Source organism: Streptomyces sp. NPDC102270, from assembly GCF_044766405.1.
GTDB lineage: Bacteria > Actinomycetota > Actinomycetes > Streptomycetales > Streptomycetaceae > Streptomyces.
Genome location: NZ_JBIWLX010000001.1, coordinates 326,257 through 532,405, shown reverse-complemented (window position 1 = coordinate 532,405; position 206,149 = coordinate 326,257). Strand labels below are relative to the sequence as shown.

Here is a 206,149-nt window from a genome sequence, read left to right as displayed (position 1 = left end):
CGATGGCGATGGTCAGGGCGACTCCGGCGCAGGAGCCGATGTAGCGGAAGGTCTGCTGGGCGCCCGATCCCATCGCCGCCCGCGCGGCCGGGACGGGCTCCTCCGCGAGCAGTGGCGTGGCCGCGGTGAGGTGGCTCACTGTTCCCGCAGTGCCACCACGCTCGCCGCCGCCACCAGTGCCAGGGCCGCCGAGACCAGCATCGCGAGGTCCGCGCCGTGGGCGAGGTCGCCGGCGGAGGAGGTGGCGATGGCGATGGTCAGGGCGACTCCGGCGCAGGAGCCGATGTAGCGGAAGGTCTGCTGGGCGCCCGATCCCATCGCCGCCCGCGCGGCCGGGACGGATTCCACGGCGAGCAGTGGGAGCGCCGCGTTGAGCAGGCCGCTGCCGACGCCGGCCACCACGAGGCCGGGGAGCAGCCGTACCCAGGAACCCGCGTCCAGTGAGCCCAGCATGGTCAGCACGCCGGCCGAGTGCAGCAGGAAGCCGATCGCGAGCTGCCAGCGCGGCGGCACCCGGCCCGCGAGGCGCCGGACCTGGAGGGCCACCGCGAAGGACAGGCCGGACCAGAGGAGGAAGAGCCAGGCCGTGTCCATGGCGGACAGGCCGACTGTCTGCTGGAGGAGGGCCGGGAGGAAGCTGAACAGGCCGATCACCGCGAGACCCGTGAACAGGCCGCCGGCGGAGGAGGCCAGGAAACGGCGGTGGCGCAGCAGGTCCAGGTCGATCATCGGGGTGTCCGAGCGGCGTTCCACCGCCGCGAACACGGCGAGCAGGGCCACGGACGCCAGCAGCAACAGCCCGACCGGTGCCCGCAGCCAGCCGTCCCGGCCCAGGGTCAGCGCCGCCACCAGGGCGACCAGGGCGAGCCCGAAGGTCACCGCTCCGGCGAGGTCGGGGCGGCCGCCGCGCGGGGCCCGGGACTCCGTCAGGAGCCGTGCGGACAGGGCGGCCACGAGCACGGCGGCGACGCCGAGAACCCCGTACGACACTCTCCAGTTCGGCAGCGCGCCGCTCAGCAGGGGGCCGACCGCGATGCCGCCGCTCACGAACGCGCCCCACACGCCGGTCGCGTGCAGGCGGCCCCTGGGTGAGGGGAAGGCGTGCACGATCAGGCCCAGGCTGCTCGCGAGGAGCGCCGCGCTGGCCGCGCCCTGGGCGATTCGGGCCAGGGTGAACAGCCAGGTGGACGAGGTCAGCGCGCCGAGGGCGGTGGTGAGGCCCAGCGCGAGGGTGCCCGCGACGAAGATCCGGCGGCGGCCGTAGTCGTCGGCGAGGCTGCCGGCGACCAGAAGGAGGGCGGCGAGGCCGAGCGGGGTCCCGTTCAGGAGCCAGGCCTGGGCGGACAGTGGGGTGTGCAGGTCGGCGGCGACCTCGGGCAGCGTGACCATCGGCGCGGTGTACGTCATGAGGGCCACGGCGGTGGCGGCGCTGGTCAGGGCCAGGGTCGCGGAAGGGCGCGGGGGCGCTTCCGAGGGGGCGGGCGAGACCTGCGCCTCAGTCAAAGTTCGTTCACTGAACCTAGTCATGCGGGAAACCGTAGCAGAGTAGGTTCGGTCATTGAACCTACTGCGGGAAAATGGTTACAGTGGGCGTCATGGCACTGGGCAAGGACTACGCGACACAGGAATGCTCGATCGCCCGCGCGCTGGAGATCGTCGGCGAGCGCTGGACCCTGCTCGTCGTCCGCGACGCCCTCTACGGCGTCCGGCGGTACAACGACTTCCTCGTCCACCTCGGCATCCCGCGCGCGGTCCTCGCCGCCCGCCTCCAGATGCTCACCGAGGAGGGGATCCTCGAGAAGCGCCGGTACCAGGAGTCCCCGCCACGCGAGGAGTACGTCGTCACCGACCGTGCCATCGCCCTGTGGCCCACCCTGCGTGCCCTCGGCCGCTGGGGGCGCGAGCACCACGGCGAGACGGTGCTGCGAATCTTCCAGCACGCCGAGTGCGGTACCGAGATCGGCTCCTACGGCGAATGCCCCGCCTGCGCGCGGGTCGTACCGCTCGAGGAGGTGCTGATGCTGCCGGGCCCCGGACTCGACCCGGACCCGGCGGATCCGGTCAGCCGGGCGCTGCTCAGGCCGAAGAGGCTCTTGCAGCCGGTCGCGGTCGATCAGGTATAACCGGGGGAGGACCGACGACAGGGAGAGGGGGAGTGCCGTGATCCGCAGCTGGGCCGGCATGCGTCCCGCCGCCGCCCTCCTGCTCCTCCTCCTCGACGTCGTCCTTCTCGATGCCGGCAGCCTCTCCGCCGCCGTCGCCCTCGCCGCGACCGCCGCGGCCGGCTCCGCGTTCGCCGCCTGCTCGCTGCTCGCCTCGCGCTGCGCACCCGCCGTACCGCCCACCCGGGTTCGCACGGCCATCCGCGACCGCGACCGCCGTACGGCCTTCCTGCCGCAACGCGACCCCGACGCCAAGGGCCGCCCCCGCCCCCGAGCGCCCGGTCACGCCCTCCCGGCGACCACCGCGTAGGGGCTCACTCCCGTAGGGACACCCCACGCGGGTCGTCATGCCGCCTTGCTCACTTCCGGCACGACGAGACCCCCGGAGGGCTCACCCATGTCCGTCTTCGCTGATCTGGTCCAGCATCTCGCCGACCTGCTCCACCCCCTCTTCGGCGCCACCGCGGCCGCCGCCGCGATCGTCCTGTTCACCGCTTTCGTACGACTGCTCGTGCACCCCCTGTCCCGCGCCGCCGCCCGCGGCCAGAAGGCCCGCACCAGGCTCCAGCCGAAGATCGCCGAACTGCGCGCGACGCACAAGGACAGCCCCGACAAGCTCCAGAAGGCGGTGCTGGCCCTGCACGCCGAGGAGAAGATCTCACCGCTGTCCGGCTGCCTGCCCGGACTGTTCCAGCTGCCCGCGTTCTTCCTGCTGTACCACCTCTTCTCCAACACCACGATCGGCGGGAAGGCGAACGAACTGCTCGGCCACGAGCTGTTCGCCGCGCCGCTCGACGGACGCTGGGCGGACGCGCTCGGGCACGGCGGGGCGTTCGGGGGAGCCGGGCTCGTGTACGTCTGCCTGTTCGCGTTCGTGGCCGTGGTGGCGATCTTCAACTACCGCCGCACCAAGCGCATGATGGCCGCGAACCCGGTCGTGCCGGTCACGGACGGGCAGCCGGTCCCCGGCGCGGGCGCTATGAGCAAGGTCATGCCGTACCTGTCCTTCTTCACCCTCTTCACCGTCGCGGTGGTGCCGCTGGCGGCCGCGCTGTACGTGGTGACCAGTTCGACCTGGGCGGCGGTGGAGCGGGCGGTTCTCTACCGCTGACCGGTCCAGTCCGTGAACCGGGTATTGCGGAGCGGACATCGACCTTGGACGATCGACCAGTCATCCGATGGCTGCACCCGTCGGTGGACACCCCGCGATAGAGGGAGACTGTGATCATGAAGCTGCTGCGAGTCGGTACGGCGGGAACGGAGACGCCCGCGCTGCTCGACGCCGACGGGGTCCTGCGGGACCTGTCCGGTGTCGTGGACGACATCGACGGGACGCTGCTCGCCGACGACGCGGCACTGGGCCGGGTCCGCGCGGCCGCGGAGGCCGGGGACCTGCCTGCGCTGGACACCACGGGGCTCCGGGTCGGGCCACCGATCGCCCGGATCGGGAAGATCGTCTGCATCGGCCTGAACTACCACGACCACGCACGCGAGACGGGGGCCGAGCCGCCCGCCGAGCCGGTGATCTTCTTCAAGGCCGCGGACACGGTGGTGGGTCCTTATGACACGGTGCTGGTGCCCCGGCGGTCGGTGAAGACCGACTGGGAGGTCGAGCTGGCGGTCGTCATCGGGCGTACGGCCCGCTACCTGGAGTCCGTGGAGGACGCGCTCGCCCATGTCGCCGGGTACGCGGTGGCGCACGACGTGTCCGAGCGGGAGTTCCAGATCGAGCGCGGGGGGACCTGGGACAAGGGGAAGAACTGCGAGACGTTCAACCCCCTGGGGCCCTGGCTGGTGACGGCGGACGAGGTGCCGGATCCGCAGAACCTGTCCCTGAAGCTGTGGGTCAACGGGGATCTGAAGCAGAACGGCACGACCGCTGAGCAGATCTTCCCGGTGGGTGAAGTGGTGCGCTACGTCAGCCAGTTCATGACCCTGTACCCCGGGGATGTGATCAACACGGGCACGCCGGCCGGGGTCGCCATGGGAGAGCCCGAGCCCAAGCCCTATCTCCGGTCCGGGGACGTGGTGGAGCTGGAGATCTCGGGGCTCGGGCGTCAGCGCCAGGAGTTCAAGGACGCGTAGACGCTCCGCTGGGAGAACCGGGGACTGCGCGTTGTCCGGCGACTGCGGGCCGCCGGTGGCTTGTCGCCCACGCGGCGGAGCCGCAGATCGACACAGTCCCGCGCCCTTTGAAAGCCGCACCTCACCCAAGTAGCGATGCGAGCTCGCGCCATGCCTCCCTCGGGAGGCTGTAGCGCGGTCCTCCGTCCACGATCTGCAGGGCCACGTGATCCGCGCCCGCGTCGATGAACTCGTCCACGCGGGCGCGGATCTGCTCGTCCGTGCCCCAGGCGAAGACCGCGTCGACCAGGCGGTCGCTGCCGCCGTCCCTCAGGTCGTCCTCCGTGAAGCCGTTGCGGAGGAAGTTGTTGGTGTAGTTGGGCAGGCCCAGGTAGATGGCCAGGTAGTCGCGGGCCACGGTGCGGGCCCGCGCGGGGTCGGTTTCGAGGACGACCTTCAGCTCCGGGGCCAACAGGGGCTTCTCGCCCAGGAGTTCGCGGGATCGTGCCGTCTGGTCCGCGGTGATCAGGTACGGGATCGAGCCGGCCGAGCGGTCCCGGGCCAGCTCGATGGTTTTGGGGCCCAGTGCGGCCAGCACCCGGCCCTCGGCAGGGACTCCCGCCTCGTCCAGGGCGTCCAGGTAGGCCACCAGGGCCGAGTACGGGCGCCGGTACCGGTCGGCGATCTTGGCGTGGCTGACGCCCAGGCCAAGGACGAAACGGCCGGAGTGGGTGGCGTTCAGTTCGGTGAAGCTCGCGGCGGCGGCCTCCGGTTCGTGGTCCCAGATGCTCTGGATGCTGGTGCCGACGGCGATCCGCGAGGTCGCATCGAGGAGCGGGGCGGCGTTGGCGGCGGAGCTGCTGCCGCCCAGCCAGATCGCGCCGAACCCGAGTTCCTCCAGCTCGGCGGCGGCCTCGGCCCGTTCGCCTTGCTGGGCCGGGTCCTCCCCGCGCAGGCCGCCGCCGTTCCAGATGCCGTACTTGCCGATGATCTGCTTCATGGCAGGTGCCAACGCGCAAGGACCCGGCGGTCATTCCTGTCCCGGACTACCGGTCCTTGCTCAAGAACTCCTCCAGCGCCTCGACCACGAACCGGTGGTCCTGCAACTGGGGCAGACCCGAGACCGTCACCGTGCCGACGACGCCCACGCCCTCCACCGTGATCGGGAAGGAGCCGCCGTGGGCCGCGTACTCGTCCGGATCCAGGCGCGAGGACTCCTCGAAGGTGCTGCCCTTGGCGCGGAAGCGGGCGCCGACCAGGTAGGAGGCGGAGCCGTAGCGCTCCACGACCCGGCGCTTGCGGTCGATCCAGGCGTCGTTGTCCGGGGCGGAGCCCGGCAGGGCCGCGTGGAAGAGCTGCTGGCCGCCGGGGTGGATGTCGATCGCCACCGGCGCCTGCCGCTCCCGGGCCATCTCCACCAGCAGGGAGCCCAGCGCCCACGCGTCGTCGTACGTGAACTGCCGGAAGACCAGGCGGCGTTCCTGCGCCTCCAGCTCCTCCAGCGGCGGGGTGAGTTCCGGCTGGAACTTCGGGGTCAGCTCGGTGTTGTGCGTCACAGCTTCACCGCCACTCCGTCGAGGGCCGAACGGCGCGCCGCCTCCAGTACGTCGAGGGCGGCGGCCGCCTCCAGCGCGGTCACCGGGTTGGTGCCGCCGTCGGTCAGGGCCCTGGCCACGGCCGCATAGTAAGCCGGGTAGTCGCCGGGGAGGGTGGGGACGGGGCTGCCGCCGCCCGTCACGGGGGACTCACCCGAGCCCAGCCGGCCCCACAGCGACTCGGGCTCCCGGCCCCAGCCGGCCGCGGCGCCGGGCCGCTCACCCTCGCGCAGGGCCGCCTCCTGCGGGTCCAGGCCGTACTTCACATAGCCCGCCTTGGAGCCCAGCACTCGGAAACGGGGGCCGAGTTGAGCGGTGGTGGCGGAGACGTAGAGGTGGGAGCGGACGCCGCTCGCGTGGGTGATCGCGAGGAACGTGTCGTCGTCGATCTCGGCGCCCGGGCGGCGGACGTCCGCCTCGGCGTACACGGAGGCGGCGGGTCCGAAGAGGGTCAGGGCCTGGTCGACGACATGGCTGCCGAGGTCGTAGAGCAGACCTCCGATCTCTGCGGGGTCGCCGGACTCGCGCCAGCCGCCCTTGGGCTGCGGCCGCCACCGCTCGAAACGGGACTCGAAGCGCCATACGTCGCCCAGCTCGCCCTCGTCGAGGAGCTTGCGGAGCGTCAGGAAGTCGTTGTCCCAGCGCCGGTTCTGGAAGACGGAGAGCAGCAGGCCGCGCTCCTCGGCCAGCGCCGCCAGCTGTCGCGCCTCGGCCGCGGTCCCCGCGATCGGCTTGTCGACCACGACCGGCAGGCCGGCCTTCAGGGCGGTGGTGGCGAGCGGGACGTGCGTCCTGTTCGGAGACGCGATGACGATCAGGTCCAGCTCGCCGGCGCGGGCGAACAGCTCGTCGGCGCCCTGGACCGTACGGACGTCCGGGTACTCGGCGCGGGCCTGTGCCTGCCGCTCGGGGTTCGAGGTGACCACCGTGTCGAGGGTGAGGCCCTCGGTGGCGGCGATCAGCGGGGCGTGGAAGACGGAGCCCGCGAGGCCGTAGCCGACGAGGCCCACGCGGAGGTCAGCAGCAGCAGTCATGCCCTCCACTTTCGCAACGCTGTTGCCAAAGTGCAAGTGTGGCGGACAATGGCAGGCGTGAACAGGACGAACGGCGGCGTCAACCTCCCGGCCCTGCGCAGCCACAACACCGCGCTCCTGCTCGACCTGCTGCGGGGCGCGGGCGCCGGGGGAATCAGCCGACTCGAACTCGCCGACCGCACGGGCCTCACCCCGCAGGCCGTCAGCAAGATCACCGCCCGGCTGCGGGAGGAGGGCCTCGCGGCGGAGGCGGGCCACCGCGCCTCGACGGGCGGCAAGCGGCGGACGGTACTGCGTCTCGTACCCGGGGCGGGCCACGCGGCGGGCGTCCACCTGGACCGCGACGCGCTGCGGACGGTGCTGGTGGATCTCGCGGGCACGGTGGTGCGGGAACGACGCGCCGAGCTGGACCTGGGTGCGGGGGCGGAGGCTGTCGTGGCGGCGGTCGGGGGGGAGGTGGAGGCGCTGGTGGCGGGGGTGGCCGGTGCGGACACAGGGGCCACCGGTCCGCCGGAGCTCCCCGCCGACCGTCTCTCTGCCCTCCTCGGCGTCGGCGTCGCCCTCCCCGGCCCCCTCGACCACACCCGAGGTGTGCTGCACCGCGTCACCGGCTTCCCCGAGTGGGACGGCTTCCCTCTGCGGGACGCCCTCGCGCGGCGGCTCGGGGTGCCCGTCGTGGTCGACAAGGACACCAACGCGGCCGCGCTGGGGCTCGCGGTCGCGGGGGAGCGCGGGTCGTTCGCGTATCTGCATCTCGGTACGGGTCTCGGTGCCGGGCTCGTCATCGGCGGCACCGTGCACCGCGGTGCACGGACCGGGGCCGGGGAGTTCGGACACCAGGTCGTCCAGCTCGACGGACCGCTCTGCGGCTGCGGCGACAGGGGCTGCGTAGAGGCGCTGTGCCTGGCGGCGGTGGCCCGGGGCGACCTCACCGAAGCGGCCCGGGTCCTCGGCATCGCGGCCGGCAACCTCGTCGCCCTCCTCGACATCGACCTGGTCCTGCTGGGCGGCCGTACCGTCACCTCCGCCCCGGACGCGTTCCTACGAGGCGTCGAAGCCGTCCTCGACGAACGCGCCCGGCGCACCGGCGAGGAACCGGTCCTCGTCCGAGCCGCGGCCGACGAGGTCGCCGAAGGCGCGGCCCAGCTCGTACTGGCCCCACTCTTCGGCCGCGCCGACGCCTGACGGCCGGGCCTAGCAGGCACCCCGACCCGACCCGACCCGACCCGACCGGTCCGCCTCCGTTCCGCGCGCCCGAGCCGGCACGGAGTGCACCGATCCACGCTCGCCCTGCGATGGGGCGCGCCCGCGTCGAGCACCGCGCGGGCCGTGCGACCGGCACGCGGGCTGACGTCGTGCGCCGGGCGGGCCGTGAGTCCGGGATGCCGGGGACGCCTTCGCCGGGCGCACGGCCGATCCGTGCGGGTGAGCGCTCGGGCGGCGTGCCGTCCCGTATCGGGTCGGGTCCGGGCCGTCGAGCCCGGCGGCGTCCGCGTCCCGCGCTTGATGCCGGCCCCGTCGCGCCGCCGGTCGCCGAACCCGCGCAGCGCGACGCCCTCGCCCTGGACCCCGCCCCGCGTCCGCTGATCGAGGGGACTTCACGGGGTGTACGGAGCGGCATCCCCCGTTGGGCGTCGCCGCCCGGCATGGTCATGTGTTCATGCGACGGTATGTACGTGGTGACACGCCCGCCCTCCTCGGCCTCGCGGCGGCAGCTGCCCTGACCCCTGCGGCCTCTGCTCACGCTGCCCTCACTCCGGCGGCCCCTGCTGCACCCGCCCGGATTCCCGCGACCCCTGCTGCAGTCAACCCCGCCCCCGTAGGTGGCTCCTGCGCGCCCGCCGGACGCGACTTCCCCCTCACCACCCGTATTCACGGCGGTCCCGCCGTGTACGAGGCCGGTGGGGACTTCGGGACCTGGTATCTGGATCTCGTCAACACGACCCGGCACACCTGTGGCGGGATCCACCCGGTCGTCGTCCTCGTCGACGAGCGGCACGTCCTGAAGCCGTCCCAGCCCCGTCTGGAGTTCTACGACGGCCCCCGCCCCCGCGCCGTCCGGTTCGAGACCACCGACGAGGACGAACTCGTCGGGGCCTTCGGAGGTGCCGGGCTCACCGTCGGCCCCGGAAAGACCCTCACCGTGAAGGTACGGCTCGCGGTCGCCGCGGACGCCGTACCCAACGAGGTCACCGTCAACGCGGCCGTCGTCCAGCGGCACGGCGACGACGGCGACTGGGTGGGGCAGTCCAACGACTACCGCTTCAACATCGGCTCCGCCGCGGACACACCGTCCGACACCCCCACCACCCCCACCCCTGACGGCCTCCCCTTCGCGGACGCGGCCGAAGAACTCGCCAGCACCGGCCCCGTCGTGGCCGCCGCCGTCCTCGGCGGGGCCGCCCTCCTCCTGGTCACCGCGGGCGCGATCCTCCGAGCCCGGGGCCGCCGCTGACCCCGGACCGTCCGGGACCTGCCCCCAACCGGCCATTCCCCCAAGATCCGGCCAGTGTCTAGGCTGGGGCCGACGCAGCACGGCGTACACGCGTACGGCAGGAGATCCCGCACATGGCAGACCGCAAGCCCATCGATTCGTGGCTCACCGACATGGACGGTGTGCTCATCCACGAGGGCGTACCGATCCCCGGTGCCGACGCCTTCCTCAAGAAGCTCCGGGAGTCCGGCAAGCCGTTCCTGGTGCTGACCAACAACTCCATCTACACCCCGCGCGACCTGCACGCCCGCCTGCGCCGCATGGGCCTGGACGTGCCGATCGAGAACATCTGGACCTCCGCCCTGGCCACCGCACAGTTCCTGGACGACCAGCGGCCCGAGGGGACGGCGTACGTCATCGGCGAGGCGGGTCTGACCACCGCCCTGCACGACATCGGCTACATCCTCACCGACCACGAGCCCGACTACGTCGTCCTCGGAGAGACCCGCACCTACTCCTTCGAGGCCATGACCAAGGCGGTCCGGCTCATCAACGACGGCGCCCGTTTCATCTGCACCAACCCCGACGAGACCGGCCCCTCCGCCGAGGGCGCGCTGCCGGCCACCGGTGCCGTCGCCGCCCTGATCACCAAGGCGACCGGCAAGCAGCCGTACTTCGCGGGCAAGCCCAACCCGCTGATGATGCGCACCGGGCTCAACACCATCGGCGCGCACTCCGAGACCAGCGCGATGATCGGCGACCGCATGGACACCGACGTCCTGGCCGGCATGGAGGCCGGCATGCAGACCTTCCTGGTGCTCACCGGCCTGACCCGGCCCGAGCAGGTCGAGGCCTTCCCGTACCGGCCCTCCAAGGTCGTGGACTCGATCGCGGACCTCGTCGACCGGATCTGAGGACCTGCAGACCTGCAGACCTGCAGACCTGAGAAGTCAATTCCAACCGAGCAACAGGAGGCCCCCGAACGCCTGGTACGTCGCGGTCAACCGCAACAGCGGCAAGGCACTGGACGTGGCGGGCGGGAGCTCCGCGGACGGCGCCGCGGTCACGCAGTGAGCCCGGCACGACGGGACCAACCAGCCGGTTGAAGGCGAGGCACTCCGGCAAGCTGCTGGACGTCTCCAGCCGGTCGACGGCCGACAACGCCGCCATCCACACGTGGAGCGACCACGGTGGCGCGAATCAGCAGTTCCGGTTGGCGGACTCACCGGACGGATACGTCCGGTTGATCAACCGCAACAGCGGGAAGGCCGTCGAGGTACCGGGCTTCTCCTCCGCCGACGGGACCGGCATCGTCCAGTACTCGGACTGGGGCGGCGTGCACCAGCAGTGGAAGCTCGTCCGCGCCGGCTTCGCGGGCTTGCCGACCTGCTGACAAGTCACTGCGTTCGGTGGACGGACTCGAACTCGTCCGGTCCGTGGCCGAGCGGATGCTCCAGGAGCTGATCTGCCGCTTGTTCGTTTTCTGACCGCCGACGCCGGCGCGGAGGCCGACGGCCCGGCGCGTACGCCACGGGTGGGTGGCGTCGCTGCCGGGCCGTCAGTCACTCACGCGGTCTCACTTCCCGTGCAAACCCCTGCGGCGATGTCCGCGAAGCACCAGCACGCCGCCGCCGGCGATGACCAGAAGGCCACCGAGGGCGCTGTACGTGACAGCGTTGCTCACCCCGGTGGAAGCCAGGTCGCCGGACGTGCCGCTCGGGCTCGGCTGGCCGACGGGTGCGCCGATCTCCCCCTGCGCACGGGTGCCGGTAGTGCCGGGGGCGGAGACAACCGGCGTGACGGCGGTCGGCGTGGCGGCGGGCGTCGGCTTGTCAGCGCCGGCTGTCCCCGACGCGGGCTTCAGCTGAAGAGTCGTGATCGAGTACGGCGGCAGCGTCTGCGCGACCGCTGTGCCCCGCTTCGCCGTCGTCAGGGCCGTGCCTCCCTTGGCATACGAAACGGTCGTGACCGCCCCTGCGGCCGGGGTGAATCCGGCGTACGAGAGCGACACCTGCGCCGCGTTCTGCGGGCTCTTGTTGGTCAGCATGACGTTCAGACCGCCGTTGCTGCTCCGCACCGCGTGCACAGTGACCGACGAGTTGCGCGAGGACGACTTGACCATGGTGTCGCCAGGCTTCGCCAGTGCGGTCAGTGAGCGGATGCCCCAGTAGGTGGGGAAGGGCGTGTCGCGCGGCGGTTGGCACTTCCCCCCGGCGCAGGATCCGGCGGAGAGGATGCCCCCGTCCTGGTAGTCGGTCTGGCCGTTGACGGTGGAGGGTGCCTGGTCCGTGCCGTTGTGCAGGTTCCACCAGTCCACGTGGGTGGCGCCTTGCTCGAACCAGGTCATGTAGGTGTCCGGCGCGAACAGGGCTGCGGCCTGGCTGGTCAGGGCGGGTGAGAACGCGGCGTCCGTCTCGGTGACCGCGATCTCCACCGAAGCAGCGCGCGAGCCCGCGTACTTGGCGATCAGCGAGCGCAGCGAGGACCTGACACCGGAGATCCGGGAGGGGGTCTTCAGCAGGTCGGCCGTGGTTTTGCCGCCCGGATACCAGTGGACGATGACGAAGTCGATCGAGGTTCCCGCGATGGAGAGCACCGTGTTGTTCCAGTCGGCGCTGTCACCGGGAGCCTTCTCCGCATCCGGCCAGAAGCCGGGGGTGGTGAGCACCGCTCCGATCTTCACCTTCGGGTCCACGGCCTTCATCGCCTTCGCGTAGGCGACCAGGTTCTTCCCGTACTCCTTCGGGCTCTTGTCGGCGTGCGTGTCGGTTTCCCAGCCCTTGCCGTTGCCGTAGTGCCCGTTGCCGTAGACCTCGTTGCCGATCTCCCAGTACTTCACGCCGTAACCTTTGTCGACGTTGGCGTACTTGACCCAGTCGGCGGCCTCCTGGGGGGTGCCGGAACCGTAGTTCGCGGTCAGGATCGGCTGGGCGCCGACCTTCTTCGCGGTGGCCATGAAGCTGTCGAAGTCGGTGTTGGGCACGATCCAGCCGCCGTTGCCCATGGTGTGGGTCTTCCAGTGGAAGTCGTCCGCGCCGGAGCCGCCGGGATAGCGAAGCTGCCGAACTCCCGCGGCCTTCATCAGCGATGTCACCTTGGCGTCCCCCATGCGGTCGTCGCCGACGCCCGTGTTGAGGCCGACACCACTGCTGGGCACCGTGCCCAAGGAGGTACCGGCATCCACACTGATGCCGACGGTCGTCGCGGCGCCCGCGCTGGGCGCCAGGGCGCCGACACCGGCCGAGGCGGCGAGCACCGCCACCGCTCCCACGACCAGATGCCGGCGCATCCGGCTACGGCGGGGCGTGCGCCCCCGAGGCATCGGCTGCTCGGCGGGTCTCGGGTCGTCTGATGACACGTAATGCTCCGATCAGGGTCTTGACACACAGAGGGCGTAGCGCCGCTGACCACGGCTCGCCCTCGTCGGTACACCCCTAAGTGGCCACTCAGAGCGGAAAGGTTGCCGTCTCAATCATTTTTCGCCGAGACGCGGTCACACCGTCTCGCTGGACCCGGTGCCCCGATGACACGCCCGGGCCGCTCGCTGCTCATGATCGTTCTCAGCGCCATCGGCCTGGATGCCCTCGGTCATCACGACCGCCTGCCGAACTGCCGGTTGTGCACCCGGAGGCGGCGTACCGGTCCGGGGTCGGGATGGCGCGTGCCGTGTCCTGGGTCCGGCCTCCGGACCAACGCCGCCGTCCCCAGCCGGGTGGCGCCGTGGTCGGACAGCCGCGGCCCGTAGGCGATCAGCTGGTCAAGGTCGAGCGGCACCGCCAGGTCGGCGGCCTGTCCCGTGCCCAGGTCGAGCACCAGGTCAGGTCTGATCCGCGGCGCGCAGGGCCCGCGCCAGCCATTCCAGCTCCTCGGTCGCGTCGGGCGAGGAATTCTGCCCGCGCACACGGGCGACGAGCCTGCGGTAGTGCTCCGCTCCCGCCTCGATCCCGGCCTCCAGGCTGCGCAGCACGGCGGCCCGATCGGCGTCACCGAACAGCTCGGACAGCACCTCGGCCGCTGCCGGCCCCTCGGGAGCAACCCCGCCTTCTCTGACCTCCGTGACGGTCTGCACGATCTGCCTGGCCCACCAGATGGACGCCCCGGGGGGACGGCCCTGCCCCGGTATGGGGGTGTTGAGCTCCATCCATGTGCGCAACCGGGCACGGAACCCAGGGTCCCGAACCAATTCGGCCAATTCGATCCAGGCGTCGACCTGCTCAGGTGTGGGGTCGTCGGGCAATTCGATGCTGAAGGCGCGCATGCGGTCGAGCAGGCGCGGGTCGTCGAGGCCGCCGAACACCTCCTCCTTGAACTCGTCGATGATCTGCTTGCGCTCGGCGGCGGAAAGCCGCGCCAACCGGTTCATCAGTGCTGTCTCCTCAACGGTCGAACCCCGTTTCGCCACGGTGGACAGGACGGCCCGGCTCACCTTGAGGGAGCGGATCTGCGCGTCGAGCGCGGCCACATGCGCGTCGGCGACCGCGGCGACCGTGGTGCGGCCGCTCAGGACACGGCACACGTCGTCGAGCCCGAGGCCCAGCTCCCGCAGGGTGCGGACCAGCTCGACGCGGGCCACGGACTCGGCGTCGTACAACCGGTAGCCGCCCGCGGAACGGCCCACAGGCGGCACCGCGCCCTCGTCCGACCAGAAGCGCAGGGTACGTACCGGAAGTCCGGTGCGGTGCGCGAGCCGGCCAATGGTGAGCACGTCGGGGCGTTCGTCGTCCATGAGTAAGATCCTGAACCCTCCGGCGGCTGGAGACTCAAGCGCCTGACCGGCCGATCAGGTGAACGAGAGAGACACGCGTTGCTCGCCCCGGACAGGCCGGTCCACTTCTGGTTGGCACCGCCGTGGCACGACCAGAGCCGCACCTCCGTGCCGTTGGCCTTGCCCCAGCCCGAGACCTCCAGGCACAGGATCTGCGGCCTGACCCGAACGGAGCAACGCAGCGCTTCCCGGGGTGCGGGCCCTGGGCCCCCGGGAGACCCTCCAGACATCTGGAGGTTCACGATGCGTTCCCTACGCCTCACTCTCTGTACCGCGACCCTGGCTCTCGCCGCCTTCGTCCCGCCCGCGCAGGCGGCGGACGGCGGCAGCGTCTCGGTGACCCCGTCGACCCCCGCCGCCGGTGCCGACCTCACGCTGCGGGTGACCGGCTGCGCGGGGAGGACGGCCACCGCCGCCTCGGCCGCGTTCGTCGCCGACGCCCGGCTGACGGGGGCCGGCGGCAGCCTCGCCGGTGAGACCCGTGTCCGCTCCTCGGCCGAGCCCGGCCCCTACGACGTGCGGATCACCTGCGCCGACCTAGAGGTGAAGGGCAGGATCACCGTCGCAGCGGCGAAGGGCGGCACCGCCCCGGCGTCCCCCGCCGCCCCCGTCGACGCCGGCGGCGGCTGGACCGCCACCCACCTGTCCTCCATGGCGCCCCAGGCCACCGGGCCCGGCACCGGGCAGGCGGTGACGGGCCTGGTGCTCACCGGAGCCGCGGCGCTGGCCGTCGTGCTGCGCCGCAGCCGCCGGAGCCGTGGGACGGGCTGACCGGTGACGTACCCACGGCTGCTGACCGGCGTGACCTGGGCGGTGCTGCTCCTCGGGCTGTGGCTGTGGGGCAGCGAGCTCACCGACGTACGGCACGGCAGGTCCGCGTCGGCCATCGGTGACGTGGCCGCGCTCGGGCGCCCGCTCGAGGCCGTCGAACTGCCGCCCGCCGCACGGCCGTTGACGAAAGCACGGCCCCTGCGCCTCGACATCCCGGACCTCGGGGTGCAGGCGCCCGTGGTGGCCCGTGGCCTGGACGTCCGGGGTGCCCCCGACCCGCCGCCCTTCGACCAGCCCGGCGTCGTCGGCTGGTACGCGGCCGGCGCGCAACCCGGGGCCGCCGGGACCGCGCTCATGGTGGGACACGTCGACACCGAGACCCGGCCCGCCGTCTTCCACCGGATCAGCGCCCTCGAACCGGGCGAGAGGGTCCGGGTGATCCGCGACGACGGCAGGGTCGCCGAGTTCACCGTGGACGACGTGCGGGTCCTCGGCCGCGAGCACTTCGACGCCCACCAGGCCTACGGTCCCCGTGTGCCGGGCCGCGCGGAACTGCGCCTGATCACCTGCGGCGGCACCTTCGACCGGGCGAGCCGCAGCTACACGGCGAACGTGATCGTCTCGGCGTATCTGACGGGCACCGGCCTGTAGGACTCCCGCAGGCTGACCCGGCCCGGTCGGCGACCCGCTCCCCCTGAAGTCGCCGACCGGGCTGGTCCTCGACCACGCGCGCACGGGTTGCGGGAGTAACCCGGCGGGCGCGGGAGGTCTGGAAGCTCGGTGGTGATGACTGCGGCCAGGGGCTGGGGCCGTCACTCATGAGAAGACTCTAGAACGGATGAGCGCCCGGGCCTAGAGGCTGACTGACGCCAAGTCCCGTACTCGTGGCTCTCCGTCATCCGCCCTGGTGGTCAGCGCTCTACGCGGGGTCCGCCGGCGCCTGCGTCGATCTCCCGGAGCAGTTCGGCGTCGTCCGCGGCGCCCTCGATGACCGCGCTCGCCACCTGGTCCAGGGGCAGCCGGTGCCGTCGCGCGTACTGCCGTAGCGCCATGAACGCCTGGTCGGCGGCGACGCCCCAGCGCTCGGCGAGCATCCCCTTGGCCTGCTCGACGCGGACCCTGCTGGACAGGGCTTGCTGCAACTGACCGGACAGAGTGCGGTACCGGGCGTAGGTGTGACGGTTCTGCAGACCGAGGGCGGCGGCGTCGGCGAGAGCCTGGGCGACATGGAGCTCGGAGGTGACGTCGTCGTCCGGACCGGTGCCGGGCAGTGTCGGCGCGAACACGTTGAGGGCGCCCAGCAGGTTCTCGCGGCAGCGCAGCGGAACCGCGAACGTGGTCACGATGTCGTGCCCGAGGGCCCGTTCGGTGAAGTCGGGCCAGCGGGCGGCCGCGTGGGCGACCCGTATGGAGACCGGGGGTACGGGTTTTCCCGAGCCGTAGCTGTCCAGACAGGGCCCGCCGCCGCGCTGCGCCTCCAGCAGGTCAAGCGCCACCTGCTCGTGCCGGCTGCCGGCGGCCAGCGACACCGGCCGGCCGCCGTCGATGAGCATCACCCCGGCCGCCCGCGCGTCCAGCAGCTCCACGCAGCGGTCGGAGACCTGTTGTAAGTACCGGGTGGCCTCGAAGTCCTCGGCCAGAGTGTCCGCCGCCTCCACCAGCGCCGAAGCCAGCCGGATCTCCCAGTTGGCGTACCGCATCGCTGAGCACTCCCCTCATCGACGAGCGCCCCCGTACGGCGCGCCCCTACCCCGACCTTCGGGGCTGTAACAGCTCATGGACAAGGCTTCGGCGAGCTCGTGGGCGGCGCGACCGGTGTGTCACGATTGAGACTTGCCACGGTGCACCCAGGGGGGAATTGGATGTACGTCAGCAGGGGGGCCAGGAGGGCGGCCCGCGCACGGGCGTCCGCGGCGGTGCTGGGGGCGGCACTGCTGCTCGCCGCGTGTTCGTCGTCGGGGGAACCGGAGAAGGAGGGCGGGGGCGACAAGCCCGGTGCCGGGATCACCCAGCAGCCCAAGGAGGCCGACCCGTTCTGGGTCAACCCGGACGGCAACGCGGCCAAGCAGGTCGCGGCGTACGTGAAGAGCGGCAAGGACGACGAGGCCGAACAGATCCGCAAGATCGCCCAGCAGCCGACCGGCGAGTGGATCGGCACGGAGAACCCGGAGCAGGAGGCGCGCGGCTTCACCGAGGCCGCGGACCGGGCCGGCCGTACGGCCCTGCTCGTCCTCTACAACATCCCGCACCGCGACTGCGGCCAGTACTCCCAGGGCGGCGCCGCCGACGGCAACGCCTACCGGACCTGGCTCGACGGCGTGGCCGCGGGCATCGGCGACCGGTCGGCGACCGTGATCCTCGAACCGGACGCCGTCCTGCACCTGGTCGACGGCTGCACCAAGGACGAGTTCCACGAGGAGCGCTACGACCTGCTCACCGGCGCCATCGAGAAGCTCGGCGCCCTGAAGAACACGAAGGTCTACCTCGACGCGGGCAACGCGGGCTGGGGCCACCCCGACCAGATCTTCGAACCCCTGAAGTGGGCCGGTATCGCCAAGGCCGACGGCTTCTCGGTGAACGTCTCCAACTTCTACTCCACCGAGGACTCCATCGCCTACGGCAAGCAGCTCTCCGCCAAGGTCGGCAACAAACACTTCGTCATCGACACCAGCCGCAACGGCAACGGCCCCTACAAGGCCGGCGACGAGAACGAACGCTGGTGCAACCCACCGGGCAGGACCCTGGGGGAGACCCCGACCATCAAGACAGCGGACCCGCTGGTGGACGCCTACCTGTGGGTCAAGCGCCCGGGCGAGTCGGACGGCGAGTGCAAGGGCGGCCCGAAGGCGGGCAAGTGGTGGCCGGCCTACGCGTTGAAACTGGCGCAGGCTTCAGGTAGTTAGCCAGACAGAACGCTCCCGCACCCGAAAGCAAAGGTGCGGGAGCGTTCTTGGTACTACGGCACCCGAACCCACTGAGCCTTCGACGGCGTCCCCTGGTCATCGTCGACGAACAGCATGTACCACCCCGACTGAACCAAGTTCTTGTTCCCCGGCACCGTCACCTTCACCTTGTCCCCGGACACCGTGAACTTCAGCTCGATCGACCGCTGATCCACATCCGTCACATGAGTGGACGCGCTGGGCCGAATCAACCGCACCTTCTTGATCACAGAAGCCTGCGGAGACGTGAAGATCCCCGAAGCCCCCCGAGCGATCGTCTGCGGCCCCCCGGACAGCGACGGCCGAGAATCCCGGTACAGATACGGCGGCGTATAGATCTCGATCCGCTGCTCGAAGACACCCGGCTTCGTGTTCGCCTTGTCCCCGTACAGCGAGTCCGACCCGAAGAACATCACCCGCCCGTCCGGCAACAGCAGCGACCCGGAGTGGTAGTTGCGCCCCACCAACGGATCGGCCACCGACGTGAACGTGTTCGTGTCCGGGTGGTACAGCCGGGCCTGGAGGATGTTGGAGTCACCGCGCCCGCGGTAGTCCTCCGACCCCCCGGACACCAGCACGCTGTCGTCGGGCAGGATCGACGTCTGCGGATACCGCGTCCCCTTCTCCAGTGTCGGCCCGTCCACGAACTTCGGGCTGTCCGCCTTCATGTCCACGATCCGCGTCCTGTTGCTGGACAGCTTGGACTCTCCGACGCCGCCGCCCCCGATCACCATGAACTTCTCGTCCTGCGCCGGCGGCAGCAGCACGGTCCCGGAGGTCTCCATCCTGTTGGCGTCGGTGAGCCCCGGGATCTTCGTGAACTTGTTGGTGTCCACGTCCCAGATGCCCGGCACCCGGCCCACGTTGTCCGGCCCGTACCCCGCGTTCGACCCCGAGTAGAAGACCTTGCCGTTCTGCAGGAGGAACAGCGCCGGATACGTCGGGAACTGGCGGACCTTCGGCAGGTACGTCCACTTCTTGGTCTTCGGGTCGAACACCTCGTTCTTGCCCGGCACCAGCTGCCCGATGTCGTCGAGCCCGGAGACGCTGAGGACCTTCCCGTCGCTCAGGGTGGTGAGCGTCGGATACCAGCGGGCCTCCTTCATCGGGTCGACCTTGATGTACTTCTCGGCGACCGGATCGAACTCGAAGGCGTCCCGGATCCCCTGGAAGTCCTTCTTGTCGAGCGCGAGCTTCTGCGCGATGCCGTAGGTGTTACGGGCATCGGTCCCGGTCAGCCCCTGGATCCGGTAGTTGTCCTGGGTACCCGTCTCGTACTTGGCGCCGCTCTTCTGCGCCTCGACATAGATACGCCCGAGCCCGGGGTCGTTGCGCAGGAACTGCCCGGTCTGCTTGTCGAAGACCTTCGTGGCCCGCTCGACGACGACAGGGTCCCTCGACACGAACGTCTTGCCGTTCTCCTTGCCGGTGAACTTGGTCCCGGCCGGCAGGGTGATCGGCTGGTCCGGGTTCTCGTTGTGGACGATCATCAGGCCGCCGGCCTTGGTGACGTCACCCTTGAGCTTCTCGTACCGCTTGGTGCCACCGGCGATCAGCAGATTGCCGTTCGCCAGCTGGGTGTGCCCAGTGCAGAACAGGTCCTTGGGCGTCGGCACCTTCTTGATCGTGCCATTGACCGGGTCCCAGATCCGGGTGTCGAACTTCTTCGCGTCGAAGTTGTCCTGGTTGTTGCCCGAGCCCGCCACCAGCAGCACCTTCCCGGTGCGCAGCAGCGCCGCGTGGATGGTGTTCTGCCGGTACTCCTCGGGGAAATCGACGATCTCCCACTTGCCGTTCTCGGCTTTGTACTCGGGCTTGTTGATCTGGTACTGGTGGTATTTCGCCGTCCCGAAGCGGTACAGCCACGGGCCGTTCATCCCGGCCAGCGCGAGCACCACCGCCGTACCAATCGCGAGTCGACGGGCGCGGCGGCGGCCTGCACGGTCGTTCATTCCTTACGTCCCCCAAGTCCACCGAGGGCGATCTGCATGGTCTGGTCGTTGCCCTCGTCGTGCGTGTTCGAGTCGGCCCAGCTCGGCTTGCTCGCCGGTGCGTGCTGGGCGGGAGCGTGCTGAGCGGCCGGCAGCGGCTGCGGCTGGTACTGCTGGTGTGCCGGAACCTGGGCCGGAACCACCGTCTCCTGCGGTGCGGTGGCGGGCTTCTTCTTCGCCTGTCGCAGCATGTGCCGCCAGGTGAAGATCGGTGTCGCGGTGATCAGCATGGCGAACGTCGCCCAGGTGATCATCGCGGGGTGGGAGTGCCCGAGGGCGACACCCGCACCGATCGAGCCACCGAAGATCGCGATGAAGTACCAGTGGTAGCGGAAGGTCGCGAACCACCGGTCGGGGCTGGCCGAGTCGCCCTTGGGCGTCACCACGAACTTGCTCTTGCGCCGCAACAGCGAGTCGACCAGTGCCTTCGCGTACAGCGGGGCGGACAGCGCCGACATCACCATGCCGGCCACACCACCGGAGCCCTCCGGCTCGTGCGGGGAGACGTTGTGGCGGCGGTTCCAGATGTACAGGCCGATCTGGAGCGCGGAGGCGTTGCCGTAGAGCATCAGCCACACGGTCGGGTCGATGTTCACACCCGAGGCGCCCAGGCCCAGGAACAGCGCGCAACTCAGGGCCGCGAGGATCCAGTTGAGGGCGGACATCGGGTAGAAGATGATCATCATCGTGTAGTTGAAGAGCTTGCTCGGCGGCAGCGAGTACCAACCCTTCCAGTACTGCTTGAGGATCGTCTCGTACGTCCCGCGCGACCAGCGCATCTGCTGGGTGAAGAAGTCCGTCCAGGCACTCGGACCCTCGCCGACCGCGAGCACGTCCGGGGTGTAGACCGAGCGCCACTTCCTGCCGGTCGCCGGGTTCTTGGCGCGGTGGATCTCGAAGCCGGTGGCCATGTCCTCGGTGATCGAGTCGTACAGCCCGCCGATCTGCTTCAGCGTCTTGATCCGTACGGCGTTGGAGGTCCCCACGAACATCGGGGAGCCGTACTTGTTGCCGGCGCGCTGGATCAGCGCGTGGAAGAGGAACTGCTGGGACTCGGCGGCCTTGGTGACGAAGTTGTCGTAGTTGCCGTAGACCTGTGGGCCGATCACGAAGCCGACGTCCGGGTCGCGGAAGAAGCCGAGCATCCGCTCCAGGTAGTTGGGCAGCGGCACGTGGTCGGTGTCCACGGAGGCGAAGAAGTCGTACTGGTCGCCGTGCGCGTCCAGCCAGGCGTTGTAGTTGCCGTGCTTGGTCTTGGCGCGGTGCGGGCCCTTGGGCTGGTTCCACTTCTCGACGCCCTTGCGGGAGAAGTGGTGCACGCCGAGCCGGGCGCACACCTCCTTGACCTCCGGGTCGTCGCCCTCGTCCAGGAGCCAGACATGCATGAGGCCGCGGTGGCGGATCTTCACCGCGGCTTCGAGTGTCCGGGTCACCATCTCCAGCGGCTCCTTGCCGGGCACGAAGGAGGTGAGGAAGGCCACTCTGGTGCCGGTCTCGGGCACCACCGGGATCGGGTCACGGGCGACCAGGGTGGCGTGCGCGTTGGACAGGACGTTCATGCAGCGGAAGAACTCGATCAGGCCGATCGAGACGAGCATGACGATGTCCAGGGCCGGCAGCCACGAGAAGGCCGGGTAGTCGCGCTCGGTCCAGTGCTCGGGCTGCAGCAGCCAGGCCAGCAGGACCAGTGAGAGCAGCGGGGCCGCGGCGAGCATCAGGGCGACCCGGATGCGGTGCGGTTCCTGCGAGATCAGTGAGCGGTACTGCACCTTGTAGGGCTGGCCCGGGTCGGGCTGCGTCAGGGGACCGGCCAGTCTGCTGTAGTGCTCGTAGTCGTACTTCGGAAGCGTCTTCTTTATCCGGCGCAGTGTGCCGGTCCGGTGCGAAGGCAGCCTGAGCTGAGTGGTGTCGGACGGGTCGAAATTCTGCCGGGCGCCCGTCGGCGTCGACGTCATGAGTCATCCCCCCACACGCGGACAGGCCGCGTGTCGTCGGTTCCTTACGGCTGAGCTGGTCCCCCTCGACCTTTTCAGACGTATCAGTGGTGGGCCGCAGTCACCGCAGTCTTCACAGCATGAGACAGGTAACAGCGACCTTCCGGTTGCAGACGCCCCCTCCGGCATCATCGTCAGCGGCGGGGCCCCTTTCCCCGCAACACCGGCAACCGTCTCCTTGCCCCCCAACTGCCGCGTATACGCAGCATCTTGAAAACCAGGGTTCTACGGTGCTCATCATGATCGCAAGATGCGAAACACGGTGTTTACCGGTCATACGCGTTCATTGTGGCTCCTGTGGGTGCCATGCGGAGGTCGTTGCGGACATCCATACGGCCCCCGGACCGGTCCGGTTCACCCCCCTTTCACGCAGGAAGGCCCCCCGCCGGAGCGAGGGGCCTTCCATGTCGGTGCGCCGCCAGGGACTCGAACCCCGGACCCGCTGATGCTGCATCTTCCGGGGGCAACCCCCGGACCCCCGGCCGTCCTGCCGTCAAGCATTGAAGGCCCCCCGCTTTCACGGGAAGCCTTCAATCGTCTGTGCGCCGCCAGGGACTCGAACCCCGGACCCGCTGATTAAGAGTCAGCTGCTCTAACCAACTGAGCTAGCGGCGCCTGCTGACCTGCACAACTCTACCCGACGGGTGAGGGTGCTCCGGACTCGCCGTACATCATTCGGACCGTCAGCGTGCGCGTGCGGGCGACAGTTGAGAAACTGACGAATGTGCACAGTTGCGGACATTTCTATCTGGAGTGTGAGGGGCGTCGCATGGAGACTCCGGTATTCGAGGAAATCGATCCCGCGAGCGACTGCGACTGCCCCGGATGCGTCCACTGGCGGCGCGTGCTCCCCCGCTCGACGGGTGGCGGCGGCCACCCCGCCGCCACCCGGGCCCTGATCCTCGCCGCCGCGGCCTCCACCGCCCTCGGCGTGGTCCACGCGGCCCCGGCCTTCGCGGCCTCCCACGTCCCGGCTCGTCCGGGGATCCCGGGGGTCGACGGGCCCGACACCCCCCAGGGCCACAGGGCCCCGCTGCATGGCTCCGGCGGTCGGCCCGCGGCCGTCAAGGCGCCGACCACCACCCGCGCCGACATCATCCGACGGGCCAAGAGCTGGGTCGCCGCGAGGGTGCCGTACAGCATGTCCGCCTACTGGAGCGACGGCTACCGGCAGGACTGCTCGGGCTTCGTGTCCATGGCCTGGAACCTGCCGGGCAACGAGTGGACCGGCAGCCTCGGCCAGTACGGGATCAGGATCGCCAAGGACGACCTCCAGCCCGGCGACATCCTGCTCTTCCACAGCCCGGACAACCCCGAGCAGGGCTCGCACGTCGTCATCTTCGGCGGCTGGACGGACTACACGCGCACCTACTACCTCGCCTACGAGGAGACCCGCCCGTACGCCCGCAAGCAGGCCACCCCGTACGCCTACTGGAGCAACTCGGACCGTTACGTCGCCTACCGCTACAAGGGGCTCGCGGGTGCCGCCGCGGGCGCCGAGCCGGACAGCGCCAAGCCGCAGGCGCCGGACGTGACGCCCTACCCGGGGCCCGCCTACTTCGGTCCCGGGGCCAACAACAAGTACGTCACCCAGCTCGGCCGGATGCTCGTGGAGCGCGGCGCCGGGCGCTACTACACCTCCGGCCCCGGCCCTCGCTGGACGGACACGGACCGCAGGGCCACCCAGGCGTTCCAGCTGGCGCAGGGCCGGCGGGGCGGCGACGCGGACGGGCTGCCCGGGGAGCAGACCTGGAAGCTGCTGGTCACCGGCGGCGGCAAGGACATCGGGGCGGGCGGTGGGACGGGGACGGGGACGGCGGGCCCGCCCGTATCCTCCTCGCCCTCCTCGCCCTCCTCGCCCTCCTCGCACGGGGTCCCCGGCTACCCGGGACGCGCGATGTTCCGGCCCGGCGCGACCAACACCTACGTCACCCAGCTCGGCAGGCAGCTGGTGAGGAAAGGGTTCGGCAAGTACTACACGACCGGTCCGGGGCCGCGCTGGGGCGAGCCGGACCGGCGGGGCGTCGAGGCCTTCCAGCGCGCCCAGGGCTGGCGGGGCGGCGCGGCGGACGGCTACCCGGGGCCGGAGACCTGGCGGCGGCTCTTCTCGTAATCACCCGGCGCGACATCACCGAGGCGCGTCTCACCCGGTTCGTCATCGCCCGGCGCGCCCTCTCGTCATCACCTGGTCCGTCATCACCTGTCCCGTCATCACCTGTCCCGTCATCACCCGTTGTGACGCATCTGGCGCGGAGGCTGGAGGCACTCATGAGCACGACCACTTCACACACGCCCGAGTCCGAGGGACCGTTCCGGCCCTCCCGGCTCATCCAGAACGAGGCGACCACCGAGATCCCGGTCCATCTGCTCTTCCGTGACGACCCCGACCCCGTGTCGGTACCCCTGAGACCCGCGGTGGTGGCGCGCCGGCAGGGCACCGGAGAACAGCCCCGCCTGCGCAGGCCCCACCAGGTCACCCCGCGACCCGCCCCCGACGTCGACCCCGAGCTGGCCGAACGTCCCGCCCGGGTGCTGCCGGGCTCGGTGGGCGTCCTCGCCGGCGTCTGCGGGCTGGCCGGGTGCGCGGTCACCTCCTGGTGGGCCGGGATGCTGCCACCGCTCGCCCTGAAGGCTCTCCGGCTCCCGGAGTTCGCGGGCGCGGGTCTCGGTCCGGCGCAGTGGGCGGCGTACGCCGGAGCCGGTGCCCTCGCCCTGTTCGGCTTCGGCGGTCTGGCCCGGGGCCGCACCGGACGCGCCTGGGTGCTCGGTCTGTTCGGCCGCTACCGGGGAACCGTCCGGCGCACCGGCCTGATGTGGGTCAACCCGCTGCTGCTGCGCCGCCGGGTCGACGTGCGGCTGCGGCACTGGCGCGGCGAGCCGATGCCGGCAGCCGACGCGAGCGGGGTCGGGCTGCGGGTCGTCGTCCTCGTGGTGTGGCGGGTGCGGGACACCGCGCGGGCCACGCTCGGCGTCGACGACCACGAGACGTACCTGCGCGAGTGCGTCGAGGCCGCGCTCGCCCGGATCCCGGTGGAGGCGCCGGGCTCCGGACGCGGCTCGGTCGACGCGGCGGGGGAGGCGCTGACCCGGCTGGTGGCCGCGGAGACCGCGCCCGTCGGCGTCGAGGTCTTCTCGGTCCAGCCGCTGCGCATCGAGTACGCCCCCGAGGTCGCCGCCGCGATGCACCGCCGCCGGATCGCCGCGCTGGACGCCCAGCACCGGTCGAGCGTGCTGACCTCGGTCGTGGACTCGGTGGAGGACACGGTGACCCGGCTGACCATGCGGGGCCTGGTGGAACTGGACGACTACGAACGCAAGGCGCTGGTGAAGGACTTGACGGTGGCGTTCTGCGCGGGGCGAACGGAACAGGGCGCGTAGTTGGTATGGACATGGTCAACGTGCGGTAATAATCTGGGACTTGGTCTAGACCTGCAAGCTCACTGAACCTCCCCACGTTCTCCAGGAGCGGCAGCATGCGCAAAAAGACCAAGTGGTACGCCGCCGTGGTGGGCCTCGCCACCACCGGGGCCCTCGTGCTCTCCTCCGGCGGCGCCAGCGGCCACGGCTACACCGACCTCCCCATCAGCAGGCAGAAGCTCTGCCAGAACGGCACGGTGACGAACTGCGGCGACATCCAGTGGGAGCCGCAGAGCGTCGAGGGCCCCAAGGGCTTCCCGGCCGGCGGGCCCGCCGACGGCCAGATATGCAACGGCGGCGTGAGCCGCTTCAGCCAGCTCAGCGCGCCGAGGACACCCTCGGGGAGTGCCTGGCCGGCGACCAAGGTGACGGGCGGCCAGAGCTACACCTTCCGCTGGCAGTTCACCGCCATGCACGCCACGACCGACTTCAAGTACTACGTCACGAAGGCGGGCTGGAACCAGAACCACAACCTGACCCGCTCCGACCTCAACCTCACCCCGTTCCTGACCGTCCCCTACAACGGCCAGCGACCCCCCTCGACCCTCTCGCACAGCGGCACCCTGCCGTCCGGGCTCAGCGGACGGCATGTGATCGTCGCGGTGTGGACGATCGCCGACACGACGAACGCGTTCTACGCCTGCTCGGACATCACGTTCTGAGCATCGCTTGAGGCAGTCCAGGCTTCCCCCGGGGTAGGTTCCCCCACACGAGCAGTACCTGACCTCGGGGGATGCGCCATGGATGCCTTCTTCTACATCATTCCCGGCCTGATCATGGCCGGAGCCCTCTTCGCCGCCTACAGCGTGGTGCGGCGCTGGCTCCAGATGCGCAGTGCCTGGAACAGCGGACTGACGGCCGAGGCACGCTGTCTGCGGATGTACACGACGACCCACGGCGGCAGCGGGGACACCCGGGTGCGCACGACCCTGCACCACGTGTACGAGTTCACCACCCGCGACGGCCAGGTCGTCCGCTTCGAGGAGGAGGACGGCCCGGGGACCACGGTCGAGGGTGACATCGTCACCGTCCACCACACCGCCGGACCCGAGGTCGTCGCCACGGCCCACGCGCCGGCCCCCGCCAAGCACGCCGCGGGCGCGTTCGCCATGGTCGCGTTCCTCGGCGTCGTCGTGGCGTTCTGCGTCGGCTTCATGGTCACCTTCACCGAGATGAACTCGACTCTCCACATCTGACGGTCCGTCAACTACCGTGCGCCTCCATGGACTCCAGGAGGCGTACGGTCGCGGAGCTCGTCGCCGGGCGGTGGGGTGACCACCGGCCCGGGCTGTGGTTCGAGGAGCGGGTGCTCACCCACCACGAGGTCGCCGCGGGCGCCGCCGCCCGGGCGGCACTGCTCACCGATCTACTGCCGGGCGCCGGAGCCCACATCGGTGTGCTGCTCGACAACACCCCCGAGTACCCGCTGTGGCTGGGCGCCGCCGCGCTCGCCCGAGTCGCCGTCGCCGGGGTCAACCCCACCCGGCGGGGCGCCGAACTGGCCCGTGACATCGTGCACACCGAGTGCCGCCTGCTGATCACCGAACCGTCCCAACTCCCGTTGCTGCGGGGCCTCGACCTCCCCGGCGTCCGACTGCTGGTGACCGGCACCGAGGAGTACGACACCCTGCTCGCGCCCTACGCCGGCGCCGAACCGGACGCCTCGCGTGCCGCCCCCGACGACCGGCTGCTCCTCTACTTCACCTCGGGTTCGACCGGCGCCCCCAAGGCGGCCCTGTGCTCCCAGGGCCGCCTGGCCGCGGCCGGGAGGTCTCTGGCCGACCAGTTCCGACTCGGGCCCGACGGGGTGCACTACATCTGCATGCCGATGTTCCACGGCAACGCGGTGATCGCCGACTGGGCGCCCGCGCTGGCGACCGGGGCGGGGGTGGCGCTGAGGCGGCGGTTCTCGGCGTCGGGGTTCCTGGCGGACGTGCGTGCGTACGGGGCGACGTACTTCACCTATGTCGGCCGGGCGATCCAGTACGTCCTGGCCACCGAGGAGCGCGCGGACGACCGGGACAACCCGCTGCGGCTCGGCTTCGGCACCGAGGCGGGGGCGGTGGACGCGGCGGCCTTCGAGCGGCGGTTCGGGGTGCGGCTGGTCGAGGGGTACGGCTCCTCCGAGGGCGGCGCGGCGATCCAGTGGGCGCCGGGGACTCCCGAGGGCGCGGTCGGGCGGGCGGGGCCCGGGCTCGTCGTACTCGACCAGGAGACGGGGCGGGAGTGCCCGACCGCGCGGTTCGACGCGGCCGGGCGGCTGCTGAACGGGGACGAGGCGATAGGGGAACTGGTGAACCGGGCCCCGAACCCCTTCGAGGGGTACTGGCGTAATCCGGAGGCGGAGGCCGAGCGCCGCCGGGGAGGCTGGTACTGGACCGGCGACCTCTTCTACCGGGACACCGACGGCTACCTCTACTTCGCGGGCCGCACCGACGACCGGCTCCGCGTGGACGGCGAGAACCTGGCCGCCGCCATGATCGAGAACATCCTCGCGCGCTACGAGGGGGCGGTGGCCGTCGCCGTGTACGCGGTGCCGGATCCGGTCACCGGGGACCAGGTGATGGCGACGATCGCGGGGACCTTCGATCCGCTGTCCTTCGCGGAGTTCCTGGAAACCCAGCCCGATCTCGGCACGAAGATGGCACCCCGGTTCGTGCGGGTGGTGGAGCGGATGCCGGTCACGGCCACGAACAAGATCCACCGAGCGCTGCTCAGGAAAGAGGGCGTGCGGTGCGCGGACCCGGTGTGGTGGCGGCCGCCGGGGACGCGGACGTACCGGCGCCTGGAAGACGCGGACGTACGAGGGGGCGCATCGTCACGTCCTACTCATCCGGGTCCCAGGCGCTGAGCTGGTCGAAGAGACGTCGGTCGCCGTCGAGCTTCAGGGCTTCGAACGGGATACGGCCGTGCAGGATGAGGACCAGTTCGTTGGCCGTGCCCCAGGCGGAGGCGTTGGCCGTGTCCTGGCCGGCAGCGGTGGCCGATATGGTGCCGGGCCCGGGGAGACGGGCGGTCCGTGCGCCGTCGGCGGAGAGTGAGAGGCGCCAGGGGCGGCCCTCGGAGGCATGGAAGTCGATGGCAGCGCCGACGCTATCGCCGTGCCCCGGCGGAAGACGGGAATTCTGAGAGGCTTGCCTGGGCGGTCGAGCCCAGCCGTTCGTGGCGAGAGCCGCTGCAGGCCATGGCTCGGCCGATCCCTTCCAGTTCCCCCTTCTGGAAACGACCAAAGGCACCCTTCCGGTGAGAAGGGTGCCCTTGGTCGCACTGTGCGCCGCCAGGGACTCGAACCCCGGACCCGCTGATTAAGAGTCAGCTGCTCTAACCAACTGAGCTAGCGGCGCATGACCCTCGCCGTCCGCCTCTCGGCGGCTGGCGACGAGAAAATACTACCCGGTCCCCAGGGGTGCTCATGACCACCGACCGACCACCTTCTGCCCCGCTCCTAGATCGCCAGGGACAGGAGGACCGGTGCCGCCCCCCTGTTCAGTCGGTCCGTCGCCTGGCGCAGGCGATGTGCCTGGTCGAGCGGCAGGGACAGCGCGAGGCATCCCACCGACGAGCCCGCCGTGATCGGTACCGCCGCGCACACCGTGCCCACCGCGTACTCCTGGAGGTCGAGGTGGGGGACCGTCGGCGGCTGGGCCTCCAGGCGGGAGAGGAGCAGCTTGTCGCTGGTGATGGTCCGCGAGGTGAGCCGGGTCATGCGGTGCCGGGAGAGATGGTCGCGGCGGCCGTTGTGGTCGAGCTGGCTGAGCAGGCTCTTGCCGAGGGCGGTGGCGTGGGCCGAGGAGCGGAAGTCCACCCACTCGTTGACCGCCGGGGTCGAGGGACCGTCGGCGTACTGGGAGATGGTGACCTCGCCGTCGACGTACCGGCTGATGTAGACGGCCGCGCCGATGGAGTCGCGCAGTTCGTCGAGGGTGCGCTGGAGCTTGTCGCGCACGGCCTGCTCGCGTTCGTGGGTGGAGCTGAGCCTGGTCAGGGCCTCGCCCGTCACATACGCGCCGTCGGTGACCTGCTCGACGTATCCCTCGCGGCGCAGCATCCTCAGGAGCGCGGTCAGTCGCTCCGGGGCGAGGCCGGTGGTTCGGGCGAGTTCGGTGTCGGTGACTCCGGTGGTGTGCCGTGCCACGGTCTCCAGGACGCGCAGTGCGTCCTGGGCGGAGTGGTACGGCGCGGTCGGTTCGTGCTTCAGCGCCACGGTGTTCCCCCTGCGCTCGCTCGGTCGCACTACTACTGGGCCGTAATCCAGACAGCGATCCCTTCCACGATAACCGGCAAAAGGCTTGTAGTGAGCGGCGGTTGACGAGATTCCGTCCCCGGACGGGGCCCTCTCAGCAGGGGCGCTGGCACACTGGCATATGCCAGTGACATGACCCGGGTCCGGGACCTCGAAGGTTGAACTCTGTTCACCTCTTGGAGTCAGAGAACCGCGCTCAGAAATTCCCGGGTGCGGTCCCGCTCGGGGTCGCTGAAGATCTTCTCCGGCGCGCCCGACTCGATGATGCGGCCCGAGTCGAACATCAGGACCTGGTCGGAGATGTCCCGGGCGAAGTTCATCTCGTGGGTCACACAGAGCATCGTGATGTCGGTGGTGCGGGCGATGTCCCGCAGCACGTCGAGAACGCCCGCGACCAGCTCCGGGTCGAGCGCCGAGGTCACCTCGTCGAGCAGCAGCACCCGCGGCCGCATGGCCAGCGCCCGCGCGATCGCCACCCGCTGCTGCTGTCCGCCGGACAACTGCGTCGGCCGGGCGCCGGCCTTGTCGGCGAGCCCCACCAGGTCGAGCAGCTCACGCGCGCGTGCCTCCGCCTCGTCCTTGGACAGGCCGAGCACGGTGACGGGCGCCTCGGTGATGTTCCTGAGGACCGACATGTTCGGGAACAGGTTGAACTGCTGGAAGACCATCCCGATCTTCTTGCGCACCTCGCGCAGCTGCTTCTCCGGCGCCGGGAACAACTTCTCCCCGCCCACGCTGACCGTGCCCTCGTCGGGCTTGGTCAGCGTCATCAGCATCCGCAGGATCGTGGTCTTGCCGGACCCGGACGGCCCGATCAGCGTCACGTGCTTCCCGGAGTCCACGGAGAAGTTCAGCCGGTCCAGGACCGTGTTCGACCCGAAGCGCTTGGTCACGTCCTCGAAGCGGATCAGCTCACTGCCGTCGACCGGCGGGTTGGTGTTCGCGTCGGGTTCTGCCGTCAAAGGGGTGTCAGCGGACAAGACGTCGCTCCAGGGATCGCAGAAGAAGGGAGGCCAGATAGGAGATGACGATGAAGGCCACGCCGATCACGGTCAGCGGCTCGGTGAACTGGAAGTGCTCCTGCGCGAACAGCCGCGCCTCACCGAGCATCTCCAGCACCGTGATGACCATCAGCATGGGTGTGTCCTTGAGCATCGAGATCACGTAGTTGCCGAGGGCCGGCACGACCCGGCGGATCGCCTGCGGCAGGATCACCACCTGCCAGGTCCTGATCCGCGGCAGGTTCAGCGCCGTCGCCGCCTCCCACTGGCCGGCCGGCACCGCCTCGATACCGGCCCGGTAGACCTGCATGGTGTACGTCGAGTAGTGCAGCCCGATCCCGATGACACCGGTGGCCAGGGCCGAGAGGGTCACGCCCCACTCGGGCAGCACGTAGAAGAGGAAGAACAGCTGGACCAGCAGCGGGGTGTTGCGCACGAACTCCGTGACCACCCCGACCGGCCAGCGCACGAACCGTGAGGGCGCGCGCATCAGCAGCGCCCACACCAGGCCGAGCGCGAAGGAGATCAGCGAGCCGAGCGCGAGGGCCTGCAGGGTGACCAGCAGACCGTCCCAGAACTGCGGCATGAAGTCGCTCACGGCACTCCAGTCCCACGTCATCCGACACCACCTCCGACGGGCTGGGGCACCTGCACCTCACGCGCGGGCTCCTTGCCGACCCCCGCCTTGAGCTTCTTCTCCAGGCCCCGCATCAGCCGGGTGAGCAGGAAGGCGATCACGAAGTAGATGAGCAGCAGGTACGTGTAGATCCCGGCGCTCTCCTGGAGCGCGAGCCGCACCAGGTTGCCGCTGAACGCCAGGTCGCCCATGCCCATCACGGACACCAGCGCGGTGCCCTTGAGCAGCTCGATCAGCAGGTTGGAGAACGGCGGGATCATCTCCGGCACCGCCTGCGGCAGCAGGATCAGCCGCAGCCGCTGCCAGGGCGTGAAGCTCAGCGCGATCCCGCCCTCCTGCTGGGCCGGGTCGACCGCCTTGAGCGCCCCGCGCACGATCTCGGAGCCGTACGCCCCGTAGGTCAGTCCGAGCGCGAGCGTGCCCGCCCACATCGGCACCAGCTGCCAGCCGAAGGCCGGGGGCAGCACGAAGAAGACCCAGAAGATCATCACCAGCGCGGAGGTCCCGCGGAACACCTCGGTGTAGAAGCCCGCGAGGAAGCGGACGATCCACACCCGGTGGGTGCGCGCGACGCCGACCACGAAGGACACGGCGGCGGCGAGCAGTGAGCTGAACACCAGCAGCTGGACGGTCGTCCAGATGCCCCTGAGGACGAGTTCCCACAGCCCCGAGGTCATACGGCGCCACCTCCCGCGCACAGCTCCTTCGCGGTGAGGTTCGTCATCTCCGTCTCGGTGAACCCGAAGCGCTTCAGGATCCGGAGCACCTCCCCGCTCTTCTTCAGCGCGCGCAGTTCGACGTTGAAGGCGTCCCGCAGATTCGTCTCGGCCGGCCGGAAGGCGAACGCGCCGCCGTCAATGTGCGGTTTGCCGTCGACGATCGCGGAGAACGGCTTCGTCGCCTCGGCTTTTCGGGACTTCTTCACCACGGCACGGGTGGTGACCGCGGTGCCGGCGAACACGTCGGCCCGCCCCGCCTCCACGGCGTTCAGGCCTGCTACCTGGTCGGGGACCAGCAGGATGTCGCTCCTCCGGTACCCCGCGTCGACGACGTACCCGATCTGCGCGTTCCCGGTCGAGGTGCAGAACCTCGCCTTCTTCCGTACGACGTCCTCGTAGTTGTGCAGGCCCAGCGGATTCCCCTTCTTCACGACGAAGGAGTCCTGGATCTGATAGTCGGGGTCGGCGAAGATGACCTGTTGGCAGCGCTCGGGTGTCACATACATTCCGGCGGCCACGACATCGAACTGCTGCGATTTCAGCCCCGGGATGAGTGAGCCGAAGTCCGTCGGCACGGGCTGCACCCTGTCCACCCCGAGCCGCTTGAAGATGGCCGAGGCCAATTCGGGTGCCTCGCCCGTCAGTTCACCGTTCCTGTCGATATATCCGAAGGGAATCTCACCGGCGATTCCCAGCCGAACGACACCGGCCGCCCTCAGCCGGTCGAGGAGGTCGCCGCCTCTCTCGGTCGAAGCCGTGGCCACGCGTGAGCAGCCTGCGGCGCCCAGCGCACCGAGCGCCGCCACCCCCGCGAGCAGCGACCGGCGGGAGGTCCCGGATATGTGTTCGCCATGTTCCCGTGGTGGAGCCATGGCGGCGCGGCTACCCGACCGGATGCGACTTATGCGGACCGATTCGAGCCCCTTTTTCGCACCGAGGCCCTCTTGACCGCCGGGGGACCATGGAATGCATGGCTGACCGCTATATCGAAGTCACGCTGGTCGAGCGGGAGATCACCGCGACGGCAAAGCTCCTTGACGACCGGGCGCCGATCACCTGCGCGGCCGTATGGGACGCTCTCCCGCTCGCTGGTGACGTCTATCACGCCAAGTATGCGCGCAACGAGATCTACGCCCTTTTCCCACCCTTCGCGGAATCGGAACCACCCCTGGAAAATCCGACAGTTACCCCGATTCCCGGAGATCTCTGCTATTTCTCCTTCGCGGGTACGCACCTGGGCACCGCTTCTTACGGTTACGACCGCGAGGTCCGCGCGGACACGACACTGGTGGACCTGGCCCTGTTCTACGAACGCAACAACCTGCTCCTGAACGGTGACGTGGGCTGGGTGCCGGGCATCGTCTGGGGGCAGGTGGTGGAGGGGCTGGACGCCCTCGCCGAGGGCTGCAACGATCTCTGGCGATCAGGCGCACTCGGCGAGAGCCTCCGCTTCCGCCGGGCGTAGCGACGGCTCGGGCGCCGGACGGGAGCGGTTCCTGCCCTGCAGTCCTTCGCCACTGCCTCTACATCAGCGACACCAAGGTCGACATGCTGCCGCGGCTCGACCCGTCGTTCGAGGCGAGCAGGACCGACGAGATCGGGGGATCCTGCGTGTGGAGCTGGTCGCCCGCCGCCTCGCGGAGGGCGGTCACGTGGGCACGGTCGACGCACCGGGGAGGTACTTCCGCGGCCGACTCCCCGTCCAGTGGGGGCCGTTGGCCGAAGGCGGCCGCGACGACAGTTCGACGGTGTTCTTCGGCGGCCGGGACGGACGCACCGTGGTCGGCCTGGGCGGCTCCGCGACCCATCTCCTCGGCTCACCCGCCGACTCGGGGAACGCGCCGCTCCACTCGCCCTCCCTCCCGCCGGCGCTCGTCGACGCACTGCGGCGCAACCCCGACATCGGCGACCCGTCATGCCGTCGGCCTCCTGCGGGGGCCCGCGCAGACGGTCGAGTTCGTCGCCCAGAAACTCCTGCAGGGCCCCTCCCCGCTGGGCTCACCCCTGTACGTGGCCCTCGTGGGCTGAGACTGGCGGCGCGATCCCGGCGACCCCCGCCTCGTACAGCGCGTGCGCCGCCCGCAGCACCAGGTCGTCCCGGTGCCGGGCCGCCACGATCTGCAGTCCCACCGGCAGTCCGTCGCCGTCCGTGCCGACGGGCACGCTCGCCGCCGGCTGCTGCGTCATGTTGAAGGGGTACGTGAACGGCGTCCACCCCGTCCAGCGGCGATGCCCCGAGCCCTTGGGGACCTCCGTCCCCGCCTCGAACGCCGTGATCGGCAGGGCCGGGGTCACCAGCAGGTCGTACGAGTCGTGGAAGCGGCCCATCCGCCGCCCGAGTTCCATCCGCGCGTCCACCGCGGCGAGATAGTCGAGCGCGCTCATGCGTGCCCCGAGGTCACGGATCTCGCGGAGCCCCGGGTCCAGCAACTCCCGCTGACGCGGCCCGAGATGCTGGGTCACGCGGGCCGCCCCGCTGAACCACAGGGTGTGGAAGGCGTCCACCGGGTCGGCGAAGTCGGGGTCGGTCTCGGTGACGTACGCGCCGAGTCCGGCGAGGCGTTCCACGGCACGGCGCACCGCGGCCGCGACGCCGGGCTGTACGGCCACCTGGCCGCCGAGGGAGGGGGAGTACGCGACCCGCAGCCCGCGCACCCCGCCCGACAGGGCCGCCGTGTACGGGCCGGCCGCCGGGCCCAGCGCCGACCAGTCACGGGAGTCCGGCACCCCGATGACGTCGAGGAGCAGTGCCGCGTCAGCCGCGTCACGGGTCATCGGGCCGACGTGCGCGAGGGTGCCGAAGGCGCTCGCCGGGTACAGCGGCACCCGGCCGTACGTCGGCTTGAGGCCGAAGATCCCGCAGAACGCGGCCGGGATACGGACACTGCCCCCGCCGTCCGTGCCCAGCGCGAGCGGCCCCGCACCGAGCGCCACGGCCGCCGCGGCACCCCCGCTGGAGCCGCCCGCGGTGCGCGACGGGTCGTGGGGATTGCGGGTCACGCCCGTCAGCGGCGAGTCCGTGACGCCCTTCCAGCCGAACTCCGGGGTGGTCGTCCTGCCGAGGAACACGGCACCCTGTTCGCGCAGTCGGGCCACGGACGGCGCGTCCTCGTCCCAACTGCCGCTCTCCGAGATGGTCCTGGAGCCCTTCAGCGTCGGGACGCCGCGCATCAGCAGGATGTCCTTCACCGTGACCGGGACGCCGTCCACCGCGCCGGACGGCTCCCCGCGCCGCCAGCGGTCCGCCGACGCGCGGGCCTGCGCCAGGGCCTCCTCGCCGGTCACGCGCACGAACGCGTTCACCTCCGGCTGGATCCGCTCGGCCCGGTCGAGCGCCGCCCGGGTCGCCTCCACGGGGCTGAACTCGCCCTTGCGGTAGCCCTCGACGAGTTGTACGGCGGTCAGTTCGGTGAGGTCTCGCATGTGCCCCTCCGCTCGACGTTCAGTGCCCCGGCACGTACCCGCGTTGCTTGTCGACCACGTTGGTGAGTGATCTGCCCGCCTCCCAGCGGTCGTACATCTCCACGAACTGCGCGCCGAGTTCATCGCGCCAGCCGACGGTGTCACCGCTCATGTGCGGGGACACGATCAGGCCCGGCACCCGCCACAACGGGCTCTCCGGCGGCAGGGGTTCGGTGGCGAAGACGTCGAGGGCGGCCCCGGCGATCCACCGCTTGGCGAGCGCCTCCACCAGCGCTTCCTCCACGACGAGTCGGCCCCGTCCGATGTTGATGAACCGGGCCGAGGGCTGCATCATCCCGAAGCGGCGGGCGTCGAACATGCCGTGCGTCTCCGCGGTGAGCGGGGCGGCCGCGATCACCCAGTCGGCGCGGGCCATCAGCCGGTCGAGGTCGTCGGGACCGTGGATCCCGGTACGGGAACGGCGGCCGACCAGGGCGGTGGTGACGCCGAGCGCCTTCAGGGTGGCGACGATCGCCCGCCCGATGGGCCCGGAACCCACCACGCACGCGCGTGTGCCGGCCACCCGCTGGGACTCCCGGTGCCGCCACACGCCCTCCCGCTGGAGCTCCAGGGTCCGGGGCAGGTCCTTGGCCATCGTCAGGACCAGCGCGGCGACGTACTCGGCGATCGGCCGGTCGAAGACACCGCGCGCGTTGGTCACCCTCGTGTCGGAGGCGACGAGTTCGGGGCACATCAGGTGGTCCACACCCGCGCTCGCCGTGTGCACCCAGCGCGGCCGGGGCCCCTCGCCCGGCCAGGCGTCGCGCACCGCGGTCGAGGTGAAGTCCCAGACCAGCAGCACGTCGGCGAACGGCAGCCGCTCGGCGAGCGTGGACGCGTCCGCGTGCACGATCCGGGCCCGGCCGGTGAGGCTGCCGAGCCTGGGCGGGGGATCGGCGTCCAGGACCAGAAGGGTGGGGACGGACATCCAGGCACCGTTTCTCCGGGGACGGCCCAGTGTCTGACGTGGGCGGATTGACCACGCTCGCACCCGAACCTACCTTCGTCAACACAGGCGTTGTGCACGTTCCGCTGTCCTTCCGTCTCTCACCGTGAGGCCGGTTCTGCCATGGACGTTTCCTTTCTGGGTGGTCCGCGCCCGCAACGCGGTGTCGGTGTCGTCGCCCCCTTCGACTTCGCGCTCGATCGCGAGCTGTGGCGCTGGGTCCCCGACGGCATCTCGCTCCATCTGACCCGCACCCCGTACGTCCCCGTCGAGGTCGGCCTCGACCTGGCCCGCCTGGTCAGCGAGCACGAGACCCTGCACGAGGCCGTGCGCACGCTCAACGCCATCGCCCCCGAGGTCGTCGCCTACGCCTGCACCTCGGGCAGCTTCGTCGGCGGGATCGCCGGGGAGCGGGCCATGTGCGCGGCCATGACCAGGGCGGGCGCGGTCCCGTCCCTGACCACGTCCGGCGCCCTCCTGGACGCCCTCGCCGAACTCGGGATGAGCCGGGTGGCGCTGGTGACGCCGTACACGGTGTCGGTGACCAGGTCGCTGGAGGAGTACGTCGCCGAGGCGGGTGTCCAGGTCACCGGGTGCGCCTACATGGGCCTGACCCGGCACATCTGGAAGGTGCCCTACCGCCAGGTCTCCGAGATGGCCCACCGGGCCGTACGGGCCGACGCCCAGGCGCTGTTCATCAGCTGCACCAACCTGCCGACGTACGACGTCATCCCGCAACTGGAGGCGGAACTGCGCATACCGGTGATCTCGGCCAACCAGGTGACCATGTGGGCGGCGTTGCGCCGACTGGGTACCCGAGCCGTGGGACCGTACCAGGCGCTGATCGACCCGGCGGCGAGGACGGGGCCCGTGCGCCCGGAGATTCCGGGTCTGCCGGAAGTCCGGGGCCTGCCGGACGAAGAACAGCAGCAGGAAGGCTGGACATGACCGCACTCGGATTCCTCTACCCGGGCCATGCCGCAGAGGACGACTATCCGCGCATCGAACAGCTCCTGGGCAGTGACATCCGCCTGGACGTGGTCCACACCGACATCGGCACGGACGCCCACCGCGTGGACGCCCTCCTGGAGATGGGCACCGCCGAGCGGCTCGCCGCGGGTGTGGAGGAACTGCGCCTGTCGGGTTCCGAGTCCGTCGTCTGGGCCTGCACCAGCGGCAGTTTCGTGCACGGCTGGGAGGGCGCCCAGGAGCAGGTCCGCACCCTGGCCCGCACGGCCGGCCTGCCCGCCTCCTCCACCTCGTTCGCCTTCGTGCACGCGGCCCAGGAGATCGAGGCCGGGCGGGTGGCGGTCGCGGCGACCTACCCGGACGACGTGGCGGGTCTGTTCGCCGAGTTCCTGCGGGCGGGCGGCGTCGAGGTCCTCCAGGTCCACGGCGCCGGGATCGTCACCGCCGCGGAGGTCGGCACCTGGGGTGAGGAGGAGATCTTCGCGCTGGCCCGGGAGGCCGACTCCCCGGACGCCGAGGCGGTGCTCCTCCCGGACACCGCCCTCCACACGGCCACCCACATCCCGGCCCTGGAGAAGGAGCTGGGCAAGCCGGTCCTCACCGCGAACCAGGTCACCGTCTGGGAGGCCCTGAGGCTGACGAACCGCCGGGTGAACGCGCCGGCGATGGGGACGCTGTTCACGCGGGAGCCGATCGTCCAGGTGTGACGCGGCCGGCTTCAGGTGCTCACCGGCGACGCTCCTGCGGGGTGTCGCCGGTGAGCTCCGCGCGCATGGTGCGCAGCCGGCGGTGCTGGAGGTTGCCGTGGAGGACGAGCCAGCCGAGGAAGACCAGGGCGAACAGCGCCATACCGAGGGTCTGCGGCAGGCTCGCGGTCAGGGCCGTCGCCACCACGACCGCGCAGCACATACGTGACGGCGAGGCCGACCTGGGCCGCGACCCGGTGACGGCCGCGGCGCAGGCGGTCCTCGACCAGGTCGCGCATGGCCTGCCGCTCCTGCGGGACCGCGGGGACCTCGCCCCGGCGCAGCTTCCGGTCCAACGACACGAGATCGTCGACCGAGCCTCCGGCGGCCCGCTTCTCCCCGCGCCGTACGGCGAGCACGACGCCGAATCCGCCGATCGAGCCGAACACCACGTACAGCAGGGCCGAGGCGACCGAGCGCCCCGGGGACAGCAGCTGGACCACGGCGAACGCGACCAGGAGGGACAGGCCGACCTGGACCCAGAGATGCCTGCCGAGAAACGAGTTGACCCGTTCCACAGCCGACCCCCCTGTCACATCCGGTCCCGGCGGCGGACGGCCCGCAACCGCATCGTCAGGCCGATGGCCAGCAGGACCAGGGCCACCGTGGAGTAGGCCCACGAGCCCGAGCCGCGCACGGCGTCGACGGTGGCCAGGATCACCCACAGGGCGGCGACGACACTCAGGGCGGTCCACGCGATGTCGGCGATCCGGACGGACAGCTGGGCGCGCTGCGCGGTACCGGGTTCGAGCGGTCCGAGCTCCGACGACGGCGGCCGCGGGTTGTTCTCCTGCGTCATGGGCGATCCCTCCGGTCCGTGAGGCGGTGCGCTCTGGGTACCCGGGGGCCCGTGCGGCAAGCGGTCAACTGCCGTACGGGATACGGAAGACGGGGCTCCGGGGACATGCGTGACCGCACTCGGGAACAACCGGGGACACTCTCCTGTTGTTGTCAGGACGACAGCGCACGGCTCATGAGCAGGAGGCACCCCACCGTGGCGGAAGACGAGATCCGAGGTACCGCACAGGGCACCGCCCCCGTACCTCTCTCGGTGCTCGACCTGGTCACCGTCGGCGCCGGACGCACGGCCACCGACGCCCTGCGCACCAGCGTCGCCATCGCCAGGCTCGCCGAGTCCCGCGGCTTCCACCGCTACTGGGTCGCCGAGCACCACTCCATGCCGGGCGTGGCGTCCTCCTCGCCCGCGGTGATCCTCGCCCACCTCGCCGCCCACACCACCCGCATCCGGCTCGGCTCGGGCGGCGTCATGCTCCCCAACCACGCCCCGCTGGTGATCGCCGAGCAGTTCGGCACGCTGGAGGCGATGGCCCCCGGCCGCGTCGACCTGGGCCTCGGCCGGGCCCCGGGCACGGACGGCGCCACCGCGGCCGCCCTGCGCCGCACGGACCGGCTCAACGAGGGCGCCGACGACTTCCCCCAGCAGCTCGCCGAGCTCACCCGCTTCCTGGACGACGACTTCCCGGACGGCCACCCCTACCGCCGTATCCACGCGGTACCCGGTCCCGTCCAGGCCACCTCGCCCGGCGGCGTCCAGTCCCCGCACCGCCCGCCGCTCTGGCTGCTCGGCTCCTCCGGCTTCAGCGCCCAGCTGGCCGGCTCCCTCGGTCTGCCCTTCGCCTTCGCGCACCACTTCTCGGCGCAGAACACCATCCCGGCCCTGGACCTGTACCGCGAGTCCTTCCGGCCCTCCGCGGTCCTCGCCGAGCCCTACGCCCTCATCGGCGTCTCCGCCCTCGCCACGGACGACGAGAAGGAGGCCCGCCGCCAGGTCCGCGCCGCCGCGCTCAACATGATCCGGCTGCGCACCGGCCGCCCCGGTCTGGTCCCCACCCCCGAGGAGGCGGAGGCCTACGAGTTCAGCCCGATGGAGGAGGAGTTCGCGAACTCCTGGAACGCGAACGTCATCCACGGCACCGCCGACGAGGTCCGCTCCGGTCTCGACGACCTCCACAAGCGCACCGGCGCCGACGAACTGATGATCACGGGCAACGCCCACAGCGGCGACGTACGCCTGCGCTCGTACGAGCTCGTCGCGGACGCCTACGGGCTGCCCGCGGCCCCTGCGGTCTCCTAGGCCTGTCGGCTAGGCCTTCACACGCATCAGCCCGGAGATACGATCCGGCGACACCGGCCGTGAGTACAGCCAGCCCTGGCCGGTGTCGCAGCCGATGCGGCGCAGCCGGCTGGCCTGGGCCGAGGTCTCGACGCACTCCGCCGTCACGGTGAGGCCCAGGCGGTGGGCGAGCTGGATCATCGCCTCGACGACGATCTCGTCGGCCGGGTTCGGGGGGACGCCCTCACCCTCGTACTGGAAGCCTCGGACGAAGGAGCCGTCCAGTTTCAGGACGGAGACCGGGAGCCGGCTGAGGTAGGCGAGGTTCGAGTAGCCGGTGCCGAAGTCGTCGATCGCGATGCCGACGCCCATGTCGTTCAGCGCCTGCAGGGCCTGGAGCGGGCGGCCCGCCGAGCCCATCACCGCCGACTCGGTGAGTTCGAGCTGGAGCAGGTGCGGGGCCAGGCCGGTCTCCGCGAGGGTCTGCGCCACGTCCGCGACCAGGTCGGAGTCCCAGACCTGACGGACCGCCACATTGACGCTGACGAAGATCGGCGGCTCGTCGGGGCGGTCCAGCTGCCACTGCCGGGCCTGACGGCAGGCGGTGGCCAGGATCCAGCGGCCCAGCGGGACGATCGAGCCGTCCTCCTCGGCCAGTGCGATGAACCGATTCGGCGTCAGCATCCCGAACTGCGGATGGTTCCAGCGCACCAGCGCCTCGACCCCGCGCAGCCGGCCGTCCTCCATGCCCACCAGCGGCTGGTACTCCAGCTGGAACTCGCCGCGCTCGATGGCCGGGCGCAGGGTGGAGGCGAGGGCTTGGCGGGTCATGCGGTGGGCGTTGCGCTCCGGATCGAACAGCGTCCAGCGGTCCCGGCCGTCGGCCTTGGCCCAGTACAGCGTGGTGTCGGCGGCCTGCATCAGCCCCGTCGCGGAGGTGCCCTCGGCCCGCCGCTCGACGACTCCGATCGACGCCGACACCGACATCCGGTGGCCGGAGAGGTCGAAGGGTGCCTGGATCGCCTTCAGCAGGGACTCGGCGAGGTCGGCGAGCTGCTCCGTACCGGTGGAGTCCTCGACGAGCAGCGCGAACTCGTCGCCGCCCAGCCGCGCCACCAGGGGAGCGGTCGCCCGGCCGTGACCGGCCTCGTCCGAGCAGCGCGTCAGGCGCTCGGCGACGGCGGCCAGCAGCCGGTCGCCGACCCGGTGGCCCAGGGTGTCGTTGACGGCCTGGAACCCGTCGAGGTCCAGGTAGCACAGTCCGATCCGGCCCGTGCCGCCCTGCTCGTACGACTCCGGCTCCAGCGCGGCCGTCAGCCGCTCGAAGAACAGCGTGCGGTTGGGCAGCCGGGTCACCGGGTCGTGCATCTGCAAGTGCCGCAGCCGGGCCTGGAGTTCACGGCGGGCGGTGATGTCGGCGACGGAGAGCAGGACACCGGGTGAGCCGTGGGAGTCCGCGGCCAACGGGGTGACCGTGATCTGCGCCCACATGGAGTGCCCGTCGGGATGCTTGAGCCGGCGCTTGCAGCGCAGTTTCGCCTGACGGCCGCGCAGCACCTCGCGGTAGGAGTGCCAGGTGCGCGCGTCCGAGGCCAGGTCCACCAGGTCCGCGGCCTGGGTCCCGGCCAGCTCCTCCGGTACGGCGCCGAGCAGCTCGCCGAAGGCGGGGTTGGCGTCGACGACCGTGCCCTCGCGGTCCACCACGGCCATGGCCAGCGGCGCCGCCGCGAACGCCGCGCGGTGCGACGGCGGCTCGGTACGAAAAGGTGTCGCGATATCACTCTCTGTAACGGCTGACCCGTCGAGGTCTGCCGCGGGCGCCGGCCCTTCGGACGTTCCGTTCACCGCTAGCTCCCGCAGTGCACTCGATCGCTGTCCGCGCAGGAAAGTGTGCCGATCATAGAGGCTGCCCCCGGGCCCTTCCAGCCATTGCCCGGTCCGAGGCACCGGCAACCCCTTCTGGCAGATCGTTTCTGCCCGCAGCTGGACGGGTTCTTGAGGCTCGAGACCGGTTGTGACGTTCCGTGAGTGATTCGGGGGTGTCGGCCGCTTCGGCAGGTCACGCCGCCTCACTCGTCCGGTGCAGATAAACAGGGCGTACTACCCCAAACTCACACAGGCTGGGTGCGGTGTCCCGTGAACCGCTCCCGGAGGTCCCGTTGCCGCGCCCGTTTCCGCGCACTGTGCCGCGCCCGCGACTGCGCAGCACCGCCGCCGTGTTCACCACCATGGCTGCCCTCGCCGCCACCTCCCTCATCACCGGCCCCTCGGTCGCCGGACCCTTCTCCTCGGCGCCCTGCACCCTGGAACGCACCGGGGCCCACCACTCGGAGGGCCTGGACACCTGGAACACCGCCTATCCGCGTCCCGCCCGTGCCCTCGACGCGGTGATGGTCTTCCTGTCCTTCCCGGACGCCCCGCCGCTGACGACCCCCGCCCAGCTGACCGCCGATCACTTCCCGGCCACCACCCGCTTCTTCGAACGCGCTTCCTACGGCCGCTTCACGCTGCGCCCGCACCCGCTGCGGCACTGGATCCGGATGCCGCGTCCGTCGACGGCGTACGTCATGCAGCGCGACTGGAGTGCCGAGCACCGGGGCGCCTATCTGCGGGACGCGCTCGCCGCGGCGGACGGCCAGGTCGACTTCTCGCGCTACGACGTCGTCTACTTCGTCGCCGACCCGGACGCGCCCGGCGTCGACTCGGACGCCACGAAGGTCGTCAACCTGGATGTGCCGCTGCGGGCCGACCGCACGGACATCCGCCGGGTCGTCACGGTCTTCGAGAAGCACCCGCCGGACCGTCTGGTGCTGGCCCACGAGACCGGCCACGTCTTCGACCTGCCGGACCTCTACCACCGGCCGATGGACGGCAAGGGCGACTGGGACACCTACGTCGGCGACTGGGACCTGATGGGCAGCCAGTTCGGACTGGCCCCCGATCTGTTCGCCTGGCACAAGTGGAAGCTGGGCTGGCTGGAGCGGCGGCAGGTGGTGTGCGTACGGGGGCCGAAGCCGGTGCGGCTGACGCTGGAGCCGGTGGCGGTCGGGCCCGACCGCGCCGGGATCTTCGGGCTCGGGCGCGGCACGAAGCTCGCGGTCGTGCGCACCGGGGCCGACAGCGCGCTCGCCTTCGAGGCGCGCGCGGCGGTGGGCAACGACGCGGCGGTCTGCCGGCAGGGCGTGCTCATCTACCGCGTCCACAGCGGCGCGGCGTCCGGCGGCGGCCCGATCGAGGTGATCGACGCCCACCCCCGCACGGAGGCCTGCTGGGAGAACTCGGTCTACCCACCCCTCGCAGACGCCCCCGTCGACGTCGGCGAGAGTTTCAGGGTGCCGGGGGAGAACGTCCGGCTGACGGTGACGGGACGGACGACGACGGGGGCGTGGGGCGTGGAGATCGGGGTCGGATAACCGGCGGACACGCGAAAGGCTCCTCGCTGCTGCGAGGGGCCTTACCGTGTCGTGCGCCGCCAGGGACTCGAACCCCGGACCCGCTGATGCTGTGTCTCCCGGGGGCAACCCCCGGACCCCCGGCCGCGCTGCCGTGCCGTCGTCAAAAGAGAAGGCCCCCCGCACTCGCGAGAGGCCTTCACTGTCTGTGCGCCGCCAGGGACTCGAACCCCGGACCCGCTGATTAAGAGTCAGCTGCTCTAACCAACTGAGCTAGCGGCGCCTGCTGACGTCGTAGACCTTAGCATCCTGATCGGCTGGGGGAAAAATCGATATCCGTACGGCGGTGCGGGCCGCGCGGACGGCTGCCCAGAGCAGGATTTCCGGGCCCGGCAGCCAGGGGTGACGGGTGTCCGGGGCGACCAGCCAGCGGGAGGTCAGTGCCGATTTCGCGGCGCTCAGCGGGGGCGGCACGGTCACCGCATCGCCGGCGCCGTGGCACAGCAGCGGCGGAATCGCCGCCGTACGGCCGCACTCCTCCCACCGCAGCAGGGACGGCAGCCGCTGTGCCGTGCCCGGGGCCGCGAAGAGCAGCATCCGGCCCCGGAGCGTCGCCACCGGGCCCGAGCCCGGTCCCTCGTCCCACAGCCGGTCGAGCATCCGGCGTCCGAACATCGTGGGGGCGCTGACCACGTCGAAGGCGGTGCCGCAGGGCAGGACGACCGGGGCGGCGGGCCGCTCGTCCCACAACGACAGGGTGCTGCGCGGGTACGCCCCCGCCGAGGCGAGCCAGGCCGCGCCGTCCGCGGTGACGCCGGAGACGTCGAAGCGGTCCGAGAAGGGTTCGTCGCGAGTGCTCATGCCGCCTACATCTACCGGCTGTGAGCGGGCCGTTCCGCAGGGTTGCGGGAAATCGGGACAGGAGTGGGCGGGGAGGGGTATCTTGCCCGCCTGGCATATGCCAGGGATCGTTTACGGGCTCACACGGGGTCGGCGTGCCCCGCTCCGCCCTCCGCGCCGCGCAGCAGATCCCGGCCGAACTCGACCATCTTCTTCGCGTAGTCCTCGGTCCACTCGGCACGCTCGGCGATGTCCGCCGTCGTGAGCCGGTCGAAGCGCCGGGGGTCGGCCAGCTGGGCCGCCGCCATCGCCTGGAACTCCACGGCGCGGTCCGCCGCCGCGCGGAAGGCGTGCGCCAGCTCGGTGGACCGGGTCAGCAGCGCCCGCGGGTCGTCGATCGACTCCAGATCGAAGAAGTGCTCCGGGTCCTCGGCCACCTGTGTGGGCTCGAACAGCAGGGGCGCGGGGCGCAGCCGCGGCTCGTTCCGACGCGGCGTGGGCTCCGCCATGTCTTCATCCTCCTCGTACCTCGTCCGTACCGACGGCCCGCCGATGCATGGGCCACCGTCCATTGTCCCGCGCCCGTGCAAGAGGGCGGGACGCCTGCGGCCGTACCAAGGTCTACGGCCCGCGCGATGTTCCCGCTCACGGTCTCCCGCGACCGCGCAGGACACCGGTCAGGGTCGCCACGGCACGCGATGCTCCGCCAGCCGCGCCAGTACCGGGTGGTTGGCCTCCCAGCCGTCCGGGGCTGTAGCCATCGGCCGCCTCCGCGGCGTGGCGGACTCCGTCCGGCGGTGGGGCGGTGCTGAGCGGGCGCCTGTTGGTCAGGGGGCCGGGCGCGTCGATCACGGTCGCCACGCGACGCGATGCTCCGCCAGTCGCGCCAGTACCGCGTGGTTGGCCTCCCAGCCGTCCGGGAACTTCACCAGGGTGCCCAGCTGGACCGGTTCCGTGGACGGGTAGTCGTCCAGCAGGTCGCTCACGCCCGCCCGGCACACCACGACGCACGCGTGGCGGTGGCGGGAGGTCAGGACGCACAGGCGGCCCGTCTCCAGGTGGAAGGCGGTGGCGTCGGGGCGGCCGGAGAGCGGGTGGAGGATCACCGTGACGTCGTACTCGCGGCCCTGGAGACGGTTCGCCGTGTCGACGGTGACCTGGGTGACGCCGAGGTCGGTCAGCGCCGCGCGGACCGCAGCCGCCTGGTCCCGGTGCGCCGTGCCCACCGCGATACGGTCGGCGGTCAGCGGCGCGGGATCCGGTGAGCGCTCCGACGTGGCCGCCCCACCCCGGTCCAGCAGCCGCCGTACGACGGCCGCGACGGCCCGCACCGCCTCGGGGTCCGTGCGGGGAGTGTGCCGTGCGGGCAGCTCCAGCAGGCCCCAGCCGGACTCCGCCGCGGCGTCGATCACCCGGTCGGGGCCCGAGCCGTCCGAGGGGACGCCGAAGGTGAGCCTGCGGTCGTCGTGGCCGGTGCCGCTGCGGAAGGGTGTGTACGGGTAGAAGGCGTCCGAGACCAGGGGCGCGGCCGAGGCGGGGAGCCGCCAGGACACCGGCAGGCGGTGCTGCGGCAGCTCGGGGTTGTGGGCCAGCAGGGTCGTCACCGCCGAGGCCGAGGGGTCGTACGACAGCCCCGCCCACTGCTCGCTGCCCACGATCGCGAACGGATCCAGCTGCCCCGGGTCGCCCACGAACAGCGCCCGCTCGAACAGGCCCGCCACCGCCAGCAGCGCGTCGGAGCGCATCTGGTACGCCTCGTCCACGATCGCGTGCGCCCACGGCTCGTCGGCCTTCACATGCCCCCATTTGGCGGCCGTGGAGATCACGACGGGCAGCCCGGTCAGATCCCCCGCCTTCGCCGACTTGCGTACGTTCGCCAACGCGTCCAGCGCCTTGTCGTACGGGTCGGCGTCGCTGCTGTGCAGCCGCCCCACCGGCAGCTCGGGGTTCTTCTCGGCGAGCCGCAGGACCAGGTCGTCGACCTGGGCGTTGGTCTGCGCGACCACCATCAACGGGCGTCCCGCATCGGCCAGTTCGAGTGCCGCGCGGACCACCAGGGTGGACTTGCCCGCGCCGGGCGGGGAGTCGACGACGACACCGCGGTGAATGCCCTGCAGGGTGTCGTCGAGGATCGCGTCGGTGGCCCGCGCGGCCTCGGCACCGGGGTCGAAGGCCCGGTGGTCCCGGGGGGCCTGGGTGGTCACAGCACGTCCTCCGGGGTCATGGGATCGGCGGTCTCCGGCACGGCCTCACCGGGCGGCCCGCCGTGCGTCCAGGGAGTGTCCTCAGGGTCGGGCAGCTTCGCGCCGCCGCGCTGCTCGTGCTCGAAGAGCGTGAAGCACAGCCGGTCGCCCTTCTCGGGGACGGACCCGGTCTCCGGCTCCTTGCCGCGGCCCATCTTGTCGAGGATCTTGAGGACGACCAGCGCGCCCTCCTCCTCGGACCCCACGAACTCGGCCGACTGCGGCTTGCCGCCCAGCGAGCGGTACACCTTGGCCCGCTCGCCCAGATGCGGCCGGTCGTCGGTCCGCACGGTCACCAGCGGGCGCGGGCTCGGCCGCTTGCCCTCGCTGTACGTCATCACGACGTCCGTGACCTCCCCGGCGAACGCCTCACCGGCCAGCCGCCGCCCCGCCATCACCAGCGGGTCGTCGAGTGCCTCCTGCGCCTCGAGGCGGGCCTGTTCGCGCTCGCGCGCGGCGAGCTTGTTGGCGGCGGTGACCGCGTCGTCGCGGCGCGGCTGCGGGGGCTCGCCCGCTACGACCCGGTCGCGGTGGCTCGTGAACGACCAGCGGTCGCGCGTCCACCGCTCCTCGACATGGGCCCCCTCGGGCAGCGCCCGCAGCAGGTCCACGCCTCGCCACACCGCGTCCCAGGTGGGGCGGGTGTGACTCGCGACGAGTGCGCGGATCTCCCGCTCGGCGGCGGTGAGCGCGCCGAGCCGGTCGTCGGCCTCCAGTCCGTCCTCGGCGGCGGCGAGGGCGGTCCGTGCGCGGTCGTAGCGCTCCAGGGCCGGGGCGAGCACCTTGTTGTCGAACGCAGGGTCGGTGGCGGGGCCGGCGGGCGGATGCAGCAGCTGGCCGCGCTCGTCCCGGGCGAGCTCGGCCTCCAGGGCGGCCTCGGCGCCCGAGCGGCCCTCGGGCGGGTCGATCCAGGCCAGCAGCGCGCCCAGGTGCTGGTCCTCCAGCGTGGACTGGCCGGTGGACCAGTGCCGGGCCAGCACGTCCGTCATCGCCAGCAGCAGTGAGGAGCCCGGCACCCGGGCCCGCTCCCCGAAGTGGGTCAGCCACCGGCCCAGCAACGGCACCCGGGGCGGGGCCGGGTACGGGGTCTCCGGGTCCTGCTCCGCCGTGCGCCGAAAGCGCATGGAGCGCCCGAGCAGCCGTACCAGATCGATGCCCGCGCGGCTCGGCAGGATCAGCTGCGGGGCGTCCGCGCACAGTTCGACCTCGACCTTGACCCGCTTGCCGGTCTCCGGATCGGTCTCGTTGCGCTCGGCGGCCTCCACCGACTCGGCGTACCCGTCGACGTACGGAAGCACGATGTCCGCCAGCTCGGCCAGGAACGCGAACCGGAGGTCACGGTCCCTGGGCTGCGGTACGACCAGGAGGTGCGGGGCGTCCCGGTCGGTTCCGACGAGCGCGCCGAGCGGGGCACCGGCCTCGCCCGCGGTGGTGAGCGGGACCAGGACGAGGGGGTGGTCGGAGAGATGCCGGTGACGGACGGTGGCGGCGGGCTGGGCGCGGCCGGTGCTGACGGCTTCCAGCCGGGCGAGCGTCGTGATCAGTGACACGGGGGCTCCTCGTGACGCGGGGCCGTGGCGAGGCCGCGAGCGGGCGTGACGTGGGGCGGGGCCGCGGGGGCCCGGCGCCGAGGCGCACTCACCGCGCGGCACCCCCCGGCACCGCGTCCAGCGCTTCGGCACGCAGCTCGGCGGCTCTGCGCAGAGCCGCCACGGCCGGGTCGTCCGGGTCCCCGGCCTCGCCGCGGGCCGCCGCCAGCACGTCCTCCACCGTCGTCAGACCGCCCAGCTCCGCGCGCACCGAGCGGCCCAGGGAGGTCACCGCGCCGGCCGCGCGGGAGCGGTCGCGGCAGTGGAAGGCCAGTTCGCACGCGGACAGGCACTCGGGGGCGTAGGTCGCCGGGACCGACTCGACCGCGGCGGTCAGCTCGGCGGCGGGCAGGTCGGGTGCGAAGCAGGTGCCGTCGGGCAGGGCGTCGGCGATGTCCTGGATGCGGGTGAGACGGGCCAGCTGACGGGCGGTGACCGCGCGCTGCTTGCGGATGTCGACGGCCGAGGCGGTGGGCAGGTTGGAGAAGTCCTTGGGGCACACCAGGAGGACCCGGTGGCGGACCCTCGGAGCCGGTTCCAGGCGGGCGGCGACCTCCTCCAGCGCGAGGACGTACACCGCGGCCTGGCGGGCGGCGGCGCCCACCTTCGAGGGGTCCGCCGAACCGTCCAGCATCGGGAAGGACTTGATCTCCACGACCGTCCAACTGCCGTCCGGGTGCACCACCACGGCGTCCGGCTCCAGGAAGGCGGCGGAGCCGGCCACGTCGAGCGCGAGCATGGGGTGGTCGAGCAGCGTCCACCCCTGGGTCCCGGCGGCCTCACGCAGGGCCAGTGCCGTGCGCGCGGTACGGCCCTCGGGGCCGATCGCGGTGAGGTCGGGCACGTGGGCCCCGGTGGGCGGTTCGGCGCTGCGGTCCAGCCGCTCATGCACCAGCCGCAACAGCTCCGCGCCGCCGTCCGCCTTGACCTTCGCCTCGAAGGCGTTGCCCCGGGTCAGAGCGAACTGCGACTGCCCGAAGGCGGACGGCGCACCCAGCGCGTCGGCCAGTGCCGTCTTGTTCACCCCGGCGCCGTCGAGGATCGCGCGCCGCTTGCACCCGGGGTTCGCGGCGAGGGCGGCCAGGGCACGCGCGTCCAGTGCCTTGGCCGGTACCTCGGGGCCGCGCAGCTCAGCGAGCCGCTGCCGCAGCGCCGTCCCCCGCGTCCGTGGGAGCGGCACCGGGCTCGGCTCCGCCCGGGAAGCGTGACTCGCGCTGCCGTGGAATGTGCTCACCCGCGGAAGTCTGGCATCCGCCACTGACAATTGAGGGCTCTGTGCGCCGGGAGGCGCCGGATACGGTGGCCATCCGGGCCCGGACACCCTCCGTGGCCCGTTCCGCGGCCCGGCTGACGTACGGCGCGAGCAGGAACCCGAGGCCCATCACCACCGCGCCCGCGACCGCGTCGAGGAAGTAGTGGTTCGCGGTGCCCATGACCACGATCGTGGTGATCAGCGGGTAGGCGACGGCCGCGGCCCTCGTCGTACGCGTCGTGCCGTAGCGCCACAGCATCACACCGCACCACAGCGCCCAGCCGACGTGCAGGCTGGGCATGGCCGCGTACTGGTTCGTCATGCCGCCCATGCCGCGAGGGGCGCTCGCCTCGCCGCCCCACCAGCCGTAAGAGCTGTACTGGGCCATGGTGTCGACGAAGCCGTGGCTCGCCGAGAGGAGGCGGGGCGGGCAGGTCGGCAGCAGGGTGAAGCCGATCAGGCCCATGAACGTGGACGTCATCAGCCAGGTGCGGGCCGCGCGGTAGTGCACGGCATGCGAGCGGAAGAGCCAGATCAGGACGGCCGGTGTGACCAGGTAGTGCAGCGAGGCGTACCAGAAGTCGGCCGGTACGCCGAGCCAGGTCTGGCTGGTGAAGAGCCGGTTGAGCGGGTGCTCGGCGTTGAGGTACAGGACCTTCTCGACCTTGAGGATCGCCAGTCCGTGGTCGACGGCGCCCGTGACGTCGCCCCTGGCGAGGAGCCGTCCGGCGCTGTAGCAGGCGTACACCAACAGGATCAGGGGCAGCTCGGTCCACCAGCGCAGCCGCGTCTCCGGGACTGCCTCGGTGCCTGGTGTCTCGGTCAGCGGCATCCGATCCTGTCCCCCTTCGTTTCGCGCGGCGTCCGGCCGTCCTTGTCCGGGGGTGCCACTTTACGGCGTATGTGCGGGCCCCTGTGGAGTGCCCCCACGCAGCGCCTTCGGTCCACGAAGACGCTGAGAACGCCCGTCGGGTTGCCCTCCCACAGGGTGCGCGATGATGGAGGCGTTCCGCCTCCGCTTTCCCCCGGAAAGGTTTCTCCATGGCACCGCGCATCCTGCTGGCCCGGCACGGACAGACCGAGTGGTCGCTGTCCGGCAAGCACACCGGCAGGACCGACGTGCCGCTCCTGGAGGAGGGCCGGCGGGGCGCCAAGCTGCTCGGCGAGCGGCTGCACCGGCCCCCGTACGACGGCCTTCCCGGGGCGGAGATACGCACCAGCCCGCTGGTACGCGCGCGTGAGACCTGCGAACTCGCCGGGTTCGGGGAGCGGGCGGCCACCTGGGACGCGCTCATGGAGTGGGACTACGGCGCGTACGAGGGCATGACCCCGGAGGAGATCCAGGCGGTGCGTCCGGGCTGGCTGATCTGGCGCGACGGGGTGCCGGACGGTGAGTCCCTCGACGAGGTCACCGCGCGCGCGGACGAGGTCGTCGCGTGGGCGCGCGCCGCCGACCGCGATGTGCTGGTGTTCGCGCACGGGCACATCCTGCGGTCCATCGGGGCGCGGTGGCTGGGGCTGCCGATCGATTTCGCGGCGCGGGTGCGACTGAATCCGACGTCCCTTTCGGTTCTGGGCTGGGCTTATGGAGAGCCGGCGATCGAGAGCTGGAACGACGTGGGCCATCTGGGGTCGTAGTACAGCTGGGCAGGCCGTCACCGCACCCACTCAGGGGCGCGGGGCTGTGTCGATGTGCGGCTACCGCCGCGCGGACGCGACCAGCCCCCACCGGCTCCCGGCCGAACGAAAACCCGCTCACGCGGTCCTCGGCGTCGACGCATGGCGTTCCAGGAACGCCGACACCCCCGAAGCCCGCCGGTGAGGCGACAGCACCCTCGCCGTCGCCGCCAGCATCGTGCGGATGCGGGACGACTGGACCTCGCCCAGCAGCTCCAGCACCCGCAGCCCCGCCGCCGCGCCCTCGTCGGGGTGGCCGCCGCGGGCCAGGTCGTCGGCGAGTTCGGCCGTGTACAGCGCGATGTTGCGGGTGAAGTGCGGGTCCTGGAGATGCGCCGCGCGGCGCGCGTACCGGGCGGCCCGGCGCCAGTCGCCCAGCGTGGACCAGCACTGCGCCTCCAGGCCCGCGAGCTCCGCCTCGCCGTAGAAGCTCATCCACTCGGGGTCGGCGTCCGAGAGGCCTCGCTCGAAGTAGGCCTGCGCGCGGGCGAGGGCCTGCTCGCACCCGGTCCGGTCGGCGAGCCCCGCCCAGCCGCCCGCCTCGCGCAGCGCGAGCAGCGACATGAGCCGGGCCGAACCCAGCGGCCGGGCGACCCGTTGCGCGGCCTGCGCGGCCCGCACCGCCTCCCGTGGCCGTCCCGCGTCGCGCGCGAGGAAGGCGGTGTTGCAGAAGGCGTGTGCCTCCAGGGCGTCGTCACCGGTCACCCGGGCGGTCGCGAGCGCCTCCGCGTAGTGCGAGCGGGCGTCGTCGAACCGTCCGGAGTCGTGCGCGAGCCAGCCCACCGAGATGGCGAGTTCGCCCGCGCCCGAGTGCAGCCGCTCGGCGGTCGTCTGCCGGGTCGCGCCGGCGTCCAGGAGCGCGTAGGCGGCGCGCAGTGGAGCCGCCGCGCGCTGGTACAGGCCGTCCGCGCCGTGCCGGTCGTCGAGCAACCGGATTCTGCGCACGGCTTCTTCCAGGGCACCCGCCTCGCCCGCCCCGACGCGGCGGACCGGCCGTCCGGCGGCCGCGGCGTCGAGAGCGAGCCCGATGGGGCCCAGTGAGGCGGCGGCGACCGTGGCGCCCCCGCCGGTCATGAATGCGCGACGCAGCACGTCGCTCTCCTCGTAGTTGTCGTACGTCTCGTCGGGATCCTGCGCGTCTTGCGTGTCCTGCGTGTCATACGGCTCGTACGTCCCCTCTGTCTCACTCGTGGTGCGCGCCCGGCGTCCGCGTACGGTGGCGCGGGAGGCGAAGCCCAGGTCGGTGAGCGTGCGGCCGGGAAACATGTGCAGGAACACCCGTTCGTACGCGTAGTTGGGGCAGCGGATCTCGCCCGCCTCGACGCGGCCCACATAGCGCGCGTCGCAGCTGACGCTCTCGCCGATCTCGCGCGCGGCCCGTCGCACCATCGCGGCGAACTCGGCCGGCGAGCGCTGTCCGCGCAGGCGCCGGAACGCGAGGTTCGGCTGCGGTGGTGTGGGGGACTGGGACGAGGTCACCGATGACGACGCCATGGCCGGGTCCTCTCGTGCGAACCGTCGAACCATGCCGGAGGTGGGGCGAGTTGACTGGTTTGTCAGTGTGACGTCCTGTTTCCGGCGGGCAAGAACGTACCTGTTGTGTCCGGGTCGCCATGCGAGGTTTGGCTACAAACCGGATATCTCCTCCGGGATCCGCCATGAACTGCCATCCTTTGCGGCGGACTTCTGCCGTTGCCGTTGACACGGGTGCGCGTTGAATCTCTCGGAGTCGGACGAGGGTTCCTTGGTGGAGGCCGCGATGGAGATCAGCCAGAGCGTCAATCCCTGTACGCCGGTGTCGTGCGACGTGGTCACGGTGCCGACGCGACACGGCCTGGAGGCCGTCGACATCCTGCGACGGGGGGTGGGTGAAGGGGTCGGACCCGTGCTGCACGACGACGGAGGCCAGACCTTGGGGTTCCTGGTGCCGCCGGGGACGGCGGCGGGCTGGGACGTACCGGGAAGCACGTGCACGGAGACCGACGGCCGGGGTCTGCGACTGGCACCGGAGCCTCCGGTGGCGGGGTCGGACTGGCTGCTGCCACCGGGAGACGCCGACCTGGCGACGGACCCGGCAGTGCTGCGGGCGGCACTGGACGAGGCGGCGAGACTGATCGAGGCCGCGGACAACTGCCGTTGACCGGCGCCTGCCGACCCGCACCGGCCCGCGGGCGCGAGACGGCCCCGCGCCGCCGATAATGGCGTAGTGGGTAAGTCGAAGAACGCTCGCCGTGGGAACGCGGCCCCCGAATCCGTCGTGGAACCCGTCGACGGCGGTCTCGCGGAGCTCATCCCCGACCGCGAGCGCACACACGCGTGGACGCTGCTCGTCGACGGCGCACCGCAGTCCCACGTCGACCTGGACGACCCGACCCACCTCTCCTTCGAGTACCAGCGCAGACTCGGCCACGTCATCGACCTCGCCGCGCTCCCCGGCAAGCCCGTGCACGCCGTACACCTCGGCGGCGGCGCGTTCACCCTCGCCCGGTATCTCGCCGCCACCCGCCCCCGCTCCACCCAGCAGATCGTCGAGCGGGACGCGGCCCTGGTCCAACTCGTCAGGCGGAAGCTCCCCCTGGAGCCGGCCGCGCGGATACGGGTGCGGTCCGTCGACGCCCGCGAAGGACTCGCCAAGGTCGCCGACGGATGGGCCGACCTCGTCATAGCCGATGTGTTCAGCGGAGCGAGGACCCCGGCACATCTCACCTCCACCGAGTTCCTCGACGAGGTCCGAAGGGCGCTCAGGCCGGGCGGCTGCTACGCCGCCAACCTCGCCGACGGACCGCCGCTCGCCCATCTCCGCGGCCAGATCGCCACCGTCGCCGCCCGCTTCCCCGATCTCGCCCTGGTGGCCGACCCGACGGTCCTGCGCGGCAAACGCTTCGGCAACGCCGTCCTGGTCGCCTCCGACAGCCCCCTGCCGGTCGCGGAACTGACCCGCCGCGCCGCCTCCGACCCGCACCCCGGCCGCGTCGAACACGGCAAGGCGCTCCTCGACTTCACCGGCGGCGCCGTACCCGTGACGGACGCCGAGGCGGTGGCCTCCCCGGCGCCGCCCGCGTCCGTGTTCAGATGACCGGGTGAGTCAGTAGGTGCCGATCTCCACCCGCGGCGGGCCGTCGTGCCAGGTGCAGAACACCGATACCCGGTCCGCGCCGGAGGCGAACTCCACCCGGATCCACGACTCCGTCTTCCACACCTGCATCGACCACCCCGTGCCCGGCGTCGCGGACACCAGGGTCGCCGACTTCTCGCCCAGGTCGAAGACCGCGCGGCCGCCGTCGGTGTCGTAGCTCCTGACGTGACCGGAGGCGGTGGGGGAAGGGCTCTTCGAGGGGGCCGGACTCGCGGTCGTGGCGCTCGGCGTCGGTGAGGGGCGCCTCGACGGGGTCGCCCGTCCGGTCCGCGTCGGCGTCGGTGACACCAGCGGCTTCGACTCCTGCGTGGTCGCGTCGGCCGCCGTGATCGGCAGCGCGCGCGGCGGATCGTAGGCCGTGCCCGCCATGACCGTGTGGACACCCCACCACGACAGCGTGACCGCCGCGCCCGTGGCGAGCGTCCAAGCCAGTACGTGTACGAGTCCTCTGCGCATCGCCCGCCATACTGCCTCACGCATCCCACCGGCCGCACACGGACTGAGTTGTCCACAGGCCCCGACCACGCTCGCCCGAATCGCGTACGGTGCGGCGCATGGCAAGTGTGCTCGTGGTCGAGGACGACCAGTTCGTTCGCTCGGCGCTCATCCGGCACCTGACCGACGCGGCCCACACCGTGCGCAGCGTCGGGACGGCGCTGGAGGCGCTGCGCGAGGTCGCCCATTTCCGTTTCGACGTGGTCGTCCTGGACCTCGGACTGCCCGATCTGGACGGGTCCGAGGCCCTGAAGATGCTGCGCGGGATCACCGACGTCCCGGTCATCATCGCCACCGCCCGGGACGACGAGACGGAGATCGTCCGCCTGTTGAACGCGGGGGCGGACGACTACCTCACCAAGCCCTTCTCGGTCGAGCACCTCTCCGCCCGGATGGCCGCCGTCCTACGACGGTCCCGGGCCGCCGGAGGTGACGCGCCGTCCGAGACCGTGCTGCGCGTCGGCGGCCTGAGCGTCGACCCGCTGCGCCGCCAGGCCGAGCTGGACGGCGTCCGACTCGACCTCACCCGCCGCGAGTTCGACCTGCTCGCCTTCCTGGCCGCCCGCCCCGGAGTGGTCGTGCCCCGCAAGGAACTCCTCGCCGAGGTCTGGCAGCAGTCCTACGGCGACGACCAGACGATCGACGTCCATCTGTCCTGGCTCAGGCGCAAGTTGGGCGAGACGGCCGCGCGGCCCCGCTATCTGCACACCCTGCGGGGCGTCGGCGTGAAGCTGGAACCACCGGGCGGGGGGCTGCCGCTGTGAGATGGGCTCTGGTCAAGGTCTGTCTGGCGGTCACCACCATGGTCGTGGTCGCCTTCGCCGTTCCGCTCGGTCTCGTCATCAAGGAGATGGCCCGGGACCGCGCGTTCTCCAACGCCGAGCGGCAGGCGGCCGCCGTCGCCCCGGCCCTGTCCATCACCACCGACCGCGACCAGCTGGAGCGGGTCGTCGCCTCCGCGGGCTCGGACTCCGGGATGGCCGTCCACATACCGGCGAGCGCGGGCCAGCGGGGCGTGGACATCGGACGGCAGCGGGCCGCCGCCGACGACATCGCCACCGTGCGCAGGCTGGGCCGCGCCTCCACCAGCGAGGTGCCCGGCGGCTCCACCCTGCTGCAGCCGGTCGCGCTCAGCTCCGGCGAGATAGCCGTCGTCGAGGTGTACGTCCCCGAGTCCGAGGTGAGCAACGGCGTCGCGACCGCCTGGGCGGTCCTCGCGGGCGTCGGCATCGCCCTGGTGGTCGGCTCGGTCGCGGTCGCCGACCGGCTCGGCGTACGGATGGTGCAGCCCGCGCAGAAACTCGTCGAGGGCGCCCATGAGCTGGGGGAGGGGAAGCTGGGCGCCAGGGTGCCGGAGGAGGGGCCGACCGAACTCAGGCTGGCGGCGGTCGCGTTCAACTCCATGGCCGACCAGGTCGTCCAACTGCTGGCGAACGAAAGGGAACTGGCCGCCGATCTGTCCCACCGGCTGCGCACCCCGCTGACCGTGTTGCGGCTCAACGCGGCCTCGCTCGGGGACGGTCCGGCCGCCGAGCAGACCCGGGCGGCGGTCGCGCAACTGGAGCGCGAGGTCGACACCATCATCCGCACCGCCCGGGAGGCCAAGCCGCAGACCGCGGCCGCCGGGCCCGGCGCGGGGTGCGACGCGGCCGAGGTGGTCCGGGAGCGGATGGGGTTCTGGTCCGCGCTCGCCGAGGACGAGGGCCGCAAGTGGCGGGTGGCCGGCACCGAGCGGCCGGTGCGCATACCCGTGGCCCGTGCCGACCTCGTGGCCGCCCTCGACGCCCTGCTCGGCAACGTCTTCCGGCACACCCCGGAGGGCACGGCCTTCGCGGTCGACGTGCACAACGGCGAGGACGCGGTGATCGTGCTCGTCTCCGACGCGGGCCCCGGCATCCGCGACCCCGAGGCCGCCATGGCACGCGGGCGGGGGTCCGGCAGCACCGGGTCGACCGGGCTCGGGCTCGACATCGTGCGGCGGCTCGCCGAGGCGACCGGCGGGGACGTACGCATCGGGTCGTCGGTGCTCGGCGGCACCGAGGTGCGGATCTGGATCCAGCTGAACGAGCGGGAACCGGTACGCCGCGGACACCGGGTGCGCAGACGCCGCACCGGCAGATTGGTCTCGACCTTTAACCGGCCCCGATCCCATCCTTAAGCGCGCCCTAAGATCCTCAACGCCCGTCCTGATCAGGTCATTTGCCCGATTCCGGATCGCTAGCGTGCCACGCCATGAGCATGCACAAGCGCAGAGTGAACGGCAGGAACAAGGCGATCGGCGGGGTGGTCGCCGCCGCTGTGGTGGGGACCGGAGCGGTCCTGTTGAGCGGTACCGCCCAAGCGGCCGGGATCGGCGCCGCGTACACGAGGACGAGCGACTGGTCGACGGGATACACCGCGCAGTACGTCGTCACCAACAACAGCGGTGCGGCCCAGAAGGACTGGAAGCTGGAGTTCGACCTGCCGGGCGGCTCAACGCTCGGTTCCCTGTGGAACGGGGAGGCCGACGTGAGCGGGCGGCATGTGCTGGTGAAGCCGCCCCGGTGGGACACCGACGGGCTGGCCGCCGGGGAGTCGGTCACGGTCGGGTTCGTGGTGGGCGGCACGGGCGATCCCACGGGCTGTCTCATCGACAACGGCGACTGCTCCACCGGCCACAGCGGCACACCCACACCCACGCCCAGCTCCACACCCACGCCCAGTTCCACACCCACACCTACGCCGACACCTACGCCCACCCCCACCAAGGGCACCGGCACCGGCACCGGCGCCGGCTTCGCCCCCTACGTCGACACCTCCCTCTACCCCGCCTTCGACCTCCTCGCCACCGCCGACACCACCGGCGTCAAGGACTACACCCTCGCCTTCGTCACCGACGGCGGCGGCTGCACCCCCAAGTGGGGCGGGGTCACCGATCTGGCGAGCGACGCCGTGGCCCGGCAGATCGGCGCGCTGCGGGCGAAGGGCGGTGACGTCCGGGCCTCCTTCGGCGGTGCCTCCGGCTCCGAGCTGGCCACGACCTGCTCCTCGGCGGACGCGCTGGCGGCGGCGTACGGCAAGGTCGTGGATGCGTACGGCCTCACCAAGGTCGACTTCGACGTGGAGGGCGGGGCGCTGCCGAACACGGCCGCGAACACCCGGCGGGCGCAGGCGATCGCGAAGCTCCAGTCGCAGCACGCGGGACTGGATGTCTCCTACACGCTCCCGGTGATGCCCGAGGGCCTCACCCAGGACGGCGTCGACCTGCTCGCGAACGCCAAGTCGCACGGCGTGAAGATCGACACCGTCAACATCATGGCGATGGACTACGGGCCCTCGTACAGCGGAGACATGGGCACCTACGCCGAGCAGGCCGCCACCGCCACCCAGGCGCAGGTCAAGGGTGTCCTCGGGCTGTCCGACAGCGCGGCCTGGAACGCGGTCGCCGTGACGCCCATGATCGGGGTCAACGACGTGGCCTCGGAGATCTTCAAGGTCGAGGACGCCACCCAGCTCGTGACGTTCGCCAGGGCGAAGGGGCTGGGCGGGCTGTCGATGTGGTCCGCGACCCGGGACAAGCAGTGCCCCGGGGGCGCGAAGCCCTCCGCCGACGCGAGCTGCAGCTCGATCGTCCAGGACGCGTCAGCCTTCACGAAGGCCTTCGCCGCCTACAAGTGAGTCCGACGGCTGAACCCGTCGGCGACGAGGCTCCTGGGTCACCGGTAGGCAGGGATGTCGGTCACGTTTCGACAAATCGGGTCGATAGCTATTGACGCATGACCTGACATAACGCTGTCATTGCGCCACCGTGTTCGGTCAAGTTGGTTTCTGGTCGATTACGACTGGTCTCCGAATCCCTCCATGACCGGACCCCTGCCTTCAGGAGCCGTACATGCGTGATCTCTCGTCTTCCCTCCCTTCGCCCAGCCGTCGTGGTGTGCTCAAGGGGGTGGGTGGTGCCGCCCTCCTCGGCGCGGGTATACCGTTGCTGTCCGCCTGTGGCAGCAGCGGCAGCTCCAGCGACCCGAAGACCGTGAGTCTGGGGTCGAACGCGTCGGACGCGGTGCCGAAGAAGGCGTTCGCCGAGATCTACGCGTCCTTCAAGAAGCAGTCCGGGATCACGGTCGACGTGAACACCAAGGACCACAACACGTTCCAGGAGCAGATCAACTCCTACCTCCAGGGCACGCCGGACGACGTGTTCAACTGGTTCGCCGGCTACCGGATGCAGTTCTTCGCCGCGAAGAACCTCGCCTCCCCGATCGACGACGTGTGGGACAAGATCGGCGGCAACTTCCCGGACGCCATGAAGAAGCTGTCCAAGGGCGCGGACGGCAAGTACTACTTCGTGCCGCTGTACACGTACCCGTGGGCGCTCTTCTACCGCAAGAGCGTCTTCAAGCAGCACGGCTACGAGGTTCCGACCACGTGGGACCAGCTGGTCGCCCTGTCCAAGCAGATGAAGAAGGACGGTCTGGTCCCGATCGCGTTCGGTGACAAGGACGCCTGGCCGGCGATGGGCACCTTCGACCAGATCAACTTCCGCCTCAACGGCTACGACTTCCACGTCGAGCTGATGGCGGGCAAGGCCGCGTGGACCGACGCCAAGGTCAAGGCCGTCTTCGACCACTGGGCCGAGCTGCTGCCCTACCACCAGGACGGTTTCATGGGCCGTACCTGGCAGGACGCCGCCCAGACGCTGGTGTCCAAGAAGGCCGGCATGTACCTGCTGGGCTCGTTCGTGGCACAGCAGTTCACCAACAAGGCGGACCTGGACGACCTGGACTTCTTCGCCTTCCCGGAGATCAACTCCGCGTACGGGCAGGACACCGTGGAGGCGCCCACCGACGGCTTCATGGTCTCCAAGGCGCCGAAGAACAAGGCCGGCGTCACCAAGCTGCTCGAGTACCTGGGCACCCCGGCGGCGGAGCAGATCTACCTCAAGGCCGACTCCAGCGTGGTGGCCGCCTCCAGCAAGGCCGACACCTCCTCCTACACGCCGCTGCAGAAGAAGGCGTACGAGATGATCTCGGGTGCCAAGAGCCTGACCCAGTTCATGGACCGCGACTCGCGCCCCGACTTCACCTCGACGGTGATGCAGCCCGCGCTGCAGAAGTTCCTGCAGAACCCCAAGGGCGTGGACAGTCTGCTGTCCTCGATCGAACGCCAGAAGAAGACGATCTTCGCGTCCGGCTGAGCTGAGCGACTACATGACTACCGACACGAACATGAAGAGCCCGGAGGCGGCCGCCGTGCCGCCTTCGGGCCCCGCGCCGGTCAGCAAGCGGGTCCCGCGGGGGCACCGGCGGCTGCTGACCCGCCGTGACCGCATCACGCTCGGCTTCATGGCCGGCGTGCCCACGATCCTGCACGTGGCCCTGGTCTGGGTCACCGCGCTGGCCTCGATCGCCCTGGCCTTCACCAGCTGGGACGGCATCGGCTTCGGCTCCATCAAGTGGGTCGGCCTGGACAACTTCAAGCAACTGTTCAGCGACAACCCGCAGTTCTGGCCCGCCGTCGAGCACAACGTCATCTGGTTCGTCGTGCTCATCCTGATCCCCACGCCGTTCGGCCTGTTCCTGGCCGTGCAGCTGGACAAGAACATCCGCTTCTCCCGGGTCTACCAGACGGCGTTCTTCCTGCCCGTCGTGGTCTCCCTCGCGGTGACCGGGTTCGTGTGGCAGCTGGTCTACAACCCCGACACCGGGCTGATCAACAGCCTGATCGGGGCCAACAAGCCCGGCCACTACATCGACTGGATCGGCGATCCGCACCTGAACCTGTGGGCGGTGCTGATCGCCGCGTCCTGGCGACACACCGGCTACATGATGATCCTGTACCTGGCCGGGCTGAAGGGCGTGGACCCCTCGCTGCGGGAGGCGTCCTCGCTGGACGGCGCGAACGAGTGGCAGACGTTCAAGAACGTCATCTTCCCGACCCTGCGCCCCACCAACACCGTCGTCCTGGTCGTCACCATCATCGAGGCGCTGCGCGCCTTCGACCTGGTGTTCGTCTTCAACAAGGGTGCCCAGGGCACCGAGCTGCTGTCGATCCTGATCACCAACAACATCATCGGTGAGTCCAGCCGGATCGGTTACGGCTCGGCGATCGCCGTGGTCCTGCTGGTCATCTCCCTCGCGGTCATCATTCCCTACCTGATCGCCACCTTCCGGAAGGAGCGGCAGGCATGAGCACCCTGAGCGCCGCCGCGCCCGCCACCACCGCCACGTCGGCCAAGCAGCGCACTCCGCTGCGCCCGGCCCGGGTCCTGCTGCACGTGTTCCTGGCCGGCACCGCGCTGGCCTGGCTCGCCCCGCTGCTGTGGGCGGTCTTCGCGGCCCTGCGCCCCTACAGCGAGACCAGCAACAAGGGCTATGTCTCCTGGCCCGACACCCTCAACTTCGACAACTTCAAGAACGCCTTCACCCAGTCCGACATGCTCCACTACTTCGGCAACACGCTGCTCATCGCGGTCCCGGCCGTGCTGATCACCCTGCTGCTGTCGTCGATGGTCGCGTTCTACGTCTCCCGGTTCGACTTCCGCCTCAACATCGCGCTGCTGCTCGTCTTCACCGCGGGCAACCTGCTGCCGCAGCAGGTCATCATCACCCCGCTGTACCGCATGTACCTGCTCATCGACCTGCCCGGCATCACCATGAGCGGCAAGCTCTACGACTCCGCCCTGGGCCTGGTCCTCATCCACGTCGCCTTCCAGTCCGGGTTCTGCGCCTTCGTCCTGTCCAACTACATGCGCATGCTCCCGCACGAGCTGACCGAGGCCGCCCTGGTCGACGGCGCCTCGGTGTGGCGGATGTACTGGCAGATCGTGCTGCCGCTGTGCAAGCCCGCGATGGCGGCCCTGGGGACGTTGCTGTCCATCTGGATCTACAACGACTTCTTCTGGGCCATCGTGCTGATCTCCACCGGCGAGAACATGCCGATCACCTCGGCTCTGAACAACCTCTCCGGCCAGTACTTCACCGACCCCAACCTGGTAGCCGCCGGCGCCCTGCTCACCGCGATCCCCACCCTGATCGTGTACTTCGTGCTCCAGCGCCAGTTCGTCAGCGGACTGACCCTCGGCGCCAACAAGGGCTGACCGCCCTCACCTGAGAGAGAACCTCCGTGCCCCACCCCTTCACCCCGCTCGCCTCCGTGCCCGTGGACCCCGGCAGGGCCCGCGTCCACGAGGAGGGCTGGCAGTCCTGGAGCCCCAGCGGCGCGTACGCCCTCGGCGACAAGCCGTACCGCCCGACGAACGGCAACTGGGCGACGGTCTGCTACCGGCCGGGCGTCACCGTCCCCGAAGGCGCCTTCCAGGGCGAGGGCCTGCTGGCGCTCGACCCGGGCGACGGATCGCCGGTACGGCTGTGGGCGGCGGCGGACCCGCCGCACGAGGTGCCGTCGATCCGGCTGGTCGCCGAGGGCTCCGTGGCGGAGGTCTCCGCCGACGGCGCGGTGAAGGAGTTCACGGGGACGGACATCCAGTCGGTGCTGGCCGAGTGGGCCGCCGGACTCGGGGTCGAGGCCCCCCGCCCGGCGCCCACCGTCTGGTGCTCCTGGTACGAGTACTTCACGAGCGTCACCGAGGACGACATCCACGAGAACCTCCGTGCGATGGACACCCTCGACCTGCCCGTCGACGTCGTCCAGATCGACGACGGCTACCAGAAGGCCCTAGGCGACTGGCTCACCCTCTCGGGCCGCTTCCGCTCCCGCGCGGGCATCGCCGACGCGATCCGCGCGCGGGGCCGCCGCGCCGGCATCTGGACGGCCCCCTTCCTGGTCGACCCGGCCAGTGACCTGGCCGCCGAGCACCCCGACTGGCTGGTCGAGGACCTCGACGGAGGCTTCCTGCACGCCGGCCGCAACTGGGGCCACGACCTGTGCGTCCTGGACACCACCCACCCCGAGGCGGCGGAGTACCTCGCGTCGGTCTTCCGGACCCTGGTGTCCGAGGGCTACGACTACTTCAAGGTCGACTTCCTGTACGCGGGGGCGCTGGAAGGCGCACGGCATTCCTCCGCGGACGCGCTCACGGCGTACCGCTCCGCGATCGAGCTGATCCGCGAGGCCATCGGCGCGGACGCCTGTCTGCTCGGCTGCGGAGCGCCCGTCCTGCCCTCCATCGGCCTGTTCGACGCGATGCGGGTCAGCCCCGACACGGCCCCGCACCGGCGCCCCGAGGCCGACGACTACAGCCAGCCCGGCCAGGACCCGGCCGAGTTCACCGGCGTCGGCCGCCAGTGGCAGCACGGCCGGCTCTGGGTCAACGACCCCGACTGCCTGATGGCCCGCCCGGCCGTGGAGACCCGCGAGCGCTGGGCGGCCCACGTGGAGGCGACGGGCGGTCTCATGGCCTCCAGCGACCGCCTGCTCTCCCTCGACCAGTGGGGCGTGGAGACAACGCGCCGCCTTCTCACAGGAGTTGACCGATGATCCCGCAGGGCATCGCCTACGGCGGCGACTACAACCCGGAGCAGTGGCCCGAGGAGGTGTGGGCCGAGGACGTACGCCTCATGCGCGAGGCGGGCGTCACCATGGTCAGCGTCAACATCTTCGCGTGGGCGCTCCTCGAACCCCGCGAGGGCGAGTACGACTTCACGCGCCTCGACAAGATCCTCGCCCTGCTCCACGACAACGGCATCGCCGCCGACCTGGCCACTCCGACGGCGGCCCCGCCGGCCTGGTTCTTCCGGGCCCACCCGGAGGCGCTGCCGGTCGACAAGGACGGCAGGAGACTGTCGTACGGCAGCCGCCAGACGTTCTGCCCCTCCAGCCCCGCCTACCGGGAGGCCGCCCTGCGGATCGCCCGGGTGCTGGGGGAGCGGTACGCCGACCACCCCGCCGTGGTGATGTGGCACATCCACAACGAGTACGGCTGCCACAACGCGGAGTGCTACTGCGAGGTGAGCGCGGCATCCTTCCGGCGCTGGCTGCGTGAGCGCTACGGCGACCTGGACGCCCTCAACCACGCTTGGGGCACCACCTTCTGGAGCCAGTGGTACTACGACTGGGACGAGATCATCCCGCCCCGCGCCACCGGTGCCGTGCCCAACCCGACCCACCAGCTGGACTGGCGGCGCTTCTGCAGCGACGAGCTGCTGGCGCTGTACAAGGCGGAGCGGGAGGTGCTGCGGGAGGCCGCGCCCTCGGTGCCGGCCACCACCAACTTCATGGTGATGTTCGCCTTCGACGCGCTCGACTACTGGCGCTGGGCACCGGAGCTGGACATCGTCTCCAACGACCACTACCTGCGCTCCACCGACCCCGAGTCGCAGATCGACATCGCGCTCAGCGGCGATCTGGTGCGTTCGCTGGCGGGCGGCCCGTGGCTGCTCATGGAGCACTCGACGGGCGCGGTGAACTGGCAGCCGGTCAACAGGGCGAAGACTGCTGGTGAGTTGCGCCGGAACGCCTTGGGGCACGTCGCCCGGGGTGCCGACGGCATCGCCTACTTCCAGTGGCGGGCCGCGAAGGCGGGCGCCGAACAGTGGCACTCGGCGATGCTGCCGCACGCGGGCACGGACAGCCAGATCTGGCGTGACGTGGTGGCGCTGGGCGCGGATCTGAAGGCGCTGGCGCAGGTGCGGGGCAGCACCAGCCCCGCCTCGGTCGCCGTCGTCTGGGACTGGAACGCCCGCTGGGCCCTGGAACTCCCCTCCCAGCCCAGCGAGTCGGTCCACTACCTCGACCTGGTCCGGGCCTGGTACGAGCCGCTGTGGCGCTCCGGCGTGGCCGTGGACTTCGTGCACCCCGCGGCGGACCTGTCGCGCTACCGGCTCGTCCTCGCCCCCGCCCTGTACCTGGTCGACGACGAGAGCGCCGAGAACCTGACCGGCTTCGCCTCGCGCGGCGGAACGCTCGTCGTCGGCTTCCACAGCGGGGCCGTCGACGCCAACTGCCATGTCCGCCTGGGCGGTTACCCGGGCGCCTTCCGCGAGGCACTCGGCGTCAGCACGGACGAACTCTTCCCGCTGCTGCCCGGCGAGACGGTCACCCTCGACGACGGCGGTACGGCGTCACTGTGGTCGGAGCGAGTGCGCCTGGCCGGCGCGGACGCCGTGACCTCTTACGCCGACGGCCCCCTGTCCGGCGTCCCCGCGGTGACCCGGCACACCTACGGCGAGGGCGTGGCCTGGTACCTGGCCACCCACCCGGACCCCGGCACCCTCGCCGCCCTGCTGGACCGCGTCCGCGCGGAAGCGGGCGTGGAGCCGGTGCGTCGGACACCGGAGGGAGTGGAGGCGGTGCTGCGCCGGGGCGAGGACGCGGACTACCTCTTCCTGATCAACCACGGTGAACGGCACGCCGAGGTGCAAGTGGCCCCGTCGTCAACCGAGTTGCTGAGCGGGAAGAGCGTCGACGGCGGCCGGGTGACGGTGACGCCGGGCGACGTGGTGGTCGTACGGGAAGCACGCTGACCCGATCAGCCCCGCGGTGAGACCGCAGGGGCGCGGCACCCCCCTCGGATGCCGCGCCCCTTCCCCGTCCCCCGTCTCCATGGTGGCTACCGGATGCTGTGGACCTCCGGGAGCGTGCCCGTGCGGGCCGCCCTGCCGTACCAGAGGGCGCTGGACTTGGGTGTCCGTTCCAGCGTGGTGTAGTCGACGTAGACCGCGCCGAAGCGCTTCTCGTAGCCGTACGCCCACTCGAAGTTGTCCAGCAGGGACCACAGGTAGTAGCCGCGGACGTCCGCGCCGTCGGCGATCGCGCGGCGGACCGCGGCGAGGTGGCCGTGCAGGTAGGCGATCCGCTCGGGGTCGTGGACACGGCCGTCGGGGTCGGGCTTGTCGTCGTAGGCCGCGCCGTTCTCCGTGATGTACAGCGGCAGACCCGGCGCCTCGCGGGTGTAGCGCATGATCAGGTCGTGCAGGCCCGTCGGGTCGATCGTCCAGCCCATCTCCGTGCGCTCGCCGGGGGTCTGGTGGAACGTGACGTCGTCCGCGCCGGGCCACGGGGAGTGCGCGCTGCTGCCGTGCCCGTCGGCGCGCGGCCCGCTGGTGTCCGCATCGGCGGACGACACCAGGGCCGGCGTGTAGTAGTTGAGGCCCAGCGCGTCCAAGGGCTGGTTGATCAGGGCGAGGTCGCCGTCCTCGACGAACGACCAGTCCGTGATCAGCTCCGTCGCCGTGAACAGCGTCTGCGGATACGCGCCGTGCAGGATCGGCCCGTGGAAGACCCCGTTGGCCAGGTCGTCGATCTTCTGCGCCGCCGCCAGGTCCGCCGCGTCCTGCGAGAAGGGCCGGACGACCGAGGAGTTGAGGCTGAGCGCCACCGAATTGCGGGCCGGCATCGAGGCGCGCAGGGCCGACGTGCCCAGGCCGTGCGCCAGGTTCAGCGTGTGCGCCGCCCGCAGTGAGGCCGCGGGGTCGGTACGGCCCGGCGCGTGCACCCCGGAGGCGTAGCCCAGGAAGGCCGCGCACCAGGGCTCGTTGAGGGTGATCCACTGCTCGACCCGGTCGCCGAGTGCCTCCCCCACGATCTGCGCGTACTCGGCGAAGCGGTACGCGGTGTCGCGCTCCGGCCAGCCGCCCGCGTCCTCCAGCTCCTGGGGCAGGTCCCAGTGGTAGAGCGTCACGGCCGGCTTGATGCCGTGCGCGAGGAGCTCGTCCACCAGCCGGCGGTAGAAGTCCAGACCCCGCTGGACCGCGGGGCCGCGGCCGGTCGGCTGCACCCGGGACCAGGAGACCGAGAAGCGGTACGCCGTCAGGCCCAGGTCGGCCATGAGCGCCACGTCGTCGCGGTAGCGGTGGTAGTGGTCGACAGCGATGTCACCGTGGTCGCCGCCGGCCGTCTTGCCCGGGGTATGGCTGAAGGTGTCCCAGATGGAGGGCGTACGGCCGTCCTCCCGCACCGCCCCCTCGATCTGGTAGGCGGAGGTCGCGGCGCCCCACAAAAAGGCGGGGGGAAAGGTCACCGGGGTCACCGGCGTAGCGGACTCAAGCATGGAAGCGCTCCCATTGGAGGTCGTGAGACCTACTGGTAGAGGGGGAGGGGAGGGGATGGGAAGGGCCGAGGCGACGGTGCCCCGGCCCCCTGCAGCGAGATCCCCAAGACGTACGAGGTCAGCCCTTCACGGCACCCTGCATGATGCCGCCGACGATCTGCTTGCCGAAGATCGCGAAGACCAGCAGCAGCGGCAGCGTGCCGAGCAGCGCACCCGCCATGATCAGGGACTGGTCCGGCGTGTAGCCGCGGCCGAGCTGTGCGACCGCGACCTGCACGGTCGGGTTGCCGTTCTGGGTCAGCACCAGGAACGGCCACAGGAAGTCGTTCCACGTCTGCACGAACATCAGCATGCCGAGGACGGCCATCGCCGGCCGGGCGGCGGGGAACACGACGTGCCACACCACCCGCCAGCTGCTCGCACCGTCCACCCGGGCCGCCTCGATGATCTCGTCCGGCAGCGCCTGGATCAGGTACTGCCGCATGAAGAACACCCCGAACGCGCTCACCAGCGACGGGAGGATCACCGCCTGGAGCTGGTCCGTCCAGTCGAGCTTGGCGACCATCATGTACAGCGGGATGACGCTGAGCTGCGGCGGCACCATCATCGTGCCGATGACGATCAGCATCATCGCGCCGCGGCCCTTGAAGCGCAGCTTGGCGAAGGCGAACCCGGCGATCGTGGACAGGAAGACGATGGTCAGCGCCGACACACCCGCCACGAACGTGGTGTTGATGAACGCCTCGCCCAGGTTGGCGTCGTTCCAGGCGATGTCGAGATTGTGGAAGAGGTTGCCGCCGAACCAGAACGGCGGCGGGGTCTGCGCCAGCCGCTGGTTGTCGCGCGAGGCGGCGATCGCCGTCCACACCAGCGGCAGCAGCGAGCCGATGGTGAACAGGGCGAGGATGACGTACGCGATGGGCCCCGCGTGCATCTGCCCGCCCGCACGGGCCGACTTGGGCCGGCGTACGCGCTTCGGGGGCTGGGGATCCGCGTCCGCCGCGGGTTTCGTCAGGGTCGTCGTCACGGCCGGTCTCCTTAACTACTGGCGCGCAGCCGGCGCGAGATGACGTAGTTGACGATCCCGATCAGGATGAGGATCAGGAACATCGTCCAGGCGATCGCGGAGGCGCGGCCCAGGTGCATGTTCACCCAGCCCTGCTCGTACAGGTACAGCCCGAGCGTCTGGAACTGGTGCTCGGCGCCGCCGGACGCGCCCTTGTTGGCGTCGAACAGGAGCGGCTCGCCGAACACCTGGCTCGCCCCGATCGTCGAAACGACGACGGTGAACAGGATCGTCGGCCGCAGCGAGGGCAGGGTGACGTGGAGGAACTGCTTCCAGCGGCTGGCCCCGTCCAGGGCCGCCGATTCGTACAGGTCCTGCGGGATCGCCTGCATCGCCGCCAGGTAGATCAGCGCGTTGTAGCCGGTCCAGCGCCAGATGACGATCGACGAGACGGCTATCTGCGAGGGCCACTTGTCGTTCTGCCAGTCGATGGCGTCGATCCCGACGAAGTGCAGGCCCCAGTTGATCATGCCGTAGTCGCGGCCGAAGAGCAGCACGAACACCAGCGAGGCGGCGGCGATCGAGGTCGCGTACGGCGCGAGCATCACGACCCGGTAGAAGGTCGACGCGCGCAGCTTGTAGTTGAGGATGTGCGCCAGGCCCATCGCCATCGCCAGCTGCGGGACGGTGGAGATGATGCCGATGGTCAGGGTGTTCTTCGCCGCGTTCCAGAAGAAGTCGTCGTCGAAGATCCGGGTGTAGTTGCGCAGGCCCGCCCACTGCATGTCGGTGGGATCGGTCAGTTCCACCGTGTGCAGCGAGGCCCAGCCCGTGTAGATCAGCGGGAACAGGCCGAAGGCGAGGAACAGCAGGAAGAACGGCGAGACGAAGGCGTACGGGCTCCAGCGCATGTCCCGCTGCCAGCGGCGGGACAGCCGCGCCCGGCGCCGCTGGTCCTTGTCATCGGGTACGGCGTCCGCGGGCGGGCGGCCCGGGGCCGCGCCCCCCTCCTTGAGGGGGAGCGCGGCGGTGTCGTGCCGGGTGGCCATACCGGTCACTTCTCCAGGTTGTTGTCGATGGTCTTGGTGGCCGTCTCCCAGGCTTCCTTGGCCGACTTGCCCTTCGTGACGAGGATGACGCCGTTGTCGGTCAGACCCTGCTGGATGATCTGGTCCTTCGGGCCGATCACCTGCGTCGGGATGGCCTTGGCGGCCTCGGCGAAGATCTTGCCGATGGGCGCGTCACCGGTCATCGTGTTCTTCGCGTCGGTGACCAGGGGCAGGTCGTAGGCGGCGGACGAGCTCGGGAAGCTGCCCTGCACGCTGAAGAGCTTCGCCTGCTGCTCCGGAGCGGTCAGCCAGGTGATCAGCTTCTCCGCCTCCTTCACGTGCTTGCCGCTCTTGGGCACGGACAGGAAGGTGCCGCCCCAGTTGCCGGACTTGGGCGCGGCGGCCACGTCCCACTTGCCGGCGGACTCGGGGGCCGACTTGCCCTTGAGGTAGCCGAGCATCCACGGCGGGCAGGCGATCGCGGCGAACTTGCTCTTGGCGATCGTCGTGTCCCAGGCCGGCTGGAACTGCGTCTGCGCTCCGACCAGCCCGTCCTTGGCGGCCTTCGCGGTCAGGTCGAAGGCGTTCTTGATGGCCGGGTTCGACTTGTAGATGACCTCGCCGGAGGCGTCGTAGTACTTGTCCTTCTCACTGCTGACGATCGCGTTGAGCAGACCGCCGGGCGAGTCCATGAAGGTGGTGCCCGCGGGGGCCTTCTTCTTGTAGTCCGCGCCCGCGTTGACGAGCTTGTTCCAGTCGCCCGCCCACAGCTTGCCGACCTCTTCGCGGTCGGTGGGCAGACCGGCCTGCTGGAAGAGGTCCTTGCGGTAGCAGATCGCCATCGGGCCGATGTCGGTGCCGAGGCCGACGGTCTGGCCGTCCTTGGTGGTGGCCTGCTGCCACTTCCAGTCCACCCACTTGCTCTTGTCGACCCCGGTGACCTTGGACATGTCCACCAGCTTGTCCGCGTTGGTGGACACGACCTCGGCGATGTTGCCGACCTCGATGGCCTGCACGTCCAGGAGGCCGCTGTTGGTGGTGAGGTGGTTGACGAGAGCCGGGTAGTAGTTCTCGTTCCGCTCGACCACGTTCTCCTGGATCTTGATGTCCGGGTTGAGCTTCTCGTACTCCTTGTAGAGCCCGGCCTCCTTGAAGCCCTGGGTGCCGAAGAGACCGAGAGTGATCGTGGTCTTGCCGCCGCCGCCCGACGACGAACCGCCGCCGTCGTTGCCGTCGTCGGCACAGCCGGCCAGCAGCCCGGCGCCCAGCGACGCGACGGCCGCGAGGACAACCACCCTGTTGCGGGCGGTTCGGGTACGTGCTCGCATTGCGTCCTCCTGTTGCCCTGACGTGCCGACCCCCCGGCCAACTGCGTTGTTGGGCCCGTTAGTTCTAAGCTGCGGCTCGGGCGGGGAACGTGCGGGATGTTTATGTGTCAGGTACCGTGGGAGCGCTCCCACCGGTGATGTGTTGAAGGTTCGCGGGTCGGAGCGAGGGTGTCAAGGGCGTCGACGCGGAGAGGTGCGTTCAGTTATAAGCCCGTTAACTGGACCGCCTCGGCCCGTCCGGTGAGTGCGGGCAGGGTCCTTTCCCGGCCGCGGCGGGGCTCTGGAGCTCACAGCCACCGGTGACGTCCACCTCATCAGGCAGGACTGTTAGATTCCAGGCCAGCTAAGAAAGACGGCGGGAAGGCGGGGCCCATGGCAAGCCACGGAGCGCGGAGTCGAAGCGGTGGCCGGCCCACCCTCGAAGAGGTCGCCGCGCGCGCCGGCGTGGGCCGGGGCACCGTTTCCCGGGTGATCAACGGTTCGCCCCGGGTCAGTGACGCCACCCGGGCGGCGGTCGAGGCGGCGGTGGCGGAGCTCGGGTACGTCCCGAACACGGCCGCGCGCGCCCTGGCGGCCAACCGTACGGACGCGATCGCGCTGGTCGTGCCCGAACCGGAGACCCGGTTCTTCGCCGAGCCGTACTTCTCCGACATGCTCAAGGGCGTCGGCGCGGAGATCTCGGAGACCGAGATGCAGCTCCTGCTGATCTTCGCGGGCAGCGACCGCGAACGCCGCCGGCTGGCCCAGTACCTGGCCGCGCACCGGGTCGACGGCGTCCTGCTGGTGTCGGTCCACGCCGACGACCCGCTCCCCGACCTGCTGGCCCAGCTGGAGATCCCGGCCGTGATCAGCGGTCCGCGCTCGGCCGCCGAGACGCTCCCGTCGGTGGACTCCGACAACTACGGCGGCGGCCGCTCGGCGGTGGAGCACCTGCTGGCCGGCGGCCGCCGCGCGATCGCACACATCACGGGCCGCCTCGACGTGTACGGCGCCCAGCGGCGCGTCGACGGCTACCGGGACGCGCTGCGCGACGCGGGCCACGAAGTGGACGAGCGGCTGATCGAGCCCGGTGACTTCACCGAGGAGGGCGGCCGCCGGGCGATGACGAAGCTGCTGGCCCGCCGCCCCGACCTGGACGCGGTCTTCGCCGGCTCGGACGTCATGGCGGCCGGCGCCCGCCAGGTCCTGCGCGAGGAGGGTCGCGGCATCCCCTCGGACGTGGCCCTGATCGGCTACGACGACTCGGCCATAGCGCGCCACATGGACCCGCCCCTCACCAGCGTCCGCCAGCCCATCGAGGAGATGGGCCGCCACATGATCGACCTCCTCCTCACGGAGATCGCCGACCGCCGCCCCGCCGTCTCCCGGGGGCTGGAGCGCAGGCAGGTCGTCCTGGCCACGGAACTGGTGACGCGGGCGTCGTCCTGATCCCGTCCCCTGCTGGAGGCGGAGGGGGCTGACCCCTTCCCCTGCTGGGCGAGGGGGGCCTCAGGCCGTCCTGAAATAGTGGCCGGACTTCAGGTCCGGTATCAGGGCGGGGTGTTCCGGCCGCCAGCCGAGCAGCTTTCGTGTGAGCGCGCCCGAGGCCCGCATGTCGACGGCGGCGAAGTGGCCGAGCCAGCCGAAGTGGTCCGCCGCCTCCTCGGGGGCCACGCTCGTGACCGGCACATCGAGTCCCCGCCCGATGGTCTCGGCGATCTCGCGGAACGGCACCGCCTCGTCGCCGATCGCGTGCAGCCGTACGCCCGCCGGTGCCGCTTCCAGGGCGAGCCGGAACAGCCGGGCTGCGTCGAGCCGGTGGACGGCGGCCCAGTGGTTGGAGCCGTCGCCCACCATGGCCGAGACGCCCTTGCCGCGCGCGAAGTCGATGAACATGGGCACGAAGCCGGTGTCGCCCTCGCCGTGCACGCTCGGGGGAAGCCTCAGCACCGACGAACTCACCCCGCGCTCGGCGAGCGCGAGCGTCGCCGGCTCCGAGGCGTACCGGTGCTTGCCGGGGGAGTTCGGGTCGGCCGGGTCCTCCTCGGTGCCGATGCGCCCCGGCGTGGTCAGCAGTCCCGAGGTGACAACGAAGGGCTTGCCGGTGCCTTCGAGCACCTCGCCGATGGCCTCGATGGCCTTCAGATCGGCCTCCCCCGAGGCGGTCAGGTTGGTGAAGTCGTGGATGAACGCCAGGTGGGCGACCCCGTCGGCCGCCTCGGCACCCCGGCGCAGACTGTCGAGGTCGGTCAGGTCCCCGCGGTGCACCTCCGCTCCCGCGGCCTTCAGCGCCTGGACGGACCGCTCCGACCGGGCCAGGCCCACGACCTCGTGCCCGGCGCCGAGCAGCTCACGGGTGACGGCGGAACCGACGAAGCCGGTCGCACCGGTGACAAATACACGCATTGGTGATCCTTCGCTGTGGCGAGTGGGGGATTCAGCGTGTGAAGAAAAGGCCGTCCGAGTCCAAAGCTTGTTTCGCATCGCGCAATACACATCAGGCATGACAGCAGGCAGGAGCCGGTTTCACCGAAGAACTGCCGCGAACCCGTGCGTACGCTTCAGGCATGAGCGACCTCGACCTCCGGCTGGTCCGGTACTTCACGGCCGTCGCCGAGCACCGGCACTTCGGGCGGGCCGCCGACGCGCTGCACATCACGCAGCCGTCGCTGAGCCGGCAGATCCGCCGTCTCGAGCAGCAGCTGGGCGCGCGGCTGCTGGAGCGCACCCCGCAGGGGAGCAGGCTCACCGAGGCGGGGGAGGTCTTCCTGCCGCGGGCGAAGGCACTGCTGCGCTCGGCGGCCCAGGCGGCGAGCCTTGCCCGGGCGGCCGCGGAGCCGAGCCGGATCACCGTGGGGTACACGTCGGGGATCATCGTCACCCCGGCGGTGCGCGCACTGCGCGAGCGCTTCCCGGACGCCGACGTCAGGACCGCGCACGTCGACTGGGCCGAGCGGACGACGGTCCTGCCCGAACTCGGGGTCGACGTCCTGGTGACCCGGCTGCCCTTCCCGACCGAGGGGGCGCAGGTGACGGTCCTCTACGACGAGCCCCGGGTCCTGGTGCTCCCGGTCGGTCACCGTCTCGCGGGCAAGGAGTCCGTCACCCTCGACGACATCGCCGACGAGCCGCTGGTCCGGGTGGCCGACCCGGTGTGGAACGCGTACTGGCGCATTGACCCCCGACCGGACGGCCGCCCGGCACCCGACGGCCCCCTGGCCGCCGCCCTGGAGGACAAGTTCGAACTCGTCGCCTCCGGACAGGCCCTGGCCATCACGGCGTTGCCCCGCGCCGGCACGCTCCGCCCCGACGTCACCGCGGTCCCGCTGCACGGTGTCGACCCGGCCCATGTGGTCCTCGCGACCCGTGCCGAGGAGCGGAGCCGGCTGGTCGCGGCCTTCCGCAAGGCCGCCCGGGCCTTGCTAAGGGCGTCCGACTGCTGAAACGACCTCAGCCGGTGACCCTGTCTCCAGGATCACCGGCTGAGGTGAGTGGGGTGAGTGACGGGACTTGAACCCGCGGCCACCTGGACCACAACCAGGTGCTCTACCAACTGAGCTACACCCACCATGTTCGGCTGTCTTGGGTTTCCCCGACCGGCCGAGAAAAAGTGTACAGGGTCTGAAGGGGTGCTCGCGCCCGGCTTTACCGTCCAGGCAGAACGTGCTTCGCGGCGATCGTCTTCGCGGTGTCGGAGTCGGGTCCGGGCTGCGGGACGAAGATCGCCTCGCGGTAGTAGCGCAGCTCCGCGATGGACTCGCGGATGTCGGCGAGGGCGCGGTGGTTGCCGTTCTTGTCCGGGCTGTTGAAGTAGGCACGGGGGTACCAGCGCCGGGCGAGCTCCTTGACGGAGCTGACGTCCACGATCCGGTAGTGGAGGTAGTCCTCCAGGGTGGGCATGTCCCGGAGCAGGAAACCGCGGTCGGTGCCCACGGAGTTGCCGCACAGCGGGGCCTTGCCGGGTTCCTTGACGTGCTCGCGGACGTAGGAGAGGACCTGCTCCTCGGCGTCGGCGAGGGTCGTGCCGCCGGACAGCTCCTCGAGCAGCCCGGACGCGGTGTGCATCTGACGCACCACCTCCGGCATCGTCTCCAGCGCCTGGTCCGGCGGGCGGATGACGATGTCCACACCGTCGCCGAGCACATTGAGCTCGGAGTCGGTGACGAGGGCGGCAACCTCGATGAGCGCGTCGTCGGACAGCGAGAGGCCGGTCATCTCGCAGTCGATCCACACCATGCGATCGTTCATGCGAACACCCTACGGCTGACGTCTGTGTTTGTGGTCCCCGCGTCGGCGCCGGGCGTCGGTGCCGGGTGACCGGGAACGCCGGGCGGGCCTTCGCAGGCCGCGCCCGGCGTCAGTACGTCACGTTCCGCTGCGCTGGCCCGGCAGGCTCGCCCGGCCTCCGCCGACGTACAGCTCGCGGCCGTTCTCGGAGTGCGGGCCCACGGGGGCCGGGGTGCGGCGGCTCTGGAGCGGCACCGGACCGCTCTCCGGGTGCAGCTGTACCGGCGCGCCGGGCGCGGGGCCCGTCGGGCCCCCCACCGGACCGTCGCTGTCCACCGGCTTGTCGCCCTGCGGACGCCGGGCCCGGTACGCGGCCCGGTAGGCGGCCGGGGACGAGCCCAGCTGCCGCCGGAAGTGCCCGCGCAGCGCCACCGGCGAGCGGAAGCCGCAGCGCCCCGCGACCTCGTCCACCGAGTAGTCCGACGTCTCAAGCAGCCGCTGCGCCTGCAGCACCCGCTGGGTGATCAGCCACTGCAGCGGCGCCGAACCCGTCAGCGAGCGGAACCGGCGGTCGAACGTACGACGGCTCATGTACGCCCGCGCCGCCAGCGTCTCCACGTCGAACTGCTCGTGGAGGTGCTCCAGCGCCCAGGCGACGACCTCGGCGAGCGGGTCGGCGCCGATCTCCTCTGGTAAAGACCTGTCGAGGTAGCGCTCCTGACCGCCCGAGCGGCGCGGCGGAACCACCAGTCGGCGGGCCAGCGCGCCGGCCGCCTCGTTGCCGTGGTCCGTCCGCACGATGTGGAGACAGAGGTCGATCCCGGCCGCGGTACCGGCCGAGGTCAGTACGTCGCCGTCGTCCACGAAGAGTTCTCGTGGATCCACGTGCACCGACGGGTAGCGCTTGGCCAGCGTCGGCGCGTACATCCAGTGTGTCGTCGCGGGGCGGCCGTCCAGCAGGCCCGCGGCCGCCAGCACGAAGGCGCCGGTGCACAGACCGACTATGCGGGCGCCTTCCTCGTGCGCCCGGCGCAGCGCGTCGAGCGCATCCTCCGGTGGCGGTGAAGTGATCGAGCGCCAGGCCGGTACGACGACCGTGCCCGCTCGTGAGATCGCCTCCAGGCCATGCGGTGCGGTGAGTTCCAGGCCCCCTGTGGTCCGCAGTGGGCCTTCCTCGCCGCCGCACACCAACAGGCGGTAGCGCGGTACGCCGGCGTCCTGGCGGTCAATCCCGAACACCGACAAAGGTATGGAACTCTCGAAGATGGGGCCGCCGCTGAACAGCAGCACCGCGACGATCTCCTTGCGGCGTCGCCCGGAGAGTTTCCGGGCCGCGGCTTCCGGCGCGGCGGTGGAGTCGTGGCTCATACTGCTAAGCCCCCCTCGGTGGTCGCGGCTCCTCGGTTGTGTCGCTCCTGCACGTTTCCCCTCGGTCCTGCACGAGTCCCCCGCCGTAAGACGTCAAGATCGAATCTACTGTGTTGCGTGGTGCCGGCGTGACCAGTTCGTCATCCGGCACATTGTCGACATGGCAACTTGGCGTAAAGCATTCGATCACGAAGCGTTGCACTCGTGGGCCGTGCAGGGAAGTGCGCCTTGTGGCGGTGGCTAATCCACGTAGGGTGCGCGGGGCTCCGGAGACCCTATCCGTGCAGGTGGAACGGGGGTTGGGGGGTGGTTGGACCAAGGGACACGCCCAACGCGGAAGTTGGCTGAAAAGAATCGTCGCGGTGCATGGAAACCGGTCAGCCGCCCGGTGTACTTCCCCCGGTGTGACGGCCGCCTCGATGGGCCCCGGCACCGCTCCTGTGGTGACGGCCACGACGGGGCTCGGGCTCCTCGGCGTGCAGGCGGGCCGCGCCGCGCTCCGACTGGCGCAGGAGGATACGGCAGACGGCCGTGACGGCGGCGAGGCCGAGGGCGGTGCCCGTCGCACCGGCCAGTGAGGTGCCGTACCAGACGAGCACCACGGGGACGAGGACGCAGCTGAAGGCTGCCCAGCGGACCACATCCGTGGCGGAGTCGTCGGAGGGCGGTCGGTGTCCGGTCATCGCGTGCTCCCTGTGGCGTCTCCCCCGAGGCGTGGCTCACGGGTTCAACGCCTGTTCGACCCTTCGGTCACTGTGTCGAGGGGCCGTCCGGGGGTCCGGGCCGGGGGCCGTTGCGTGAAGCCCGTGCAAACCGCCTGTACGGGACAGCAACCATTGCGTTACGGGCGCCCCCTCGTGCATGCTCCCTGGAACCCCCACGGACGGTGTGCGGGCTCTGGGCGAAGGAGGCTTCGCGCCGTACCCTTGGGGGTATGGGGTTGGGAAGATGATTCCCGGACACAGCTCCGCCGCACACTGTCGTCCCTCCCACACAAGGATCACAACGCCGAGACAGCCATGGCCGGTCACGAATTCTTCGAACACGCGGACCGCAAGCGGCCCGTCGCCGACCCCACGGCGGCCGAGCCCCTGGCGGCGGAAGAGCGACGCCACTCCTGCGACCCCGCCTTCAAGCACGGCGTCGTGGTCGGCTTCGACGGCTCCACATCCAGCGAGCGCGCCCTCGCGTACGCGATCGGCATGGCCCATCGCTCCGGCTCGGGCCTGATCATCGTGCATGTCGCCAACCGGCTGCCCACCACCGTGTGGGCCGGCTGCGAGCCACCGGTCTTCGTCGACGTGCCGGACCACCGTACCGAGGTGCTCGGCCTGGAACTCGCCTGTGCGGACTATCTGTCCGAGGTCCCCTGGATCCTCGTCGAGCGCGGCGGAGACATCTGCCACGAACTCGAGGAGGTGGGGCGGGAGTACGAGGCGGACGCGATCGTCGTCGGCTCCACCCACGGCATCGTCGGGCGCATCTTCGGCTCTGTCGCGGGGCGGCTCGCCAAGCGGGCGAAGCGGCCCGTCATCGTGATCCCGTAACTCTTCACTCTTCGAGCAGAGACGGACCCCCCGTGCGTCACGGGGGGTCCGTCCTCGTTGTGCGGCCCGAGCGGCTGCTACTCGACGGTGACCGACTTCGCGAGGTTCCTGGGCTTGTCGATGTCCCGCCCGAGGGCAAGTGCCGTGTGGTAGGCGAGGAGTTGGAGGGGGATGCCCATCAGGATGGGGTCCAGTTCGTCCTCGTTCTTCGGGACCACGATCGTCTCGTCGGCCTTCTCCTGGTGCTGGTGGGCGACCGCCAGGATCCTGCCGCTGCGGGCCTTGATCTCCTCCAGGGCGGCGCGGTTCTTCTCCAGGAGGTCGTCATCGGGGACGATCGCCACCGTGGGAAGGGCCGGCTCGATCAGGGCCAGCGGGCCATGCTTGAGCTCGGAGGCGGGGTAGGCCTCCGCGTGGATGTAGGAGACCTCCTTGAGCTTCAGGGAGGCCTCGCGGGCCACCGGGTAGCCCCGCACCCGGCCGATGAAGAGCATCGAGCGGGCCTCGGCGTACTGCTCGGCCAGCTTCTTGATGTGCTCCTCCTGCTCCAGCATCTCGGTGATCTGCGCGGGCAGCCTGCGCAGGCCCTCGATGATCCGCTTGCCGTCGCGGACGGACAGGTCGCGGGTGCGGCCGAGGTGCAGGGCGAGCAGGGCGAAGGCCACCGTCGTGTTGGTGAAGCACTTCGTGGAGACCACGCAGACCTCCGGGCCCGCGTGCACGTAGATGCCGCCGTCCGCCTCCCGGGCGATCGCCGAGCCCACCACGTTCACGACGCCCAGGACCCGGGCGCCCTTGCGCTTCAGCTCCTGGACGGCCGCGAGGACGTCGTACGTCTCACCGGACTGGGAGACCGCGATGTAGAGCGTGTCGGGGTCGACGACCGCGTTGCGGTAGCGGAACTCCGAGGCCGGCTCGGCGTCCGCGGGGATACGGGCCAGCTCCTCGATCATCTGGGCGCCGATCATGCCCGCGTGGTACGAGGTGCCGCAGCCGAGGATCTTCACCCGGCGGATCTGACGGGCCTCGCGGGCGTCCAGGTTGAGGCCGCCCAGGTGCACGGTGGAGAAGCGGTCGTCGATGCGGCCGCGCAGCACGCGGTCCACGGCGTCGGCCTGCTCGTGGATCTCCTTGTGCATGTAGGTGTCGTGGCCGCCCATGTCGTAGGAGGCGGCCTCCCACTCGACGGTGGTGGGCTCCGCCGTCGTGCGGGTGCCCTCCGTGGTGTAGGTGCGGAAGTCGTCGGCCTTGAGGGTGGCCATCTCGCCGTCGTCCAGCGTCACGATCTGCCGGGTGTGGGCGACCAGTGCGGCGATGTCCGAGGCGACGAACATCTCCTTCTCGCCGATGCCGAGGACGACCGGGGAGCCGTTGCGGGCCACCACGATGCGGTCGCCGAAGTCGGCGTGCATCACGGCGATGCCGTAGGTGCCCTCGATCACCCGCAGGGTGTCGCGGACCTTGTCCTCCAGCTTCTCCGCCTGGGAGCGTGCGATGAGGTGGACGAGGACCTCGGTGTCGGTCTCGGAGAGGAACTCGACGCCGTCCGCCTCCAGCTTGCGGCGCAGGTCGGAGGCGTTGTCGATGATGCCGTTGTGGACGACGGCGACCTTGCTGTCGGCCGACATGTGCGGGTGGGCGTTCACGTCGGAGGGGGCGCCGTGGGTGGCCCAGCGGGTGTGGGCGATGCCGGTCGTGCCCTTGAAGCGGGCCGGGACCTTGGCCTCCAGGTCGCGCACCCGGCCCTTGGCCTTGACCATCTTCAGCCCGGCCGTCTTCGGCGAGGTGACGACGATGCCCGCGGAGTCGTAGCCGCGGTATTCGAGGCGCTGCAGGCCCTCCAGGAGCAGCGGGGCGACATCACGCTTCCCGATGTATCCGACAATTCCGCACATATAGCTGTGTCCCCTAGCCGTAGACCATGCGGCGCAGCTGCCTCAGCGTCAGCTCCGGCGGCGCCACCGCTCGGTATTTCAGATCCGCCTCGATCCGTTCGAAGATCTCCGCGTTCACCAGGCCCTGGGCCTGGAGTTCGCGGTGGCGGCGACGGACGTAGTCCTCGGTCGTCTCGTCGAAGAAGGCGAGCACGTCCTGGATCACGCGCAGTGCCTCGCCCCGGCTGAGGGGCGTGGACCGCGTCAGATGATCAACAAGTTCGTCGTGCACCCGGTAGATCCTGGGGGACCGGAAGCCGTTTCGCAAGAATTCTGCCCGATATCGGGCAAGTGGCTGTTGATGTTCTTATGAACGTCTGTTCGCGAGCTGTCCATCCTGTGTCCTACACCCCGTTGCCCCGACAGACGAGTTTCAGACGCCATGGACATTCCTCGCATGGGAGTACCCGACGAGCTCGCCGAGCGCATGAGCATGGCCGAGCAGCACGAGTACCTGCACACCAAGTTCTCCCGGCGCAACATGATCAGGGGCGGCGCCGTCACGCTGGGCGCCGTCGTGGGTGGCGCGTTCGTGCCGGGTGCCGTCGCCCAGGCCGCCACGCCGACCCGGACTTTTCCCGCCACCGAGAGCGTCGACGGCGCCCTCGTCGCCCCCTTCGGCCGTCACCTCGCCTACGGCAACGACGCGCGCACCGAGATGACCGTCTCCTGGCAGGTGCCGGTCGCGGTCAAGAAGCCGTTCATCCGGATCGGCGCCCGCCCCTGGGACCTCTCCCGCAAGATCGAGGCCGAGGTGCGCACCCTGTACACCCCGGCCGGCGTCGGTGCGAGCGCCGACCACACGCAGTACTACCTGCACGCCAGGCTGAGCCGGCTGCGCCCCGGCCAGACCTACTACTACGGCGTCGGCCACCAGGGCTTCGACCCCGCCGAGCCGCATCTGACCGGCACCCTGGGCACCTTCACCACCGCGCCCGCCCACAAGAAGCCGTTCACCTTCACGGCCTTCGGCGACCAGGGCGTCGGCTACCACGGCCTGGCCAACGACAGCCTGCTGCTCGGCCAGAACCCGGCCTTCCACCTGCACGCCGGCGACATCGCCTACGCCGACCCGGCCGGCCAGGGCAAGTCCGCCGACACCGGCTTCGACTCGCGGGTGTGGGACCAGTTCCTCGCCCAGACCGAGTCGGTCGCCAAGTCCGTTCCGTGGATGGTCAGTTACGGCAACCACGACATGGAGGCCTGGTACTCGCCCAACGGCTACGGCGGCGAGGAGGCCCGCTTCACGCTCCCCGGCAACGGGCCGGACAAGAAGCACCTGCCGGGCGTCTACTCCTTCGTCCACGGCAACACGGCGATCATCTCGCTGGACCCGAACGACGTCTCCTTCGAGATCCCGGCCAACCTCGGCATCTCCGGCGGCACCCAGACCACCTGGTTCGAGGGGCAGCTGAAGAAGTACCGGGCCGCGAAGGACATCGACTTCATCATCGTGTTCTTCCACCACTGCGCCTACTGCACCTCCACCGCGCACGCCTCGGAGGGGGGCGTGCGCCAGGAGTGGGTGCCGCTGTTCGAGAAGTACACGGTGGACCTGATCATCAACGGCCACAACCACCAGTACGAGCGCACCGACGTCATCAAGGGCGACAAGGTCGCCAAGAAGCTCCCGATCGGCGGGACCGCGTACCCCGAGACCGAGGGGGTCGTCTACGTCACCGCGGGCGCCGCGGGCCGCAGCCTGTACGCGTTCTCCGCGCCGGACTCCTACGAGGGGCACCTCGCCGAGCAGGAGTCGGTCGCCTCCTTCGTCAACACCAAGGACGGCAAGGTCAACGAGACGGTCGCCTGGTCCCGGGTGCGCTATCTCAACTACTCGTTCCTGCGCGTGGACGTCGAGCCCGCGGCGAAGGGCCACTACGCCAAGCTGAAGGTGTCGGGCATCGCCGAGACCGGTGACCGCATCGACCACTTCACGGTGGCACGCCGGGCCAAGTAGTCGGGGACGGGGCCCGGGAGGACCGTACTCCCGGGCCCCGCCTGTCAGTTGGGGCCTCCTACAGGCCCGCGATGGGGTTGTGCAGCGTGCCGACCAGCTGGAGCGCGCCGGACGGGTCCGCGAGGTCGACCATCTGCCGGTTGTTCCGCAGCTGGAGGCGGTTGAGGCAGGACAGGGCGAACTCGGGCGCGAACATGTCGTACTGCGCGAACTTGTCCGCCAGTTCCGGCACCGCCCGCTGGTAGTCGCGGGTGACCTCGGCGACCGTGCGCCAGAAGTCCTCCTCCTCCAGGATTCCCTCGGTGGCGAGGTTCGCGGCGAGGAAGCGGAAGAAGCAGTCGAAGACGTCCGTGAAGATCGACAGCAGCTTCTTGTCGTCGGGGACCTCCACGCGCAGCCGCTCGACCGCCGGCGGCAGTACCGCCTCCGCGTCCATGACGGCGATCTCCTCGGCGATGTCCTTGTAGATCGCCCGCTCGACCACGCCGTCCTTCAGGGCCAGGATGACGTTCTCGCCGTGCGGCATGAACACCAGGTCGTAGGCGTAGAAGCTGTGCAGCAGCGGGGTGTAGTAGGCGCGGAGGTAGCCGCGCAGCCAGTCGGCCGGGGTGAGTCCCGACTGCTCGATGAGGGCGCCCGCGAAGGACCGGCCCTCGTGGTCGATGTGGACCAGGGAGGCCATGGTGGCGAGCGACTCGCCGTCCTGGAGGGACGGGACCGGGCTCTCGCGCCACAGCGCGGCCAGCATCTTGCGGTACGGCGAGTAGCGGTCGGTCGCCTGCTCGTACTCCAGGTGCCGGTAGCCCACGGCCGCCCGTTCACGGATGATCGTCAGGCCCGTCGACTTCAGTACCGGGTCGCCCTCGATGAGGCCGGCGAGCCAGTCGTTGATGGCCGGGGTCGCCTCCATGTACGCGGCCGACAGTCCGCGCATGAAGCCCATGTTGAGGACGGACAGGGCCGTCTTCACGTAGTGCTTCTCGGGGTGGGACCGGTTGAAGAAGGTCCGGATGGACTGCTGGGCCAGGTACTCGTCGTCGCCCTCGCCCAGGCAGACCAGCAGTCCGCGGGCGACCTCGGCGGCGAAGGTGACGGTGAGCTTGTTCCACCACTGCCAGGGGTGGACCGGTATGAGGAGGTAGTCGGCCGGGTCCAGGCCCTTGTCGCGCAGGACGCCGTGGAAGCGCTCGACGGTCTCCTCGCCCAGCTCCTGGCGTACGAAGGACTCGTACTCGATGCCGACCCCGGCCGTGAACGCGGCGCGCGAGCGGTGCGCGGCGAGCCAGACCAGGCGGACCGGGCTCGCGGTCTCGGGGGCGTACGAGAGGTACTCGTGGATGCCGAAGCCGAGCCGTCCGTTGTTCGCGACGAAGCAGGGGTGACCCTCGGTCATGCCGGTCTCGATGTCCTGGAAGCCGCTCTTCGCGAGCTCGGCGACCGGGACCCGGGGCTTGGTGAGCTTGTAGCAGGTGCCCGAGAGGGTGGAGGAGATCTCCTCCAGGTAGACCGGCAGGATCTCGTCGCTCAGGCCCAGGGTCTGCTTCAGCTCGATGAAGAAGTCCAGGGCGGCGAGCGGGAGTTCGGTGCCGTCGCGGTGCCGGGTGATGGAGTCGGCGTCGACCTGCCAGTGGTCCAGGGCGCGGCGGACGGCCGTGAAGTCGTAGCGGGTCTTGCCGTCGTCGCTGCGGACGACGTACTGGTCCTTGTCGGTCTCCTCGGGCTCGATGAGCCGCTCGTGCGCGAACTCGGCGAGGGCCTTGCGGACCAGCAGGCGGTTGGCCACGTCCCAGTGCGCGGGGGAGAGATGGGCCACGGCGTCGGCGAGGCTCATGCGGTCACCCCCGTGGCGACCGAGAACTGCTCCCGTGTGCAGAAGCTCAACAGGGCCTTCTTCTCCGGCTTCTGGATCTCGCGCTCGGGCACGAACCCGACCGCCTCGTTCAGGGCGTGGACGGCCTTGTTGGAGACGTCCGGCTCCACGACGACCCGCAGGGCGGCCGGGTCCTCGAAGAGGTGGGCCATCACGGCGGTGATGACGGACCGGGTGAAGCCGTGGACGGGCCGGTCGGTCGCCGGGGTGAGGAAGTGCATGCCGACGTCCCCCGGGCGCGGGTCGTACAGCCCCACCAGCTCGCGGTGGGCGGGGTCGTACTTCTCCATCAGGAAGGCGGGCTCGCCGTCCTCGTCGAGGCCCAGCAGCGCGTGGTGGTGCTCGTCGGCCGCGATGTCCAGGTACGCGCGCTCGACGTCCTCCAGTTTCGCGTCCTGCATCATCCAGAACGCGGCCTTGGGGTGGGTGACCCAGCCGTGCAGCAGCTCGGCGTCCTTCAGGGGGTCGAGGGGGCGGAAGGTGAAGGTCGTCCTGCTCATACGGAAAACTCCTGGAACGCGATCGTCTTCTCGACCGGGTAGTACTCGGTGCCGAGCAGCTCTCGGATGATGCAGCTGTTGCGGTAGGCGCCCATGCCCAGGTCGGGGCTGGTGATGCTGTGGGTGTGGACACCGGCGTTCTGGAGGAAGACGCCTCGGCCCGTGACGTCGATCGCGTAGGTGCGGGACACGTCGAAGTTGCCGTGGGAGTCGTACACCAGGCGGTCCTTGACCGGGGTCAGGAAGTCCGGCTCGGCGTACTTGTAGCCGGTCGCGAGGACGAGGCCCTGCGACTCGATCTCGAAGTCCTTCTCCTGCTCCTCCTGGCGGAAGGCGAGCGTGTACGTGCCGTTCTCGTGACGCGCGCTGTGCAGCGAGGAGTTGGTGAGCAGCCGGGTGGGGACCGGGCCGCCGAGGTTCTTCTGGTAGAGCAGGTCGAAGATCTCGTTGATGAGGTCTCCGTCGATGCCCTTGAACAGGCCCTTCTGCTCGGCGGTGAGCCGGTAGCGGGTGGCCTCGGGCAGCTCGCGGTAGTAGTCGATGTACTCCGGGGAGGTCATCTCCAGCGTGAGCTTGGTGTATTCGAGCGGGAAGAAGCGCGGGGAGCGGGTCACCCAGTTCAGCCGGTAGCCGTGGACGTCGATCTCGCCGAGGAGGTCGTAGTAGATCTCGGCGGCGGACTGACCCGAGCCGACAAGGGTGATCGACTCCTTCTTCACCAGCTCGCTTCTGTGCTGCACATAGCGGGAGTTGTGGATGAAGTCGCCGCCCAGTCCCTGGCAGGCCTCCGGGATGTACGGCGGGGTACCGGTGCCGAGGACCAGGTGGCGGGCGCGGAACTCCTCACCGGCCGCGGTCTTCACCACGTACAGCTCGTTCTCGTACGTCACCTCGGTGACCGTCGTGTCGAAGCGGACGTTGCTCAGCTTGTTCGCGGCCCAGCGGCAGTAGTCGTCGTACTCCACCCGCAGCGGGTAGAAGTTCTCGCGGATGTAGAACGAGTACAGCCGGCCCTTCTCCTTCAGGTAGTTGAGGAAGGAGTACGGCGAGGTCGGGTCGGCGAGGGTGACCAGATCCGACATGAACGGCGTCTGGAGGTGGGCGCCGTCCAGGAACATGCCGGCGTGCCACTCGAAGTCGGGCTTCGAGTCGAGGAAGATGCCGTCGAGTTCGGGGATGGGCTCGGTGAGGCAGGCCAGACCGAGGTTGAAGGGCCCGAGCCCGATGCCCACGAAGTCGTAGGTTGTGGACGGGGTTTCAGGACGCGCGGTCAAGGGACTCTCCCAGGTACTGCTCGGCGTGGCCGGCGATCAGGTCGAGGACGGCCGAGATGTCCTCGGCCGTCGTCTCGGGGTTGAGCAGGGTGAACTTCAGGTAGTGGCGGCCCTGGACCTTCGTGCCCGCGACCACCGCGTCGCCGGAGGCGAACAGGGCCTTGCGGGCGTACAGGTTGGCGTGGTCGATCTCGGCCGGGTCGGTGACGGCGGCGGGGATGCAGCGGAAGACGAGCGTGGACAGACTCGGTGCGACGACCACGTCGAAGCGCGGGTCGGCGGCGAGCAGTTTCCAGCCCTCGACGGCCAGGTCGCAGACCTCGTCGAAGAGCTGCCCGATGCCGTCGGCGCCCATCACGCGCAGGGTCATCCACAGCTTGAGCGCGTCGAAACGGCGGGTGGTCTGGAGGGACTTGTCCACCTGATTGGGGATACGTTCCTGCACCATGCGGCGCGGATTGAGGTACTCCGCGTGGTAGGTGGCGTGGCGCAGGGTCGAGGAGTCGCGGACCAGCACGGCGGACGAACTCACCGGCTGGAAGAAGGACTTGTGGTAGTCGACGGTGACCGAGTCGGCGCACTCGATGCCGTCGATGCGGTCCCGGTACTTGACCGAGGCGAGCAGCCCGCAGCCGTAGGCGGCGTCCACGTGCATCCAGGCGCCGTACTGCTCGCACAGCTCGGCGATCTCCGGCAGCGGGTCGATGGAGCCGAAGTCGGTGGTGCCGGCGGTGGCGACGACGGCCATCGGGACCAGGCCGTCGCGACGGCAGCGCTCCAGCTCACGGGCGAGGGCGACGGTCTGCATCCGCTTGTCGTGGTCGACGGGGATCGAGACCACGGCGTCCTGGCCGAGGCCGAGCAGTTTCGCCGACTTCTTGACGCTGAAGTGGCTGACCTCGGAGGCGAAGACGCGCAGTCTCGCCAGGGAGTCGGTCTTCGCCTCCTCGCGGGCCAGCAGCAGCGCCTGGAGGTTGGACTGTGTCCCGCCCGAGGTGAACACGCCGTCGGCGACCGGGCCCAGTCCGATGCGCGCGGTCGTCCAGTCGATCAGTTTGCGCTCGATGAGGGTGCCGCCGGCCGACTGGTCCCAGGTGTCCAGGGAGGAGTTGACGGCGGAGAGGATGGCCTCGCCGAGCACGGCCGGGATGACGACCGGGCAGTTGAGGTGGGCGAGGTAGCGGGGATGGTGAAAGTAGACCGCGTCCCGGAGGTAGACGTCCTCCAGCTCGTCGAGCACCGCCGTCGTGTCCAGCAGGGGCTTGTCGAGGTCGATCTCGTCGATGCGGGGGGAGAGGGCGTCGACGGTGATGCCGGTGAACGGCCTTGTGGTGGTGGCGAGTTTGGCCGCCACCCGCTCGATTCCTTCGGTCACGGAGCGGCGGTAGCTCTCCGCGGTCGTGTCATTGAGCAGGTGCGAGCGCATGTGGGGGCCCTCCGGTGGGGAAATCCATGCGGGACGGGGCAGGAGCGGGGCGGTGCCCGGCTCAACTTAGGTAAGCCTAACCTAATTAACAAGGGTCGAAACCTGCCCCACCCGTGACCGGCGTCACTTGGCGGCAGTTACTCGGCCGCCCGCAGCTGCTCCTCGGTCATCCCCTGCCGCCAGTACCCGACGAAGGTGACCCGGCGCCGGTCGATCCCGCGCTCCCGCACGAAGTACCGACGCAGCTCCTTCACGCACCCGGACTCGCCCGCGATCCAGACGTACGGCCGCTCGGCGTGCGGGAGTCGGGCGGCCCGCAGGGCGTCGAGCGCCAGGGGGGAGCACGGGGCGCCGGCCGGGTCGGTCACCAGCCAGGTGATCTCGGCGTCCGCCTCGGTCGCGAGGTCCTGGATGTCCCCGGCGTCGTGCACCTCCAGCCAGACGCGGGCGCGCTGTCCGGCGGGGAGGGCTTCGAGGATCGCGGAGACGGCGGGCAGCGCGGTCTCGTCCCCCCACAGCAGGACGAGATCGGTGTCCTCGGGCGGCCGGAACCGGATCGCCCGGTTGTCGGCGACGGCGGGCCCGAGCAACTGGACCCGGTCGCCCGCGGCGGCCCGCGCGGCCCACCGGGAGGCGGGTCCGGCGGGCTCGTGCAGCACGAAGTCGATGTCGATCTCGTCGGGGTCCCGGCGGAGCCCTCGCAGGGTGTACGACCGCATCACGGCCCGTACGTCGTCGGGGAGTTCACGCCAGGCCTGCCACCAGCCGTCCCCGAGCTCGACGGGAACCCCGGGCTCGGTCCGGCCCTCGGCGGGGAGGAACAGGGACAGCGACTGGTCGCGTCCGTCGGAGTAGAAGTGCTGGAGATCCTCCCCGGTGAAGCTGACCCGGACCAGAGACGGCCCGAGCCGCCTCGTCCGTACGACCTGGAGGGAGAAGAAACGGAACGGGGCGGCTACGGCCGTCGTCATGTCGGGCTCCTGGGGTTCAGGAAGTGCTACGGAGTCAGCTGACCTTCTTCGCGGTCTCGATCGCCTTGGCGAGGTTCTCCACCATCGCCACGCACTTGTCGTACGACAGGATCGGCTCCGGCGACCGCGCGATGACCTGCCCCGCCTTGACCGCGGGCAGCTTCTTCCAGGTCGCCTCGGTGATGTCGGCCGGCTGGATCGTCGCCGTACGGTCGTCCATCATGATGATGTCGGCCGCGTACTTGTCGACGTTCTCCCAGCTCAGCGACTCGTACCAGCCGCCGGAGGCCTTGAGCACGGACGCCGGGGGCTCCACGAAGTTCACGCCGAGCGCCTTGAAGTACTCGAGGTCGATGGACAGGTTGGAGCCGGAGACGTAGAAGACGTCCTGGGCCGCCGACCCGGCGAGCACCTTGATGTCGGGGTGGGCCTTGGCAGCGGCGCGCAAGCGCTCCGAGGCCGACTCGAACCGCTTCTTCGCGTCGGTGACCTTCGCCGCCGTCATGTCGGCGCCGAGGGACTCGGCCAGCTCCCACACCCGCTGCAGGGGCGTGGTGATCTGACGGTCGTACGCGGAGACCGCGATGCTCGGCGCCAGCTTGGCGATCTTGGACGCGGAGGCCGCGGGGACGTACCAGAGGGTGCCGGCGCTGTCGAAGGTCGTGGTGATGAGGACCTCGGGCGCGAAGGCCGCGTACTGCTCGACGTTGAACTGGTCCCAGACGTTGCCGAAGACGGTCAGCTTGCTGACGTCCATGTCGCCGGCCTGGACGTCGGCCTTGCCGTCCTTGGTCTTGGTGGGGCCGAAGACGCCCTTGACCTCGATGCCGTAGTCGTGGAGCGCGGCGGCGACGCCGACGAAGGCGACGATCTTCGTGGGGACCTTGTCGAGCTTCACGGTCGTACCGCGGTCGTCCTTGAAGGTCCACGCCCCGGACTTCGCGGCCGTGGTCCCCTTGCCAGAGCCCTCGCTGCCGGAGTCGTCGTCACCACAGGCCGCGAGCACGGCGCCGAGGCCGAGTGCGCCGCCCGCGGCGAGGATGCCACGGCGGGTGAGGTGGGCGGCTCTTGCGTTGGACATGTATGGCTGCTTTCGAACGGGGCGAGGCGCCCGCCGGACAAGTTCGAAGGTAGGTTAGCCTAACCTCATCAATTGTCCAGAGGGCGGGGCGCCGCCCCGTCGAAGCGGTGAGTGCCCGGTGGGCTCCGGTCTAGCCGATAAGCCCCAACTCGCGTGCGATCAGCATCCGCTGGACCTCGCTCGTGCCCTCGCCGATCTCCAGGATCTTGGAGTCGCGCCACATACGGGCGACCGGGTACTCGTTCATGAAGCCGTAGCCGCCGTGGATCTGTGTGGCGTCGCGGGCGTTGTCCACGGCGATCGTGGAGGAATACAGCTTGGCGAGGGCCGCCTCCTTCTTGAAGGGCTCACCGGCGACCAGGCGCGAGGCCGCGTCCCGCCAGGAGAGGCGGGCCGTGTGGGCCCTCATCTCCATGTCGGCGATCTTGAACTGGATCGCCTGGTTGGCGCCGATGGGCCGCCCGAAGGCCTCCCGCTCCTTCGCGTACTTCACCGACTCGTCCACACAGCCCTGCGCGAGCCCGGTCGCGAGGGCCGCGATGGCGATCCGGCCCTCGTCGAGGATGCGCAGGAACTGGGCGTAACCGCGGCCCTGTTCGCCCAGCAGGTTCGCCGCCGGGACCCGGACGTCGGAGAAGGACAGCTCACGGGTGTCGGAGGCGTTCCAGCCGACCTTCGAGTACGGCGCCGCGACCGAGAAGCCCGGTGTGCCGGACGGCACGATGATCGAGGAGATCAGGGGTTTGCCGTCCGGCTTGCGGCCGGTGACGGCGGTGACGGTGACCAGGCCCGTGATGTCGGTGCCGGAGTTGGTGATGAAGCACTTGGTGCCGTTGATGAGCCACTCGTCGGTGTCCGGGTCCAGGCGGGCCGTCGTCCGGGTCGCCCCGGCGTCGCTGCCGCCGTCCGGTTCCGTGAGGCCGAACGCGCCCAGGATCTCGCCCGAGCACAGCCGGGGCAGCCACTCGCGCTTCTGCTCCTCGGTGCCGAACAGGTGGATCGGCATGGCGCCCAGGGAGACGCCGGCCTCCAGGGTGATCGCCACCGAGGAGTCCACGCGCGCGAGTTCCTCCAGTACGAGGCCGAGCGCCAGGTAGTCGCCGCCCATACCGCCGTACTCCTCGGGGAACGGCAGCCCGAACAGGCCCATGCGGCCCATCTCGCGGACGATCTCGTACGGGAACTCGTGGTGTTCGTAGTACTCGCCGATCTTCGGCGCCACTACGTCATGGGCGAACTCCTCGACGGTACGGCGGAGTTCTTCCAGCTCGGGGGAGAGGCGGTGGTCCATCGGGGGTTCACTCCTGGTGGGAGAGGGCGTGGACGGTGCGGGACGGGCTGGGTCGGCCCAGGTGTTCGGCCATCCACACGCTGGTGGCGACGAGACGGCCGAGGTCGACACCGGTGTCGATGCCGAGGCCCTGGAGCATCCACACGAGGTCCTCGGTGGCGAGGTTGCCGGTGGCGGACTTGGCGTACGGGCAGCCGCCGAGGCCGCCCGCGGAGGCGTCGACCGTCGTGACCCCGTGTTGCAGGGCCGCGTAGGTGTTGGCGAGGGCCTGGCCGTAGGTGTCGTGGAAGTGCACACCCACCTTCTCGACGGGGACGTCGAGTTCGGTCAGCAGCGCGCGTACGTGCCCCGGCGTCGCCACTCCGATGGTGTCGCCGAGGCTCAGCTCGTCACAGCCCATGTCGAGCAGGGCGCGGCAGACCTTGGTGACCTGAGGAATCGGGACGGCGCCCTCCCACGGGTCGCCGAAGCACATCGACAGGTAGCCGCGCACGTGCACACCCTCGGCCCTCGCCCGCGCGACGACCGGCTCGAACCCCGCCAGGGCCTCGTCGACCGTGCGGTTGAGGTTGGCCTTGGCGAAGGACTCGGTGGCGCTGGCGAACACGGCGACCCGGCGGGCTCCGAGGGCCAGCGCGCGGTCCAGGCCCCGTTCGTTCGGGACGAGGACGGGCAGGTCCACGGGCAGGTCGGAGAGCTGCGGGAACAGCTGCTCCGCGTCGGCGAGTTGGGGCACCCACTTGGGGTGGACGAAGCTCGTCGCCTCGATCGTGGTGAGTCCCGCGTCGGCCAGGCGGCGCACGAACTCCGCCTTGACCTCGGTGGGCACGGTCGACTTCTCGTTCTGCAGGCCGTCGCGGGCGCCGACCTCGTGGATGCGGACGCGGGCCGGGAGCCCGCTCTCCGGTACGACCATGGGGAGTGTCATCGCTCGTCCTCCACGGGGGTGATGACCGCCAGCACCTGGTCCATGGCGACCGTGGTGCCCGGCGTGACGTCCAGCTCGGCGACCGTGCCGGCGTGCGGGGCGGAGATGACGTGCTCCATCTTCATCGCCTCGACGACGAGCAGACTCTGCCCCGCGGCCACCTCCTCGCCGACGGCCACCTTCACCACGGTCACCGTGCCGGGCATGGGGGCGGTCAGGGATTCGGCACCGGCGTGCCCGCCGCGGGTGAGGGACGCGGCCACCGGGTCGTGGTCGCGGACGTGCCAGGCGTCGCCGTCCCGGCCCACCCAGTCGCCGGCCCGGTGGAAGGTGTGCCGGACGCCGTCGAGGGTGACGGTGACCTGGTCGTCGGTGACGGTGTGGGTGCCGCGCGGGACGTACTCCACGGGCTCCTGCACGCTCAGCGGGAAGCCGACGGCCTTCGTGAACCCGGAGCCCCCGAGCCGCCAGCCGCTCGGCACCGAGAACGGATCGGTCCAGCCCTCTCCGCGAGGACGCAACGCCTCGAGCCGTACGGCCGCCGCCGCCTCGTACACCTCGTCCGGTACGTCCGTGGAGACCAGGTCGTCCACCACGCGCTCGACCAGACCGGTGTCCAACTCGCCCGCGACCACCGCCGGATGGGCCAGCAGCCGACGCAGGAACCCCGCGTTGGTCTGCACCCCGAGCGTCACCGTCCGCGCGAGGGCCGCCCGGAGCTTCCTGAGCGCGGTCGCGCGGTCCGGGCCGTAGGCGATGACCTTGGACAGCATCGGGTCGTACAGGCTGCCGACCTCGGTGCCCTCGCTGAGCCCGGAGTCGGTGCGGACTCCGTCGCCCTGGGGTTCGTGGAGGCGGAGCACGGTGCCGCCGGAGGGGAGGAAGCCCTTCGACGGGACCTCGGCGCAGATCCGGGCCTCGATCGCGTGCCCGGTCAGCCGGACCTCCTCCTGCCCGAACGGCAGCCGCTCGCCCGCCGCCACCCGCAGCTGCCACTCCACCAGGTCCAGGCCGGTGATCAGCTCGGTGACCGGGTGCTCCACCTGGAGGCGGGTGTTCATCTCCATGAAGTAGTACGACGACGGGTCGTCGCCCGGCACGATGAACTCCACGGTGCCCGCGCCCCGGTAGCCGCAGGAGCGGGCCGCCTCGACCGCCGCCTCGCCCATCGCCGCGCGCGTGTCCTTGTCGAGGAGGACGCTGGGCGCCTCCTCGATGATCTTCTGGTGCCGGCGCTGGAGGGAGCACTCGCGCTCGCCGAGGTGGATCACGTTCCCGTGGCCGTCGGCCAGCACCTGGATCTCGATGTGCCGGGGCCGGTCGACCCACCGCTCCACGAGCAGGGTGTCGTCCCCGAAGGAGGTGCGGGCCTCGCGGCGGGCGGCGGCGATCTCCTCCTCCAGGACGGTGAGGTCCCGGACCAGCCGCATGCCCTTGCCGCCACCGCCCGCGCTGGGCTTCAGCAGTACCGGGGCGCCCAACGCGCGCGCGGCCTCGGCGAGTTCGGGGTCACGGCCGCCGGGCACGACCGGCACTCCGGCCGCCTCGACCGTCTCCTTGGCGCGGATCTTGTCACCCATCAGGGCGATGGAGTCCGCCGTCGGCCCGATGAAGACCAGCCCGGCTGCTTCGCACGCGCGCGCGAAGGCCGCGTTCTCGGCGAGGAAGCCGTAGCCGGGGTGGACGGCCTGGGCGCCGGTGCGGGCGGCCGCCTCCAGGAGGCGCTCGGCGGACAGATAGCTCTCGGCGGCCGGCGCCGGTCCCAGCCGTACGGCGGTGTCGGCCTCCCGGACGTGCCGCGCGTCGGCGTCCGCGTCGGAGAAGACGGCCACCGACCGCACGCCCAGGGCGCGCAGGGTGCGGATGACGCGGACCGCGATCTCGCCCCGGTTGGCGACAAGCACTGTGTCAAACATGGGTCCTCACATCCGGAAGACGCCGAACTGGGGGTCGCCCAGCGGCGCGTTGGCGCATGCGGTCAGGGCCAGGCCGAGCACCTGACGGGTGTCGAGCGGGTCGATGACCCCGTCGTCCCAGAGGCGGGCGGTGGCGTAGTAGGCGTTGCCCTGACGCTCGTACTGGGCGCGGATCGGGTCCTTGAAGGCGTCCTCGTCCTCGGCGGACCAGCTCTCGCCCCGCTGCTCCAACTGGTCCCGCTTGACGGTCGCGAGGACCGACGCGGCCTGCTCGCCGCCCATCACGGAGATCTTGGCGTTGGGCCACATCCACAGGAAGCGCGGGGAGTAGGCCCGGCCGCACATGGAGTAGTTCCCGGCGCCGTACGACCCGCCGACGACCACGGTCAGCTTGGGCACGCGCGTGCAGGCGACCGCGGTCACCATCTTGGCGCCGTGCTTGGCGATGCCGCCGGCCTCGTAGTCCTTGCCGACCATGAAGCCCGAGATGTTCTGGAGGAACAGCAGCGGGATGCCGCGCTGGTCGCACAGCTCGATGAAGTGGGCGCCCTTCTGGGCCGACTCGGAGAACAGGATGCCGTTGTTGGCGACGATCCCCACCGGGTGGCCGTGGATCCGGGCGAAGCCGGTGACCAGGGTCTGCCCGAACTCGGCCTTGAACTCGGCGAAGCGGGAACCGTCCGTGATGCGCGCGATGATCTCGCGGACGTCGTAGGGGGTGCGCGAGTCGGTCGGCACGGCGCCGTAGAGGCCGTGGGGGTCGACCTTGGGCTCCACCGCGGGCTCGACGGACCACGGCAGCGGCCCGCGCGCGGGAAGGGTCGCGGCGATGTTCCGCACGATCCTCAGCGCGTGGGCGTCGTCCTCGGCGAGGTGGTCGGTGACGCCGGAGATCCGGGAGTGCACCTCGCCGCCGCCGAGCTCCTCCGCGGTGACGACCTCGCCGGTGGCGGCCTTCACCAACGGGGGACCGCCGAGGAAGATCGTGCCCTGGTTGCGGACGATGACGGCCTCGTCGCTCATGGCGGGGACGTAGGCGCCGCCTGCCGTGCACGAGCCGAGCACGGCGGCGATCTGCGGAATGCCCGCACCCGACATCCGGGCCTGGTTGTAGAAGATCCGCCCGAAGTGCTCGCGGTCCGGGAAGACCTCGTCCTGCATGGGCAGGAAGGCGCCGCCGGAGTCCACGAGGTAGATGCAGGGCAGGCGGTTGTCGAGGGCGACCTCCTGCGCGCGCAGGTGCTTCTTCACCGTCATCGGGTAGTAGGTGCCGCCCTTGACGGTGGCGTCGTTGGCGACGATCACGCACTCGCGTCCGCTCACCCGCCCGATCCCGGCGATGACCCCGGCGGCCGGGGCCTGTCCGTCGTACATCCCCTCGGCCGCGAGGGGGGCCAGCTCCAGGAAGGGCGAGCCGGGGTCGAGGAGGCTGTCGACCCGGTCCCGGGGCAACAGCTTCCCGCGCGCGGTGTGCCGCTCACGCGCCCTGTCCCCGCCGCCCAGCCCGGCCGCCGCGAGCTTGTCCCGCAGCTCGTCCACGAGGGCCCGGTGGGCCTCCTCATTGGCCTTCCAGGCCGGAGACGCGGGGTCCGCCGCGCTCGTCAGCTCGGGTGCCTGATCCATGTCCTCGCGGTCCCCTCACCCAGTGATCGCCTGTTAATGAGCGTTAACCATTTCCTTCAGGTTAACGACCGCTAACCTCCCTGTCTAGAATTGCTTGCATGGCCACGAGAACCGACGCCCCCACCCGCCGCGAGCAGATCCTCAAGGAGGCCGCGCGGCTGTTCGCCGAGCGCGGGTTCCACGGCGTGGGCGTGGACGAGATAGGCGCGGCGGTCGGGATCAGCGGACCCGGGCTCTACCGGCACTTCGCGGGCAAGGACGCGATGCTGGCGGAGCTGCTGGTCGGCATCAGCGGCCGGCTGCTGACGGGCGGCAAGCGGCGGGTCGCCGAGTCGGGCGGCCAGGACCCCGGGGCGCTGCTGGACTCGCTGATCGAGGGCCACATCGACTTCGCACTCGACGACCGCCCCCTGATCACCCTGCACGACCGCGAGCTGGACCGCCTCCGGGACAGCGACCGCAAGCTGGTGCGGCAGCTGCAGCGGCAGTACGTCGAGCTGTGGGTGGAGATCCTGCGCGAGGTCTACCCCGGCCTCGCGGAACCCGCCGCCCGCTCGGCCGTGCACTCCGTCTTCGGCCTCCTGAACTCCACCCCGCACCTGGGCCGCCCCGGCTCGCTCCCGGGGCGCGGCGCCACCGCGGAGCTGCTGCACCGCATGGCCCGGGGGGCGTTCGCGGCCGCGGCGGCGTGACGAGCGTTACGGGATCACCTCTGGACTCGCCTCCTTACCGGCCGGTACCTTTGTGTTCTGAGCAAGCGCTTAGACACGTACCTGGAGGTGGCGGCGGTGCGCCGTACTGTGTTCAACGAGGACCATGAGGCGTTCCGGGAGACCCTGCGCGCCTTCATCGAGGCCGAGGTCGTCCCCGTCTACGACGAGTGGTTCGCAGCCGGCCAGGCGCCGCGCGACTTCTACTACAAGCTCGCCGAGCTCGGCATCTTCGGCATCCGCGTGGACGAGGAGTTCGGCGGCGCCGGCATCGACTCGTACAAGTTCGAGGCCGTGATGTACGAGGAGACCGCCCGCGCGGGCGTGCAGTTCGGCGGCTCCGGTGTGCACGTCCTGCTGGGCCTGCCGTACATCAAGATGCTCGCCACCGACGAGCAGAAGAAGCGGTTCCTGCCGAAGTTCGTCACCGGCGAGGAGATGTGGGCCCTCGCGATGACCGAGCCGGGCACCGGCTCCGACCTCGCGGGCATGAAGACCACCGCCAAGCTCTCCGAGGACGGCACGCACTACGTCCTCAACGGCGCCAAGACCTTCATCACCGGTGGTGTGCACGCCGACCGGGTGATCGTCTGCGCCCGAACCTCCGCGCCCACCGCCGAGGACCGCCGCTTCGGCATCTCCCTGTTCGCCGTGGACACCAAGTCCGAGGGCTACTCCGTCGGCCGCAAGCTCGACAAGCTCGGCCTGAAGACCTCCGACACCGCCGAGCTCGCGTTCGTCGACGTCAAGGTGCCCGTCGAGGACCTCCTCGGCGAGGAGAACAAGGGCTTCTACTACCTCGGCCACAACCTCGCCTCCGAGCGCTGGGGCATCGCCTTCGGCGCCTACGCGCAGGCCAAGGCCGCCGTCCGGTTCGCCAAGCAGTACGTCCAGGACCGCACCGTCTTCGGCAAGACGGTCGCCTCCTTCCAGAACACCAAGTTCGAGCTGGCCGCCTGCCAGGCCGAGGTCGACGCGGCCGAGGCCGTCGCCGACCGCGCGCTCGAAGCCCTCGACGCCGGTGAACTCACCCCCGCCGAGGCCGCCTCCGCCAAGCTGTTCTGCACCGAGGTCGCCCACCGCGTGATCGACCGCTGCCTCCAGTTGCACGGTGGCTACGGCTTCATGAACGAGTACCCGATCGCCCGCCTGTACGCGGACAACCGCGTCAACCGCATCTACGGCGGCACCAGCGAGATCATGAAGACGATCATCGCGAAGGACATGGGTCTGTAAGCCGCCCGCAATCACCGGCCGGTACAAAAGAACCCCATGAGCCAGGCACTTCAGGACCTCCTCGATCTGCTCGACATCGAGCAGATCGAGGAGGACATCTTCCGCGGCGACTCCCGCCCCGCCGTCGTCCCCCGCGTCTTCGGCGGGCAGGTCGCGGCGCAGGCGCTGGTCGCCGCCGGGCGCACGGTCCCCGAGGACCGGCTCGCCCACTCCCTGCACGCGTACTTCCTGCGCCCCGGCGACCCGGGCGCGCCGATCGTCTACACCGTCGACCGCATGAACGACGGCCGGTCCTTCACCGCCCGCCGCGTCCTCGCGGTCCAGCACGGCCAGCCGATCTTCGCCCTCTCCGCCTCCTTCCAGCGGTACGAGGACGGCTTCGACCACCAGGCCGCCATGCCGGCCGCCCCCGACCCGGCGACGCTGCCCACCTCCGCGGACCGGCTGCGCGGCTACGACCACCTGGACCCGGCGGTCGTCGAGCGGTTCCTCGAGGCCCGTGAGGCGATCGACCTGCGGTACGTCGACGAACCGCCGTTCGGAAAGTTCGGCGAGCCGCGCGAACCGCACTCCCAGGTCTGGTTCCGCACCAACGGCAAGCTCGCGGACGACCCGCTGCTGCACGTCGTCCTCGCCACCTACGTCTCCGACATGACGCTCCTCGACTCGATCCTGCTCGCGCACGGCCGCGGCGGCTGGGCGGTCGGAGACGTCGTCGGGGCCTCGCTGGACCACGCGATGTGGTTCCACCGCCCCTTCCGCGCCGACGAATGGCTCCTGTACGACCAGGAGTCCCCGTCGGCCTCCGGCGGCCGGGGCCTGGGCCAGGCCCGCATCTACACCCAGGACGGCCGCCTCGCCGTCTCGGTGATCCAGGAGGGCGTGGTCCGCGCGCCCAGGTGACCCGCGCCTACGACAGTCCGGCCTCGCTCAGCAGATACGCCGTCATCGGGTCGTAGTAACGCGGGCTCACCACGTGGTCGTCGAGGGGGACGGTCACCTGCACCGTGCCCTCGGCCTCGCCCACGAAGAGCGCCGGGTCGTTGGAGTCGGCGTAGCCCACCGCGTCCACGCCGTGCTGAGCGGCGTATCCCGCCCAGCCGTGGTCGGCGACGACCAGGTCGGGCAGCGGGCGGCCCTCGCGCTCCAGGGCCGTGAGGATGGCCTTCATCGGGTCGCCGGAGTGGGTGTGCCACAGCGTCGCGCCGTGCTCCAGGACCGCCACGTCCGCGAACTGCATCACGTACCCCTCGTCCGTCTGCAGCCCGTCCGGGATGACGACGATCTCGCAGCCGGCGGCACGCAGCGCGGCGCCGGTGGCGTGGTGGACGTCGAGCAGGCCGCCGGGGTGGCCGGTCGCGAGGAGCACCCGCTGCTGCCCGTCCGCCGCCTTGCGCAGCCGGGCCGCCATCCGCTCCAGACCTCCGACGGTCAGCTCCGGGTCGATGGTGTCCTGCCCGTACCGGTACTCCGGGTCGTCGTTGACGCCCACCCGCTCCGCCATCACCGCGAGCACGTCCTGCTCGTCGCTCCAGCGGTCCCCGAGCTCCAGACCGAACCAGTAGTGACGGTTGCCGTTCGCCAGCTGGCGGTAGTGGGAGAGGTTGTTCTCCCGCGGGGTGGCCACCTCGCCCGCGATACGGGTCTTCACAAGGTGGTCGACGAGCTCGGCGCGGCTGGGTGTCCCGGGTATCGGCATGCCTCCCATTCTGAGGCACGCCTTCAGGCCACCGCCTCGCATCCCGCCCGCTGGGACGCGGGTCACGCGCTCACGACCGGCGCAGCGCGAACCACAGCTCCATCCGTACGTCCGGGTCGTCCAGGTCCAGCTCCAGCAGCGCCGCGCACTTCGCGATCCGCTGCCGCACGGTGTTGCGGTGCACGTCGAGCGCGACCGCCGTACGGTCCCAACTGCCGTGCAGGGACAGCCAGGTGCGGAGGGTCTCCGGGAGGGCGGGGCTGCCTTCGAGGCAGGCCAGCAGTGCCCGGGCGTGTGCCTCGGCGTCCGTCTCCGGCACCAGGTCGGCGAGCGCCGGCCGGGCCCGGTACCGGACCAGTCCGGCGCGGGTCGCGCGGGCGCGGGCCAGCGCACGGGCTGCCTGGGTGTCGGCGACGGCCCACTCCCGCGGTCCGGCGACAGCACTGACCCCCAGCGTCCACCCCGGCTGCGGAGCCGGTTCCCGGTCGGCGGGCAGCAGCACCCGTACGACCTCCCGCGCCACGTCGACGAGCGGCGACCCGAGTGCGGCGCCGAGCGCGGAGGCCCCGACCGCGTCGGGAGCGGCGAGCGTGTCGGGCCGGGCGTGCACGACGACCCACCGCTCGCCCCCGAGGAGCGGGGCCACGTCCTGGGCGGGGGCGCCCAGCAGCAGCCGTACCAGTGCGGACGACCGCGCCGCCCCCGACCCGCTCTGATGCTCACCGGTGAGCAAGGACAGCAGCACGGCGGCGACGGAGGCGATGGTGTGGTCACCGGGATCGCGCTGCGGCGCGGCGACGCCGAGGACGAAGCCGTGTCCGGCACCGAGGGAGTAGGCGGCGAGGTGCACGTCAGCGACGGTGTCGGTGGCTGAGGTGGGAGCGGTGGGGGAGGCGGGGGCAGGTGTGGCGGCCAGGGGCGTGCGGGTGTTGCCGGGGGCGGTGGCGCCGACCGGCCCGGTCGGCGCCGGTCCGGCGGACGGGGCCGTGGCCGCCGGTCGGACGATCCGCGTCAGCGCCGCCAACGCCTCCCGTACTTCCCGGGCTTCAAGGCCCCCTGAGGCCCGCCCGGCCACCGCGACCTCCGTGCCGTCCGGTCCGAAGAGCACCGCCCGTCCCCCCACCCGCTGGGCGAGTTGCCGCAGCACGGACGGCACCGGGTCCGGGCGGGACGCGGCCGCCGCCAGGCTCTGCTGGGCCTCGGTCACCCGGCGCAGTTCCGTGTGGCGGGCCTGGGCCATCAGCTGCCAGACCGCGCGGGCCACGGCGGAGAACGTGGTCCGGGGAGGGACCTCCAGCAGCGGGAGTCCGTACGCCTCGCAGGCCGCCACCAGCGCGCGCGGGACCGTGTCGTGCACCGGCGCCACGCCGAAGCCGAGGGCCGCGCCGCCCGCCGCGACGATCCTCGACACATAGTCGTCGAAGTACGTCCCCGAATCCGCCGCCTCCGGAATGTGCACCCCGGCCGTCAGCAGCAGCTCACCGCCCAGCAGATACGGGTACGGGTCCGCCATCTCCGAGGTGTGCGCCCAGTGGATCACCGCGGCGGGCTCCGAGGGCCCCGCGATCTGCCGCAGCGCCAGGTCCTCGCGGGCCAGCAGCGCCGCCAGCGGGACCGGTGGGGTGGGTGGGACCGACGGGTCCGGCATGATGGACGTTCCCTCCATCCAGTACCGCGTGAATGGATGAAACGTACACTTCGCAGCAGGTTTCCGCCCACCTAGTGTCGACGGCAGACGACAGAAGGAAGGCATACGACCATGAGCGCCCCCGAGACCCCCCGCGGCCCCGTCGACTCCTCCCGCATCCCGCGCTACGCCGGACCCGCGACCTTCGCCCGGCTGCCGCGCCTCGACGAGGTCGGGCGGGCCGACGTCGCCGTCGTGGGCGTGCCCTTCGACTCGGGTGTCTCCTACCGGCCCGGCGCCCGCTTCGGCGGCAACGCGATCCGTGAGGCGTCCCGGCTGCTCAGGCCCTACAACCCGGCGCAGGACGCGTCCCCCTTCGCGCTGGCACAGGTCGCGGACGGCGGGGACATCGCCGTGAACCCGTTCAACATCAACGAGGCCGTCGAGACGATCGAGGCGGCGGCGGACGACCTCCTCGGCACCGGCGCCCGCCTGATGACCCTGGGCGGCGACCACACCATCGCCCTCCCGCTGCTCAGGTCCGTCGCGAAGAAGCACGGCCCGGTCGCCCTGCTGCACTTCGACGCCCACCTCGACACCTGGGACACCTACTTCGGCGCCGAGTACACGCACGGGACCCCGTTCCGGCGGGCGGTGGAGGAGGGCATCCTCGACACCTCAGCCCTCTCCCACGTGGGCACCCGCGGGCCGCTGTACGGCAAGCAGGACCTGGACGACGACGCCAAGCTGGGCTTCGGCATCGTCACGTCCGCCGATGTCATGCGGCGTGGCGTGGACGAGGTCGCCGACCAGCTCCGGCAGCGCATCGGGGACCGCCCCCTCTACATCTCCATCGACATCGACTGCCTGGACCCGGCCCACGCGCCCGGCACGGGCACCCCCGAGGCGGGCGGCATGACCTCCCGCGAGCTGCTGGAGATCCTGCGGGGTCTGGCATCGTGCAACCTGGTGTCGGCGGACGTCGTCGAGGTGGCCCCCGCGTACGACCACGCGGAGATCACGTCGGTGGCGGCCTCCCACACCGCCTACGAACTGACCACGATCATGTCCCGCCAGATTGCAGAGGCCCGCGCGCAGTGACTCACGACCACGACCTGGTGCTCCGTCCGACGGAGGCGCAGATCTCCGCTGCGCTCAACCCTCCTGCCGGCCGCAACGGCGGAGACCTGGTCGTGGAGACGCTGGCCGCGCTCGGCGCGACGACCGTCTTCGGTCTGCCCGGCCAGCACGCGCTCGGCGTCTTCGACGCGCTGCGGCGCTCAGACCTGCGGTACATCGGCCTGCGGGTGGAGAACAACGCGGGCTTCGCGGCCGACGCGTACGGCCGGATCACGGGGGAGGCGGCGCCACTGCTGCTGTCGACGGGACCCGGGGCGCTGACCTCCCTTGCGGCCCTCCAGGAGGCGGCCGCCGCGTCGGCCCCGGTGCTGGCGATCAGCAGCCAGATCCCCACGGCCGGCCTCGGCGGCGGCCGCCACGGCTATCTGCACGAACTCCCGGACCAGGCCGCCTCGTTCAGGGGCGTGGTCAAGTCGGTCCACACCGTCCGCGCCCAGTCCCAGATCCCCTCCGCGATCGAGGCGGCCTGGAAGTCGGCGCTGACCGCCCCGCACGGCCCGGTGTGGGTGGAGATCCCGCAGGACGTGCTGCTGTCCCCGACCCTGATCCCCGTGGTGACGGGCGGCGACGCCTTCCCCGAGGAGCTGCCGCCGCGCCCCGAACTCACCGCGGTGGCGGCCGACCTGCTGTCGAACGCCGCCCGCCCGGCGATCATCGCGGGCGGGGGGGTCGTACGGGCGGACGCGTCCCGCAAGCTGCGACAGCTGGCGGAGACGCTTCAGGCGCCGGTGGTCACCACGCCCGGCGGCAAGGGCGCCTTCCCCTGGACGCACCCCCTGTCCCTCCAGTCCTGGATCGAGGACCGCCACACCACGGACTTCCTGGAGGACGCGGACGTACTCCTGGTGGTGGGTTCGGGGCTGGGCGAACTCTCGTCGAACTACCACACGTTCAAGCCGCGGGGCCGGGTCGTCCAGATCGAGGCGGACCTCGGGAAGCTGGAGTCCAACCACCCCGCGCTCGGCATCCACGCGGACGCGCGACTGGCGTTGCAGGCAGTGCTGGAGACGGTGTCCCCGCGGGAGGACGCGCAGGCCGCGGAGCGTGTACGTGACGTGCTGGCCCGCGTTTCCGCCCGTATCGCCGCCCAGGAACTCACCCTGGAGCAGGACGTGCTGGCGTCGGTCCGCCGGGCGCTGCCCGCCGACTCCCCGTCCTTCTGGGACATGACGATCCTCGCGTACTGGGCCTGGTCGGCCTTCGACGCCAAGGGCCCCAACCTGCTCCACTCCGCCCAGGGCGCCGGAGGTCTGGGCTACGGCTTCCCGGCGGCGCTGGGCGCGGCGGTGGCCGACCCGACCCGCCCGGTCCTGGCGGTGTCGGGTGACGGAGGGGCGCTGTACTCGATCGCCGAGCTGGCCACGGCCCGCCAGTACGCCCTGAACGTCACCTGGCTGATCGTCGACGACGGCGGCTACGGCATCCTGCGCGAGTACATGACGGACGCCTTCGGCCAGGCCACGGCGACGGAACTGACCCGTCCCGACTACGTGGCACTGGCCGAGTCCTTCGGCGTCCCCGGGGTCCGTACGACTCCCGGGAACCTCGCGGACGACCTGGCGAAGGCGCTCGGCTCACCGGGGCCGTCGGTGGTCGTGCTTCCGGCGGTGCTGCGGATGTTCGCGCCTACGCACCTGTAGCCGGGCCAGACGGGCGCCTACCAGATCGCCTCGACCCACTCCGGGTGGTCGATGAACGGGTTGCGGTTGTGCTGGTAGGTGTCGTAGATGACCTGGTTGCGCTTCTCCTCGAAGGCGCTCGGCGGGTCCGCCTCGTTCCACGCCTTGAGGACGGAGAGCTTGCCGATGTACGGGTTGGAGCCGTTGCCGACCTTCTCGTTGGGCTCCAGGTCGGCGAAGCCGTCGCCGCCGTCGTAGCGCACGGCCATGTAGAGGATCATGCGGGCCACGTCGCCCCGGTCCGCGGCGCGCGGCGCGAAGGAGTCGGAGTCCACGGTGCTGCCGCCGCCGTTGGTGACGGCGCTGCCGCCGTTGTCGAAGTCGAGGTTGCCGCGGATGCTGTTGACCTGGACGTCCGCGGGGCGCAGGTGGTGCAGGTCGGTGCCGGGCCCGGTCACCTCGCCGAAGTCGCCGTGGGACTTGGCCCATACGTGCTCACGGTTCCAGTCGCCCGTGTCGCCGCCGTTGAGGGACTTGCTGCGGGAGACGCCGCTGTACAGCAGGATCACGTTGCTGCTGTTGTTCGGGTCCTGGTCGGTGACCTTGAGCGCGTCCCACACCGCGGAGTACGAGATCTTCGAGACGTTGGCGCTGATGATCGTGTGCAGGGAGGACTTCAGGCTCGTGCCCGTCTTGCCGACCGCGCTCTTGTAGTACGTCGCGTCGTACGCGGTCGTCGTGGCGGCGGCCGGGGTCGTGGTCACGACCGGGGCGGCGAGCCCGACCAGCACGGCGGCGGTGGTGAGCGCCACCGACTTCCAGCTGCGGATGCGTGTCGCCAGCATAAAGGGGGTCCCATCTACGCGGGTTGAATGGAGGCGGCAGATGGGAGCGTGACATGGACATGCGGCCGTGTAAATGGATGGCACGTGTCCATTGGGTGACCCGAAACGGCAAATCGGGCCGTGTCTCCGCGAGTTGACACGCCGAACGGCCCCCGGCGACGTGATCGGGGGCCGTTCGCGAGAGGTTCAGGGGAACAGGACGGCGCCGCGCAGGTGCCGTACGGCGCCGTCCGCGCCAACGTGAGGCAGTGCCTAGTCGGCGAAGAGCGCGCCGAACTGGGCGGAGCCCGAGGTGGAGACGCCCACCGCGGTCACCGACAGGGCGCGGGCGCCGGTCGTGCCGATCTTCGTGCCGGTGGAGGGCAGGTACGTCACCGCTCCGTCGCCGCCGTCCTCGTACGATCCGATGACCAGGTCGGCCCTGCCGTCGCCGTTGACGTCGTCGAGCTTGACGTCGGCGCCGAACAGGTCGCTCTTCTCGTCGGTGCCGGGGACGCCCGCCGTGCTCTGCGCGAAGGACTGCAGGCCGGTGGAGGTGTTGATGCCGCTCGCGGAGCCGTACATGACGGTGACCATGCCGGCGTTGGTGACGCTGCCGAGGTCCTCGTTCGGGGTGGAGACGACCAGGTCCTGGTAGCCGTCGCCGTTGACGTCGCCCAGGTCCAGGTCCCAGCCGAAGGCGTCACCCTTCTCCGAACTGCCGGGGACGTTCCCGGTGTTCTGGGTGATGCCGGTGGTCGAGGCAGGGCCGGACGCGGAACCGTAGGTGATGCTGACCTTGCCGCCGTTCGCGGAGTCCGGGATGGTCCGGCCGTCGCCGGAGGTGGCGTCCCAGCCGGCGCCGGTGACGATGTCGCCGTAGCCGTCGCCGTTGATGTCGCCGATGCCGGTGACGATGCCCGGCTTGAGGGTCTTGACGCCGGCGACGCTCAGACCGCTCGCGGTGCCCGGCACCCAGTAGTTGGTGTTCCAGCCGTTGTCCGTCTGCGTCTCGTAACCGTCGACCACCAGGTCGGTGCGGCCGTCGCCGTTCACGTCGCCGGCGGTGAGCTGCTCGGGGCCGTAGGGGAAGCCGGACGAGCCGGGCATGATCGGCGGCTTGATGGTGTAGCGGCCGCCGGGCAGGCCGGTGGAGCTGCTGAAGCCGCCCTTGTAGACGTAGAGGGTGGCGGAGGAGTTGCCGACGGCCAGGTCGGCCTTGCCGTCGCCGTCGAAGTCACCGGCGGCCAGGGACAGGCCCCAGTTGTCGTGCGAGGAGACGGCCGGGTCGGGTACGTCGCCGGCCTTGCCGGTGAGGCCGCTCGCCGAGCCCCACAGGATCGCGAGGGCGCCGCCGTCGGTGTCGGTGCCGACCTTCTCGTACGGCGAGGCCACGGCGACGTCGTCGTAACCGTCGCCGTTGAAGTCGGCGTAGGCCGTCGCGCCGCCGAACAGGTCTCCGGTCTCGGCGTTGCCGGGCACGGTGCCGGAGTTCTGGCTGAGGACCGTGCGCTTGGCCGAGGTCACGCCGGAGCCGGTGCTGCCGTAGAGGGCGACGACCTGGCCGGCGTTGGCGTGCCCGCTGACGGAGGCGGTGGCGGCCGTGGCCAGGACGTCGCCGACGCCGTCGCCGTTGAAGTCGGCCTTGGCGACCTTGAACGAGTCGGCGGCGGTGGCCGTCGTCGCCGAGACCATGAGCAGACCGCCCGTCAGCGCGGCCGCGGCGGCCGTCGCGAGGGCGAGTCTGAGGTGCGGGAGGTGCTTCTGGTGCATGCGGGATTCTCCTGCTGCATGCGGGGGATACCTGCGGGCATCCGCGTCGATGGGGTGCGGACCGTCCGTGTTTGCCTGGTGTTGTCCTGCGGGACACGGGCGGTTGGCGATCAGGAGACTTCTGGTGGGGCCCAAGGGTTGTACGGGACACCGATGGCTCTGCACCGCCGCCGGTCGGGCGTACGACGATGTCCCACGCCCTTTCCGGAAGAGCGCGGGACATCGTCGTAGGGCGGACAGCCGGTGTGGTGGTCAGCCGACGTCCGAGGGGTCGGGAACTGTTGCTGCTGCACTTAGCAGAAGTGACTTCTGGTGATCGTGGGTGAGTGCCTGTACTGGATGCGGTGGTTCATCTGCGCGACAAGAGGGTCTGCCGACGGGGTGTGCTGCCTGCGGTTTCGGGAGGGAACGGGGGTTCGCAGGTCGAATGGGTGACCTTTGTGGCGGCTGCTCGTTGACTGCCGTGGACGAGGATCTTCGGCAGAGGGCGGGGTGTACGAGTGGGCGCACTGCGGGAGGTCGCGGCGTCGTTCGTGGTGCCCGGCCCGGCCGGAGTGGCGATCCGGGACCGGCTGCGGGTGTCGGATGCGGACGCGGCGGTGCTCACCGAGGTCGGTGTCTACTTGGGGTCGCTGGCGGCCGGGGATCTCGCGGAGCGGTCCCGGCAGGGGCGGGCTCATGATGCCGCGGGGTGGGCGGTGCGCAAGCGGGAGCTGACGGGGAGGTCGTCGGCGCGCTGGGCGGGCAGTATCACCAAGGCCACGCATGATCAGTGGGCGCTGGCCCGGCGTGGGCAGGCCGCCCACATGGCGTGGCTGCGCGGGCAGGTCACCTCGATCGGGGCGCGGCTGGCTCGGCCCTTGGGGGCCAGGGCCGACAAGCGCGCGGGGCTGGTGCGCGGGTATGCCTCGCGGGGCGAGTGGCACGCCAAGTCCCGCCGTCTGCAGACGCTGAAGGCCCGGCTGGCGGTGGTGGAGGCGGACTGGGCGGCGGGCCGGGTGCGTGTGGTGCGTGGTGGCAAACGCCTCGCGAACACCCGCCACCACCTGCAAGCGGCTGGCCTGGACGAGCACGCGTGGCGGCAGCGGTGGCGGGCGGAGCGGATGTTCCTGGCCGCAGACGGGGAGTCCGGCAAACGCTTCGGCAACGAGACGATCCGCGTCACCGACACCGGCCAAGTCTCCCTCAAGCTCCCCGCTCCGCTGGTCCACCTGGCCAACGCCCCGCACGGCCGCTACGTCCTTGACGCGCCGGTGGAGTTCCGGCACCGGGGCCAGGAGTGGCTGGACCGGATCACAGAGAACCGGGCGGTGGCCTACCGCATCCACCACGACCCGGCACGCGGCCGCTGGTATGTGACCGCCTCCTGGCAGCGCGCCGCCGCCCCGGTCCTGCCGCTTCAGGCGGCGCTGGCGCGGGGAGTGGTGGGGGTGGACATGAACGACGACCACCTCGCCGCCTGGCAGTTGGATGTGCACGGCAACCCGGTCGGCGAACCACAACGGTTCTTCTACGACCTCACCGCCAGCACCCAGCACCGCGACGCGCAGATCCGGCACGCCCTGACCAGGCTCCTGCACCACGCCCGGCGTTGCGGGGCCGCCGCGATCGCCATCGAGGACCTCGACTTCACCGAGGGCATCAGCCGCGAGAAGCATGGCCGCAATAAGCGTTTCCGCCGCCTCCTCTCCCGCTTCCCCACCGCGAAGTTGAAAGCCCGCCTCGTCTCGATGGCCGCCGAACAGAACATCGCGATCGTGGCAGTCGACCCCGCCTACACCAGCCGCTGGGGCGCCCAGCACTGGCAGCAGCCTCTCACCACGACAACCCGCAAGATTTCCCGGCACGATGCGGCGAGCATCGCGGTCGGGCGACGCGCCCTCGGGCATCCGATCCGGCGACGGACGGCACCGCCCCCGCCCCACCAGAGTGATGGTGCGGGGCATCGGACCGTCCAGGCCCGACCGGAGATTCGTCGGCGTGAGGAAACCCGCCCCCGTATCCCCGGACCACGGACACGATTCGTGTCACCGGACACGGAGCGAAAGCGGGCGACCAGGACATCCAACACCGTTCGGGATATCCGCAGTGACCAGATATGGGTCCAAGACTCACTCCTGCTCACTGATTAGGAACGGTCCAGCCGGTAGATCGTCGAGGTGCTGTTCGACTGGCTGCTCTGCGAAGAAGAGCTGCCCGTGCTGTAGTCGCTCTCCTTCACCGCCGTGCCGTTCTTCTGCACCCAGCTGGTGATCTCCTGGCTGAGGGTGCTGTTGCCGCCCATGCCCCCGCCGCCGAGCTGGATGTAGTGCAACTCGCCCTTCTTCACCAGCTCCTCGAGCCTGGCGAGGGTCATCGCCTGGTCGGTGCCGGTGAAGCCCCACATGGAGATGACGGGCTTGTGCGTGCTGAGGATCAGCTGGCCGGCACCCTGCGAATTGGACACCGCCAGCAGCCACTTGGCGCCGTCCTGGTGCTTCTCCAGGTACGAGATCAGCGCGCTGTCGACGCTGCCTCCCATGCCGCCACCGCCCAAGCCTGCGCCGGGCCGACCGGTCGTGCCGCCGGTCGCGCCGGGAGCCGTGTCGCCGCCCGGGAGTTCCCCGTTCGTGCCGCCCGGCGCCCCGCCCTGCGGGAGCTCACCGGTGCCGCCGCCGGGCTGCATCTGGCCGCCGCCATCGCCGCCATCGCCGGCATTGCCGTTGCCGCCGTTGCCGCCGGGGAGCTCCCCGCCCGCCTGGCCGCTGCCCTGCTGGGTGCCGCCCGGCATCCCGCCGCCGGGACCGCCGTTGCCGCCGCCGAAGCCGCCCCGGCCGCCACCGCCCCCCGGACCGCCCATGCCGCCCCCGGTCGACGGACCCGCCGTCGGGTTGGTGCCGCCCATGCCGCCGGAGGCGGAGGAGAGGGCCGGTGAGGCGGCGTACGCCGTCGGGCCCGCGAGGGCCGCCACGACCGCCGCCGCGACGGACACCCCGAGCAGCCGCAGCCGCGTCCCCGAGCCCGCCGTACGGAAGACGAACAGGCCCACGATCGCCAGGACCATGAGGACGCCGACGACCGGCCACAGCCACGTGTTCCAGCCGGTGGCCCGGCGCAGCAGCACGATCGCCCAGATTCCGGTGACCGCGAGCCCGGCCGGCAGCACCCAGGACCAGCGGGCGTCACCGCCGCGGAAGGCACGCCACAGCATGACGCCGCCCGCGCCGGTCAGCGCCGCGATGCCGGGGGCGAGCGCGGTCGTGTAGTACGGGTGCATGGTGCCCTCGGCCATCGCGAAGGTCAGGTAGTGCAGCACCAGCCAGCCGCCCCACAGGACGAGCGCGGCCCGTGTCATGTCGGTGCGCGGGGCCCGGCCGCACAGCACCAGGCCGGCGACGAGCGCGAGGAACGCGAAGGGGATCAGCCAGGAGATCTGGCCGCCGAGGATGTCGTTGAACATCCGGCCGATGCCCGCGGTACCGGCGAAGGTACCGCCACCGCCGCCCCCACCGCCACCGCCGTTGCCCTCGCCGCCGAGGACCCGGCCCAGGCCGTTGTAGCCCATGATCAGGTCCCAGGCGGAGCCGTCGGTCGAACCGCCGATGTAGGGCCGGTCGTCGGCCGGGACGAGGGACACCGCCGTCGCCCACCAGAAGCTGGAGACGGCCAACGCCACCGACGCGAGGGCCAGGTTGACGGCCTTCTTCCGCCAGCCGAGCCGCGACGCGTACACGTACACCGCGAAGACGGCCGGCAGGGCGATGTAGCCCTGGAGCATTTTGGTGTTGAAGGCGAGCCCGAACAGGACCGCCGAGCCGATCAGCGGCAGCAGCCTGTCGGTGCGCACCGCGCGCAGGGCGAGGGCCGCGCCGCCGACCATGAGCAGGACGAGGACGGTGTCGGGGTTGTTGTCCCGGTCGATCGCGACGGTGATGGGGGTCAGCGCGAGGACGAGCGCGGCGATCGCGGCCGCCATGTGCCCGAACACCCGCTTCACGGAGGCGTGCAGGATCCAGATGGTGCCGAGGGCGGCCGCGATCTCGGGCGCCATCATCTGCCAGGTGCCGAAGCCGAAGACCCGGCACGACAGACCCATGATCATCAGTGCGAAGGGCGGCTTGTCGACGGTGAGGAAGTTCCCCGCGTCGAGCGAGCCGAAGAACCAGGCCTTCCAGCTCTGCGTACCGCTGTAGATCGCGGCGCTGTAGAAGCTGTTGAGGCTGTTTCCGCTCAGGTTCCAGCCGTACAGGACGCCGGCCAGGACCAGGATCGCGAGCAGGACGGGCAGCGACCAGCGTGGGGCCTTGTCCGGGGGAGCCGCGGGCGGGGCCGGGGGAGGCCAGTCGGCGGACACGGTCTCGGCGTGGGCGTGGGGATCGGTGGCAGATGTCACCCGGGCATCGTGCGAAGGGCGGTTGGGTGAGGGCTGTGACGTAGCTGGCGCCATCCTGTGAAAAAGCCACGGGTTGGGTAACGACTCGCACAACCATTCCCCATGCGTACAACCATTCGCCCCCGGCCGAGAGTCAACAGGGCATGACACGGGGGATATTCAGACACAGGAAATGGATCGCGGCGGGCGCGCTGGCCGCGTGCGTCGCCGTCGCCACGCCGGCCGCCGCCGCGACCGCACCGGCCGTCAGCTGCACGTCCGCCAAGGCGGGCCTCGCCGACAAACTCAAGCGGGACATCACGTCCGCCCTCTCCAACCGCTCCGGCACCGTCGCCGTGGGCCTCTACGACCGTACGACCAAGACCACCTGCACCCTGCGCTCCTCCACCGCTTACGACTCGGCGAGCGTGGTCAAGGTGACCGTCCTCGCCACGCTGCTGTGGGACGCGAAGAAGCACAACCGGTATCTGACCGACCGTGAGAACACCCTCGCCAAGGCCATGATCACCAAGTCGGACAACGACGCGACCAGCAAGCTGTGGCGTCAGCTCGGCCTGACCAAGATCAAGGGCTTCCTCACCGCGGCCGGCATGACCCAGACCAAGCCGGGGGCGAACGGTTACTGGGGCCTGACCCAGATCACCGTCACCGACGAGCAGAAGCTGCTCAAGCTGGTCACCGCGAGCAACACGGTCCTGAGCGACAACGCGCGTGCCTACATCCTGAAGCTGATGGGCCAGGTCATCTCCTCGCAGCGCTGGGGGACACCGTACGGCGCCGGGTCGGGCATCGCCTGGCACGTCAAGAACGGCTGGCTCCAGCGCTCCACGCACGGCTGGCGGGTGCACAGCGTCGGCACCTTCAAGGGCGGCGGCCACGACTACATGATCACGGTGCTCACGCACGGCAACAGCTCCATGAACTACGGCATCACCACGATCCAGGGTGTCGCCAAGGTCATCCACCGGGATCTCGCGGCGAGCTGACGCCTGCCGGACTCCCGGGCGTCACGGTGCCGTCCTGTCGTGGCGCTTGTGCAGCGGCGAGCGGCGAGCGGCCTCGGGCCGTGGTGCGGGTTTGGGTGCGGCGAGCGGCCTCGGGCGTGGTGCGGGTCCGGACGCGGCGAGCGGCCTCGGGCGTGGTGCGGGTCCGGACGCGGCGAGCGGCCTCGGGCCGTGGTGCGGGTTTGGGTGCGGCGAGCGGCCTCGGGCCGTGGTGCGGGTTTGGGTGCGGCGAGCGGCCTCGGGCCGTGGTGCGGATCCGGACGCGGCGAGCGGTCCTTCATGACACGGACTCCCGCACGTCACCGGCCCGTCCTACGGTGACGCCCATGCAGCTGAGAACCGTACTCGCGACCACCACCGCGGCCCTGGCGGCGGCGGCCTGCCTCACGGCCACAGGCCCGGCGCAGGCCGCCTCGCCGGTGAGCCACGCCTGCTCCCCGTCCGTCTCCCTCGACCGCTTCTCCGACGCGCTCGACAAGACGACGTACGACGGCACCTTCGTCGGCAACCTCTCCGCACTCGCGGTGGACCGGGACGGCTCCCTGGCCGCCCTCTCGGACCGCTCCTCGCTGTTCTCCCTGGACGCGAGGACCCTGGCGCCGAGGTCGGTCGTCCCGCTCGCCGACGAGAACGGCGCCGCGCTGGACTCCGAGGGCCTGGCGATCGAGAAGGACGGCACCCGGCTGATCACCTCGGAGACCGAGCCGTCGATCCGCCGCTACGGCGCGGACGGCACGATCCTCGACCGCCTCCCCGTCCCGGCCTCCCTCCAGGTCGCCCCGGCGGGCCGCGCCACCTCGAACCAGACCTTCGAGGGCCTGACCCTCATGAACGGCGGCCGCACCCTGCTCGCCTCCATGGAGTACGCGCTCTCCGGCGACACGGCCGGCATCGTCCGCTTCCAGACCTGGCAGCGGCAGCGGCCCGGAAAGGGCTGGAGGCCAGGGGCCCAGTACGCCTACCGCACCGACGCCTCATTCCTCGGCGTCCCCGAGGTCCAGGCCCTCCCCGACGGCCGCCTCCTCGTCCTGGAACGCGGCTTCACCTCCGGCGTCGGCAACACGGTCCGCCTCTACCTGGCCGACCCCCGCCACGCGACGGACACGAGCGGCGTCGAGAACCTGACCGGCCGGTCCGGCGTACGCCTGATCAAAAAGACCCTGCTCACGGACATCGCGAGCTGCCCGACCCTGGGTGCGACGGCCAAGCAGCCCCAGCCGAACCCCCTCCTCGACAACATCGAGGGCATGGCGATCACCGGCCACGACAAGGGCCGCCTCAAGGTGCTGCTGGTGAGCGACGACAACCAGAACGCGGTGCAGACGACGCGGTTCTACTACCTCGGCGTGCGGGTCTGACCCTCGGGAATATTGCGGAGGGATGAAATCCGCTTACTTCGGCGTTGGTGCTTCCGGTAGATCAGGACGACCGACAGACACACCGGAGGGCACCGCGTGGAACCGCAACGGGGCTGGGCACGACGACTGGCCGGGTACGCCTGGCGCTACCCGAAGGACGTCGTCCTCGCTCTCGGCTCCTCCCTCGGAGGCATGGCCGTCATGGCGCTCGTCCCCCTGATCACCAAGGTGATCATCGACGACGTCATCGGCGATCACACCAGGGACATGGCCCCCTGGGCCGGCGCCCTGATCGTCGCGGCGCTCGTCGTCTACGCCTTCACCTACGTCCGCCGCTACTACGGCGGCCGTCTCGCTCTCGACGTCCAGCACGACCTGCGCACGGAGATGTTCGGCACGATCACCCGTCTCGACGGCCGCCGCCAGGACGAGCTGTCCACCGGCCAGGTCGTCGGCCGGGCCACCAGCGACCTCCAGCTGATCCAGGGCCTGCTCTTCATGCTGCCCATGACGATCGGCAACTTCGCCCTCTTCGTGATCTCCCTGGTCGTGATGGCCTGGCTGTCGATCCCGCTCACCCTGGTCGCCCTGGCGGTGGCCCCGGCCCTGTGGTGGATCGCGAAGCGCTCCCGCTCCAAGCTGCACCCCGCCACCTGGTACGCCCAGGCCCAGGCCGCCGCCGTCGCGGGCGTGGTCGACGGCGCGGTCAGCGGCGTCCGCGTGGTGAAGGGCTTCGGCCAGGAGGACCAGGAGACCGGCAAGCTCCGGGAGGTCGGCCGCCGCCTGTACGCGGGCCGGCTGCGCACGATCCGCTTCAACTCGAAGTACACCCCCGCCCTCCAGGCCGTGCCCGCCCTCGGCCAGGTCGCGATGCTGGCCGTCGGCGGCTGGCTCGCCGTCCGCGGTCACATCACGCTGGGCACCTTCGTCGCCTTCTCCACCTACCTCGCCCAGCTCGTCGGCCCGGTCCGCATGCTCGCCATGGTCCTCACGGTCGGCCAGCAGGCCCGCGCCGGCACCGAGCGCGTCCTGGAGCTGATCGACACCGAGCCGTACCTGAAGGACGGCACCAAGGAGCTCCCCGCCGACGCGCCGGCCACCGTCGAGTTCGACGAGGTGTCCTTCGGCTACGACGACCAGCGCCCGGTTCTCGACGGGCTCAGCTTCGAGATCCGCGCCGGCGAGACCCTCGCGGTCGTCGGCTCCTCCGGCTCGGGCAAGTCCACGGTCTCGCTCCTGCTCCCGCGCTTCTACGACGTCACCCACGGCGCCGTCCTCATCGGCGGCCACGACGTCCGCGAGCTGACCCTCGACTCCCTGCGGGCCGCGATCGGCCTGGTCCCCGAGGACTCCTTCCTCTTCTCGGACACGGTCCGCAACAACATCGCGTACGGCCGCCCCGACGCCACGCGGGAGGAGGTCGAGAAGGCCGCCCGCGCCGCCCAGGCGGACCGTTTCATCGCCGACCTGCCCGAGGGCTACGACACCAAGGTCGGCGAGCACGGCCTCACCCTCTCCGGCGGCCAGCGCCAGCGCGTCGCGCTCGCCCGGGCGATCCTCACCGACCCGCGCCTGCTCGTCCTCGACGACGCCACCTCCGCCGTGGACGCCCAGGTCGAGCACGAGATCCACGAAGCGCTCAAGCAGGTCATGGAGGGCCGCACCACCCTCCTCATCGCCCACCGCCGCTCCACCCTGAACCTCGCCGACCGCATCGCCGTCCTGGACGACGGCCGCCTCGCCGACGTGGGCACCCACGAGGAACTGGAGCAGCGCTCCGCCCTCTACCGCCGTCTGCTCACCGACCCCGACGGCCTCGGCGGCGTCTCCCCGGGCCACGCCCGGCCGGCCGCCGTACAGGAGGACACCTCCGTACGCGACGAGCTGGACGCCGAGTTCGACGCCGAGCGCGGAGTCACCCCCCGCCTGTGGACCGGCGACCGCGAGCGCAAGGACACCGCCTTGGCCGGCACCCCGGCCACCCCCGAACTCCTCGCCGAGGTCGACGCGTTGCCCCCGGCGACGGACACCCCGGACATCGACGAGGCACGCGCGGTCACGCCCGAGGAGTCGTACGGTCTGCGGCGGCTGCTGCGCGGCTTCGGACGCCCGCTGCTGATCAGCCTGGGCCTGGTCGCCGTGGACGCGGGCATGGGCCTGCTGCTGCCGGTGATGATCCGGCACGGCATCGACGACGGTGTCTCGCGGATGGCCATGGGCGCGGTCTGGACGGCGACCCTGCTCGCCCTGCTCTCGGTCCTCGTCCAGTGGGCGGCCCAGATCGGCGAGACCCGGATGACCGGACGCACCGGCGAACGGGTCCTGTACTCCCTGCGCCTGAAGATCTTCGCCCAGCTCCAGCGGCTCGGACTCGACTACTACGAGCGGGAGCTGACGGGCCGGATCATGACGAGGATGACGACGGACGTCGACGCCCTCTCCAGTTTCCTGCAGACCGGCCTGGTCACGGCGTTCGTCTCGGTCGTCACCTTCTTCGGCATCATGGGCGCCCTGCTGGTGCTCGACGTACAGCTGGCGCTGGTCGTCTTCGCGACGCTGCCGCCGCTGATCATCGCCACGTACTTCTTCCGCAAGGCGAGCGTGAAGGCGTACGAACTCGCCCGGGAACGCGTCTCGCTGGTCAACGCCGACCTCCAGGAGTCGGTGTCGGGGCTGCGGATCGTGCAGGCGTTCCGGCGCGAGCGGGACGGCGGGGCGCTGTTCGCCGAGCGCAGCGACAGTTACCGCCAGGCCCGCATCCGGGGCCAGTGGCTGATCTCGATCTACTTCCCCTTCGTACAGCTGCTGTCGTCGGTCGCCGCGGCCGCCGTGCTGATCGCGGGCGCGGGCCGGGTGGACGCGGCGACCCTGACGACCGGCGCGCTGGTCGCCTACCTCCTCTACATCGACCTGTTCTTCGCCCCGGTTCAGCAGCTCTCCCAGGTCTTCGACGGCTACCAGCAGGCGACCGTCTCCCTGGGCCGCATCCAGGAACTGCTCCAGGAGCCGACGTCCACGAAGGCAGCCGAGGAGCCCCTGGAGGTCCTCTCCCTGCGCGGCGAAGTCGCCTTCGAGAACGTGCACTTCGCGTACGGGGACGACGAGGAGGCCCTCGGCGGCATCGACCTGAAGATCCCCGCCGGCCAGACGGTCGCGTTCGTCGGCGAGACGGGCGCGGGCAAGTCCACCGTGGTCAAGCTGGTGGCCCGGTTCTACGACCCGACGGGCGGCCGGGTCACGGTCGACGGCACCGATCTGCGCGCCCTGGACCTGACCTCCTACCGCCACCGCCTCGGCGTGGTCCCGCAGGAGGCGTACCTCTTCCAGGGCACGATCCGGGACGCCATCGCCTACGGCCGCCCCGACGCCACCGACGCCGAGGTCGAGGCGGCGGCCCGCGCGGTCGGCGCCCACGAGATGATCGCCACACTGGAGGGCGGCTACCTCCACGAGGTCGCCGAGCGGGGCCGCAACCTCTCGGCGGGCCAACGCCAGCTGATCGCGCTGGCCCGCGCCGAGCTGGTCGACCCCGACATCCTGCTCCTGGACGAGGCCACGGCAGCCCTCGACCTCGCCACCGAGGCCCAGGTCAACCAGGCCACCGACCGCCTCGCGGGCCGCCGTACGACGCTCGTCGTGGCCCACCGCCTGACCACGGCGGCCCGCGCCGACCGGGTCGTGGTCATGGCCCACGGCCGCGTCGTCGAGGACGGCACCCACGACGAGCTGCTCGCGCTGGAGGGGCGGTACGCCGAGTTGTGGCGGACGTTCGTAGGGGAGCCGGTCGAGGTGTCTCGCTGACGGTCGTGCAACCGTCCGACATACGTTGTGCGTCCGTACACCTGTACGCCCGAAAGCTGCGGGAGGGACGGCAGTGAAGAGTGGAGCGATACGGCGGCTGGCGGAGGGGCTGGCCGTGATGGCGGTGGCCGGGATGCTCGCGGTCGCCGCGCCGGGGCATGCGCATGCCGCGGCCACGTCGTGCGAGGGGCGCAAGGTCAGGTCGTTGCCGTTCTCCACCGGCACGGTGGAGATCTACAAGCGGCGCGGCTACGTGTGCGCGGTCACGCTTCCCAAGCGCCCCGGGGTCCGGCAGTACATGAAGGTGAGCCTGCGGGCGTACGGGCTGCGGCCGGTCGAGGACGCGGGCCGGTACAAGTACCGGGCCGGCCCCGTCACCGTGCACGCCGGGCAGCGGAAGGTGTGGGTGAAGGGCAAGGTCGGCCGGGGCACGTACGACTCGGACGGCTGGATCCGCCTCTGAGGCACAGGTTTCTCACAGGGTTTTCCCCATCAAGACGCCATCTCCCCTGGTGCCGACCGGACTTGCCCCGCTAGCGTCCGGCGGACAGCTGTACTTACAGGGGAGGGTGCATGCGCAAGGCGCTCAGATGGCTTCTCACGCTGGCCGTGCTCATAGGCACGGTCGGCACGGCAGGCGCGGCCACCGCCGCGGAGCCGGAGGCCCACGGCACCGGTGCCACCACCGACATCAAGGATCAGCTCCTCGCCGTCCCGGGGATGAGCCTGATCGAGGAGAAGCCGTACACCGGTTACCGCTTCTTCGTGCTCAACTACACCCAGCCGGTCGACCACCGGCACCCGTCCAAGGGCACGTTCCAGCAGCGGATCACCGTGCTGCACAAGGACGTCAGCCGGCCGACGGTGTTCTACACCGGCGGCTACAACGTCTCCACCACGCCCCGTCGCAGCGAGCCGACCCAGATCGTGGACGGCAACCAGGTCTCCATGGAGTACCGCTTCTTCACGCCCTCCCGGCCCGCCCCGGCGGACTGGACCAAGCTGGACATCTGGCAGGCAGCCAGCGACCAGCACCGCATCTTCACGGCGCTGAAGAAGATCTACTCGAAGAACTGGATCTCCACGGGCGGCTCCAAGGGCGGCATGACGGCCACCTACTACGAGCGCTTCTATCCGCGCGACATGGACGGCGTCGTCGCCTACGTCGCCCCCAACGACGTGGTGAACAACGAGGACTCGGCCTACGACCGCTTCTTCGCGAAGGTCGGCACCAAGGAGTGCCGCGACCGGCTGAACGCGGTGCAGCGCGAGGCCCTGGTCCGGCGCGAGCCCCTGGAGAAGAAGTACGCCGAGTACGTGACGACCGAGGGCCTCACCTTCACCACCGTCGGCAGCCTCGACAAGGCCTACGAGGCCGTCGTCCTCGACTACGTCTGGGGCTTCTGGCAGTACAACCTGCTCGCCAACTGCGGTGACGACGAACTGATCCCGCCGAACGCCAAGACCGCGACCGACGACCAGATCTGGAACTCCATCGACACCATCTCCGGCTTCTCCGCCTACGCCGACCAGGGCCTGGAGACGTACACGCCGTACTACTACCAGGCGGCCACCCAGCTCGGCGCGCCGACGATCAAGTTCCCGCACATCGAGAGGAAGTACATCCGCTACGGCTACCAGCCGCCGCGCAACTTCGTCCCGCGGGACATCCCGACCAGGTTCCAGCCGTACGCGATGCGGGACGTGGACACCTGGGTGCGGAACAACGCCCGCCACATGCTCTACGTCTACGGCCAGAACGACCCGTGGGGCGCGGAGCGGTTCCGTGTCGACAAGGGGGCGAAGGACGCGTACGTGTTCACCGCACCCGGCATGAACCACGGGGCGAACGTCGCCGGTCTGGTCGCCGACCAGAAGGCGTTCGCCACGGCCAGGATCCTGGCCTGGGCCGGCGTCCCGGCCACGGCCGTGACCGAGGCCAAGCCACTCGCGAAGTTCGACAGGCAGCTGGACGTACGGGACGTGGAGCGCGAGCCCACCCTGCGTCCGTAGTCCGCTCGCCGCGCCCGGCCGGGTTCACAACGGCCGGGCGCAGCCCACCGGCTGAGGACCGCCGAGCTGGACGTACAAGGCCGTCGACAGCGGGCACCGAGCCCGCTCGGCGACCGCCTTCACCACCTTGTACTGCGGTTTCCTCACGCCCCGCCCGTCGCACGCGGTCTCCCTGACCTGACCGCTGCCCGAGCCGTACACACAGTCGCCGACGATGGTCCGCGGTCCGCCCCCGCCGCCGGGGTCGCCGGGATGCGGTGGCTGCAGGTTGCGCATACAGGCGTATCCCTGGGGCACCGCCCCGTCGCCGTCCTCGTCGGAGATCCGGCTCTGCTCACTGATGTGCAGCACGAAGTCGGTGGTCCCCGGGCACGGCGGCCCGTCGGCCGTGGTGCCGTCGTGCCGGGCCACGACCCGCGCCGCCGCCCGCTCGCTGGTGCAGGGCACCTCGGTGAAACTGGTCTTGCCGAAGGAGCTGCACTCGTCCACCGCGAGGAACACCGCGCCGAACCCGGAGGTCCGGGTGGCGGACGGCGAGACCGAGGCCCTGGCGGCGGTCTGCTCGTCGCTCTCCCCGCCGGCCGCCGGCTGGGTGCACCCCGTCAGCAGGGCGGCGAGCAGAGCCGCCAGTACGTACACCACCCCCGTGAAAAACCTGTCGCGCATCGCAATCCCCCCGCACTACCCCCACCGCCCAGCGTGACCGTCGCGGCGGGGCCACGCCAGAGATGTGGGGTCCTTTGCGCCTTTCGGGGGTGATGTACGAGTTGCGAGTCGTACGGGAACTACGCCCCGAGCGCTATCGCCCGTACGACAGCCCGTACCCGACCGGGTACAGCACCTTGGCGGGGTCGTCCGCCCGTTGCACCGGCACCGGCAGCCGCCCGCGCGGTGCCGCCCTCCCGGCGATCACCCGCGCGGCCGCCCGCAGTTCGACGTCGGTCCAGGAGTAGGTCGCCAAGTAGGCGGGCACGGTGGGCAGTTGGGCCACGTCGTAAGGATTGCGGATCGCGATCGCCACGACCGGCCTCCCGGTCGCCACGAGCTGCTCGACGAGCGTCTTCTGGGCGGCCGTGATGTTGTACGTCCCCACGATCACCGCGTCCGCATCCTGTGCGGCGGCGACGGCCCGGGCCACGACGGCCGCCGTGGGTGCCGTACCGGTCGACAGGGCGGTGGCCGTGAAGCCCAGTGCGGTCAGGGCGGCGGCGAGGACGCCGGTGGGCGGGCCCGTCGTACCCGACGGAGAGGCGGGGTCGGCGCCCACGACGAGCAGCCTGCGGTGGGTGCGGCGGGACAGGGGCAGCAGCCGCCGCTCGTTGACCAGCAGGGTCGTCGTGCGCTCGGCGATCCGGTCGGCCGCGGCGAGGTGGGCCGGGGTGCCGACGGTCCGGGTGACACCGCCCTGGCTGACGTACGGCTCCTCGAACAGCCCCCGCCGGGCCTTGAGCCGCAGGATCCGCAGAACCGACTCGTCCAGCCGCGCCTCGGTGAGCTCACCGTCCCGTACGGCCCCCAGGACTGCGTTCCACGCCACGTCCAGGGAGGGCGGGTTGAGGAGCTGGTCGACACCGGCCTTGAGGGCGAGGACGGGGACGCGGTCGTCGCCGTACTTCGTGCGAACGCCCTCCATGCCGAGGGAGTCCGTCACCACGACCCCGTCGTAGCCGAGTTCACCGCGCAGGATGCCGGTCAGGATCGGGTGGGAGAGGGTGGCCGGGTCGCCGGAGGCGTCGAGGGCCGGGAACTGGATGTGCGCGGTCATGATCGAGTCGATGCCGGCGCGGATCGCGGCCCGGAAGGGGACGGCGTCGAGCTTCTCCCACAGCTCCCGGCTGTGGGTGATGACCGGGAAGCCGTAGTGGCTGTCGACCGCGGTGTCCCCGTGCCCCGGGAAGTGCTTGGCGGTCGCGGCGACCCCGGCACCCTGGTAGCCGGCGACCTCGGCGGCCACGAGCCCGGCGACTGCCTGAGGATCGGCACCGAAGGAGCGTACGCCGATGACCGGGTTGGCCGGGTTGACGTTGACGTCGGCGACGGGCGAGTAATTCTGCCGGATGCCGATGGCTCGCAGTTCCTGCCCCGCGATCCGGCCGAGGGTGCGGGCGTCCTTCCGCGGTCCACCCGCACCCATCGCCATCGCGCCCGGGAAGAGGGTCGCGGGCTCACCGACCCGGCAGACGATCCCGTGCTCCTGGTCGGTCGAGATGAGGACCGGCAGTCCGCGCGGCTGCCACAGGGACGCCTTCTGGATGCCGTTGGACAGATCGGCGATCTGGTGCGGATCGCGGGTGTTGTGCGCCCAGGTGAAGTAGATGATTCCGCCCACCCGGTACCTGGCGATCATCTCGGCGGCCGTACGGACGCCGATCTCCTTGAGGTTGGCGTCGATGTCGGCCTGGTCGGGGGCGGTGGCGGAGTGGCCGTAGACCCGCATCACGAAGAGCTGGCCGACCTTCTCCTCGAGCGTCATACGGGAGACGAGGGAGCGGAGCCTGCTGTCGCGCTGCTGGTCGTCCGCGCGGGCGGCCCCGCTGACGGCGAGGGCCGCGGTGACACCTGCCGTCGCGGCGAGGACGGTACGTCTGGAGGGCACGTGCGCTCCTTCCGGAGGTGATCCGCTGAAGGAAACTTCCGAGAAGTCACCAATAACCGGGAAGTTTCTGCCAGTCAAGGGAGTGCACAGTAACCAGGGAGGGGCCGCCATCGGCGCAGTTGGAGGGGGGCGCGCCGATGACGGCGTGCTGCCGGCCGCAGTACGGAGGAGAGGGTTGGTCAGCGTTCGCAGCCAGCAGCGAGGCCGACGCCGTACCGCGGTGACTCTCCGGCAGCTTGCGGGTTGGACGAGCGGGGGCGGGGCGGGGTTCCCGGCTGGGGCCCGATCGCCCCAAGTTGGGGAGGGCGGGGCCAACGGGACGGATGAGTCGGCGACTTGGACCGCTTAGGGTCGCTGTATGGGTCAGTTGATGCCGCTCCTGATCGTCGTCGGTGCTCTCCTTGTAGTGCTCGGCCTCTTCACGGCCCTGGCCGGACATGTCCGCAGACGTGGCACGGGCGGTGGCGGCCTGCGCGGCGCGCTGGCAGCACATGACGAGGCGTTCCACGGGACGGCTGCCGACTCGTACTACGAGCTCCAGGTCCAGACGGACCGCAGGGCGCCGCTGCCGGACGACCGGTGGAGGCGGGGCCGCGCTCCGGGCGGCGCGTCTGAACGGGTCCATCTCGTGGACGTGGCCGCGTCGGAGGCGGTCCTGCGGCGATCATGAGGGGCATGCCCGTCGACACGCCCGCCCCGCAGTCCCTGTCCCTCCCCGGCTCCAAGTCGATCACCGCCCGCGCCCTCTTCCTGGCCGCAGCGGCCGACGGCGTGACCACCCTCGTACGCCCCCTGCGCTCGGACGACACGGAGGGCTTCGCCGAGGGCCTGGTACGGCTCGGCTACCGGGTGGGCCGTACACCGGACGTGTGGCAGGTGGACGGCCGCCCGCAGGGGCCGGCGGCCGCCGAGGCGGACGTGTACTGCCGGGACGGCGCGACGACCGCCCGCTTCCTGCCCACCCTGGCCGCGGCCGGCCACGGCACGTACCGCTTCGACGCCTCGCCCCAGATGCGCAGGCGCCCCCTGCTGCCGCTGTCGCGTGCGCTGCGCGACCTGGGCGTGGACCTGCGGCACGAGGAGGCGGAGGGGCACCATCCGCTGACGGTGCGGGCGGCGGGCGTGGAGGGCGGCGAGGTGACGCTGGACGCGGGCCAGTCCTCCCAGTACCTCACCGCGCTCCTGCTGCTGGGCCCGCTGACCCGCCGGGGCCTGCGCATCCGGGTCACGGACCTGGTGTCGGCGCCGTACGTCGAGATCACCCTCGCCATGATGCGGGCGTTCGGGGCGGAGGTGACGAGGGAGGGCGAGATCTTCGTGGTCCCGCCGGGCGGCTACCGCGCCACGACCTACGCGATCGAGCCCGACGCGTCCACGGCGAGCTACTTCTTCGCGGCGGCGGCGGTGACCCCGGGCGCAGAGGTGACGGTACCGGGCCTGGGCACGGGTGCGCTCCAGGGCGACCTCGGCTTCGTGGACGTACTGCGGCGGATGGGCGCCGAGGTGTCCGTCCGCGCCGACGCCACCACGGTCCGGGGCACCGGCGAACTGCGCGGTCTCACGGTCAACATGCGGGACATCTCGGACACGATGCCGACGCTCGCGGCGATCGCCCCCTTCGCCTCGTCCCCCGTCCGTATCGAGGACGTGGCCAACACGCGGGTGAAGGAGTGCGACCGCCTGGAGGCCTGCGCGGAGAACCTGCGGCGGCTGGGTGTGGGGGTGGCCACGGGCCCGGACTGGATCGAGATCCGGCCGGGAGCAGCCACCGGGGCTCAGGTGACGTCGTACGGCGACCACCGCATCGTCATGTCCTTCGCGGTCACTGGCCTCCGGATCCCCGGAATCTCGTTCGACGACCCTGGATGCGTACGAAAGACTTTCCCCGGTTTCCATGAGGTGTTCGCCGAACTGCGCAGGGGCATCGGGAGTTGAACGGGCGTTGAGTTTCCAGCTGGAAGGACCGGTCCTGGCAGGCGAGTTGGTGCGCCTGGAACCGCTGGACCACGGACACACGGCGGACCTGGCCGTGGCGGCGGAGGAGAACCGCGGCACGTACGCGTTCACCTGGGTGCCGAGGGCCGACGAGGTCGGTGACTACGTCGACGCGCAGCTCGCGCGGGCGGCGACGGGACGGCTGGCGCCGTACGCGCAGGTGTCGGTGGTCTCCGGGCGGGCGGTGGGGGCCACGTCGTTCTGGGAGCCGCGGTGCTGGCTCTCGGACGACCGGCTCGACGCCGTCGAGGTCGGTTTCACCTGGCTGGCGGGCTCGGCCCAAGGCACGGGCATCAACGCCGAGGCCAAGCTGCTGCTCTTCCGGCACGCCTTCGAGACGTGGGGCGTCTCCCGCGTCGACCTGAAGACGGACGCCCGCAACGCACGCTCCCGGGCCGCGATCGAGAGCGTCGGCGCCCGCTTCGAGGGCATCCTGCGCAACTGGTCCCGCTCGTGGGCCCCCGGCGAGGACGGACGGCTGCGGGACTCGGCGATCTTCTCGATCACGGCTCAGGAGTGGCCGGGGTGCCGGGAGCGGTTGGAGGAGCGGGTGGCGGGGTTCGTGGCGCGGAGGGGCTGATCGGTGCTGTGGCGTGATGTCACGGTGGACGACGCTGAGGCCTACGTCCGGATGCGGTGCGACCGTTCCTAATGACTGAGCGGGAGTGAGTCCTGTTGCCAGGACTCATGCTCAGCCGAACGCCCCGGACGGTGTTGGGCGTTCTGGTTGCCCGCGTTCGCTCCGCGTCCGGGCGACACGGATCGTGTCCGTGGTCCGGGGATGCGGGGGCGGGTTTCCTCACGCCCAGGAACACCTGGTCCGGCCTGGACGGTCCGATGCCCCTGCTCATCACTCCGGTGAGCAGGGGGCGGTGTCGTCCGTCGCCGGATCGGGTGCCCCTGGGCGCGCCTTCCGATCGCCACGGCAGCAGCATCGTGGCGGGTGGTTGTGCGGGTTGTGGTGGTGAGGGGTTTCTGCCAGTGCTGGGCACCCCACCGGCTGGTGTAGGCCGGGTCGACGGCGATGACCGCGATGCCCGTCTGGTCGGTCATGGAGGTCAGCCGGGTACGCAGCTTGGCGGTTGGCATGCCGGAGATCAGCTGCCTGAAGCGTTTCCTGCGTCCATGCTTCTCCCGGGTCTTCTGTGCACTGAAGTCCAGGTCCTCCACCGCGATCGCCTTCACGCCGCACATACGGGCCCAGTGCAGGAGACGGGTCAGAGCGTGGCGGACCTGCGAGTCACGGTGGTCGGCGGTGCCGGTCAGGTCGTAGAAGAAGCGGCGCGGAGCGCCGGTGGGGTTGCCGTGGGCGTCCAGGCCCCGGGCGGCCAGGTGGTCGGCGTTCATGTCGACGCCGATCACGCCGTGGGCGAGCGCGGCCCGCTTCGGGACGGTCTCTGCGACCGGGATCTGCCAGGCCGCGGTCACGTACCAGCGGTCCCGGCCAGTATCGAAGTGGATGCGATAGGCGATCGCCCGGTTCGCCGCGATGCGATCCGCCCACTCGCCACCCCGGTGCGCGAACGCGACCCTGCACGCCAGGACGTACCGGCCGTGCGGGGCATTGGCCAGATACGCGAGCGGCGTGGGGAGTTTGAGACTCACCTCACCGTCGGGGCTGATACGGATCGTCTCGTTGCCGTACCGCTTGCCGGACTCCCCGTCCGCCTGGCAGAACCAGCGCTCTGCCTCCCACCGCCCACGCCACGCGGACTCGGTCAGCCCGGCCGCCTCCAGGTGCTGCCGGGTGCGGACCAGTTGTTTCCCGCCCCGCACGATCCCCGCCTCGCGGTCCGCCCGTACGGCGGCCAGCCGGTCTTCCAACACGCGGAGGCGTCGTGACTTCGCACGCCATTCCCGCTGAGACCGGTAACCCCCCAGCGCCTTCTTCGTCCCTTTCTGCCCGATCGGCAGCGACAGCCGGTGCGTGAGGGTGCGGATGCCCGCTTCCAGACTCTGCAGGTGCGCCAACTGGCCGCGGCGGGCCAGCGCCCACTGGTCGTGCGTGGCTTTGGTGATGCTGCCCGCCCACCGCGACGACGAGACGGGTGTCAGCTCCCGCTTACGGCCCGCCCACGTTTGAGCGGAATGCGCCAGACCGTCCCGGCAGCGGGCCTTGAGGTCCTTCGAAGCCAGCGACCCCAGATGCCCGCCCACGAGACGCAGAACCGTCTGATCGCCCTGCGTCAGGTCCTTGAGGCGGGTCCGGATCGCCACGCCGGACGGCCCGGACGCCACGAACGGCGCCGCGATGCTCCTCAGCTCACTCACCCCGTCACCGCCGCCCGAACCCGCATGAAGAACGTCAGTTCTGCAAAGGCCAGCCCTCGACCGAGGCGCACGACACAGGCCAGCAGCACTCAATCCTGCTCAACAGATCACCCTTGAACACACCCCAGCGGCAGCAGCTCCGACCCCGGCGACGGCCCCCTCTCGGAGATCGGCTGGATGGTGCTCCCTGAGTTCCAGGGGTGGGGGCTGGGCAAGCGCGCGGTCCGCGCCCTGCTCGAACAGGCGTGGAGCGAGGACCGATGGGGCGACATCCGCGCCTTTCCGGCAACGAGCAACGGCCCCTCGAATGGCATCTGCCGCTCACTGGGCTTCCGCTTGCTCGGCGAAGTCGACATGCCGTTCGCGGACCGGGTCCCGCAGCAACCACTGGACGATCAGACCGCGGTGAGGTGGCCGAGGAAGAAGGCCCAGGTGGTGGGGGAGACGGTGACGTGCTCGGCGTCGGGGCGCTTGGAGTCGCGGATGTGGACGGTGGAGGGCGTGGCGACTTCGACGCATTCACCGCCGCCGGAATCGCTGTAGCTGCTCTTGAACCACGTCAGCTCACTCATAGCTCACCCGCCAACTGCCCGATCAGTTTTACGGATTCCTCCGGACGGAGGGCCTGACTTCTGATCATCGCATAGCGGCGGGTGAGGACACCCACCTCGACGGTCTTGGACAGCAGCAGGCTCTTGCCCAGTGCTTCCGTGTACACGAGGGAGGTCTGCTCCGGGGTCTCGATCACCGTCATCGGGCCGCGCAACCCCGCGTGCACGCCGACTCGAGAAGGCATTACCTGTAGGACGACGTTGGGGCGCTCGGCACATGCGCGCAAGTGCTCGTACTGGCCCCGCATGACCTCTGCGCCGCCGATGCGCCGGCGAAGTGCTTCCTCTTCGAGGATCACGTTGATCACGCAAACCGGCTTTCGATCGAACAGCGCCCTGCGTTCCAGCCGTGCCAGCGCAAGCTGCTCGATCTCCTCCTCGTCCAGCGGCGGGAAGTCGCAGCGGAACAAGGCACGGGCATACGCCTCCGTCTGCAACAGGCCGTGAATCAGCTGCGTGCCGTACGAAGAGACGCTCAGTGCCTCCTGTTCCAACTGCACGAATCCCTGGAAGTATTCGGGATACCTCTCCAGCCTGAGGAACTTGGCGGCGGACGAGACAAGCCCACCCGCCTCCAACGCCTTCTCCGCCGCCTCGATGAACTCGTCCGTCGCCGGCTTCGCGCACGTCTCCACCGCGCTCACCGCCGCCCCCGAGTACGCCATCAGGTCGCCCAGTTCGTTCTGCGAGAGCCCCTTCGCCGTCCGCAGGAGCCGCAGTACCTCGGCGAAGTACTGTGCCGCCGGTGACGAAGTGTTCTTCTTCGGCCCCATCTGCCGCCCCCTCAACACCACTCAACCCGTGTCGACGCGCCCGCATCCGCACTTGCCGCAGCCGAGTGTCGACGCTCAGTCACTGTCGAAGGTAGCCACCAGGACCGAAAGTCGTACCGTGAACACGGAAAGTAACTCCTGGCGCCGCTCCTTCATGCCGGTCGTCGAGAACATTCCCGAGGTCCGGCTCGGCGCCCAACTGGTCCTCGCCTCCTGGTCGGTGCCGCAGGACGCGTGCGAGACGGTCGTACTGGTCCTGTCCGAGCTTGCGGCGAACGCCGTACGGCATGCGCGGATCCCCGGCCGTACCTTCGACACCTCCCTCGCCTATGACGGTGAGAAGACCGTCGAGATCGAGGTCGGCGACGGCTCACCGCACCTCCCGGTGCTCAAGCCCTATGATCCGGACGCCACTTCAGGGCGCGGCCTGCTCCTCGTGGAGGCCCTGGCCGACGCCTGGGAGGTGCGCCACCGGGACTTCGGCAAGGTCGTGTGGGCCCGTGTCCGGGCCAGTTGAGCCGGTGCGCGAGGATCACGCCTCCTCCCTGGCCGGAACCGCCCGCAACTCCAGTGTGCTCGCCCCGACATAGCCCACCGCCGCCACACACATCAGCCCGCCCGCGACCAGCGCCGTCACGCCCGAGCTCCAGCCCGCGACCAGGCCGCCGCGCAGGTTGCCGAGGTGCGGGCCCGCCTGGCCGACGATCGTCTCGGCGGCCGTGACCCGGCCGAGCAGGGCGTCGGGCGTATGGGTCTGGACGATGGTCGTACGGGACAGGACGGCGAGGGCGTCCGCCGCGCCGGCCAGCGCCAGCATGCCGAGGCCCGCCCACGCGCTGGTGGTCAGGCCGAACAGCGCCAGGGTCGCGCCCCAGGTCGCCGACGCGCACAGCATCACCGGGCCGGGACGGGCCAGGCGGGTGACGGGGCCGGAGAAGACCGTCGCGGCGACCCCGCCCACGGCGAGCGCGGACAGGAACAGGCCGAGCGTGCGCGGATCGCCGCCGAAGCGCTCCTCGTTGACCAGCGGGAACAGGCTCACCGGCATGGACAGGACGGTCGCGGCCAGGTCGGTCAGCAGCGCGCCGCGCACCACCCGGTGGCCGGTCAGGAAACGGAGCCCGTCCAGGACGCCGTGCAGACCGGGGCGGGACTTCTCCCCCTCGGGCGGCAGCGCGGGCAGACCGTAGGCGCCGTAGAAGGACATCGTGAAGCTCAGGGTGTCCAGGAGGTAGCAGACGCCGATGCCCCACCAGCCGAGCACGACCCCGGCGACGGCCGGGCCGACCAGCATCATCGCCTGCCCGGTGACCTGCTGGAGCGCGAGACCGGCGGCCACCTGCTCCCGGGGCAGCAGCCGCGGCACGAACACCCCGGCGGCGGGCGCGCCGAGCGCGGCGAAGGAGGTCTGTGCCGCGACCAGCAGCAGGACGACCGTCACCGGCGCGTGCCCGGCGAAGCCCTGCACGGCCAGCAGCAACGAGCAGACCGCCGAGCCGACGGTGCCGGTGAGGTACACCCGGCGCCGGTCGGCCCGGTCGACCCAGGCACCCGCGAAGAGACTCACCGCGACCATCGGCACCGCCTGCGCGATGCCGACGGCCCCGCTCCAGAGCGTGCTGTGCGTCATGTCCCACACCTGGTACATGACGGTGACCATGGTCATGAAGGTGCCGAGCGTGGACACCGTGCGCCCGAAAAGCAGCCGCCGGAAGACGGGCGAGCCGCGCAGCGGCCGTACATCGAGGAACGTACGGCTCAGGCTCATGACACGGGGAGCGGGGGAGGGGCGGGCTGATGCACCCCGGGGACGCTATCCGGCCCCTCCCGCCGAGGCCACCCGTTTAATCGCCGTCAGGCCGTCAGGCGGAGTCGTTCAGGAGCCGGGCCAGATGCTCGCGGCCGGCCTCCAGCAGCTCCTCCAGCGGTGCGGCCGCCTCGTACCACCGCTTCTCGTACTCCCAGCACAGCCAGCCGTCCCAGCCGTTCCGGGAGAGGACCTCGACGCACTCCGCGAGCGGCAGGACACCGGCGCCGAGCGTGACCGGGGTGGTGTCCTCGGCCGACGCGATGTCCTTGACCTGGACGTACCCCAGGTGCGGGGCGAGGGCCGCGTAGGTCTCGGAGGGCTGTTCGCCGCCGAGCCAGGTGTGCATGACGTCCCAGAGCGAGCCGACCTGACGGTGGCCGACCGGGCCGAGGATCCGGATCGCGTCGGCGCCCGTGCGGTGCGAGTCATGGGTTTCGAGGAGGATGCGTACGTCGAGGTCGCCGGCGTACTCCGCGGCCGTACCGAGCCGCCGGGCGGCCGTGGCGTCGGCCTCCTCGCGGGACTGGTCGGAGGCGGCGCCGGGGAAGACGCGGACGTATCCGGCGCCGAGGTCGCGGGCCAGGTCCAGGAGGCGGTGGATCTCCTCCACGACGGGTTCGTCGTCGCCGGGCGCCGCCACGCGCGCGTACCCGGCGACGCCGAGGACCTCCACGCCGGCCGCCTTGAACTCGGCGACCGCGTCGGCCCGTTCGGCGAGTCCGACACCGGGGTGCAGCGGCTCCTCCGGATGCGCGCGCAGTTCTACTCCGTGATAGCCGTACGTGGTCGCGAGCCGCAGCACGTCGGTCAGGGGGAGGCCGGGGACACCGAGGGTGGAGAACGCCAGTTTCATGCGCCTACTCTCACCCGGTGGAGTCGGTGAGGTCCAGCCGGGAGCCTGGACGAGCCGCCCCCCTCACTCTCCCGTCACTCTCCCGTGCCGGTCAGCTCCAGTCGCCAGTCCTGCCCGTTCAGGTCCCTGCCGAAGGAGCGGTGGGGCTTCTCGGCTGCCAGGACGAAACCGTGGCGCTGGTAGAGGCGGCGGGCGGCGGCGAGGACGTCGTTGGTCCACAGGACCAGGTCGCGGTAACCGGCACCGCGCGCGAAGTCCACGACGGCCGACACCAGCCGGTCCCCGATGCCGAGGCCGCGCGCCTCGGGCTCGACGAGCAGCAGCCGGAGCCTGGCGGTGGCGGGCGCCTCGTCCCGTACGCACATCACGGACCCCACCGGCCGCCCGTCCAGCTCGGCGATCCACACCCGCTCCAGACGCGGATCGTGGTCCTGCGCGAAGTCGGCGACGATCCTGGCGACCAGCGCTTCGTAGTCGGCGTCGAAGCCGTACTCGGCGGCGTACAGGGCCGCGTTGCGCGCCACGATCCAGCCGAGGTCGCCGGGGCCCGGCTCGCGCAGCAGGACGTCCTCGCGGCGCGGGGGGCGGCCTTCGGACAGGAGCGTACGGACGGTCCGCATCGCCTCGGTGAGCCGGGGCCGGTCGGCGGAGGGGACGGTCGCCAGGAGCGCGCCCACGGATTCGTCGGCGCGTTCGGCGAGCAGCGCGGCGGTCTCCCGGCCGCGCGGGGTGAGCGTGACGCGGCGCCGGCGCGGATCCCGGGCCGAGGGCGTGCGTTCGATCAGTCCGTCCTGCTCGAACTTGTTCAGGATCCGGCTCAAGTACCCCGCGTCCAGGGATAGTTCGGTGCGCAGATCGGCCGCGTCGGTGCGCGGCGAGTGCGCGAGCTCGTACAGGACGCGGGACTCGGTGAGGGTGTACGGGGCGTACAGCCGGCGGCTGTAGTCGAGGGCGCCGATGACGTTCGTGTAGAAGCGGTTGAAGGCGCGGATGTCCTGGACGGTCATGTCGCTCGACCCCCGGATGCTTGACTCAGTCAGAGATATCGATGGACTGAGCGTAGGACGCCCGCGCCCGCCGCGGCTACCCCTCGGTGGCCGGCCGGTAGACGCACACCTGCACGCCGGTCTTCCCGGTGACCGTGGACACCAGCTCGAACGGCCGCTTCGCCCCGTCCTCCGGGAAGATCGACTTGCCGCCGCCGAGCAGCACCGGCATCACGATGAGCTGGAGCTCGTCGACGAGCCCCTCGCCGATCAGCGTGCGGACGAGGGTGGGGCTGCCCATCATCGCCAGGTCGCCGCCCTCGGTCTCCCGCAGCGCACGGATTCGCCCGACGGCCTCGGAGCCGGGGATCCGCTCGGTGTTGTTCCAGGTCAGCTCGGAGTCGCCGAGGGTGTCGGTGACGACGTACTTCTTCAGTGAGTTCAGCCGGTCGGCGAACGGGTCCCCGGCCTGCTGCGGCCACGCCGCCGCCATCGTCAGATACGTCCGCCGCCCGTACAGCAGCGCCTCGGCCCGCTCCATCCCCTCGGTGAACGCCGGTCCGAGCACCTCCGCGTCGAAGTAGGGGTGCGACCAGCCGCCGTGCGCGAACCCGCCGTCGGTGTCCTCCTCGGGCCCACCGGGCGCCTGCACGACCCCGTCCAGACTGATGAACTCACTGACGACGATGCGCATGGGACTCACTCCATTTCCTGGCCGGTCGGTTACGGCAGTGCAGACCGGGGTGGGGCGCGGAACTCATCGGTGCGGGGAGCGTACGGCGTTTTCGGGTTCAGTCCCACCGGAACCGTCACCTGCCTGTCGATATCCGATGGACAAGGATCGTGCCGACGACAGACTGATCCGATGACCGCGACAGACACCGGCACCGACCTCCGCCTCTACCTCCAGGACGCCCGAGACTGCCTGCTCCTGAAGCTCGACGGACTCTCCGAGTACGACGTCCGCCGACCCCTGACTCCGACCGGGACCAACCTCCTGGGACTGGTCAAACACCTCACCGGTGCCGAGGCGGTGTACTTCGGCGAGACCTTCGGCCGGCCGCTCGCCGGGGCCCAGCCCCTGTGGATCACCGGCGCCGGCGAACCGAACGCCGACCTGTGGGCGACTCCCGAGGAGACCCGCGAGCAGATCATCGACGGCTACCGGCGGGCCTGCGCCCACGCGGACGAGACCCTCGACGCCCTTCCCCTGGACACCGTCGGCCGCGTCCCCTGGCCCCCGCACTCCGAACTCACCCTCGGCCGCATCCTGATCCACATGATCGCCGAGAGCCACCGCCATGTCGGCCACGCCGACGTCGTACGCGAACTCGTCGACGGGTCGGTGGGGCAGCGGGCGGAGGGGGACAACATGGCGCCGGGGGACGGGGACTGGTGGGAGCAGTACCGGAACCGGGTGGAGGAGGCGGCGAGGAAGGCGGGCGGGCGCTGACGCCTCCCTGAAGGCGCCGTACGGCCACGCCCAGGGGCGTCCGGCCCTCAAGCCCGAGGAGCCCCCGAAGACCCCCGCACCATGAGCTCCCCCCGAACCGTCGCGATCCCCCCGGGCGGCGGCTCCTCCCGTCCCATCGCGATCCGCCCCGCCCGCGCCCCCGCCTCCGCCAACGGCAACCGCACCGTCGTCAGCGCGGGTACCGCGTCGATGCTGAACGGCAGGTCGTCGAACCCGGCGACGGACACGTCGTCCGGAATCCGCAGCCCCGAGTCCCGCAGCGCCGCGCACGCGCCCAGCGCGACGGAGTCGTTCGCGGCCACCACAGCCGTCAGCGACGGATCCCGCCGCAGCAGCTCCAGTGTGGCCTCGTACCCGGACCGGCGGTCGTAGCGGCCGTACACCGTCCAGCGGGGATCCTCCTCGATCCCGTGCGCCGCCAGCGCCGCCCGGTGCCCCTCCAGCCGGTGCCGGGTGGTCGTACGCTCCTCGGGGCCCGCGATGTACCCGAGCCGCCGGTGGCCGAGCCCGATCAGGTGCTCCGTGAGCTCCTTGCCCCCGCCCCGGTTGTCGAAGGTCAGCGCGAACGCCCCGGTCTCCGGCGCCGGCGGCCGCCCGCACAGCACGATCCGCGTGCCCGCGTCCGCCAGCTTCCGCAGCTTGGCCGACATCGCCGCCTGGTGCGGCGCGTCCTCCACCGCCCCGCCCGTCAGGACGACCGCCGCCGCCCGCTGCCGCTGGAGCAGGGTGAGATACGTCAGCTCCCGCTCCGGAGAGCCCCCGGTGTTGCAGACGACCCCGAGCCGCTCACCGCCCGCGCGCCCGCCCGGCCCCCCGATCTCCGACTGGATCGCCCCGGCCATGATCCCGAAGAAGGGGTCCGCGATGTCGTTCACGAGGATCCCGACGAGGTCCGACGTGGCGGCGGCGAGCGAGCTCGCCGGCCCGTTCAGCACGTAGTCCAGCTCGTCCACGGCCCGCAGCACCCGCTCACGGGTCGACGCGGCCACGGGATAGTTCCCGTTCAGTACGCGCGATACCGTCGCGGGGGAGACCTGGGCGCGGGCCGCCACGTCCGCCAGGGTCACCGTCATCTCGTCGTCCTCCGGTCGCGCGCCTCGGCGTGCCTGAGCGGGCCTCGGCGCATCTAAGTCGTACTTCGTCGTACACGCGGGCCCCCACGGCCCGGTTCCGAGCTGACCTTAAGGCCATTACGCCCAGTTGTTCGCCCCCTCGAACAACTCACCCCCGCCGCGGTCTTGTCCAGACCGATGGTCAGAGGCTAGCTTCTCCCTAGATAGAAAGCGCTTGCTGTAACGCTCATCAGTGGAGCGTGCGCGGCGCGCACGACCGCGTACGACTCCGATGAAGGGAATGACGTGACACGCAAGACGGTGCGTATCGCCATGAACGGTGTGACGGGGCGCATGGGCTACCGCCAGCACCTGGTCCGCTCGATCCTCGCGATCCGCGAGCAGGGCGGTCTCGACCTCGGCGACGGCAACGTGCTGTGGCCCGTGCCGATCCTCGTGGGCCGCCGTGAGAACGCGCTGAAGGCCCTCGCCGAGCAGCACGGCCTGGACCCGGCGAACGTCTCCACCGACGTGGACGCGGTCCTCGCCGACCCGACCGTGGAGATCTACTTCGACGCCCAGGTGACCTCCGCGCGCGAGGAGGCCATCAAGAAGGCGATCGCCGCCGGCAAGCACATCTACACCGAGAAGCCCACCGCCACCGGCCTCGACGGCGCCCTGGAGCTGGCCCGCCTCGCCGAGGCGAAGGGCATCAAGCACGGCGTCGTCCAGGACAAGCTGTTCCTGCCCGGCCTGCTCAAGCTGAAGCGCCTCATCGACGGCGGCTTCTTCGGCCGGATCCTCTCGATCCGCGGCGAGTTCGGCTACTGGGTCTTCGAGGGCGACTGGCAGACCGCGCAGCGCCCGAGCTGGAACTACCGGGCCGAGGACGGCGGTGGCATCGTTGTCGACATGTTCCCGCACTGGGAGTACGTGCTCCACGAGCTCTTCGGCCGGGTGAAGTCCGTGCAGGCCCTCACCGCCACCCACATCCCGCAGCGCTGGGACGAGAACGACAAGCCCTACGACGCCACGGCCGACGACGCCGCCTACGGCATCTTCGAGCTCGACAGCGGCGCGATCGCCCAGATCAACTCCTCCTGGGCGGTCCGCGTCAACCGCGACGAGCTCGTCGAGTTCCAGGTCGACGGCACCGAGGGCTCCGCCGTCGCCGGCCTGCGCAACTGCCGCGTCCAGCACCGCTCGGCCACCCCCAAGCCGGTCTGGAACCCGGACATCCCCGCCACCGAGGTCTTCCGCGACCAGTGGCAGGAGGTCCCGGACAACGCCGAGTTCGACAACGGCTTCAAGGCCCAGTGGGAGCTCTTCCTCAAGCACGTCTACGCCGACGCCCCCTACCAGTGGGACCTCCTCGCCGGCGCCCGCGGCGTCCAGCTCGCCGAACTGGGCCTGAAGTCCTCGGCCGAGGGCCGCCGTCTCGACGTACCGGAGATCTCGCTGTGACGATCCGACTCCCCGACGTCCAGGGGGGCTTCAGGGCCTACGAGCCCCGCAAGGAGCCCTTCGCCGCCACCCCAGGCACCCCTTTCACCTCCCGTACGGTCTTCTCGGCGGCGCACGTCGTCGCCGATCCGTTCGCCGACTCCACGCCGGACTCCCCGGCCGCCGTCGACTGGGACGCCACCCTCGCCTTCCGCCGCCACCTGTGGTCGCACGGGCTCGGCGTCGCCGAGGCCATGGACACCGCCCAGCGCGGGATGGGCCTGGACTGGGCGGGCGCGGCCGAACTGATCCGCCGCAGCGCCGCCGAGGCCACGTCGGTCGGCGGTCTCATCGCCTGCGGTGTCGGCACCGACCAGCTCACCGGCCCGGCCACCCTGGACGAGGTCCGCGCGGCCTACGAGGAGCAGCTCGCCCTCGTCGAGGAGTCCGGCGCCCAGGCCATCCTGATGGCCTCCCGGGCCCTCGCGGCCGCGGCGAAGGGCCCCGAGGACTACCTGGAGGTCTACGGCCACCTCCTGCGCCAGTCCGCGGAGCCGGTGATCCTGCACTGGCTGGGCCCGATGTTCGACCCGGCCCTGGAGGGCTACTGGGGCTCGTCCGACCTGGACGCGGCCACGGATGTGTTCTTGCAGGTCATCGCGGCGCACCCGGACAAGGTGGACGGCATCAAGGTCTCCCTCCTGGAGGCCCGGCGGGAGATCGACATCCGGCGCCGGCTCCCGCAGGGCGTCCGCTGCTACACGGGTGACGACTTCAACTACCCCGAGCTGATCGCCGGTGACGACCAGGGCTTCTCCCACGCCCTGCTCGGCATCTTCGACCCGCTGGGCCCGCTCGCCGCCGAGGCGGTCCGCGTGCTGGACACCGGTGACGCCAAGGGCTTCCGCGAACTCCTCGACCCCACGGTCGAGTTGTCCCGCCATCTCTTCCAGGCGCCGACCCGCTTCTACAAGACGGGCGTGGTGTTCCTCGCCTGGCTGGCCGGTCACCAGTCGCACTTCACGATGGTCGGCGGCCTCCAGTCGGCCCGCTCCCTCCCGCACTTCGCGCGCGCCTACGAACTCGCCGACGGTCTGGGCCTGTTCCCCGACCCGAAACTGGCCGAGGAGCGCATGAAGAACCTGCTGTCCCTGTACGGGGTGAACCAGTGACCGACCTGTCCCGCTTCTCCATCAACCAGATGACGGTCAAGCAGCTGTCCCTGCCGGAACTGGTCGAAGCCTGCCGCGAGCTGGGCGTGGGCAACGTCGGCCTGTGGCGCGAGCCCGTCCAGTCGTACGGCGTCGAGGAGACGGCCAAGCTGGTCCGCGACGCGGGCCTCACGGTCACCACCCTGTGCCGCGGCGGCTTCTTCACGGCGATCGACCCGGACGAGCGGGCCGCGGCGCTGGACGACAACCGGCGTGCGGTCGACGAGGCGGCGACCCTGGGCACCGACACGCTGGTCCTGGTCTCCGGCGGCCTCCCGGCCGGCTCCAAGGACCTGCACGGCGCTCGCGAACGCATCGCGGACGCCCTGTCCGTCCTGGGCCCGTACGCCGAGGAGCACGGGGTGAGGCTGGCCATCGAGCCGCTGCACCCCATGTACGCCTCGGACCGCTGTGTGGTCTCCACGCTCACCCAGGCCCTCGACCTGGCGGAGCGCTTCCCCGCCCACCAGATCGGCGTCACGGTGGACACGTACCACATCTGGTGGGACGACAACGCGCCCGCGCAGATCGCCCGCGCAGGCGCCGGCGGCCGTATCCACACCTTCCAGCTCGCGGACTGGACGACCCCGCTGCCGGAGGGCGTGCTGAACGGCCGCGGGCAGATCGGCGACGGCGCGATCGACATGCGGGAGTGGCAGCGGTACGTCGAGGCGGCCGGGTACACGGGCGCCATCGAGGTCGAACTGTTCAACGACGCGCTGTGGGCCCGCGACGGCCGCGAGGTCCTCGCCGAGACCGCCGAACGGTTCGTGGCACACACGCTTTGAATCCTCCCCTCCCTGAAGGGACGGGGATTCCTGGCTCAGGCCGCCTCCTGGAGCAACGCTCCAGGAGGTCTTGCGCGATCAGCGCCAGCCGGGTTGAGACCAGCCCGGACGAGCATCACGCGGGCGGAGTTCTTGTCCCGTGGGGACACGGCTCCGCATGCGGTGCAGGTGTAGGTGCGCTCACCCAGCGGCAGGCGATGCTTGGCTCTCGCATCGCAGTGCGCGCAGTCCATCGTGGTGTGCGCGGGGTGGACGAGGCGGATCTCCCGCCGGTGTTTGCGGCCCATGTCGATCAGAGCGGCCTTGGTGGCGCCGATGGCGGCGTCAGCGGCCTTGCGGGCCATGGTGGTCCTGGCGAGGAACTTCGGGCGGAAGTCCTCGACAGCGATGGCGTCGTGGTCGCGGACCACCTTCTTGGCCCACTTGCGGCCGGTGTCCTCCCGCTGCCTGGCGACCTTCTTGTACGCCTTCGCCCGCAGTTTCTTCGCCTCGCGGTAGCCCTTCGATGCCGGTTGCCCCTTCTTGGGTCTGCGGCGGGCCATCATCCGGTCGTACCGGGTCAGTTTCGTCCGGGCCCTCCTGCCGTGTTCGGCGTGGGGGAGGTCGTGCACGTCGGACGTGGTGGTCGCGGTCTCCCTCACGCCCCAGTCGATGCCGAGTACGCGACCGGTCCTGGGCAGGGGCTCGACGTGGGCTGGCACGACGAACGAGGCGTACCAGTGCCCGAGGCTGTCCTGGTACACGCGCACCGAGGACGGCTGGGCCGGCAGTTCCCGCGACCACACCACCGCCACGACGATTCCGCCCGCCAGATGCAGCCGGCCGTCCTTCAACCGGAACCCGCGTTGGGTGTAGTTGAGCGTCAGCAGTGCCTCGCGTTTGGATTTCCACTTCGGCATCCCGGTCCGGCGCGTCATGGGCAGACGCTCGCGGATGTCCTTGTGCGCCTTGGCGCGGGAGCGGGCTTCGGTCAGCATCCGGTCGAGCTGAGCCGGACCGCACGTGGCCGTCTCGCCGGTGACCTTGTTGCGCAGGTGTACGGCCCTGGACTTGGCCACGCATTCGTTCCACACCCAGCGGCACCGGTCCCACTCCGCACCCAGAGCCGTGCGGGCGGTGGCCGACACGCGCAGCCGGTAGGTGTACCGGGCATGCCCGGCCTCCGCAGCCGCCGTCACCTGCACCACCTCGCCCCCTCACGGTCTCTGGTCGGAACACTGTGCCGTGCCGCCCCTCCGAAGGACCGTACGTACGACAGCCGCACAAACGCACCCCGATCCCACAGTCACCACCCCGACCAGCGATCACCGGCACACCCGTTCGCATCGTCTCGGGCGACACCGGCAGCGACATGGGCGCTCCGCGCCCTGACCCGACGCGGCGACACTCCGCGGTCGCGAGCACCGCATGCGGTTCTCTGCCCGGCATGAACGCCGTTGCCTCCTCGCAAGAAGCAGGTGAAGCGGAAGCCGGACGCGTGTGCCTTGGCCCCCTTCGGCTCCTCCGGCTGTCGGTGAGAAGAAGCCCCTACGGATTCCGGGAAACCGTCGTGAACGTCCGGTCGAAGCGCCGGGCCGCCAGGTCCGCGCGCTGGATGGACCAGTGGACGGTGGCGCCTTCCAAGCCGTCGATCCAGGGGTTCCACTCGGCGAGCAGCACCCAGTCCGCGAGGTCGTCCGACACCGGCTCGCCCCCGCCCCAACGCCCGGCCGCGGCCTCCTGCACCGCGCACCACACGGCCTTCCCGACGGGGTCGGTGTCGACGGCCTCCTGGTCGGCGTAGCCGCTGATCCGGAGCCGCCCCGAGGAGGCGATGTCGTCGTGGGTCTCGGCCCACACCGCGGCCAGCTCCTCGGAGTAGCGGCGGGCACTGACAAAAAAATCCGGGAAGCCGTACAACCCTTCCCGCACCTGGCCGGTCGTACTTGGCATCAGGACTCTTGGAGGGGGATCCGGGGGGATCGCGGGGGTTCTGATGGGGGAGGGGAAAGCCGAGAGGCCCGGTCCATGGGCCGGGCCTCTCGAAACATCTGCGCGGGCGGCGGGTCAGAAGAAGACCCCGCAGCGCAGCAGCACATTCGCGTACGGCCGTGCCTCCCCCGTGCGTACGACCAGCCGCGCGTCCGCCGACAGCTCCTTGAGCCTCTCGTGGGGGACCAGGTGCAGCTCGGGGAAGCGGGCGTCCAGCAGCCGCGCGGCCGCGGGGTTGGCGTCCCGCACCTCCGCCGCCGCCGTGCCCCCCTCCACGACCAGCTCGGTGAGCAGCCCGTCGAGGACCTCCGCGAAGGACGGCACCCCGGCCCGGAAGGCCAGGTCGACCACGCGCGGGCCGTCGGGGATCGGCATGCCGGCGTCGCACACCAGCACCCCGTCCCCGTGCCCCAGCTCGGCGAGCGCGCCGGAGAGCTGACGGTTGAGTATTCCGGCCTTCTTCACCCGGACTCACCTCGCCGCGTCGCTCCGGTCGCCTCGTCAGGCTCTCGGCCGGGGGTCCGGGGGTTGCCCCCCGGGCTGGCACAGCACAGGGCATCGACCTCCTCCGCCGTGGGGAAGGAGTCCTGCGCGCCCTTCCGCGTCACCGCGACCGCCCCGACCCGGGACGCGTACGCGGCGGCCTCCGCCAGCCCGGCACCGGCCCCCAGCCGGGACGCCAGCGCCGCCGTGAAGGCGTCCCCCGCGCCCGTCGTGTCCACGGCGTCCACCTTCACCGACGCCACCCGGCTCACCCCCGCCGAGGACGCCACCAGCGACCCCTCGGCGCCCAGCGTCACCACCACCGACCGCGGTCCTTTCGCGAGCAGCAGCCGCGCCCAGTCCTCCGGCGCGTCGCTCACACACGCGTCCCCGAGGATCACCTTCGCCTCGTGCTCGTTGACGATCAGCGGATCACAGGCCACGAGCACCTCGGTGGGCAGCGGCCGCGGCGGCGAGGGGTTCAGCACGAACCGGCTGTCCGGCGACAGGTTCCGCACCACCTCCACGACCGTCTCCAGCGGGATCTCCAGCTGGGTCGAGACCACCCGGGAGGCGTGGAAGAGGCTGACCGCGGCCCGTACGTCCCCCGGCGTCAGACGCCCGTTGGCGCCCGGCGAGACCACGATGCTGTTGTCGCCCGACGGATCGACGGTGATCAGGGCGACCCCCGTCGGCGCCCCGCCCACCAGCACGCCCACCGTGTCGACCCCGGCCGCCCGCAGCGAGTCGAGCAGCAGCCGGCCGTGCCCGTCGTCGCCGACGCGGGCCAGCAACGCCGTACGCGCGTCCAACCGGGCCGCCGCGACCGCCTGGTTGGCGCCCTTGCCCCCCGGGTGCACGGCCAGGTCCGAGCCGAGCACCGTCTCGCCTGCGCCGGGCCGCCGCTCGACGCCGACCACCAGGTCGGCGTTGGCGGATCCCACGACCAGCAGGTCGTAGTCGTACATGAAGATGACTCCCTGTGGGGTGAGTGGGGCGCTCAGCCCGTGAAACCGGCCACGTTCTGCTTCGTGACCACCTTCACCGGCACCTTGACCGTCTCCTCGACCTTCTTGCCCTCGATGGCCTTCAGCGCGTTGTCCACCGCGATTCTGCCGAGTTGGGAGGGCTGCTGTGCGACGGACGCGTACAGCGTGCCGTCTTTCACCGCCTTCAGGCCGTCCGGCGTGCCGTCGAAGCCGACCACCGAGACCGACGTGCCGGCCTTGGAGCCCAGCGCCTTGATCGCGCCGAGCGCCATCTCGTCGTTGGCGGCGATGACGCCCTGGACGTCCGGGTGGGCCTGGAGCAGGTTCGACATCACGTCGAGGCCCTTGGTGCGGTCGAAGTCGGCGGGCTGCTGCGCGACGACCTGGATGCCCGGGTACGCCTTGAGGCCGTTGGCGAAGCCCTCAGCGCGTTCCCGGGCCGCCGACGTGCCGGCCTGCCCCTGGAGGATCACGATCTTGCCCTTGCCGCCGAGCTTGTCGCCGATGGTCCTGGCGGCGAGCTCACCGCCGGCGACGTTGTCGGAGGCCACGAGGGCGTCCGTCTTCGCGTTGTTGACGCCGCGGTCGACCGCGATGACCGGGATCTTCGCCTTGTCGGCGGCCTTCACCGAGTTGCTCGCCGCGTCCGAGTCCACCGGGTTGACGATGATCGCGCCGAGGCTCGAACTGGTGAAGTTCTGCAGCTGGTTGGCCTGCTGGGAGGCGTCGTTCTGGGCGTCGGTGACGGTCAGGTCCACGCCCAGCTTCTTCGCCTCGGCCTGGGCACCCGAGCGGATCTGCACGAAGAAGGGGTTGTTCAGGGTGGACAGCGACAGACCGACCTTCGGGTTCGCCGTCGAGGACGAGCCGTTGTGGAGGAAGGAGGTCGCGCCGACGATCGCCACGGTGACCACGGCCGCGAGACCGTACGTGGCCGCCTGGCGCCCCTTGCCGCCCTGTGAGGCACCGGTCACCGGGGTCGCCCCGGCCTTGCGGCGCAGGGTGTCCAGGAGCACCGCCAGCGCGATGACAACACCGATGACGACCTGCTGCCAGAACGCGGACACGTTCAGGAGGTTGAGGCCGTTGCGCAGGACCGCGAGGATCAGCGCGCCGATCAGGGTCCCGGACGCCTTGCCGGTGCCGCCCGCGAGCGAGGCACCCCCGATGACGACCGCGGCGATCGCGTCCAGCTCGTAGCCGTCGGCGGCCTGCGGCTGCGCCGAGGACAGCCGGGCGGCGAGCACGACACCGGCGACGGCCGCGAACACACCGGACAGCGCGTAGATGGCGAGCTTCTGCTTCTTCACCCGCAGCCCGGACAGGCGGGCCGCCTCCTCGTTGCCGCCGATCGCGTACATCGAGCGGCCGATGTACGTCCGTCCCAGCACGAAGGCCGCGAGGAGCCCCATGACGACCATGACGAGGACGGGCACCGGCAGCCAGCCGCCGAGTGTGTCGCCGAGGTGCGAGACCGAGTCGGGGAAGGCGATCGGGGAGCCCGCGGAGATCACCAGCGACAGACCGCGCGCCACCGAGAGCATCGCCAGCGTGGCGATGAACGGCGGGAGTTTGCCGTACGCGATCAGGAAACCGTTGACGAGACCGGCCGCGATGCCGGTCACGACGGCGAGGACGACGGCCAGGAGGACCGGCGCCCCGTGCGAGGTCGCGCTCCAGGCGAGGACGGTGGCCGAGAGGGCCGCCACCGAGCCGACCGACAGGTCGATGCCCGCCGAGACGATCACGAAGGTCACACCGAAGGCGAGGATGGCCGTCACGGCCGCCTGGACGCCGACGTTGAGCAGGTTGTCGGTGGTCAGGAAGTCGCCGGACAGCGCCGACATGGCGATGACCAGGACGATCAGCGCGGTCAGCGCGCCGTTGTCGAGCAGGAGACGGCGCAGGCCACCCGCGCTCGCCCCGCTCTTGAGCGTGTCAGTGGCCACGGGGGGCCTCCTTGTCGGTCTTTACGGTGTTCGTGCTGACGGCGAGTGCCATCACGGAGTCCTGCGTGGCCTCGTCGGCGGCGAGTTCGCCGGCGATCCGGCCCTGGGCCATCACCAGCACCCGGTCGCTCATGCCGAGCACCTCGGGCAGATCGCTGGAGATCATGAGGACGGCGGCACCGGCCGCGGTGAGTTCGTTGACGAGCTGGTAGATCTCGACCTTGGCGCCGACGTCGATCCCGCGCGTGGGCTCGTCGAGGATCAGCACCTTGGTGTCGGCGAGCAGCCACTTGCCGATGACGACCTTCTGCTGGTTGCCGCCGGAGAGGGTCCGCACGTGCTGGTGCAGGCCCGCCATCCGTACCCCGAGCTGCTCGGCGATCCGGGCGGCGGCCTCCCGCTGGCCCTTGAGGTCGACGAGCCCCGCCCGCGCGCGGGCCCGCATGGTCACCAGGCCCAGGTTCTCCTCGACCGACTGGTCGAGCACCAGGCCCTGGCCCTTGCGGTCCTCGGGGATCAGACCGATCCCGGCCGCCATGGCGGCGCCCACGTCATGCCCCTTCAGGGCGGTCCCGGCGACGTGCACGGCCCCCTTGTCGTACGGGTCCGCGCCGAACACGGCCCGCACGACCTCGGTACGGCCCGCTCCGACCAGCCCGGCGATGCCGACCACCTCGCCGGCGTGCACCTCGAAGCCGATGTCGTGGAAGACGCCGTCGCGCGTGAGGCCCTCGACCTTCAGAAGGGGGGCTCCCGTCTCGCCGCGCTCGCGCGGGTACTGCTGCTCGATGGACCGCCCCACCATCAGGCGTACGAGCTCGTCCTCGGGCGTGGTGGCGGGCACCTGCCCGACGGACTTCCCGTCCCGGATGACCGTGACCCGGTCGCCGAGGGCGGCGATCTCCTCCAGATGGTGGGTGATGAAGACGATGCCGACCCCGTCCTCGCGCAGCCTGCGCACGATCGCGAAGAGCTTGTCGACCTCCCCGGAGGTGAGCACGGCGGTCGGCTCGTCCATGATCAGCACGCGCGCGTCCAGGCTGAGCGCCTTGGCGATCTCGACCATCTGGAGCCGGGCGATGCCGAGTTCACGCACACGCGCGCGGGGCGAGACGTTGACCCCGACGCGCCGCAGGAGCACCTCGGCGTCGGCCTCCATCCGCTTCCGGTCGATCATCCCGAAGCGGCGCGGCTGCCGGCCCAGGAAGATGTTCTCGGCGACCGTCAGATCGGGGACGAGGTTGAACTCCTGGTAGATGGTGGCGATGCCCAGCCGCTCGGCGTCCTGCGCCCCGCGGATGTGCACCTCCTCGCCGTCCACCAGAACACGGCCCTCGTCGGGGTGGTAGGCGCCCGACAGCATCTTGATCAGCGTGCTCTTGCCGGCGCCGTTCTCGCCGAGCAGTACGTGCACCTCGCCCCGGCGCAGGTCGAAGTCGACGCCGTCGAGCGCGACCACGCCGGGGAAGGACTTCCGTATGCCCTCGATGCGCAGCAACTCGTCCTCGTTGCTCACGGCTCGCTCCTGTTCGTTACGGGGTTCTCGTGCGGGTCCTCGCCGCAGGAACGGCGGACGACGAGACGGGCGGGGAGGGTGACCGACGCGGGCGGCCGCCCCTCGATGCGGTCGACGAGCGCGCGCACGGCGGCCCGCCCCAGCTCGCCCGTGGGCTGGGCGATCGCGGTGATCGGCGGATCGGTGTGCACGAACCACGGGATGTCGTCGAACGCGGCCAGGGCGAGGTCCTGCGGCACCCGCACCCCACGCGCGCGTACGGCGTCCAGCGCGCCCAGAGCCATCAGGTTGTCGGCCGCGAAGACGACCTCGGGCGGCTCGGGCAGATCGAGGAAGCCCTCGGTGACCCGCCGCCCGCTCTCGGCCTGGAAGTCGCCCTGCCCGATGTAGGCGTCGGGCAGCTCCAGGCCGTACTCCTGGAGGGCCTCGCGGAAGGCCGCCACACGCTCCTGGCCGGTCGTGGTGGCGGCGGGCCCGGCGATGATGGCGAGCCTGCGGTGCCCCAGCGAGTACAGATGGGCGACGAGATCGCGTACGGCGGCCCGCCCGTCGGCCCGCACGACCGGCACGGCCACACCCGGGATCCAGCGGTCCACGAAGACCATTGGCGTCCCCGCGCGCACGGCGTCCAGCATCAGCGGGGAGCCGCCGTCGGTGGGGGAGACGAGGAGTCCGTCGATCCGCCGGTCCAGCAGGTTCCGTACGTGGTGGTCCTGCAGATCCGGGCGTTCGTCGGCGTTCCCGATGATCACGCTGTAGCCCAGCGCGCGGGCCTCCTCCTCGACGGAGCGGGCCAGCTCGCCGAAGTAGGGGTTCAGCACGTCGCTGATGACCAGGCCGAGGGTGTGGGTCTGGTCGGTGCGCAGGGAGCGGGCGACGGCGTTCGGGCGGTAGCCCAGGGCCGCGACGGCGGCCAGCACACGCGTGCGTGCGTCCGCGCTGACCGACGGATGGTCGTTCAGGACCCGCGACACCGTGGCGACGGAGACCCCCGCCTCGGCAGCGACATCCTTGATGCTCGCCATCGCCGCTCCACCTCCTCGTGGAACTCGTGGAATCGATTACACGATCCCTTGCAGGAAGGATTGGAATCGATTCCACGACGGTTGGCAAGACCCTGAGACCGGATCGTGATGTCGCGGGCCGGGCGAGGACGGATCAGGCTGAGAGGACCAGGAGTGCTTTCCTCCAGGCCGTGGCCGCCCGAAGCGGAGGAGTCATGACGGCGGCCACTCACGACGAGGTACCCGTGGTCCTCGCGGGCGACGGGTTGGAGGTGCGCACCAAGCCCATCGGCGGCGGCATGTCCGTCGGCTACTTCCGGCTGCCGGAGGGCACGGACATGGGCTCCGCCCTCAAGGGCCTCGACGGCGACGCGTGCCAGTGCCCGCACTGGGGCTACCTGCTCAAGGGCCGACTGAAGATGCTCACGCCCACGGGCGAGGAGGAGTACGAAGCGGGACAGGCGTACCACTGGGGACCCGGCCATGTCCCCGTCGCCCTGGAGGACCGCGAGTACGTGGACTTCTCCCCGACGGAGGACCTCCGGACGGTGATCGACCACGTGACGTCACGGGCGGGGTAGACGGGTCGGGCTGTGGGGGTCTGGTGGTGTGTGGGGTTCGGTGAGGTGTGTCTCCGCCCAGTCCTCGGCGCGCCTGTGACGGCTGCCGCCCTGGTATGGACCGGGTTCACCTGGGCGTGGCGGTGCCCGGCACGCCCTCGCCCGGAGGGAACCCGACCGCGTGTCGTGGTCACTGGCCGCCGCTCCGCCCCGCCCGCCGGGCGGGGCGGTTGACGGTATGGTCTCCTCCGCCGCGCGGCCCGCTCTCCCTGCCCTGGCAGTCCGACGCGAGGGCATTGCGATGCCCCGCTCCACCGGGGGCGAGACGAGGCGCGCCTGTCTCCGCGGCCGACCTGATCCTCGCCGGGCCCGTGTGGAGCAGCCCGCCCGATCCGGGTGACGGCCCGGGCGCTGTCGGTGCCGGGCGGTACCGTCGGATCATGACCGATCAGGCGGGGGCCTCCACGGGTGAACGACGACTGGCCGTGCTCGAAGGCGTACTGGAGCGGATCACGTACGCCAACGAGGACAACGGCTACACGGTCGCCCGCGTCGACACCGGCAGAGGCGCTGGCGACCTCCTCACCGTCGTCGGCGCGCTGCTCGGCGCCCAGGTGGGGGAGTCCCTGCGGATGGAGGGGCGCTGGGGCTCCCACCCGCAGTACGGCAAGCAGTTCACCGTCGAGAACTACACGACCGTCCTGCCCGCCACCGTCCAGGGCATCCGCCGCTATCTCGGCTCGGGGCTCGTCAAGGGCATCGGGCCCGTCTTCGCCGACCGCATCACCCAGCACTTCGGCATCGACACCCTGAAGATCATCGAGGAGGAGCCGAAGCGGCTCGTCGAGGTCCCCGGTCTCGGCCCCAAGCGCACCAAGAAGATCGCCGACGCCTGGGAGGAGCAGAAGGCGATCAAGGAGGTCATGCTCTTCCTCCAGACCGTCGAGGTGTCCACCTCCATCGCCGTGCGCATCTACAAGAAGTACGGCGACGCCTCGATCTCCGTCGTGAAGAACCAGCCCTACCGGCTAGCCTCCGACGTCTGGGGCATCGGCTTTCTCACCGCCGACAAGATCGCCCAGTCCGTCGGCATCCCGCACGACAGCCCGGAGCGCGTCAAGGCGGGCCTGCAGTACGCCCTTTCGCAGTCCAGCGACCAGGGGCACTGCTACCTCCCCGAGGAACAGCTGATCGCCGACGCGGTCAAGCTCCTCCAGGTCGACACCGGCCTGGTCATCGAGTGCCTCGCCGAACTCGCCGAGCCGGACGAGGAGTCGGGCGACCCCGGCGTCGTACGCGAGAAGCTCCCCGGCTCCGACGGCCATGAGGTCACCGCCGTCTACCTCGTCCCCTTCCACCGCGCCGAACTCTCCCTGTCCGCCCAGCTGATGCGGCTCCTGCGCACCGACCAGGACCGGATGCCCGGTTTCCGGGACGTGGCCTGGGACAAGGCGCTCGGCTGGCTGAAGGGCCGTACCGGCACCGAGCTCGCCCCCGAGCAGGAGGCCGCCGTGAAGCTCGCGCTCACCAAGAAGGTCGCCGTGCTCACCGGAGGCCCCGGCTGCGGCAAGTCCTTCACCGTGCGCTCGATCGTGGAGCTGGCCCGCGCCAAGAAGGCCAAGGTCGTCCTCGCGGCCCCGACCGGCCGGGCCGCCAAGCGCCTCGCCGAACTCACCGGCGCCGACGCCTCCACCGTCCACCGCCTGCTGGAGCTGAAGCCCGGCGGCGACGCGGCCTACGACAAGGACCGCCCGCTCGACGCCGACCTGGTGGTGGTCGACGAGGCCTCCATGCTGGACCTGCTCCTCGCCAACAAGCTGGTCAAGGCCGTCCCGCCGGGCGCGCACCTGCTGTTCGTCGGGGACGTGGACCAGTTGCCCAGCGTCGGTGCCGGCGAGGTCCTGCGGGACCTCCTCGCCGACGGCGGCCCGGTCCCGGCGGTGCGCCTGACGCGCGTGTTCCGGCAGGCCCAGCAGTCCGGTGTGGTGATGAACGCGCACCGGATCAACGCCGGGCAGCACCCCGTCACCGACGGCATGAAGGACTTCTTCCTTTTCGTCGAGGACGACACCGAGGAGGTCGGCCGGCTCACCGTGGACGTGGCGGCCCGTCGGATTCCGGCCAAGTTCGGCCTCGACCCACGCCGGGACGTCCAGGTGCTCGCCCCCATGCACCGGGGCCCCGCGGGCGCCGGCACCCTCAACGGTCTGCTCCAGCAGGCCATCACCCCGGGCCGCCCCGACCTCGCCGAGAAGAGGTTCGGCGGCCGGGTCTTCCGGGTCGGCGACAAGGTCACCCAGATTCGCAACAATTACGAGAAGGGCACCAACGGCGTCTTCAACGGCACCGTGGGCGTGGTCACCTCGCTCGACCCGGTCGACCAGCGCCTCACCGTGCTGACGGACGAGGACGAGGAGGTGCCCTACGAGTTCGACGAACTGGACGAACTGGCCCACGCGTACGCGGTGACCATCCACCGTTCCCAGGGCAGCGAGTATCCGGCCGTGGTGATCCCGGTCACCACCAGCGCCTGGATGATGCTCCAGCGGAATTTGCTGTACACGGCGGTCACCCGGGCGAAGAAGCTGGTCGTCCTCGTCGGTTCGCGCAAGGCGATCGGTCAGGCGGTGCGCACGGTCTCGGCGGGACGGCGTTGTACGGCGCTGGACTTCCGGCTCTCGGGCCGGTGAGGGCCGTCAATCGTGAGACAACACAAAAAATGATCGATCAAATGAGTCACGTGGGTCACAGAGCTCTTCCGGAAGCGGTTGCGGAGGGGCAGGATGAGCAAGTTGGCGGCACTCAGTGCCGCTGATACGCCCAACGGCCGACCCCGAGTGCACTCTCCTGCGCCAAATGGGGGATGGTAGAGACAGTCAGGGCAACCTCGAAGAAGAGGCACAACGTCGGTGAGGGATGACGTGAGCGACAACTCTGTAGTAGTGCGGTACGGCGATGGCGAGTACACCTACCCGGTGATCGACAGCACCGTCGGCGACAAGGGCTTCGACATCGGGAAGCTCCGCGCCCAGACCGGTCTGGTCACCCTGGACAGCGGCTACGGCAACACCGCCGCCTATAAATCCGCCATCACCTACCTCGACGGCGAGGCCGGCATCCTCCGGTACCGCGGCTACCCGATCGAGCAGCTGGCCGAGCGCTCCACGTTCCTGGAGGTCGCTTACCTCCTGATCAACGGTGAGCTTCCGACCGTCGACGAGCTCTCGGTGTTCAAGAACGACATCACGCAGCACACCCTGTTGCACGAGGACGTCAAGAACTTCTACCGGGGCTTCCCGCGCGACGCCCACCCGATGGCCATGCTGTCCTCGGTCGTCTCCGCGCTGTCCACGTTCTACCAGGACAGCCACAACCCCTTCGACGAGAAGCAGCGCAACCTCTCGACGATCCGGCTGCTCGCCAAGCTTCCGACGATCGCGGCGTACGCGTACAAGAAGTCGATCGGTCACCCGTTCGTCTACCCGCGCAACGACCTCGGGTACGTCGAGAACTTCCTGCGCATGACCTTCTCGGTGCCGGCGCAGGAGTACGAGCCCGACCCGGTCGTGGTCTCCGCCCTCGACAAGCTGCTCATCCTGCACGCGGACCACGAGCAGAACTGTTCGACCTCCACGGTCCGCCTCGTCGGCTCGTCCCAGGCGAACATGTTCGCGTCGATCTCGGCCGGCATCAACGCCCTGTGGGGCCCGCTGCACGGCGGTGCCAACCAGTCCGTCCTGGAGATGCTGGAGGGTATCCAGACCTCCGGCGGCGACGTCGACTCTTTCATCCGCAAGGTGAAGAACAAGGAGGACGGCGTCCGGCTGATGGGCTTCGGCCACCGGGTCTACAAGAACTTCGACCCGCGCGCGAAGATCATCAAGGCCGCCGCGCACGACGTCCTCTCGGCCCTCGGCAAGTCCGACGAGCTGCTGGACATCGCGCTGAAGCTGGAGGAGCACGCGCTCTCCGACGACTACTTCGTCTCGCGCAGCCTCTACCCGAACGTCGACTTCTACACGGGCCTGATCTACCGCGCCATGGGCTTCCCGACCGAGATGTTCACGGTCCTGTTCGCCCTCGGCCGCCTGCCGGGCTGGATCGCCCAGTGGCACGAGATGATCAAGGAGCCGGGTTCCCGTATCGGCCGCCCGCGTCAGATCTACACGGGCGTGGTCGAGCGCGACTTCGTGCCGGTCGAGCAGCGCTGACGTCTGCCGGTCTGTTGAGGGGCGTCGCTTCGGTGGCGCCCCTTCGGCGTTCCCCGCGGGTGGCACGAGATGATCAAGCAGCCGGGTTCCCGTATCGGCCGCCCGCGCCAGATCTGCGCGGGTGTCGGTGCGCCTAGGAGCTCGCCGCTGAAGGAGCGGGGGCGACTGCGGGCCGGCCGTGGCTGGTGGCGCGGTTCTGCGCGCCCCTGAGGTCGGCGCAGTACACGCTCGTAGAAACGCACAGCGGAAGAAGCGCAAAGCGGAAGGCGCCCTGGCGACGGTCCCCCCACGGGCCGGCGTCCAGGGCGCCTTCCCATGTCCCGGTGCGGATTCCCCCCACGGGATCCGGCCGGGCGTCTGAGAGACCAGCGCCTGAATCGCTGTCTTTCCGGTAGTGCTGTTGAGCAGAACGAGCAAAACTCCTCGTACTACTCCTTGTGTGCGGTCTGCCGGGACAGCGCACGGTCGGGAGGGCCGCTCAAAGCTTCCCTAAGTGCGTGCCCCGGCAACGCAGCTCCGAGGAAGTCCCCCAAGACATCCTCAGATGTCAGTCAACGCCCCCCAAGACGCTGCCTGACATCGCCAACTTAGACCTTCGAACCCCTTCGATGGTTACGTTCGCATCACTGTGATCTGCGTCTCTTGCAAATGTCCGTTAGATACGCAAGAGCCCGGATACGGTGAACGAGACCCCAGCGTAAGGACGATGCGCGAGTCTTGTGAAGAGCTTATGTGAGTGGGGCTCCGGACTCCAGAGGGGGTCCGTCAAAGGATCCTCAACGGAAGGCCCGCAGTCGCAGGCTGTTGGTCACCACGAACACCGAGGAGAACGCCATCGCCGCCCCGGCGATCATCGGGTTCAGCAACCCGGCCGCCGCCAGCGGCAGCGCGGCCACGTTGTAACCGAAGGCCCACACGAGATTGCCCTTGATCGTGGACAGGGTGCGCCGCGAGAGCCGGATCGCGTCCGCGGCCACCCGCAGATCCCCGCGCACCAGCGTCAGGTCCCCGGCCTCGATCGCCGCGTCGGTCCCGGTCCCCATGGCGAGGCCCAGGTCGGCGACGGCGAGCGCGGCCGCGTCGTTGACCCCGTCGCCCACCATCGCGACGACCCGTCCCTCGCCCTGCAGTCGCCGTACGGCATCGACCTTGTCCTCGGGCAGCACCTCGGCGATCACCTCGTCGATCCCGACCGCCTGCGCCACCGCCTCGGCCACCGTCCGGTTGTCCCCGGTCAGCAGCACCGGCCTGAGCCCCAGCGCCTGCAGTGACCGCACCGCCTCCGCACTGGTCTCCTTGACCGCGTCGGCGACCGCCAGAACGCCGCGCGCCTGACCGTCCCACCCGACGACGACAGCCGTACGACCGTCCCGCTCGGCCTCTTCCTTCGCCCGGGCCAGCTCGGCGGGCAGCACGTCGAACAGTCGCCCGACGGCCACCTCGCGGCCCTCCACGCGCCCGCGTACGCCCCTGCCGGGGACGTTCTCGAACCGCTCGGCCGCCGGCAGCGGGCCGACCCGCTCCTCCGCGCCCGCGGCGACGGCCCGGGCGACGGGGTGCTCGGAGGCGTGCTCCAGGGCGCCCGCGAGCCGCAGCACCTGCTTCTCGTCGGTGTCCTGGACGACGTGGACCGCCTGGAGGGTCATCCGGCCGGTGGTCACCGTGCCGGTCTTGTCCAGGACGACGGTGTCGACGCGCCGCGTGGACTCCAGGACCTCGGGCCCCTTGATGAGGATGCCGAGCTGGGCGCCGCGTCCGGTGCCGACCATGAGCGCGGTCGGCGTGGCCAGGCCCAGCGCGCACGGACAGGCGATGATCAGTACGGCGACGGCCGCGGTGAACGCGGCGGCGGTGTCCCCGGTGACGCCGAGCCAGCCGGCGAAGGTGGCCAGCGCGATGAGGATGACGACCGGCACGAAGACCGCGGAGACCCGGTCGGCCAGCCGCTGCACCTCCGCCTTGCCGTTCTGCGCGTCCTCCACCAGCTTCGCCATCCGCGCGAGCCGCGTGTCGGCCCCGACCCGGGTCGCCGCCACGACGATCCGTCCGCCGGCGTTGACGGTCGCGCCGGTGACGGTGTCCCCGACGCCGACGTCCACCGGTACCGACTCGCCGGTCAGCATGGAGGCGTCCACGGCCGAGGCGCCCTCGACGACGGTGCCGTCGGTCGCGATCTTCTCGCCGGGCCGTACGACGAACCGGTCCCCGACGGCCAGCCGGTCCGCCGGAATGCGTATCTCCCGCCCGTCCCGCAGCACGCCGACGTCCTTGGCCCCGAGCTCCATCAGCGCTCTGAGAGCGGCCCCCGCGTGACGCTTGGCACGGGCCTCCAGATACCGCCCGAGCAGGATGAAGGCGGTGACTCCCGCGGCCACTTCGAGATAGATCGTCGAGGCGCCGTCCATGGCGCCGACGGTGAGCTCGAACCGCTCCTGCATGCCCGGCATCCCCGCGTCACCGAAGAACAGGGCCCACAGCGACCAGCCGAACGCGGCGAGGGTCCCGACCGAGACGAGGGTGTCCATGGTGGCCGCGCGGTGCCTGGCGTTCGTCCAGGCGGCCCGGTGGAAGGGCCACGCACCCCAGACGACGACGGGCGAGGCGAGGGTCAGCGCGAGCCACTGCCAGTTGTCGAACTGGAGGGCGGGGACCATGGAGAGCGCGACAACGGGGACGGCGAGCGCGACGGAGACGAGGAGCCGCTGCCGCAGGGCGGTGAGCTCCGGGTCGTCCCGAGACGGCTCTTCCGCGGGTGGCCCGGGCTGCTCGGCCGTGTACCCGGTCTTCACCACGGTCGCGATGAGATCGGCGACCTCGACCCCCGCGGGGTAGCTGACGCGGGCCTTCTCGGTCGCGTAGTTGACCGTGGCGGTGACGCCGTCCATCCGGTTGAGCTTCTTCTCGACACGGGCGGCACAGGAGGCACAGGTCATCCCGCCGATGGCCAGCTCGACCTCGGACACGGGCGCTGTCGTAGTCGTCATGGGCATGCTCGCTGCTCCCCGGTCGGTCAGGCCTTGCCGACGAGCTCGAAACCGGCCTCGTCCACAGCGGCCCGTACGGCCTCCTCGTCCAGCGGCTCCGTCGAAACGACCGTCACCTCGCCGGTGGACGCGACCGCCTTCACGGAGCTGACCCCCGCGATCTCGGAGATCTCGCCGGAAACGGAACCCTCGCAGTGCCCGCAGCTCATCCCGCTCACCTTGTAGACGGCGGTGACGGTACCCGGGGTATCGGTCTGGGCGGTCATGTCGTTCTCCTCGTCGAGGCGTGTGGGGTTTCTGAGTCACATCCTATACCCCTAGGGGGTATTTCTCCAAGAGAGGTCCGGGAGACGCGGATGCGAGCGGTTGTCTTCGAACGGTACGGCGAACCCCCGCGGATACGGGACGTGCCGGACCCCCGTCCGCCGGGCCACGGAGTGGTCGTCCGGGTGGCGGCCACGGGCCTGTGCAGAAGCGACTGGCACGGCTGGCAGGGCCACGACCCGGACATCACCCTCCCGCACGTGCCGGGCCATGAACTGGCGGGCACGGTCGAGGCGGTCGGTCCCCGCGTGAGCAACTGGAAGCCCGGCGACCGGGTGACCGTCCCCTTCGTCTGCGCCTGCGGCACCTGCGCGTCCTGCGCGCGGGGCGACCACCAGGTCTGCGAGCGCCAGACACAGCCCGGCTTCACCCACTGGGGCTCCTTCGCCCAGTACGTGGCGCTGGACCACGCCGACGTGAACCTCGTGGCCGTACCGCCGGACATGTCCTTCGCCACGGCCGCCTCCCTGGGCTGCCGTTTCGCCACGGCGTTCAGGGCGGTCGCGCAGCAGGGGCGGGCCACCGCGGGGGAGTGGGTCGCGGTGCACGGCTGCGGCGGTGTGGGCCTGTCCGCGGTGATGATCGCGGCGGCCTCAGGGGCCCGTGTGGTGGCCGTGGACGTGTCGGCACGGGCCCTGGCCCTGGCGAGGAGGTTCGGCGCGGCCGAGTGCGTGGACGCGACCGGTACGCCGGACACCGCGGCGGCGATCCGCGAGCTGACCGGCGGCGGGGCGCACGTGTCCCTGGACGCCCTCGGCTCCCCGGCCACCTGCGCCGCCTCCGTCAACTCCCTGCGCCGACGCGGCCGGCACGTCCAGGTCGGCCTGCTGCCCTCGCCGGACGGGACGACCCCGGTTCCCATGGCCCGCGTGATCGCCCTGGAGCTCGAACTCCTCGGCAGTCACGGCATGGCCGCCCACACCTACCCGCCGATGCTGGAGCTGGTCGGGGCGGGCGTACTGCGGCCTGACCTCCTGGTCACGTCCACGATCACCCTGGACGCCGTCCCGGACGCCCTGGCGGCGATGGGTGCGGCCCCCGCGGCGGGGGTGACGGTCATCGAGCCGTGGGGGTGAGGGCGGCCCACTCGCGGTCGAGGAGGCCCATGACCACCCAGTCCACCCACTTGCCGTCCCGCAGATCGGCTTCCCGCCGCACGCCCTCGACCGTGAACCCGGCCTTCTCGTACACCCGCAGGGCGCGGGAGTTGTGGCGGTAGACCTCCAACTCGACGCGGTGCAGGCCGAGCCGCTCGAAGCCGTACCCGACGATCAGGCGGGTGGCCTCGGTGCCGAGCCCGCGGCCGCGTCCCCGCGGGCCGATGAGCGTGCGGAAGATGCAGCTGCGGGCGGCCGGATCCCACTCGTACAGGACGACCTCGCCGACCAGTTCCCCGGTGGCGCGGTCGGTGACGGCGAGGTCGAGACGGTCGGGCTGCTCCGACCGGGAGCCGTACCAGGACCGCAGCCGCTCCAGGGTGAGGTCGGCGGCGGGTGCCCCGGTGCAGCGGACGACCTCGGGGTCCTCGATGATCTCCGCCATGACCTCGGCGTCCGCCTCCGTGAAGGGCCGCAGCACGGTCTTGTCGCCGGTCAGCACGGGTTCGACGGAGAAGTCGGTCATGGGCCGACTGTGTCAGACGCCGGCACCTCCCGGCCCGGCGATCTTCGCCGGGCCGGTCGGCCTCAGTCGTCTCTGCGCCCCCGGTTGCCCGGCCGGGACGCGACCCACGCGCGCACGGTGTCCGCGTACCAGTAGGGCTTGCCGCCCTCGACATGGTCGGGCGGCGGCAGCAGCCCGTGTTTGCGGTACGACCGCACGGTGTCCGGCTGCACACGGATGTGCGCCGCGATCTCCTTGTACGACCAGAGCCTTCGGTCGGTCATGTTGTGGTGCACCTCCTCGCGCGCACCGCGGCGGCGGCCGGGAACGGCCGTCGGGGGTACCGGGCGCTGCGCTGGCGATCACAAGTTGCGCCTCGTGAACGACGCCCGGTGACCTTCGGTCAGGGCCTGTGCGCCAGGTGTGACGGAGGGCCCGCATACCTGCGACATGTGTGACACGGAGGAGGCGTTTGTGACAGAGGTGACGCAATGGCGTACGCGGGCGCGAGGGCGCGGCACGTTGACAAGCGGGCAGTAAAAGGGGGCGGTATGGGGCCGTCCCGGGCCCCTGCGGACCTGCTCGCCGGGCCCGGACTAGGCCCCGCACGACCTGAGGAACGCCCGGGTCCGCTGCGCGATGGGCAGCGGCTTGTCCGGCTCGCACGGGTACATGTCCTGCTCGACGATCGCGAACAGGTCCACATCGAGCTTCTGCGCCGCCTCCAGTACGGGACCGAGTTCCGGCACCCCCGAAGGCGGCTCGCACATCACGCCCTGCGCCACCGCAGGCCCGAACGGCGTCCCCTTGGCCCGTACGTCCGCCAGGATCTCCGGGTCCACCTGCTTGAGGTGCAGATACCCGATCCGCGACCCGTACGTCTCGATCAGCTTGACGCTGTCCCCGCCGCAGTACGCGTAGTGCCCGGTGTCCAGGCACAGCGACACCAGGCCGGAGTCGGTGGCGTCCAGGAAGCGGACCACGTTCTCCTCGCTGTCGATGTGGGTGTCGGCATGCGGGTGGACGACGATCTGGAGGCCGTACTCCTCGCGCACCCGCTGTCCGAGCCGCTCGGTCAGCGTGCTGAGGTTGCGCCACTGCTCCGGCGTGAGTGTGTCCGGCTCCAGCACCTCACCCGTCTTGTCGTCCCGCCAGAACGACGGGATCACGACAAGATGCCGGGCGCCCATCGCCTGCGCGAGCACCGCGTTGTCCGCGACATGCGCCCAGGTCTTCTCCCACACGGCCTCGCCGTGGTGCAGGCCGGTGAAGACGGTGCCCGCGGACACCTTCAGGCCGCGCCGGGAGACCTCCTCGGTGAGGACTGCGGGGTCGGTCGGGAGGTACCCGTACGGTCCCAGCTCGATCCATTCGTAACCGGAGTCCGCGACCTCGTCGAGGAAGCGTTGCCAGGGGACCTGCTGGGGGTCGTCGGGGAACCACACGCCCCAGGAGTCCGGAGCCGAGCCGATCCGGATGCGGGACAGTGAGGGCTGAGGTGCGGGCGCTGTCATGCCGGTCAGCTTCGGTTCGGAAAGCAAGCGCTGTCAAGGTCTCGTCCGAATGTCTGGACAAAACATTGACAGGGCTCGCTGTGCGGGGCTACAAACGCCGGGAGAGCCGACGCAGGTACGAAGGGAAGCCGATGGCGTACGACCTGATCACCATGGGGCGGATCGGTGTGGACCTGTATCCACTCCAGACCGGTGTCCCGCTGCCGCAGGTGACGTCCTTCGGCAAGTTCCTCGGGGGCTCGGCGACGAATGTCGCGGTCGCCGCGTCGCGCCTGGGACGGCGGACCGCGGTGATCACCCGCACCGGTGACGACCCCTTCGGCACCTATCTGCACGAGGCCCTCCAGGGCTTCGGCGTGGACGACCGCTGGGTCACCCCGGTCCCGGGACTGCCGACTCCCGTCACCTTCTGCGAGGTCTTCCCGCCGGACGACTTCCCGCTGTACTTCTACCGGCAGCCCAAGGCCCCGGACCTGGAGATCGACGCCCACGAGCTGGACCTCGACGCGATCCACGAGGCGAGCGTCTTCTGGGTCACCGGCACCGGCCTGAGCGAGGAGCCCAGCCGTACGGCGACGCTGGCGGCCCTCGCCCACCGCGCCAAGGCCGGCACCACGGTCTTCGACCTGGACTGGCGCCCGATGTTCTGGAACGACCCGGCCACGGCCCGCCCCTTCTACGAAGAGGCCCTGCGCCACACCACCGTCGCCGTCGGCAACCTCGACGAGGTCGAGGTCGCGACCGGGGTGCGCGAGCCGCACGCCGCCGCCCGCGCCCTCCTGGACGCCGGTGTGGAACTGGCGGTCGTCAAGCAGGGCCCCAAGGGTGTCCTCGCCGTCAACAGCAAGGGCGAGTCCGCCGAGGTCCCGCCCCTGCCCGTGAACGTCCTGAACGGTCTCGGCGCCGGTGACGCCTTCGGCGGCGCCCTGTGCCACGGCCTGCTGAGCGGCTGGGACCTGGAGAAGATCATGCGGTACGCCAACGCGGCCGGCGCCATCGTCGCCTCCCGCCTCGAGTGCAGCTCGGCGATGCCGACGGTCACCGAGATCGAGGACGCGGTCGCGGCGGGAGCGGTCAAGTGAACGTCGACCTCGCGGAACTCGTCCGCCTGCGTGCCGAACGCCCCGAGGCGATCGCCGAAGCCGCCGCCCGGCGCACCCGCAGGCCGCTGCTCAACGGCAGCGGCCGTCTGATGATCGTCGCCGCCGACCACCCCGCCCGGGGTGCGCTCGGGGTGGGTGGCAACCGGTTGGCCATGGCCAACCGCGCCGATCTGCTGGAGCGCCTGTGCCTGGCGCTGTCCCGCCCCGGCGTCGACGGCGTCCTCGCCACCGCCGACATCCTGGACGACCTGCTGCTGCTCGGCGCCCTCGACGGCAAGGTCGTCATGGGCTCCATGAACCGCGGCGGCCTCCAGGGCGCGAGCTTCGAGCTCGACGACCGCTTCACCGGCCACCGCCCCGAGGACATCGAGCGGTTCGGCTTCGACGCCGGCAAGCTCCTCCTGCGCATCGACTACGACGACCCGGGCTCCCTGACCACCCTGGAGTCCACGGCCCGTGCCATCGACGACATGGCGGCACGCAGGCTCCCCGTCTTCGTCGAGCCGTTCATCAGCGGCCGCACCACCGAGGGCAAGGTCAGGAACGACCTGTCCGCCGAGGCCGTCACCAAGTCGATAGCCATCGCCTCGGGTCTGGGCGGCAGTTCGGCCTACACCTGGCTCAAGGTCCCTGTCTGCGACAACCCCGACGACATGGGCGAGGTCATGGCCGCCTCCACCCTGCCCGCCGTGCTGCTCGGCGGCGAGGTCGGGGACGACCAGGACGGCGCGTACGAGAAGTGGCGCGGCGCCCTCCAACTGCCCACCGTGCGCGGTCTGGTGGTCGGCCGTTCGCTGCTGTACCCGGCGGACGGCGACGTGGCCGCCGCCGTGGACACCGCCGTCGGACTGCTGTGAGGGCCGCCGCATGACACAGAACGAGCTGTACGTCCCCAAGGGTGCCTCGACCAACGCCCAGTACGCGGTGGACATCGACCCCAAGCGGGCCGGCTGGACCCACAGCAGTCTGCGCGTCGTCGAGCTGGCACCCGGCGGCACCCACACCTTCACCTCTGGTGACAGCGAGTGGATCGTGCTCCCGCTGGAAGGCGGCTGTACCGTCCACGTAGGTACCGAAGAGTTCCAACTCCTGGGCCGGGAAAGCGTGTTCGCCGGAGTCTCGGACTTCGCGTACGTGCCCCGGGACGCCCAGGCATCGATCGCCTCCGGCGCGGGAGGCCGCTTCGCCCTGGCAGGAGCGAAGTGCGAGCGACGACTCCCCGCCCGCTACGGCCCCGCGCCGGAGGTCCCCGTCGAAGAACGCGGCAGCGGCACGCAGTTGCGGCACGTGCGCAACTTCGCCTCCGCCGACGCCTTCGACTGCGACAAGCTCATCGCCGTCGAGGTCGTCACCCCCGGCGGCAACTGGTCCTCGTACCCCCCGCACAAGCACGACGAGCACCGGCCCGGCGTGGAAGCCGAGTTGGAGGAGATCTACTACTTCGAGATCGACGGCCCGAACGGTTTCGGCTATCAGCGCGTATCTCCCTCCCGTGAGGGCGGATCCGACGTCCTCGCCGAGGTCTGCTCCGGCGACGCCGTCCTCGTTCCCGACGGATGGCACGGCCCGTCCATCGCCCAGCCCGGCCACGACATGTACTACCTCAACGTCATGGCGGGACCGGGTGAGACGCGGGAGTGGCGGATCTGCTTCCACCCGGACCACACGGAGGGTTACCGATGAGCACCCGCCTGACCGTCGCGCAAGCGCTGGTCCGCTTCCTGGCCGCCCAGTACACCGAACGCGACGGCGTACGGCAGCGGTTGATCTCCGCGACCTGGGGCATCTTCGGCCACGGCAATGTCGCGGGCCTCGGCCAGGCGCTCGTCGAGTACGCCGACGACATGCCCTACCACCAGGGCCGCAACGAGCAGTCCATGGTGCACGCGGCCGTGGGCTACGCGCGTCAGTCGAACCGCCTCTCCACCCACGCGGTGACGACCTCCATCGGCCCGGGCGCCACCAACCTGGTGACGGGCGCCGCCCTCGCGACCATCAACCACCTGCCGGTCCTCCTCCTGCCCGGCGACACCTTCGCCACCCGCGTCGCCGACCCGGTCCTCCAGCAGCTCGAAGTCCCGTACGCGGGCGACATCAGCGTCAACGACTGTCTGCGGCCCGTGTCGAAGTACTTCGACCGCGTCACGCGTCCCGAAGCCCTGATCCCGGCCGCCCTCCAGGCCATGCGCGTCCTCACCGACCCCGTCGAGACCGGCGCCGTGACCCTCGCGCTGCCGCAGGACGTCCAGGCCGAGGCCCACGACTGGCCCGACGAGTTCTTCGCCGAGCGCACCTGGACCGTACGGCGTCCGGGCGCCGACCCGGCCGAGCTTGCCGAGGCGGTACGGACGATCCGCACCGCCCGGCGCCCGCTCGTCATCGCCGGCGGCGGAGTCCACCACAGCCGCGCCGAGGAGGCCCTCGCCGAGTTCGCGAGCGCCACCGGCATCCCGGTCGCCTCCACCCAGGCCGGCAAGGGTTCCCTGCGCCACGACCACCCCCAGGACGTCGGCGGCGTCGGCCACACCGGCACCGCCACCGCCAACGAACTGGCCCGCCAGGCCGACCTGGTGATAGGCGTCGGCACCCGATACACCGACTTCACCACGGCCTCCGGCACCTTGTTCGCCGCCGACGGGGTCCGCTTCCTCAATCTCAACATCGCGCCCTACGACGGCCACAAGCTCGCCGGTGCGCCCCTGGTCGCGGACGCCCGCAGCGCCCTCCAGGAACTCGCCGGGGCACTCCAGCTGCACGCCCACCGGGTCACGGGCGCGTACGTCGAGGAGTACACCCTCGACAAGGAGCGCTGGGAGCAGCGCGTCGACGCCTGCTACGAGGCCGACGAGCCCGACATCAGGCCGACCCAGCCGCAGGTCCTCGGTGCTCTGGACACCCTGGTGGACGAGTCCGACGTGATCATCAACGCGGCCGGCTCCCTCCCCGGCGACCTGCACAAGCTGTGGCGCGCCCGGTCGAGGGACCAGTACCACCTGGAGTACGGGTACTCCTGCATGGGGTACGAGATCCCGGCCGCGATCGGTGTGAAGATGGCCGCTCCCGACCGCAACGTCTGGGCGCTGGTCGGCGACGGCACGTACCTGATGATGCCGACGGAGATCGTCACGGCCGTACAGGAGGGCATCGCGATCAAGCTGCTCCTGATCCAGAACCACGGCTACGCCTCCATCGGCGGCCTGTCCGAGGCGGTCGGCGGCGAGCGGTTCGGCACGGCCTACCGCTACCAGTCCGACGACGGCAGCTACACGGGCGCCCCGCTGCCCGTGGACCTGGCGGCCAACGCGGCCAGCCTCGGTATGCGCGTGCTGCGCGCGAAGACCGTACGAGACCTGCGCGCCGCCCTCGAAGAGGCGCGGGCCGCCGACACTCCCACATGTGTCTACGTCGAGACCGAAACGGCCGACACAGTGTCGGGCCCGCCTCCGGCGCAGGCCTGGTGGGATGTACCTGTGGCCGAGACCGCGACCCGACCGTCCGCGGTGAAGGCCCGAGAGCTGTACGAACGGCACGTCTCAACCCGACGCCGCCATCTGTGAAAAGGAGTACTCGGTCATGACGAAGATCGTCAACCACTGGATCGGCGGCAAGACCGTCGAAGGCGCGTCGGGCAACTACGGGCCGGTCACCGACCCGGCGACCGGCGCGGTCACCACCAAGGTCGCGTTCGCCTCGGTCGACGAGGTCGACGCCGCCGTGGCCGCCGCGAAGGACGCGTTCCAGACCTGGGGCACCTCCTCGCTCGCCAAGCGCACCACGATCCTGTTCCGCTTCCGGGCGCTGCTCGAGGCGAACCGCGACGCGATCGCCGAGCTGATCACCGCCGAGCACGGCAAGGTGCACTCCGACGCGCTCGGCGAGGTCGCGCGCGGCCTGGAGATCGTGGACCTGGCGTGCGGGATCACCGTGCAGCTGAAGGGCGAGCTGTCCACTGAGGTCGCCAGCCGCGTGGACGTCGCCTCCATCCGCCAGCCGCTCGGCGTGGTCGCGGGCATCACGCCGTTCAACTTCCCGGCGATGGTCCCGATGTGGATGTTCCCGATCGCCGTCGCGACCGGCAACACCTTCGTCCTCAAGCCCTCCGAGAAGGACCCCTCGGCCTCCCTCAAGATCGCCGAACTGCTCGCCGAGGCCGGTCTGCCCGACGGCGTCTTCAACGTCGTACAGGGCGACAAGGTGGCCGTCGACCGCCTCCTGGAGCACCCGGACGTCAAGGCCGTCTCCTTCGTCGGCTCGACCCCGATCGCCCGCTACATCCACACCACCGCCTCCGCCAACGGCAAGCGCGTCCAGGCGCTGGGCGGCGCCAAGAACCACATGCTGGTCCTGCCGGACGCCGACCTGGACGCGGCCGCCGACGCCGCCGTCTCCGCCGCCTACGGCTCCGCGGGCGAGCGCTGCATGGCCATCTCCGCGGTCGTCGCGGTCGGCGCCATCGGCGACCAGCTGGTGGACAAGATCCGCGAGCGCGCCGAGAAGATCAAGATTGGCCCCGGCAACGACCCGGCCTCCGAGATGGGTCCGCTCATCACGAAGGTGCACCGCGACAAGGTGGCCTCCTACGTCGAGGGTGCGGCCGCCGAGGGCTGCGAGGTCGTCCTGGACGGCACCGGCCACACCGTCGAGGGCTTCGAGGACGGTCACTGGATCGGCATCTCGCTCCTCGACAAGGTCCCCACCACCGCCAAGGCCTACCAGGACGAGATCTTCGGCCCGGTCCTGACCGTGCTGCGCGTCGACACCTACGAGGAGGGCATCGCCCTCATCAACGCCTCGCCCTTCGGCAACGGCACCGCGATCTTCACCCGGGACGGCGGCGCCGCCCGCCGCTTCCAGCTGGAGGTCGAGGCCGGCATGGTCGGCGTGAACGTCCCGATCCCGGTCCCCGTCGGCTACCACAGCTTCGGCGGCTGGAAGGACTCCCTCTTCGGCGACCACCACATCTACGGCAACGACGGCACGCACTTCTACACCCGCGGCAAGGTCGTCACCACCCGCTGGCCCGACCCGGCCGACGCCCCCGCGGGCGTGGACCTGGGCTTCCCGCGCAACCACTGAGCACGCTCCGCCGGTGACAGCGACGGGTCCCCGGGTACGCGCGCGTACCCGGGGACCCGTCGCTGTGCTCACTGCTTTCCGGCGGCGCCCTTGACGGCCTCGGTCAGATCCCCGGTCTCGGCGGCCGGCGGCGCCTTGACCACGGCCGTCTTCCCGAACTTCTCGAAGTCCATGGTCATCGAGGTGGCTCCGCCGGTGATCGAAGCGGCGTAATGGGTCGTGCTCTGCCCGTCGACGGTCTCCTTGCCGAGATCCTCGACGTCATCGGCGTACTTGAGGCTCCTCATGGAGGCCGCCGGGCTCCCGCCGCCGCCCCCGTTGAAGGCCTGCGCGCCCTTCTCTCCGAACACGGCCGACGCGTCGACCCGCATCCACTCCTTGCCCTTGAGCGGGCCCAGGGGCTGCGGGTCGATGTCGTAGTAGTAGGCGCCGTCCACGAAGAGCATGCGCATGGTCGGGGCGTCCTGGAGCGGCTGCATCCGGGCGGCCTTCGTGTCCATCTCGACGTCGAAGGCGTAGCCGCCGCCCCAGGAGTACGTGCCCGCCGTGCCGACCGGGGCCGTGCCCGTGGTCACCGTGGAGATTTTGACCCCGGCCGAGCCCAGGTCCTGCGTCCGGTCGGTCGCCCGGGCGAGCGCCGCCATGATCGCGTCCGACTTGTCGACGACGTCCGGCACGTTTTTTCACGCCGACGCTGCGGTTCCCGTACAGCCGGAAAGGGAGAAACGGCCCCGAGAAACTGCCGTATTCGCCATTCATACCCCTTCTGATCTACGGATTTCGCAGCTCTCCACCTATTGACGCACTGGTTTTCGTCGGGGTTCCATGCAGCACCATGACCGAGACCCTCCGCCCTGCCGACACCGCCGTCCCAGAGGCGCTGGAGCACGGCCACGCCAAGCTCAACCGCTCCATCGGCGTGGTCGGCGGCACCCTGCTGACCCTGTCCTGCGTGACCCCGGCCTCCACGCTCTTCGTGGTCGTCCCCGACCTCTTCGGCTCGCTCGGCACCGCCACCGCCCTGACGATCGCCATCGGTTCCCTCCTCTGTGTCGCCGTGGCGTTCTGCTACGCGGAGCTGGGCACCCTCATCCCCAGCGCGGGCGGCGAGTACGCGATGGTCTCGACGCTGGCGGGACGACTCGCCGGCTGGCTCGTCTTCGTGCTCTCCCTCCTGGTCGTCATGATCGTCCCGCCGGTGATCGCCATGGGCACGGCGGACTACCTGGCCCCGGTGATCCACCTGGACCCCTCCCTGGCGGGCGCCGGAGTCATGCTCCTGGCCACCCTCGCGGGCCTCCTCGACCTGCGCGCCAACGCGTGGATCACGGGCGTCTTCCTGGTCCTGGAGGTGATCGCGGCGGCGGTGGTGGCGCTCCTGGGCTTCACCCACGCGGAGCGCGGCCCGAGCAGCCTGCTGACCATGCAGGTGGCGGACGCCCACGGCGGCACGGACCCGGTCACCGCCATGCTGGTGGTCTCCGGCCTGGCGATCGCCCTCTTCGTCACCCAGGGCTTCTCGACCGCCGTCTACCTCTCCGAGGAACTGGAGAACCCCCGCCGCAACGTGGCCCGCACGGTCCTGGCCACCCTCGCCATCTCCACCGTGATCATCCTGGTCCCGGTGGCCGCGATCACCCTGGGCGCCTCCGACCTGACCGAACTGACCGGAGGTGACATCGGCGCCATGGTCACGGCCTGGTCCGACTCCGCGGTGGGCACCTTCGTCAGCCTGTGCGTCGCCCTGGCGATCATCAACGCCGGCATCGTCATGGTCATCCAGAACTCCCGCGTCCTGTTCGCCTCGGCACGGGACAAGGCCTGGCCGGCCCCGGTCAACCAGGTCTTCGCCAAGCTCGGCCGCTTCGGCTCCCCCTGGGTCGCCACCCTCGCGGTGGGCATCCCGGGAGCGGCCCTGTGCTTCGTCAACCTGGACACGCTGTACGGCGTCACGGGCGTCTCGGTGACGGGCATGTACCTGCTCGTCGCGATCGCCGCGCTGCTGTCCCGCCGGGGCGGCCACCGGCACACCCCGGCCTGGCGCATGCCGTTGTGGCCCGCGATGCCGGTCCTCCTGATAGCGGTCCTGGCCTACATCCTGACCCAGCAGGAGACGGAGTACCTGCTGTGGACGGGCGGCATCACGGCGGCGGCGACGCTGTACTGGGCGTTGTACCTCCGCCCGCGCAAGGACACGAGGTGGCTCGTCTCGATTCCGAGCGAGTAGACCTGCTCAGGGGCGCGACCAGCCACGACGGCGTGTACCGCGTCTGCTGTACGGAACGACACCCCCTCCACCCCCAGGATGGCCCGGAGTTCAGCCCCCAGTAGCCAAGTCCCGGACAGTTTCACCCCGTACCGTTGACACATGGATCTTCGACGCCTCCGGAGGCCGCGGTGGATCGCCGCCGCGGCCTCCGTCGTCGTGCTCGCCGCAGCCGGGACATGGACGGCCGCCGCCTCTGACGACCCACCCCCCGTGCACCGCACCGATCGCATCATGGCGCTCGACGGCGTCCGCATAGACACCTCGTACTTCACGGCGAACGGCACCGGGAGGCGCCCCGCGGTCCTCCTGGGCCACGGCTTCGGCGGCAGCAAGAACGACGTGCGCCAACAGGCGCAGGACCTCGCGAGAGACGGCTACGCGGTCCTCACCTGGTCCGCCCGGGGCTTCGGCAGGTCCACCGGCACAGTGGGCCTCAACGACCCCGACGCCGAGGTCAAGGACGTCAGCAGGCTGATCGACTGGCTGGCGAAGCAGCCCCAGGTCCAGCTCGACAAGCCCGGTGACCCCAGGGTCGGCGTGGCGGGCGCGAGCTACGGCGGCGCGATCTCCCTCCTCGCCGCCGGCCACGACCACCGCGTGGACGCGATCGCCCCGTTGATCACGTACTGGAACCTCTCGGACGCCCTGTTCCCGAACGGCGTCTTCAAGAAGCTGTGGGCCGGCATCTTCGTCAACTCCGCGGGCGGCTGTGCCAAGTTCGAGCCGCAGATCTGCGCGATGTACCAGCGGGTGGCCCAGTCCGGCGTCCCGGACGCCCCGGCCGAGAAGATGCTGGAGGAGCGCTCCCCGTCGGCCGTCGCCAAGGACATCAAGGTGCCCACCCTGCTCGTCCAGGGCCAGACGGACTCCCTCTTCCCCCTGAACCAGGCCGACGCCGCGGCGAAGGCGATCCGCGCCAACGGCGCCCCCGTGGACGTCGACTGGATCGCGGGCGGCCATGACGGCGGCGACCTGGAGACGAGCCGGGTCCAGTCCCGCGTGGCCCACTGGTTCGACCGGTACCTCAAGGGCGACGAGTCCGCCGACACCGGCCCCGCCTTCCGCGTCACCCGCACCCTCGGCACCGACACCGGCGACGGCGAGAGCCGCCTCACCGGCGTCACCGCCGACACCTACCCGGGCCTGCAGAGCGACGAGCACGGGATCACCCTCACCGGCCGGGAACAGGACGTCAGCAACCCGGCCGGCGCCAGCCCGCCCGCCGTCTCGGCCCTCCCCGGCCTCGGCGGCGGCGGCCTCTCCCAGCTCTCCGCCCTCGGCCTCGGCGTCTCCCTCGACTTCCCGGGCCAGTACGCCGCCTTCGAGTCGGCCCCGGTCAGGGACGGCCTGCAGATCACCGGTTCGCCCACGGTCACCGTCCACGTGAAGTCGACGACCGACGACGCCGTCCTCTTCGCCAAGCTGTACGACGTCGGCCCGAACGGGCAGCAGACCCTGCCGTCCCAACTCGTCGAGCCCCTCAGGGTCGAGGGTGCGAAGGCCGGCAAGGACGTCACGATCACCCTCCCGGCGATCGACCACGACATCGACGACGGCCACCGCCTGCGCCTGGTCCTCGCCTCCACGGACCTCGGCTACGCCTCCCCGACGGCCCCGGCGACGTACACCGTCTCCCTCAAGAGCCACCTGAACGTCCCCGCGGCCCTCAGCGCGAAGAACACCCAGGCCCCCCTGCCCGCCTGGGTGTGGTGGCTGCCGCTGGCCGGCGCGGTGCTCGCCCTGATCCTGGTGGTGACGGGCCGCCGCCGTACGACGGCCCCCGCGGCCCCCGAGCCGGAGCTGACCGAAGTCCCCCTGCAGATAACCGATCTGAGCAAGCGGTACGCCAGGTCCGCCGACCGGTACGCGGTCCGCGACCTCTCCTTCCGCGTGGAGAAGGGCCAGGTCCTCGGCCTGCTCGGCCCGAACGGCGCGGGCAAGACGACCACCCTGCGCATGCTGATGGGCCTGATCAGGCCGGACGGCGGCGAGGTCCGCGTCTTCGGCCACGCGATCGCGCCCGGTGCCCCCGTGCTCTCCCGTGTCGGCGCGTTCGTCGAGGGCGCGGGCTTCCTCCCGCACCTGTCGGGCCGGGAGAACCTGGAGCTGTACTGGCGGGCCACCGGCCGCCCGCCCGAGGACGCCCACATGGACGAGGCACTGGAGATCGCCGGTCTCGGCGACGCGCTGTCCCGCGCGGTGCGCACCTACTCCCAGGGCATGCGCCAGCGCCTGGCCATCGCCCAGGCCATGCTCGGCATGCCGGACCTGCTCATCCTCGACGAACCGACCAACGGTCTCGACCCGCCGCAGATCCGCGAGATGCGCGAGGTGATGATCCGCTACGCGGCGGCGGGCCGCACGGTCATCGTCTCCAGCCACCTCCTCTCGGAGGTCGAGCAGTCCTGCACCCACCTCGTGGTCATGGACCACGGCAAGCTGGTGCAGGCGGGCCCGGTCGGCGAGATCGTCGGCTCCGGCGACACCCTCCTGGTCGGCACGGCCGTACCGGTCGAGGAACCGGTGGCCGAGAAGGTGGCGGCCCTGCCGGGCGTCGCGTCGGCGGTCACCACCGACGACGGCCTGCTCGTACGGCTCGACGCGGACGGCAGCGCGGCACGCCTGGTCGCCGAACTCGTCCGGCTGGAGGTCCCGGTGGAGTCGGTGGGCCCCCACCGCCGCCTCGAAGACGCCTTCCTCACCCTGATCGGAGACTCCGCATGAGCAGCACGCTGACCGAGCGCGCGGAAGTCGCCGACGGTTACCGCGCGGGCCGTACGCTGCCGGTCCGGGTCGAGCTGGTACGGCAGTTGAAGCGCCGCCGCACCCTCGTCATGTTCGGCATCCTCATCGCCCTGCCCTTCGTCCTGCTGATCGCCTTCCAGCTGGGCGGCGGCCCGGGCTCGGGCAACAACCGGGTCAACCTGATGGACACGGCGACGGTGTCCGGGGCGAACTTCGCCGCGGTGAACCTCTTCGCCTCCGCGGGCTTCCTCCTGGTCGTCCCGGTCGCGCTGTTCTGCGGGGACACGGTCGCCTCCGAGGCCGGCTGGTCCTCCCTGCGCTATCTGCTCGCGGCGCCCGTACCGAGGGCCCGCCTCCTGTGGTCCAAGCTCGTCGTCGGCCTCGGTCTCAGCCTGGCCGCGATGGTCCTGCTCCCGCTGGTCGCCCTCGCGGTCGGCACGGCCGCCTACGGCTGGGGCCCGCTCCAGCTCCCCACCGGCGGCTCACTGGAACCGGGCGCGGCGGCCCAGCGCCTGCTGGTGACGGTGGTGTACATCTTCGTCTCCCAACTGGTCACCGCCGCCCTGGCGTTCTGGCTCTCCACCCGCACCGACGCCCCCCTCGGCGCGGTCGGCGGCGCGGTCGGCCTGACCATCGTCGGCAATGTGCTGGACCAGGTGACGGCCCTCGGCGACTGGCGCGACTTCCTCCCTTCGCACTGGCAGTACGCCTGGCTGGACGCCGTACAGCCGAAGGTGCAGTGGTCCGACATGATCCAGGGCACCTCCCTTTCGATAACGCTCGCCCTGGTGCTGTTCGCCCTGGCCTTCAGGGGTTTTGCCCGCAAGGACGTGGTCTCCTAGGTCAACGGAAGATCTCCCGCCGGTCTCGAAGGCCCTGCACCGTGCCCCCTTTGAGACCCATCCGCAACGCTCCGTAGCGCACGTTCCGGCCCCCCGGCCCGTCACAGTCGCAGAAGCCGACGTCAACAGGCCCAGGGGGTACGGCGATGGAGCGACAGCGGACACGAGAGGTGATGCTCGCCCTCACACTGGCGGGCGGACTCCTGCTCACCGGTTGCGGTGACGGCGACAGCGGAGGCGGGAACAGCGCCGACGGAGCGAGGGGCGACTCGAACGCCCCGGCCTTCCCGGCCCCGAACCAGCCACAGGGCGAACAGGATTCGCAGGAGTCCCGGGGTGACCAGGTCACCCCGTCCCCCGACTACCTCTCCACCTTCGCCCTCGACGTGGACACCGCCTCCTACGGCTACGCCCGCCGCACCCTCGCCGAGGGCCGCCGCCCCGCCCCCTCGACGATCCGCCCCGAGGAGTTCGTCAACAGCTTCCGCCAGGACTACAAGCGCCCCGACGGCAACGGCTTCACGGTCACCGTCGACGGCGCCCGCACCGACCGCGACGACTGGTCCCTGGTCCGCGTGGGCCTGGCCACGAGGAGCGCACCGGACAACGCGGACGACCGCGCGCCCGCCGCCCTCACCTTCGTCATCGACATCTCCGGCTCCATGTCCGAGCCCGGCCGCCTCGACCTCGCCCAGCGGTCCCTCGACACCATGACGAAACGGCTGCGCGACGACGACTCGGTCGCCCTCGTCACCTTCAGCGACCGGGCCAGGAAGGTCCTGCCGATGACCCGCCTCGGCGGCCACCGCGACCGGATCCGCGAGGCCGTCGACAGCCTGGAGCCGACGTTCTCCACCAACCTCGGCGCGGGCGTCGAGACCGGCTACAAGACGGCCGTCGAGGGCCTGCGCAAGGGCGCCACCAACCGGGTCGTCCTCATCTCCGACGCCCTCGCCAACGACGGCGAGACCGACGCCGACGCCATCCTCGACCGCATCGACACCGCCCGCCGCGAGCACGGCATCACCCTCTTCGGCGTCGGCGTCGGCAGCAACTACGGCGACGCCCTCATGGAACGCCTCGCCGACAAGGGTGACGGCCACACCGTCTACGTCTCCGGCGACGACGCCGAGAAGGTCTTCTGCGAGCAGCTCCCGCAGAACATCGACCTGACCGCCCGTGACGCCAAGGCCCAGGTCGCCTTCGACCCCGAGACCGTGGCCTCCTTCCGCCTCATCGGCTACGACGACCGCCGTGTCGCCGACGACGACTTCCGCGACGACCGCGTGGACGGCGGCGAGGTCGGCCCCGGCCACACGGTCACCGCGCTCTACGCCGTCCACACCCGCCCCGGCGCCGACGGCCACCTCGCCACGGCCACCGTCCGCTGGCAGGACCCCAAGTCCCGCGCCCCGCACGAGAAGTCGGCCGCACTGGAGACCTTCGACGGTTCGCTGCGGGACGCCGACCCCCGCTTCCAGGTCGACGCGGTGGCCGCCTACTTCGCCGACGCCCTGCGGGACGACTACGCCGACAACCACCTGCCGGGCAGGCCCTCCCTGGGTGAACTCGCCGACTGGGCAGAGGAGTTGGCGGACCGGACCGAGGACAGCGCGGTGCGCCAACTCGCGGACACCATCCGTCAGGCACGGCACCTCACGGACTGACGCCGGACCCATTGACCTTTTCTTACTTGTGAGTAAGTTAGCCACCCAGTCGGAGCCGACCGGGGAGCCACCATGGGCGTACGCAAGGACCTGAAGAGGGCGAAGCAGCGCACCGACCTGGCGAGTCGCACCAAGGTCGAGGTCATCAGGGACGAGGACGGTGTCGTACGCGAGGCCCGGACACCGCCCCTCGCCCCGCGCCCGACCACCGGGAGCATCGCGGACCTCCCCTTCACCAACGCGGCCGAGATGCCCGACACAGTGGTGCTGCACCGCAAGGAGAAGGAGGCCTGGAAGCCCGTCACGGCCGCCGCCTTCGCCCACGAAGTGACCGCGGTGGCCAAGGGGTTGATCGCCGCCGGCGTCGAACCCGGCGGCCGAGTCGCCGTGATGTCCCGCACCCGCTACGAGTGGACGGTCCTGGACTTCGCGATCTGGGCGGCCGGCGGCCAGACCGTCCCCGTCTACGCCACCTCCTCCGCCGAGCAGGTGGACTGGATCGTCCGCGACTCCGGCGCCCGCCACATCGTGACCGAGAACGCCGAGAACGCGGCCACGGTCACCACCGGCACAGCGGGACACCCGGTCACGCCGCGCGTATGGCGGTTGGACTCGGAAGCTCTCGACGAACTCACCGCCCTCGGTCGCGACCTCCCCGACGAGGAGGTCACCAAGCGCCGCGCCGCCCTGACCCCCGACACCATCGCCACCGTCTGCTACACCTCCGGCACCACCGGCCGCCCCAAGGGCTGCGTCCTCACCCACGCCAACCTGCACGCCGAGGCCGCCAACACCGTCGAGCTGCTCCACCCCATCTTCAAGGAGGTCACCGACCAGACCGCCTCCACCCTCCTGTTCCTCCCGCTCGCCCACATCATGGGCCGCACCCTCCAGATCGCCTGTCTGATGGGCCGCATCGAGATCGGGCACTGCCCGAGCATCAAGCCCGACGAACTGCGCCCGGCACTCAAGGAGTTCCGGCCCACCTTCCTGGTCGGCGTGCCGTACCTCTTCGAGAAGATCCACGCCACCGGCCGCGCCACCGCCGAGAAGATGGGCCGCGCCGCCTCCTTCGACCGCGCCCACCGCGTCGGCGTCCGCTTCGGCGAGGCGTACCTGAACAGGTTCCTTGGCCGGGGCAAGGGGCCGGGCCCCGGCCTCTACGCCGCCTGGGGCCTGTACGACCTGCTGGTCTACCGCCGTATCCGCAAGGAACTCGGCGGCCGCATGCGCTACGCCATCAGCGGCGGCTCACCCCTGGACCGCGAACTCAACCTCTTCTTCTCCGCGGCCGGGATCATCATCTACGAGGGCTACGGCCTCACCGAGACCAGCGCCGCCGCCACCATCGTCCCGCCCCTGCATCCCCGCCCCGGCACGGTCGGACAGCCGATTCCCGGCACCTCGATCCGCATCGCCGACGACGGCGAGGTCCTCATCAAGGGCGGGGTCGTCTTCGGCGCCTACTGGAACAACCCCGAGGCCACCGACGCCGTCCTCAAGGACGAGTGGTTCGCCACCGGCGACCTCGGCGCCCTCGACGAGGACGGCTATCTCACCATCACCGGCCGCAAGAAGGACCTCCTCGTCACCTCCGGCGGCAAGAACGTCTCCCCGGCCGTCCTGGAGGACCGGCTGCGCAGCCAGGCCCCCGTCGGCCAGTGCCTCGTCGTCGGCGACAACCGCCCCTTCGTCGCCGCCCTGATCACCCTCGACCCCGAGGCGATGGCCCACTGGCTGTCGGTCCGGGGGCTGCCCGCCGACACCCCGCACGCCGAACTCGTCAAGGACGAACGGCTGCGCGCCGACATCCAGAAGGCCGTCGACCACGCCAACGCGGCCGTCTCCCGCGCCGAGTCGATCCGCGCCTTCCGGCTGGTCGAGGGGGAGTTCACCGAGGACAACGGCATGCTCACGCCGTCCCTGAAGGTCAAGCGGCATGTGGTGACGGCGGCCTACGCGCGGGAGATCGAGGCGCTGTACGGGCGCTGACATGCCGAAGGGGCCGCCGAGATGCTCGGCGGCCCCTTCGGCCTCGACCAGTGAGGCCCGGAATCAGTGGTCGGACTTCTTGTCGTCGGACTTCTTGCCGTTGGACTCCTGGGCGGTGGACAGGATCGACACGTCCTCCAGCAGGTGGGCCAGCGCACCGTCCCGCTTGGCCTGGGTCGAGTTCTCGGCACACTGCTGGGTCTGCTGGTCCGACAGGATCGGCACGTCCTGGACATTGACGACCTGGAGCACACCGATGGGCAGGTCGCTGACGGCGAGGCAGGGCTTGTTGAAGGAACCCTGGATCAGCGCCATCTGCGGGCTCATGTTCCCGTAGGTGCTCGAGTTGCCGAAGCTCTGCCACGCACCGTTGCCGTTCGCCACGGTCGGCCCCTGGTCGTTGCCGATCGCGAGTGCCTGCGGAGCCGCGGCGGCGGAGGCACCCATGGCGGACGCGGCCATCGCCGCGGTGGCAACAATCTTCTTGATCACTGGCCAGTCCTTTCTGAGGAAGCCCCGTGGACCGGAGCGTTCTGGCTAACTGTGTGCCCCTGCCGAGGTTTCTCCCCTTCACTCCGACGGCGGATAGCGAGGAGCGGCCCGGAACCCGATGACCGCCGGGAGCCCCTGAAGAGCCATAGGGCCAATGGAGTGAACGCCCGCAACCATTCCTCACGTGCCGGGTTGATTGTGGCAGTAGGGCATTGTGTCGCTACGAGGAAAGGAACGCGAAGTGCTTAAGAAGGCAATGGCCGCCGCGGCGGTCACCGCTTCTGTCGTCGGAATGTCGGTGGCGGCAGCTCCGACGGCGCTTGCCATCGGCAACGACAACGGGCCGACCGTGCAGAACGGTAACGGCGCCACGTCGTCGTTCGGCAATTCGGCGACCAAGGGTGACATGAGCCCCCAGCTCTCGCTGGTCCAGGGCACGCTCAACAAGCCGTGCCTCGGCCTGAGCGACACCAACGTCGGTGTCCTGCAGGTCGTCAACGTCCAGGACGTGCCGATCCTGTCGGACCAGCTGACCCAGCAGTGCTCCGACAACTCCACCCAGTCCAAGCGGGACGGCGCGCTGTCGCACGTTCTCGAGGACCTGTCGGTTCTGTCGGCCGCCACCGAGGGCTGAGCGGAATCCGACCGACCGGGCGGCCCGCAGCACTGTCTGTGGGTCGTCCGTTCTTTTGCGTTGCCTTTTTCACCGTCTCGCCGAAGGTGAAAAGAGTGACCGCGGAGTGCAATCGAGTGAATTCTCCCGCGCCACGCGTTCGGTAGTTTCTCCGTCGGCTATCCCTCGTTCTACAGCCTGCTGGTCATGACGCGAGCCGTTCCGTCTGTGCTCGCTCGGTCACATGCCGACAAAGGGGCATGACCGCAGAGAAGGGAAATCTCATGAAGAAGACCGCCGCTGTCGCCGCGGGCATGATCATGGCCTTCGGCGTGGCCGCCCCGGCCTTCGCGGACGCCGACGCTCAGGGTGCCGCCATCGGTTCCCCGGGTTTCCTCTCCGGCAACGTGGTGCAGGTTCCGATCCACATCCCGGTCAACGTGTGCGGCAACTCCGTCAACGTGGTCGGTCTGCTGAACCCGGCGTTCGGCAACGTGTGCGTGAACCACTGACCACGTAACACCTCAGTCGTACCGGCTGTCCTGGCCGGCCTTGGACCGCTCGATTCCGTCCGGGGCCGGCTTTTCCCACTTCTACAAGCAGGAAGACAACGAGATTGCGACAGGCCCTGAGTAGGGGAATGGTCGCGGCCGCCGCCGCGACAAGCATTCTGTCCCTGTGCAGCAGCCCCGTCCTCGCCGACACGCACGCGAGCGGGGTCGCCACGGATTCGTCCGGTGTCCTGTCCGGCGACAGTGTGGCGGCGCCCGTCGAGGTGCCGGTCAACGCCTGCGGAGACTCCGTCGACGTGGTCGCCGCGCTCGATCCGGCGTTCGGCAACTCCTGTGCCGATGAACCGAGTTCCGGCAGACACGGCTCACGCGGCGTGCCGCACGGCGACGACTCCGGTTACGGCGGCGACTCCGGGGACGAAGGGGGCGGCGGGTACGGGGGCGACTCCGGGCAGGAGGAGGGCGGCGGGTACGGGGACCAGACGCCTCCGCCTGGTGATCACCACACGCCTCCGCCCGGCGGCCACACGTCACCCCCTGGCGGTGACCACACGCCGCCTCCTGGCGATCACACGCCTCCGCCGGGTGACCACACGCCACCCCCGGGCGAGCACACCCCACCTCCGGGTGACCACACGCCGCCTCCTGGCGATCACACGCCTCCGCCGGGTGACCACACCCCACCCGCGGGCGACCACACCCCACCTCCGGGTGACCACACGCCACCCCCTGGCGGTGACCACACGCCACCCCCGGGCGGTGACCACACGCCTCCGCCCGGTGACGAGAACAGCCCGCCTCCCGGTGGTCATCACACGCCTCCGCCCCAGCTGCCGCACACCGGTGCCGAGGCCATGCTGGCCGCTTCCGGTGCCAGCGCCGCGATGATCGTGGGTGGGGTCGTCCTGTACCGCCGCGGCCGAGCCGCCTCCCGACGGTAGCGCGCCGGGTGCCGGACAGTGAACGTCCGGCACCCGCGGCCCGGTACCCGGGACACCGCGCCCGAGGCCCGACGGGCGTCAGCCGCGCGCACCCGCCGGTGCCCCGCTGTGCCCCCGCCTCTCCGGCGCCGGAACCACCGCTCCCACGTCCCCGGCCCGCAGCCGGCGCCGCACTCCCCGTACCAGCGTCCCCGCGGTGTAGGCCGCCCCGTGCACGAACCGCATCGCCGGGCCGAACCCCGGCGCGGTGATCAGACCGGCCAGGAACAGGCCGCGGTGCGAGGACTCGAAGACGGAGGTCACCCGGGGTGAACCGGCCGCGCCGCTCGTGAGGCCGGCGCGCAGGTCGGGGGAGAGAAGGGTCAGGCGGTCACAGGTGGCCGTGAATCCGGTGGCCGAGATGACGTGGTCGGTCTCCAGGGTCGCCAGGACTCCGGGCCCCTCGCCGCCGGTCCGGTGCACCACCTCCAGCCGTACCCCGGCCCCGTCCCGCACCGGCCCCGCCGCCGCGACCTCGTGACCGGGCAGGACCTCGACCGCCTCCTCGACCCGGTCCCTCACCCACCACGCGCCCGCCGGGCCGAGTGCCGACGCGGCGACGCGGATGCGGGTCGATTCCGGGAGGCGGTGGAAGAGGCCGGGGCGTTCGGCGTAGAACCAGTTGCGCCAGCCGCAGCCCAGGCCGCTGTGCGGGGCGCGGGCCGACTGCCACCAGGGGCGTTCCCACGGCGGTGGCACGTCGTTCCAGGACAGGCGGTCGGCGCGCACCAACACCCTTACCCGCGTGCCCTGTTCGGCGAGCAGGGCCGCGGTCTCCAGCGCCGCCTGGCCGCCCCCGACGACCGTCACGTCCCGTCCGCGGAAGCGGGAGAGGTCGTGGTGGTGGCTGCTGTGCGAGACGAGGGACGGGGGCAGGTCGCGCAGGGCCGGCGGGATCTCGACGAAGGGCATCACGCCGACCGCCAGGGCGACCGTACGGGCGTGCACGACCTGTCCGTCCTCCGTGACCGCCTCGAAGCCTCCGGGGCAGGGGGCCACCCGGGTCACCATGCGTTCGTCGACCTCGGGCGCGGTGTTGCGCGCGAACCACAGACCGTACTCGGCGAACGTCTCCACCGGGATCGGCTCCCCGTGCCGGGCCGCCATCCGCTGGTCCGCGCAGTACCGGTCCAGCTGCCAACGGCCGTCCGGATCCGAGAGGTTGGAGGCCCAGGGCTCCGACTTGAGGAACATGCCGCGGGGCATGTGGTCACGCCAGGACGCCATGGGGCGGCCGAAGACACGCAGCCTGAGCCCGGCGGCCGCGGCGTGGGAGGCGACGGAGAGGCCGTAGGGCCCGGCGCCCACCACCAGTAGGTCGTACATCAACAACTGCTCGCTTTCTCGTCACAGACGTCATCGGAGACGTTCTCGGACAGGTCGTGGGGCAGGTCGTGGGGCAGGTCGTGGGGCCGGGCGTGGGGCAGGACGGTCGGCGACTCGCCGGCGGAGGCGGTCGCGCCCACCGCCCCCCGCACGCGATCCAGCAGCCGACCCGACACATGGCGCCCCCACAGACCCCACAGGGCCCGCCCGGGCCCCCGGTCGTCGCGCGTGTTCCAGGCCAGTTCGCGGCCGGCGGGAGGGGCGGGTCGCAGCGCGTGCAGCGGGGCGTAGTTCTCCACCACGAACTCCCGCCCCGGCAGCGGCGCCCCGTCCGGCAGCGGACGGTGGGTCAGGTCCAGGTGCAGGGCGCGTACGACGTCCAGCCCGGCGGTGTCGGTGAAGAGCCGGAACTGGGCCCCGGGGCGCGGGTTGAAGTCGAGCAGGTGATAGCGCCCCGTCGTGCCGCAGCGGCGGAAGTCGAGGTCGAAGATGCCGCGGTAGCCCAGCTCGCCCGCCAGCCGCTCGGCGAGCAGCTGCACTTGCGGATTGGGTGCCCAGCGGCCGACCGCCGTCAGTCCGGCGCCGCGCGGCCAGGCCCGCGACTTGACGCCGGGGCCGCCGCCGCACACTGCCCCGGACCGGTCGGCGTAGCCGTGGAAGAACCAGTCACGGTCGGGGCCCGGAGGCAGAAAGGCCTGTAGCAGCAGTCGGCTGCCGGCCTCCCCGGTCCGCAGATACAGTTCCCGCGCCTCCTGCGCCGAGCGGACCACGACCGTGCTGCGCAGCCCGGCCCCGGCAGGCAGCAGCCAGGGCCGGCTCCACTTGGCGATCAACGGGAGCCCCAGTCCCCGGGCGGCGCTCGCGGCGTGCTCCGCGCTCTCCGGGATGACCGTCTCCGGATGAGGCACCCCCGCCGCCGCGCACACCCCGGCCAGTTCCGCCTTGTCGGCCACGCGTTCGGGCAGCGTGCCCGGCTGCTGCGGCAGGAGGTAGGCGGGGGCCAGTTCCTCACGCAGCCGGCCCACCGCGATGCCGCTCGCGTCGTCCATCGGGATCAGCACGGCCGGACGCGCGACACCGGTCGCGATCCGGCGCAGTGCGGCGGCGATGTCGGCGAGGGAGGCGCCGGGCGGCGGCGGGGGGTGGATCTGGCGTACGAAGCGGGAATTGCGTACGGGACTTCCGGTGGCGTCCGCGACGAGATGGACCTGGACTCCTGCCCTGCCGAGTGAGCGTACGGCCCCCAGCGTTCCGTGGTGAAAGGGATTCCGGTCGATCCGCAGCAGGACGGCGGGGACGCGGGTGTCGAGCAGCGACACGGGCATTTCCTTCGGGTGGTTTCACTCGGGCGGGCGATCGGTGCACTCGAAAGCCGCAACCGCGGTGGCGTTGGTCATATTGATGTGACTGAGTGTCAGTTATCGGAGAGAAAGGAGCAGGCATGTCCTCACAGCAGCGAGGGGCCCGTTCCCGACGACTGGCGGTCACCATGGCGGCGGTCGCCGCGTCGGTCGTCCTGGCGTCGGGTCCGAGCTTCGCCGCGGGGACGGCGCGGGTCGCCGATCCTCCCGCTCCGACACCCACGGTCACCCCGCCGGTCCCGGCGCCGACGGTCACCCCGCCGATCCCACCGAGCCCGCCGGAGCCGCCGGTCTCGCCCGTCCCCGTCACGCCGGTCCCGCCGGCGAAGGTCAGCCCCGCCTTCGGCGCCTACCTCGACTATGGCCCCCGAGGCGTGGCCCGGATCGCCGAGCTCAGCCACTGGCTGGGCGGTGCCGAGCTGCGCGTCGGGCACACCTATCTGCCCGGCGACCGCTGGACCAACATCGAGGGCCGGCACGGCTTCCTCGACGTCTGGGCGGACTGGCGTACCCGGCAGGCCGACCGGATGCTCGTCCTCAACGTGCCCATGATGGAGCGCAACGAGGAGAACGTCTCCGACGCCGAGGTGCGGCAGTTGTTGCGCCGGGCCGCCGACGGGGCCTTCGACCGCCACTTCCGCGCGCTCGCCGAGCGGCTGGTCGAGCTGAAGGTGCCGGACACGATCGTCGTCCTCGGCTGGGAGATGAACGGCACCACGTACACCCACCGCTGCGGGCCCGACCCGGAGGCGTGGAAGACGTACTGGAAGAGGATCGTCACCACGATGCGCGCGGTGCCGGGCCAGAAGTTCCGTTTCGACTTCGCCCCGAGCCGCGGCCGGGACGCCGTTCCCTGGACGCAGTGCTACCCCGGGGACGACACGGTCGACATCATCGGCATGGATTCGTACGACCAGCCGACCGGGCTGTCGTTCGACGAGCAGGTGAAGGAGCCGTACGGCCTGCAGGCCCAGGTGGACTTCGCGAAGGCGCACGGTAAGCCCATCTCCTACCCGGAGTGGGGACTCTTCCGCAACGGTGACAACTCCGCGTACATGCGGAGCATGCTCGCGTGGATGGACGTGCACAAGCCGCTCTACAACACGGTGACGGACTACTGTCCGCACGGTGTCTGGCAGTGCGCCGACAACCCCAGGTCCTCGCAGGTGTACCGGTCCGTGCTCTTCGGCCGCACCGACGACCCCACCCCGCAGCCGAACGAGCCCGGCGGGAGCACCGCACCGACGACTCCGGTCACTCCTTCCGTACCCGTCACTCCGACCGCACCGACCGCACCGGCCGACACGCCCGTGCCACCGGCCAACTGCTCCCCGGTGCAGCTGGGCGACTGGGTCGAGTACTGGCTCGGCGGGAAGCTGTGCCTGCGCCTCGACTGGTGGTCGCGCAGCCGGTGAGACCCCGGTGGCGGCGGGTCGGTCATGGCCCGTCGCCACCGCGCTCCCTCCACCGTCGCACCAGTTCCTTGCCCCGCTGGCGGGCGGCCACGTCGCACAGCGTCGCCGACAGCAGCGGGGCGGTGCGCCGCCGGGCCAGCAACAACCGCTGGTTGACGACCGGTTCGGGGCGCCAGTGATGCTTGTACGGCTCGTTGCCGCGCAGCAGGCTCAGCGTGCCGCGCCCGCCGGAACGGGTGTGCTCGGCGCACGCGTCGAGCAGCATCACCGCCACGTCCGCCTTGCTCTCCCGCAGCCGCGGATGGGCGCCGTAGAGATAGCCGCCCGCCAGCCGTCGCGACAGCAGTGTCAGGTCCACGGCCACCACGTCCTCGCCGAGACGGAACTCGGTGACCACGGCGTCCCCCGAGCGCACCATCGGCTCCACCGACCGCACCAGGTGGTCACAGAACCGCGGCCGCAGATGCTCCGACGTCACCTTCCGCCCCTGCCACTGGAGCCGGTGCAGTTCCAGGAGCCGCCGCAGCGCCGTGTCCACCTCCTCCGGCCGCACCACCTGACGCTCGACGCCGAGCGCGGTCAGCTTGCGCAGCTTGGCCCGCACCCGCTGGGCCTTCGCCGAGGGCAGCCGGGCGACCAGCTCGTCCATCGGTACGGCCGGCAGCTCCAGGCACAGCGAGTCGCTCACCCGTCGACGCGGGCCGCGCCAGCGGTCGTAGATCCGCTCGGCCGCGCCCCCGGGCCGTACCTCGCGGAAGTCGATCAGCGCGGTGCGGGCCGCCGAGGCGAGCCCCTCGGTGAGGGCGGCCACCGCCTCCTCGCCGCGCTCGTCGTCCAGCAGTACGTCCCCGTAGTCGGAGATCGCCCCGCCGAGCGGCACGAGCGTCGGCACCGGACGCCGTACCCGCATCAGCGGGGCGGCGGCGACGAGCTCACGGCCGTCACGGACCAGCAGGAGGCGCAGCCGGCCGCGTCGGCCGTAGGACAGCCACCACGAGTGCAGCCAGGCATGGCTCTGGAACGGGGTCGCCGCCGCGCACCTTCCGTACAACTCACGCCAGTCCGGGGCTAGTTCGGCGAAGACGGTGTCGTCGGTGACGAGTTCCACGGTGTACTTCACAGCTGTCCGTGGACATCGGCGGCGGCGGCCGGGCTGGGTACGGACGGCGGTCGTGCGGGTTCCTCCGTGGCCCGCCGGGGCCGGACCAGCAGCACCAGGCCGCCGAGCAGACCGCCCGCGCTCGCCCCCACCAGACCCGTCACCGCCGGGGACGCCGAGGACGGTGCGCCGGGGCGGGTGGCGCGGGCGAACTGCCGGAGCTCGACATGGGTGTCGGCCCGGGAGTCGTTCGCATGCCGGGTCAGCGCGCGCGAGACGGCGTTGGCCATGTCGGCGGCGAGGTCCGGGCGCGAGGAGGTGGCCGTGATCGCGACCATCGGCGCGTCCGGCGAGGTCGCCGTCTGCACGCTCGACTGCAGCGTCTTCACCGGCACGCCCGCCCACACCTGCGCGTCCCCGAGCACCGCGAGCTGTGGGGCGACCCGGCCGTAGGCCTGCGCGAAGCCCAGCGCGGTCGCTGAGTCGGACTTCTCGGTCGGTACGGCGACGACATAGCTGGTGGCCGTGTACGTCGGCGTCCTGACCAGGCCGTACGTGCCGCCGAGCAGACCGCCGGCGAGGACACCGGCCGCCAGCAGGGACCAGGCCGGCAGCGACCTCGCCCGGGTGAGGACGCGGGACGGGCGGCGGGCGCCGGTGGGATTCTCGGTCATGAGGAACTGACTCCGTGAGGTGACGAGGGCGAGGAGTGGGCCGCCGCGTAGACGTCCATGAGCCGCGCGGCGCTGCGGGCGATGCTGTAGTGGTGGGCGGCGTCCGGCACGGTGCGCGGGAGGGGGCCCTCGGCGCGGGCCGCCGCCAGCGCCCGGGCGAACGCGTCGGGGCCGCCGGTCACACGGCGCGCGGCCGGCGCGGAGTGCGGGGGCAGGTCCTCGACCGCGGGACAGGCGGCGTAGCGCACGGGCAGCCCGGCGGCGAGGCCCTCCACGACGGCCAGACCGAACGCCTCCTCGGGGCACGGCGAGGCGAGCAGATCCATCGCGGAGGTGAGCGAGGGAAGGTCGGGACCGGGAGATCCGTCGGGTACGCAGGGGCGTTCGCCGGTGAACAGGACGCGGTCCGCCACCCCGGCCGCGTGCGCGGAGCGCCGCAGGACGTGCTCCTCGGGCCCACCGCCGACCAGCAACAGCCAAAAGCTCTCGGGAAGTTGGGCGAGTGCGTGGATGAGTACGTCGAACCGCTTGGCCGCCGTGAGCCGGCCGATGCCGCCGACGACGTACGCGGTCTCCGGCAGTCCGAGCCGTTGCCGGGTGCGCAGTCGCCGCTCCGGGTCGAAGCGGAAGCGGTCCAGGTCGATGCCGTTCGGCACGACCTCGATCCGCGGCGCCGGCACCCCCCAGCGCCTGAGCCGGTCGGCGACCGTGGGGGAGACGGCGACGGTGGAACGGCCGAGCCGCTCACTGGCCAGATACAGCGCCCGGACACCCGAGGTGAGCCTGCGCCCCTCCATCTGCGAGTCGCCGAGGGAGTGTTCGGTGGCCACGACCGCCCGGACGCCCGCGAGGCGCGCGGCGAGCCGGCCATAGACGCAGGCACGGTAGAGATGGGTGTGGACGAGGTCGTAGCGGCCCCGGCGGATGAGCCGGACCAGCCGGGGCAGCGCGGCCAGGTCGCGGTTGCCGGCCATGCCGAGGTGCGTGACCCGCACCCCGTCCGCCGTGAGCCCGTCGGCGACCGCGCCCGGGTTGGTGAGCGTCACGACCTCGCAGTCGACGGGCAGGTGCCGCAGCAGCAGCCGCAGTTGCTGCTCGGCGCCGCCGACGCCGAGGCCGGTGATGATGTGCAGGGCCCTCATGTCACAGACCCTCCACGGGGCGGCGCCGCAGCCGGTGCAGCCGGTACTTCAGGAACAGGCGTACGGCGTCGTCGTTCTGTCCGACGTGGACGCGGGGGAAGGCGTGCGGACCGGTGAGCGGGCCGGGGTCGATGCCGCAGGCGTACCGGTATCCGGCGCTCCGTACGGCCTCGACGGTCCGCCGGTCGAGCGTGCCGTAGGGGTAGCAGAAGCCCTCCACCGGTGCCTCGAGCAGGTCCTCCAGCGCGGCCCGGCTCTCGACGACCTCGGCCTTCAGCCGGAGGTCGTCCGCCGCCGTCAGGTCGATGTGCGTCAGTCCGTGCGAGCCGATCTCGATCCCCGCCCGCGCCGCCTGCCGGATGCCGTCGGCCGTCAGGAGCGGCTTGCGCGGGCCCAGCGGATCCCAGGCGTTGTCGCCGCCGAGCCGGCCGGGCAGTACGAAGAGGGTGGCGCCGAAGTCCAGCCGGCGCAGCACGGGCAGGGCGTGGTCGACGAAGTCGGCGTAGCCGTCGTCGAAGGTGAGCCCCGCCAGGCGCCGGCCCTCGCCGCGCGCGCGTGCGGCCAGCAACTCGGCCATGGACACGCCCCGCACCCCCCGCAGGGCGAGCCATCTCAGCTGCTGCTCCAGCCGGTCGGGAGTGACGGTGATGCGGTACGGGTCGTCCGAGCAGTCGGACACCGAGTGGTACATCGCCACCCAGGGAGCGGGACCGCGGCGGGGCGCCGCGCGGGTGCCTGCGGAGGAGTCAACGGCCATGCGTGAGCCTTCGGGTGAGGGCACGGGCCGCGGCCCGTACGGAACGGAGGGCGGGTGCGAAGCCCTGGGCGCCCAGGGCCAGGCCGAGCAGGACGAATACGGTGGCCACGGTCGCCGCTCCCACGAGGAGTCCCGGCAGCGGCTCCCCGGTGCGGCTCGCGACGAGCGCGCCCGCCGGCGTCGCGACGGCGGCCGCACACACCGGCCGGCTCAGCTCCGCGAGCACCTGCCGGGTGCGGACGGGGATACCGCGCGCGACGCCCCGGTACGCCGTCCCCATGCCGGCGAGCAACAGCGCCGCCGTCACGGTGATCCCGGCGGCGTTGGCGGCGGCGATCCCGGACACGCCCCAGGGGCCCACCGCCAAGGCGCCGGACCACGAGGTGACGAGGATGCCCCCGGCCATCGCGCAGACCGGGTACCAGGTGGGGCGGCCCGCCGAGAAGTACGAGCGGACCAGTACGCCGACCAGGGTCTGGCCGAGCAGCCCGAGGGCGTACACGCGCATCACATCCGCCGTGGCCGCCGTGTCCCGGGCGGTGAACGCGCCGCGCTGGAAGAGGACTTCGATGATCTGCGGGGCGCACGCGATCACCGTGGCCGCACCGAGCAGCACCATGCAGGCGGCCAGCGCCAGGTCCCGCTCCACCCGGGCACGGGCCCGCTCGGTGTCCCCGTCGGCCAGCGCCCGCGCGACCACCGGGAAGGTGACCGTGCACAGCATCAGCGACAGGGTCATCGGGATCTGGGCCACCTTCTGCGCGTAGTTCAGGTGCGAGATGGCCCCGGCGGGCAGGGCGGAGGCGAGGAAGCGCTCCACGAGGACCTGGGACTGCCGGCACAGCGCGAAGAGGAGGACGGGGGCGACGAGTGCCAGGGTCACCGCGCGGTCCGGGGTCTCGGCGGGCTCCTCCCGACGCACCGGAGAGCGCCGCAACTGCCGCCACACCGCAGGAAGTTGCACCGCCACCATCAGGGCACCGCCGGCCGCGACACCCACGGCGGCCGAACGCACCCCCCAGTCGCCGCCCAGCACGAACATTGCCGCGATGATGCCGGCGTTGTACGCCACGTAGATCGTGCCCGACATCAGGAACTGCCGGTGTGCCCGCAGCACCGCGCTGCAGTACCCGGCGAGCCCGAAGCTCAGCACACAGGTCGCGGTGAGCCGGGTGCAGTCCACGGCCAGGGCGGGGTCGGGCAGGCCCGGCGCCAGGACCTCGACCAGGTAGGGGGCGGTGGCGACGATCAGCGCGGACGCGGCGACGAAGACCAGGGTCAGACGGGGCAGCGTGGCGGCGACCAGGGCGCGGACCGGGTCGCCGGGGGCACCCTGGGCACGCCGCGCGAGGGCCAGGCTGAACGCCGGGATCAGTACGAAGGCCAGCCCGTCCTCGATCAGCAGCGTGGACGCGAACTCCGGCACGGTCCACGCCACCAGGAAGGCGTCCGTCCCGCTCCCGGCCCCGAACAGCCGGGCCAGCGACTGATCCCGCACCAGCCCGAGCAACGCCCCGGCGACGGACAGGGCGGCGGTCACGGCGGTGGCCTTGGCGAGGAAACGCCGGGAAGCGGGAGGAAGTTCGGGAACCCCGGCGGGCGGGCCGGCGGCACCACGGGCCGTGGGCACGGGAAGCGGGGCGTCGGCGAGGAGGGGGGCGGGGGTAGAGCTGGAGCGGGACGCGGAGGCAAGGCCGGGAGCAGAGCTGGAGCCGCGCGGCCCGGAGGCGGGGCGGGGGGTGGGGCCAGAGCCGGGGGAGCCGGAAGGTGGGCGGGGGGTGGGGCCACAGCCGGAGGGGCCGGAAGGTGGGCGGGGGTTGGGGCCAGAGCTGGTGCACCCGGAAGCGGGGCCCGCGCCGGACGCAGACCCGGCCGACCCGGAAGCCGGCCCAGGGTTGGTGCCCGGTGTGGCTGGTCTGGAAGTGGGTTCGGGGTTGGTGCCCGGCGTGGCTGGCCTGGAAGCGGGGCCCGCGCCGGACGCAGACCCGGCCGACCCGGAAGCCGGCCCAGGGTTGGTGCCCGGTGTGGCTGGCCTGGAAGCGGGGCCCGCGCCGGACGCAGACCCGGCCGACCCGGAAGCCGGCCCAGGGTTGGCGTCCGGTGTGGCTGGTCTGGAAGTGGGTTCGGGGTTGGCGTCCGGTGTGGCTGGCCTGGAAGCGGGGCCCGCGCCGGACGCAGACCCGGCCGACCCGGAAGCCGGCCCAGGGTTGGTGCCCGGCGTGGCTGGTCTGGAAGTGGGTCCGGGGTTGGTGCCCGGCCTGGCTGATCCGGAAGCGGGCCCCGGGTCCGCGCTCGGCCCAGTCGACCCGGAGGCCTGCCCAGGGACGGCGTCAGACCCAGTCGATCCGGAGGCCTGCCCAGGGACGGCGTCAGATCCAGCCGATCCGGAAGCTCGCCCAGGGTCGGCCTCAGCCCCAACCGGCGTCGTGGCACGCGGAGGTGTCAACGTCATCGCGCTCCGGCCTCCTCGGTCTCGCCGGCCACGTCCCGCGCCGGTGTCGAACCGCTCCCGTCCCGCGCCGCCACCGCCCGGCTCCCGACCAGGGCCCACCACGCCACCACCCCGAGGCACACCGCCGTCAGTACCGTCGAGGGGCCGCCGATGTCCGCGTACGCGAAGTCCGTCAGCTGCCACACCAGCAGTCCGCAGCCGACGAGCGCGCAGTCCAGCCCGCGCCCGGACCCGCGCGCCCGCACCAGTCCCCGCAGTCCGCACACCAGCAGGGCCAGCCAGCTGCCCGCGAGGGCGAGCAGACCGACCAGGCCCTGTTCGGCGAGCACCAGGAGGTACATGTTGTGGGGGGACAGCAGCGGTTGCCGGCGGAAGGCCGCGCCCGCGCCCTCCGTGTCACTGCCGGCGGACAGGGCCAGTGAGGCGTGCCCGTCCCGCTGCTCGGGGAAGCCCTTCAACCCCACACCGGTCAGCGGCTGTTCGCGCCACATGCCGACGGCCGCCGCCCACATGGTGTACCGGTCGGTCACGGACTGATCGGGGGCGTCGGTGACCTGCGTGATGCTGTCGACCCGGTCCAGCAGCTGCGCCGAACCCAGCCCGAACCCACCCACCAGGACCACGCCGACGGCAGCCACCACGGCCCCCACCACCAGCGCCCGCCGCACCCCGGCCAGCACCAGCTGCACCGAGCACGTCACGGCCGTGGCGATCCACGCGCCCCGGCTGAAGGACAACGCGAGCGGCAGCAGCAGCGCGAGCGCGCACCCGGCGGCGACCACCCGCTGCCGTACCGACGCCCGTCCGAGCGCCAGCCCGAGCGCGCAGACCAGCCCGAAGGAGACGACGGTCGCCATCCCCATCACGTCGGCCGGCCCGAAGGTGCCGACGGCCCGGATGTCCGCCCCCTGGTAGGAGGCGCCGGTCCCGGTCGCGTACTGGTGCACGCCGATCGCGCCCTGCCACCCGGCCAGGGCCACCAACGACCAGGCCAGCAACCGGAAGTCGCGCCGGTCCCGGACCAGCAGCAGTACCGCCACCGGGACCAGCACGAAGACCTGGAGATAGCGGCCCATACCCGTGAGCCCGGCCACCGGCGAGGACGCGCCCACCGCGGCGACGGCCAGCGCGGCCACCGGCAGACCGAGGACGACGGCGGCCGTTCGCGGCAGGGGGCGCCGCCGCTCCCGCAGCAGCCGGACCACGCAGTACAGCACCAGCAGTCCGGAGACCGCGTCGGCCGGCCCCGCACCGCTCTCGGCGGTCGGCGACACCGGCAGCGCCACCAGCGCGACCACGGCCACCACCGGCAGAACGGGAGAGAGCTCCCGCACCCGCGGCAGGCTCACTGCGAGACTCATGCGCGCTCAGCTCCCTGTCGGACGCACGAGCGCGGCCGCGGTGCGCAGCAGGATGCAGATGTCCTGCCACAGCGACCAGTTGTCGATGTACGCGTTGTCGAACCGGCAGCGGTCCTCGATCGAGGTGTCACCGCGCAGACCGTGGACCTGGGCGAGCCCGGTGATGCCGGTCCGCATCCGGTGGCGGGCCCCGTAACCGGGGTAGGTCTGGCTGAACTTCGTGACGAAGTACGGGCGTTCGGGCCGCGGACCGACCAGGCTCATGTCGCCCCGCAGGACGTTCCACAGCTGGAGCAGCTCGTCCAGCGAGGTACGGCGCAGGAAGCGGCACAGCCACGGCATCTGGTGCTCGTTCGCCACACTCCAGCGCGTCGCCGCCTCGTGCGCGTCGACCGGCCGGTGGGTGCGGAACTTCAGCAGCGTGAACGGCTTGCCGTCCATGCCGATCCGCTCCTGCCGGAACACCACGCCCGGCCCGCCGTTCAGCCGCAGCGCCACCGCGCACACCAGCAGCAGCGGGCTGACCAGCAACAGAAGCGTCCCGGACGCGACCACGTCCAGCGCCCGCTTCCCGGCGCTGCCCCGCCGCCGCGACCCCATCACCAGACGCCGGCAGGAGAACCCGGCGAGCTGCTCCCTCATCTCGTACGACGGCGACTCCGCGTCGATCTCCCACACCGCGCACCCCGACTCGGCGAGCGCCCGCAACAACGGCCCCTGCCGGGACCGTACGGACGGATGCACGGTCAGGACGTCCCGTACGCCGTTCTGGATGAGCGCGCGCTCGACCTCCTCGCCGGTCGTCAGCACGGGCAACCCCTCGCCGCCGTCGATCTGCTCGCTCACGATCCCCACCGGCCGTACCCCACAGCCCGGATGGCGCAGTACGGCGGCGGCCACGCGCTGTGCGGTCGCCGCGGGGCCGATGACGAGGGCGGCACGCGGACGCACCAGCCGGGCCACGCGCTGGCGCCGGCGCACGGTGCCGCGGCCCACGCAGGCGGCCACCGACTGGAGCAGGAAGCCCACGGCCAGAGTGGCCGGGGAGAGCGCGCGGTCCGCGTCGTACGAGGCCACCGCGGCGGCGAGGACCAGCCAGGCGACCGCGATCCTGGCGCACACGGCGGGCAGTTCGTCGAGGACGCCGGCCACCTGACGGGGCGGGTGCGGGCGCAGCAGTATCGAGGCGGCCAACAGAACGGCCACCAGCAGCGGCCGGAATCGGTCACCGCTGAGCGCGAACGCCCCCACCAGGCCGGCGAGAAGGTCCGCGGTGAGCAGCGGGACCGGGGAGGCGGGGCGGGCCGTGGGCCGGCGGGCGGGGAACCGGAATCCGGCTCCCTGGTCGCGCGGCGGCATGATCGAAACGGATGAGAATCCGAGGTCCCGGGCCTGTCCGCCGGGGGAGGGGACGGTGCTTTCCGCGGTCACGAGTGGATGGGCTCCCTGTGCTCGGTGGGCGCGACGCGCGCGGCGAGCTCGGCGTCGAGCAGGTCGCGGTACAGGCCCGCCACCGCCTCGGACGTGCGCCGCACGTCGTGGGTGGACAGGACGTGGCGGCGGCCCCGGTGGCCGAGCGACTCGCGCAGCGACGGGTCGAGCAACAGCGCGGCGATGGTGCCGGCCAGTGCCGTCGGGTTTTCCGGGGGCGCCAGGCAGTGCGGTGCGAGGGCGGGCGGCAGGCTCTCCCGGGCGCCGTCCACGTCCGTCACCACCACGGGCCGCCCGCAGGCCATCGCCTCCAGCGGGGCGAGCGCCATGCCCTCCCAGCGTGAGGGCAGCACGACCAGATCGGCGGCCCGGTACCAGGGCACGGCATCGGCGACGGCCCCGGTGAAGAGCACGGACCGCGGGGCCCGTTCGCGCAGCCGGTCCCGCTCGGGTCCGTCCCCGACCAGCACCAGCCGGGCGTCCGGCACCTGGCGCAGCACCGCGTCCCACGCCCGCAGCAGGACGTCCTGCCCCTTCTGCCGGCACAGCCGCCCCACGCACACCACGAGGGGTGCCGCCGGCTCGACCTCGGGCAGCAGCTGCGCCCGTACGGTGTCCGCGGCTGCGGGACGGAAGCGTTCGGTGTCGATCCCGTTGGGGATCACGCTCCACCGCCCCGCGATCCCGGCCCGCAGCCCCGTCCGGCGCTCCGCCTCGCTGACGCACACGGTCCGTGCGGACCAGCGCGATCCAGCCCGCTCCCAGCCGAGCGCGAGGGCGGCGGTGACGCCGCCGACGGCCTCGAACGACCAGGCGTGCGGCTGGAACACGGTGGGGATCCGCCCCCGCACGGCGAGCCGCCCGGCCAGTCCTGCCTTCGCGCTGTGCGCGTGCACCAGATGCGGCCGCACCTCCTCGATCACCCGGGCGAGCCGCCGTACCTCTCGAACGAGTGCGGGACCCGGCGAGCGCGTCGCCTCCCACTGCCGTACGTCCGCGCCCAGGGCCCGCAGGTCCGCGGTGAGGGGGCCGCGCGGGCAGGCGACCGTGACGTGCAGACCGGCGGCGACCTGGGCCCGCGTCAGGTCCGTCACCACCCGGGGCACCCCGCCGTCCACGGGTTGCGTGAGGTGCAGGACCCGCGGCCTGGGGTCGGTTGCTGACTGGTGCATTGCGCGGTTTCCTCGCTCACGGACGGGCTCGGGACGGGCCGGAACTGATCTACTGCCGGGTGTCGACTACGACGAAGAGCGCGCCGGCCCATGCCGCGTCCCGGTGGGAAACGAGCCGGAAGGCCAGGTGGTCACCGCCGTCGCGCAGGGCGTGTCCGAGTTCGAACACGTCCGAGTCGTAACCGAGGGTGTGCGCGTACGAGGGCACACGCTCCGGCGTGGGCGCCCCCACCTCGGAGATCGTCGAGTTCAGTACGTCGTCCCGGGGGCCTGCGGGATCGGCGAGCACGGTGTTCGAGCCGCGGCCGGTCGACACGGTGAACGAATCACCCGTGCGGCCGCGGTCGCCGTCGTACGCGACGAGCCCGGCCCGGCCGGTGCCGTTCCTCGGCAGACGCAGCCCGCCCAGGTGGATCTCCTGGACGGTACGGGAGTTCAGGGCGCCGAAGCCGTCCCAGAGGGAGAGGTGCCGCAGGGGCTGGGCCGGGTTCTCGTACGCCACCACCAGCGTCCAGCCGCCCCACGCCCCGGCCGCCGACCTGCCCATCGCCACGTTGGCCTGCGCCACCGTGTACAGGCCCGAACCGCCCTCCCGGACCAGATTCGTGACGTCCGCCGAAGCCTGGTAGGCGTCCGCGCCGCGGGTCACCCGGTGGCCCACCACCGTGTCCGCGAGGAGAGCCTTGTACTCGCCGCCGGGCTCGGCGATCAGCACTCGCCCGTTGTCCTTCGGCGACTTCTGCTCGCCCACCCGCAGGTTGCCGCCCCAGTACAGGCGCGCGTACGTCACCCGTGAGCCCTCGGGCAGCCGGACCCCGGCGCGGGAGGAGTTGTAGGTGTCGGGGTCGCGGTCCACGTCGACGTAGAACATGTCGAAGTCGCCGTTGCCCCCCTTCCCGCCCGCGCGTACGGCCGGGCAGGAGGCTGCGGCCCGGGTGCCGGTGGCTCGGCAGCTGATGGAGACGTTGGCCGCGCGGACGATGCCGCCGTGCTGAGTCGCGCGGTACCGCTCGGTGAAGGGGAGCCGCCGCGCCTCCGCGGCCGACGGGACGGTCGACGGGGCGGAGACCGCCGCTTCGGCGCAGACCGGCGCGGCGAGGGCCGCCAGACAGAGCACGCCCGCCATCGCACGGCGCAGCAGTGGACCCGGGGAATTACGCATGACCGGCGTTGCCCTTTCCGGAAAATACGGCGCCCCGTGTGTGCGACGTGCGGTCTGTGGAGGCGTCGGAGATCCGCAACTCTAGCCGGATTCCGGACTATTACTGTCAAACCGGTCAATCGTGTCGGAATCGCACACTCGGGATCCTGGTAGATCACCCCTTTGGCCGCACAACCCGCGAGGGCGCCGTGCGTTGACACAGCGCCGGGCATCCCGCCCGGGTGTTTAGTGTCAACCCCCAAGGAGCAACTCTCCATGTCGCGTATCGCGAAGGGCCTGGCCCTGACCTCCGTTGCCGCCGCGGCCGTCGCCGGTGGTGCGGGCATCGCCGTCGCCGACAGTGGCGCTCAGGCCGCCGCCGCTCACTCCGCGGGTGTGCTGTCGGGCAACGTCGTCCAGGTTCCGGTGCACGTTCCGGTCAACGTCTGCGGCAACACCGTCGACATCATCGCCCTGCTGAACCCGGCGTTCGGCAACCAGTGCGTGAACGACTGACGTTCACACGTCTCTCCGCCGGCCGGCCGCCCTCCCGTGTTTCGCGCGCGGAAGAGCGGCCGGTCTGCGTTTCCCCGAACGGGGGACACCGGTTGCGGCGCCCGGTGGGTGAATTCACGGTGGGCACAGATCCGATGCTCATCGAAAGGAACACCCATGCGTGGTCTGCCCGCACGGCGTATCGCGTCCATCGCACTGTGCGCCGCCCTTCTGGTCGGCATGGCCGGCCCGGCCGCCGTCGCCGCCGGCCCGGCCCGGGAGCGCGCCCGTACGGCGTCCGGTGCGCCCCTGCCCGACGCGGACACGCTCCTCACCCAGGTGAAGAGCCTCGGTGACCTCGGCCGTGTACTCACCCCGGTCACCGACCTGCTGGACTCCGTACTCGAGGCCGACAACGGTCAGCTCTCCGCCACCGAGGCGAACCGGCTCGGCACCGCAGTGAAGGACGCCATCGCCAAGGCCACCACGACGGCCCCGGCCCTCCCGGTCGGCACGCTCCCCGCCCCCACGAGGAGCGGTGTCAACACCGGCGTGGCTCCTGCCGACGTCATCAGCGACGCGCTGGCCGCGTTGCAGAAGGCGATCGACGAGCTGATCAAGGCGGTGACCTCAGGAGACGCCGCTCAGGTGCCCCCGGCGGTCACCGGCTCGGTGACGAGTCTCGTCAACACCGTCGCCGCGACCCTGCTGGGCGGCAAGCTGCCCAGACCGAGCCTGCCGGGCCCGCCGGGCCTTCCGGCGAACGGCCTGCCGAGCTAGCCCCGCGGCCCTTTCGCGCGGTCTCTCATGGAGCTCAGGGATCTCATATGAGGACTCACCGGAGGGGTTTCCGCTCCGGACGCAACTCGTTGGGCACGGCGTCAGCATTCTCTCTGGCGACATGAGTTGCCGAAGAAAGGAACACGATGAAGTCCCTGAAGGCCGCTGCTGTCGTTGCCGGTTCCCTGGTCCTCGCCGGTGCCGCAGCGCCCGCGTTCGCCTACAACAGCGCCGACCTCACGCCCACCAGCCTCAACGGCGCCGTGAACGCGCTCACCAGGGGTCCCATCGACGTGATGCCGCTGCAGCACCAGTCGAACGCGCTCGACACCGAGAACAAGGACTCCGCGCTCAACGCCGTGAAGGGCGCGACCAAGGACCTGAACAACGACGGCGGAATTGTCGGCGTTCTTCCCGTGGGCGGCTGACTCCGCTTTTCCCCGCACCGGATCCGTCCGGGAATGGGGCCGATTCCGTGGTGGCCGTCCGGGCCATGGGATCGGCCCTTCGCGCTGTTCGAGCCCGTCCCTCGTTCGTGTGGACGGACGGCGGCCCATCGCCCACTCGGGTGAGAACGCGTCCGGCGGCCGTCCGGAGCGTCGTTAAGGTCGCCCGGTGACCTCGACCTCAAGCACAACCCGGCCCTTCCGCTCCGCCGACCTGGGCACGATCGTCGTACTGCCCTGGAGCGGGGAGAACGCCGACGGCATCGACATCCCCCACCTCCTGGTCTGCTCCCTCGGGAACGCCGAGGGCGGTCCGGAGACGACGTCCGCGGCGGTCGAGCGGCTGCTGACGGACAACGGCCTGCCGGTCGGCCGGGAGCTGGTCGACGGCATGGCCAGGCCCAGTCTCCCGGTCGGTCTGCTCGTCGTCGCGGGCCAGGCCGTCCTCACCATGCCGCGGCTCAACGTCCAGTGCACCGTGCCGCCGGAGTGGCTGGCGGCGGTCGACGCACGCGGCTTCGCCTACCTGATCTTCACCACCCGAGCCTGGCCGGAGGCCGAGCCGGGCGAGTCCGTCGACCCGGCGACGCTCGCCGAGTTCGTCAACGCCGACGAGACCCTGGACGCCGCCGCGCACATCGTGCTGCCGGTCCGCAGCCTGCGCGCCTGACGCCGTGACCGCCCCGGGACAGCACACGCGGGAGCCCGCGGGCGCGGGCCGCGCCTTCGCCCTGCTGCTGGTGATCACGGGGACGGCCGGGCTGCTGGCCTCGTGGGTCATCACACTCGACAAGTTCAAGCTGCTCGAGAACCCGGACTTCACCCCCGGGTGCAGCCTCAACCCGGTGGTGTCCTGCGGCAGCGTCATGCGGAGCGACCAGGCCGCGGCCTTCGGATTCCCCAACCCGATGCTGGGCCTGGTCGCCTACGGCATGGTGATCTGCGTCGGCGTGAGCCTGCTGGCGGGCGCCCGCTTCCCCCGCTGGTACTGGCTGGCCCTCGCGGCCGGCTGCCTGTTCGGCGTCGGGTTCGTGTCGTGGCTGCAGTTCGAGTCGCTGTACCGGATCAACGCGCTGTGCCTGTGGTGCTGTCTGGCGTGGGTCGCCACGATCCTGCTGTTCTGGTACGTCGTCGCGCACGCCGTACGCCACCGGTTCCTGCCCGCGCCCGGCCCGCTCAGGGCGTGCCTCGACGAGTTCACCTGGGTGCCACCGGTGCTGCACACCGGGATCGTCGGGATGCTGGTCCTGACCCGCTGGTGGGGCTTCTGGACGAGCTGACCGGCCGCTGTCGGTTCGTCGTACTACTGCGGCACCCGGGGGATTCTTGCGCTGGTGAACGCCCCAGGATCGTTACGCGGTACGGACGTTGAGCCCCCGAACCCTGAAAGGGACCGCACCTGCCATGAAGTCGACCCCCCGAACTCTTGCCGCCGTCGTCGCCGGCGTCGCGGCCGCCATGGGTGCCGCCGCCGCGCCCGCCGCCGCGGTCGGCACGGTTCCCGTCCCGGTGCCGCTGGAAGCCGCCGAGAAGAACCTCGACATGGAGCTGCCGAGCCTCAGCGGGGAGATCCCGCTGCCGCGGCCGGGAAAGCCCGACGGCCCGCAGTTCGTCGAGGGCCGGCTCCTCCCGGCGCGTACCATCCCGCAGGTGCCGCTCACCGGCGGCCTGCCCGGCGCCGGCCTGCGCGCGCCCGTGCCCCACGTCCTCGGAGACGACTTCGACCACATCGGTGTCGGCGTACCCGCCGCCGATCTGCGCACCCTGGCGCCAGGCCTGAGCGTGGACGCCCCGCTGACCCGGCCGAACCCCGACCACATGGGCCTGCCGGACACGAAGCTCCCACAGGCGGGCATCCTCGCCCCGGCCCTGCAGACGGTGCCCGGCGCTGACCTGGCCATGGGACCGGGGCTCTAGGACCGCGCCGACGCGCCGACGCGGCGACGCGGCGGCCCGGGCCCGTCGGCCTTCCGGGACTGCCCGGGCCGGAGGAGTGACCACGGGGGCCCTCGGGCGGTTACGGCTGTGTACATCGGAACCGGAAGAGGAGTACACGATGGTCGTCAGCGTCGGTGGGGGAGTGGCGAGGGCCGAAACGGGGGCGGTGAGACCCCGGCCGGTGCCCACCGCGCGGCGGGACGCGGTGCGCGCGCTGCTCGCCGCGGCCGCGGCCGTCGCGCTGGCCCCCGTCGTCGCTGCCTCCCGGCCCGAGCGCCGTACCGCGCACCCCGCGGACCCGGCCTTCGACTTCGACGAGATCCATCGCGGCCGACGCATCCGCGGCCTGCGGATGCCCGCCGCCGGGCGCCCCGCCGACGCCGTCCCGTGGCAGGTCACCGTGGACGGCCGACCGCTGCACCTCATGCGCCGCGCCGACGGCAGTTGGCTGAGCATGGTCGACCACTACCGCTCGTACCCGACCCCGCTGGAGGCGGCCCGCGCGGCCGTCGACGAGCTGGGGCCCGGGCAGCGGCTGCGCGACCTGGGGACCACGGCGGGCGACGCACACATGGGGGGACACCATGGTGTACACGCGTAAGGACGTCAGCACCCTCACCGCCACCGAGAAGCGGCGGTTCGTCAAGGCGCTGCTGGAGCTGAAACGGCGCGGCGAGTACGACGAGTTCGTGCGCACCCACATCCAGTACTACGTCTCCGACGGCGAGCACGGTCTGCGGACGGCCCACATGGCACCCTCCTTCCTCCCCTGGCACCGCCGCTTCCTGCTGGACCTGGAGCGGGCACTGCGCCGGGTGGACTCGTCGGTGACGGTGCCGTACTGGGACTGGACCCGGGACCGTGGGACGACGTCCGTGCCCTGGACCAAGGACCTCCTGGGCGGCAACGGGCGACGCTCGGACCGCCAGGTGATGACCGGGCCGTTCGCCTACGCGAGCGGCAACTGGACCCTCACGGAGGGCGTCACCGACGGGGAGTTCCTCACCCGGGACCTCGGGCGCGCCGCCGCTCCTCTCGCGCTGCCGACCAGGAGCGAGCTGGAGGGGGCGCTCGCCGACCCCGTCTACGACGTCTCACCGTGGAACTCGACGGTGACCAAGGGCTTCCGCAACAAGCTGGAAGGGTGGGGGAGCGGGCGGGGCAGTGCCGCCTGGCGCAACCACAACCGGGTGCACCGCTGGGTCGGCGGGGCCATGGTCGGCGGCGCGTCCGTCAACGACCCCGTGTTCTGGCTGCACCACGCCTTCATCGACCTGTGCTGGTACCGCTGGCAGCGCCGGCACGGCGGCGCCCGCTATCTGCCCGCGAGGCCGCCCGGCCCGGCGAGCGACCAGTACGGGCGGGTCGTGGCCCGGCACGAGAAGCTGCCGCCGTGGAACGTGACGCCGGATCAGCTGGAGGACGTCAGCGGGATCTACCGGTACGCCTGAGATCTGGGGCGGGCCCGCGGACACGGTCCCGGACAGGGTCCCGGCCATGGGAGAGCCCCGGCGCTCGAGGTGCCGGGGCTCTTGTGTCGCGTACGGACGATCAGCCGCCGTAGCTGCTGTGCCCACCCGGGCCCGGGTTGCCCTTGTGGCTGTCGCCGCCGCTGATGTTGGCGCAGGTGTTGCCGAAGGCCGGGTTCAGCAGACCGACCACGTTGACGGTGTTGCCGCACACGTTGACCGGGATGTGGATCGGAACCTGGACGACGTTGCCGGACAGGGCGCCGGGCGAGCCGATGGCGGCGGCGTCGGCACCCGCGTCCGCCAGGGCCAGGCCGGCGCCGCCGATGACCACGGCACCGGTGCCGAGGGCGACTCCTGCTGCCTTCGCGATGCGAGACATCACGTTCTCCTTTTGACTCGGTGAGTGCGGCGGCAGGACGCGCCGTCGCACTCCCCCTTCAACGCGGAGGCTCACTCCTGGTAACGGCGTTCATGTCGGGATCACCCTTTCTGCGGCGGGGGACCGGGCACCACTCGGTCGTGCGAGGGAAATCAGCTCGGACCGGTCAGCCGTCGTACGGGGGAACCCGCCAGGTAGGCCTGGATGTTCTCGACGGCTTGGCCGTAGTACGTCGTGTAGTTGGCCCGCGAGACATAGCCGAGGTGCGGGGTGGCGAGCAGGCGCGGTGCCGTGCGCATCGGGTGGTCGGCGGGGAGGGGCTCGGTGTCGAAGACGTCGACGCCCGCTCCGGCGATCCGGCCTTCGTGCAGGGCGGCGACAAGCGCGTCCTGGTCGACGATCGCCGCACGGGAGGTGTTGATCAGATAGGCGCCGGGCTTGAGGAGGGCGAGTTCGGCGGGGCCGAGCAGACCTCGGGTGCGGTCGCCGAGGGCGAGGTGGACGGAGACGAAGTCGCCGGCGCGGAGGAGGTCGGGCAGGGAGGGGGCGAGTTCTACGCCCACCTCGTCGGCGCGCTCCTTGGTGAGGTTCCGGCTCCAGGCGCTGACCTGCATGCCGAAGGCGAGCCCGACCTGTGCCACCCGGCCGCCGATCTTCCCGAGGCCGAGCAGTCCGAGCCGGCGGCCGTGCAGGTCGGCGCCTACGGTGCTCTGCCAAGGACCGCCCGCGCGCAGGGCGCTGCTCTCCTCGACGATCCCGCGGGCCAGACCGAGCAGCAGCGCCCAGGTCAGCTCGACCGGCGGGGTCGAGGAGCTGGCCGTACCGCAGACGGTGACCCCGTGTGCCTCGGCGGCCGCGTAGTCGATGACGGAGTTGCGCATGCCGGAGGCGATGAGCAGCTTCAGCCGGGGCAGCCGGGCGATGAGGGAGGCGGGGAAGGGGACGCGCTCGCGCAGGGTGACGACGATGTCGGCATCGGCGAGCGCGGCCGCCAGGGCGTCCTCGTCGGCGAAGTGGGTGTCGTGGCAGACGACGTCGACCCGGTCCGCGAGCGGAGACCAGTCGGCGAACTCGGTCGCCACCCGCTGGAAGTCGTCGAGCACGGCACAGTGCAGACGCATGTCGGTCCTTCCCCCTGCGTGATCCTGTCCGGGCTTGATCCGCTCAGGTGATCGACTCTACGCCGTGGCACTGTCAGTGGCGGTCACGCATGATCTCGGCCGCCCAGGCGGGGCGTGATGTCGAGGTGGTGTCGGGGGCCGGATCCGTGATGTCCGCCGCAACGCGTCTCTGCGGCAAGGAAGAGCCATCGGTAGGCCGTACGGCCCATCCGGACTGGGGAAACACGATGTGTAGCGGTGCGCCCCCGGCAGGACTCGAACCTGCGGCCAAGCGCTTAGAAGGCGCCTGCTCTATCCACTGAGCTACGGGGGCCGGGTGTGGTGGCCTCTGTCTTGGGTGCCCGGGTGGGGGCCGTTCCGTGACGCTGCCGGGGACAAGGATAGGGCTCCCACGACCTTGTCCCTGTTGCTTCGCCTCCGTGGCTCGATGTGGAGGTTCAGTGAAGCGGTCCTGATAATCGCAGGCAGGTACGAATCGTGCATCGCTTTTGGCGCCTCGCGCACCGGGTGTTGTGCACTCGTTATGCCTGGACTATGCCTGCGTCCCAGTCGTCCCTTCCATCCCTTGTGTCCGGTCGGCGCGCAGACATGGTCATATGCTTCAGAATTCCCCCAAAATTGGGCATTCTTCACATGTGGTGACCTTGGACGTACGGCCTCAGCTGCTCGACGCACTCTCCGCCCTGCGCGACCGTGTCGCCGCCGCACGCTTCCCGCTGCCCCTGGCGGGGGCCCCACGCGCGCGTGCCAACCGCGACGAACTGCTCGCCCAGCTCGACGACTATCTGGTGCCCCGGTTGAGAGACCCCGAAGCGCCACTGCTGGCCGTGGTGGGCGGTTCCACCGGGGCCGGCAAGTCGACCCTCGTCAACTCCCTTGTAGGACGCCGGGTGAGCGAGGCGGGCGTACTGCGACCGACCACGCGGACACCGGTGCTGGTCTGCCATCCGGAGGACCACCACTGGTTCAGCGGGATGCGCGTACTGCCCGACCTCACCCGCGTGTGGGTGCCCCACCACGAGCCGGGGGACGAACTCCTGCTGCCCGGTGAGAACCCCGCGCGCGTGCTGCGCGTCGAGACCGCCGACACCCTCCCGCCGGGCATCGCGCTCCTCGACGCACCCGACATCGACTCCCTGGTCGCCGACAACCGCGTCCTCGCCGCCGAGCTGATCTGCGCCGCCGACATCTGGATCATGGTCACCACGGCCGCCCGCTACGCCGACGCCGTCCCCTGGCATCTCCTGCGCACCGCCAAGGAGTACGACGCCACGCTGGTGACCGTCCTCGACCGGGTGCCGCACCAGGTCGTCTCCGAGGTCTCGCGGCAGTACGGCGCCCTGCTCACCAAGGCGGGCCTCGGCGAGCTGCCCCGGTTCACGGTGCCGGAGCTGCCCGAGTCGGCCTGGGGCGGCGGGCTGCTGCCGGCCACCGCCGTGGCCTCGCTGCGGACCTGGCTCGTCCACCAGGTGCAGGACCCCGCGGCCCGGCAGTACGCCGTCGCCCGTACGGCCCACGGCGTCCTGAACTCCCTCAAGTCCCGCATGCCCGAGCTGGCCGGCGCGGCCGCCGCCCAGTACGCGGCCGCGCTGCGGCTCACCGCCGCCGTCGAGGGGGCGTACGACAGCGAGTACACGCGCGTGCGGGGGCGGCTGCAAGCCGGTGCCGTGCTCGCCGGTGACGCCCTCAAGCGCTGGCGGGCCTTCCCCCTCGACTGCACCGCCTCGGAGCTCCTGGACGCCCTGGTGGAGAGCCTGGGCGCCCTCCTGTTGTGCGCGGTCACCGCCGCCGACGAGCGCGTCGACGAGGCCTGGCGGCGCGAACCGGCCGCCGCCGCGCCGGAACTGACGGATCGCGACCCGACCCTGGAGAGCGCCGAGCACCGGATCGGGATGGCCGTACGGCGCTGGCGGCGGGAGCTGGAGGAGTACGCGGAGGAGGAGATCCGCGACCTCGACCGCGGGGCCCCGCCCGACCCGGAGACGGTCGCCGCCCTCGTCGCCACCGCGCTGCTCGGCGGACGCCGGGCCCGGGTCGCGGGCGAAGGGCTCGCCGAGCGGATCGGCGCCCACGGGGCCCTGCGGCTGCGCGACCGGGGCGGACGGCTGCTCGCCGAGCACCTCGACCGGGTCGTGAACACCGAACGCGAGCGCCGGCTCGCCCCGCTCGACGCACTCGACGTACACCCCGAACCACAGGCCGAACTCATCGCCGCGCTGTCCGTACTGCAGAAGGAGAGGTGACCGATGACCGCCGTCACGGATCAGGACCACACGGATCAGGACCACGCGGGGTGGGCGGGCGACGCCGCATCGGAGAACGCGGAGGGATCGGTCGAGGAATCCGCGGGCGCCGAAGCGGACTCGGGCGGGAAGGACGGGCACGCGCGCGTGGACGGGACTCAGGGCCGGGACGGGCGGGCGGACGCCGGGCAGGCGCGCAAGGGCGCCGGCTCCGGTCCCGCGCGGGCGGACGCGAGCCAGGGACACGTACGCGAGGGGGCCGAACGCGCGCGCGTGGAGGCCGCTGACACCTCCGCAGGGACGGCCGACGCCGACTCCGGCGGCTCCTGGGACGACGGGCTCATCGCGCGCCGGGTCACCGCCGAGACCGAGCAGGCCGCCGTCGTGGAGGTCCGTGGGCCCAACGTTCCGCCGCCGGCCCCGCTCACGTACGACGGCCCGCTGCGCTCCCGCCTGGAGGCGCTGCGCGAGCTGGTCGGGCTCTCGCGCACCCGGCTCGACAGCCGGACGCTCGCCGAGGCCGGCCAGGTCCTGGACGAGGCGGCCGCCCGGCGCAGACTGTCCGGGCAGCACACCGTCGTCGCGATCGCCGGCGCCACGGGCAGCGGCAAGTCGCAGCTGTTCAACTCGCTGGCCGGAGTGGCCATCTCGGAGACCGGGGTACGCCGGCCCACCACGGCCGCGCCGATCGCGTGCAGTTGGAGCGACGGTTCGGCGAGTCTCATCGAACGGCTCGGCATCCCGCCCCGGTTGCGGCGGCGCCCGCTGCAGAGTGCCGATTCGGAGGCCCAGTTGCGCGGGCTCGTCCTGGTCGACCTGCCCGACCACGACTCGGCCGCCGTCCAGCACCGCGAGCACGTGGACCGGGTCCTGGCGCTCGTCGACGCCGTCATCTGGGTCGTCGACCCGGAGAAGTACGCCGACGCGATGCTGCACGAGCGCTATCTGCGGCCCATGGCGGGCCACGCGGAGGTCATGTTCGTCGTCCTCAACCAGATCGACCGGCTGCCCGGGGAGGCCGCCGAGCAGGTCCTCGACGACCTGCGACGGCTGCTCGACGAGGACGGGATCGCCCTCGGGGAGTACGGCGAACCGGGCGCCACCGTGCTCGCGGTGTCGGCGCTCACCGGGGACGGAGTCGGTGAACTGCGGGAGGCGCTTGGTCAGTTCGTGGCGGAGCGCGGGGCTCCCTCGCGGCGGATCGCGGCCGACGTGGACGCGGCCGCGTGGCGGCTGCGGCCCGTCTACGCGACGGGCCGGCGCACCGGGCTGAGCGAGGCGGCGCGCGACGACTTCGCCGCCCGGCTCGCGGACGCGGTCGGCGCCACGGCGGCGGGCGAGGCGGCCGAACGCGCCTGGCTGCGCAACGCCAACCGCGCGTGCGGGACGCCCTGGCTGCGGCTGTGGCGCTGGTACCACGACCGGCGCGAACCTCCCACGGGCCGAGTGCCGTTGCGCGCCCACCCGGACGAGGAGGCGACCGCGCGCCAGCAGGTCGAGCAGGCGGTACGCACGCTCGCCGACCGGGCCTCGGCGGGGCTGCCCCCGGCGTGGGCGCAGGCGGTGCGCGAGGCGGCCGTACGCGGCTCCCAGGGGCTGCCCGAGGCGCTGGACGAGCTGACCGCCCGGGCCGGACTCCCACCGGGCCGTCCGCCGCGCCCGGGCTGGTGGCCGGTGGCCGTGCTGGCACAGGCGTCCATGACGCTCCTCCAAATCGTCGGCGGACTCTGGCTGGTGGGCCAGATCGTCGGGGTCATGGCGCCGAACCTGGGGGTCCCGGTGCTGCTGATGGTGGCGGGCATCATCGGCGGCCCGCTCGTCGAGTGGAGCTGCCGGATGGCGGCGCGGGGGCCGGCGCGGAGGTACGGCGTGGAGGCGGAACGGCGACTGCGGGAGGCGGCGTCCGGATGCGGGAGGGCGCGGGTGCTGGATCCGGTTGCGGCGGAGCTGCTGCGCTACCGGGAGGTCCGGGAGCAGTACGGCAAGGTCGTCGGGGTGGGGTGAGGGGCCTGACGGAGGTGAGGTGACGGGCGGTCCTGTGGACGGGGTCCCTCGTTCGGGTGGCGGAGTTTTCCACAACCCGGGGACGGTCCACAGGGCGCAGCGGGCTCGGCCCGGCGGAGGCAGTCTGGCTTCGCGGCGATCGCGGTGACGCGGTCGGCACGCAGACAGCAGCAGCCGTACGGGACGGGCCCGTAGGCATGTCAGGGAGGGGATCCCAGCGATGAACGAGACCATGATCTGCGCGGTGGGCAACGTGGCGACACAGCCGGTGTACCGGGAGCTGGCGACGGGTGCCTCGGTGCGGTTCCGGCTGGCGGCGACCGCGCGCTATCTGGACCGCGAGAAGAACGAGTGGACGGACGGGCACACCAACTTCTTCACGGTGTGGGCCAATCGCCAGCTCGCCACGAACGTGGCGGGGTCGATCAACGTGGGTGATCCGGTGGTCGTCCAGGGCCGGTTGAAGGTGCGTTCGGAGGTGCGCGAGGGGCAGCCGACCTGGACCTCGGCCGACATCGACGCGGTGGCGATCGGCCACGACCTGGCGCGCGGCACCTCGGCCTTCCGGCGCACCCAGCGGACCGAGAACACCGCCGCGGGTACGTCCGGGCAGCCCGAGCCCGTCTGGGAGACACCGCCGGTCGAGGCAGCGGAACGACAGGAGCCCGTCGCGGTGACGTGACGCCGACCGAGGGCACGGCGGCGACCGAAGTGCGGCTTATCGGCGCATGCGTTCCACTCATCTCTGGTCGATTTGTCGATAAGCCATGCGGGTGAAAGGCCGTGGCGATAACGATTCCGAGTCGGATCGATCTTCCGACGGCCTCCTCGGGAAGAGGGGGGCGGCCGCGTCCCTAGGATGCCGAACACAGCTCCCGGGGCTACTGAGTTTGCTGGTGGGACCGCCACCCCGCTCGACAACGGGTCCTGCTCGAAGGGGAATTCCGTGTTTTCTGCGTTCTCTGCGCTGTCCGTGCGCGGACGGGGGGCGGCTCGCCTCGCGGCCGTCACGTTCGTCTCCGGCCTGCTCGCCGCCGGTGCGACGGTGGCCGTCGCCGGCACGGCGTCGGCGGACGAGGCGGCGCAGAACCAGAGAGGGGCGACCGCCACCATAGGGGGCCTGAAGACCTACGGTGACGCGGTGATACACGACGCCGACGGCGATCTCCAGGTGTCGGCCGGGCTGTTCGAGATGTCCGTCGAGGGCGGTGGAACTCTCCAGACCTACTGCGTCGATCTCTACAACCCCACGCAGAAGGACGCCAAGTACCACGAGACCGACTGGAGCGGCACCTCGCTGGGCGCCAACAAGGGTGCGGGCAAGATCCGTTGGATCCTGGAGAACTCCTATCCCCAGGTCAACGATCTCGCGGCGCTCGCCGCCAAGGCCGGCATCGCCTCCGGCCTGACCGAGCAGGACGCGGCGGCCGGCACCCAGGTGGCGATCTGGCGCCACTCGGACGACGCGGACGTGGACGCCGTCGACCCGCAGGCCGAGAAGCTCGCGGACTACCTCCAGAAGAGCGCCCGTGACGTCGTGGAGCCGGCCGCGTCCCTGACGCTCGACCCGCCCGCGGTCTCCGGTCACCCCGGCGAGTTGCTCGGCCCGGTGACGGTGCACACCAACGCGGCCGGCGCCACGGTCACCCCGCCGGCGGACACGGCCACCAGCGGCGTGCGGATCGTCGGCAAGGACGGCAGACCGGTGACCTCGGTGAGCAACGGCAGCGAGCTCTACTTCGACGTCCCCGAGGACGCGGCGGCCGGCTCGGCCGACCTCACCGTGCAGGCCTCGACCACCGTGCCGGTCGGCCGTGCCTTCGCCTCCGAGAGCCGGAGCCAGACCCAGATCCTCGCCGGCTCCAGCGAGTCGACGGTCTCCGCCACGGCGAGCGCGACCTGGGCGAAGGAGGGTGCCGTGCCTGCTCTGTCCGCGGCGCGGAACTGCACGAAGGGCGGCCTGGACATCACGGCGGTCAACCAGGGCGACGAGGAGTTCGCCTTCGAGTTGATGGGCACCAAGTACGCCATCGCGGCGGGCGAGTCCCGCACGGTGACGGTCCCGCTCCAGGAGGACCAGGCCTACGACTTCACGATCACCGGCCCCGACGGTCTCGCCAAGCGCTTCACCGGTGTCCTCGACTGCCGCACCCGCAGCAGTGAGCGGGGCGCCACGACCCAGACCCTCAGCGAGCCCAGCCCTGCCACGGTGGCCCTCCCCACCACCGACGTCAACCTCGCCGAGACCGGCGGCTCCGCGACCACCCCGCTGATCGCCGGTACCGCCATCGCGCTGGTCGTGATCGGCGGCGCGGCCCTGGTCCTCACGGGCCGGAGGCAGAACCGGGCCCAGGACTGACCGCGGCGCGTCGGTGACGGGCAGAATGGCGTCATGACCAAGCCATCCGTATCGCCGGCGCGTCACACCTCCTCGGACTCGGTGCTGTCCCTGTGGTCGCAGGACTCGGTGCTGTCGATCGGCTCGGTGGGTTCGGTGCTGTCCATCGGTTCCGTGGGCTCGGCCCTCTCGGTCGGCTCGATCGGCAGCGCCTTGTCCGTGGGCTCCATCGGATCGGCCCTGTCCCTGATCTCGGCGGGCTCGTGGCTGAGCACGGGGTCACTGCTGTCGGCGCAGTCGACGTGGTCGGTGCTGTCGTGGCGGACGTCCCGTGGGCGGATGCGGTCCTTGGGGGCGGTGGGGGCAGCGGGCGCGGTGGTAGTGGGTGCGGCTGTGGTGCTGGCCGTGCGTGGGGCAAGCGACTGACCAACTCGGTGCGGTGTTCCTCCAGGGAGGGGCTCAGCGGTGAAGAGGTGGTCCTGAACGTCGGTCCGCTCACCGGTCCGTGGATGGTGGGTGAGGTGGCCGGCCCTGGACCGGCGTGTTGAAGGTGAGGCCGGAGAAGTCACGTCCCTGCACGACGGGTCCGTGCTGTGTGCCGCCGCTGATGGCGTTGTGCGTGTCTCCGTCCCCGGTACGCAGCAGCTGAGCCTGCTGCTGCCATTGCGTCAAGTTCGCGTGGAACGAGGGGTCTTGCTCGGCGCGGCGGTTCAGGGCCTCGCTGAGCGCCCGCGCTCGCTCCACGTCATGGGGGGCCTCGGACAGGGCGGCCAGTTCGGCTTCGCCGGTCGCGGGGCCCGTCCGCACCAACCCCCGTAGCGCCGACCAGAGTTGCCGACCCATCTCGCCGCCCGCTCCGGTCGCCGCCGCCACGAGAAGGCTCGCCGAGATCGGATCCACGCCAGTACCCCCAGTCGCTCAGCGCAGTCGAACGCATCGGTACGTCATCGTCCCAGAGCGGGCGCCGAGGAGGGCGGTCGTCGTCGGCCAGATTCGGGGGGCCGGTGTCCGGTACCGAGCCACGAGCAATGGGACCGGACACCGGGCGGTTCACATGCCGAAGTACGTCGGACCGTGACTCTGGACAATCACGTATGCAATGCACGTCAGTACTACGACGCGGTTCAGGTATCTCACGAAGCTCTTTGCCTTTCTTTCTCTCAACGAGCGTTGGTCTATGCCGAAGCGTGGGCAAGGCACAGCTGTAGACCGGAGTGGCAGCGGGAGTGCCTCGTCGCTCGCGAGAACATTAGCGTGTTGATCGAGCGTGCGTGCGGCTATGGCGAACCAAGTCGAACGCTGCGCGGGTTACGCGTGTATCCCTATGGGCCGGCCGCGCCCGTCGGAATTGAACTAGGCGGTAACTTCGGCCCGCAGCTCGGCCAGCAAGCCGGCGGCCCGGACCTCCTCGGCGGAGGCCCCGATGCTCCGGCTCACCGCCAGGCTCTCCTCCAGATGGGCCAGGGCCCGGGCGGTGAGCCCGGCGTCCCGTTCGGCCAGGGCCAGGTCGTGGAGCACCTCGGCCTCCTCGCCCGCCGCATGAATGGCGCGTGCCATCTCAAGTGCGGTGATGTGGTGTCGCAGGGCCTCATCGGTGCGGCCCGCCGTGCGGTACGTCCTGCCGATGCGCGTGAGGGCGATGGCCTGCGCGCGCCGGTCTCCGACATCCCGCAGCACCGGCAGGGCCATGCCGTACAGCTCGAGGGCTTCATCGGCTCTGCCGAGCGCATCCATCACGGACGCCATATTCATCTGGAGCGTGGCTCTGTCTCGCGGATTCCCCATCCGCTCCGCCACGATCACCGCCTGCCGATAAGCGGTTTCGGCGGCCTCCGGGTGCCCTGCTCTCTTGTGGAGTTCCGCCATGTTGTTCAGTGCGCTGTATTTTCCCCGCTCATCCCCTATTTCCGTGAAATCGGCCAGAGCCGAGGTGAAGCACGCCAGAGCTTCTTCGTTCTCGGCCAGATGGAGATGGTTGATGCCGAGTAAATTTCGGCAACGCGCGATGCGGAGCGTGTCGGTAGTTTGCGAAAGAAAATTAAGAGATTTCTTGAGAAGTGATCGGGCCGATCTGTACTGCCCCGTCTGCCACAGGGGGATCGAGAGCTGGTGAATGCATTCGCTCTCCAGCTCCCGGTCCCGCAGCGATCGGGCGAGGTCGAGTGCCTGGCGTGCGGTCGAGATCGCCTCGTCGTAACGGGAGGCGTGGGTGTGCACCGCGCAGAGGTCGAGCAGGGCTCGCACCCTGGCCGGGCTGTCACCTGCGGTGTTCCAGTGGGCGACTGCGCGCCGCAGCAGTGGCTCAGCCGCGGCGAGGTGTCCCTCCATGTCCAGGAAGCCCGCCAACACATGGACAGAAAGGGCGAGTTGATGTTCTGTGCCGTGGTTTACAAGCCAGTTCAGGGTGTCCAGAAGATTGGCCGACTCGGTGATCAGCCACTGTTCCGCCGACTGCGCGTCGATGATTTCCGGACAGGGTGCGGTGGCGGGAACACCCGTGTCGAGATCGGTGCGCGAACGGAAGGGATACGCCAGCCGGTCCGCCCGGTCCGCGGTGTGCACGTAGTGATCCACAAGGCTTTGTACGGCCCGTCGGGCATCGTCCCGGGATTCGGCGTCGCTCGACTCGATCAGTGATCTGGCGTAGTCCCGTAAAAGATCATGCATGGTGAAACGGTGGGGAATGGGCTCCGCCATGAGGTGGTGAGCCAGTAGTTCTTCGAGTACGTGTTCAGCCGTCTCCGGGGAGAGCCCGGTGAGAGCGGCGACTGCCCGAGGACCGAACTCGACTCCCATATGCAGACCGACACGGCGGAAGACCAGCTGCTGGTCGGCGTTGAGAGCCTCGTACGAGACCGCGAAGACATGGGTCAACGTCCGGTCCAGGTCGTGGAGTTGGGCCAGGTGGCCGTTGCCGTCGCTCAGCTGGCGCAACAGGTCGGAGGTGGTCCACGAGGCGCGGGCGAGCAACCGGCTCGCGGCGATCTCGATCGCCAGCGGGAGGTAGCCGCAGATCCGGACGATCTCCGCCACATCGGCGGGATCCGTGTCGCGTGCTCTCCCCAGCCGTTGTGAGAAGAGCGCCACCGCGTCCTCGGGAGGCAGCACGTCCAGTGAGACCGGCCGTACGCCAGGCAGTCCGGGCAACCGTCGGCGGCTGGTCACGACGACAGCTGTCGGAGAAGCGCCTGGCAGGAGTGGGCGGATCTGCTCGGAGGAGGTCGCGTCGTCGAGGATCACCAGCATCCGGCGGTCTCGTGCCACCGAGCGCCACAGGGCGACCAACTCGTCCAGTTCACGCGGTAGTTCCTTGGTTGCCAGGCCGAGCAGCCGCAGCAGTTCGGTGAGGGCGCGGGCGGGGGTCGGCCGAGTCCGGTCGGTGGAGGAGCCGCCGAGGTGGAGGAAGATGCGGCCGTCCGGGAAGCGGTCCCGTAATCGATGCGCCAGATGGACGGCCAGGGCGGACTTTCCGACCCCGCCCATTCCGTGGATCGCCTCGACGGTGACGACGTCCGCTGCTCCCCGCCCCTCGCAGAGCGCCGCGGTGAGCCGCCGCAGTTCATCGTGCCGGCCGGCCCACGGGACATCACGGGGCAGGTTGTCCGGGACCCGGCGCGTCGGCCGCGGGGGGCGCTTGTCCTTGGCCCCGGCCTGGGGGAGGAGGTCCGCCGCGGGGGTTCCCGCCAGGATTCCCTGGTGGACCCGGTGCAGCCCGCGGCCGGCGTCGAGGCCGATGTCCCGGACGACACGCTGCCGGGTCCGCTGGAGCAGTCTGGTCGCCTCGGCCGTCCGGTTGCCGCCGTACAGGGCGACGGCGAGTCGTTCGGCCAGGGCCTCGTCCACGGGGTGTGCCTCGGCCAACGGCAGGAGTACGGGCACGGCGTCGCTGAACTTCCCTGCACCCAGGAGGATTTCGGCCCTGGTCATGGCCGCCACGAGGCTGGTCTCGCCGATGGCGGCACGCAGATGCTCGGCCCACGAGCCGGTGATCCCGGCCAGTGGCTCGCCGTGCCACAGGGCCTCCGCCCGGTCCAGCAGACGCAGTCCCGTCTCCTCGTCCCCGTTGTCCCGCAGGGACCGGGCTCGCTCGACGCAGTTCGTGTAACAGCGCAGGTCCACCCGCTCCGGGTCGACCTCCAGGGCGTACGAGTTCGTACGGCTGACGACCGGGGGAGCGTCGCCCCCGGCCATCCGCAGGGCGCCCCGGATGCGGGAGATGTGGGCGTGGAGTGCTTCCCGTGCCTTGGCGGGTGGATGCTCGTCCCAGATGCGGTGGATCAGAGCGTCCACGCTCACCGTGCGACCCGCGTCCCAGGCGAGGCCGGCGAGCGCCAGCCGTGTCTTGGTCGATCCGAGATCGCTACGGCGGCCCGCCGTTCGGATCTCCACCGATCCCGAAAGCCTGATCTCGAACTCCACCAGCGTCCTCCCCGCCGGTAGGCCCTGTGATTGCCGAGCATTCGAGAGTGTCATGGACCTGGCATGGGCGACCATAAGGGAGCGCTGTGTGTTCAAAGTTGACCGATAAATAACCCTATTGGTTCACATCTTGTCCGCAGTGGGGAGTGACTCCCGAGAAGCCGGAAGGAGTTGCGTACGTGCGTGCTTTCTCCTCGGACGGATCGGAGGCGCTGCTGTCGGCCTTGGCCTCCTGCGGCGCCGACCCGGAGTCGCCCGCGTGGCGCGAACTGGCCCGGGTGATGGACACCGCGGCCCGCGCGGACCCCTCCGTGGCGCGGCTCTGGCCGGGGCGCGAGGCGTGGGGGCATGCGGTCGAGGCAGAACGGTGGCACCAACTGGCGGACGTTTTAGGCGACTTGGCATCGCGCGACCCGGCGACCCGGCTGGCGCTTGCCGAGTGGCTACGCGACCACTTTGCCCCCGGTCCGACTCTGCCTGGGTCGCCCTCCGTGCCGTCCGGATCGGGCCCGACGTCACCCGCAGCCGCGCCCCCGTCACTCACCCCCGCGGCGACCGCCAACCTCATCAGCGGCAGTTCCGTGCTCCACGGTCCCAGCGTGCAGGCCCGGGACATCCACGGTGGGGTCCACTTCCACCCGTCCGCCACCCCGGCACCGCCGCCCCGTCACCCCGTTCCCCGTCAACTGCCGCCGGTGACCGCGCGGTTCCTCGGCCGGGAAGCCGACCGGCACGCGCTCGACGCACTGCGTGCCGAACGGCCGGCGCACGCGCCGCAGGTCCTGGTGGTCACCGGGCTCGCGGGTGTCGGGAAGACCTCCTTCGCCGCCCGCTGGCTCCACGAACACGCCGACAGCTTTCCCGACGGCCAGCTCTACGCCGACCTCGGTGCCCAGAACACAGCCGTGGAGGACGGCCCCGTCTCCCCGGCCACCGTCCTGGAAGCCTT

Annotated in this window: 180 protein-coding genes, 5 tRNA genes and 6 pseudogenes (1 of these 191 cut by a window edge); 92 read left to right on the top strand and 99 right to left on the bottom strand. The window is 71.1% G+C overall.

Annotation, left to right across the window (positions count from 1 at the left end; all coding sequences use genetic code 11):
• Window positions 1-135 precede the first annotated feature (135 nt).
• Complete coding sequence (locus ACIRP7_RS02335) at window positions 136-1,527, bottom strand: MFS transporter (protein ID WP_403652774.1); 1,392 nt, start codon at window positions 1,525-1,527, stop codon at window positions 136-138.
• Window positions 1,528-1,595: 68 nt separating this feature from the next.
• Here ACIRP7_RS02335 and ACIRP7_RS02330 point away from each other — a divergent pair, with 68 nt between their 5' ends.
• The 4 genes from ACIRP7_RS02330 to ACIRP7_RS02315 all read left to right on the top strand — a co-directional run bounded on the left by ACIRP7_RS02330 (window position 1,596) and on the right by ACIRP7_RS02315 (window position 4,247).
• Window positions 1,596-2,123: a winged helix-turn-helix transcriptional regulator gene (locus ACIRP7_RS02330; RefSeq protein ID WP_403652771.1), complete on the top strand. Its 528-nt coding sequence runs from the start codon at window positions 1,596-1,598 to the stop codon at window positions 2,121-2,123.
• 58 nt (window positions 2,124-2,181) lie between these two features.
• Window positions 2,182-2,472, top strand: a complete 291-nt coding sequence (locus ACIRP7_RS02325) for a DUF6412 domain-containing protein (RefSeq protein WP_403653027.1) — start codon at window positions 2,182-2,184, stop codon at window positions 2,470-2,472.
• 87 nt (window positions 2,473-2,559) lie between these two features.
• Window positions 2,560-3,273, top strand: coding sequence for a YidC/Oxa1 family membrane protein insertase (locus ACIRP7_RS02320; protein WP_403652768.1), 714 nt, complete (start codon window positions 2,560-2,562; stop codon window positions 3,271-3,273).
• A gap of 116 nt (window positions 3,274-3,389) precedes the next feature.
• Window positions 3,390-4,247 (top strand): fumarylacetoacetate hydrolase family protein, encoded by an 858-nt coding sequence (locus ACIRP7_RS02315; protein ID WP_403652765.1) that lies wholly within the window; start codon window positions 3,390-3,392, stop codon window positions 4,245-4,247.
• A 121-nt stretch (window positions 4,248-4,368) separates the two neighbouring features.
• Here ACIRP7_RS02315 and ACIRP7_RS02310 read toward each other — a convergent pair whose 3' ends face one another.
• Genes ACIRP7_RS02310 through ACIRP7_RS02300 form a run of 3 tightly spaced genes read right to left on the bottom strand, consistent with a single transcriptional unit; the run spans window position 4,369 to window position 6,855 of the window.
• Window positions 4,369-5,226 carry an LLM class F420-dependent oxidoreductase gene (locus tag ACIRP7_RS02310; protein ID WP_403652762.1) on the bottom strand — a complete coding sequence of 286 codons (858 nt, stop codon included), beginning with the start codon at window positions 5,224-5,226 and terminating at the stop codon, window positions 4,369-4,371.
• A gap of 46 nt (window positions 5,227-5,272) precedes the next feature.
• Complete coding sequence (locus ACIRP7_RS02305) at window positions 5,273-5,782, bottom strand: heme-degrading domain-containing protein (protein WP_403652759.1); 510 nt, start codon at window positions 5,780-5,782, stop codon at window positions 5,273-5,275.
• Window positions 5,779-6,855: a Gfo/Idh/MocA family oxidoreductase gene (locus ACIRP7_RS02300; protein WP_403652755.1), complete on the bottom strand. Its 1,077-nt coding sequence runs from the start codon at window positions 6,853-6,855 to the stop codon at window positions 5,779-5,781. Before ACIRP7_RS02300 ends, ACIRP7_RS02305 begins: the two co-directional genes overlap by 4 nt.
• A gap of 48 nt (window positions 6,856-6,903) precedes the next feature.
• Here ACIRP7_RS02300 and ACIRP7_RS02295 point away from each other — a divergent pair, with 48 nt between their 5' ends.
• From ACIRP7_RS02295 to ACIRP7_RS02275, 5 genes are all read left to right on the top strand, one after another.
• Window positions 6,904-8,040 carry an ROK family protein gene (locus ACIRP7_RS02295; protein ID WP_403652753.1) on the top strand — a complete coding sequence of 379 codons (1,137 nt, stop codon included), beginning with the start codon at window positions 6,904-6,906 and terminating at the stop codon, window positions 8,038-8,040.
• Between the two features lie 475 nt (window positions 8,041-8,515).
• A complete protein-coding gene (locus ACIRP7_RS02290; RefSeq protein WP_403652751.1) occupies window positions 8,516-9,310 on the top strand; it encodes a hypothetical protein in 795 nt (264 codons plus the stop codon).
• A 113-nt stretch (window positions 9,311-9,423) separates the two neighbouring features.
• Entirely contained in the window at window positions 9,424-10,203 is a 780-nt protein-coding gene (locus ACIRP7_RS02285; protein ID WP_280851281.1) for an HAD-IIA family hydrolase, read from the top strand.
• Window positions 10,204-10,207: 4 nt separating this feature from the next.
• The gene (locus tag ACIRP7_RS02280) at window positions 10,208-10,363 is read left to right on the top strand and encodes an RICIN domain-containing protein (protein ID WP_403653025.1); all 156 of its coding nucleotides are present in this window, start codon (window positions 10,208-10,210) and stop codon (window positions 10,361-10,363) included.
• Window positions 10,364-10,391: 28 nt separating this feature from the next.
• Window positions 10,392-10,682: an RICIN domain-containing protein gene (locus tag ACIRP7_RS02275; RefSeq protein WP_403652748.1), complete on the top strand. Its 291-nt coding sequence runs from the start codon at window positions 10,392-10,394 to the stop codon at window positions 10,680-10,682.
• 183 nt (window positions 10,683-10,865) lie between these two features.
• Here the strand turns inward: ACIRP7_RS02275 and ACIRP7_RS02270 are convergent, their stop codons facing one another.
• From ACIRP7_RS02270 to ACIRP7_RS02255, 4 genes and pseudogenes are all read right to left on the bottom strand, one after another.
• Window positions 10,866-12,578, bottom strand: coding sequence for an LPXTG cell wall anchor domain-containing protein (locus ACIRP7_RS02270; RefSeq protein ID WP_403652745.1), 1,713 nt, complete (start codon window positions 12,576-12,578; stop codon window positions 10,866-10,868).
• Between the two features lie 302 nt (window positions 12,579-12,880).
• Window positions 12,881-13,105: pseudogene (locus tag ACIRP7_RS02265) on the bottom strand (hypothetical protein); the annotation flags it as partial.
• A gap of 1 nt (window position 13,106) precedes the next feature.
• A complete protein-coding gene (locus ACIRP7_RS02260; protein ID WP_403652742.1) occupies window positions 13,107-14,015 on the bottom strand; it encodes a MerR family transcriptional regulator in 909 nt (302 codons plus the stop codon).
• A gap of 56 nt (window positions 14,016-14,071) precedes the next feature.
• Window positions 14,072-14,284, bottom strand: a pseudogene (locus ACIRP7_RS02255) (RICIN domain-containing protein); the annotation flags it as partial.
• Between the two features lie 13 nt (window positions 14,285-14,297).
• Here ACIRP7_RS02255 and ACIRP7_RS02250 point away from each other — a divergent pair.
• Window positions 14,298-14,825: a hypothetical protein gene (locus tag ACIRP7_RS02250; RefSeq protein ID WP_403652739.1), complete on the top strand. Its 528-nt coding sequence runs from the start codon at window positions 14,298-14,300 to the stop codon at window positions 14,823-14,825.
• A 3-nt stretch (window positions 14,826-14,828) separates the two neighbouring features.
• Entirely contained in the window at window positions 14,829-15,476 is a 648-nt protein-coding gene (locus tag ACIRP7_RS02245) for a class F sortase (RefSeq protein ID WP_403652736.1), read from the top strand.
• A 260-nt stretch (window positions 15,477-15,736) separates the two neighbouring features.
• Here ACIRP7_RS02245 and ACIRP7_RS02240 read toward each other — a convergent pair whose 3' ends face one another.
• Entirely contained in the window at window positions 15,737-16,525 is a 789-nt protein-coding gene (locus ACIRP7_RS02240; protein ID WP_403652733.1) for a GAF and ANTAR domain-containing protein, read from the bottom strand.
• A 162-nt stretch (window positions 16,526-16,687) separates the two neighbouring features.
• On the opposite strand from ACIRP7_RS02240, the gene ACIRP7_RS02235 reads away from it, so the two are divergent.
• Complete coding sequence (locus ACIRP7_RS02235; RefSeq protein WP_403652731.1) at window positions 16,688-17,728, top strand: glycoside hydrolase family 6 protein; 1,041 nt, start codon at window positions 16,688-16,690, stop codon at window positions 17,726-17,728.
• A 53-nt stretch (window positions 17,729-17,781) separates the two neighbouring features.
• Here ACIRP7_RS02235 and ACIRP7_RS02230 read toward each other — a convergent pair whose 3' ends face one another.
• The 3 genes from ACIRP7_RS02230 to ACIRP7_RS02220 form a co-directional block, all read right to left on the bottom strand.
• Window positions 17,782-19,719 (bottom strand): galactose oxidase-like domain-containing protein, encoded by a 1,938-nt coding sequence (locus tag ACIRP7_RS02230; protein WP_403652728.1) that lies wholly within the window; start codon window positions 19,717-19,719, stop codon window positions 17,782-17,784.
• Window positions 19,716-21,713 (bottom strand): glycosyltransferase family 2 protein, encoded by a 1,998-nt coding sequence (locus ACIRP7_RS02225; RefSeq protein ID WP_403652725.1) that lies wholly within the window; start codon window positions 21,711-21,713, stop codon window positions 19,716-19,718. Before ACIRP7_RS02225 ends, ACIRP7_RS02230 begins: the two co-directional genes overlap by 4 nt.
• A gap of 580 nt (window positions 21,714-22,293) precedes the next feature.
• A tRNA-Lys gene (locus ACIRP7_RS02220) sits at window positions 22,294-22,367 on the bottom strand.
• A 154-nt stretch (window positions 22,368-22,521) separates the two neighbouring features.
• On the opposite strand from ACIRP7_RS02220, the gene ACIRP7_RS02215 reads away from it, so the two are divergent.
• The 5 genes from ACIRP7_RS02215 (at window position 22,522) to ACIRP7_RS02195 (ending at window position 28,020) form a co-directional block, all read left to right on the top strand.
• Window positions 22,522-23,865, top strand: coding sequence for a peptidoglycan-binding protein (locus ACIRP7_RS02215; protein ID WP_403652722.1), 1,344 nt, complete (start codon window positions 22,522-22,524; stop codon window positions 23,863-23,865).
• A 155-nt stretch (window positions 23,866-24,020) separates the two neighbouring features.
• Window positions 24,021-25,130 (top strand): SPFH domain-containing protein, encoded by a 1,110-nt coding sequence (locus tag ACIRP7_RS02210; RefSeq protein ID WP_403652719.1) that lies wholly within the window; start codon window positions 24,021-24,023, stop codon window positions 25,128-25,130.
• 95 nt (window positions 25,131-25,225) lie between these two features.
• Window positions 25,226-25,831: a lytic polysaccharide monooxygenase gene (locus ACIRP7_RS02205; RefSeq protein ID WP_403652716.1), complete on the top strand. Its 606-nt coding sequence runs from the start codon at window positions 25,226-25,228 to the stop codon at window positions 25,829-25,831.
• A gap of 78 nt (window positions 25,832-25,909) precedes the next feature.
• Window positions 25,910-26,365, top strand: coding sequence for a hypothetical protein (locus ACIRP7_RS02200; RefSeq protein WP_403652712.1), 456 nt, complete (start codon window positions 25,910-25,912; stop codon window positions 26,363-26,365).
• Window positions 26,366-26,391: 26 nt separating this feature from the next.
• Window positions 26,392-28,020 carry a long-chain-fatty-acid--CoA ligase gene (locus tag ACIRP7_RS02195; protein WP_403652709.1) on the top strand — a complete coding sequence of 543 codons (1,629 nt, stop codon included), beginning with the start codon at window positions 26,392-26,394 and terminating at the stop codon, window positions 28,018-28,020.
• A gap of 419 nt (window positions 28,021-28,439) precedes the next feature.
• On the opposite strand, the gene ACIRP7_RS02190 is transcribed toward ACIRP7_RS02195, so the two are convergent.
• From ACIRP7_RS02190 to ehuB, 6 genes are all read right to left on the bottom strand, one after another.
• Window positions 28,440-28,513: transfer RNA gene (locus tag ACIRP7_RS02190), tRNA-Lys, on the bottom strand.
• A gap of 101 nt (window positions 28,514-28,614) precedes the next feature.
• A complete protein-coding gene (locus ACIRP7_RS02185) occupies window positions 28,615-29,373 on the bottom strand; it encodes an IclR family transcriptional regulator (protein ID WP_403652707.1) in 759 nt (252 codons plus the stop codon).
• A 221-nt stretch (window positions 29,374-29,594) separates the two neighbouring features.
• A complete protein-coding gene (ehuA, locus tag ACIRP7_RS02180; RefSeq protein WP_403652704.1) occupies window positions 29,595-30,392 on the bottom strand; it encodes an ectoine/hydroxyectoine ABC transporter ATP-binding protein EhuA in 798 nt (265 codons plus the stop codon).
• Window positions 30,382-31,032, bottom strand: a complete 651-nt coding sequence (gene ehuD / locus ACIRP7_RS02175) for an ectoine/hydroxyectoine ABC transporter permease subunit EhuD (protein ID WP_403652701.1) — start codon at window positions 31,030-31,032, stop codon at window positions 30,382-30,384. The genes ehuA and ehuD overlap by 11 nt, the downstream gene beginning before the upstream one ends.
• A complete protein-coding gene (gene ehuC / locus ACIRP7_RS02170) occupies window positions 31,029-31,727 on the bottom strand; it encodes an ectoine/hydroxyectoine ABC transporter permease subunit EhuC (protein WP_403652698.1) in 699 nt (232 codons plus the stop codon). Before ehuC ends, ehuD begins: the two co-directional genes overlap by 4 nt.
• Window positions 31,724-32,641: an ectoine/hydroxyectoine ABC transporter substrate-binding protein EhuB gene (gene ehuB, locus ACIRP7_RS02165; protein ID WP_403652695.1), complete on the bottom strand. Its 918-nt coding sequence runs from the start codon at window positions 32,639-32,641 to the stop codon at window positions 31,724-31,726. Before ehuB ends, ehuC begins: the two co-directional genes overlap by 4 nt.
• A 98-nt stretch (window positions 32,642-32,739) precedes the next feature.
• Between ehuB and ACIRP7_RS02160 the strand changes: the two genes are divergently transcribed.
• The 3 genes and pseudogenes from ACIRP7_RS02160 (at window position 32,740) to ACIRP7_RS02150 (ending at window position 33,797) form a co-directional block, all read left to right on the top strand.
• Window positions 32,740-33,234, top strand: a complete 495-nt coding sequence (locus ACIRP7_RS02160) for a DUF3830 family protein (RefSeq protein WP_403652692.1) — start codon at window positions 32,740-32,742, stop codon at window positions 33,232-33,234.
• Between the two features lie 148 nt (window positions 33,235-33,382).
• Window positions 33,383-33,631: pseudogene (locus ACIRP7_RS02155) on the top strand (DUF7019 family protein); the annotation flags it as partial.
• The gene (locus tag ACIRP7_RS02150) at window positions 33,576-33,797 is read left to right on the top strand and encodes a DUF7019 family protein (RefSeq protein ID WP_403653022.1); all 222 of its coding nucleotides are present in this window, start codon (window positions 33,576-33,578) and stop codon (window positions 33,795-33,797) included. The pseudogene ACIRP7_RS02155 and the gene ACIRP7_RS02150, both read left to right, overlap by 56 nt.
• On the opposite strand, the gene ACIRP7_RS02145 is transcribed toward ACIRP7_RS02150, so the two are convergent.
• Entirely contained in the window at window positions 33,768-35,192 is a 1,425-nt protein-coding gene (locus tag ACIRP7_RS02145; protein WP_403652689.1) for an amidase, read from the bottom strand. The two genes, ACIRP7_RS02150 and ACIRP7_RS02145, sit on opposite strands and share 30 nt — an antisense overlap.
• A 19-nt stretch (window positions 35,193-35,211) precedes the next feature.
• Window positions 35,212-36,159 carry a D-2-hydroxyacid dehydrogenase gene (locus ACIRP7_RS02140; protein WP_403652686.1) on the bottom strand — a complete coding sequence of 316 codons (948 nt, stop codon included), beginning with the start codon at window positions 36,157-36,159 and terminating at the stop codon, window positions 35,212-35,214.
• Between the two features lie 141 nt (window positions 36,160-36,300).
• Here ACIRP7_RS02140 and ACIRP7_RS02135 point away from each other — a divergent pair, with 141 nt between their 5' ends.
• Window positions 36,301-37,125: an aspartate/glutamate racemase family protein gene (locus ACIRP7_RS02135; RefSeq protein WP_403652683.1), complete on the top strand. Its 825-nt coding sequence runs from the start codon at window positions 36,301-36,303 to the stop codon at window positions 37,123-37,125.
• Complete coding sequence (locus tag ACIRP7_RS02130; protein ID WP_403652680.1) at window positions 37,122-37,853, top strand: decarboxylase; 732 nt, start codon at window positions 37,122-37,124, stop codon at window positions 37,851-37,853. Before ACIRP7_RS02135 ends, ACIRP7_RS02130 begins: the two co-directional genes overlap by 4 nt.
• Before the next feature lie 19 nt (window positions 37,854-37,872).
• On the opposite strand, the gene ACIRP7_RS02125 is transcribed toward ACIRP7_RS02130, so the two are convergent.
• A complete protein-coding gene (locus ACIRP7_RS02125; protein ID WP_403652677.1) occupies window positions 37,873-38,040 on the bottom strand; it encodes a hypothetical protein in 168 nt (55 codons plus the stop codon).
• Window positions 38,041-38,424: 384 nt separating this feature from the next.
• A complete protein-coding gene (locus ACIRP7_RS02120) occupies window positions 38,425-38,691 on the bottom strand; it encodes a hypothetical protein (protein ID WP_403652674.1) in 267 nt (88 codons plus the stop codon).
• 174 nt (window positions 38,692-38,865) lie between these two features.
• Between ACIRP7_RS02120 and ACIRP7_RS02115 the strand changes: the two genes are divergently transcribed.
• Window positions 38,866-39,987: an LLM class flavin-dependent oxidoreductase gene (locus tag ACIRP7_RS02115; protein WP_403652671.1), complete on the top strand. Its 1,122-nt coding sequence runs from the start codon at window positions 38,866-38,868 to the stop codon at window positions 39,985-39,987.
• Window positions 39,988-39,996: 9 nt separating this feature from the next.
• Here ACIRP7_RS02115 and ACIRP7_RS02110 read toward each other — a convergent pair whose 3' ends face one another.
• Window positions 39,997-41,811 (bottom strand): putative bifunctional diguanylate cyclase/phosphodiesterase, encoded by a 1,815-nt coding sequence (locus ACIRP7_RS02110; protein WP_403652668.1) that lies wholly within the window; start codon window positions 41,809-41,811, stop codon window positions 39,997-39,999.
• A gap of 284 nt (window positions 41,812-42,095) precedes the next feature.
• Here ACIRP7_RS02110 and ACIRP7_RS02105 point away from each other — a divergent pair, with 284 nt between their 5' ends.
• The gene (locus ACIRP7_RS02105) at window positions 42,096-43,379 is read left to right on the top strand and encodes a M6 family metalloprotease domain-containing protein (RefSeq protein WP_403652665.1); all 1,284 of its coding nucleotides are present in this window, start codon (window positions 42,096-42,098) and stop codon (window positions 43,377-43,379) included.
• A gap of 188 nt (window positions 43,380-43,567) precedes the next feature.
• On the opposite strand, the gene ACIRP7_RS02100 is transcribed toward ACIRP7_RS02105, so the two are convergent.
• The 7 genes from ACIRP7_RS02100 to ACIRP7_RS02070 all read right to left on the bottom strand — a co-directional run bounded on the left by ACIRP7_RS02100 (window position 43,568) and on the right by ACIRP7_RS02070 (window position 50,114).
• Window positions 43,568-43,641 (bottom strand) — tRNA-Lys (locus ACIRP7_RS02100).
• Window positions 43,632-44,219 carry a bifunctional DNA primase/polymerase gene (locus ACIRP7_RS02095; protein ID WP_403652663.1) on the bottom strand — a complete coding sequence of 196 codons (588 nt, stop codon included), beginning with the start codon at window positions 44,217-44,219 and terminating at the stop codon, window positions 43,632-43,634. Before ACIRP7_RS02095 ends, ACIRP7_RS02100 begins: the two co-directional genes overlap by 10 nt.
• A gap of 119 nt (window positions 44,220-44,338) precedes the next feature.
• Entirely contained in the window at window positions 44,339-44,707 is a 369-nt protein-coding gene (locus tag ACIRP7_RS02090) for a hypothetical protein (RefSeq protein WP_403652660.1), read from the bottom strand.
• A 339-nt stretch (window positions 44,708-45,046) separates the two neighbouring features.
• Window positions 45,047-46,402 (bottom strand): AAA domain-containing protein, encoded by a 1,356-nt coding sequence (locus tag ACIRP7_RS02085; RefSeq protein ID WP_403652657.1) that lies wholly within the window; start codon window positions 46,400-46,402, stop codon window positions 45,047-45,049.
• Window positions 46,399-47,991 (bottom strand): hypothetical protein, encoded by a 1,593-nt coding sequence (locus ACIRP7_RS02080; RefSeq protein WP_403652654.1) that lies wholly within the window; start codon window positions 47,989-47,991, stop codon window positions 46,399-46,401. Before ACIRP7_RS02080 ends, ACIRP7_RS02085 begins: the two co-directional genes overlap by 4 nt.
• Before the next feature lie 88 nt (window positions 47,992-48,079).
• Entirely contained in the window at window positions 48,080-49,210 is a 1,131-nt protein-coding gene (locus ACIRP7_RS02075) for a hypothetical protein (protein ID WP_403652651.1), read from the bottom strand.
• Window positions 49,161-50,114 (bottom strand): phosphatase PAP2 family protein, encoded by a 954-nt coding sequence (locus ACIRP7_RS02070; RefSeq protein ID WP_403652648.1) that lies wholly within the window; start codon window positions 50,112-50,114, stop codon window positions 49,161-49,163. Before ACIRP7_RS02070 ends, ACIRP7_RS02075 begins: the two co-directional genes overlap by 50 nt.
• 209 nt (window positions 50,115-50,323) lie before the next feature.
• Between ACIRP7_RS02070 and ACIRP7_RS02065 the strand changes: the two genes are divergently transcribed.
• Window positions 50,324-50,920, top strand: a complete 597-nt coding sequence (locus ACIRP7_RS02065) for a histidine phosphatase family protein (protein ID WP_403652645.1) — start codon at window positions 50,324-50,326, stop codon at window positions 50,918-50,920.
• A 117-nt stretch (window positions 50,921-51,037) separates the two neighbouring features.
• On the opposite strand, the gene ACIRP7_RS02060 is transcribed toward ACIRP7_RS02065, so the two are convergent.
• A complete protein-coding gene (locus tag ACIRP7_RS02060; RefSeq protein ID WP_403652642.1) occupies window positions 51,038-52,453 on the bottom strand; it encodes a tetratricopeptide repeat protein in 1,416 nt (471 codons plus the stop codon).
• Window positions 52,454-52,718: 265 nt separating this feature from the next.
• On the opposite strand from ACIRP7_RS02060, the gene ACIRP7_RS02055 reads away from it, so the two are divergent.
• Complete coding sequence (locus tag ACIRP7_RS02055) at window positions 52,719-53,099, top strand: hypothetical protein (protein ID WP_352391327.1); 381 nt, start codon at window positions 52,719-52,721, stop codon at window positions 53,097-53,099.
• A gap of 66 nt (window positions 53,100-53,165) precedes the next feature.
• Window positions 53,166-54,035, top strand: a complete 870-nt coding sequence (locus ACIRP7_RS02050; protein WP_403652639.1) for a spermidine synthase — start codon at window positions 53,166-53,168, stop codon at window positions 54,033-54,035.
• Between the two features lie 9 nt (window positions 54,036-54,044).
• Here the strand turns inward: ACIRP7_RS02050 and ACIRP7_RS02045 are convergent, their stop codons facing one another.
• Entirely contained in the window at window positions 54,045-54,551 is a 507-nt protein-coding gene (locus tag ACIRP7_RS02045; protein WP_403652636.1) for a hypothetical protein, read from the bottom strand.
• A 98-nt stretch (window positions 54,552-54,649) separates the two neighbouring features.
• Between ACIRP7_RS02045 and ACIRP7_RS02040 the strand changes: the two genes are divergently transcribed.
• From ACIRP7_RS02040 to ACIRP7_RS02005, 8 genes are all read left to right on the top strand, one after another.
• Window positions 54,650-55,354, top strand: a complete 705-nt coding sequence (locus tag ACIRP7_RS02040) for a response regulator transcription factor (RefSeq protein ID WP_403652633.1) — start codon at window positions 54,650-54,652, stop codon at window positions 55,352-55,354.
• The gene (locus ACIRP7_RS02035) at window positions 55,351-56,748 is read left to right on the top strand and encodes an ATP-binding protein (RefSeq protein WP_403652630.1); all 1,398 of its coding nucleotides are present in this window, start codon (window positions 55,351-55,353) and stop codon (window positions 56,746-56,748) included. Before ACIRP7_RS02040 ends, ACIRP7_RS02035 begins: the two co-directional genes overlap by 4 nt.
• 74 nt (window positions 56,749-56,822) lie before the next feature.
• A complete protein-coding gene (locus tag ACIRP7_RS02030) occupies window positions 56,823-58,247 on the top strand; it encodes a cellulose binding domain-containing protein (RefSeq protein ID WP_403652627.1) in 1,425 nt (474 codons plus the stop codon).
• Window positions 58,248-58,461: 214 nt separating this feature from the next.
• Window positions 58,462-59,766: an ABC transporter substrate-binding protein gene (locus tag ACIRP7_RS02025; protein WP_403652624.1), complete on the top strand. Its 1,305-nt coding sequence runs from the start codon at window positions 58,462-58,464 to the stop codon at window positions 59,764-59,766.
• A 13-nt stretch (window positions 59,767-59,779) separates the two neighbouring features.
• The gene (locus tag ACIRP7_RS02020) at window positions 59,780-60,760 is read left to right on the top strand and encodes a carbohydrate ABC transporter permease (RefSeq protein ID WP_393600078.1); all 981 of its coding nucleotides are present in this window, start codon (window positions 59,780-59,782) and stop codon (window positions 60,758-60,760) included.
• Window positions 60,757-61,668 (top strand): carbohydrate ABC transporter permease, encoded by a 912-nt coding sequence (locus ACIRP7_RS02015; RefSeq protein WP_352384301.1) that lies wholly within the window; start codon window positions 60,757-60,759, stop codon window positions 61,666-61,668. Before ACIRP7_RS02020 ends, ACIRP7_RS02015 begins: the two co-directional genes overlap by 4 nt.
• Before the next feature lie 26 nt (window positions 61,669-61,694).
• Complete coding sequence (locus tag ACIRP7_RS02010; RefSeq protein WP_403652618.1) at window positions 61,695-63,008, top strand: glycoside hydrolase family 36 protein; 1,314 nt, start codon at window positions 61,695-61,697, stop codon at window positions 63,006-63,008.
• Window positions 63,005-64,993 (top strand): beta-galactosidase, encoded by a 1,989-nt coding sequence (locus ACIRP7_RS02005; RefSeq protein WP_403652615.1) that lies wholly within the window; start codon window positions 63,005-63,007, stop codon window positions 64,991-64,993. Before ACIRP7_RS02010 ends, ACIRP7_RS02005 begins: the two co-directional genes overlap by 4 nt.
• An 86-nt stretch (window positions 64,994-65,079) precedes the next feature.
• Here ACIRP7_RS02005 and ACIRP7_RS02000 read toward each other — a convergent pair whose 3' ends face one another.
• The 4 genes from ACIRP7_RS02000 to ACIRP7_RS01985 form a co-directional block, all read right to left on the bottom strand.
• Window positions 65,080-66,519 (bottom strand): GH1 family beta-glucosidase, encoded by a 1,440-nt coding sequence (locus ACIRP7_RS02000; protein ID WP_403652612.1) that lies wholly within the window; start codon window positions 66,517-66,519, stop codon window positions 65,080-65,082.
• Window positions 66,520-66,637: 118 nt separating this feature from the next.
• Window positions 66,638-67,546 carry a carbohydrate ABC transporter permease gene (locus ACIRP7_RS01995; RefSeq protein ID WP_403392582.1) on the bottom strand — a complete coding sequence of 303 codons (909 nt, stop codon included), beginning with the start codon at window positions 67,544-67,546 and terminating at the stop codon, window positions 66,638-66,640.
• Window positions 67,547-67,557: 11 nt separating this feature from the next.
• Window positions 67,558-68,574 carry a carbohydrate ABC transporter permease gene (locus ACIRP7_RS01990; RefSeq protein ID WP_403653019.1) on the bottom strand — a complete coding sequence of 339 codons (1,017 nt, stop codon included), beginning with the start codon at window positions 68,572-68,574 and terminating at the stop codon, window positions 67,558-67,560.
• Between the two features lie 5 nt (window positions 68,575-68,579).
• Window positions 68,580-69,902 (bottom strand): ABC transporter substrate-binding protein, encoded by a 1,323-nt coding sequence (locus ACIRP7_RS01985; protein WP_403652609.1) that lies wholly within the window; start codon window positions 69,900-69,902, stop codon window positions 68,580-68,582.
• 372 nt (window positions 69,903-70,274) lie between these two features.
• On the opposite strand from ACIRP7_RS01985, the gene ACIRP7_RS01980 reads away from it, so the two are divergent.
• Window positions 70,275-71,330, top strand: a complete 1,056-nt coding sequence (locus tag ACIRP7_RS01980; protein ID WP_403652606.1) for a LacI family DNA-binding transcriptional regulator — start codon at window positions 70,275-70,277, stop codon at window positions 71,328-71,330.
• A 60-nt stretch (window positions 71,331-71,390) separates the two neighbouring features.
• Here ACIRP7_RS01980 and ACIRP7_RS01975 read toward each other — a convergent pair whose 3' ends face one another.
• Entirely contained in the window at window positions 71,391-72,287 is an 897-nt protein-coding gene (locus tag ACIRP7_RS01975) for an SDR family oxidoreductase (protein ID WP_403652603.1), read from the bottom strand.
• Window positions 72,288-72,448: 161 nt separating this feature from the next.
• Here ACIRP7_RS01975 and ACIRP7_RS01970 point away from each other — a divergent pair, with 161 nt between their 5' ends.
• Window positions 72,449-73,324, top strand: coding sequence for a LysR family transcriptional regulator (locus ACIRP7_RS01970; protein WP_403652600.1), 876 nt, complete (start codon window positions 72,449-72,451; stop codon window positions 73,322-73,324).
• Window positions 73,325-73,373: 49 nt separating this feature from the next.
• Here ACIRP7_RS01970 and ACIRP7_RS01965 read toward each other — a convergent pair.
• From ACIRP7_RS01965 to ACIRP7_RS01950, 4 genes are all read right to left on the bottom strand, one after another.
• Window positions 73,374-73,449: transfer RNA gene (locus ACIRP7_RS01965), tRNA-His, on the bottom strand.
• Window positions 73,450-73,526: 77 nt separating this feature from the next.
• Window positions 73,527-74,129, bottom strand: coding sequence for an oligoribonuclease (gene orn / locus ACIRP7_RS01960; RefSeq protein ID WP_403652597.1), 603 nt, complete (start codon window positions 74,127-74,129; stop codon window positions 73,527-73,529).
• 117 nt (window positions 74,130-74,246) lie between these two features.
• The gene (locus tag ACIRP7_RS01955) at window positions 74,247-75,476 is read right to left on the bottom strand and encodes a GlxA family transcriptional regulator (protein ID WP_403652594.1); all 1,230 of its coding nucleotides are present in this window, start codon (window positions 75,474-75,476) and stop codon (window positions 74,247-74,249) included.
• A 377-nt stretch (window positions 75,477-75,853) separates the two neighbouring features.
• Complete coding sequence (locus tag ACIRP7_RS01950; RefSeq protein WP_403652591.1) at window positions 75,854-76,159, bottom strand: hypothetical protein; 306 nt, start codon at window positions 76,157-76,159, stop codon at window positions 75,854-75,856.
• A gap of 336 nt (window positions 76,160-76,495) precedes the next feature.
• Here ACIRP7_RS01950 and ACIRP7_RS01945 point away from each other — a divergent pair, with 336 nt between their 5' ends.
• Complete coding sequence (locus ACIRP7_RS01945) at window positions 76,496-77,023, top strand: universal stress protein (RefSeq protein ID WP_403652587.1); 528 nt, start codon at window positions 76,496-76,498, stop codon at window positions 77,021-77,023.
• Window positions 77,024-77,100: 77 nt separating this feature from the next.
• Here ACIRP7_RS01945 and glmS read toward each other — a convergent pair whose 3' ends face one another.
• Entirely contained in the window at window positions 77,101-78,918 is a 1,818-nt protein-coding gene (gene glmS / locus ACIRP7_RS01940; RefSeq protein ID WP_403652584.1) for a glutamine--fructose-6-phosphate transaminase (isomerizing), read from the bottom strand.
• A gap of 13 nt (window positions 78,919-78,931) precedes the next feature.
• Entirely contained in the window at window positions 78,932-79,189 is a 258-nt protein-coding gene (locus tag ACIRP7_RS01935) for a hypothetical protein (RefSeq protein WP_352384276.1), read from the bottom strand.
• A 165-nt stretch (window positions 79,190-79,354) separates the two neighbouring features.
• On the opposite strand from ACIRP7_RS01935, the gene ACIRP7_RS01930 reads away from it, so the two are divergent.
• Entirely contained in the window at window positions 79,355-80,917 is a 1,563-nt protein-coding gene (locus tag ACIRP7_RS01930) for a purple acid phosphatase family protein (protein WP_403652581.1), read from the top strand.
• 58 nt (window positions 80,918-80,975) lie between these two features.
• Here ACIRP7_RS01930 and ACIRP7_RS01925 read toward each other — a convergent pair whose 3' ends face one another.
• The 10 genes from ACIRP7_RS01925 to ACIRP7_RS01880 form a co-directional block, all read right to left on the bottom strand.
• Window positions 80,976-82,748 carry an IucA/IucC family protein gene (locus tag ACIRP7_RS01925; RefSeq protein ID WP_403652578.1) on the bottom strand — a complete coding sequence of 591 codons (1,773 nt, stop codon included), beginning with the start codon at window positions 82,746-82,748 and terminating at the stop codon, window positions 80,976-80,978.
• Window positions 82,745-83,287, bottom strand: coding sequence for a GNAT family N-acetyltransferase (locus ACIRP7_RS01920; protein WP_403652575.1), 543 nt, complete (start codon window positions 83,285-83,287; stop codon window positions 82,745-82,747). The genes ACIRP7_RS01925 and ACIRP7_RS01920 overlap by 4 nt, the downstream gene beginning before the upstream one ends.
• Window positions 83,284-84,561, bottom strand: a complete 1,278-nt coding sequence (locus ACIRP7_RS01915) for a lysine N(6)-hydroxylase/L-ornithine N(5)-oxygenase family protein (protein WP_403652572.1) — start codon at window positions 84,559-84,561, stop codon at window positions 83,284-83,286. The genes ACIRP7_RS01920 and ACIRP7_RS01915 overlap by 4 nt, the downstream gene beginning before the upstream one ends.
• The gene (gene desA / locus ACIRP7_RS01910; protein WP_403652569.1) at window positions 84,545-85,987 is read right to left on the bottom strand and encodes a lysine decarboxylase DesA; all 1,443 of its coding nucleotides are present in this window, start codon (window positions 85,985-85,987) and stop codon (window positions 84,545-84,547) included. The genes ACIRP7_RS01915 and desA overlap by 17 nt, the downstream gene beginning before the upstream one ends.
• A gap of 137 nt (window positions 85,988-86,124) precedes the next feature.
• On the bottom strand, window positions 86,125-86,958 hold the full coding sequence (locus ACIRP7_RS01905) for a siderophore-interacting protein (protein ID WP_403652566.1): 834 nt from the start codon (window positions 86,956-86,958) through the stop codon (window positions 86,125-86,127).
• 34 nt (window positions 86,959-86,992) lie between these two features.
• Window positions 86,993-88,039: an ABC transporter substrate-binding protein gene (locus ACIRP7_RS01900; RefSeq protein WP_403652563.1), complete on the bottom strand. Its 1,047-nt coding sequence runs from the start codon at window positions 88,037-88,039 to the stop codon at window positions 86,993-86,995.
• Between the two features lie 130 nt (window positions 88,040-88,169).
• Window positions 88,170-89,330 carry an acyl-CoA dehydrogenase family protein gene (locus ACIRP7_RS01895; RefSeq protein WP_403652560.1) on the bottom strand — a complete coding sequence of 387 codons (1,161 nt, stop codon included), beginning with the start codon at window positions 89,328-89,330 and terminating at the stop codon, window positions 88,170-88,172.
• Between the two features lie 7 nt (window positions 89,331-89,337).
• Window positions 89,338-90,258, bottom strand: coding sequence for a hydroxymethylglutaryl-CoA lyase (locus tag ACIRP7_RS01890; protein ID WP_403652557.1), 921 nt, complete (start codon window positions 90,256-90,258; stop codon window positions 89,338-89,340).
• Window positions 90,255-92,174, bottom strand: a complete 1,920-nt coding sequence (locus ACIRP7_RS01885; protein WP_403652554.1) for an acetyl/propionyl/methylcrotonyl-CoA carboxylase subunit alpha — start codon at window positions 92,172-92,174, stop codon at window positions 90,255-90,257. The genes ACIRP7_RS01890 and ACIRP7_RS01885 overlap by 4 nt, the downstream gene beginning before the upstream one ends.
• Window positions 92,175-92,180: 6 nt before the next feature.
• On the bottom strand, window positions 92,181-93,797 hold the full coding sequence (locus tag ACIRP7_RS01880; protein ID WP_403652551.1) for a carboxyl transferase domain-containing protein: 1,617 nt from the start codon (window positions 93,795-93,797) through the stop codon (window positions 92,181-92,183).
• A gap of 98 nt (window positions 93,798-93,895) precedes the next feature.
• Between ACIRP7_RS01880 and ACIRP7_RS01875 the strand changes: the two genes are divergently transcribed.
• The 3 genes from ACIRP7_RS01875 (at window position 93,896) to ACIRP7_RS01865 (ending at window position 96,646) form a co-directional block, all read left to right on the top strand.
• Entirely contained in the window at window positions 93,896-94,489 is a 594-nt protein-coding gene (locus ACIRP7_RS01875) for a TetR/AcrR family transcriptional regulator (protein WP_403652548.1), read from the top strand.
• Window positions 94,490-94,585: 96 nt separating this feature from the next.
• Window positions 94,586-95,743, top strand: coding sequence for an acyl-CoA dehydrogenase family protein (locus ACIRP7_RS01870; RefSeq protein ID WP_352384389.1), 1,158 nt, complete (start codon window positions 94,586-94,588; stop codon window positions 95,741-95,743).
• 36 nt (window positions 95,744-95,779) lie between these two features.
• The gene (locus ACIRP7_RS01865; protein ID WP_403652544.1) at window positions 95,780-96,646 is read left to right on the top strand and encodes an acyl-CoA thioesterase; all 867 of its coding nucleotides are present in this window, start codon (window positions 95,780-95,782) and stop codon (window positions 96,644-96,646) included.
• A gap of 7 nt (window positions 96,647-96,653) precedes the next feature.
• Here ACIRP7_RS01865 and ACIRP7_RS01860 read toward each other — a convergent pair whose 3' ends face one another.
• Entirely contained in the window at window positions 96,654-97,442 is a 789-nt protein-coding gene (locus tag ACIRP7_RS01860) for a phosphatase (protein ID WP_352384251.1), read from the bottom strand.
• 70 nt (window positions 97,443-97,512) lie between these two features.
• Window positions 97,513-99,090, bottom strand: coding sequence for a PucR family transcriptional regulator ligand-binding domain-containing protein (locus tag ACIRP7_RS01855; RefSeq protein WP_403652540.1), 1,578 nt, complete (start codon window positions 99,088-99,090; stop codon window positions 97,513-97,515).
• A 111-nt stretch (window positions 99,091-99,201) separates the two neighbouring features.
• Between ACIRP7_RS01855 and speB the strand changes: the two genes are divergently transcribed.
• Together speB and ACIRP7_RS01845 are read left to right on the top strand one after the other, a co-directional pair.
• Window positions 99,202-100,170 carry an agmatinase gene (gene speB / locus ACIRP7_RS01850; RefSeq protein ID WP_403652538.1) on the top strand — a complete coding sequence of 323 codons (969 nt, stop codon included), beginning with the start codon at window positions 99,202-99,204 and terminating at the stop codon, window positions 100,168-100,170.
• On the top strand, window positions 100,167-101,849 hold the full coding sequence (locus ACIRP7_RS01845) for a thiamine pyrophosphate-binding protein (RefSeq protein ID WP_403652535.1): 1,683 nt from the start codon (window positions 100,167-100,169) through the stop codon (window positions 101,847-101,849). The genes speB and ACIRP7_RS01845 overlap by 4 nt, the downstream gene beginning before the upstream one ends.
• 17 nt (window positions 101,850-101,866) lie before the next feature.
• On the opposite strand, the gene ACIRP7_RS01840 is transcribed toward ACIRP7_RS01845, so the two are convergent.
• Window positions 101,867-102,673, bottom strand: coding sequence for an endonuclease I family protein (locus ACIRP7_RS01840; protein WP_403652532.1), 807 nt, complete (start codon window positions 102,671-102,673; stop codon window positions 101,867-101,869).
• A 252-nt stretch (window positions 102,674-102,925) separates the two neighbouring features.
• On the bottom strand, window positions 102,926-104,425 hold the full coding sequence (locus tag ACIRP7_RS01835; protein WP_403652529.1) for an FG-GAP and VCBS repeat-containing protein: 1,500 nt from the start codon (window positions 104,423-104,425) through the stop codon (window positions 102,926-102,928).
• A 500-nt stretch (window positions 104,426-104,925) separates the two neighbouring features.
• Between ACIRP7_RS01835 and ACIRP7_RS01830 the strand changes: the two genes are divergently transcribed.
• Entirely contained in the window at window positions 104,926-106,557 is a 1,632-nt protein-coding gene (locus ACIRP7_RS01830; RefSeq protein WP_403652526.1) for an IS200/IS605 family accessory protein TnpB-related protein, read from the top strand.
• Here the strand turns inward: ACIRP7_RS01830 and ACIRP7_RS01825 are convergent.
• Window positions 106,554-108,797: a glycosyltransferase family 39 protein gene (locus tag ACIRP7_RS01825; protein ID WP_403652523.1), complete on the bottom strand. Its 2,244-nt coding sequence runs from the start codon at window positions 108,795-108,797 to the stop codon at window positions 106,554-106,556. The genes ACIRP7_RS01830 and ACIRP7_RS01825 overlap by 4 nt on opposite strands.
• Window positions 108,798-108,940: 143 nt before the next feature.
• Between ACIRP7_RS01825 and ACIRP7_RS01820 the strand changes: the two genes are divergently transcribed.
• The 5 genes from ACIRP7_RS01820 (at window position 108,941) to ACIRP7_RS01800 (ending at window position 116,973) form a co-directional block, all read left to right on the top strand.
• Window positions 108,941-109,783 carry a serine hydrolase gene (locus ACIRP7_RS01820; RefSeq protein WP_403652520.1) on the top strand — a complete coding sequence of 281 codons (843 nt, stop codon included), beginning with the start codon at window positions 108,941-108,943 and terminating at the stop codon, window positions 109,781-109,783.
• A 344-nt stretch (window positions 109,784-110,127) separates the two neighbouring features.
• Entirely contained in the window at window positions 110,128-111,159 is a 1,032-nt protein-coding gene (locus ACIRP7_RS01815; RefSeq protein ID WP_403652518.1) for an esterase-like activity of phytase family protein, read from the top strand.
• Window positions 111,160-111,255: 96 nt separating this feature from the next.
• Window positions 111,256-114,960 carry an ABC transporter ATP-binding protein gene (locus ACIRP7_RS01810; protein ID WP_403652516.1) on the top strand — a complete coding sequence of 1,235 codons (3,705 nt, stop codon included), beginning with the start codon at window positions 111,256-111,258 and terminating at the stop codon, window positions 114,958-114,960.
• 73 nt (window positions 114,961-115,033) lie between these two features.
• Window positions 115,034-115,423, top strand: coding sequence for a hypothetical protein (locus tag ACIRP7_RS01805; RefSeq protein WP_403652513.1), 390 nt, complete (start codon window positions 115,034-115,036; stop codon window positions 115,421-115,423).
• Between the two features lie 110 nt (window positions 115,424-115,533).
• Entirely contained in the window at window positions 115,534-116,973 is a 1,440-nt protein-coding gene (locus ACIRP7_RS01800; protein WP_403652510.1) for a S28 family serine protease, read from the top strand.
• A 24-nt stretch (window positions 116,974-116,997) separates the two neighbouring features.
• On the opposite strand, the gene ACIRP7_RS01795 is transcribed toward ACIRP7_RS01800, so the two are convergent.
• Window positions 116,998-117,639 (bottom strand): hypothetical protein, encoded by a 642-nt coding sequence (locus tag ACIRP7_RS01795; protein WP_403652507.1) that lies wholly within the window; start codon window positions 117,637-117,639, stop codon window positions 116,998-117,000.
• A gap of 133 nt (window positions 117,640-117,772) precedes the next feature.
• Complete coding sequence (locus ACIRP7_RS01790) at window positions 117,773-119,569, bottom strand: glycoside hydrolase family 3 protein (RefSeq protein ID WP_403652505.1); 1,797 nt, start codon at window positions 119,567-119,569, stop codon at window positions 117,773-117,775.
• A gap of 358 nt (window positions 119,570-119,927) precedes the next feature.
• Here ACIRP7_RS01790 and ACIRP7_RS01785 point away from each other — a divergent pair, with 358 nt between their 5' ends.
• The 3 genes from ACIRP7_RS01785 to ACIRP7_RS01775 are packed head-to-tail and all read left to right on the top strand — an operon-like array spanning window position 119,928 to window position 122,144.
• A complete protein-coding gene (locus tag ACIRP7_RS01785; RefSeq protein ID WP_403652501.1) occupies window positions 119,928-120,239 on the top strand; it encodes a hypothetical protein in 312 nt (103 codons plus the stop codon).
• A 5-nt stretch (window positions 120,240-120,244) separates the two neighbouring features.
• Window positions 120,245-121,504 (top strand): 3-phosphoshikimate 1-carboxyvinyltransferase, encoded by a 1,260-nt coding sequence (gene aroA / locus ACIRP7_RS01780; RefSeq protein WP_403652498.1) that lies wholly within the window; start codon window positions 120,245-120,247, stop codon window positions 121,502-121,504.
• A gap of 7 nt (window positions 121,505-121,511) precedes the next feature.
• A complete protein-coding gene (locus ACIRP7_RS01775) occupies window positions 121,512-122,144 on the top strand; it encodes a GNAT family N-acetyltransferase (protein ID WP_403652496.1) in 633 nt (210 codons plus the stop codon).
• Window positions 122,145-122,212: 68 nt separating this feature from the next.
• On the opposite strand, the pseudogene ACIRP7_RS01770 reads toward ACIRP7_RS01775, so the two are convergent.
• Window positions 122,213-123,835: pseudogene (locus ACIRP7_RS01770) on the bottom strand (IS200/IS605 family accessory protein TnpB-related protein).
• A gap of 135 nt (window positions 123,836-123,970) precedes the next feature.
• Between ACIRP7_RS01770 and ACIRP7_RS01765 the strand changes: the two are divergent.
• Window positions 123,971-124,244 (top strand): annotated as a pseudogene (locus ACIRP7_RS01765) (GNAT family N-acetyltransferase); the annotation flags it as partial.
• Here the strand turns inward: ACIRP7_RS01765 and ACIRP7_RS01760 are convergent.
• Together ACIRP7_RS01760 and ACIRP7_RS01755 are read right to left on the bottom strand one after the other, a co-directional pair.
• Window positions 124,231-124,407, bottom strand: coding sequence for a DUF397 domain-containing protein (locus ACIRP7_RS01760; protein WP_403652494.1), 177 nt, complete (start codon window positions 124,405-124,407; stop codon window positions 124,231-124,233). The pseudogene ACIRP7_RS01765 and the gene ACIRP7_RS01760 sit on opposite strands and share 14 nt — an antisense overlap.
• A complete protein-coding gene (locus tag ACIRP7_RS01755; protein ID WP_403652491.1) occupies window positions 124,404-125,219 on the bottom strand; it encodes a Scr1 family TA system antitoxin-like transcriptional regulator in 816 nt (271 codons plus the stop codon). Before ACIRP7_RS01755 ends, ACIRP7_RS01760 begins: the two co-directional genes overlap by 4 nt.
• A gap of 118 nt (window positions 125,220-125,337) precedes the next feature.
• Here ACIRP7_RS01755 and ACIRP7_RS01750 point away from each other — a divergent pair, with 118 nt between their 5' ends.
• The gene (locus ACIRP7_RS01750) at window positions 125,338-125,736 is read left to right on the top strand and encodes an ATP-binding protein (protein WP_403652489.1); all 399 of its coding nucleotides are present in this window, start codon (window positions 125,338-125,340) and stop codon (window positions 125,734-125,736) included.
• Between the two features lie 15 nt (window positions 125,737-125,751).
• On the opposite strand, the gene ACIRP7_RS01745 is transcribed toward ACIRP7_RS01750, so the two are convergent.
• The 4 genes from ACIRP7_RS01745 to ACIRP7_RS01730 form a co-directional block, all read right to left on the bottom strand.
• Window positions 125,752-126,987: an MFS transporter gene (locus tag ACIRP7_RS01745; RefSeq protein WP_403652486.1), complete on the bottom strand. Its 1,236-nt coding sequence runs from the start codon at window positions 126,985-126,987 to the stop codon at window positions 125,752-125,754.
• A gap of 94 nt (window positions 126,988-127,081) precedes the next feature.
• On the bottom strand, window positions 127,082-127,882 hold the full coding sequence (locus ACIRP7_RS01740) for a sugar phosphate isomerase/epimerase family protein (RefSeq protein WP_403652483.1): 801 nt from the start codon (window positions 127,880-127,882) through the stop codon (window positions 127,082-127,084).
• A 74-nt stretch (window positions 127,883-127,956) separates the two neighbouring features.
• A complete protein-coding gene (locus ACIRP7_RS01735) occupies window positions 127,957-128,889 on the bottom strand; it encodes a GNAT family N-acetyltransferase (protein WP_403652481.1) in 933 nt (310 codons plus the stop codon).
• Between the two features lie 76 nt (window positions 128,890-128,965).
• Entirely contained in the window at window positions 128,966-129,562 is a 597-nt protein-coding gene (locus ACIRP7_RS01730; RefSeq protein WP_403652478.1) for a dihydrofolate reductase family protein, read from the bottom strand.
• A 171-nt stretch (window positions 129,563-129,733) separates the two neighbouring features.
• Here ACIRP7_RS01730 and ACIRP7_RS01725 point away from each other — a divergent pair, with 171 nt between their 5' ends.
• Window positions 129,734-130,321, top strand: coding sequence for a DinB family protein (locus ACIRP7_RS01725; RefSeq protein ID WP_403652475.1), 588 nt, complete (start codon window positions 129,734-129,736; stop codon window positions 130,319-130,321).
• Between the two features lie 47 nt (window positions 130,322-130,368).
• On the opposite strand, the gene ACIRP7_RS01720 is transcribed toward ACIRP7_RS01725, so the two are convergent.
• Window positions 130,369-131,415, bottom strand: coding sequence for a LacI family DNA-binding transcriptional regulator (locus ACIRP7_RS01720; RefSeq protein ID WP_403652472.1), 1,047 nt, complete (start codon window positions 131,413-131,415; stop codon window positions 130,369-130,371).
• A gap of 285 nt (window positions 131,416-131,700) precedes the next feature.
• On the opposite strand from ACIRP7_RS01720, the gene ACIRP7_RS01715 reads away from it, so the two are divergent.
• From ACIRP7_RS01715 to ACIRP7_RS01705, 3 genes are read left to right on the top strand one after another with little or no spacing between them, the layout of a single operon-like run.
• Complete coding sequence (locus tag ACIRP7_RS01715) at window positions 131,701-132,858, top strand: Gfo/Idh/MocA family protein (RefSeq protein ID WP_403652469.1); 1,158 nt, start codon at window positions 131,701-131,703, stop codon at window positions 132,856-132,858.
• Complete coding sequence (locus ACIRP7_RS01710) at window positions 132,855-134,009, top strand: dihydrodipicolinate synthase family protein (protein WP_403652466.1); 1,155 nt, start codon at window positions 132,855-132,857, stop codon at window positions 134,007-134,009. The genes ACIRP7_RS01715 and ACIRP7_RS01710 overlap by 4 nt, the downstream gene beginning before the upstream one ends.
• Window positions 134,006-134,836 (top strand): sugar phosphate isomerase/epimerase family protein, encoded by an 831-nt coding sequence (locus ACIRP7_RS01705; RefSeq protein ID WP_403652463.1) that lies wholly within the window; start codon window positions 134,006-134,008, stop codon window positions 134,834-134,836. Before ACIRP7_RS01710 ends, ACIRP7_RS01705 begins: the two co-directional genes overlap by 4 nt.
• Window positions 134,837-134,871: 35 nt before the next feature.
• Here the strand turns inward: ACIRP7_RS01705 and ACIRP7_RS01700 are convergent, their stop codons facing one another.
• From ACIRP7_RS01700 to ACIRP7_RS01670, 7 genes are all read right to left on the bottom strand, one after another.
• Window positions 134,872-136,014, bottom strand: coding sequence for an RNA-guided endonuclease InsQ/TnpB family protein (locus ACIRP7_RS01700; protein WP_403652460.1), 1,143 nt, complete (start codon window positions 136,012-136,014; stop codon window positions 134,872-134,874).
• A gap of 349 nt (window positions 136,015-136,363) precedes the next feature.
• The gene (locus ACIRP7_RS01695; RefSeq protein WP_403652458.1) at window positions 136,364-136,768 is read right to left on the bottom strand and encodes a hypothetical protein; all 405 of its coding nucleotides are present in this window, start codon (window positions 136,766-136,768) and stop codon (window positions 136,364-136,366) included.
• 114 nt (window positions 136,769-136,882) lie between these two features.
• Window positions 136,883-137,272, bottom strand: a complete 390-nt coding sequence (gene rbsD / locus ACIRP7_RS01690; protein WP_352384195.1) for a D-ribose pyranase — start codon at window positions 137,270-137,272, stop codon at window positions 136,883-136,885.
• Window positions 137,269-138,258 carry a ribokinase gene (locus ACIRP7_RS01685; RefSeq protein WP_403652454.1) on the bottom strand — a complete coding sequence of 330 codons (990 nt, stop codon included), beginning with the start codon at window positions 138,256-138,258 and terminating at the stop codon, window positions 137,269-137,271. Before ACIRP7_RS01685 ends, rbsD begins: the two co-directional genes overlap by 4 nt.
• 32 nt (window positions 138,259-138,290) lie before the next feature.
• On the bottom strand, window positions 138,291-140,228 hold the full coding sequence (locus tag ACIRP7_RS01680) for a substrate-binding domain-containing protein (protein WP_403652451.1): 1,938 nt from the start codon (window positions 140,226-140,228) through the stop codon (window positions 138,291-138,293).
• A complete protein-coding gene (locus ACIRP7_RS01675) occupies window positions 140,218-141,744 on the bottom strand; it encodes a sugar ABC transporter ATP-binding protein (RefSeq protein WP_403652448.1) in 1,527 nt (508 codons plus the stop codon). Before ACIRP7_RS01675 ends, ACIRP7_RS01680 begins: the two co-directional genes overlap by 11 nt.
• A complete protein-coding gene (locus tag ACIRP7_RS01670; protein WP_403652446.1) occupies window positions 141,741-142,769 on the bottom strand; it encodes a LacI family DNA-binding transcriptional regulator in 1,029 nt (342 codons plus the stop codon). The genes ACIRP7_RS01675 and ACIRP7_RS01670 overlap by 4 nt, the downstream gene beginning before the upstream one ends.
• A 194-nt stretch (window positions 142,770-142,963) precedes the next feature.
• Here ACIRP7_RS01670 and ACIRP7_RS01665 point away from each other — a divergent pair, with 194 nt between their 5' ends.
• The 3 genes from ACIRP7_RS01665 to ACIRP7_RS01655 all read left to right on the top strand — a co-directional run bounded on the left by ACIRP7_RS01665 (window position 142,964) and on the right by ACIRP7_RS01655 (window position 147,519).
• A complete protein-coding gene (locus tag ACIRP7_RS01665; RefSeq protein WP_403652443.1) occupies window positions 142,964-143,329 on the top strand; it encodes a hypothetical protein in 366 nt (121 codons plus the stop codon).
• Window positions 143,330-143,748: 419 nt separating this feature from the next.
• Window positions 143,749-145,998, top strand: a complete 2,250-nt coding sequence (locus tag ACIRP7_RS01660) for an ATP-dependent RecD-like DNA helicase (protein ID WP_403652440.1) — start codon at window positions 143,749-143,751, stop codon at window positions 145,996-145,998.
• 231 nt (window positions 145,999-146,229) lie between these two features.
• Window positions 146,230-147,519, top strand: a complete 1,290-nt coding sequence (locus tag ACIRP7_RS01655) for a citrate synthase (protein WP_031037819.1) — start codon at window positions 146,230-146,232, stop codon at window positions 147,517-147,519.
• Between the two features lie 776 nt (window positions 147,520-148,295).
• On the opposite strand, the gene ACIRP7_RS01650 is transcribed toward ACIRP7_RS01655, so the two are convergent.
• Window positions 148,296-150,509, bottom strand: coding sequence for a heavy metal translocating P-type ATPase (locus ACIRP7_RS01650; protein ID WP_403652437.1), 2,214 nt, complete (start codon window positions 150,507-150,509; stop codon window positions 148,296-148,298).
• Window positions 150,510-150,529: 20 nt separating this feature from the next.
• Window positions 150,530-150,769 carry a heavy-metal-associated domain-containing protein gene (locus ACIRP7_RS01645; protein WP_393600041.1) on the bottom strand — a complete coding sequence of 80 codons (240 nt, stop codon included), beginning with the start codon at window positions 150,767-150,769 and terminating at the stop codon, window positions 150,530-150,532.
• 90 nt (window positions 150,770-150,859) lie between these two features.
• Here ACIRP7_RS01645 and ACIRP7_RS01640 point away from each other — a divergent pair, with 90 nt between their 5' ends.
• Window positions 150,860-151,903, top strand: a complete 1,044-nt coding sequence (locus ACIRP7_RS01640; protein WP_403652434.1) for a zinc-dependent alcohol dehydrogenase family protein — start codon at window positions 150,860-150,862, stop codon at window positions 151,901-151,903.
• Here ACIRP7_RS01640 and ACIRP7_RS01635 read toward each other — a convergent pair.
• The 3 genes from ACIRP7_RS01635 to ACIRP7_RS01625 form a co-directional block, all read right to left on the bottom strand.
• On the bottom strand, window positions 151,884-152,450 hold the full coding sequence (locus ACIRP7_RS01635; protein WP_403652431.1) for a GNAT family N-acetyltransferase: 567 nt from the start codon (window positions 152,448-152,450) through the stop codon (window positions 151,884-151,886). The two genes, ACIRP7_RS01640 and ACIRP7_RS01635, sit on opposite strands and share 20 nt — an antisense overlap.
• Window positions 152,451-152,512: 62 nt before the next feature.
• On the bottom strand, window positions 152,513-152,713 hold the full coding sequence (locus ACIRP7_RS01630; RefSeq protein ID WP_330457942.1) for a MerR family transcriptional regulator: 201 nt from the start codon (window positions 152,711-152,713) through the stop codon (window positions 152,513-152,515).
• Between the two features lie 312 nt (window positions 152,714-153,025).
• The gene (locus ACIRP7_RS01625) at window positions 153,026-153,943 is read right to left on the bottom strand and encodes a sugar phosphate isomerase/epimerase family protein (protein ID WP_403652427.1); all 918 of its coding nucleotides are present in this window, start codon (window positions 153,941-153,943) and stop codon (window positions 153,026-153,028) included.
• Window positions 153,944-154,074: 131 nt separating this feature from the next.
• Between ACIRP7_RS01625 and iolC the strand changes: the two genes are divergently transcribed.
• Genes iolC through mmsA form a run of 5 tightly spaced genes read left to right on the top strand, consistent with a single transcriptional unit; the run spans window position 154,075 to window position 160,122 of the window.
• Window positions 154,075-155,025 (top strand): 5-dehydro-2-deoxygluconokinase, encoded by a 951-nt coding sequence (iolC, locus tag ACIRP7_RS01620; RefSeq protein WP_403652424.1) that lies wholly within the window; start codon window positions 154,075-154,077, stop codon window positions 155,023-155,025.
• Window positions 155,022-155,903 carry a deoxyribose-phosphate aldolase gene (locus ACIRP7_RS01615; RefSeq protein ID WP_403652421.1) on the top strand — a complete coding sequence of 294 codons (882 nt, stop codon included), beginning with the start codon at window positions 155,022-155,024 and terminating at the stop codon, window positions 155,901-155,903. Before iolC ends, ACIRP7_RS01615 begins: the two co-directional genes overlap by 4 nt.
• Window positions 155,904-155,913: 10 nt before the next feature.
• Window positions 155,914-156,729, top strand: a complete 816-nt coding sequence (gene iolB / locus ACIRP7_RS01610; RefSeq protein WP_403652419.1) for a 5-deoxy-glucuronate isomerase — start codon at window positions 155,914-155,916, stop codon at window positions 156,727-156,729.
• Window positions 156,726-158,603 (top strand): 3D-(3,5/4)-trihydroxycyclohexane-1,2-dione acylhydrolase (decyclizing), encoded by a 1,878-nt coding sequence (iolD, locus tag ACIRP7_RS01605; RefSeq protein ID WP_403652416.1) that lies wholly within the window; start codon window positions 156,726-156,728, stop codon window positions 158,601-158,603. The genes iolB and iolD overlap by 4 nt, the downstream gene beginning before the upstream one ends.
• Window positions 158,604-158,619: 16 nt before the next feature.
• Window positions 158,620-160,122: a CoA-acylating methylmalonate-semialdehyde dehydrogenase gene (gene mmsA / locus ACIRP7_RS01600; protein WP_403652413.1), complete on the top strand. Its 1,503-nt coding sequence runs from the start codon at window positions 158,620-158,622 to the stop codon at window positions 160,120-160,122.
• A gap of 68 nt (window positions 160,123-160,190) precedes the next feature.
• Here mmsA and ACIRP7_RS01595 read toward each other — a convergent pair whose 3' ends face one another.
• Window positions 160,191-160,799, bottom strand: coding sequence for a hypothetical protein (locus tag ACIRP7_RS01595; protein WP_403652410.1), 609 nt, complete (start codon window positions 160,797-160,799; stop codon window positions 160,191-160,193).
• A 158-nt stretch (window positions 160,800-160,957) separates the two neighbouring features.
• Between ACIRP7_RS01595 and ACIRP7_RS01590 the strand changes: the two genes are divergently transcribed.
• The 5 genes from ACIRP7_RS01590 (at window position 160,958) to ACIRP7_RS01570 (ending at window position 169,637) form a co-directional block, all read left to right on the top strand.
• Window positions 160,958-162,349 carry an APC family permease gene (locus ACIRP7_RS01590; protein WP_403652407.1) on the top strand — a complete coding sequence of 464 codons (1,392 nt, stop codon included), beginning with the start codon at window positions 160,958-160,960 and terminating at the stop codon, window positions 162,347-162,349.
• 141 nt (window positions 162,350-162,490) lie between these two features.
• Entirely contained in the window at window positions 162,491-165,115 is a 2,625-nt protein-coding gene (locus tag ACIRP7_RS01585; RefSeq protein ID WP_403652404.1) for a CocE/NonD family hydrolase, read from the top strand.
• On the top strand, window positions 165,112-165,978 hold the full coding sequence (locus tag ACIRP7_RS01580; protein WP_403652401.1) for an ABC transporter permease: 867 nt from the start codon (window positions 165,112-165,114) through the stop codon (window positions 165,976-165,978). The genes ACIRP7_RS01585 and ACIRP7_RS01580 overlap by 4 nt, the downstream gene beginning before the upstream one ends.
• A 146-nt stretch (window positions 165,979-166,124) precedes the next feature.
• The gene (locus ACIRP7_RS01575; protein ID WP_403652398.1) at window positions 166,125-167,645 is read left to right on the top strand and encodes a von Willebrand factor type A domain-containing protein; all 1,521 of its coding nucleotides are present in this window, start codon (window positions 166,125-166,127) and stop codon (window positions 167,643-167,645) included.
• A 72-nt stretch (window positions 167,646-167,717) separates the two neighbouring features.
• On the top strand, window positions 167,718-169,637 hold the full coding sequence (locus tag ACIRP7_RS01570; protein ID WP_403652395.1) for an AMP-dependent synthetase/ligase: 1,920 nt from the start codon (window positions 167,718-167,720) through the stop codon (window positions 169,635-169,637).
• A gap of 63 nt (window positions 169,638-169,700) precedes the next feature.
• On the opposite strand, the gene ACIRP7_RS01565 is transcribed toward ACIRP7_RS01570, so the two are convergent.
• Window positions 169,701-170,129, bottom strand: coding sequence for a rodlin (locus tag ACIRP7_RS01565; RefSeq protein ID WP_403652392.1), 429 nt, complete (start codon window positions 170,127-170,129; stop codon window positions 169,701-169,703).
• A gap of 241 nt (window positions 170,130-170,370) precedes the next feature.
• Here ACIRP7_RS01565 and ACIRP7_RS01560 point away from each other — a divergent pair, with 241 nt between their 5' ends.
• The 3 genes and pseudogenes from ACIRP7_RS01560 to ACIRP7_RS01550 form a co-directional block, all read left to right on the top strand.
• Window positions 170,371-170,763, top strand: a complete 393-nt coding sequence (locus ACIRP7_RS01560; RefSeq protein ID WP_403652390.1) for a rodlin — start codon at window positions 170,371-170,373, stop codon at window positions 170,761-170,763.
• A 263-nt stretch (window positions 170,764-171,026) separates the two neighbouring features.
• A complete protein-coding gene (locus ACIRP7_RS01555; protein ID WP_403652387.1) occupies window positions 171,027-171,254 on the top strand; it encodes a chaplin in 228 nt (75 codons plus the stop codon).
• Window positions 171,255-171,382: 128 nt separating this feature from the next.
• A pseudogene (locus ACIRP7_RS01550) lies at window positions 171,383-171,532 on the top strand (chaplin family protein); the annotation flags it as partial.
• 87 nt (window positions 171,533-171,619) lie between these two features.
• On the opposite strand, the gene ACIRP7_RS01545 reads toward ACIRP7_RS01550, so the two are convergent.
• Window positions 171,620-171,757, bottom strand: a complete 138-nt coding sequence (locus tag ACIRP7_RS01545; RefSeq protein WP_403653041.1) for a hypothetical protein — start codon at window positions 171,755-171,757, stop codon at window positions 171,620-171,622.
• Window positions 171,758-172,084: 327 nt separating this feature from the next.
• Here ACIRP7_RS01545 and ACIRP7_RS01540 point away from each other — a divergent pair, with 327 nt between their 5' ends.
• Window positions 172,085-172,195, top strand: coding sequence for an LPXTG cell wall anchor domain-containing protein (locus ACIRP7_RS01540; protein WP_352384387.1), 111 nt, complete (start codon window positions 172,085-172,087; stop codon window positions 172,193-172,195).
• A 78-nt stretch (window positions 172,196-172,273) separates the two neighbouring features.
• On the opposite strand, the gene ACIRP7_RS01535 is transcribed toward ACIRP7_RS01540, so the two are convergent.
• Together ACIRP7_RS01535 and ACIRP7_RS01530 are read right to left on the bottom strand one after the other, a co-directional pair.
• Window positions 172,274-173,560 (bottom strand): NAD(P)-binding domain-containing protein, encoded by a 1,287-nt coding sequence (locus ACIRP7_RS01535; RefSeq protein ID WP_403652385.1) that lies wholly within the window; start codon window positions 173,558-173,560, stop codon window positions 172,274-172,276.
• Window positions 173,560-174,885, bottom strand: coding sequence for an ATP-grasp domain-containing protein (locus ACIRP7_RS01530; RefSeq protein ID WP_403652382.1), 1,326 nt, complete (start codon window positions 174,883-174,885; stop codon window positions 173,560-173,562). The genes ACIRP7_RS01535 and ACIRP7_RS01530 overlap by 1 nt, the downstream gene beginning before the upstream one ends.
• A gap of 116 nt (window positions 174,886-175,001) precedes the next feature.
• Here ACIRP7_RS01530 and ACIRP7_RS01525 point away from each other — a divergent pair, with 116 nt between their 5' ends.
• Window positions 175,002-176,336, top strand: a complete 1,335-nt coding sequence (locus tag ACIRP7_RS01525; protein WP_403652379.1) for a glycosyl hydrolase — start codon at window positions 175,002-175,004, stop codon at window positions 176,334-176,336.
• A gap of 22 nt (window positions 176,337-176,358) precedes the next feature.
• On the opposite strand, the gene ACIRP7_RS01520 is transcribed toward ACIRP7_RS01525, so the two are convergent.
• From ACIRP7_RS01520 to ACIRP7_RS01480, 9 genes are all read right to left on the bottom strand, one after another.
• Window positions 176,359-177,456 carry a GNAT family N-acetyltransferase gene (locus ACIRP7_RS01520; protein ID WP_403652377.1) on the bottom strand — a complete coding sequence of 366 codons (1,098 nt, stop codon included), beginning with the start codon at window positions 177,454-177,456 and terminating at the stop codon, window positions 176,359-176,361.
• On the bottom strand, window positions 177,453-178,109 hold the full coding sequence (locus ACIRP7_RS01515; protein WP_403652374.1) for a lipopolysaccharide biosynthesis protein: 657 nt from the start codon (window positions 178,107-178,109) through the stop codon (window positions 177,453-177,455). The genes ACIRP7_RS01520 and ACIRP7_RS01515 overlap by 4 nt, the downstream gene beginning before the upstream one ends.
• Entirely contained in the window at window positions 178,106-179,251 is a 1,146-nt protein-coding gene (locus ACIRP7_RS01510; protein WP_403652371.1) for a glycosyltransferase, read from the bottom strand. Before ACIRP7_RS01510 ends, ACIRP7_RS01515 begins: the two co-directional genes overlap by 4 nt.
• Window position 179,252: 1 nt before the next feature.
• Window positions 179,253-180,008, bottom strand: a complete 756-nt coding sequence (locus ACIRP7_RS01505) for a polysaccharide deacetylase family protein (protein ID WP_403652368.1) — start codon at window positions 180,006-180,008, stop codon at window positions 179,253-179,255.
• Entirely contained in the window at window positions 179,998-181,638 is a 1,641-nt protein-coding gene (gene murJ, locus ACIRP7_RS01500) for a murein biosynthesis integral membrane protein MurJ (RefSeq protein ID WP_403652365.1), read from the bottom strand. Before murJ ends, ACIRP7_RS01505 begins: the two co-directional genes overlap by 11 nt.
• 818 nt (window positions 181,639-182,456) lie before the next feature.
• The gene (locus ACIRP7_RS01495) at window positions 182,457-183,821 is read right to left on the bottom strand and encodes an O-antigen ligase family protein (protein ID WP_403652362.1); all 1,365 of its coding nucleotides are present in this window, start codon (window positions 183,819-183,821) and stop codon (window positions 182,457-182,459) included.
• Window positions 183,822-183,827: 6 nt separating this feature from the next.
• On the bottom strand, window positions 183,828-185,252 hold the full coding sequence (locus ACIRP7_RS01490) for an exopolysaccharide biosynthesis polyprenyl glycosylphosphotransferase (RefSeq protein ID WP_403652359.1): 1,425 nt from the start codon (window positions 185,250-185,252) through the stop codon (window positions 183,828-183,830).
• On the bottom strand, window positions 185,249-186,424 hold the full coding sequence (locus ACIRP7_RS01485) for a glycosyltransferase (RefSeq protein WP_403652356.1): 1,176 nt from the start codon (window positions 186,422-186,424) through the stop codon (window positions 185,249-185,251). Before ACIRP7_RS01485 ends, ACIRP7_RS01490 begins: the two co-directional genes overlap by 4 nt.
• 49 nt (window positions 186,425-186,473) lie before the next feature.
• The gene (locus tag ACIRP7_RS01480) at window positions 186,474-187,586 is read right to left on the bottom strand and encodes a DUF3344 domain-containing protein (protein ID WP_403652354.1); all 1,113 of its coding nucleotides are present in this window, start codon (window positions 187,584-187,586) and stop codon (window positions 186,474-186,476) included.
• Window positions 187,587-187,841: 255 nt separating this feature from the next.
• Here ACIRP7_RS01480 and chpG point away from each other — a divergent pair, with 255 nt between their 5' ends.
• The 8 genes from chpG (at window position 187,842) to ACIRP7_RS01440 (ending at window position 192,675) form a co-directional block, all read left to right on the top strand.
• Window positions 187,842-188,081, top strand: a complete 240-nt coding sequence (chpG, locus tag ACIRP7_RS01475) for a chaplin ChpG (protein ID WP_403652351.1) — start codon at window positions 187,842-187,844, stop codon at window positions 188,079-188,081.
• 156 nt (window positions 188,082-188,237) lie between these two features.
• On the top strand, window positions 188,238-188,840 hold the full coding sequence (locus ACIRP7_RS01470; protein ID WP_403652348.1) for a hypothetical protein: 603 nt from the start codon (window positions 188,238-188,240) through the stop codon (window positions 188,838-188,840).
• A gap of 146 nt (window positions 188,841-188,986) precedes the next feature.
• Window positions 188,987-189,268 carry a hypothetical protein gene (locus ACIRP7_RS01465; protein ID WP_403652345.1) on the top strand — a complete coding sequence of 94 codons (282 nt, stop codon included), beginning with the start codon at window positions 188,987-188,989 and terminating at the stop codon, window positions 189,266-189,268.
• 187 nt (window positions 189,269-189,455) lie between these two features.
• Complete coding sequence (locus ACIRP7_RS01460) at window positions 189,456-189,956, top strand: DUF5949 family protein (protein ID WP_403652342.1); 501 nt, start codon at window positions 189,456-189,458, stop codon at window positions 189,954-189,956.
• 4 nt (window positions 189,957-189,960) lie between these two features.
• A complete protein-coding gene (locus ACIRP7_RS01455) occupies window positions 189,961-190,566 on the top strand; it encodes a vitamin K epoxide reductase family protein (protein WP_403652339.1) in 606 nt (201 codons plus the stop codon).
• 124 nt (window positions 190,567-190,690) lie between these two features.
• Entirely contained in the window at window positions 190,691-191,203 is a 513-nt protein-coding gene (locus ACIRP7_RS01450) for a hypothetical protein (RefSeq protein ID WP_403652336.1), read from the top strand.
• 139 nt (window positions 191,204-191,342) lie between these two features.
• Window positions 191,343-191,825: a tyrosinase cofactor gene (locus ACIRP7_RS01445; RefSeq protein WP_403652333.1), complete on the top strand. Its 483-nt coding sequence runs from the start codon at window positions 191,343-191,345 to the stop codon at window positions 191,823-191,825.
• Window positions 191,809-192,675, top strand: a complete 867-nt coding sequence (locus tag ACIRP7_RS01440) for a tyrosinase family protein (protein ID WP_403652330.1) — start codon at window positions 191,809-191,811, stop codon at window positions 192,673-192,675. The genes ACIRP7_RS01445 and ACIRP7_RS01440 overlap by 17 nt, the downstream gene beginning before the upstream one ends.
• Window positions 192,676-192,775: 100 nt before the next feature.
• Here the strand turns inward: ACIRP7_RS01440 and ACIRP7_RS01435 are convergent, their stop codons facing one another.
• From ACIRP7_RS01435 to ACIRP7_RS01425, 3 genes are all read right to left on the bottom strand, one after another.
• Window positions 192,776-193,075: a chaplin gene (locus tag ACIRP7_RS01435; RefSeq protein WP_403652327.1), complete on the bottom strand. Its 300-nt coding sequence runs from the start codon at window positions 193,073-193,075 to the stop codon at window positions 192,776-192,778.
• 152 nt (window positions 193,076-193,227) lie between these two features.
• Window positions 193,228-194,196, bottom strand: coding sequence for a D-2-hydroxyacid dehydrogenase family protein (locus ACIRP7_RS01430; RefSeq protein ID WP_403652324.1), 969 nt, complete (start codon window positions 194,194-194,196; stop codon window positions 193,228-193,230).
• Window positions 194,197-194,436: 240 nt separating this feature from the next.
• A tRNA-Arg gene (locus ACIRP7_RS01425) sits at window positions 194,437-194,509 on the bottom strand.
• Window positions 194,510-194,831: 322 nt separating this feature from the next.
• On the opposite strand from ACIRP7_RS01425, the gene ACIRP7_RS01420 reads away from it, so the two are divergent.
• The 5 genes from ACIRP7_RS01420 to ACIRP7_RS01400 all read left to right on the top strand — a co-directional run bounded on the left by ACIRP7_RS01420 (window position 194,832) and on the right by ACIRP7_RS01400 (window position 201,207).
• Window positions 194,832-196,439, top strand: coding sequence for a dynamin family protein (locus ACIRP7_RS01420; protein ID WP_403652321.1), 1,608 nt, complete (start codon window positions 194,832-194,834; stop codon window positions 196,437-196,439).
• 3 nt (window positions 196,440-196,442) lie between these two features.
• Window positions 196,443-198,443 carry a GTP-binding protein gene (locus ACIRP7_RS01415; RefSeq protein ID WP_403652318.1) on the top strand — a complete coding sequence of 667 codons (2,001 nt, stop codon included), beginning with the start codon at window positions 196,443-196,445 and terminating at the stop codon, window positions 198,441-198,443.
• Window positions 198,444-198,663: 220 nt separating this feature from the next.
• Complete coding sequence (locus tag ACIRP7_RS01410) at window positions 198,664-199,125, top strand: single-stranded DNA-binding protein (protein ID WP_403652316.1); 462 nt, start codon at window positions 198,664-198,666, stop codon at window positions 199,123-199,125.
• 264 nt (window positions 199,126-199,389) lie between these two features.
• On the top strand, window positions 199,390-200,802 hold the full coding sequence (locus ACIRP7_RS01405; protein ID WP_403652314.1) for a TQXA domain-containing protein: 1,413 nt from the start codon (window positions 199,390-199,392) through the stop codon (window positions 200,800-200,802).
• 33 nt (window positions 200,803-200,835) lie between these two features.
• Window positions 200,836-201,207 (top strand): hypothetical protein, encoded by a 372-nt coding sequence (locus ACIRP7_RS01400; RefSeq protein ID WP_403652311.1) that lies wholly within the window; start codon window positions 200,836-200,838, stop codon window positions 201,205-201,207.
• A gap of 69 nt (window positions 201,208-201,276) precedes the next feature.
• Here the strand turns inward: ACIRP7_RS01400 and ACIRP7_RS01395 are convergent, their stop codons facing one another.
• Window positions 201,277-201,681 carry a hypothetical protein gene (locus ACIRP7_RS01395; protein ID WP_403652308.1) on the bottom strand — a complete coding sequence of 135 codons (405 nt, stop codon included), beginning with the start codon at window positions 201,679-201,681 and terminating at the stop codon, window positions 201,277-201,279.
• Between the two features lie 453 nt (window positions 201,682-202,134).
• Window positions 202,135-205,200, bottom strand: coding sequence for an AfsR/SARP family transcriptional regulator (locus ACIRP7_RS01390; protein WP_403652306.1), 3,066 nt, complete (start codon window positions 205,198-205,200; stop codon window positions 202,135-202,137).
• A 179-nt stretch (window positions 205,201-205,379) separates the two neighbouring features.
• On the opposite strand from ACIRP7_RS01390, the gene ACIRP7_RS01385 reads away from it, so the two are divergent.
• Window positions 205,380-206,149 carry the start of a tetratricopeptide repeat protein gene (locus tag ACIRP7_RS01385; protein WP_403652304.1) on the top strand. Its footprint extends 1,780 nt past the window's final position, so the window shows 770 of its 2,550 coding nt (coding positions 1-770); its start codon is at window positions 205,380-205,382; its stop codon lies beyond the right edge, outside the window.

Coding starts and splice junctions, on each gene's coding strand:
- ACIRP7_RS01575 (WP_403652398.1), top strand. CDS start 166,125: ATGGAGCGACAGCGGACACGAGAGGTGATGCTCGCCCTCACACTGGCG.
- ACIRP7_RS01820 (WP_403652520.1), top strand. CDS start 108,941: ATGACACGGGGGATATTCAGACACAGGAAATGGATCGCGGCGGGCGCG.
- ACIRP7_RS01985 (WP_403652609.1), bottom strand. CDS start 69,902: ATGCGAGCACGTACCCGAACCGCCCGCAACAGGGTGGTTGTCCTCGCG.
- ACIRP7_RS01865 (WP_403652544.1), top strand. CDS start 95,780: ATGAGCCAGGCACTTCAGGACCTCCTCGATCTGCTCGACATCGAGCAG.
- ACIRP7_RS02260 (WP_403652742.1), bottom strand. CDS start 14,015: ATGGACGACGAACGCCCCGACGTGCTCACCATTGGCCGGCTCGCGCAC.
- ACIRP7_RS01445 (WP_403652333.1), top strand. CDS start 191,343: ATGGTCGTCAGCGTCGGTGGGGGAGTGGCGAGGGCCGAAACGGGGGCG.
- ACIRP7_RS01895 (WP_403652560.1), bottom strand. CDS start 89,330: ATGGACCACCGCCTCTCCCCCGAGCTGGAAGAACTCCGCCGTACCGTC.
- ACIRP7_RS02070 (WP_403652648.1), bottom strand. CDS start 50,114: ATGCCGCTGACCGAGACACCAGGCACCGAGGCAGTCCCGGAGACGCGG.
- ACIRP7_RS01720 (WP_403652472.1), bottom strand. CDS start 131,415: ATGACGGTGACCCTGGCGGACGTGGCGGCCCGCGCCCAGGTCTCCCCC.
- ACIRP7_RS02320 (WP_403652768.1), top strand. CDS start 2,560: ATGTCCGTCTTCGCTGATCTGGTCCAGCATCTCGCCGACCTGCTCCAC.
- ACIRP7_RS01945 (WP_403652587.1), top strand. CDS start 76,496: ATGGCCGGTCACGAATTCTTCGAACACGCGGACCGCAAGCGGCCCGTC.
- ACIRP7_RS02145 (WP_403652689.1), bottom strand. CDS start 35,192: ATGCGAGACCTCACCGAACTGACCGCCGTACAACTCGTCGAGGGCTAC.
- ACIRP7_RS01975 (WP_403652603.1), bottom strand. CDS start 72,287: ATGCGTGTATTTGTCACCGGTGCGACCGGCTTCGTCGGTTCCGCCGTC.
- ACIRP7_RS01535 (WP_403652385.1), bottom strand. CDS start 173,560: ATGTACGACCTACTGGTGGTGGGCGCCGGGCCCTACGGCCTCTCCGTC.
- ACIRP7_RS01510 (WP_403652371.1), bottom strand. CDS start 179,251: ATGAGGGCCCTGCACATCATCACCGGCCTCGGCGTCGGCGGCGCCGAG.
- ACIRP7_RS02330 (WP_403652771.1), top strand. CDS start 1,596: ATGGCACTGGGCAAGGACTACGCGACACAGGAATGCTCGATCGCCCGC.
- ACIRP7_RS02310 (WP_403652762.1), bottom strand. CDS start 5,226: ATGAAGCAGATCATCGGCAAGTACGGCATCTGGAACGGCGGCGGCCTG.
- ACIRP7_RS01480 (WP_403652354.1), bottom strand. CDS start 187,586: ATGCGTAATTCCCCGGGTCCACTGCTGCGCCGTGCGATGGCGGGCGTG.
- ACIRP7_RS01725 (WP_403652475.1), top strand. CDS start 129,734: ATGACCGCGACAGACACCGGCACCGACCTCCGCCTCTACCTCCAGGAC.
- ACIRP7_RS02200 (WP_403652712.1), top strand. CDS start 25,910: ATGGATGCCTTCTTCTACATCATTCCCGGCCTGATCATGGCCGGAGCC.
- ACIRP7_RS02135 (WP_403652683.1), top strand. CDS start 36,301: ATGGACGTTTCCTTTCTGGGTGGTCCGCGCCCGCAACGCGGTGTCGGT.
- ACIRP7_RS01450 (WP_403652336.1), top strand. CDS start 190,691: ATGAAGTCGACCCCCCGAACTCTTGCCGCCGTCGTCGCCGGCGTCGCG.
- ACIRP7_RS01650 (WP_403652437.1), bottom strand. CDS start 150,509: ATGCCCATGACGACTACGACAGCGCCCGTGTCCGAGGTCGAGCTGGCC.
- ACIRP7_RS02045 (WP_403652636.1), bottom strand. CDS start 54,551: ATGCGCAGAGGACTCGTACACGTACTGGCTTGGACGCTCGCCACGGGC.
- ACIRP7_RS01875 (WP_403652548.1), top strand. CDS start 93,896: ATGGCCACGAGAACCGACGCCCCCACCCGCCGCGAGCAGATCCTCAAG.
- ACIRP7_RS01525 (WP_403652379.1), top strand. CDS start 175,002: ATGTCCTCACAGCAGCGAGGGGCCCGTTCCCGACGACTGGCGGTCACC.
- ACIRP7_RS02140 (WP_403652686.1), bottom strand. CDS start 36,159: ATGTCCGTCCCCACCCTTCTGGTCCTGGACGCCGATCCCCCGCCCAGG.
- ACIRP7_RS01900 (WP_403652563.1), bottom strand. CDS start 88,039: ATGTCCAACGCAAGAGCCGCCCACCTCACCCGCCGTGGCATCCTCGCC.
- ACIRP7_RS01840 (WP_403652532.1), bottom strand. CDS start 102,673: ATGCTGGCGACACGCATCCGCAGCTGGAAGTCGGTGGCGCTCACCACC.
- ACIRP7_RS02130 (WP_403652680.1), top strand. CDS start 37,122: ATGACCGCACTCGGATTCCTCTACCCGGGCCATGCCGCAGAGGACGAC.
- ACIRP7_RS01760 (WP_403652494.1), bottom strand. CDS start 124,407: ATGAGTGAGCTGACGTGGTTCAAGAGCAGCTACAGCGATTCCGGCGGC.
- ACIRP7_RS01905 (WP_403652566.1), bottom strand. CDS start 86,958: ATGACGACGGCCGTAGCCGCCCCGTTCCGTTTCTTCTCCCTCCAGGTC.
- ACIRP7_RS01795 (WP_403652507.1), bottom strand. CDS start 117,639: ATGCGCGACAGGTTTTTCACGGGGGTGGTGTACGTACTGGCGGCTCTG.
- ACIRP7_RS01625 (WP_403652427.1), bottom strand. CDS start 153,943: ATGACAGCGCCCGCACCTCAGCCCTCACTGTCCCGCATCCGGATCGGC.
- ACIRP7_RS01950 (WP_403652591.1), bottom strand. CDS start 76,159: ATGACCGGACACCGACCGCCCTCCGACGACTCCGCCACGGATGTGGTC.
- ACIRP7_RS02285 (WP_280851281.1), top strand. CDS start 9,424: ATGGCAGACCGCAAGCCCATCGATTCGTGGCTCACCGACATGGACGGT.
- ACIRP7_RS01730 (WP_403652478.1), bottom strand. CDS start 129,562: ATGCGCATCGTCGTCAGTGAGTTCATCAGTCTGGACGGGGTCGTGCAG.
- ACIRP7_RS02225 (WP_403652725.1), bottom strand. CDS start 21,713: ATGACGTCGACGCCGACGGGCGCCCGGCAGAATTTCGACCCGTCCGAC.
- ACIRP7_RS01415 (WP_403652318.1), top strand. CDS start 196,443: ATGACCGCCGTCACGGATCAGGACCACACGGATCAGGACCACGCGGGG.
- ACIRP7_RS01590 (WP_403652407.1), top strand. CDS start 160,958: ATGACCGAGACCCTCCGCCCTGCCGACACCGCCGTCCCAGAGGCGCTG.
- ACIRP7_RS02270 (WP_403652745.1), bottom strand. CDS start 12,578: ATGCGCCGGCATCTGGTCGTGGGAGCGGTGGCGGTGCTCGCCGCCTCG.
- ACIRP7_RS01955 (WP_403652594.1), bottom strand. CDS start 75,476: ATGAGCCACGACTCCACCGCCGCGCCGGAAGCCGCGGCCCGGAAACTC.
- ACIRP7_RS02055 (WP_352391327.1), top strand. CDS start 52,719: ATGGAGATCAGCCAGAGCGTCAATCCCTGTACGCCGGTGTCGTGCGAC.
- ACIRP7_RS01920 (WP_403652575.1), bottom strand. CDS start 83,287: ATGAGCAGGACGACCTTCACCTTCCGCCCCCTCGACCCCCTGAAGGAC.
- ACIRP7_RS02335 (WP_403652774.1), bottom strand. CDS start 1,527: ATGACTAGGTTCAGTGAACGAACTTTGACTGAGGCGCAGGTCTCGCCC.
- ACIRP7_RS01735 (WP_403652481.1), bottom strand. CDS start 128,889: ATGACCGTCCAGGACATCCGCGCCTTCAACCGCTTCTACACGAACGTC.
- ACIRP7_RS01740 (WP_403652483.1), bottom strand. CDS start 127,882: ATGAAACTGGCGTTCTCCACCCTCGGTGTCCCCGGCCTCCCCCTGACC.
- iolD (WP_403652416.1), top strand. CDS start 156,726: ATGAGCACCCGCCTGACCGTCGCGCAAGCGCTGGTCCGCTTCCTGGCC.
- ACIRP7_RS01785 (WP_403652501.1), top strand. CDS start 119,928: ATGGGTCAGTTGATGCCGCTCCTGATCGTCGTCGGTGCTCTCCTTGTA.
- ACIRP7_RS01515 (WP_403652374.1), bottom strand. CDS start 178,109: ATGACCGAGAATCCCACCGGCGCCCGCCGCCCGTCCCGCGTCCTCACC.
- mmsA (WP_403652413.1), top strand. CDS start 158,620: ATGACGAAGATCGTCAACCACTGGATCGGCGGCAAGACCGTCGAAGGC.
- aroA (WP_403652498.1), top strand. CDS start 120,245: ATGCCCGTCGACACGCCCGCCCCGCAGTCCCTGTCCCTCCCCGGCTCC.
- ACIRP7_RS01530 (WP_403652382.1), bottom strand. CDS start 174,885: ATGCCCGTGTCGCTGCTCGACACCCGCGTCCCCGCCGTCCTGCTGCGG.
- ACIRP7_RS01925 (WP_403652578.1), bottom strand. CDS start 82,748: ATGAGCCTCGCCGACGCCGTGGCCCATCTCTCCCCCGCGCACTGGGAC.
- ACIRP7_RS02295 (WP_403652753.1), top strand. CDS start 6,904: ATGGCAGGCGTGAACAGGACGAACGGCGGCGTCAACCTCCCGGCCCTG.
- ACIRP7_RS01640 (WP_403652434.1), top strand. CDS start 150,860: ATGCGAGCGGTTGTCTTCGAACGGTACGGCGAACCCCCGCGGATACGG.
- orn (WP_403652597.1), bottom strand. CDS start 74,129: ATGAACGATCGCATGGTGTGGATCGACTGCGAGATGACCGGCCTCTCG.
- ACIRP7_RS02000 (WP_403652612.1), bottom strand. CDS start 66,519: ATGCTTGAGTCCGCTACGCCGGTGACCCCGGTGACCTTTCCCCCCGCC.
- ACIRP7_RS02030 (WP_403652627.1), top strand. CDS start 56,823: ATGAGCATGCACAAGCGCAGAGTGAACGGCAGGAACAAGGCGATCGGC.
- ACIRP7_RS01885 (WP_403652554.1), bottom strand. CDS start 92,174: ATGTTTGACACAGTGCTTGTCGCCAACCGGGGCGAGATCGCGGTCCGC.
- ehuC (WP_403652698.1), bottom strand. CDS start 31,727: ATGACCTCGGGGCTGTGGGAACTCGTCCTCAGGGGCATCTGGACGACC.
- ACIRP7_RS01860 (WP_352384251.1), bottom strand. CDS start 97,442: ATGCCGATACCCGGGACACCCAGCCGCGCCGAGCTCGTCGACCACCTT.
- ACIRP7_RS01505 (WP_403652368.1), bottom strand. CDS start 180,008: ATGGCCGTTGACTCCTCCGCAGGCACCCGCGCGGCGCCCCGCCGCGGT.
- ACIRP7_RS01695 (WP_403652458.1), bottom strand. CDS start 136,768: ATGCCAAGTACGACCGGCCAGGTGCGGGAAGGGTTGTACGGCTTCCCG.
- ACIRP7_RS02235 (WP_403652731.1), top strand. CDS start 16,688: ATGTACGTCAGCAGGGGGGCCAGGAGGGCGGCCCGCGCACGGGCGTCC.
- ACIRP7_RS02325 (WP_403653027.1), top strand. CDS start 2,182: ATGCGTCCCGCCGCCGCCCTCCTGCTCCTCCTCCTCGACGTCGTCCTT.
- ACIRP7_RS01660 (WP_403652440.1), top strand. CDS start 143,749: ATGACCGATCAGGCGGGGGCCTCCACGGGTGAACGACGACTGGCCGTG.
- ACIRP7_RS01495 (WP_403652362.1), bottom strand. CDS start 183,821: ATGAGTCTCGCAGTGAGCCTGCCGCGGGTGCGGGAGCTCTCTCCCGTT.
- ACIRP7_RS01990 (WP_403653019.1), bottom strand. CDS start 68,574: ATGGCCACCCGGCACGACACCGCCGCGCTCCCCCTCAAGGAGGGGGGC.
- ACIRP7_RS01440 (WP_403652330.1), top strand. CDS start 191,809: ATGGTGTACACGCGTAAGGACGTCAGCACCCTCACCGCCACCGAGAAG.
- ACIRP7_RS01755 (WP_403652491.1), bottom strand. CDS start 125,219: ATGGGGCCGAAGAAGAACACTTCGTCACCGGCGGCACAGTACTTCGCC.
- ACIRP7_RS01635 (WP_403652431.1), bottom strand. CDS start 152,450: ATGACCGACTTCTCCGTCGAACCCGTGCTGACCGGCGACAAGACCGTG.
- ACIRP7_RS01930 (WP_403652581.1), top strand. CDS start 79,355: ATGGGAGTACCCGACGAGCTCGCCGAGCGCATGAGCATGGCCGAGCAG.
- ACIRP7_RS01400 (WP_403652311.1), top strand. CDS start 200,836: ATGACCAAGCCATCCGTATCGCCGGCGCGTCACACCTCCTCGGACTCG.
- ACIRP7_RS01670 (WP_403652446.1), bottom strand. CDS start 142,769: ATGGCGAGCATCAAGGATGTCGCTGCCGAGGCGGGGGTCTCCGTCGCC.
- ACIRP7_RS01485 (WP_403652356.1), bottom strand. CDS start 186,424: ATGCACCAGTCAGCAACCGACCCCAGGCCGCGGGTCCTGCACCTCACG.
- ACIRP7_RS02215 (WP_403652722.1), top strand. CDS start 22,522: ATGGAGACTCCGGTATTCGAGGAAATCGATCCCGCGAGCGACTGCGAC.
- ACIRP7_RS01630 (WP_330457942.1), bottom strand. CDS start 152,713: ATGACCGACCGAAGGCTCTGGTCGTACAAGGAGATCGCGGCGCACATC.
- ACIRP7_RS01555 (WP_403652387.1), top strand. CDS start 171,027: ATGAAGAAGACCGCCGCTGTCGCCGCGGGCATGATCATGGCCTTCGGC.
- speB (WP_403652538.1), top strand. CDS start 99,202: ATGAGCGCCCCCGAGACCCCCCGCGGCCCCGTCGACTCCTCCCGCATC.
- ACIRP7_RS02300 (WP_403652755.1), bottom strand. CDS start 6,855: ATGACTGCTGCTGCTGACCTCCGCGTGGGCCTCGTCGGCTACGGCCTC.
- ACIRP7_RS02065 (WP_403652645.1), top strand. CDS start 50,324: ATGGCACCGCGCATCCTGCTGGCCCGGCACGGACAGACCGAGTGGTCG.
- ACIRP7_RS02230 (WP_403652728.1), bottom strand. CDS start 19,719: ATGAACGACCGTGCAGGCCGCCGCCGCGCCCGTCGACTCGCGATTGGT.
- ACIRP7_RS02315 (WP_403652765.1), top strand. CDS start 3,390: ATGAAGCTGCTGCGAGTCGGTACGGCGGGAACGGAGACGCCCGCGCTG.
- ACIRP7_RS02005 (WP_403652615.1), top strand. CDS start 63,005: ATGATCCCGCAGGGCATCGCCTACGGCGGCGACTACAACCCGGAGCAG.
- ACIRP7_RS01665 (WP_403652443.1), top strand. CDS start 142,964: ATGACGGCGGCCACTCACGACGAGGTACCCGTGGTCCTCGCGGGCGAC.
- ACIRP7_RS02195 (WP_403652709.1), top strand. CDS start 26,392: ATGGACTCCAGGAGGCGTACGGTCGCGGAGCTCGTCGCCGGGCGGTGG.
- ACIRP7_RS02090 (WP_403652660.1), bottom strand. CDS start 44,707: ATGGCGGAGCCCACGCCGCGTCGGAACGAGCCGCGGCTGCGCCCCGCG.
- ACIRP7_RS01580 (WP_403652401.1), top strand. CDS start 165,112: ATGAGCAGCACGCTGACCGAGCGCGCGGAAGTCGCCGACGGTTACCGC.
- ACIRP7_RS01855 (WP_403652540.1), bottom strand. CDS start 99,090: ATGCCGGACCCGTCGGTCCCACCCACCCCACCGGTCCCGCTGGCGGCG.
- ACIRP7_RS02060 (WP_403652642.1), bottom strand. CDS start 52,453: ATGGCGTCGTCATCGGTGACCTCGTCCCAGTCCCCCACACCACCGCAG.
- ACIRP7_RS02290 (WP_403652751.1), top strand. CDS start 8,516: ATGCGACGGTATGTACGTGGTGACACGCCCGCCCTCCTCGGCCTCGCG.
- ACIRP7_RS01470 (WP_403652348.1), top strand. CDS start 188,238: ATGCGTGGTCTGCCCGCACGGCGTATCGCGTCCATCGCACTGTGCGCC.
- ACIRP7_RS02250 (WP_403652739.1), top strand. CDS start 14,298: ATGCGTTCCCTACGCCTCACTCTCTGTACCGCGACCCTGGCTCTCGCC.
- ACIRP7_RS01645 (WP_393600041.1), bottom strand. CDS start 150,769: ATGACCGCCCAGACCGATACCCCGGGTACCGTCACCGCCGTCTACAAG.
- ACIRP7_RS02240 (WP_403652733.1), bottom strand. CDS start 16,525: ATGCGGTACGCCAACTGGGAGATCCGGCTGGCTTCGGCGCTGGTGGAG.
- ACIRP7_RS01465 (WP_403652345.1), top strand. CDS start 188,987: ATGAAGTCCCTGAAGGCCGCTGCTGTCGTTGCCGGTTCCCTGGTCCTC.
- chpG (WP_403652351.1), top strand. CDS start 187,842: ATGTCGCGTATCGCGAAGGGCCTGGCCCTGACCTCCGTTGCCGCCGCG.
- ACIRP7_RS01585 (WP_403652404.1), top strand. CDS start 162,491: ATGGATCTTCGACGCCTCCGGAGGCCGCGGTGGATCGCCGCCGCGGCC.
- ACIRP7_RS01880 (WP_403652551.1), bottom strand. CDS start 93,797: ATGGATCAGGCACCCGAGCTGACGAGCGCGGCGGACCCCGCGTCTCCG.
- ACIRP7_RS02210 (WP_403652719.1), top strand. CDS start 24,021: ATGAGCACGACCACTTCACACACGCCCGAGTCCGAGGGACCGTTCCGG.
- ACIRP7_RS02025 (WP_403652624.1), top strand. CDS start 58,462: ATGCGTGATCTCTCGTCTTCCCTCCCTTCGCCCAGCCGTCGTGGTGTG.
- ACIRP7_RS01815 (WP_403652518.1), top strand. CDS start 110,128: ATGCAGCTGAGAACCGTACTCGCGACCACCACCGCGGCCCTGGCGGCG.
- ACIRP7_RS02160 (WP_403652692.1), top strand. CDS start 32,740: ATGGCTGACCGCTATATCGAAGTCACGCTGGTCGAGCGGGAGATCACC.
- ACIRP7_RS02095 (WP_403652663.1), bottom strand. CDS start 44,219: ATGAGCACTCGCGACGAACCCTTCTCGGACCGCTTCGACGTCTCCGGC.
- ACIRP7_RS02020 (WP_393600078.1), top strand. CDS start 59,780: ATGACTACCGACACGAACATGAAGAGCCCGGAGGCGGCCGCCGTGCCG.
- iolB (WP_403652419.1), top strand. CDS start 155,914: ATGACACAGAACGAGCTGTACGTCCCCAAGGGTGCCTCGACCAACGCC.
- ACIRP7_RS01410 (WP_403652316.1), top strand. CDS start 198,664: ATGAACGAGACCATGATCTGCGCGGTGGGCAACGTGGCGACACAGCCG.
- ACIRP7_RS01570 (WP_403652395.1), top strand. CDS start 167,718: ATGGGCGTACGCAAGGACCTGAAGAGGGCGAAGCAGCGCACCGACCTG.
- ACIRP7_RS02015 (WP_352384301.1), top strand. CDS start 60,757: ATGAGCACCCTGAGCGCCGCCGCGCCCGCCACCACCGCCACGTCGGCC.
- ACIRP7_RS02115 (WP_403652671.1), top strand. CDS start 38,866: ATGAGCAGGAGGCACCCCACCGTGGCGGAAGACGAGATCCGAGGTACC.
- ACIRP7_RS02120 (WP_403652674.1), bottom strand. CDS start 38,691: ATGACGCAGGAGAACAACCCGCGGCCGCCGTCGTCGGAGCTCGGACCG.
- ACIRP7_RS01890 (WP_403652557.1), bottom strand. CDS start 90,258: ATGACACTCCCCATGGTCGTACCGGAGAGCGGGCTCCCGGCCCGCGTC.
- iolC (WP_403652424.1), top strand. CDS start 154,075: ATGGCGTACGACCTGATCACCATGGGGCGGATCGGTGTGGACCTGTAT.
- desA (WP_403652569.1), bottom strand. CDS start 85,987: ATGCGCTCGCACCTGCTCAATGACACGACCGCGGAGAGCTACCGCCGC.
- ACIRP7_RS02205 (WP_403652716.1), top strand. CDS start 25,226: ATGCGCAAAAAGACCAAGTGGTACGCCGCCGTGGTGGGCCTCGCCACC.
- ACIRP7_RS01980 (WP_403652606.1), top strand. CDS start 70,275: ATGGCAAGCCACGGAGCGCGGAGTCGAAGCGGTGGCCGGCCCACCCTC.
- ACIRP7_RS01430 (WP_403652324.1), bottom strand. CDS start 194,196: ATGCGTCTGCACTGTGCCGTGCTCGACGACTTCCAGCGGGTGGCGACC.
- ACIRP7_RS01745 (WP_403652486.1), bottom strand. CDS start 126,987: ATGAGCCTGAGCCGTACGTTCCTCGATGTACGGCCGCTGCGCGGCTCG.
- ACIRP7_RS01970 (WP_403652600.1), top strand. CDS start 72,449: ATGAGCGACCTCGACCTCCGGCTGGTCCGGTACTTCACGGCCGTCGCC.
- ACIRP7_RS01435 (WP_403652327.1), bottom strand. CDS start 193,075: ATGTCTCGCATCGCGAAGGCAGCAGGAGTCGCCCTCGGCACCGGTGCC.
- ACIRP7_RS01685 (WP_403652454.1), bottom strand. CDS start 138,258: ATGTACGACTACGACCTGCTGGTCGTGGGATCCGCCAACGCCGACCTG.
- ehuD (WP_403652701.1), bottom strand. CDS start 31,032: ATGACGTGGGACTGGAGTGCCGTGAGCGACTTCATGCCGCAGTTCTGG.
- ehuB (WP_403652695.1), bottom strand. CDS start 32,641: ATGGCTCCACCACGGGAACATGGCGAACACATATCCGGGACCTCCCGC.
- ACIRP7_RS01800 (WP_403652510.1), top strand. CDS start 115,534: ATGCGCAAGGCGCTCAGATGGCTTCTCACGCTGGCCGTGCTCATAGGC.
- glmS (WP_403652584.1), bottom strand. CDS start 78,918: ATGTGCGGAATTGTCGGATACATCGGGAAGCGTGATGTCGCCCCGCTG.
- ACIRP7_RS02040 (WP_403652633.1), top strand. CDS start 54,650: ATGGCAAGTGTGCTCGTGGTCGAGGACGACCAGTTCGTTCGCTCGGCG.
- ACIRP7_RS01835 (WP_403652529.1), bottom strand. CDS start 104,425: ATGCACCAGAAGCACCTCCCGCACCTCAGACTCGCCCTCGCGACGGCC.